Source organism: Methylobacterium currus (assembly GCF_003058325.1).
GTDB lineage: Bacteria > Pseudomonadota > Alphaproteobacteria > Rhizobiales > Beijerinckiaceae > Methylobacterium > Methylobacterium currus.
Genome location: NZ_CP028843.1, coordinates 4,304,367 through 4,528,699, shown reverse-complemented (window position 1 = coordinate 4,528,699; position 224,333 = coordinate 4,304,367). Strand labels below are relative to the sequence as shown.

Annotated in this window: 199 protein-coding genes, 5 tRNA genes and 3 pseudogenes (2 of these 207 cut by a window edge); 99 read left to right on the top strand and 108 right to left on the bottom strand. The window is 71.2% G+C overall.

Annotated elements, in window-relative coordinates; all coding sequences use genetic code 11:
- Positions 1-688, top strand: the end of a protein-coding gene (locus DA075_RS21040) for a phosphoketolase family protein (RefSeq protein ID WP_099954878.1). Its footprint begins 1,907 nt before the window's first position; 688 of the gene's 2,595 nt are visible here — the last part of the coding sequence; its start codon lies beyond the left edge, outside the window; its stop codon occupies positions 686-688.
- Positions 689-1,042: 354 nt separating this feature from the next.
- Here the strand turns inward: DA075_RS21040 and DA075_RS21035 are convergent, their stop codons facing one another.
- The 8 genes from DA075_RS21035 to DA075_RS21000 form a co-directional block, all read right to left on the bottom strand.
- Entirely contained in the window at positions 1,043-1,531 is a 489-nt protein-coding gene (locus tag DA075_RS21035) for a hypothetical protein (RefSeq protein ID WP_414468152.1), read from the bottom strand.
- A gap of 36 nt (positions 1,532-1,567) precedes the next feature.
- Complete coding sequence (locus DA075_RS21030; protein ID WP_099954877.1) at positions 1,568-2,218, bottom strand: BON domain-containing protein; 651 nt, start codon at positions 2,216-2,218, stop codon at positions 1,568-1,570.
- On the bottom strand, positions 2,215-2,676 hold the full coding sequence (locus DA075_RS21025; protein ID WP_099954876.1) for a DUF1476 domain-containing protein: 462 nt from the start codon (positions 2,674-2,676) through the stop codon (positions 2,215-2,217). The genes DA075_RS21030 and DA075_RS21025 overlap by 4 nt, the downstream gene beginning before the upstream one ends.
- 42 nt (positions 2,677-2,718) lie before the next feature.
- The gene (locus tag DA075_RS21020) at positions 2,719-3,399 is read right to left on the bottom strand and encodes a helix-turn-helix domain-containing protein (RefSeq protein WP_099956712.1); all 681 of its coding nucleotides are present in this window, start codon (positions 3,397-3,399) and stop codon (positions 2,719-2,721) included.
- 539 nt (positions 3,400-3,938) lie between these two features.
- On the bottom strand, positions 3,939-4,661 hold the full coding sequence (locus DA075_RS21015; RefSeq protein ID WP_164712428.1) for a Crp/Fnr family transcriptional regulator: 723 nt from the start codon (positions 4,659-4,661) through the stop codon (positions 3,939-3,941).
- 540 nt (positions 4,662-5,201) lie between these two features.
- The gene (locus DA075_RS21010) at positions 5,202-5,588 is read right to left on the bottom strand and encodes a response regulator transcription factor (RefSeq protein WP_099954874.1); all 387 of its coding nucleotides are present in this window, start codon (positions 5,586-5,588) and stop codon (positions 5,202-5,204) included.
- Between the two features lie 88 nt (positions 5,589-5,676).
- Complete coding sequence (fixJ, locus tag DA075_RS21005; RefSeq protein ID WP_099954873.1) at positions 5,677-6,285, bottom strand: response regulator FixJ; 609 nt, start codon at positions 6,283-6,285, stop codon at positions 5,677-5,679.
- A complete protein-coding gene (locus tag DA075_RS21000) occupies positions 6,275-7,831 on the bottom strand; it encodes a sensor histidine kinase (RefSeq protein WP_099954872.1) in 1,557 nt (518 codons plus the stop codon). Before DA075_RS21000 ends, fixJ begins: the two co-directional genes overlap by 11 nt.
- 760 nt (positions 7,832-8,591) lie before the next feature.
- On the opposite strand from DA075_RS21000, the gene DA075_RS20990 reads away from it, so the two are divergent.
- Positions 8,592-9,014 carry a Ros/MucR family transcriptional regulator gene (locus tag DA075_RS20990; protein WP_099954870.1) on the top strand — a complete coding sequence of 141 codons (423 nt, stop codon included), beginning with the start codon at positions 8,592-8,594 and terminating at the stop codon, positions 9,012-9,014.
- A gap of 125 nt (positions 9,015-9,139) precedes the next feature.
- Complete coding sequence (locus DA075_RS20985) at positions 9,140-9,874, top strand: class I SAM-dependent methyltransferase (protein ID WP_099954869.1); 735 nt, start codon at positions 9,140-9,142, stop codon at positions 9,872-9,874.
- Between the two features lie 518 nt (positions 9,875-10,392).
- On the opposite strand, the gene DA075_RS20980 is transcribed toward DA075_RS20985, so the two are convergent.
- A complete protein-coding gene (locus DA075_RS20980) occupies positions 10,393-12,351 on the bottom strand; it encodes a mechanosensitive ion channel family protein (protein ID WP_099954868.1) in 1,959 nt (652 codons plus the stop codon).
- 180 nt (positions 12,352-12,531) lie between these two features.
- Between DA075_RS20980 and DA075_RS20975 the strand changes: the two genes are divergently transcribed.
- From DA075_RS20975 to DA075_RS20940, 8 genes are all read left to right on the top strand, one after another.
- On the top strand, positions 12,532-13,131 hold the full coding sequence (locus tag DA075_RS20975) for an HdeD family acid-resistance protein (RefSeq protein WP_099954867.1): 600 nt from the start codon (positions 12,532-12,534) through the stop codon (positions 13,129-13,131).
- Positions 13,132-13,264: 133 nt separating this feature from the next.
- On the top strand, positions 13,265-13,531 hold the full coding sequence (locus DA075_RS20970; protein ID WP_232387464.1) for a hypothetical protein: 267 nt from the start codon (positions 13,265-13,267) through the stop codon (positions 13,529-13,531).
- Between the two features lie 160 nt (positions 13,532-13,691).
- The gene (locus DA075_RS20965) at positions 13,692-15,818 is read left to right on the top strand and encodes an alkyl/aryl-sulfatase (RefSeq protein ID WP_099954866.1); all 2,127 of its coding nucleotides are present in this window, start codon (positions 13,692-13,694) and stop codon (positions 15,816-15,818) included.
- A gap of 145 nt (positions 15,819-15,963) precedes the next feature.
- Positions 15,964-16,824, top strand: a complete 861-nt coding sequence (locus DA075_RS20960; protein ID WP_099954865.1) for a universal stress protein — start codon at positions 15,964-15,966, stop codon at positions 16,822-16,824.
- A gap of 15 nt (positions 16,825-16,839) precedes the next feature.
- Positions 16,840-17,049: a hypothetical protein gene (locus DA075_RS20955; RefSeq protein ID WP_099954864.1), complete on the top strand. Its 210-nt coding sequence runs from the start codon at positions 16,840-16,842 to the stop codon at positions 17,047-17,049.
- Positions 17,050-17,189: 140 nt separating this feature from the next.
- Positions 17,190-17,897, top strand: coding sequence for a CBS domain-containing protein (locus tag DA075_RS20950; RefSeq protein WP_099954863.1), 708 nt, complete (start codon positions 17,190-17,192; stop codon positions 17,895-17,897).
- Positions 17,898-17,999: 102 nt separating this feature from the next.
- Positions 18,000-18,332, top strand: coding sequence for a phasin family protein (locus DA075_RS20945; protein ID WP_099954862.1), 333 nt, complete (start codon positions 18,000-18,002; stop codon positions 18,330-18,332).
- A 30-nt stretch (positions 18,333-18,362) separates the two neighbouring features.
- Positions 18,363-19,343 carry a zinc-dependent alcohol dehydrogenase family protein gene (locus tag DA075_RS20940; protein WP_099954861.1) on the top strand — a complete coding sequence of 327 codons (981 nt, stop codon included), beginning with the start codon at positions 18,363-18,365 and terminating at the stop codon, positions 19,341-19,343.
- Positions 19,344-19,364: 21 nt separating this feature from the next.
- Here the strand turns inward: DA075_RS20940 and DA075_RS20935 are convergent, their stop codons facing one another.
- A complete protein-coding gene (locus tag DA075_RS20935) occupies positions 19,365-19,856 on the bottom strand; it encodes an Hsp20/alpha crystallin family protein (protein ID WP_099954860.1) in 492 nt (163 codons plus the stop codon).
- A gap of 432 nt (positions 19,857-20,288) precedes the next feature.
- On the opposite strand from DA075_RS20935, the gene DA075_RS20930 reads away from it, so the two are divergent.
- Together DA075_RS20930 and DA075_RS20925 are read left to right on the top strand one after the other, a co-directional pair.
- Complete coding sequence (locus DA075_RS20930) at positions 20,289-20,792, top strand: DUF892 family protein (protein ID WP_099954859.1); 504 nt, start codon at positions 20,289-20,291, stop codon at positions 20,790-20,792.
- 141 nt (positions 20,793-20,933) lie between these two features.
- Positions 20,934-21,581 (top strand): hypothetical protein, encoded by a 648-nt coding sequence (locus DA075_RS20925; RefSeq protein ID WP_099954858.1) that lies wholly within the window; start codon positions 20,934-20,936, stop codon positions 21,579-21,581.
- A gap of 108 nt (positions 21,582-21,689) precedes the next feature.
- On the opposite strand, the gene DA075_RS20920 is transcribed toward DA075_RS20925, so the two are convergent.
- On the bottom strand, positions 21,690-23,099 hold the full coding sequence (locus DA075_RS20920; protein WP_244936260.1) for a TAXI family TRAP transporter solute-binding subunit: 1,410 nt from the start codon (positions 23,097-23,099) through the stop codon (positions 21,690-21,692).
- Between the two features lie 1,471 nt (positions 23,100-24,570).
- Between DA075_RS20920 and DA075_RS20915 the strand changes: the two genes are divergently transcribed.
- Positions 24,571-24,957 (top strand): hypothetical protein, encoded by a 387-nt coding sequence (locus DA075_RS20915; RefSeq protein WP_338067984.1) that lies wholly within the window; start codon positions 24,571-24,573, stop codon positions 24,955-24,957.
- Between the two features lie 39 nt (positions 24,958-24,996).
- Here the strand turns inward: DA075_RS20915 and DA075_RS20910 are convergent, their stop codons facing one another.
- A complete protein-coding gene (locus DA075_RS20910; RefSeq protein ID WP_244936258.1) occupies positions 24,997-25,284 on the bottom strand; it encodes a hypothetical protein in 288 nt (95 codons plus the stop codon).
- Positions 25,285-25,594: 310 nt separating this feature from the next.
- Here DA075_RS20910 and DA075_RS20905 point away from each other — a divergent pair, with 310 nt between their 5' ends.
- From DA075_RS20905 to ppk2, 4 genes are all read left to right on the top strand, one after another.
- The gene (locus DA075_RS20905) at positions 25,595-25,951 is read left to right on the top strand and encodes a GCG_CRPN prefix-to-repeats domain-containing protein (RefSeq protein ID WP_099954856.1); all 357 of its coding nucleotides are present in this window, start codon (positions 25,595-25,597) and stop codon (positions 25,949-25,951) included.
- 205 nt (positions 25,952-26,156) lie between these two features.
- Positions 26,157-27,344 carry an efflux RND transporter periplasmic adaptor subunit gene (locus DA075_RS20900; protein WP_099954855.1) on the top strand — a complete coding sequence of 396 codons (1,188 nt, stop codon included), beginning with the start codon at positions 26,157-26,159 and terminating at the stop codon, positions 27,342-27,344.
- 32 nt (positions 27,345-27,376) lie between these two features.
- Positions 27,377-30,559: an efflux RND transporter permease subunit gene (locus DA075_RS20895; protein WP_099954854.1), complete on the top strand. Its 3,183-nt coding sequence runs from the start codon at positions 27,377-27,379 to the stop codon at positions 30,557-30,559.
- A gap of 13 nt (positions 30,560-30,572) precedes the next feature.
- Positions 30,573-31,412 carry a polyphosphate kinase 2 gene (gene ppk2, locus DA075_RS20890; RefSeq protein WP_099954853.1) on the top strand — a complete coding sequence of 280 codons (840 nt, stop codon included), beginning with the start codon at positions 30,573-30,575 and terminating at the stop codon, positions 31,410-31,412.
- A 172-nt stretch (positions 31,413-31,584) separates the two neighbouring features.
- Here ppk2 and atpC read toward each other — a convergent pair whose 3' ends face one another.
- From atpC to DA075_RS20860, 6 genes are read right to left on the bottom strand one after another with little or no spacing between them, the layout of a single operon-like run.
- Positions 31,585-31,986: an ATP synthase F1 subunit epsilon gene (atpC, locus tag DA075_RS20885; protein WP_099954852.1), complete on the bottom strand. Its 402-nt coding sequence runs from the start codon at positions 31,984-31,986 to the stop codon at positions 31,585-31,587.
- A 12-nt stretch (positions 31,987-31,998) separates the two neighbouring features.
- The gene (gene fabI, locus DA075_RS20880; protein ID WP_099956708.1) at positions 31,999-32,781 is read right to left on the bottom strand and encodes an enoyl-ACP reductase FabI; all 783 of its coding nucleotides are present in this window, start codon (positions 32,779-32,781) and stop codon (positions 31,999-32,001) included.
- A gap of 56 nt (positions 32,782-32,837) precedes the next feature.
- The gene (locus DA075_RS20875; protein WP_099954851.1) at positions 32,838-35,156 is read right to left on the bottom strand and encodes a DUF3141 domain-containing protein; all 2,319 of its coding nucleotides are present in this window, start codon (positions 35,154-35,156) and stop codon (positions 32,838-32,840) included.
- A gap of 28 nt (positions 35,157-35,184) precedes the next feature.
- Positions 35,185-35,691, bottom strand: a complete 507-nt coding sequence (locus tag DA075_RS20870; RefSeq protein ID WP_099954850.1) for a hypothetical protein — start codon at positions 35,689-35,691, stop codon at positions 35,185-35,187.
- 16 nt (positions 35,692-35,707) lie between these two features.
- On the bottom strand, positions 35,708-36,928 hold the full coding sequence (locus tag DA075_RS20865; protein ID WP_099954849.1) for an acetate/propionate family kinase: 1,221 nt from the start codon (positions 36,926-36,928) through the stop codon (positions 35,708-35,710).
- Entirely contained in the window at positions 36,925-37,905 is a 981-nt protein-coding gene (locus DA075_RS20860) for a phosphate acetyltransferase (RefSeq protein ID WP_099954848.1), read from the bottom strand. The genes DA075_RS20865 and DA075_RS20860 overlap by 4 nt, the downstream gene beginning before the upstream one ends.
- 515 nt (positions 37,906-38,420) lie before the next feature.
- On the opposite strand from DA075_RS20860, the gene DA075_RS20855 reads away from it, so the two are divergent.
- Entirely contained in the window at positions 38,421-39,524 is a 1,104-nt protein-coding gene (locus DA075_RS20855; protein WP_099954847.1) for an AI-2E family transporter, read from the top strand.
- Between the two features lie 45 nt (positions 39,525-39,569).
- Here the strand turns inward: DA075_RS20855 and DA075_RS20850 are convergent, their stop codons facing one another.
- A complete protein-coding gene (locus tag DA075_RS20850) occupies positions 39,570-40,286 on the bottom strand; it encodes a DUF4344 domain-containing metallopeptidase (RefSeq protein WP_232387450.1) in 717 nt (238 codons plus the stop codon).
- Between the two features lie 789 nt (positions 40,287-41,075).
- On the opposite strand from DA075_RS20850, the gene DA075_RS20845 reads away from it, so the two are divergent.
- Together DA075_RS20845 and DA075_RS20840 are read left to right on the top strand one after the other, a co-directional pair.
- Positions 41,076-41,468 (top strand): hypothetical protein, encoded by a 393-nt coding sequence (locus tag DA075_RS20845; RefSeq protein ID WP_099954845.1) that lies wholly within the window; start codon positions 41,076-41,078, stop codon positions 41,466-41,468.
- 112 nt (positions 41,469-41,580) lie between these two features.
- Positions 41,581-42,036 (top strand): phospholipase A2 family protein, encoded by a 456-nt coding sequence (locus DA075_RS20840; protein ID WP_244936256.1) that lies wholly within the window; start codon positions 41,581-41,583, stop codon positions 42,034-42,036.
- A 417-nt stretch (positions 42,037-42,453) separates the two neighbouring features.
- Here DA075_RS20840 and DA075_RS20835 read toward each other — a convergent pair whose 3' ends face one another.
- Positions 42,454-42,711, bottom strand: coding sequence for a hypothetical protein (locus DA075_RS20835; RefSeq protein WP_099954844.1), 258 nt, complete (start codon positions 42,709-42,711; stop codon positions 42,454-42,456).
- Positions 42,712-42,961: 250 nt separating this feature from the next.
- Positions 42,962-43,351 carry a hypothetical protein gene (locus DA075_RS20830; protein ID WP_123834375.1) on the bottom strand — a complete coding sequence of 130 codons (390 nt, stop codon included), beginning with the start codon at positions 43,349-43,351 and terminating at the stop codon, positions 42,962-42,964.
- Positions 43,352-44,222: 871 nt separating this feature from the next.
- On the opposite strand from DA075_RS20830, the gene DA075_RS20825 reads away from it, so the two are divergent.
- Positions 44,223-45,344 carry an AraC family transcriptional regulator gene (locus DA075_RS20825; protein ID WP_099954842.1) on the top strand — a complete coding sequence of 374 codons (1,122 nt, stop codon included), beginning with the start codon at positions 44,223-44,225 and terminating at the stop codon, positions 45,342-45,344.
- 376 nt (positions 45,345-45,720) lie between these two features.
- Here DA075_RS20825 and DA075_RS20820 read toward each other — a convergent pair whose 3' ends face one another.
- Entirely contained in the window at positions 45,721-46,479 is a 759-nt protein-coding gene (locus DA075_RS20820) for a CBS domain-containing protein (protein WP_099954841.1), read from the bottom strand.
- A gap of 216 nt (positions 46,480-46,695) precedes the next feature.
- On the opposite strand from DA075_RS20820, the gene DA075_RS20815 reads away from it, so the two are divergent.
- The 4 genes from DA075_RS20815 (at position 46,696) to DA075_RS20800 (ending at position 51,075) form a co-directional block, all read left to right on the top strand.
- Complete coding sequence (locus DA075_RS20815) at positions 46,696-48,714, top strand: erythromycin esterase family protein (RefSeq protein WP_099954840.1); 2,019 nt, start codon at positions 46,696-46,698, stop codon at positions 48,712-48,714.
- A 27-nt stretch (positions 48,715-48,741) separates the two neighbouring features.
- The gene (locus DA075_RS20810; protein WP_099954839.1) at positions 48,742-49,434 is read left to right on the top strand and encodes a dienelactone hydrolase family protein; all 693 of its coding nucleotides are present in this window, start codon (positions 48,742-48,744) and stop codon (positions 49,432-49,434) included.
- Between the two features lie 928 nt (positions 49,435-50,362).
- A complete protein-coding gene (locus tag DA075_RS20805; RefSeq protein WP_099956707.1) occupies positions 50,363-50,731 on the top strand; it encodes an SPW repeat protein in 369 nt (122 codons plus the stop codon).
- Entirely contained in the window at positions 50,728-51,075 is a 348-nt protein-coding gene (locus DA075_RS20800) for a c-type cytochrome (protein ID WP_099954838.1), read from the top strand. Before DA075_RS20805 ends, DA075_RS20800 begins: the two co-directional genes overlap by 4 nt.
- Here the strand turns inward: DA075_RS20800 and DA075_RS20795 are convergent.
- Both DA075_RS20795 and DA075_RS20790 read right to left on the bottom strand, forming a co-directional pair.
- Entirely contained in the window at positions 51,047-52,921 is a 1,875-nt protein-coding gene (locus tag DA075_RS20795) for an AMP-dependent synthetase/ligase (protein WP_099954837.1), read from the bottom strand. The two genes, DA075_RS20800 and DA075_RS20795, sit on opposite strands and share 29 nt — an antisense overlap.
- Before the next feature lie 3 nt (positions 52,922-52,924).
- Positions 52,925-55,765 (bottom strand): AMP-binding protein, encoded by a 2,841-nt coding sequence (locus DA075_RS20790; protein WP_244936254.1) that lies wholly within the window; start codon positions 55,763-55,765, stop codon positions 52,925-52,927.
- 155 nt (positions 55,766-55,920) lie between these two features.
- Between DA075_RS20790 and DA075_RS38600 the strand changes: the two genes are divergently transcribed.
- Positions 55,921-56,313 (top strand): oxidoreductase C-terminal domain-containing protein, encoded by a 393-nt coding sequence (locus tag DA075_RS38600; RefSeq protein WP_420813064.1) that lies wholly within the window; start codon positions 55,921-55,923, stop codon positions 56,311-56,313.
- Between the two features lie 116 nt (positions 56,314-56,429).
- Here the strand turns inward: DA075_RS38600 and DA075_RS20780 are convergent, their stop codons facing one another.
- Both DA075_RS20780 and DA075_RS20775 read right to left on the bottom strand, forming a co-directional pair.
- Positions 56,430-57,518: an IS630 family transposase gene (locus DA075_RS20780; RefSeq protein ID WP_164712424.1), complete on the bottom strand. Its 1,089-nt coding sequence runs from the start codon at positions 57,516-57,518 to the stop codon at positions 56,430-56,432.
- A 56-nt stretch (positions 57,519-57,574) separates the two neighbouring features.
- A pseudogene (locus tag DA075_RS20775) lies at positions 57,575-58,087 on the bottom strand (recombinase family protein); the annotation flags it as partial.
- Between the two features lie 512 nt (positions 58,088-58,599).
- Between DA075_RS20775 and DA075_RS20770 the strand changes: the two are divergent.
- Positions 58,600-62,448 (top strand): tail fiber protein, encoded by a 3,849-nt coding sequence (locus DA075_RS20770; protein ID WP_099954834.1) that lies wholly within the window; start codon positions 58,600-58,602, stop codon positions 62,446-62,448.
- A gap of 233 nt (positions 62,449-62,681) precedes the next feature.
- Here DA075_RS20770 and DA075_RS20765 read toward each other — a convergent pair whose 3' ends face one another.
- Positions 62,682-63,116: a hypothetical protein gene (locus tag DA075_RS20765; protein WP_099954833.1), complete on the bottom strand. Its 435-nt coding sequence runs from the start codon at positions 63,114-63,116 to the stop codon at positions 62,682-62,684.
- A 247-nt stretch (positions 63,117-63,363) separates the two neighbouring features.
- Here DA075_RS20765 and DA075_RS20760 point away from each other — a divergent pair, with 247 nt between their 5' ends.
- The gene (locus DA075_RS20760) at positions 63,364-63,975 is read left to right on the top strand and encodes a recombinase family protein (RefSeq protein WP_099956705.1); all 612 of its coding nucleotides are present in this window, start codon (positions 63,364-63,366) and stop codon (positions 63,973-63,975) included.
- 414 nt (positions 63,976-64,389) lie between these two features.
- Here the strand turns inward: DA075_RS20760 and DA075_RS20755 are convergent, their stop codons facing one another.
- Positions 64,390-66,063 carry a site-specific integrase gene (locus DA075_RS20755; RefSeq protein ID WP_099954832.1) on the bottom strand — a complete coding sequence of 558 codons (1,674 nt, stop codon included), beginning with the start codon at positions 66,061-66,063 and terminating at the stop codon, positions 64,390-64,392.
- Between the two features lie 107 nt (positions 66,064-66,170).
- The gene (gene pabB / locus DA075_RS20750; RefSeq protein ID WP_099954831.1) at positions 66,171-67,574 is read right to left on the bottom strand and encodes an aminodeoxychorismate synthase component I; all 1,404 of its coding nucleotides are present in this window, start codon (positions 67,572-67,574) and stop codon (positions 66,171-66,173) included.
- Between the two features lie 206 nt (positions 67,575-67,780).
- Here pabB and rimO point away from each other — a divergent pair, with 206 nt between their 5' ends.
- On the top strand, positions 67,781-69,097 hold the full coding sequence (gene rimO, locus DA075_RS20745; protein ID WP_099956704.1) for a 30S ribosomal protein S12 methylthiotransferase RimO: 1,317 nt from the start codon (positions 67,781-67,783) through the stop codon (positions 69,095-69,097).
- Positions 69,098-69,687: 590 nt separating this feature from the next.
- Here the strand turns inward: rimO and pncA are convergent.
- Both pncA and DA075_RS20735 read right to left on the bottom strand, forming a co-directional pair.
- Positions 69,688-70,332, bottom strand: a complete 645-nt coding sequence (gene pncA, locus DA075_RS20740) for a bifunctional nicotinamidase/pyrazinamidase (RefSeq protein ID WP_174800106.1) — start codon at positions 70,330-70,332, stop codon at positions 69,688-69,690.
- A gap of 208 nt (positions 70,333-70,540) precedes the next feature.
- On the bottom strand, positions 70,541-71,515 hold the full coding sequence (locus DA075_RS20735) for a quinone oxidoreductase family protein (protein ID WP_099954830.1): 975 nt from the start codon (positions 71,513-71,515) through the stop codon (positions 70,541-70,543).
- A 131-nt stretch (positions 71,516-71,646) separates the two neighbouring features.
- Here DA075_RS20735 and DA075_RS20730 point away from each other — a divergent pair, with 131 nt between their 5' ends.
- Positions 71,647-72,873 (top strand): UbiH/UbiF family hydroxylase, encoded by a 1,227-nt coding sequence (locus DA075_RS20730; protein ID WP_244936253.1) that lies wholly within the window; start codon positions 71,647-71,649, stop codon positions 72,871-72,873.
- A 120-nt stretch (positions 72,874-72,993) separates the two neighbouring features.
- Here the strand turns inward: DA075_RS20730 and DA075_RS20725 are convergent, their stop codons facing one another.
- The 4 genes from DA075_RS20725 to DA075_RS20710 form a co-directional block, all read right to left on the bottom strand.
- The gene (locus tag DA075_RS20725; RefSeq protein ID WP_099954828.1) at positions 72,994-73,572 is read right to left on the bottom strand and encodes a hypothetical protein; all 579 of its coding nucleotides are present in this window, start codon (positions 73,570-73,572) and stop codon (positions 72,994-72,996) included.
- Positions 73,562-74,461 carry a ParA family protein gene (locus tag DA075_RS20720; protein ID WP_099954827.1) on the bottom strand — a complete coding sequence of 300 codons (900 nt, stop codon included), beginning with the start codon at positions 74,459-74,461 and terminating at the stop codon, positions 73,562-73,564. The genes DA075_RS20725 and DA075_RS20720 overlap by 11 nt, the downstream gene beginning before the upstream one ends.
- Before the next feature lie 163 nt (positions 74,462-74,624).
- Positions 74,625-75,503, bottom strand: a complete 879-nt coding sequence (locus tag DA075_RS20715; protein WP_123834373.1) for a hypothetical protein — start codon at positions 75,501-75,503, stop codon at positions 74,625-74,627.
- A gap of 126 nt (positions 75,504-75,629) precedes the next feature.
- Positions 75,630-76,322 (bottom strand): 2OG-Fe(II) oxygenase, encoded by a 693-nt coding sequence (locus tag DA075_RS20710; RefSeq protein ID WP_099954825.1) that lies wholly within the window; start codon positions 76,320-76,322, stop codon positions 75,630-75,632.
- Between the two features lie 405 nt (positions 76,323-76,727).
- Between DA075_RS20710 and DA075_RS20705 the strand changes: the two genes are divergently transcribed.
- From DA075_RS20705 to DA075_RS20695, 3 genes are all read left to right on the top strand, one after another.
- Positions 76,728-78,518 (top strand): ABC transporter ATP-binding protein/permease, encoded by a 1,791-nt coding sequence (locus tag DA075_RS20705; RefSeq protein ID WP_099954824.1) that lies wholly within the window; start codon positions 76,728-76,730, stop codon positions 78,516-78,518.
- Positions 78,519-78,590: 72 nt separating this feature from the next.
- Positions 78,591-78,665 (top strand) — tRNA-Val (locus DA075_RS20700).
- Positions 78,666-78,792: 127 nt separating this feature from the next.
- Positions 78,793-78,867 (top strand) — tRNA-Val (locus tag DA075_RS20695).
- A 241-nt stretch (positions 78,868-79,108) separates the two neighbouring features.
- On the opposite strand, the gene DA075_RS20690 is transcribed toward DA075_RS20695, so the two are convergent.
- From DA075_RS20690 to DA075_RS20675, 4 genes are all read right to left on the bottom strand, one after another.
- Entirely contained in the window at positions 79,109-79,834 is a 726-nt protein-coding gene (locus tag DA075_RS20690) for an SOS response-associated peptidase (protein ID WP_099954823.1), read from the bottom strand.
- Between the two features lie 16 nt (positions 79,835-79,850).
- The gene (locus tag DA075_RS20685; RefSeq protein ID WP_099954822.1) at positions 79,851-80,846 is read right to left on the bottom strand and encodes a magnesium transporter CorA family protein; all 996 of its coding nucleotides are present in this window, start codon (positions 80,844-80,846) and stop codon (positions 79,851-79,853) included.
- A gap of 136 nt (positions 80,847-80,982) precedes the next feature.
- Entirely contained in the window at positions 80,983-81,483 is a 501-nt protein-coding gene (locus DA075_RS20680) for a YbaK/EbsC family protein (RefSeq protein ID WP_099954821.1), read from the bottom strand.
- A gap of 209 nt (positions 81,484-81,692) precedes the next feature.
- Positions 81,693-81,989 (bottom strand): hypothetical protein, encoded by a 297-nt coding sequence (locus tag DA075_RS20675; protein WP_099954820.1) that lies wholly within the window; start codon positions 81,987-81,989, stop codon positions 81,693-81,695.
- A gap of 211 nt (positions 81,990-82,200) precedes the next feature.
- Between DA075_RS20675 and hrpB the strand changes: the two genes are divergently transcribed.
- Both hrpB and DA075_RS20665 read left to right on the top strand, forming a co-directional pair.
- The gene (gene hrpB / locus DA075_RS20670; RefSeq protein WP_099956702.1) at positions 82,201-84,690 is read left to right on the top strand and encodes an ATP-dependent helicase HrpB; all 2,490 of its coding nucleotides are present in this window, start codon (positions 82,201-82,203) and stop codon (positions 84,688-84,690) included.
- Between the two features lie 334 nt (positions 84,691-85,024).
- Positions 85,025-87,454: a sensor domain-containing protein gene (locus DA075_RS20665; RefSeq protein ID WP_099954819.1), complete on the top strand. Its 2,430-nt coding sequence runs from the start codon at positions 85,025-85,027 to the stop codon at positions 87,452-87,454.
- 10 nt (positions 87,455-87,464) lie between these two features.
- On the opposite strand, the gene DA075_RS20660 is transcribed toward DA075_RS20665, so the two are convergent.
- The 3 genes from DA075_RS20660 to aroA all read right to left on the bottom strand — a co-directional run bounded on the left by DA075_RS20660 (position 87,465) and on the right by aroA (position 91,188).
- Positions 87,465-89,087, bottom strand: a complete 1,623-nt coding sequence (locus DA075_RS20660) for an ABC-F family ATP-binding cassette domain-containing protein (RefSeq protein WP_099954818.1) — start codon at positions 89,085-89,087, stop codon at positions 87,465-87,467.
- Positions 89,088-89,197: 110 nt separating this feature from the next.
- Complete coding sequence (gene cmk, locus DA075_RS20655; RefSeq protein WP_099954817.1) at positions 89,198-89,830, bottom strand: (d)CMP kinase; 633 nt, start codon at positions 89,828-89,830, stop codon at positions 89,198-89,200.
- Between the two features lie 8 nt (positions 89,831-89,838).
- Positions 89,839-91,188, bottom strand: a complete 1,350-nt coding sequence (gene aroA / locus DA075_RS20650) for a 3-phosphoshikimate 1-carboxyvinyltransferase (protein ID WP_099954816.1) — start codon at positions 91,186-91,188, stop codon at positions 89,839-89,841.
- Positions 91,189-91,360: 172 nt separating this feature from the next.
- Between aroA and DA075_RS20645 the strand changes: the two genes are divergently transcribed.
- The 6 genes from DA075_RS20645 (at position 91,361) to DA075_RS20615 (ending at position 94,222) form a co-directional block, all read left to right on the top strand.
- Complete coding sequence (locus tag DA075_RS20645) at positions 91,361-91,747, top strand: TIGR02300 family protein (protein WP_099954815.1); 387 nt, start codon at positions 91,361-91,363, stop codon at positions 91,745-91,747.
- 211 nt (positions 91,748-91,958) lie between these two features.
- Positions 91,959-92,034, top strand: a tRNA-Ala gene (locus DA075_RS20640).
- Positions 92,035-92,129: 95 nt separating this feature from the next.
- Positions 92,130-92,205, top strand: a tRNA-Ala gene (locus DA075_RS20635).
- Positions 92,206-92,300: 95 nt separating this feature from the next.
- Positions 92,301-92,376 (top strand) — tRNA-Ala (locus tag DA075_RS20630).
- A 268-nt stretch (positions 92,377-92,644) separates the two neighbouring features.
- The gene (locus tag DA075_RS20625; protein ID WP_099954814.1) at positions 92,645-92,887 is read left to right on the top strand and encodes a hypothetical protein; all 243 of its coding nucleotides are present in this window, start codon (positions 92,645-92,647) and stop codon (positions 92,885-92,887) included.
- 444 nt (positions 92,888-93,331) lie between these two features.
- Complete coding sequence (locus DA075_RS20615; protein WP_099954812.1) at positions 93,332-94,222, top strand: LysR family transcriptional regulator; 891 nt, start codon at positions 93,332-93,334, stop codon at positions 94,220-94,222.
- A gap of 1 nt (position 94,223) precedes the next feature.
- Here DA075_RS20615 and DA075_RS20610 read toward each other — a convergent pair whose 3' ends face one another.
- The 3 genes from DA075_RS20610 to DA075_RS20600 all read right to left on the bottom strand — a co-directional run bounded on the left by DA075_RS20610 (position 94,224) and on the right by DA075_RS20600 (position 97,880).
- On the bottom strand, positions 94,224-94,886 hold the full coding sequence (locus tag DA075_RS20610; RefSeq protein WP_099954811.1) for a glutathione S-transferase family protein: 663 nt from the start codon (positions 94,884-94,886) through the stop codon (positions 94,224-94,226).
- Positions 94,883-96,109: an ABC transporter substrate-binding protein gene (locus DA075_RS20605; protein ID WP_099956701.1), complete on the bottom strand. Its 1,227-nt coding sequence runs from the start codon at positions 96,107-96,109 to the stop codon at positions 94,883-94,885. The genes DA075_RS20610 and DA075_RS20605 overlap by 4 nt, the downstream gene beginning before the upstream one ends.
- 157 nt (positions 96,110-96,266) lie before the next feature.
- The gene (locus tag DA075_RS20600) at positions 96,267-97,880 is read right to left on the bottom strand and encodes an acyl-CoA synthetase (protein WP_099954810.1); all 1,614 of its coding nucleotides are present in this window, start codon (positions 97,878-97,880) and stop codon (positions 96,267-96,269) included.
- 200 nt (positions 97,881-98,080) lie between these two features.
- Between DA075_RS20600 and DA075_RS20595 the strand changes: the two genes are divergently transcribed.
- A complete protein-coding gene (locus tag DA075_RS20595) occupies positions 98,081-98,557 on the top strand; it encodes an NUDIX hydrolase (RefSeq protein ID WP_099954809.1) in 477 nt (158 codons plus the stop codon).
- A gap of 33 nt (positions 98,558-98,590) precedes the next feature.
- On the opposite strand, the gene DA075_RS20590 is transcribed toward DA075_RS20595, so the two are convergent.
- From DA075_RS20590 to DA075_RS20580, 3 genes are all read right to left on the bottom strand, one after another.
- Positions 98,591-98,785 (bottom strand): hypothetical protein, encoded by a 195-nt coding sequence (locus DA075_RS20590; RefSeq protein ID WP_099954808.1) that lies wholly within the window; start codon positions 98,783-98,785, stop codon positions 98,591-98,593.
- Between the two features lie 162 nt (positions 98,786-98,947).
- Positions 98,948-99,250: a hypothetical protein gene (locus tag DA075_RS20585; protein WP_099954807.1), complete on the bottom strand. Its 303-nt coding sequence runs from the start codon at positions 99,248-99,250 to the stop codon at positions 98,948-98,950.
- Between the two features lie 156 nt (positions 99,251-99,406).
- The gene (locus DA075_RS20580; RefSeq protein WP_099954806.1) at positions 99,407-99,592 is read right to left on the bottom strand and encodes a YegP family protein; all 186 of its coding nucleotides are present in this window, start codon (positions 99,590-99,592) and stop codon (positions 99,407-99,409) included.
- Between the two features lie 142 nt (positions 99,593-99,734).
- Between DA075_RS20580 and DA075_RS20575 the strand changes: the two genes are divergently transcribed.
- Both DA075_RS20575 and DA075_RS20570 read left to right on the top strand, forming a co-directional pair.
- Entirely contained in the window at positions 99,735-99,989 is a 255-nt protein-coding gene (locus tag DA075_RS20575; RefSeq protein ID WP_099954805.1) for a type II toxin-antitoxin system ParD family antitoxin, read from the top strand.
- Complete coding sequence (locus tag DA075_RS20570; protein ID WP_099954804.1) at positions 99,986-100,276, top strand: type II toxin-antitoxin system RelE/ParE family toxin; 291 nt, start codon at positions 99,986-99,988, stop codon at positions 100,274-100,276. The genes DA075_RS20575 and DA075_RS20570 overlap by 4 nt, the downstream gene beginning before the upstream one ends.
- A 95-nt stretch (positions 100,277-100,371) precedes the next feature.
- Here the strand turns inward: DA075_RS20570 and DA075_RS20565 are convergent, their stop codons facing one another.
- Positions 100,372-101,910: a DEAD/DEAH box helicase gene (locus DA075_RS20565; protein ID WP_099954803.1), complete on the bottom strand. Its 1,539-nt coding sequence runs from the start codon at positions 101,908-101,910 to the stop codon at positions 100,372-100,374.
- Between the two features lie 357 nt (positions 101,911-102,267).
- Here DA075_RS20565 and DA075_RS20560 point away from each other — a divergent pair, with 357 nt between their 5' ends.
- Positions 102,268-103,341, top strand: a complete 1,074-nt coding sequence (locus DA075_RS20560; protein ID WP_099954802.1) for an NAD(P)H-dependent flavin oxidoreductase — start codon at positions 102,268-102,270, stop codon at positions 103,339-103,341.
- 5 nt (positions 103,342-103,346) lie between these two features.
- On the opposite strand, the gene DA075_RS20555 is transcribed toward DA075_RS20560, so the two are convergent.
- Together DA075_RS20555 and DA075_RS20550 are read right to left on the bottom strand one after the other, a co-directional pair.
- On the bottom strand, positions 103,347-104,828 hold the full coding sequence (locus tag DA075_RS20555) for an MFS transporter (protein WP_099954801.1): 1,482 nt from the start codon (positions 104,826-104,828) through the stop codon (positions 103,347-103,349).
- Positions 104,829-104,939: 111 nt separating this feature from the next.
- On the bottom strand, positions 104,940-105,341 hold the full coding sequence (locus DA075_RS20550) for a PaaI family thioesterase (RefSeq protein ID WP_099954800.1): 402 nt from the start codon (positions 105,339-105,341) through the stop codon (positions 104,940-104,942).
- A 75-nt stretch (positions 105,342-105,416) separates the two neighbouring features.
- Here DA075_RS20550 and DA075_RS20545 point away from each other — a divergent pair, with 75 nt between their 5' ends.
- The 6 genes from DA075_RS20545 (at position 105,417) to DA075_RS20520 (ending at position 111,949) form a co-directional block, all read left to right on the top strand.
- Positions 105,417-106,100, top strand: coding sequence for a histidine phosphatase family protein (locus DA075_RS20545; RefSeq protein ID WP_099954799.1), 684 nt, complete (start codon positions 105,417-105,419; stop codon positions 106,098-106,100).
- Between the two features lie 113 nt (positions 106,101-106,213).
- Complete coding sequence (locus tag DA075_RS20540; protein WP_099954798.1) at positions 106,214-107,488, top strand: ABC transporter substrate-binding protein; 1,275 nt, start codon at positions 106,214-106,216, stop codon at positions 107,486-107,488.
- Complete coding sequence (locus tag DA075_RS20535) at positions 107,485-108,513, top strand: cyclase family protein (protein ID WP_099954797.1); 1,029 nt, start codon at positions 107,485-107,487, stop codon at positions 108,511-108,513. The genes DA075_RS20540 and DA075_RS20535 overlap by 4 nt, the downstream gene beginning before the upstream one ends.
- Positions 108,514-108,535: 22 nt before the next feature.
- Entirely contained in the window at positions 108,536-109,687 is a 1,152-nt protein-coding gene (locus tag DA075_RS20530; protein WP_099954796.1) for an NADH:flavin oxidoreductase/NADH oxidase, read from the top strand.
- Positions 109,688-109,939: 252 nt separating this feature from the next.
- Positions 109,940-110,890, top strand: a complete 951-nt coding sequence (locus DA075_RS20525) for a 3-hydroxyacyl-CoA dehydrogenase family protein (protein WP_099954795.1) — start codon at positions 109,940-109,942, stop codon at positions 110,888-110,890.
- A 69-nt stretch (positions 110,891-110,959) separates the two neighbouring features.
- Complete coding sequence (locus DA075_RS20520; protein WP_099954794.1) at positions 110,960-111,949, top strand: glucokinase; 990 nt, start codon at positions 110,960-110,962, stop codon at positions 111,947-111,949.
- Positions 111,950-112,031: 82 nt separating this feature from the next.
- Here the strand turns inward: DA075_RS20520 and DA075_RS20515 are convergent, their stop codons facing one another.
- Positions 112,032-112,445 carry a VOC family protein gene (locus DA075_RS20515; RefSeq protein ID WP_099954793.1) on the bottom strand — a complete coding sequence of 138 codons (414 nt, stop codon included), beginning with the start codon at positions 112,443-112,445 and terminating at the stop codon, positions 112,032-112,034.
- Positions 112,446-112,489: 44 nt separating this feature from the next.
- Positions 112,490-112,981, bottom strand: coding sequence for a YciE/YciF ferroxidase family protein (locus DA075_RS20510; RefSeq protein ID WP_099954792.1), 492 nt, complete (start codon positions 112,979-112,981; stop codon positions 112,490-112,492).
- Between the two features lie 224 nt (positions 112,982-113,205).
- Here DA075_RS20510 and DA075_RS20505 point away from each other — a divergent pair, with 224 nt between their 5' ends.
- The gene (locus DA075_RS20505; RefSeq protein WP_099954791.1) at positions 113,206-113,553 is read left to right on the top strand and encodes a DUF1476 domain-containing protein; all 348 of its coding nucleotides are present in this window, start codon (positions 113,206-113,208) and stop codon (positions 113,551-113,553) included.
- A gap of 23 nt (positions 113,554-113,576) precedes the next feature.
- Here DA075_RS20505 and DA075_RS20500 read toward each other — a convergent pair whose 3' ends face one another.
- From DA075_RS20500 to DA075_RS20450, 11 genes are all read right to left on the bottom strand, one after another.
- The gene (locus tag DA075_RS20500; protein ID WP_099954790.1) at positions 113,577-115,157 is read right to left on the bottom strand and encodes a SpoVR family protein; all 1,581 of its coding nucleotides are present in this window, start codon (positions 115,155-115,157) and stop codon (positions 113,577-113,579) included.
- 98 nt (positions 115,158-115,255) lie between these two features.
- Positions 115,256-116,569, bottom strand: coding sequence for a YeaH/YhbH family protein (locus DA075_RS20495; RefSeq protein WP_099954789.1), 1,314 nt, complete (start codon positions 116,567-116,569; stop codon positions 115,256-115,258).
- Positions 116,570-116,692: 123 nt separating this feature from the next.
- On the bottom strand, positions 116,693-118,645 hold the full coding sequence (locus DA075_RS20490) for a PrkA family serine protein kinase (RefSeq protein WP_099954788.1): 1,953 nt from the start codon (positions 118,643-118,645) through the stop codon (positions 116,693-116,695).
- A 356-nt stretch (positions 118,646-119,001) separates the two neighbouring features.
- Positions 119,002-119,478, bottom strand: coding sequence for a 4-aminobutyrate aminotransferase (locus tag DA075_RS20485; RefSeq protein ID WP_099954787.1), 477 nt, complete (start codon positions 119,476-119,478; stop codon positions 119,002-119,004).
- Between the two features lie 203 nt (positions 119,479-119,681).
- Positions 119,682-120,128 (bottom strand): hypothetical protein, encoded by a 447-nt coding sequence (locus DA075_RS20480; protein ID WP_099954786.1) that lies wholly within the window; start codon positions 120,126-120,128, stop codon positions 119,682-119,684.
- Between the two features lie 71 nt (positions 120,129-120,199).
- The gene (locus DA075_RS20475; RefSeq protein ID WP_244936251.1) at positions 120,200-120,718 is read right to left on the bottom strand and encodes a MerR family transcriptional regulator; all 519 of its coding nucleotides are present in this window, start codon (positions 120,716-120,718) and stop codon (positions 120,200-120,202) included.
- Positions 120,719-120,772: 54 nt separating this feature from the next.
- Entirely contained in the window at positions 120,773-121,090 is a 318-nt protein-coding gene (locus tag DA075_RS20470; RefSeq protein WP_099954785.1) for an integration host factor subunit alpha, read from the bottom strand.
- Positions 121,091-121,209: 119 nt separating this feature from the next.
- A complete protein-coding gene (locus DA075_RS20465) occupies positions 121,210-122,187 on the bottom strand; it encodes a beta-ketoacyl-ACP synthase III (protein ID WP_099954784.1) in 978 nt (325 codons plus the stop codon).
- A gap of 10 nt (positions 122,188-122,197) precedes the next feature.
- Complete coding sequence (plsX, locus tag DA075_RS20460) at positions 122,198-123,232, bottom strand: phosphate acyltransferase PlsX (RefSeq protein ID WP_099954783.1); 1,035 nt, start codon at positions 123,230-123,232, stop codon at positions 122,198-122,200.
- A gap of 129 nt (positions 123,233-123,361) precedes the next feature.
- Positions 123,362-123,883 (bottom strand): YceD family protein, encoded by a 522-nt coding sequence (locus DA075_RS20455; protein WP_099954782.1) that lies wholly within the window; start codon positions 123,881-123,883, stop codon positions 123,362-123,364.
- 216 nt (positions 123,884-124,099) lie between these two features.
- Complete coding sequence (locus DA075_RS20450) at positions 124,100-124,648, bottom strand: ubiquinol-cytochrome C chaperone family protein (protein WP_099956699.1); 549 nt, start codon at positions 124,646-124,648, stop codon at positions 124,100-124,102.
- Positions 124,649-124,849: 201 nt separating this feature from the next.
- Here DA075_RS20450 and DA075_RS20445 point away from each other — a divergent pair, with 201 nt between their 5' ends.
- Positions 124,850-125,314, top strand: a complete 465-nt coding sequence (locus DA075_RS20445; protein WP_099954781.1) for an outer membrane protein assembly factor BamE — start codon at positions 124,850-124,852, stop codon at positions 125,312-125,314.
- 207 nt (positions 125,315-125,521) lie between these two features.
- Here DA075_RS20445 and DA075_RS20440 read toward each other — a convergent pair whose 3' ends face one another.
- The 3 genes from DA075_RS20440 to DA075_RS20430 form a co-directional block, all read right to left on the bottom strand.
- Positions 125,522-126,139 carry an alpha/beta hydrolase gene (locus DA075_RS20440; protein WP_099954780.1) on the bottom strand — a complete coding sequence of 206 codons (618 nt, stop codon included), beginning with the start codon at positions 126,137-126,139 and terminating at the stop codon, positions 125,522-125,524.
- A 23-nt stretch (positions 126,140-126,162) separates the two neighbouring features.
- Positions 126,163-126,927, bottom strand: coding sequence for an HpcH/HpaI aldolase family protein (locus tag DA075_RS20435; protein ID WP_099954779.1), 765 nt, complete (start codon positions 126,925-126,927; stop codon positions 126,163-126,165).
- A 227-nt stretch (positions 126,928-127,154) separates the two neighbouring features.
- Positions 127,155-127,832 (bottom strand): glutathione S-transferase family protein, encoded by a 678-nt coding sequence (locus tag DA075_RS20430; RefSeq protein ID WP_099954778.1) that lies wholly within the window; start codon positions 127,830-127,832, stop codon positions 127,155-127,157.
- Between the two features lie 117 nt (positions 127,833-127,949).
- On the opposite strand from DA075_RS20430, the gene modB reads away from it, so the two are divergent.
- The 3 genes from modB (at position 127,950) to DA075_RS36680 (ending at position 130,082) form a co-directional block, all read left to right on the top strand.
- Positions 127,950-128,678, top strand: a complete 729-nt coding sequence (modB, locus tag DA075_RS20425) for a molybdate ABC transporter permease subunit (protein WP_099956698.1) — start codon at positions 127,950-127,952, stop codon at positions 128,676-128,678.
- 13 nt (positions 128,679-128,691) lie between these two features.
- A complete protein-coding gene (modC, locus tag DA075_RS20420) occupies positions 128,692-129,786 on the top strand; it encodes a molybdenum ABC transporter ATP-binding protein (protein WP_099954777.1) in 1,095 nt (364 codons plus the stop codon).
- 143 nt (positions 129,787-129,929) lie between these two features.
- A complete protein-coding gene (locus DA075_RS36680; RefSeq protein ID WP_164712422.1) occupies positions 129,930-130,082 on the top strand; it encodes a hypothetical protein in 153 nt (50 codons plus the stop codon).
- 187 nt (positions 130,083-130,269) lie between these two features.
- On the opposite strand, the gene DA075_RS20415 is transcribed toward DA075_RS36680, so the two are convergent.
- Positions 130,270-130,980 (bottom strand): DUF4142 domain-containing protein, encoded by a 711-nt coding sequence (locus DA075_RS20415; RefSeq protein WP_099954776.1) that lies wholly within the window; start codon positions 130,978-130,980, stop codon positions 130,270-130,272.
- A 256-nt stretch (positions 130,981-131,236) separates the two neighbouring features.
- Between DA075_RS20415 and DA075_RS20410 the strand changes: the two genes are divergently transcribed.
- From DA075_RS20410 to DA075_RS20380, 7 genes are all read left to right on the top strand, one after another.
- Complete coding sequence (locus DA075_RS20410; RefSeq protein WP_232387650.1) at positions 131,237-132,331, top strand: acyltransferase family protein; 1,095 nt, start codon at positions 131,237-131,239, stop codon at positions 132,329-132,331.
- A gap of 123 nt (positions 132,332-132,454) precedes the next feature.
- A complete protein-coding gene (locus tag DA075_RS20405; protein WP_099954775.1) occupies positions 132,455-133,261 on the top strand; it encodes an ABC transporter ATP-binding protein in 807 nt (268 codons plus the stop codon).
- Positions 133,254-134,000 (top strand): ABC transporter ATP-binding protein, encoded by a 747-nt coding sequence (locus DA075_RS20400; RefSeq protein ID WP_099954774.1) that lies wholly within the window; start codon positions 133,254-133,256, stop codon positions 133,998-134,000. The genes DA075_RS20405 and DA075_RS20400 overlap by 8 nt, the downstream gene beginning before the upstream one ends.
- The gene (locus tag DA075_RS20395) at positions 134,000-135,247 is read left to right on the top strand and encodes an ABC transporter substrate-binding protein (protein WP_099954773.1); all 1,248 of its coding nucleotides are present in this window, start codon (positions 134,000-134,002) and stop codon (positions 135,245-135,247) included. Before DA075_RS20400 ends, DA075_RS20395 begins: the two co-directional genes overlap by 1 nt.
- Before the next feature lie 210 nt (positions 135,248-135,457).
- Positions 135,458-136,663 (top strand): ABC transporter substrate-binding protein, encoded by a 1,206-nt coding sequence (locus DA075_RS20390; protein ID WP_099954772.1) that lies wholly within the window; start codon positions 135,458-135,460, stop codon positions 136,661-136,663.
- A gap of 91 nt (positions 136,664-136,754) precedes the next feature.
- Positions 136,755-137,642: a branched-chain amino acid ABC transporter permease gene (locus tag DA075_RS20385; protein ID WP_048448797.1), complete on the top strand. Its 888-nt coding sequence runs from the start codon at positions 136,755-136,757 to the stop codon at positions 137,640-137,642.
- A 26-nt stretch (positions 137,643-137,668) separates the two neighbouring features.
- On the top strand, positions 137,669-138,658 hold the full coding sequence (locus tag DA075_RS20380; protein WP_099954771.1) for a branched-chain amino acid ABC transporter permease: 990 nt from the start codon (positions 137,669-137,671) through the stop codon (positions 138,656-138,658).
- A gap of 125 nt (positions 138,659-138,783) precedes the next feature.
- On the opposite strand, the gene DA075_RS20375 is transcribed toward DA075_RS20380, so the two are convergent.
- From DA075_RS20375 to DA075_RS20365, 3 genes are all read right to left on the bottom strand, one after another.
- Complete coding sequence (locus DA075_RS20375; protein ID WP_099954770.1) at positions 138,784-139,974, bottom strand: TAXI family TRAP transporter solute-binding subunit; 1,191 nt, start codon at positions 139,972-139,974, stop codon at positions 138,784-138,786.
- 27 nt (positions 139,975-140,001) lie between these two features.
- Positions 140,002-141,504 (bottom strand): coiled-coil domain-containing protein, encoded by a 1,503-nt coding sequence (locus DA075_RS20370; RefSeq protein ID WP_099954769.1) that lies wholly within the window; start codon positions 141,502-141,504, stop codon positions 140,002-140,004.
- 213 nt (positions 141,505-141,717) lie between these two features.
- Complete coding sequence (locus DA075_RS20365) at positions 141,718-142,305, bottom strand: helix-turn-helix domain-containing protein (protein ID WP_164712419.1); 588 nt, start codon at positions 142,303-142,305, stop codon at positions 141,718-141,720.
- A gap of 63 nt (positions 142,306-142,368) precedes the next feature.
- On the opposite strand from DA075_RS20365, the gene DA075_RS20360 reads away from it, so the two are divergent.
- Positions 142,369-143,076 (top strand): glutamine amidotransferase, encoded by a 708-nt coding sequence (locus DA075_RS20360; RefSeq protein WP_099954767.1) that lies wholly within the window; start codon positions 142,369-142,371, stop codon positions 143,074-143,076.
- A complete protein-coding gene (locus tag DA075_RS20355; protein ID WP_099954766.1) occupies positions 143,073-143,780 on the top strand; it encodes an MOSC domain-containing protein in 708 nt (235 codons plus the stop codon). Before DA075_RS20360 ends, DA075_RS20355 begins: the two co-directional genes overlap by 4 nt.
- Positions 143,781-143,787: 7 nt before the next feature.
- Here the strand turns inward: DA075_RS20355 and DA075_RS20350 are convergent, their stop codons facing one another.
- The 8 genes and pseudogenes from DA075_RS20350 to DA075_RS20320 form a co-directional block, all read right to left on the bottom strand.
- Positions 143,788-144,630, bottom strand: a complete 843-nt coding sequence (locus tag DA075_RS20350) for an alpha/beta fold hydrolase (protein WP_244936249.1) — start codon at positions 144,628-144,630, stop codon at positions 143,788-143,790.
- Positions 144,627-145,853, bottom strand: a complete 1,227-nt coding sequence (locus DA075_RS20345; protein ID WP_099954765.1) for an MFS transporter — start codon at positions 145,851-145,853, stop codon at positions 144,627-144,629. Before DA075_RS20345 ends, DA075_RS20350 begins: the two co-directional genes overlap by 4 nt.
- Before the next feature lie 161 nt (positions 145,854-146,014).
- A complete protein-coding gene (locus DA075_RS20340) occupies positions 146,015-146,797 on the bottom strand; it encodes a hypothetical protein (RefSeq protein ID WP_099954764.1) in 783 nt (260 codons plus the stop codon).
- On the bottom strand, positions 146,797-147,462 hold the full coding sequence (gene ureG, locus DA075_RS20335) for an urease accessory protein UreG (protein WP_099954763.1): 666 nt from the start codon (positions 147,460-147,462) through the stop codon (positions 146,797-146,799). The genes DA075_RS20340 and ureG overlap by 1 nt, the downstream gene beginning before the upstream one ends.
- Positions 147,463-147,485: 23 nt before the next feature.
- Complete coding sequence (locus DA075_RS20330) at positions 147,486-147,842, bottom strand: tRNA-binding protein (protein WP_099954762.1); 357 nt, start codon at positions 147,840-147,842, stop codon at positions 147,486-147,488.
- A gap of 96 nt (positions 147,843-147,938) precedes the next feature.
- On the bottom strand, positions 147,939-148,451 hold the full coding sequence (locus DA075_RS20325) for a hypothetical protein (RefSeq protein WP_244936246.1): 513 nt from the start codon (positions 148,449-148,451) through the stop codon (positions 147,939-147,941).
- 54 nt (positions 148,452-148,505) lie between these two features.
- Positions 148,506-148,631, bottom strand: a pseudogene (locus DA075_RS38595) (DUF4160 domain-containing protein); the annotation flags it as partial.
- Between the two features lie 162 nt (positions 148,632-148,793).
- Positions 148,794-150,212, bottom strand: a complete 1,419-nt coding sequence (locus DA075_RS20320) for an amidohydrolase (RefSeq protein WP_099954760.1) — start codon at positions 150,210-150,212, stop codon at positions 148,794-148,796.
- Positions 150,213-150,461: 249 nt separating this feature from the next.
- Here DA075_RS20320 and DA075_RS20315 point away from each other — a divergent pair, with 249 nt between their 5' ends.
- Genes DA075_RS20315 through DA075_RS20300 form a run of 4 tightly spaced genes read left to right on the top strand, consistent with a single transcriptional unit; the run spans position 150,462 to position 156,000 of the window.
- Positions 150,462-152,255: a peptide ABC transporter substrate-binding protein gene (locus DA075_RS20315; protein WP_099954759.1), complete on the top strand. Its 1,794-nt coding sequence runs from the start codon at positions 150,462-150,464 to the stop codon at positions 152,253-152,255.
- Positions 152,256-152,265: 10 nt separating this feature from the next.
- Positions 152,266-153,225 carry an ABC transporter permease gene (locus tag DA075_RS20310; RefSeq protein ID WP_099954758.1) on the top strand — a complete coding sequence of 320 codons (960 nt, stop codon included), beginning with the start codon at positions 152,266-152,268 and terminating at the stop codon, positions 153,223-153,225.
- Positions 153,191-154,120 (top strand): ABC transporter permease, encoded by a 930-nt coding sequence (locus DA075_RS20305; protein WP_099954757.1) that lies wholly within the window; start codon positions 153,191-153,193, stop codon positions 154,118-154,120. Before DA075_RS20310 ends, DA075_RS20305 begins: the two co-directional genes overlap by 35 nt.
- 26 nt (positions 154,121-154,146) lie before the next feature.
- The gene (locus DA075_RS20300; protein WP_099956695.1) at positions 154,147-156,000 is read left to right on the top strand and encodes an ABC transporter ATP-binding protein; all 1,854 of its coding nucleotides are present in this window, start codon (positions 154,147-154,149) and stop codon (positions 155,998-156,000) included.
- A 360-nt stretch (positions 156,001-156,360) separates the two neighbouring features.
- Here DA075_RS20300 and DA075_RS20295 read toward each other — a convergent pair whose 3' ends face one another.
- The 3 genes from DA075_RS20295 to DA075_RS20285 form a co-directional block, all read right to left on the bottom strand.
- Positions 156,361-157,833 carry a heme biosynthesis protein HemY gene (locus tag DA075_RS20295; protein ID WP_099954756.1) on the bottom strand — a complete coding sequence of 491 codons (1,473 nt, stop codon included), beginning with the start codon at positions 157,831-157,833 and terminating at the stop codon, positions 156,361-156,363.
- 135 nt (positions 157,834-157,968) lie between these two features.
- Positions 157,969-160,368: a hypothetical protein gene (locus tag DA075_RS20290; protein WP_244936244.1), complete on the bottom strand. Its 2,400-nt coding sequence runs from the start codon at positions 160,366-160,368 to the stop codon at positions 157,969-157,971.
- Positions 160,369-160,489: 121 nt separating this feature from the next.
- Positions 160,490-161,308, bottom strand: coding sequence for a uroporphyrinogen-III synthase (locus DA075_RS20285; protein ID WP_244936242.1), 819 nt, complete (start codon positions 161,306-161,308; stop codon positions 160,490-160,492).
- A 117-nt stretch (positions 161,309-161,425) separates the two neighbouring features.
- On the opposite strand from DA075_RS20285, the gene tsaD reads away from it, so the two are divergent.
- From tsaD to DA075_RS20270, 3 genes are read left to right on the top strand one after another with little or no spacing between them, the layout of a single operon-like run.
- Positions 161,426-162,502 (top strand): tRNA (adenosine(37)-N6)-threonylcarbamoyltransferase complex transferase subunit TsaD, encoded by a 1,077-nt coding sequence (gene tsaD, locus DA075_RS20280; protein WP_099954754.1) that lies wholly within the window; start codon positions 161,426-161,428, stop codon positions 162,500-162,502.
- Entirely contained in the window at positions 162,499-163,383 is an 885-nt protein-coding gene (locus DA075_RS20275; RefSeq protein ID WP_099954753.1) for a GNAT family N-acetyltransferase, read from the top strand. The genes tsaD and DA075_RS20275 overlap by 4 nt, the downstream gene beginning before the upstream one ends.
- On the top strand, positions 163,380-164,375 hold the full coding sequence (locus DA075_RS20270) for an NAD(P)H-dependent glycerol-3-phosphate dehydrogenase (RefSeq protein ID WP_099954752.1): 996 nt from the start codon (positions 163,380-163,382) through the stop codon (positions 164,373-164,375). Before DA075_RS20275 ends, DA075_RS20270 begins: the two co-directional genes overlap by 4 nt.
- Before the next feature lie 27 nt (positions 164,376-164,402).
- On the opposite strand, the gene DA075_RS20265 is transcribed toward DA075_RS20270, so the two are convergent.
- Positions 164,403-166,079 carry a formate--tetrahydrofolate ligase gene (locus DA075_RS20265; RefSeq protein WP_099954751.1) on the bottom strand — a complete coding sequence of 559 codons (1,677 nt, stop codon included), beginning with the start codon at positions 166,077-166,079 and terminating at the stop codon, positions 164,403-164,405.
- Between the two features lie 337 nt (positions 166,080-166,416).
- Here DA075_RS20265 and DA075_RS20260 point away from each other — a divergent pair, with 337 nt between their 5' ends.
- The 3 genes from DA075_RS20260 to DA075_RS20250 all read left to right on the top strand — a co-directional run bounded on the left by DA075_RS20260 (position 166,417) and on the right by DA075_RS20250 (position 168,027).
- Positions 166,417-166,740 (top strand): hypothetical protein, encoded by a 324-nt coding sequence (locus DA075_RS20260; protein WP_099954750.1) that lies wholly within the window; start codon positions 166,417-166,419, stop codon positions 166,738-166,740.
- Positions 166,741-166,989: 249 nt separating this feature from the next.
- Entirely contained in the window at positions 166,990-167,220 is a 231-nt protein-coding gene (locus DA075_RS20255; protein WP_099954749.1) for a DUF6894 family protein, read from the top strand.
- Positions 167,221-167,439: 219 nt separating this feature from the next.
- Positions 167,440-168,027 carry a hypothetical protein gene (locus DA075_RS20250; protein ID WP_099954748.1) on the top strand — a complete coding sequence of 196 codons (588 nt, stop codon included), beginning with the start codon at positions 167,440-167,442 and terminating at the stop codon, positions 168,025-168,027.
- Positions 168,028-168,115: 88 nt separating this feature from the next.
- Here DA075_RS20250 and DA075_RS20245 read toward each other — a convergent pair whose 3' ends face one another.
- The 4 genes from DA075_RS20245 to dgcN form a co-directional block, all read right to left on the bottom strand.
- Complete coding sequence (locus DA075_RS20245) at positions 168,116-168,397, bottom strand: hypothetical protein (RefSeq protein ID WP_099954747.1); 282 nt, start codon at positions 168,395-168,397, stop codon at positions 168,116-168,118.
- Positions 168,398-168,407: 10 nt separating this feature from the next.
- Positions 168,408-168,725, bottom strand: coding sequence for an EthD family reductase (locus DA075_RS20240; protein WP_099954746.1), 318 nt, complete (start codon positions 168,723-168,725; stop codon positions 168,408-168,410).
- Between the two features lie 123 nt (positions 168,726-168,848).
- Positions 168,849-169,829, bottom strand: coding sequence for an N-acetyl-D-Glu racemase DgcA (gene dgcA / locus DA075_RS20235; RefSeq protein WP_099954745.1), 981 nt, complete (start codon positions 169,827-169,829; stop codon positions 168,849-168,851).
- Positions 169,826-170,836: an N-acetyltransferase DgcN gene (gene dgcN, locus DA075_RS20230; RefSeq protein ID WP_099954744.1), complete on the bottom strand. Its 1,011-nt coding sequence runs from the start codon at positions 170,834-170,836 to the stop codon at positions 169,826-169,828. Before dgcN ends, dgcA begins: the two co-directional genes overlap by 4 nt.
- A gap of 322 nt (positions 170,837-171,158) precedes the next feature.
- On the opposite strand from dgcN, the gene DA075_RS20225 reads away from it, so the two are divergent.
- The 10 genes from DA075_RS20225 (at position 171,159) to trpC (ending at position 179,944) form a co-directional block, all read left to right on the top strand.
- Positions 171,159-172,070 carry an amino acid ABC transporter substrate-binding protein gene (locus DA075_RS20225; protein ID WP_099954743.1) on the top strand — a complete coding sequence of 304 codons (912 nt, stop codon included), beginning with the start codon at positions 171,159-171,161 and terminating at the stop codon, positions 172,068-172,070.
- A 198-nt stretch (positions 172,071-172,268) separates the two neighbouring features.
- Positions 172,269-172,988, top strand: a complete 720-nt coding sequence (locus DA075_RS20220; RefSeq protein WP_099954742.1) for an amino acid ABC transporter permease — start codon at positions 172,269-172,271, stop codon at positions 172,986-172,988.
- 28 nt (positions 172,989-173,016) lie between these two features.
- Positions 173,017-173,709, top strand: a complete 693-nt coding sequence (locus DA075_RS20215; RefSeq protein ID WP_099954741.1) for an amino acid ABC transporter permease — start codon at positions 173,017-173,019, stop codon at positions 173,707-173,709.
- Between the two features lie 143 nt (positions 173,710-173,852).
- Positions 173,853-174,581, top strand: coding sequence for an amino acid ABC transporter ATP-binding protein (locus DA075_RS20210; RefSeq protein ID WP_099956693.1), 729 nt, complete (start codon positions 173,853-173,855; stop codon positions 174,579-174,581).
- Between the two features lie 170 nt (positions 174,582-174,751).
- Positions 174,752-175,318, top strand: a complete 567-nt coding sequence (locus DA075_RS20205) for a sigma-70 family RNA polymerase sigma factor (protein WP_414468158.1) — start codon at positions 174,752-174,754, stop codon at positions 175,316-175,318.
- Between the two features lie 29 nt (positions 175,319-175,347).
- Entirely contained in the window at positions 175,348-176,127 is a 780-nt protein-coding gene (locus DA075_RS20200) for an anti-sigma factor family protein (RefSeq protein ID WP_174800105.1), read from the top strand.
- A gap of 154 nt (positions 176,128-176,281) precedes the next feature.
- Positions 176,282-176,992: a Bax inhibitor-1/YccA family protein gene (locus DA075_RS20195; RefSeq protein WP_099954738.1), complete on the top strand. Its 711-nt coding sequence runs from the start codon at positions 176,282-176,284 to the stop codon at positions 176,990-176,992.
- Between the two features lie 229 nt (positions 176,993-177,221).
- Complete coding sequence (locus tag DA075_RS20190; RefSeq protein ID WP_099954737.1) at positions 177,222-177,857, top strand: anthranilate synthase component II; 636 nt, start codon at positions 177,222-177,224, stop codon at positions 177,855-177,857.
- A 47-nt stretch (positions 177,858-177,904) separates the two neighbouring features.
- The gene (gene trpD / locus DA075_RS20185; RefSeq protein WP_099954736.1) at positions 177,905-178,918 is read left to right on the top strand and encodes an anthranilate phosphoribosyltransferase; all 1,014 of its coding nucleotides are present in this window, start codon (positions 177,905-177,907) and stop codon (positions 178,916-178,918) included.
- A gap of 234 nt (positions 178,919-179,152) precedes the next feature.
- Positions 179,153-179,944, top strand: coding sequence for an indole-3-glycerol phosphate synthase TrpC (trpC, locus tag DA075_RS20180; protein ID WP_232388559.1), 792 nt, complete (start codon positions 179,153-179,155; stop codon positions 179,942-179,944).
- Here trpC and DA075_RS20175 read toward each other — a convergent pair.
- Together DA075_RS20175 and DA075_RS20170 are read right to left on the bottom strand one after the other, a co-directional pair.
- Entirely contained in the window at positions 179,935-180,840 is a 906-nt protein-coding gene (locus DA075_RS20175) for an alpha/beta fold hydrolase (protein WP_099954734.1), read from the bottom strand. The genes trpC and DA075_RS20175 overlap by 10 nt on opposite strands.
- A gap of 619 nt (positions 180,841-181,459) precedes the next feature.
- Positions 181,460-182,449: a ribokinase gene (locus DA075_RS20170; RefSeq protein WP_174800104.1), complete on the bottom strand. Its 990-nt coding sequence runs from the start codon at positions 182,447-182,449 to the stop codon at positions 181,460-181,462.
- A 65-nt stretch (positions 182,450-182,514) separates the two neighbouring features.
- Here DA075_RS20170 and DA075_RS20165 point away from each other — a divergent pair, with 65 nt between their 5' ends.
- Complete coding sequence (locus DA075_RS20165; protein WP_099954733.1) at positions 182,515-183,294, top strand: GntR family transcriptional regulator; 780 nt, start codon at positions 182,515-182,517, stop codon at positions 183,292-183,294.
- On the opposite strand, the gene DA075_RS20160 is transcribed toward DA075_RS20165, so the two are convergent.
- The 4 genes from DA075_RS20160 to DA075_RS20145 all read right to left on the bottom strand — a co-directional run bounded on the left by DA075_RS20160 (position 183,270) and on the right by DA075_RS20145 (position 188,647).
- A complete protein-coding gene (locus tag DA075_RS20160) occupies positions 183,270-183,965 on the bottom strand; it encodes a helix-turn-helix transcriptional regulator (protein ID WP_099954732.1) in 696 nt (231 codons plus the stop codon). The genes DA075_RS20165 and DA075_RS20160 overlap by 25 nt on opposite strands.
- A 563-nt stretch (positions 183,966-184,528) precedes the next feature.
- Complete coding sequence (locus DA075_RS20155) at positions 184,529-185,650, bottom strand: hypothetical protein (protein ID WP_123834371.1); 1,122 nt, start codon at positions 185,648-185,650, stop codon at positions 184,529-184,531.
- A 4-nt stretch (positions 185,651-185,654) separates the two neighbouring features.
- On the bottom strand, positions 185,655-187,310 hold the full coding sequence (locus DA075_RS20150; RefSeq protein WP_099956691.1) for an acetolactate synthase large subunit: 1,656 nt from the start codon (positions 187,308-187,310) through the stop codon (positions 185,655-185,657).
- A gap of 113 nt (positions 187,311-187,423) precedes the next feature.
- Positions 187,424-188,647 (bottom strand): patatin-like phospholipase family protein, encoded by a 1,224-nt coding sequence (locus tag DA075_RS20145; protein ID WP_099954730.1) that lies wholly within the window; start codon positions 188,645-188,647, stop codon positions 187,424-187,426.
- 498 nt (positions 188,648-189,145) lie between these two features.
- Between DA075_RS20145 and DA075_RS20140 the strand changes: the two genes are divergently transcribed.
- The 3 genes from DA075_RS20140 to DA075_RS20130 all read left to right on the top strand — a co-directional run bounded on the left by DA075_RS20140 (position 189,146) and on the right by DA075_RS20130 (position 191,823).
- On the top strand, positions 189,146-190,201 hold the full coding sequence (locus DA075_RS20140) for an HpcH/HpaI aldolase/citrate lyase family protein (protein WP_099954729.1): 1,056 nt from the start codon (positions 189,146-189,148) through the stop codon (positions 190,199-190,201).
- Positions 190,202-190,324: 123 nt separating this feature from the next.
- A complete protein-coding gene (gene hspQ, locus DA075_RS20135; protein ID WP_099954728.1) occupies positions 190,325-190,690 on the top strand; it encodes a heat shock protein HspQ in 366 nt (121 codons plus the stop codon).
- A gap of 281 nt (positions 190,691-190,971) precedes the next feature.
- The gene (locus DA075_RS20130; RefSeq protein ID WP_099954727.1) at positions 190,972-191,823 is read left to right on the top strand and encodes a class I SAM-dependent methyltransferase; all 852 of its coding nucleotides are present in this window, start codon (positions 190,972-190,974) and stop codon (positions 191,821-191,823) included.
- Positions 191,824-191,964: 141 nt separating this feature from the next.
- Here the strand turns inward: DA075_RS20130 and DA075_RS20125 are convergent, their stop codons facing one another.
- Positions 191,965-192,714 carry an invasion associated locus B family protein gene (locus tag DA075_RS20125; protein WP_099954726.1) on the bottom strand — a complete coding sequence of 250 codons (750 nt, stop codon included), beginning with the start codon at positions 192,712-192,714 and terminating at the stop codon, positions 191,965-191,967.
- 416 nt (positions 192,715-193,130) lie between these two features.
- Here DA075_RS20125 and DA075_RS20120 point away from each other — a divergent pair, with 416 nt between their 5' ends.
- Both DA075_RS20120 and DA075_RS20115 read left to right on the top strand, forming a co-directional pair.
- Positions 193,131-194,411, top strand: a complete 1,281-nt coding sequence (locus tag DA075_RS20120) for an AMP-binding protein (protein ID WP_099956690.1) — start codon at positions 193,131-193,133, stop codon at positions 194,409-194,411.
- 207 nt (positions 194,412-194,618) lie between these two features.
- Positions 194,619-194,963 carry a hypothetical protein gene (locus DA075_RS20115; RefSeq protein WP_099954725.1) on the top strand — a complete coding sequence of 115 codons (345 nt, stop codon included), beginning with the start codon at positions 194,619-194,621 and terminating at the stop codon, positions 194,961-194,963.
- Positions 194,964-195,093: 130 nt separating this feature from the next.
- On the opposite strand, the gene recG is transcribed toward DA075_RS20115, so the two are convergent.
- Positions 195,094-197,208: an ATP-dependent DNA helicase RecG gene (gene recG, locus DA075_RS20110; RefSeq protein WP_099954724.1), complete on the bottom strand. Its 2,115-nt coding sequence runs from the start codon at positions 197,206-197,208 to the stop codon at positions 195,094-195,096.
- A 179-nt stretch (positions 197,209-197,387) separates the two neighbouring features.
- On the opposite strand from recG, the gene DA075_RS20105 reads away from it, so the two are divergent.
- Together DA075_RS20105 and mfd are read left to right on the top strand one after the other, a co-directional pair.
- Positions 197,388-197,684 carry an FAD assembly factor SdhE gene (locus DA075_RS20105; RefSeq protein WP_093567541.1) on the top strand — a complete coding sequence of 99 codons (297 nt, stop codon included), beginning with the start codon at positions 197,388-197,390 and terminating at the stop codon, positions 197,682-197,684.
- Between the two features lie 270 nt (positions 197,685-197,954).
- Positions 197,955-201,557 (top strand): transcription-repair coupling factor, encoded by a 3,603-nt coding sequence (mfd, locus tag DA075_RS20100; RefSeq protein WP_099954723.1) that lies wholly within the window; start codon positions 197,955-197,957, stop codon positions 201,555-201,557.
- A 245-nt stretch (positions 201,558-201,802) separates the two neighbouring features.
- Here mfd and DA075_RS20095 read toward each other — a convergent pair whose 3' ends face one another.
- The 3 genes from DA075_RS20095 to DA075_RS20085 all read right to left on the bottom strand — a co-directional run bounded on the left by DA075_RS20095 (position 201,803) and on the right by DA075_RS20085 (position 206,426).
- Positions 201,803-202,819, bottom strand: coding sequence for a fatty acid desaturase (locus DA075_RS20095; RefSeq protein WP_414468160.1), 1,017 nt, complete (start codon positions 202,817-202,819; stop codon positions 201,803-201,805).
- Positions 202,820-203,190: 371 nt separating this feature from the next.
- Complete coding sequence (locus tag DA075_RS20090) at positions 203,191-205,341, bottom strand: TonB-dependent receptor (protein ID WP_099954721.1); 2,151 nt, start codon at positions 205,339-205,341, stop codon at positions 203,191-203,193.
- A 320-nt stretch (positions 205,342-205,661) separates the two neighbouring features.
- Entirely contained in the window at positions 205,662-206,426 is a 765-nt protein-coding gene (locus DA075_RS20085) for a DUF502 domain-containing protein (protein ID WP_099954720.1), read from the bottom strand.
- Between the two features lie 87 nt (positions 206,427-206,513).
- Between DA075_RS20085 and DA075_RS20080 the strand changes: the two genes are divergently transcribed.
- Positions 206,514-207,392 (top strand): DUF6925 family protein, encoded by an 879-nt coding sequence (locus tag DA075_RS20080; RefSeq protein ID WP_099954719.1) that lies wholly within the window; start codon positions 206,514-206,516, stop codon positions 207,390-207,392.
- A 419-nt stretch (positions 207,393-207,811) separates the two neighbouring features.
- Here the strand turns inward: DA075_RS20080 and DA075_RS20075 are convergent, their stop codons facing one another.
- On the bottom strand, positions 207,812-207,964 hold the full coding sequence (locus DA075_RS20075; RefSeq protein ID WP_099954718.1) for a TFIIS helical bundle-like domain containing protein: 153 nt from the start codon (positions 207,962-207,964) through the stop codon (positions 207,812-207,814).
- A gap of 75 nt (positions 207,965-208,039) precedes the next feature.
- On the bottom strand, positions 208,040-208,936 hold the full coding sequence (locus tag DA075_RS20070; protein WP_099954717.1) for a histone deacetylase family protein: 897 nt from the start codon (positions 208,934-208,936) through the stop codon (positions 208,040-208,042).
- 522 nt (positions 208,937-209,458) lie between these two features.
- Between DA075_RS20070 and DA075_RS20065 the strand changes: the two genes are divergently transcribed.
- Positions 209,459-211,369 carry an autotransporter assembly complex protein TamA gene (locus tag DA075_RS20065; protein WP_232388561.1) on the top strand — a complete coding sequence of 637 codons (1,911 nt, stop codon included), beginning with the start codon at positions 209,459-209,461 and terminating at the stop codon, positions 211,367-211,369.
- A 9-nt stretch (positions 211,370-211,378) separates the two neighbouring features.
- Positions 211,379-215,686, top strand: coding sequence for a translocation/assembly module TamB domain-containing protein (locus DA075_RS20060; RefSeq protein WP_244936241.1), 4,308 nt, complete (start codon positions 211,379-211,381; stop codon positions 215,684-215,686).
- Between the two features lie 42 nt (positions 215,687-215,728).
- Here DA075_RS20060 and DA075_RS20055 read toward each other — a convergent pair whose 3' ends face one another.
- Complete coding sequence (locus DA075_RS20055; protein WP_164712417.1) at positions 215,729-217,135, bottom strand: MFS transporter; 1,407 nt, start codon at positions 217,133-217,135, stop codon at positions 215,729-215,731.
- Positions 217,136-217,224: 89 nt separating this feature from the next.
- Between DA075_RS20055 and DA075_RS20050 the strand changes: the two genes are divergently transcribed.
- Positions 217,225-218,121: a LysR family transcriptional regulator gene (locus DA075_RS20050; protein ID WP_099954713.1), complete on the top strand. Its 897-nt coding sequence runs from the start codon at positions 217,225-217,227 to the stop codon at positions 218,119-218,121.
- A 4-nt stretch (positions 218,122-218,125) separates the two neighbouring features.
- On the opposite strand, the gene DA075_RS20045 is transcribed toward DA075_RS20050, so the two are convergent.
- The 4 genes and pseudogenes from DA075_RS20045 to DA075_RS20030 all read right to left on the bottom strand — a co-directional run bounded on the left by DA075_RS20045 (position 218,126) and on the right by DA075_RS20030 (position 221,506).
- Positions 218,126-219,709, bottom strand: coding sequence for an amidase (locus tag DA075_RS20045; RefSeq protein WP_164712415.1), 1,584 nt, complete (start codon positions 219,707-219,709; stop codon positions 218,126-218,128).
- Complete coding sequence (rutA, locus tag DA075_RS20040; RefSeq protein ID WP_099954712.1) at positions 219,706-220,788, bottom strand: pyrimidine utilization protein A; 1,083 nt, start codon at positions 220,786-220,788, stop codon at positions 219,706-219,708. Before rutA ends, DA075_RS20045 begins: the two co-directional genes overlap by 4 nt.
- 83 nt (positions 220,789-220,871) lie before the next feature.
- Positions 220,872-221,252: pseudogene (locus tag DA075_RS20035) on the bottom strand (type II toxin-antitoxin system VapC family toxin); the annotation flags it as partial.
- Positions 221,249-221,506, bottom strand: a complete 258-nt coding sequence (locus tag DA075_RS20030; protein ID WP_099954710.1) for a type II toxin-antitoxin system Phd/YefM family antitoxin — start codon at positions 221,504-221,506, stop codon at positions 221,249-221,251. The gene DA075_RS20030 and the pseudogene DA075_RS20035, both read right to left, overlap by 4 nt.
- 161 nt (positions 221,507-221,667) lie before the next feature.
- Here DA075_RS20030 and DA075_RS38590 point away from each other — a divergent pair, with 161 nt between their 5' ends.
- Positions 221,668-221,814 carry a DUF1902 domain-containing protein gene (locus DA075_RS38590; RefSeq protein WP_099954709.1) on the top strand — a complete coding sequence of 49 codons (147 nt, stop codon included), beginning with the start codon at positions 221,668-221,670 and terminating at the stop codon, positions 221,812-221,814.
- A 131-nt stretch (positions 221,815-221,945) separates the two neighbouring features.
- On the opposite strand, the gene DA075_RS20020 is transcribed toward DA075_RS38590, so the two are convergent.
- The 3 genes in view from DA075_RS20020 to DA075_RS20010 are tightly spaced (at most 1 nt apart) and all read right to left on the bottom strand, a layout consistent with a single transcriptional unit that may run on beyond the window.
- Positions 221,946-222,725, bottom strand: coding sequence for an ABC transporter permease (locus DA075_RS20020; protein ID WP_099954708.1), 780 nt, complete (start codon positions 222,723-222,725; stop codon positions 221,946-221,948).
- 1 nt (position 222,726) lies between these two features.
- On the bottom strand, positions 222,727-223,638 hold the full coding sequence (locus DA075_RS20015) for an ABC transporter permease (RefSeq protein ID WP_099954707.1): 912 nt from the start codon (positions 223,636-223,638) through the stop codon (positions 222,727-222,729).
- Positions 223,635-224,333, bottom strand: the 3' portion of a protein-coding gene (locus tag DA075_RS20010; RefSeq protein ID WP_099954706.1) for an ABC transporter ATP-binding protein. It continues 408 nt past the right edge of the window; 699 of the gene's 1,107 nt are visible here — the last part of the coding sequence; the start codon falls outside the window, past its right edge — the gene reads right to left on this strand; its stop codon occupies positions 223,635-223,637. The genes DA075_RS20015 and DA075_RS20010 overlap by 4 nt, the downstream gene beginning before the upstream one ends.

Below are 224,333 nucleotides of genomic sequence, written 5' to 3'. Positions count from 1 at the left end.
AGGCGAGGTCGAGCCCGACGTGGTGATGGCCTGCGCCGGCGACGTGCCGACCCTGGAGACCCTGGCGGCAGTCGAGTGGCTGCGCCGGCACGTGCCGGACCTGCGCCTGCGCGTCGTCAACGTCGTCGACCTGATGACGCTGGCCTCGCCCGAGATGCATCCGCACGGGCTCGACGACGCCACCTTCGACAGCCTGTTCACCCGCGACCGGCCGGTGGTCTTCGCCTATCACGGCTATCCGTGGCTCATCCACCGGCTGACCTACCGGCGCCGGAACCACGACAGCTTCCATGTGCACGGCTTCGTCGAGGAAGGTACCACGACGACGCCGTTCGACATGTGCGTGCTGAACCGGCTCGACCGCTACCACCTCGCGCAAGCGGCCCTGCGCACCGTCCCGCGACGCCTCGGGACCCGGGGCGACCACGCCGAGCAGGCGCTGCGGGACGCGCTCGCCGCCCACCATGCCCATGTCTGCCGGACCGGCGAGGACCTGCCGGAGATCCGGAACTGGGCCTGGCCGGAGCGGCACGACCCGGCGCAGCCGGATCCGCGCCGGGTCGAGGGCGACATCATGCAGGGCGATGGCGGGATCGGTGGGCAGGACAGGGGGGCGGGGGATCCGGGCCGCTCCGGCCCGGCCGAGACGGTGGACGGCTGGACCATCATGCCCGAGGAGCGACGCTGAGACGCCGTCCCCCGGCATCGATCCGCGATGCCGGGGAGCCCCTGGCCGGACGAAGCATCATTCGCCGACGTGGTCACCGGTTCGGCGACGCAAATAATCCAAAAACAAAAAGATAAGCTGAGTTGCCAATACAAGCAGAGTCACCCTGTGCAGCTCTGCTTAGAGCCCGTTCGATCGACCTCCGACGTCGTCACGCCCTCCTCGACAGTCCGGGGCCGCTCAGCGGAGCCGGACTGTCGAGGAGGGCGTCGAGACCGTCGAGTCGGTCGAACAGGCTCTCGGGGCATTTCGAGGCCGGGCCGACCACGGCCCTGCCCCCATGGTCGAGGGTTCCGCGGCGCGGAAGCCGGACGGTCACGGCTCCCGGTCCGGGGTCACCTCGCTTACATACGCGACCATGAAGGTCTGGAAGTCCCCGCTGCCGGCGTCGCGGATCGAGACGTACTCGCCCACCACGAAGGCGTGCGTTCCGAGGCGGTAGCCGGGCTCGTCGTCGTCCGTGGTGCGGTCGTCGTAGTCGATGAGCCAGGTCGCCCCGCCCTCCCCGCCGGCCCGGTGGACGAGGCGTCCGTGGCGGTCCGGCTCGCCGGTCCAGAAGCGGCGCACGCGGCAATGGTCGCGGGCCTCGCGCCAGAGCGCGGCGTCGAGGCGGCCGCCCGGCCCGAGCGGCGCGACGAGGTCGTAGCCGCGGCCGGCGCTGCCGTCGGGATGCTCGGGGCAGCGCGCCAGCGTCAGGGTCACGCGGTGCAGCTCGGCCGATGGGCCCGGGCCGGGAGCGGCGGCGCCGCGGCCATGCGCGCGCCGACCGGGCGCCTGCGTTCCGCGTGGTGTTCCATGGGCGATGTCATGAGCCATGGTCGTCTCCTCAGGTCTCTCTCCTCAGGTCATGGCGACGGTGTGGTCCTCGACGGCGCGCACGCCCGGGACCGACCAGGCCGCACGCTCGGCGGCCTCCCGCTCGGCGAGCGACGAGACGGCGCCTTCCAGGGTGACCCGGTCTCCCTCGACCCGGATCGTGATCGCATCCGCATCGAGCAGGGCGTGGCGCCGGAAGGCCTCCAGGATCTTGCTCCGGACCGCGCTGGGCCGGACCTCCGGCCGGACCTCGATCAGGTTCGACACCCCGACGACGCCGGACAGCTTGCGCACGGCCGCCTCCGCCCCCGCCACCTGGTACTGCCAGGGCACGGCACCGGTCAGCGTGATCCAGCCCTTGGCGACGCGGACCTGGATGGCGTCCTTCGGCAGGTGCACCGACCAGTCGATGATCGCCAGCGCCCGCGCGGCGATCTGGTCGTCCATCACCTTCTTGGCCTGGGGGAAGCGGACCTCGATCTCCTGGGCGATGGCGCGCACGCCCTTCACGCGGCGCACCGCGCGCTCGGCCGCGACCTGCTCGGCGTAGCTGCCGACATGGCCGGTCAGGGTGACGACGCCCTCCGCGACGGCGACGCCGATCTCGGCCGCGTCGAGGCTGGGATCGAAGTCGAGTTCGTCGAGGACGTCGCGGCGCAGATCCTTGTCGGTCATGGCATGGTCCCCTTCGGCATGGCCCCCTTCGGCATGGCTCCCTCGGCATCGCTCCCGGTGACGCAAGCTGCGTTCGTCGAGATCGTCCCGCGTTCGTCGAATTCTCGGGCGGGCTCCAGGGACGAGCCTTGATCCAGCGCAAGGCCGCCGCGGCTCTCCGCCCTGGCGAGCCCGGCGCAGCGCTGCATCTCCCGGCACAGCACGGAGACCGGCTCGTCGGCACCTGCCGCCGCGAGTTCCACGGCGAGGCGCGCCAGGAGCGCTTCGTCGTCGAGGAGCACGGTCTGCGCGACGAAGGTGTCGGTGAAGCGCGAGGCCGCGTCGGGGCCGAGCTCCATCCGCGCGCAGGCCCAGCGCGCCAGAAGCCGGTTGCGACGCGTGCGTTCCTGAAAGCGCTTGTCCTCCTCGTGCACGAATTGGCGCTCGAAGGCCTCCTCGCGCGCGTCGAACGTCGTCATGGCGACCTCCCCTCATGACCTTTCCGGGTGCCCGGCGGGCGCTCAATCCTCGACGAGCCGGTGCATCCGGCTGCGGCGCAGGCTGACCTGCCGCCCGCCGGTGCGCAGGAGCGCACCCTCGCCTTCGAGCTGGGAGATCGTGCGCGAGACGGTCTCGATGGTCAGCCCGAGATAATCGGCGATGTCGCGGCGGGTCATCGGCACGTCGAACGTGCCGGTGCCGCCCAGGCGCAGATCGACGTCGAGCAGGAAGGCGGCGACGCGTTCGAGCGCCGAGCGCCGCCCGAGCAGCAGCATGTGGTCCTGGGCGTGGCGCAGGGAGCGGGTCGCCAGGCTCCAGAGCTGGCAGGCGACCTCCGCCCGGTGGGTGGCGATCCGCTCGATCTGCCGCCGCTTGAAGATCAGGACCCGGGTCCCGGACAGGGCCTCGGCGCTGTGCCGGTGGGTCTCGCCCTGCTCTAAGCCGAACAGGTCGCCGGGCAGGTGGAAGCCGGTGATCTGGCGCCGGCCGTCGCTCAGCACCTTGTGGGTGCGGACAGCGCCCTGCACCACCCGGTAGACGCTCTCGGCCTCCTCGCCTTCCCCGAAGATCTCCTCCTCGCGGCCGTACGTCGAGGGCGTGCCGATGAGTTCGGGGCACCCGGCGAAGAGGGCGCCGCCGCCGCCGGCTATCACTGGCGTGCGGGGGCTCACGATCGGGCTTGGAACAGCAGGCCGGACCATCTCTCGCGACATTGGTGCGTTCCTCATCCCGTTGGACGAGGGTGAGAGTGTCCGGAATATTGTCCTCCCGGAATTCCGGTCGACCGCTTAAGCGGACCTGCTTAAGGGCAACTACGTAGGCGCGGCCTTCATGGCGGAGCGGGTGACGGTGGAGCGGGCCGCAGAGTGCCGCGGCGCGAGCCCGGAAACCCCGGCGCACCGACCGCTCACGTCGTCACGCCATCATCCGTGACGACAGCGCACGGATCGATGCCGTGGCCGGGCCCGTCACAGAGCCATATCGCCCTGCGATGCGCGCAGTGCCGCCTCGGCACCTTCATCACGGCAGGAATCACGCGGTTGGCTAGTCATGTTTGTCGGCAATGTAAGTATGATTTATTTCATATAAATTGCTTGAACGTGATGAAAATCGGGATCGCAATCCAAAAATCTAAGAAATATTAGATCATAGGGTGAAAATATAAATATTATGATCATTTGCAATATTGATAATGATTTACAGCTATAATTTTTTCAAGTGTGCTATTATAGATGAAAACTCAAACTCCGAGCGCATTGCCGGCAATCAATGCGGCGAGTTGGTGTGGGGCAGGCGCATGGTTTGCGCGATAGACAGGACCTGCGCGGCACAGGTAGTTGTCGTTGAACTGCGCGAGCCTCTGCAGGGCGGCGAAATCCGGGATCGTAAGCAGCTGGCGCTTCAACGTGATCAGGCCCGCCGCGCGCAACTCCTGCAAGATACGGTTCACGTGAACGGTCGACAGGCCGACCGTCTCGCCCAAATCTTCCTGCGTGATCGGCAGAGTGCAGCTGTCATCGTCGGCCAGTCCGACAGCACGCATGCGGATGATGATTTCACAGAACAAGTGAGCGATGCGCTCGCGGGCCGTGCGCAGGCCGGCATTCGCCGTCCATTCACGCTGGATGGCGGAGGTGGCGAGCATGTCGAACCAGAATGCACGCGCGATGCCAGGTGATCGTTCCATCGCTGACACGATGTCTCGCCCATTGATCTGGGCCGACCGGCCGATGGTCAGGGCTCTCACAGAATAATTAACGGCATTCGGAAAATTAAGGGGCGTGCTGCACACATCACCGGGAATCAGGTACGCGATGATCTGCCGGCGCCCATCGTCGAGTTGCTTGTAGCAGCAGGCCCATCCCTCCAGGATCACTCTCACATGCCGCAGGGCAACGCCCTCTTCGATCAAGTCCTGATTGGGGCTGAAGCAGACGGCATCGCGAACGAGCTGCTGCAGCATCTGCCTGTCGTCCGTCGAGAAACTTGCGCAAGGGTCAAGCTTGCGGATGAGGTGATGTGGCATGCTCGGCCTCAACGTCGCACCCCGAAGGATGTATGTCTCAATGTATCCCGACGTTGATCTGGATCAACATCTGCATCCCGGCCTATCTCGATCAGCTGATCACGCTCACACCGGCTAGGCCACCGTGGGATAGTAGACGATCTGCGGGCCAATACGCTGGAGATGGGACGGCGGGAAAATGCGCAACCTTCCGCGGCGAGATCGCGCGGGCGTGAGCGAGGCGGATGGGCGTGCGATCGAACCCGGCCGTCGCTTCGATGCGCATGCCGAAGCGACCGGTTTGCGCTGGATCAAGGCGCCCGGGGCGGCGCCCGTCAGGCTCGGCCTCCAGCCGGAACGGGGAAGGCGAGTCGTATCCTCCCGAGGCTCGCTCTGGGCCGCTCCGCGAAGAGCCGCCGCGCCCGCAAAGACCCGCGGTGGGCTGCCCGACCAGGGCCAGGCACGTCGCCGAGCGAGGTGTGTCGCGCGCCCCTGCCGTCACGGCGATCCACGGGGATCCGATGCGAGGCGGCCGGCCGCGAGAAGGCCGGCGACGGTCTCGAAGGCGAGCGGCTTGTCGATGAGGGGAATCCCGGCATCGCGCGCCCGGGTCCGGATGTGCGGGTTGGGATGGCCGGTGATCAGGATGACGGGAACGCCGGCATCGAGGTCCTGCAGGCGTCGGCAGACCTCGAGCCCGTCCATGCCCGGCATGACGTGATCGAGCAGCACGCAGAGCGGGCACGGCCCGGGAAAGGCCAACAGAAGCTCGGACCCGCTGGCGAAGGTCTCGACGCTGTGCCCTTCGCTCTCGAACAGGAAGCGGGTCGAGTGCAGGACCGCCGGATCGTCGTCCACGACGTAGATGGGGGAAGCGCTCACCATGGGGCCGGCCGTGAGGATCGAGGCTCGGGGACGGGACCCCGACCTTCGGGTACCCGGGAGCTGCCCGCCTTGACCTGCCTCAAGAACGTCAGGCGAGGCCGGCCAGCACCGCCCGGCGCACCAGGTCCTGGAGGGTGGGCGCCTGGGTCTTGGCCATCAGCTTCGCCCGGTAGATCTCCACGGTGCGCGGGCTGATGTCGAGGGCGCGACCGATCTCCTTGCTGGTGGCCCCGGCGACCAGACGGTCCAGGACCTGACGCTCGCGCTCGCTGAGCGTCCCGACCCGCTGCAGGAAGTCCTGAACGGTCGGATTGGCCGCCTTGGCCGTTCGGCCAGGCGACAACGCGGTGCGCAAGGCCCCCAGGAGCACCTCGTCGTCGAACGGCTTCTCGATGAAGTCGCAGGCGCCCCGTTTCATCGCCTCCACGGCGAGCGGAATGTCGCCGTGGCCGGTCATCACGATGATGGGCAGCGCGTGTCCGGCCTCGCGCAGGCGTCGGATGAGGTCGAGCCCGTCGATGCCGGGCATGCGGATGTCGGTCAGGACGCAGCCCGAGGCCAGCGTCGCGGCGCTCGCGAGCAAGTCGGTCCCAGTCTCGTAGAGGCGCACGCCGAAGCCGGAGGTCTCGAGCAGGAAGGCGAGCGAATCCCGCATGGCGGGATCGTCGTCCACCACGTGCACCAGCTCAGCCGCCATGGCCCGGCTCCTCGTCCTTCGCCGCCGGCAGGGTCAGCCGGAAGGTGGCGCCGCCGGCCTCGTTGCGCTCGACCTCCAGCCGCCCGCCATGCGCCTCGCTGATGGTACGGCAGATCGAGAGCCCGACGCCCATGCCGCCCGGCTTGGTGCTGACGAAGGGCTGGAAGAGGCGCCCGGCCACCTCGTCGGCGATCCCGGGTCCCGTATCCGAGACGGCGATCTCGACCCGGTCGGGGGCGAGGAGCCGCGCGTCGATGCCGAGCCTTCGGCGAGGGCTCCGTGCCATGGCCTCGCGCGCGTTGCGGATCAGGTTGACGAGGACCTGCTGGATCTGGACCCGGTCGGCGAGGACTGAGCCGACCCGGCGGTCGAGCGCGAGGTGGAGGGCGATGCCCTGCTCGCGGGCGCCGACCATGGCCAGGGCGCAGGCATCCTCGATCAGCCGCGCGACCGGCTCGACGCGCCGCTCGGTCTCGCCCCTGGCGACGAAGTCGCGCAGCCGGCGGATGATCTGGCCGGCCCGCAGCGCCTGCTCGGCGACCTTGTCGAGGACGTCCACCGCCGTGGCGACGGTGCCGGGATCGGGATCGGGATGGGCGAGGAGGCGGCGGCACCCTTTGGTGTAGTTGGCGATGGCGCCGAGCGGCTGGTTGAGCTCGTGGGCCAGCGTGGAGGCCATCTCGCCCATCGCGCTCAGGCGTGACACGTGGACCAGCTCGGACTGGAGTTCCTGCAGGCGGGCCTGGATCTGCTGGTGCTCGGTGAGGTCGTTGATGAAGCCGGTGAAGAAGACCTGCCTGCCCGAGCGCATCTCCCCGACGGCGAGCTCCATCAGGAAAGTCGAGCGGTCGCGCCTGCAGCCCGTCACTACCCGGCTGGTGCCGATGATGCGGCGCTCGCCCGTGCGGCGGTAGCGGGCGAGGTAGCCGTCATGCTCGGTCCGCCTCGGCTCCGGCATCAGGATCCGGACGTTCTGCCCGATCACCTCTTCGGCGGCGTAGCCGAACAGGCGCTCGGCCGCCGCGCTGAACCAATGGATCAGGCCGCCCTCGTCGATGACCACCATGGCATCCGGCACGGTGTCGAGGATGGAGCGCAGATGCGCCTCACGCGCGCGCAGGTCCGCCTCGACCCGCTTCTGCTCGTCGATGCTCACGACGATGCCGCGATGCCGGCAAGCCCGGCCGTCCGCGCCGAGCAGGACGCGCCCGCGCGAGCGCAGCCAGCACGTCTCGCCGTCGGGCCGCACGACGCGATAGTCGATCTCGTAGGCGCCGCCCTCCCGCAGCGTGCGCTCGATCGCCTCCGCCCGGGCGCGGCGGTCGTCGGGATGCACCAGGGATTGCGTCGCGGCAAAGGACGTCAGCCGCTCGGACGGAACGCCGAAGAGGCGCGCGCATGCCGAGGACACGGTGATCCGGTTCGTCGGCAGGTCCAACGACCAGATGCACACTCCGACCTCATCCAGTGTGTGGCGGAGCTCATCGGTGCTGAGACGGTCGGTGCCGCCTGGATCCGCAGGCGTTGTGGTCACCGGGTCGATCATCGCTCAGTCCGGAGGCAGGGCTTCGCGCCCGTTCAAGGGGGCATTATTGCTTCGCAGGGCCCGCCTGTTTGTGTCATTTGATAGCAGTGTATCCTCCCAGTTACGCTCACCTCTCCTGTCGCCGATTCATGAGCAGGCAGCCTCTTCGTCGAAGCTGTCCGGGTCTCGCGCAGCCTTTAATACTGAAGTGGAGTATATTTGTCGGCTCGGCCGACCTGTCGAGAGCGAGGATGGCGGACCAGCGGCAGCGTGATCTTCTGATCATGACAGGGACTGGATCTGTCGCGATGACCTTGAGGAGGCCGACATCCATCGCCGCTCAGGCGCGGCGCATGCATGATGGGCGCCCCATGAGCACGTCAAATGGAAAGCACAGGATCGTCCGAGCCTCGCCGCAGGACCTGCCCTTGGAGCAACGGACAGGCACGTTCCAGTCGATCTGCCGCGAGCCGCACGCCCGACGCCTGGTTCTGCGAGACGAAGCGAAGCATCGCCGGCTCTCGACGTGACGCCCCCGGGTCTCTCGTCGGCGTCGCCCGCGCGCTTGAACGGACCAGATCGCTCCGGCCACCAGGGCGACACACGTCCTGACCGTGCCCAGGTCTGCGCAACAACACTTATTGTGACGTTGATTTCAATCGCCGACCATCGCGCCCCGAGCGTGATTCACAGGCGTCGAATTATGTCATTTGATATTTCTCGCGCGTTCGTTCACTGAGGCAATGATTTCAAGCTAGGAATCGCAGGATCGTAATACCCCATGACGACCACTAACACTTCCAGCGACGATCTGATTAGCCTGGCAGCCAGCATCGTATCGGCCTATGTGACGAGGAATAGCCTTCCCATCGCGGATCTGCCGGCCTTGATCACGGCGACGCATGCGGCGCTCGGCAGGCTCGGCGCACCGGCGGAACCGGAGCCCGTTCGCTTGCAGCCCCCGGTGCCAATCAAGAAGACGGTGGCGTACGATTACATCATCAGCCTGGAGGACGGCCAGAAGTACAAGGCGTTGAAGCGCCACCTCAACGGCCGCGGCCTCACCGCCGACGAGTACAGGCGCAAGTGGGGATTGCCGCCCGATTATCCGATGGTCTGCGAGGCTTACGCCAGGACCCGATCCGAGCTGGCCAAGAGCATCGGCCTCGGGCAGTCGGCACGGGCAGGAGCGCGATCGCGATGACCCTCGCGGTCCGGACCGTCACGGCCCGCCCCGTCGGTACGGGCCGCTGACCGGTTCGGCTAGGTTCGAGGCCCGGCCGCTCCGGCGCTGGCCTCGACGAGCCACCACGCGCCGAGGACGCGACGATGCCGCCTGACGCCCCCTCAACGCCGGACGACGACCGTCCGCCCGTCCTCGCCCATGAGAGGTTCCTCGCGCGGCGGGAGGCCGTTGCCCGCCTCTCGTCGCTGACGGACAGGTTCCGGTTCATCTACGACCACAACCTCTGGGGATCGGAGACGTCGGCCTCGGGCCTCGGCTCGGAGGCGGGCGCCACCCGCGCGGTCCGCGACGGGCTGCCCGGCCTCCTCGGCGGATTGGGCGTCGCCACCCTACTCGACGCGCCCTGCGGCGATGCCGGCTGGATGGCGAGCATCGATCTCGGCGGCATCCGCTACGTCGGGGCCGACATCGTGGCCGATCTGATCGTCCGGAACAGGATTCATCATCCGCCCCGGTTCGCATTTCACGTCGCCGACATCACGCAGGACGCGCTTCCGAGGGCCGATGCCATCCTGTGCCGCGACTGCCTCGTCCATCTCAGCTTCGCGAATATCGACAGGGCGCTGGCGAATTTCAGGCGGTCGGGCGCGCGTTGGCTCGTCACGACGACGTTCACGCAGTGGCAGCACAACCGCGACTGCGAGGATGGCGATTGGCGCGCCCTCAATTTCGAGCGTGAGCCCTTCGCCTGGGGGCCACCGGCACGGCTCTTGAACGAGCGCTGCGACGAAGGCGGCGGCGGGTGGCGCGACAAGAGCCTGGCCGTGTGGGACCTCGGCACGACCCTCCGGCCGCGAGAGGCGCCGCGACGTCGGTGACGCGAAGCGGCAGCCATGCCGAACCCGTCCACGCTTCGCCGCCAGTCGGGCTTGATCTCGATCAAGGCCTGCGATCCCAGGCCGGTCGTAAACCGGAGCGACGGATCTCGCGGCCGCACGATCGTCCTCGAAGGCGCGCGAGCCGGCCCTCGGCCCCGCGACCGCGTCCATGCCCGACAGGCGGGGAGCGGACATCCGCCCGGAGGCTTCGTCGATGAATACGGAGCTGATCATGACGATCAGGGGACCTCTCGTCGCCGCGTCCCTGCTCTCGGTCGCGGTGTTGCGACCGCCGGCAGCTCTCGCCCTGCCCGGTCCGGCGGCCGCCCTGCCTCCGGCGATGCGAGAGGCCGGTGTCGTCGTCGTTCGCGGCTTCGGCTGGGGCGGGCGCCACTGGGCTCACCGTGCACGCAAGACTCACTCGTCGGAACCTGCGCGGCGGACGGACAAGCGATAGGCGACCCGATGGGGCTCGTCGCGCGTGGTCGCGGCGCCGGTGAGAGACGGCGCGAGCAGGATCAATGGAGACCCTGCCCTCCCGCCATGCTCCGCGCCCCCGGCATCAGGGTCGGATGCGCGACGGCGACGATGCCGTTGTCGTGGAACGCCCGCTGCACGGCGGCCAGCACGGCCCTCCGGATCCCGAACTGGCGCCCGGCCCGCGCCTTGAACTTGCCCCGGATGACGAGCGTCCCGTCCTCGACCGCCGCGATGCCCTGACTCTTGAACGGCTCCAGCAGATCCGGGCGCAGTTCCGGATCGGCCTCGAGATCCTTCCCGATCTGCTTGAACAGCCTGCGCACCGTCTCGACGTCGGTGTCGAAGGCGACCCGGAAGGCCAGCTTCTCGATGACCCAGTCGCGGCTGTAGTTCTGCACCTTGCCGATCTGGCCATAGGGGATCGTGGCGAGCGCACCCCGGGGGTGGCGCAGCGAGACCGAGCGGATCGAGATCTTCTCCACGCTGCCCTTGGCACCGGCGGTCTCGATGTATTCGCCGAGGCGGAAGGCGTCGTCGGCGAGGAAGAACAGGCCCGACACGACGTCCTTGACCAGGGATTGCGAGCCGAAGCCGAGGGCGAGGCCGAACACCGACAGCCCGGTGACCAGGGGCCAGACGTTGATCCCGAGGGCCAGGAGGACCGACAGGACCGCGAGTGCGGCGAGCCCGGCCTTCGCGGCCCCGGCCAGGAGGGGAAGGATCGTGCCGAGGCGCGTCCGCGGCGCCTCCTCGGCCTCGTCCCCGCCGGAGTCCCGCGCGCCCCGCTCCTCGGCGAGGACCCGGCCGGTCGCGACGCCGATCCCATTCCACAGATAGGCGGTGGCGAGCGCGACGGCGGCGATCTCCGCCATGGTCCGGGCCAGCGTATCGAGCCGGATGCCGAGCCCGAGGGCGGCGGGCGCCCCCCACAGGGCGGCGAGCGCCGCACCGATCACCGCGGCGAGGGCCATCCGGGCCGTGCGGCGGGCCGCGACGGCGGCTGCCGAGACCGTCTCGACCCGGAATCCGCGTTCGGCCCAGGCGGCGATCCGCCGGTCGAGATGCGGCCAGATCAGCACCAGGACCAGCGTGACCAGGATCGCGAGCGGCGGGAGGGGCCGCCCGAGCGTCGTCGCCACCTGCGACGCCAGGATTGTCACGGCGACGACGGCGACGGCGATCGCCGGCCAGCATCGGGCGAGGACGCGCCGCCCGCCGCTCCGCGGACGCGGCCCGGCGAGCGCGGCGGCCAGCGGCCGGCCGGCGCGCGCATAGGCGCCCGCGATCAGGCCGGCGGTCGGCACCGCGACGAGCGCGGTCCCCACGAGGTCGCGCAACCCGCTCCCCGCCTCCCAGAGCGCGAGCGTCCTCAGGAGCGCGATGCCGGCGAACGCCCAGGCCACCGCCGTCGACAGACCTCGCGCGAGCGGAACGAGACGCTTGCAGCGCGGGGCCGCGGACTTTTCGACGATCGCAGCCCGGATCAGGGACGCGGCGAGCCCGGCGAGCGGGACGACGAGGGCCCAGGTGCGGAGAGTGCGACGGGCGGCCTCCGCCTCGCCGGAGACGACAGCCGCGACGGCGAGGCCGGCTCCCAGCGCGGCGGCGGCGGGGAGACCGCAGCGTGCGATCCAGCTTCCCCTCCCGCCCGCGCGGCCGAGGGCGTAGGCGGTCCCCCGGTCCGCTGCGAGTCCCGCGGCCACCACGGCCGCGATCGCGGCCAGGAGCTGCATCGGCGACCAGCCGGCGGCGGCGAGGGTGGACCGGACGAGATCGAGGTCGCCGCCGGCCGCGGCGATCCGGTCGAGCCGTGTCAGCAGCCCGTCCGAGACCGCCGTCACCGCGCGGTCCACCGGCTCGACCACCGCCTCGGACCAGTCGGGATGCGCGGAGGCGGCGCGGCCCTCCGCATTCATGAGGATCAGGAGCAGAGGAGCCGAGACCGGGAGGCCCATCGGGCGGGCGCAGGTCGGGCGCGAGCGGCGTCGATCGAACACGGCAGGGATGTCCCGTCTCGTGAAGCCTCTCGGCCCTCCGAGAAGCAGGATCGTACCGCGTCCGGCCGAGACGTCTTTTTGATCCACATCAACGCCCCTTCGTCAATATCGAGCGCAAAATCACGAACTTTCCAAGCTTTCGATCCTCTTCGGGATCTGAAATGACGATGGAGGCGACAGATGAGCGGTTCGGCAATCTTCGATCGCCCGCCTCTCGGCGCTGGGCGTGACCGCGGCTGGTTCATCGCCATCGGCTGCGCGTTGCTGCTCCTCGGTGCCGCGGGCCTGTTCATGGTCACGACCCTCACGGTCGCCAGCACGCTGTGGTTCGGCATCCTGTTGATCGTCGCCGGCATCGTCGAGATCATCGAAGCTCTCGCGCGATCCGACGATGTCGAGGCCCTCGGCTCCCGCATCGGGCGGTTCCTGGCCGGCCTGATCTATCTCATCGGCGGGCTCGCCGCGGTCTTCCGGCCCCTCGAGGCCTCGCTCGCCCTCACGCTGGTCCTCGGGGCGACCCTGATCGCCTCGGGCGTGGCGCGCGCGGTCTGGGCCTTCGCCCACGAGGTGCGGACGTCCCGCGCCGCCGTGATCCTCTTCGCCGTGCTCTCGGTGCTGCTGGGCGCCGCCATCATCGCGAAGTGGCCGTATTCCGGCCTCTGGGCGATCGGGCTGTTCGTCTCCTGCGATCTCCTGGGCACCGGCCTGTCCTGGCTCGGCGTCGGTCTGTTCGGCGAGGCGCAGGTCTCGGCGCAGGCCTCGCGGGCCGGCGTGCGATGAGACGCCGTCGCTGAGGTGGCCTCCACGGTGCGGAGGTGCGAGGCCGCCCGGCTTCTCTGGCGAAAGATGCCGGCGGACACCCAGGCTCCGACCAGCGGGGCCGGTGAAGTGGGTGGATCAGGGAGTGAAGGCCATGGACCCGATGACTTGCGAATCCCCGTCGCGTCGTGCCGTCCTCGCGGGCTTCTCGTCCGCCGCCCTGGCAGCTGCCGGCCTGGTCCTCGCGACGGAACTCGCGACGAGACCGGCAGCCGCCGCCGTCCCGACCGTCGGGCCGGTCGGCGGGCCGAACGACGATCCGCTCGTCCAGAGGGCCCAAGCCGTCGTCGTGGTCCCGCGGCGGCGCCGCCGCCGCGTGTGCTGGTGGCGGAGAGGCCGCCGGGTCTGCACCTGGCGCTGAATCACTTGGCGCCGAGTCACTTGGCGCTGCGGTTCCTGGCGCCGGGTCACTTGGTGCTGTCACGTCACGCACGGTCGCTTGGCGGTGACGGACTCGGCGCCGAAGCGGCTCGGCGCCGGGCGATCCGGGCCTCTGAACCCGCCTGTCACGGAGTTGGCCGATGTCGACGAGACGCGCGTTCATCAAGGCGCTTCCGGGCGCAGGGGCCGCCTTCTCCCTCGCCGGCAGCGTCGTCTGGGGAGAGAGCGCCACCTGGGCACGGGACGAACGGACCTCTCCGGCCTTCACCGATCACGTCCACCCGCAGGGCAAGCCAGCCTCCGCGTTCACCCGGGACGTGCTGCGCCGGGCGGGAGCCACCCTCCCCTTCGCGGATGACCGGGACTTCGCGGAGCAGCGCAAGGGGCTGATCGCCCCGATGACCGCCATGACCATCCCGGCCGATGCCGGTCATCTGGCCTGGGACATGGAGCAGTTCCGGTTCCTCGACGAGCAGGACGCGTTCGACAGCATCCATCCGTCCTTGGTGCGCATCTCGCGGCTCAACAACAATTACGGGCTCTACGAGGTGATTCCCGGCATCTACCAGGTGCGCGGCTTCGATCTCTCCGATCTCACCTTCGTGCGGGGCCGGACCGGATGGATCGTGTTCGATCCGCTCGTCAGCCAGGAGACCGCCCGCGCCGCCTGGGCGCTGTTCCAGGAGCATGTCGGCGAGGGCCGGCCGGTCTCGGCGGTGATCTACTCGCACACCCACGGCGACCATTGGGGCGGCGTGCGCGGCCTCGTCGCGGAGGAGGACGTGCGGTCCGGCCGCGTGCCGGTGATCGCGCCCGCCGGCTTCCTGGCCCACACCGTGGCCGAGAACGTCTATGCCGGCAACGCCATGAACCGGCGCCTGTTCTACCAGTACGGGCTGCTCCTGCCGTCGGGCCCGCACGGCTATGTCGGGCAGGGGCTGGGCCAGCGCGTCTCGGCCGGGGCGAGCGGGCTGATCGCCCCGACGCGCCACGTCGCGCAAGCCATCGAGGAATTCGAGGTCGACGGCGTCCGGATGATCTTCCAGAACACGCCGGACACCGAAGCGCCCCGCGAGATGAACACCTACCTGCCGGACGCGAAAGCGCTCTGGATGGCGGAGAACGTCGTCGCGTCGCTGCACAACATCTACACGCTGCGGGGCGCGCCGGTGCGCGACCCGCTCAACTGGTCGAAATACATCAACGAGGCGCTCTACCGTTTCGGCCGCGAGGCCGAGGTGATGTTCGCCTCCCATCACTGGCCGCGCTGGGGCAACGCGCGGGTCCAGGAGGTGCTGCGGGCGCAGCGCGACCTCTACGCCCACATGAACAACCAGGTGCTCCACCTCGCGAACCAGGGCGTGACGATCAACGAGATCCACACCGTCTACGAATTGCCGAAGAGCCTGCAGCAGACCTGGCATTGCCGCGGCTATCACGGCTCGCCGGAGCACAACAGCCGCGGCGTCATCCAGCGCTATCTCGGCTTCTGGGACTGCAACCCGGCGACGCTCATCCCGCTGCCGGCCTCCGAGAGCGCCCCCCTCTACGTCGAGATGATGGGCGGATCGCAGGCGATCCTCGCCCGGGGCCGGCGCCTGCACGACGAGGGAAAGTACCGGCTGGCCCAGGAGATCGTGAACACGCTGGTCCAGGCCGAGCCGCAGAACCGGGAAGCCAAGGCGCTGCTCGCCGACATCTTCGAGCAGATCGGCTACCAGCAGGAGAATCCCGGCCTGCGCAACAGCTTCCTCTCCGGGGCCTACGAGCTGCGCTCCGGCATCCCCGAGGGCGAGACGGCGCGGTCGAGCAGCCCCGACGTCGTGCGGGCGATGACGACCGAGCTGTTCCTGAACTTCCTCGGCATCCGCATGGACAGCCGCAGGGCGGAGGGCCTGCGCTTCACCATCAACCTCGTCACGCCGGATAACGGCGAGCGGTTCGTGATCGAGATGGAGAATGCGACGCTGACCAACATCGCGGGATTCCAGGCCGAGACGCCCGACCTGACCCTGACCATCGCCCGGGCGGATCTCGAGCAGACGATGACCGGCGCCAGGACCCTGGAGGCGCAGATCGCCGACGGGACCGCGACGGTCCAGGGCGATGTCGGGATCCTGGCGCAGCTCGCCACCACGATGGTCGCGTTCGATCCGCGCTTCGAGATCATGCCGGGCACCGGATCGGCGGCGACCCGCGACCGGGGGCGGGCCCTGCGGCAGGCTGATGCGTACCGGGCCGAGCCCCGCGCCATGATCGCCGAGTGACGATCATCAAATGACGATGGCCGAGTCGCGATCAAGGAATCGCCGGAGGCCGCGTGCGGATCGGGCATCGGGGCTTGAGCTGGATCAAGGCCAGCTCCTCCCCCCGGGGCACATCATGGCGTCAAGACCGGTCCGGAGACGATCCATGTCGATGCACGCTCCCGCCCCGCTCGCCGCCCTGCGCGACGTCCTCATCGGCACCATCGTGGAGGACGAACACGATCCGGTCTCCCCGGCGATCGGGTACGGGCTGTCGCTGGCGGAGGCCGCCGGCGCCCATGTGACGATCCTGTCGTCCTCGTGGTGCCTGATCGGCAGCGATGCCTGGCTTCAGGGCACGACCGATCCGGGCATCGGGATCGTCGACCGCCGGCTCGACGCCCTGGCCCGCGCCTTCGCCGGGAACGCGGCCGGCGCGGCGGCGCAGGCCGGCCTGGTCTGCACCTGGGAGGCGCCCCGCCTGCCCTATCCCGAGGTGGTGCACCGGCTGGCCGCCGAGGCCCGCCTGCACGACCTGACGATCCTCGACCTCGACTCGCGCAGCGAGATCCTCTCGCGCGAGACGATCGAGGCGGCGCTCCTGGCGAGCGGCCGTCCGGTCCTCGCCGTGCCGCGGGGGCACCCGGTCTTCGCCGGAGAGCGGATCCTGGTGGCCTGGGACGGCAGCCTGCAGGCGGCCCGTGCCGCCAACGAGGCCCTGCCGCTCCTGCGCGCGGCGGAGGCGGTGGAGATCGTGTCGGTCGGCGATGCGGAGGACCTGCTCACGACGCTGCCGGGGGCCGAGTTCGCCCGCCACCTCGCCCGGCACGGCGTCGCCGTCACGGTGAGCGACCTGCCGCAGGCGGGCAGCATCGCCGACACGCTCAGGACCCATGCGGGCGTCGTGCAGGCCGACCTGATCGTGATGGGGGCCTACCGGCATTCCCGCATGCGGGAATTCGTCTTCGGCGGCGTGACCCGCTCGCTCCTGCTGGACGCGCCCGTCCCGCTCTTCCTCGCGCATTGATCACGGAGGCTCGCCATGATCCGTCAGCCACCGCCCAAGACGAGTCCGGCCCGGACGGCGCGCAGGCGCAAGGCCGTCCGGCGGACGCTCGGGCCCGCGGCCGCACCGACGCGGCCGCGCCCCGACGAAGCGACGCCGATCCCGCCGGTCGCGACGGCCGATCTCGAACCGCTCGACGAGGAGGATCTGCGCGCCCTGAGATCCGGCTGGACCTTCGTCGAGTGACACCGCCCCCCCGCTGCCGACCCGATCGGGCTCCGAAGCCGGCGGATCCTGATCCAGATCAAGGCTTGCCTGTCCGACCCGTCCAGACTGCCGGGTGACGCCGGTCCGGACCCGGGCGGCGCAACCCACCGGAGGCCGCGATGATCGTGCGCGACGTGATGACCCGCGAGGTCGCTTCCGTCCAGGCCGACGCCTCGATCGAGGCGGCGATCGCCCTGATGCTGGACCGGCGGATCAGCGGCCTGCCCGTCCTCGATCGCGCCGGCGCCGTCGTCGGCATCGTGACGGAGGGCGACGTCCTGAGGCGCCCCGAGCTCGGCACCGCGAGGCCGCAGCCCGGATGGATCCAGTACGTTGTCGATCCGGACCGGCTGGCGGAGACCTATGCCCGCGAGCACGGACGTCACGTCTCCGACGTCATGACCCGCGCGCTCGTGACGGTCTCGCCCGAGGCGACGCTCGCCGACGTCGTCGGGCTGATGGCGCGGCACCGCATCCGGCGCCTGCCGGTCGTCGAGCAGGGACGGCTCGCCGGTATCGTCGCAAGAGCGGATCTCCTGCGCCCCCTGCACGCGGCCCTGAGGCGAACCCGCACGGCACCGTCCCGAAGCGATGCCGAGATCCGCGTCGCCGTGGAGGCGGCCATCGCCGGGACGGGATTCCTCCCGGCGGGCCGTGTCACCGTCACGGTGGCGGAGGGCGAGGTCGCCCTGCACGGGACAGTGACCGGCGAGCGCCAGCGCGCCGCTCTCCGGGCGGCGGCCGAATCGGTGACCGGCGTGCGGATGGTCCGCGACGGCCTGTCCTGCGTCGATGCTCCGACGGACGGCGCCCACGCCGTCGGATGACGGAGCGGGCGGCGGCGTGCGCGCCGCCTGCCCCCCGCGCGGCGGCGATGCGTCCACCCGCACGGGCCTCGGAACCAACCCGGACGCGAGCAGGAGACGATCATGCATTCCAGGACCACCGGCACCGAGACACCCCGGACCTCCGGGTTCGGCGACATGTCCGCCCTCCTGACCACCGAGACCAAGCTCTGGCGCAGCTTCGGCGTCGACCTGCCCCTTCGGCTCGCCGCCGAGATCCTGAGCTTCGGCAGCCGCCGCCTCCAGGCCCAGGCCGAGCACGTCGCGGCGCTCGGCCGCTGCGGCTCGCCCACCGAGACGCTCAAGCTCCAGGCGGACTTCGTGATGAAGACCCTCACCGACTACCAGCGCGAGGCCGACACGCTCTCCCGCGACGTGGTCGACGTCGCGGTGCCCGGATTCGGCAAGGCGGCCTGATCGGAGAGCCAGCCACCGGAGGTCGAGCCGATGGACGCGATGGTCCTGCACCGGATCGGGGGGCCGCTGGTCCGCGAGTCCCGGCCCGATCCGGTGCCGGGGCCGGGCGAGGTCCGCATCCGGGTCGAGGCCTGTGCGGTGTGCCGCACCGACCTCCACGTCATCGACGGGGACCTGCCCGACCTGCGCCTGCCGATCGTGCCCGGCCACGAGATCGTCGGCCGGGTCGAGGCCGCCGGCGCCGGCGTGATCGGGCCCGCTGTCGGCGCCCGGGTCGGCCTGCCCTGGCTCGGCCATACCTGCGGGCATTGCGCCTATTGCCGGATGGGCCGCGAGAACCTGTGCGACGCGCCCGGCTTCACCGGTTATACCCGCGACGGGGGCTTTGCCACCCACGTGCGCGCCGAGGCCGCCTTCACGATTCCCTTGAGCGAGGCGGCCGACCCGGTCGCGACGGCCCCCCTTCTCTGCGCCGGGCTGATCGGCTGGCGGACCCTGCGGATGGCGGGAGAGGCGACGACGATCGGCCTCTACGGCTTCGGCGCCGCGGCGCACATCGTCGCCCAGATCTGCCGCCACCAGGGCCGCAGGGTCTACGCCTTCACCCGGCCGGGCGACCGGCAAGCCCAGGGCTTCGCCCGCGACCTCGGCGCCGCCTGGGCCGGGGATTCGGAGACCCGACCACCAGTTTCGCTCGACGCCGCCCTGATCTTCGCGCCCGACGGAGCCCTGGTCCCGGCGGCGCTTCGCGCGGTGCGCAAGGGCGGCAGCGTGGTCTGCGGCGGGATCCACATGAGCGACATCCCGGCCTTTCCCTACGCGCTGCTCTGGGGCGAGCGGCGGGTCCTCTCGGTGGCGAATCTGACGCGGGAGGACGCGAAGGAGTTCTTCGCCCTGGCGCCGCGGGCGGGCATCGTCACCCGGACCCGCGTCTTTCGCCTCGCGGAGGCCGAGGCGGCCGTCGCGGCGCACCGGGCCGGGATCGAGGGGGCGGCGGTGCTCGTGCCGTGAGCGCCGCCGCCGGTTCAGGCCTCACGCCGCCTTGATCTCGATCGTCTTCGGGGTGACGGCGGCGGTCTTGGGCTTCGGCAGCTTCAGGGTCAGGACGCCCTTGTCCATCCGGGCGTCGATCTCCTCGGGCTTCGTGCCGGGCGGCAGCTCGATCGTGCGGGAGAAGGCGCCGTAGCTGCGCTCCGTCACCTTTCGGGCGCCGGTCGTCTCCTCCTTCTCCTGGCGCTTCTCGCCGCGGATGAGGAGCAGGTCGTCGGCAAGCTCGATCTGCACGTCGCCGCGCTCGAGGCCCGGCAGCTCGGCCGTCACCTCGATATGGTCGTCCCGCTCGACCACGTCCATCCGCGGGAACGGTCCGGCCTGGAGGAAGCCGGGTATTCCCGACAGGACCTTGCCCGACCAGACGTCGCCCAGCATCCGGTCGATCTCGCGCTGGAACGGGAACGCGGCCGGCAGGGCACGCTCGGACGCGTCGCTGCGGTCGCCGAAGGCGAGGAGGGATTTGAGGTTCATGGCGGTCTCCCTGTTCGAGGCCGGCTCGGGACGGCCGGCAGGACCGAAGGAGGCCACCGCCGCGATGCGCCCGCGTTGAGATGCATCAAAGGCGGCCAGGACGCCTGGTCAGCGGGACATCGGCACCGGGACCGCCATCGAGGCGAGGATCGTCCGGCTGGTCTCGCCGAGTGTCGGCCCGGGCAGGCGCGACGGGCCGTACCGGCTCCGCCCCGGGCCTCGACGGCCGGCGCATGTACTCTGCGGGTGCCGCGGGTCCCTGCCTTGATCCACCGCAAGGCGGGATTGGGTTCGGCGGACCCGGTCGAAGCAGGCGAGGCGGCAAGCGAGGAGGGATGTCATCTCCGATCAAGCGGGCCCCCGTGAAGCGACCTAGCCTCCAGGTGGCGCCCGGGCAGACAACAGAAGGCCGGGCCGTCTGTGGAGGTCGTCATGCCGGTCAAGACACCCAGGGAACTCTTCGTGCGGATGCTCAGCGATGCCCGGCACCATGCCGAGCGGGCGACGAAGGTCTACGAGGAGCTGAGCCAGGCCGCACAGGATCCGGCCATCCAGGAAGCGCTTCAGTCGCGCGCCTTCATCCAGGACAAGATCATCAAGTCGCTCGACCGCTGCTTCGAGCTCATCGGCGAGAAGCCGATCTCAGCCAATGGCCGGCTGCAGGAGGTCTTCCTCGAAGATTTCCGGCGCGAGCTGTCCGAGATCCAGGCGCCCGCGGCCAAGGCCCTGTTCATCCTCGTCAAGGCCAACCACCTGATGCACCTGCGCATCGCCGAGTACCGCGCCCTGGTGGCCATGGCCGACGTGAGCGGGCATTTCGGCGTCGGCGTCCTGCTGGAAAGCTGCCTGGCGGACAAGCTGGCCTTCATCGAGCGCACCGGACGCCTGATCCGCCGCACCATCGAGAGCAAGCACGCGGTCAAGCTCGCGGCCTGAGCCCGGCCGGCGAGGTCCCGCGCCGCAAGGCCGGTGCGGGACCTTCGATCATGGTGCCAGCGATCCGGAAGCCAGCCGGCCGGTCCTCGGGCCGGCGACGCGGCTGAGGCGCGAGGCGACGGGACTATCGGAGAACGAGCCATGCCCGCGGCATCCCCTCGACAGGCCGCTCTCGATCCGCGAGGCAGGGCCAGTTCCGGCGCGGGCGCGCCGCCGCCCTCCCTGGCGCAACGGGCCGCCCACGAGGCCGGGCGCTACCTCAGCTTCGCCGCCTACCTGCTGGTGATCTTCGGCACCCTGATTCTCTTCAGCGTCAACATCTACGCGAGGGCCGACCAGGACGTCCCGCATTTCCCGAGCTATCATTTCTACGCGCTCGGCCTGATCAATGCCCTCGTCCTCGCCAAGTTCATGCTGATCGCCGAGGCGGCGAAGCTCGGCGCCCTCACCGTGGGGCGGCGCCTCGAGGAGGGGCCGCTCGCCTACGTGATCCTGTACCGCTCGCTCCTGTTCATGGCGGTCCTGGTGGCCGCCTACGTGCTGGAGGAGCTGCTGGTCGGGGCCTGGCACGGGAAGCCGCCGCGCGCCGTCCTTCCGGAGATGGCGGGCGGCCCGCGCGGCCTCGCCTCCTTCGCCTGGGTCATGTTCGTGGCCCTGATCCCCTATTTCACCTACCGGGAGATCGACCGGGCGACCGGCGGGGCGTGGCTGCGCGCGCTCCTCATGAAGCCCGCCGGGCGGCGAGCGGAGGCGGCGCCGGGACCGGATGCGCCCTCGGCACCGACGTGAGAGTCCGAAGGACGTCGCGCACTCCGCCGACGCCGCGCCCGGGCGGGATCTGTCCTGGGGCGGGATTCCGGGCCGGGACCGCGGCATCGACCGCGGAGCTTCGTCGTCTCATCCGGACCGGACCCGGGGTGCCGCGGCCCGGGAGACGGAATCGGGGCCGAGGGCGGCACGTCGGCCGTCCAGGGCGTGCCGGGCATGCGCGAGAGCGGTCGAGAAGGCCGATAGCCGGTCGGTGTCCAGGCCGCCGGGAGACCGGCCCAGAACGCACGAGACGAGCGCTCGGAATTCGCCCTCCAGCGTCGCCAGGCCGGGCGCCGTGGCCCGCGGCGCCTCGTCGGCGATCTCGACCAGCCGCTGGATCGGGCGCCAATCCTGCTCCGACCGTTGCCGGGCCCGGTAGCTCGACGCCGCCGCGAACAGCGAGCCGGCGAGGCTGACGACCAGGCCGCCGACATAGACATATTTCTGGGCCTGGTCGAAGAAGCTCTCGTCGCCGCTGCTCAGATAGGCCGCGACGCCCGGATGGAGCGGCAGGATCGGGCTCTTGTCGTCGGGATCGGGTGCCTCGATCTGGGCGGCGAGCGGCGTGACGGCCATGAGCTTGGCCTTGGTGGTCAGGATCGAGCGCGCGATCGCGGCCGCGACCACGTTCGGCATCAGCTCCGACGCGGCGAAGCGGTAGGTGACCGCGAGCGTGGTGGTGCTGTCGCTCGGCGTGGCGGGTCTCGCCCGGAACGACCCGACGGGCACGTCGATCGACTCGAAGCCCGGGAAGCGCTTGCCGATGGCCTCCGCCTCGTCGAGGGCGAGGAGTTTCGGCGTCCCCTTGGTCGCGCGCGCGACCGCGGCGACGACATCGACGACCTCGCCCGGAGCGATCGGGCCGACCGCCAGGATGGCGGCGAGCGTCTTCTGCCTGGCGGCCTCGGCGAGGCCGTCGATCGGCAGAAAAATCCGGCCGACCGCTTTCGCGGGCACGTTGAAGTAGCTCAGCACCATGTCGAGGACCCGGGCATTGTCGGCTTGCAGCGGGCCGGACGGGATGCCGACCGTCCGGCCCGCGAGATTCGCGATCGCGTCGACGGGACTGTGCGGCGGCAGGACGAAGGCGACGACGTCCCGGCGCAGGATCACGATGGTCTGGGCATTGGCGGGCGGCGCCGCGTCGCTGCGCAGGATGGCGAGATCGGTCCGGCGCTCCTCCAGCGCCTTGGCGCTCCCCGCGAGGCCGTCCACCTGCACGAGCTGCAGGTTGACGCGGGGATGCTGGACCTTGGAGACCGACGCGAAGGCCGTGATGAAGCGGTAGGCCGCGCTGCCGGGCGGGCCCGTGGTGATGCGCAGGTCGGCGTGGGGCGACCAGACATGCGCGAGCGCGAACCCGGCGGCTGCGACGAGCAGCACCCCGGCGACGGCGGCGGCCCAGCTCCATCTGCGCCGCGGCGGCACGACGGGCGCGGCGCTGTCCGGCCCTGCCTGGTCGGACGGGGCGGAAGCGGGCGTTGCGTCTTCCATCATCACCTCGCTCCCGGCTCATCGGCCGCCTTGTGCGGCTCCCGGGACGGCGCAGGCCCCCTTGCACCTCCGGCGGCACCCGGGAGGCCTGTGAGCAACGGGATTGCAGCGCGTGCGGGTGAGACCGCCACACCGTCCTGTTACGGGAGGCAGAGGGCCGACCCGGACATGGCATGGTGGCCTGGAAACGCGCTCCCGACTTGATCCGAAGGGACACGGACCCTGCGGCCTCCGATGTGGCGGGAGCTTGCGAAACGCAGCCATGGGCGGCCGTTGGTGCGCGCGGACACGGCGATCGAGCCGGCATGCCGCGCATCGCCGAGCGGCCTGATCAGACCTTCGGAATAGCCGGAGCGGTTCGGCAAGCTCTCTCAGGAGCTCGATGAGCCGGCACACGAAAATGTCCTGTTCGATCAAGCTTCTGCCTGCCAGATGTGTTCTGATCCAAATGATATTCAGTCATAAAAATCCATGGCCATTAATCAATAAAAATATCATCGTGATTGTATATCCATCGTGTGTTGATTTTCATATCTCATAGAAGATAAGAAGAAGAAATTATCCGAAAACGAATACGGGACACGACATCAGGAACCGGGAGGCTGTCGATGTTTCTCGAAATGCGAAGAATGGCCGTCGCGGGGACGCTCGGATCCGCCATCGCGCTGGGAGCGGTCGTGCCGGTCGGCGCCGGACCGCTCCCGGTCGTGTCCAGCGAGCAGATCGCCGGCGAGTCGATCACGCAATCCGCGCATTGGTACGGTTGGGGGCCCGCCTGGGGCGGAGCCTTGGCGGCGGGGGCCATCGTGGGCGGGGCCCTGGGTCTCGCGGCGGCAGCGACCGCTCCGATCAACCCATACTGGTACGGATACCCGGCCTACTATCCTGCCTATTATGCCTATCCCGGATATTACCGTCCCTATCGCCGGGTTTACTGGAGGGGGTACGGCTGGCGCAGGTCATATTCGTACCCCGGTTACCGCTACGGCTACAGGCGTGTCTATTGGCGCTCCAGCTACGGGTGGGGATACCCTCGCGTGTATCACCGCAGATCCTACTGGTATTAGGAGGTCGTCGGGCGCCCTGCCGTCAAACATCGCGCGATGATCTAATGCTCGTGCGTCGCGTCAGAGCCAGGACGGGCGCATCGCAGACCACCCGGTTTCTCACAGGATGGGTGTGCATCCGCAATCGGCGGCTCCCGGTTTGCCCGGGCGTGCCGCTTCGGGGCGGGCCCAGGCGCCAGGCCGCGGGCGACGTCACGGCGAGCCGATCCGGGAGCCCGCGAGCCAGATCCGCGCAGAGGCGCAGCCGCCGCATGGGATGAGGGAGCCAAGAGCCGATGGCATTCACCAGCCGCATCAAGCAGATGTCGAGGCTCCGGCGTGGGAGCGAGATCCGTACCGCCGGTCTCGGCTTGCGCCTCGCGCTCCTGGAACCGCGGCTTCTGGGACCGCGGCTCCTGGGAGCAATGATGGGATCCCTGCTCATGGCGGGGGCGGCGCCGGCTGCGCCGGCCGGCCTCTCGGGCTACCAGGGGGCCTGGGTGCTGGCCGGGCGCGACTGCGCGGAGGTGTACTCAGCCGCCGGGCGAGGCCTGTCGTTTCGCAAGCCGGTCGACCTCTTCGCGCCCGCCTTCATCATCTCCGGCCAACGCATCAGGACGCCCATGGCCTCGTGCCGTGTCCGGTCGATCCGGACCGTCGACGGCCGCGACCATCTCGACCTCGACTGCGCGAACGCCGTCGCCTCCAACGACGTCAGGGTCATCATGACGCCCGCGAAGGATGGAACGTTGACGCGGTACTACAGCGAACAGGATCCGACCGGCATCGCCTATCGGCGCTGCTCCGAGCGCTAAGATCGAACGTCCGCACGGTGATGATGGTCGCCGCGGGCTTCAGGACCGCTCCACATCGGAGACGACGTCCGCGAGGTACAGTTCGAGGCGGCGCACGGCCTGGCCGTCGCTGCCGGTCACGGCGACCCCGATGGCCGCGCCGCGGGAATGCGCCCGGCGGATAAGGGTCTCGGCCTTCGCGGCCACCGCGCGCTCGGTCGCGGCGCGCAGGATCGCCCCCGCTTCTCCCGTCGTGATCCTGATCTCGTACAAACCGTCGTCGGCCATGGCTTGATCGATGCTGCTCCGAGCCGGAACCGGCTGCTCTCCGGCCTCGGTGATCGTCAATGGAAACGTGTCAACAAGCGGCACAAGGCCGTCACGTCACCATGATTTTTTTGAATTTCTGCGACGCGGGAATTTATCTCTATGCAGTGTATATTACAATCAAAATGTGATCACCATCCGCGTTACTGATGACGGCATCCGATTGGGCGCAACTGCGACGCGGGCTTCTGATCTGTCCATAGCTCGACCGCGTCGCGCCGATGCCTGACCCGAGAAGGCCGCCGGCGATGCGGAGGTTTGATCCTGATCAAGGGCGGGTCGGTAAGGACGCGGTGAACTCGCCGAACGAACGAGACAGGGAGGCACGGTCATGAAGACATTCATCCCGACCGCGGCGGCGGCGCTCCTCTTCGGGGCATGGCTCGGATTCGGCGCCGCGCCGGCGCAGGCCGCTCAAGGATGCGGCCCGGGCTTCCATCGAACCGTCTACGGCTATTGTCGGCCGAACTACGGCGGCTATTACGGCGCGCCAGGCGTCTACAGGGGCGGCTACGCCTATCGCGGCGGCGTCTACGGCCGGCGGGTTTACGGTGGCCGCGTCTATGGCGGCCGCGCGTATGGCGGCCGTGCATATGGCGGCCGCGCCGTCGTCGCCCGCGGCGGCTACGGGCACCGGGTCGGCCATTACGGAGGCCGCGGCTTCGCCGGTGGGCGAGGACGGCGGTAGGATCTCGCGGGACCGTCCGGCAGAACCACCCGGGAAGACCGTCCGGCAAGACTGCGTCCCGCGGCATCGGCCCGGCCGCCCCGCGGCGTCCGGGCGACCGTCGCGTCGGCTCCCGGCTGTCCTCTCCGATCAAGCCGGTCCGGCGCGACCTGCCACACTGGCCAGCCGTCCTCCGCAGGAGGGCGGCCCAGCGGCGAGGGCGATCATGCATCAAGGTCCAGATGTCCTTCGTCCAGCTGTCCTTCTACGTCCAGCTGTCGTTCTGAGTCGCGGTCTCCTCGGTCTCAGCCTCGTCATTGCCCTGGCCCTTGCCGCCGCGCCCGTCGCCCGCGCCGAGCCCGATCCTGCGGCGCTGACGGTCGGCACCATCGCCGCGCAGCGCCGCGCCATTGACAAGCCCCTCGACTTCGTCGGCCGGATCGAGGCGCCGGCCCGCGTCGAGGTGCGGGCCCGGGTCGTCGGCTTCCTCGATGCGGTCCTGTTCCGGGAGGGCGAGGTCGTGCGGGAGGGCACGCCCCTCTACCGCATCGAGCCCGACCTGTTCGAGGCCGCGGTGAAGCAGGCCGAGGGCGCGCTGGAGCGCAGCCGTGCGGCCGAGACCCTGGCGGCGATCCAGCTCCAGCGAGCCCAGGACCTCCTCGACCGCAATTCCGGCACGGTGGTCGCGCGCGACCAGGCCCGCGCCGCCCTCGACCAGGCGCGCGGCGCCGTGACGGGCGACGACGCCAACGTGCGGACTGCGCGGATCAACCTCGGCTACACGAAGATCGCCGCCCCCATCTCCGGCCGGATCGGCCGGACCAGCGTGACGAAGGGCAACGTGGTCGGCCCCGACAGCGGCGTGCTGACGACCATCGTCAGCCAGGACCCGATGTACGTGACCTTCCCGGTGAGCCAGCGCGAGTTCCTGCGGATGCGGCAGGGCGGCCCCCAGCCCGACCGGAGCCGGATCGCCGTCCGGATCCGCTTCCAGGACGGCTCGACCTACGACCAGGTCGGGCGCATCAACTTCGTCGACATCAGCGTCGATCGCACCACGGACACGGTGCCGGTGCGCGCGAGCCTGCCGAACCCCGCCAGCGCCCTGCGGGACGGGCAGCTCGTCCAGGTCGCGCTCCAGACCGGAGCGCCGGAGGAGAAGGTGGTGGTGCCGCAGGGCGCGCTCATCGCCGACCAGGGCGGCGTCTACGTCTTCGTGGTCGAGGACGGCCGCGCGGTGGTCCGGCGCGTGAGCGTCGCGTCGGGCGGCAGCGGCGGCGACGCGGTGATCGAGGCGGGGCTCTCGGGCGGCGAGCGCGTCATCGTCGATGGGCTGCAGCGCGTGCGTCCCGGCATCCCGGTGCTGTCGGTGCCGGCCGGCCAAGTGACGGGCCAAGTGACTGGAAGGACGTGACCGGAAGGACGTGACGGGAAGGACCTGATCCGATGCTCTCCGCGATCTTCGTCGACCGGCCGCGCCTGGCGGTGGTGATCGCCATCGTCACGGCGATTGCCGGCGGGCTGGCGCTGCTGGCGATCCCTGTGGCCCAGTATCCCGACATCGTGCCGCCCCAGGTCTCGGTGACGACGACCTATCCGGGCGCCGCCGCCGACGTCGTCGAATCGACGGTGGCGCAGCCGGTCGAGTCGCAGGTCGTCGGCGTCGACAAGATGATCTACATGAAGAGCGTGAGCGGCAACGACGGCAGCTACACGCTCACCGCCTCGTTCGAACTCGGCACCGATCCCGACATCAACGCCGTCAACGTCAACAACCGGGTCCAGATCGCGCTGGCGAAGCTGCCCGAGGACGTGCGCAAGCAGGGCGTCACGGTCAAGAAGAAGTCCTCGGCGCTGCTCGGCGTGCTGGCAGTCTACTCGCCCAAGGCGATCCAGGACCCGTTGTTCATCTCGAACTACGTCACCATCAACCTGCTCGACCGGATCCGGAGCACGCCGGGCGTGGGCGACGCGACCCTGTGGGGCCCGCAGGACTACGCGATGCGGGCCTGGGTGCGCAGCGACCAGCTCACCGGCCTCAACCTGACCACCGGCGACGTCATCGGGGCGATCAAGGCCCAGAACGTCCAGGCGCCGGTCGGCCGCATCGGCGCCCGGCCGATCTCGGACGAGCAGCAACTCCAGCTCAGCATCCAGACGCAAGGGAGGCTCACCTCGCCCGAGCAGTTCCGCAACATCGTCCTGCGCACCAATCCGGACGGGTCGCTGCTGCGGCTCGGCGACGTCGCCCGGGTCGAGCTCGGCGCGGCGAGCCTCGACCGCGAGACGAGGCTCAACGGCAGCCCGGCGACCGTCATCGCGATCTACCAGTCGCCCGGCGCCAACGCGATCACGACCCTCAAGGAGGTCACCGCGCGGGTCGCGAGCCTGGCGAAGGCCTTTCCCGAAGGCCTCGAATGGAAGGTCACCTACGACCCCACCGCCTTCATCACCGAGACGGTGCACGAGGTTCAGAAGACCCTGGTCGAGGCCTTCGTGCTCGTCGTGATCGTGGTGTTCCTGTTCCTCGGCAGCCTGCGGGCGACCCTGATCCCGACGATCGCCGTGCCGGTGAGCCTGATCGGCACCTTCATCGCCCTGAAGGCGATCGGCTACTCGGCGAACTCGGTCTCGCTGCTCGCCCTGGTGCTCGCCATCGGCATCGTGGTCGACGACGCCATCGTGGTGGTCGAGAACGTCGAGCGGGTGATGGAGGAGCACCCGGACCTGTCCCCGCGCGAGGCGACGAAGCGCGCCATGGCGGAGATCACCGCGCCGATCGTCGCCATCACCCTGGTGCTGCTCTCGGTCTTCGTGCCGGTCGCCTTCGTGCCGGGCATCTCGGGCGAGCTGTTTCGCCAGTTCGCGGTCGCCGTGGCGGTCTCGATGCTGCTCTCGGCGATCAACGCGCTCACGCTCTCGCCGGCGCTCTGCGGCGTGCTGCTGCGGCCCCACCACGGACCGCGGCGCGGCCTCATGGGCCTCGTGATGCGGGCCATCGACGCCGTGCGCGACGGCTACGGCGCGGCGGTCGCCCGCATCGTGCGCCTGTCGGTCCTCGGCCTCGTGGTGACCCTCGCGGCGGCCTGGGGCACGGTTCAGCTCGCGCGGATCACGCCGACCGGGTTCCTGCCGGAGGACGACCAGGGCGCCTTCTTCGTGGTGGTGCAGCTGCCCGAGGGGGCCGCGGTGGCGCGCACCGCGGACGTGGCCGCGAAGGCCGAGGCGATCCTGCGCGAGGAGCACGCGGTGGCCGACGTCACGACGGTGGTCGGCCTCAACTTCATCGACAACTATTCGCAGAGCAACGCCGCCTTCCTGGTCGTCACGCTGAAGGCCTTCGAGGAGCGCAAAGGCGCCGGCGACGGCGCCGCCGCGCTGATCGCCCGGCTCGGCCAGCGCTTCCGCGAGATCCCGGGCGGCCTCGTCGTCCCGCTCGCGCCCCCGCCGATCATCGGGCTCGGCACCGGCGGCGGCTTCGCCTACGTGCTGGAGGACCTGCGCGGCGGCGATCCGCGCGAGCTCGCCCAGGTCCTGCGCGGCCTGATCGTCGCGGCCAACCAGGAGCCGAAGCTCAGCCGCGTGTTCAGCACCTTCTCGGCGACGAACCCCTCGGTCTTCCTCGACATCGACCGCAACAAGGTCCAGATCCTCGGCGTCTCCCTCGACAGCGTGTTCCAGGCGCTGCAAGCCTCGCTCGGCGGCTACTACGTCAACGACATCAACCTGTTCGGCCGGACCTGGCAGGTCCAGGTCCAGGCGGAGGCGAGCGACCGCCAGAAGATCGACGACATCTACCGCATCAACGTGCGCAACCGGGACGGCCAGATGGTGCCGCTGCGCAGCCTCGCCGAGGTGCGCATCGTCGTCGGACCGCCCGCGCTCATCCGCTACAACAACCTGCGCGCCGTGTCGGTGCAGGGCGGGCCGGCCCCGGGCGTCTCCTCGGGCCAGGCGCTCGCCGCCATGGAGGCGGTCGCTGTCCGGACCCTGCCGGCGGGCTTCAGCGGCGAATGGACCGACACGGCCTTCCAGGAGAAGCGGGCGGAGGGCAAGACCGCGATCATCCTTGCCTTCGCGGTGCTGTTCGCCTTCCTGTTCCTGGTCGGGCTCTACGAGAGCTGGACGATCCCCGTGCCGGTGCTGCTCTCGGTCACGGTCGGCATCGTCGGTGCCTTCGCGGCGATGGTCTGGGGCGGGCTCACCCTCGATCTCTACGCGCAGATCGGCATGGTGGTGCTGATCGGGCTGGCTGCCAAGAACGGCATCCTCATCGTCGAGTTCGCCAAGGAGCAGCGGGAGAAGGGCGTCGCGCTGCACGAGGCCGCCACGGAAGGCGCGCGGCTGCGGTTCCGGCCGGTGATGATGACCTCCTTCGCCTTCATCCTCGGCCTGCTGCCGCTCGTCGTGGCGACCGGCGCCTCGCAGCTCGCCCGGAAGAATGTCGGCACGCCGGTCTTCGGCGGCATGATCGCCGCCTCCTTCCTCGGCATCTTCGTGATCCCGCCGCTCTACGTCGTGTTCCAGAGCCTGCGCGAGCGGGCCTGGCGGATCCTCGGCGGCAAGAAGACGGAGCCGGCGCCACCGAAGGCGCCGGAGGGCGTGCCGGAGCACCTGCCGGCGGAGTAGAGGAGGACGCGCCATGGACGAGACCGGCCGGGGCTTGGCAACGGACCTGCCCGACGCCCCGATCGAAACCGCCGCGGAGGGCCGGCTGAAGCGCAAGGTCTACGAGCGCGAACTGCGCAAGCTCCAGGTCGAGCTCTGCCACATGCAGGCCTGGGTGCGGGCGACCGGGGCGCGCATCATCGTCGTCTTCGAGGGCCGCGACGCGGCCGGCAAGGGCGGCACCATCAAGGCGATCACCGAGCGGGTCAGCCCCCGGGTGTTCCGGGTCGTCGCGCTGCCCGCGCCCTCGGACCGGGAGAAGAGCCAGCTCTTCCTCCAGCGCTACCTCGCGCATTTCCCGGCCGGCGGCGAGGTCGTGATCTTCGACCGCTCCTGGTACAACCGCGCCGGGGTCGAGACCGTGATGGGCTTCTGCAACGAGGCGGAGCAGCGGCGCTTCCTCTCCCTCTGCCCGCAGGTCGAGCGGTTCATCGCCGGCGGCGGCATCCAGCTCGTCAAGTTCTGGCTGGAGGTGGGGCGGCCTGAGCAGAAGCGGCGCTTCGAGGCGCGCATCGACGATCCCCTGCGGCAGTGGAAGCTCAGCCCGATGGACCTCGAATCCTACCGGCGCTGGTACGAGTATTCCCGCGCCCGCGATGCGATGCTGGCCGCCACCGACAGCGACGACCTGCCCTGGTACGTGGTGCGCTCGGACGACAAGCGGCGGGCGCGGCTCAACTGCATCGCGCACCTCCTCCACCTCATCCCATACAAGAGGCTCGAGGCCGAGCCGGTGACGCTGCCCAAGCGCGACAAGAAGCACGCCTACGACGACACCCTGCGCGACCGGCGCTTCGTGCCCGAACGATACTGATACCGCCGCGCCCTCGCACGGGGTCGCTCGAAGGCGCGGCGGCATCAGAAGACATGGGCCCAAGATATTGACGAATCAGGCTGTTGGTCCGTCTCGAATTTTCGATGACGAACCAGGGTCCTGGCAACAATCCGAGACCGAAGCCAAAGGTCGGTTTCAACGCCCTTTGGTATCACAGCGCGAGGCTCGACCTGATCTGTTCGAGCCGGCTGATCGAAACCTCGCAGCGGGCCTTCTCGTCGAGATCCTCCGAGCTGTCCTGCTCCATGCGGATCTGCGCGATCTCGGCGTCGATCCGATCGAAGGTCATCTCCTCCACCGCCGTCACGCGCTCCGCCAGGATGGTGACGCGGGTCGCCGTGACCTCGGCGAAGCCGCCGCTCACATAGGCGCGGCGGCCCGTCCCGGTCGCGTCGGTCGCGAAGACGATCCCGGCTTGCAGCAGGGTGACGATCGGCGCATGGCCGGGCAGGATCGTCATGTCGCCATCGGCGCCCGGCAGCAGCACCGAGCGGACCTCTCCCGAGAACACGATGCGCTCGGGCGACACGAGTTCGGCGATGAGTCCAGCCATGATGACCTCCCGTCACGCCATGATGCTGAGGCCGCCGTCGACGTAGACGGTCGTGCCCGTGAGACGGGCCGCGTAGGGCGTCGTCAGGAAGGCGGCGGTGAGGCCGACATCGTCGATGTCGACGAGCTCGCCGATCGGGGCGCGCTGGATCGCCGCGTTGAGGAGGAGGTCGAAATCCTTGAGGCCCGACGCGGCGCGGGTCTTGAGGGGGCCGGGCGACACGGCGTGGACGCGGATGCCGCGGTCGCCGAGCTCGTAGGCGAGGTAGCGCACGGCGCTCTCCAGCGCCGCCTTGACCGGTCCCATCAGGTTGTAGTTCGGCACGACCTTGTTGGCGCCGTGGTAGCTCATCGTCAGGAGCGTGCCGCCCCCGCTCATCAGCGGCGCGGCGAGCCGCGCCATCCGCACGAAGGAGTGGCAGGACACGTCCATGGCGATGCCGAATCCCTCGCGGGAGCTGTCGACCAGCCGGCCCTGCAGATCCTTCGCCGGCGCGAAGGCGATCGCGTGGAGCGCGATGTCGAGCCCTCCCCAGGTCTCGGCGACCTGCCGGAACACCCCCTCGAGATCCCCGTCCTTCTGGACGTCGCACGGCACGAGGATTGGCGCGTCGAGCTCGCGCGCGAGCGGCTCGACGAAGGGCCTCGCCTTCTCGTTGAGGTAGGTCAGGGCGATCTGCGCCCCGAGCCGCCGGAAGACCCGGGCGCAGCCATAGGCGATCGAGTGCTCGTTGGCGACGCCGAGGATGAGGGCGCGCTTGCCCGCGAGGGCGGTGCCGTCGGGGATCTGCGTCATGGCGGTCATCTCCGCGGTCATCTCCGGACGTGTCGTCTTCCCGGTCTGACGCGAACTCAGCCGGCTCTGCGGCGACGAGGGGCCGGCCCGGTGGCAGGCACCGCCTCGGGAGCCGGTGCGAGGAGGTCGTGGAACCGCTGGATCATGGCGCGCTGCTCCGGCGCGAGGTCGAGGCGGCCCGCCAGGCGGTCGAGGATGTCGAGGAGGCGGCGGCGCTCCTCGGCCGTCCGAACCAGGTCCGGCAGCGCGGCCAGCGCGCGCTCGGGCGCCTGATCGACGATCGCCGATTGCCGCCGGATCAGCTCGGCCGCTGCATCCGCCGGCATGTCGAGCAGGCCGACGTCGCGGCCGACGGCGTCGCGGATGCGCTTGAAGGCGGACAGGCGCCGGGCCCCGCGGCCGAGCCGGGAGATGAGCAGGCCGGCCCGGACCGCCGCCTCGGTGAAGCCGCCCTCCGAGATCCGGCCCATGGCATCGGAGGGAGCCGGCGGCGCGCCGGCCGCCTGGCCGGGGGCCTGCGCCTCCCCGGCCGGCGCGAGCACGCTCATCGTGCCGTAGACCGTGTAGAACAGGTTCTCGACGGCCGCGTCGCGCATTTGCCGGTAGAGGTCCCACCCCGCCGTGATCCCGGCTGCCGCCATGCGCTCGGTCGCCGCGAGGGCGCCCGCCTCGTCGCGGTGGACGCGGTGGCCCCGCACGAGGTCGGCGACGGGGCCGAGCCGCGCCAGGGCCGGGTTGAGGTCGGACAAGGCCCAGTGCCGGACCCGGAGCGGATGCAGCGCCCGCGACCACGCCCCGATCTCCCGCGGCAGCCAGGCGCTCAGGACCGGATGGACGAAAGTCTCGTAGGCGGCCGCGTTGAGGTCCGAGACCCGGCTCACCGCCGCGAACGGCACCTCGTCCTTGCGGGCGTATTTCTGGAGGCGCTGCAGGTCCTCGACCCGCAATTCGCGTAAGGCGGCGTCGTAGCGCACCCTTCCGTCGACGCGCTCCTCCTCGACCGTCATGCCGTAGAGCCCCGGCGGCAGGTGCTCGATGTACTCGAGGAGGTCGACGATCTGCGAATGCTCGCGCCGGGCGACGCCCGCGGAGACGAAGATGCCGAGATGCCCGATGCTCTCGTGCATCAGCCCGACGATGACCTGCCCGTTGGCCTTCAGGTCCGCGGTCGTCGGATAGAGGTCGGCGATCCAGTTGAAGGCCTGCTGCGGCGGGGTGATGTTGTCGCCGAGCGAGGCGAACAGGATGATCGGCGAGCGGATCGCCCGCAGGTCGAACGCCTGGCCCTCCGCCCATTCGGCGTTCCCGGCGGCGAGCCGGTTGCCGACGAACAGGTTGTCGACGATCCAGCGGATCTCCTCCCGGTTCATCAGGAAGTACCCGCCCCACCAGCGCTCGAACTCGAGGTAGCGCGGCGGCTCGGTGTCGATCTTCGAGAACAGGGTGTAGGATTTCCCGAACCAGGTGTTGGCGGGATTGAGGGACTCGAAGTTGTCGACGAGGTGGGCGCCGTCGAAGACGCCGCCGCCGAGATCGCTGGCGAGGAGCGCCGTCCAGGTCCCGCCGAGCATGCCGCCGGCGTAGCGCATCGGGTTCTCGGCGTCGTTGCCGGCCCAGTAGGACATCGGCGCGCCGTTCACCACGATCGGTCCGACGGTCTCGGGGTCGAGGGCGCCCACCAGCATCGCGGCCCAGCCGCCCTGGCAATTGCCGACGATGACGGGCTTGCCGCGCGTCGGATGGCGCTCGCGCACGAGGCGCACGAAGGCGGCTTCCGCCTGCGCGACGTCCGCCAGCGTCTGGCCCGGCACCGGCTCGGGAAAGAAGATCGCCACGTAGACCGGATGGCCGGCGCGCAAAGCCATGCCGACCTCGGAATCCGGCTTGAAGCCGCCGATGCCCGGCCCGTGCCCGGCCCGCGGGTCGATGATGAGGTAGGGGCGCTTCTCCTCGTCGACCGGGGTGCCCGGTGGGGGCACGATGCGCGCCAGGGCGTAGTTCGCCGGCCGGTCGAAGCGGCGGGCATCGGCCACGACCTCGTAACGGAAGGCGAGGAGCGGCGGCTTGCCGGCCGCCTCGTGCGCCAGCCAGCCGTTGCCGCGCTGCCGGAGCGTGTCCCAGAACAGGAGCGAGCGCTGGGTGAAGTCGATCCAGTAGGTGAGCGCGTCGCCGGCGGCCTGCACGGGGGTCGTCGGCCTGGCACTCTCCATCCAGGCGCGGCTCGCCCCCTGCATCGCGTCGAGATAGGCGCCGAACGCCGCGGTGCAGCGATCCCGGTAGACCTCGGCGACGCGCGCCTGGAGCGAGAGGAGGGAGGGCGGCCCCGCGGCGGCCTCGGCCGGCCGGGGGTCGGCGTCGATCACGGGTTCGGCCATGGCGGGTTGATCCTGTGTTGGGGGGCGCTCAATGCGGCGCGGGCTTCCAGGTGAGGAAGAAGCCGATGTCGCCCGGCATGCCGTCCGGCCAGTCGACGACCAGCGCCTTGAGGCCGTAGCCGGCGGGCTGCAGGCGGTCGCGCCAGAACTCGTAGGCCTGACGCGGCCGGCCGGTCAGGGTCTCGGCCCACCCTGCCTCCGCGTTGTTGATCGCCCGGCCCTTGTCGCTACACATCAGGTTCGGGAAGCGCATCACCAGAAGCTCCTTCTGGCCCTGCTCGGCGGCGATGCGGAGCTTGTGCAGCAGGCTCTGCGTGATCTCGGCCACCTTCTCGGGCGTGACCGCCAGGGGCTCGGCGAGCTGCTTGATCAGCTCCTCCCGCGCCTTGCCGGCACGGTCCTGGCCCTCCATCTCCTTCATGACCTTGGCGGCGCGCATGCGCGCCGAGTAGGCGGCGAGATCGTCCGCCGACATGAAAGGCTCGTTGCCGATCACGGCGGGATTCGCCGCGGGCGTCGTCGTCAGCGTCTCCATTGCGTTCTCCTCGGGGTCAGGGCGCCGTCCGGCGCGGATCGTCGAGCACCTCGCCCATTCCGCGGGCGATCATGGCTTCCTCGTCGGTGGGGATGACGTAGGCCTGGGGGCCGGAGCCGGCGGTGATCCGCGGACCGCCCGCCGCGTTCGCGGCCTCGTCGAGCCGGAAGCCGGCCCAGGCGGCGCCCCGCAGCACCTCGGCCCGGGTCGCGGGGTCGTTCTCGCCGATGCCGCCGGTGAAGACGAGGCCGTCGATCCCGCCGAGCGCCGCGACGAGCGAGCCGAGCTCGCGCCCGATGCGGTAGACGAAGAGGTCGATGGCCGTCCGCGCGCGCCGGTCCTCGGCGGCCCGGGCGCGCAGCGTCCGCATGTCGTTCGACAGGCCCGAGACGCCCAGGAGACCCGAGCGGGTGTAGAGCAGGCGCTCCGCCTCGTCCGCGTCGAGCCGCATCTCCCGCAGCAGGTAGAACACCACCCCGGGATCGAGGCTGCCGCAGCGCGTGCCCATCGGCAGCCCGTCGAGGGCCGAGAAGCCCATCGTGGTGGCGATGCTGCGCCCGCGCGCGAGGGCGCACAGGCTCGCGCCGCTGCCCAGATGGGCCGCAACCACGCGGCCTGCCGCGAGGGCGGGCGCATGGGCGCTGAGCTGCCCGGCGATGAAGGCGTAGGACAGGCCGTGGAAGCCGTAGCGGCGCACCCCCCGGTCGGCGACCTCCGCCGGCAGCGCGAAGAGCTGCGCGACCTCCGGCTGGGCGCGATGGAAGGCGGTGTCGAAGCAGGCCACCTGCGGCAGGTCCGGGAAAAGCCGGCGCACGATGCGGATCGGCGCGAGGTTGTGCGGCTGGTGCAGGGGCGCGAGCGGGACGAGGCGCTCCAGGGCCGCCAGCACGGCATCGTCGATCCGCACGGGCGCGGCGTAATTCGTGCCGCCATGCACGACCCGGTGCCCGACCGCCGCCAGCCGGTGCCCGCTCCGGTGGTCCCGCAGCCACGCGGCGACGTGGCGGAGGGCCTCCTCGTGACCGAAGCCGTCCGCGGCGAAGAGCTCGTCGGCCACGACCGCGCCGGACTCGTCGCGCACGATCATGTGCGCCGCGCCGCCGAGCCCCTCGAAGAGGCCGCGGTAAAGGCGGCGCGGCGCGCCGCCCTCTCCGGGCTCGACGGCTTCTCCGCGTTCGAAAACCTGGAACTTCAGGCTCGAGGAGCCGGCATTCAGCACGAGCGAGGCCGGGATCATCGGTCGGCCTCCGGCGGCGGCTTGGCGGCGCGATGGCTCGCGGCGAACAGCGAGGCGACGGCGCAGGAGGCGAGACGCGTCAGGCGCGAATCGGCCCGGCTCGTCAGGATGATCGGCACCCGGGCGCCGAGCACGATCCCGGCGGCGTCCGCCTCGGCGAGGAAGGTCAGGCTCTTCGCCAGCATGTTGCCGGCCTCGAGATTCGGCACGACCAACACGTTGGCACGGCCGGCGACCGGCGACCGGATCTTCTTGATCGCCGCGGCGCCGAGGTCGATGGCGTTGTCGAGGGCGAGCGGCCCGTCGAGGACCGCTCCGGTGATCTGGCCGCGATCGGCCATCTTGCAGAGCGCGGCGGCGTCGACGGTCGAGGGGATCTTCGGGTTGACCGTCTCCATCGCCGACACGATCGCGACCCGCACCACGTCGACGCCGAAGGAATGCGCGAGGTCGATCGCGTTCTGGACGATGTCGCGCTTCTCCTCGAGCGTCGGGGCGATGTTGATGGCGGCGTCGGTGACGATGAGGGGATCGTCGTGGTTCGGCACGTCCATCACGAAGCAATGGCTGAGGCGACGCGCCGTCCGCAGGCCGCCCTCGCGCCGCACCACCGCGCTCATCAGCTCGTCGGTGTGAAGACTGCCCTTCATGAGGGCCCCGGCCTCCCCGGCCCTCACCAGGGCCACGGCCCTTGCCGCGGAATCGTGGCTATGGGCCGCCTCGACGATCCGGAGCGTCGCGAGATCCCGGCCGCAGGAGGCGGCCGCAGCGGCGATCTTCGGCCGCGGCCCGACCAGGATCGGCTCGATCAGCCCGAGATCCGCCGCCTCCAGCGCCGCGCCGAGCGAGGCCTCGTCGCAAGGATGCGCGACCGCGACCGTGAGGCGGGCCCGCGCCTGCGCGGCGGCGATCAGGCGTTCGTACTTCTCGTGCCGGCGACGGCGGGCCGGCGCCTCCTGCGTCGTCGAATGCGCCACGTTGCTTCCTCCGGGGTGAGGCGGGACGCAGCCCCGGCGACGAGCGGTTCGAGCCGGCGACGGGTCGTCGGGCTGTGCCCGCCTCCGCGGATCACCCCGATGCCTGTCGGCAATCTCGCAGCGGATGCGCCCCGCCGCTTGATCGGTCGGGACACCGCGCGACGACACGCGGCGGTGCCGGACCGCCGGATGCCCCGCCGTCCTCCCCGAGCCCGCTCCCGTGCGACCCTCCGGGGCCGTGCCGTTCATGGACGGCCGGAACAGCGACGGTCCTGCGCAAGAGATCGGCCCGTCGCGATGGCGGGATCGAAGACGTCTTGATCTACCTCAAGGACCCCTGTCGAACTCCGATCATCATGTGGCGTGCGAAAGCATCGCCGTTACGATTTGGCGAATAAAGGAGCGTGAGCCTCGACGCGCGACCGCGTGTCTTTGCCATGAATGATGGCCCTGCCCGTGTTCGACGAACGAGTTTTCCGTTACCGCCACGCTTAGCCGATCGAGCCGCCGTCGTGATGGACAACGACACGCCACAACCGGACCTTCCGTCCTCGCCGGCGGGCCTGTTCGATAGCATTCTTCAAATCGGCCTGATCGCGGCGCTGGTCTATGCCTGCGGCCGTATCCTGTCGCCGCTCTCCGAGATCCTGCTCTGGTCGGCGATCCTGGCCGTCATGCTGTACCCGCTGCATCGCCGCCTGCTCGTCCGCGCCGGCGAGCGCGGGTCGGCGCTGCTGATCGGGCTGGTCGGCATCGCGGTCATGCTGTCGGCGACGATCCTGGTCGTGACGTCGCTCGGATCGTCCGTCTTCGCGGTCCTCTCCGACCTGCGAGACCAGACGCTGACCGTACCGCCCCCGCCGCCCCGGCTCGCCGACCTTCCGCTGATCGGCCGACCGCTGACGGAGGCCTGGGCCCTCGCCGCGACCAACGCGCCGGCGGCCCTCGCGCGGTACGGCCCGATGCTGAAGCGGCCGGCAGCGTGGCTCCTCTCCGCCGCCCGGCGCCTCGCCGCCGGCGAGCTGTCGTTCGTTCTGTCCTTCGCGATCGCCGCGATCCTCGTCGGGTACGGCAAGGGGGCGGCCGGGTTCACGCGGCAGCTCCTGGTGCGAGCCACGGGCAGCACGGTCCGGGGCGCGGAACTCGCGGGGCTGGCCGTCGACACCATTCGCGGCGTGGCCGTGGGCATCGTCGGCGTGGCGGTGATCCAGTCCCTCCTTCTCGGAGCCGGCTTCTTCGTCATCCGCCTTCCGGCGGCCGGCCTGTGGACGCTCGTCTCCCTGCTTCTCTGCATCGTCCAGGTGCCGGCCGTCATCCTGACCATTCCGGTGATCGGCTACGTCTTCGCCACCCACGAGACGCTGCCGGCGCTCGCCTTCGCGGTCTGGACGCTCGGCGCCGGGTTGAGCGACAACATTCTCAAGCCCTTGCTGCTCGGCCGGGGCCTCGACGTCCCGATGCCCGTCGTCCTGGCCGGCGTCGTCGGCGGCGTGATGGCCAACGGTCTTCTCGGCTTGTTCATCGGGCCGGTCGTGCTGGCGACAGGGTATGTGCTGATGGTCAGATGGGTGAGGCGCCGCACGAGCGAGGACGCGCAGGCCATCGTGAGCGACGAGTAGCCGTCCTCGCCGCGCCCGATGGCGGTTGCCGCCGGCCGGTCGGGATCAGTCCAGCCAGCGAAAGGCGCGGCGGACCCGATCGCGCTCCCACCGTCCGCCCCGGAGATGATGCCGGAAGAGCTTGCGCAGCGAGGACATGGCCAGATCGTACTCCGCCCCGCAATGGTCGGCGCGTGGTCGCGGCAGGGCGCCGCTCGCGACGAGGTCGCCGAAGGTGTGGCGGTCGGCCCCGTAGGCGAGGCAGAGCAGGCTGTAGAGGCGCTGGAGCGCCAGGCTGTGATCGTCGGCGAGCAACACCGTCCCCAGCGGCTCGTCGGCCGCAAGGCTGCGGAAGAGGCGTGCGATGCCGTCGACGACATGCCGGGCTTGCGCCGGCGGCAATTCGAGCAGGACGAGCGCCGCGAACTGGTCGGCGGCATCCTCCTCCCGGCCAAGCACCGGCACCTCGAGCAGGTCGTACAGGGCATGCCCGGTCTCGTGCAGGAAGGCCTGGGCGATGAGGCCGAACACCACGTCGCGGCGCATCCCGCCGCCCCGGACCGTGTCCTCAGGCACCCGGTCCTCCACGTCCCGGACATACTCGTAGCAGACCGTGACCGTGCGAGTCCTGGGCTCGTACCACGCATCGGCCTCGCCTCGGCACCCCGAGAACCGGAGGGTCAGCGACCGCGGCAGGCGTATGCCGGCGGCGATCTCCCGCAGGCCTTCGAGGACGCGGCGCTTCTTGACCTTGCGGTAGATCGCGAGCGACTCCGGGCGCACGGGGCGGTCGTAGACGATACGGATCGGAGCATCCGGACCCGGGTTCGCACGCACCGGTCCGGCGCTGAGCGCCAGTGCCAATCCCACGACTACCCTGATCCGATCGGCGCACCGCATTCCGTCATCCTGGAGATCCGGCAGAGTGAGGCCGACCTCGCGCGCGGGGTCGTGCGACGCGCGGAGGCGGCGACGGGACCTCGACGGTCCAGAGTTCAAGACGAGAGACCGACCGGGAGACCCATTCGCCGAAAGCAGGATGGAGCCTCGAGCCTCCCCGATGACGGTTGTTCGCGAGGTTGCAGAAAAAATTAAGGCGATTTGATATAAAATCAGATAAATTAAAAATTCATCATGTTACTTTATCATATATTTATTTGACATAATAGACGGTATCATTTCGAATTGATCATCATTTATCCATATCGTGCGGCAAGTTGCAATTGCGCCTACATGTGCGTTTTTCAATCCCTTCTGCAAAAATCCGTGACCGACGCTATCCGACGAGCAGGCCGCCTTCTTCGGCAAGAAGAACAGATCCCAAGGATGACCGATCCCCTGGCGAGTGCTTGATCGAACGAGACTCATACCTGGGGCGGAGTCTGTGCGACATCTGCCCTGCGCGGCACCGTGGCCTGTCCGATCAAGCGCGCGGGGACCCCGCACGCTACCGTCCGGCAGAGCCGGCGAGAGGGCGGTGCGCATGGGCAGCCGTCGCATCCGACCGCCGCTCGTGCCTGCCCGCAACGGGCAGAGCATCGATCGGCTCGCCGGGAGGAAGGAGACAGACCTATGAAGCGCTTCATCATCGCAGCATCGGCCATGGCCGCGCTGCTTCTCACGACCGCCGCCGAGGCGCGAGGCGGCGGCTTCCATGGCGGCGGCTTCCATGGCGGCGGCTTCCGCGGCGGCGGCTACCGGGGCGCGGGCTATCGGGGCGGCGTCCATGGCGGGCGCGTGGCCGGCTACCGGGGTGGGTACGGCTACCGGGGCGGATACGCCTATCGCGGCCGCTACGGCTACCGGGGCGGGTACGGTTATGGCCGGTACGGTTATCGGCCCTACGGCGTCGCGGCCGGCGTCGCCGGGGCTGCGGCCGCGGCCGGCTATTACGGCGCGACCCGCGGCGGATGCGGCCCCTACCGGTACTGGGATGCCTATGCGGGCCAGTGCCGACCCTATTGAGGGTGTCCGCGCCGCCCGTCCCGGGCGGCGGCGTTCTTGCGGGGAGAGCGTCGCCCCTACCCGAACAGGCGACGCTCGTCCCGACGTTGCGCTAACGCACGGAGTGACCGTCATGCGCAGACCGGTTGCGATTCTCCTCTTCGCCGCCGCAGGGCTGTCCTGCGCGCAAGCGCAACCGGGTGGGGACAGGCGGGAGCCGTCCCTGCTCGTGCACGGCAACTATTGCGGCTTGGGAAACCGGTTCCCGCTCCCGCCGGTCGACGCGCTCGATGCGGCCTGCGCGCGGCACGACGCCTGCACGCCGTCGGGCGGGCTCCCGTCCCGCCTATGCAACCTGCGCCTGTTTCAGCGGGCGGACCTCATCGCGCGAGACCCGCGCCAGCCCGACGACGTGCGCGCCGCCGCCGGCTTCATCGCCTTCGGCGCGACGGTGCTGCCGTTCGATCCCGAGCCTCCCGTGGTCGCCGCGGCCTCACGGTGGAACGCTCCGTATCCGTACCGCCAAAGTCTAGACCGCCGAGATCCATACCACCAAGATCCCTACCGGCGGGCACGGTTCGCATACTGACCCGCCGCACCGGGCCGTCCCGATCGCCCAAAGCACCGCCAAGATCGCCCAAGCACTGCCGAGCAAGCACTGCCGGGGGAGAGACCTGAGGCGAGAGAGAACGGAGGACGGCCCTGCGCGCCCCACTCCTGTGTTCCGTGCCAGGGACGGGACGCGCGCCGCTGCCGGCCCATCGGGCGTGCGGGCGAGGGACGCGCGCCCCGGACCCGAGGAGAAGAGGGCCCGAGGAGTAGACGCCGTCAGCCGACGCCCGACCCACCATCACGAGGAGCGACCGCTGTCTCGCACGACCGGGAACACGGGTCGCCGCGAGAAGTCCTGCGGACAGGCCCCCAGCCTGCGGGCCGGGCTCCTCGCGAATCGTCATCAGGGCCGGCCTTGCGTTCGTCGACGCCGGATGCCAGCTCAGCCTGGATCTCACCCATCGTCATCCTCGTCCTCGATCATCTTCTGGCTGCGGGTCTCGACCGCCTCGCGCACGCCGCCGATGATCCTGGCCGCGACCAGCCGCATCCGCTCCTTCTGATCCGGACCGAGGGTCTGGGAGAGGGGCTGCCACGCATCGGAGAGCCGCCTGAGCGCAGCCGACCGCTGGCCGAGCGAGTCGGCGCGCGTCCGCATCGGGGCGACCGGAATGACGATCGCGCTGCCTGCGCCGATGATGCACCTTTGCATCGCGGCCTCGTTCAGGGAGGTGTCACAGGGGCCTCTCGGGCGCGGGAAGGCGGCCGCCGACAGGTCGGGCGTCCGTTCTCCGCGTCGTCTCGCAAGTCGTCTCGCAAGTCGTCTCGCAAGTCGTCGCGGAGAGGAGATCCGGCCGACGCGGATTCCCTCGGCCGCGAACGAGGCCGCGTTTCCCGGTCGGCTGTCGCGCCGGACGTCTGCCCTTCCGGGCGGTGTGGTCCGACGCGACGGCCGGCCTCCATCAGTGACTGATGACGCGCATGACCCGGCGCGACCCGAGATCGACAACCACCGCGTGATCGTCCGGCGAGATGTAGTAGCCGTAATATCCGACCGGGTTCAGGCCCGGGATCGACACGTTCTGGAACGAGCCGAGTTCGAGCCAGGACGGAATCACGCTGCCGCGTCCGACGCGCACGCCGCTCGGCTCGGAGTAGCGGGGCCCTGAATCGAACAAGGTCTCGATCGTGCCGGGCTCGCCGCCGGACATCAGCACGCCGCGTTGAGCGAGCTGCGGGTTGACGCGCACCACCAGCGGCTGGGCCGACGCAGTGGCGCAGGCGAGCCCGCCCACCGCCGGCAGTCCGAACCCGGCAGCCAGATGCACCCAGCGCACTATACGACGCAGCATCGCTCTCCTCCTCGCCATGTATGCGATAGACCGGAAGGTCGATCTCAGTGTGATCAGACTTCTGGGAGCACGCTTGATCTATCGAGACACGCGTATGAGGTCGCCGGAAAGTTTAGATCACAGGATGGTTGTCACAGGGTGGCGGCATGGCCGGACAGCGATCGACAGCTCAGCTCGAGCGACAGGAGTCTGTCCCGTTGCGGCGCAGCCGGTCACGGCGGTTCCCGGCCCGCGACGGAATCCTGCGCGGCACGCCCCCCTGCGCGGCCGACCGCTCGTCGAGGCTGGCCCTGCTCGGCGCATCGCACGGGCGAACCATGACGGCGACGCGACTTGCCGGTCTACATGCCGGATTGCATGAAGACGCAAAATGACTTTTTCACTCCAGCGGCATCCCAATGCTTTCGGTCGTGGCAGAACACCGCTGCCGCAACAGCTGGACAATGTTGATCCATGTCAAGGCTGACCGTCACACGACGATTACCGTTCTGATAACGCGCTGCGGCCGGGAGGAACTCCGTGTCGTCGCCGAGCGGGGCCGTGTTTCTGCTTGCGAGACAGTCGCGCTCACGATCGCAGAATCCGGCCGCCGGCCGCACGGTCCCCGGCACTTTCGCGATCGCTCAGGACCAGGTCATCATGGAATTGTTTTTTGATATATAAAAATTCCATATTGATAAATAAAATCAATCGAAATCGTCTTATAAGCCTGTGACGCGGAAGCAAATTGCGCTTCACGACACGATAAGATTGTCAAAATAGACTTTCCGCGGCCGGAATACTTCACATCATGCCGGTCTGCATCACACCGGAAGGCTCGGCCCCGGCGCTTCCGCGGGATGGTCATGAGGCAGGATTGGGAGGTACGGGCATGACGACGTTGCTCTCCGTGGGCCGCGAGCGATCGACACGGAAGGATGCTGGTGGAGACGGCGCCTATGGGCCGCCGATCGCCCTCGGCTTCGTCTCCGGCAGTGCCGTCGAGGCGGTGTGCAAGACCCTGGCCGCGCTCGGGATCGCGCCGGATCGGCTGCTCGCGCAGAGCGGCATCGATCCGCACGGCCTCGGGCGTGACGATGCAGTCTCGTTCTCCGCGCTCGGCCGTCTGATGGTCGCTGCCGCGCACAGGAGCGGCTGCCCCCATTTCGGCCTCCTCGTCGGGCAGCGCACGACCCTGGCCTCCCTCGGGCAGCTCGGCGTGCTGATGCGGAACACGCACACGCTCGGCGATGCCCTGCGGGCGCTCGCGCTGCATCAGGGCCTCTTCGATCGCGGCGCCGTCATCGATGTCATGGTAAAGGGGCCGGTCGCCGTCGCCTGCTACGCGCCTTACGAACCGGACGCCGACGGCATCGCGCTTCACTGCGAGCGGGCGCTCACCGCGATGACGAACGTCGTGCGCGCCCTCGGCGAGCCGGATTGGGCGCCCGACGAGGTGCTGGTGCCGCGCCGGCAGCCGCAGGACACGAAGCCCTACGCGGACGTCTTCCGCGCCCCCGTGCGCTTCGAGCAGGAGATCGCCGCGCTGGTCTTCCCGGCGGCGCTCCTCGGGCATCCGGTCGGCGGCGCGAACCCGGCCCTGCGCAGGATCGCCGAGCGCCGCCTGTGCCGGGCCGCGGCCGGCGACCTCACGGACGAGCTGCGCCGTCATCTCAGGACGATCCTGATCCGGGGGCGACTCAGCGCGCAGCGGGCCGCGGAGACGATGGCGGTCCACCGGCGAACGCTGAGCCGGCGCCTGAAGGCGGCGGGGACCTGTTACCGGTCGGTGGCGAACGAGACCCGCCTCGCCGTCGCGCGGCAATTGCTCGCCGATACCGATCTCGGCCTGGCGGAGATCTCCGCCGCCCTCGACTTCTCGGAGCCTGCCGCCTTCACGCACGCGTTCCGGCGCTGGACCGGAACGACGCCGAGCGCGTGGCGCAGGGATCGGCGGAGAGGCGTGGCGACGATGGACCAGTTCGCCCCGGGCCAGGGCGGAGAGGCGCCGTAACGGCCTTGTGGCCGCCGCCGATCGGCGGGGCCCGTCGGCTCCCGCGCGGTCGTCCCTGCCTCCCTTCCTGCATCGACGCCCCGGCCGCCCGGGCCGGCGAGCCCGGCGATCGACGCCTCGATGGCCATGGCTGTGGGCAGCGCGAGACGGACGATGCGCGCTTGCCCGTCCGCCGTCCCACCCACTCGGTCCACGTTCGGGACCGAAGGCGGCGAAGCCGGGACGACGGCCTGAGACAGGGCGAGACCGGCGGCCGGCACCGGGCTCGCCGTCCCGTGCGGCGGCCGGGCGGGCGATGCTTCGGCGGGACGGGGCCTGGAGAGGGACGCGATCAGCCTGCACGCCCTCTTGCCCACGCCCTCTTGCCCCAGCGCGATCAGGGGGCGGGCCCGTCCGCGGGCCGGGGAGCCTCGTCCGGCACGAAGATGATCTCGCCCGAGAGCGGCTCGATCAGGATCATGTGGTCGTGCAGGCCGGTCACGCCCGGCACGCCTTCCACCGCGACGTGAACGGCGCCGCGCTCCCGCTCGTCGGTGAGGGCCCCCGCCAGGTCGACGACGCCGTCGCGGACCGCGACGGCGATCTGCGCCGCGGGGATGCATGGCACGCGCACGAACTCGGCCAGGATGTCGCGGCGGATGTCGGCGTCGCTGCGGGGCGTTGCCGGCGGAGCGGGCGCCCGCATCGCATCGGCCAGCGCCCGCATGAGGTCGGCGCGGGCGACGATGCCGACCATCCGGCCCGCGCTCGTCACCGGCAGGCGCTTGATGCGGTGGCGCTCCATCAGGGCGACGATCTCGGCGGCGGAGGCCTCCTCGCCGACCGTCACCACCTCACGGGTCATGACCTCGTCGACCCGCTTGCCGTAGGCGCGGGCATATTCGGCGGACAACCGCCCGGGGCTGAGCAGGTATTGCAGCCAGCGCGGCCGCTCCCGCTCGGTGCCGAGCTCGGACCGGCGCAGAAGGTCGCCCTCGCTGACGATGCCGACCAATCCGCCCTCCCCGTCCGTCACGGGCAGCGCGCTGAGCCGCCGGTCCAGCATCAGGTCGATGGCCTGGGCGACGGTCGCGTCGGCGCGGATGCCGACGACCTGCCGCGACATGATCTCACGGGCGAGGGGCTGGGCGCGCATGCGGGATCCTCCGGACTCGGTCGGCCGCGGGCGGAAAGATGCGGCGGGACGGCGCGGGGGGCGTGCCCGCTCGACCGTGCGTCCGCGAGGATAGGCCTGCGGGCCGGTGCCGACTTGATCCAGCGCAACCTGCCGCCGGACGCTCGCGCCTAGGCTGCGTCCCCGGGCCGGTCCCCCGTGGAGGGGACCCGGCTCGATGCCAGAGCGGAGGCAGGCATGCGCAAACCCGCCTTTCACGATCGCGCCGATGCCGGGCGCGCCCTCGCCGGCCGGCTGTCGGCCTACGCCTCCGACCCGGACGTGACCGTCCTGGCGCTGCCGCGCGGCGGCGTCCCGGTCGCGGCCGAGGTCGCCCGCGCGCTGCGGGCCCCCCTCGACGTGTTCGTGGTGCGCAAGCTCGGCGTGCCCGGCAACGAGGAACTCGCCATGGGGGCGATCGCGAGCGGCGGGATCCGCACGCTCAACGCCGACCTGGTCGACGCCCTGCGGATCCCGCCCCATGCGATCGATGCCGTCGCGGCCCGCGAGCAGCGCGAACTGGAGCGGCGCGAGCGCCTCTACCGGGGCGGGCGGGCGCCGGCCGACCTGCGCGGCCGGACGGTGATCCTCGTCGATGACGGCCTGGCCACCGGCGCCACGATGCTGGCGGCGATCGAGGCGGTGCGCTTGCGCCGTCCGGCGCACCTCGTCGTCGCGGTGCCGACGGCCTCGCGCGAGACGCTGGCGCGGCTCAAGCGCGAGGCCGACGCCGTCGTCTGCATCGACAGCCCCGAGCCGTTCCGCTTCGTCGGCGCCTCCTACGCCGACTTCGCCCAGACGAGCGACGAGGAGGTCCGGCGGCTTCTCGGCGACGGGGGCGCCGCGGCCAAGCCCGAAGGCGACGCCGACGATCCGGTCCCGGCGGACGATCCGGCGCTCGTCGCCGCCCTCCGGCAGGAGGCGATCCGCCTGACCGGCGGGCCCCGCGACTACGACGCGCTGATGGAGCTGATCGGGGAGGCGCGGCTCGCGCTCCTCGGCGAGGCGACGCACGGCACGCAGGACTTCTACCGCGAGCGGGCCGAGATCACGAAGCGCCTGATCCGTGAGAAGGGTTTCGGCGCCGTCGCGATCGAGGCCGACTGGCCCGACGCCTGGCGGGTGAACCGCTACGTGCGCGGCGAGAGCGAGGATCTCGACGCGGTCGAGGCGCTCTCGGGCTTCCGCCGCTTCCCGACCTGGCTATGGCGCAACACCGAGATGGTCGCCTTCGTCGAATGGCTGCGCCGCCACAACGCCACGCAGCCGGAGGAGGGCCGGGTCGGACTCTACGGCATCGACCTCTACAGCCTGCACGCCTCGATGAAGGCGGTGGTGACCACCCTCGCGGCGGTCGATCCGGCAGCGGCCGCGCAGGCGCGGGCCCGCTACGCCTGCTTCGACCGGTTCGGCGAGGATTCCCAAGTCTACGGCTTCATGACCGGCCTCAAGCTCGCCCCCTCCTGCGAGGCGGAGGTCGTCGCGCAGCTCGCGGCGCTGCAGCGCCGGGCCGCCGACAGCCTGGCCCGGACCGGCAGCGCCGACCGCGACGAGCTGTTCTCCGCCGAGCAGAACGCGAGCGTGGTCCGGACGGCGGAGGAATACTACCGCACGATGTTCCTGCGCGAGGTCTCGTCCTGGAACCTGCGCGACACCCACATGGCGGATTGCATCGGGGCGCTCATCGCCCATCTCGGCCGCTCGGGCCGCGCCGCGAAGGTCGCGATTTGGGCGCACAACTCGCATCTCGGCGATGCGCGCGCGACGCAGATGGGCGCGCGCGGCGAGATCAACCTCGGCCAGCTCCTGCGCGAGCGCCACGGCCGCGCCGTGGTGCGGATCGGCTTCACGACCTATTCCGGTACCGTCGCGGCCGCCTCGGACTGGGGGGCGCCGGTCGAGCGCAAGCGCGTGCGCCCGGCCCTGCCCGGCAGCCACGAGGCCCTGTTCCACGCCCTCGGCCTCGGCCGGTTCTGCCTGATCCCGGCGCCCGGGACGCGGGCCGCCGCCGCCCTGCACGAGGGCCGGCTCCAGCGGGCGATCGGGGTCATCTACCGCCCGGAGACGGAGCGGCAGAGCCATTACGTCGAGGCCCGCCTGCCCGAGCAGTTCGAGGCCGTGCTGCATCTCGACGAGACGCGGGCGATCGAGCCCCTGGAGACGGGCGTCGCCTGGGAGGCCGGCGAGGTTCCGGAGACCTTCCCGGCCGGATTGTGACGGCACTGCGCGCACGGAAGACCGGCGATGGACCAGACCTCCCTTCCCACCCCGAGCGAGGCGACGATCGCCGTTCCTGGCGCGATCCTCGCCGCCTGCCTCGGCCGGCCCGCCCTCGCGCGCGGCGTGGTCGTCTTCGCGCACGGATCGGGCAGCAGCCGCTTCAGCCCGCGCAACCGGGGCGTCGCGCGACGGCTCGAAGCGGCCGGGTTCGCGACCGTGCTCGCGGACCTCCTGACGCCCGAGGAGGAGCGCGCCGACCGCGTCACGGGACATCTGCGCTTCGACATCGGCTTCCTGGCCGCGCGGCTCGCCGCGATCACCGACTGGACCGCCAAGGAGCCGGGCCTCGGCGACCTGCCCTGCGGATGCTTCGGCGCGAGCACGGGGGCGGGGGCGGCCCTCGTCGCGGCGGCGGAGCGCCCGGAGCGCATCCGGGCCGTCGTGTCGCGCGGCGGGCGGCCCGACCTCGCGGGCGCCGCGCTTCCGCGCGTCGTCGCGCCGACCCTCCTGATCGTCGGCGGGCGGGATGTCGAGGTGCTGGCGCTGAACCGGGCGGCGCAGGGCCGGATGACGTGCCCGACCCAGCTCTCGATCGTGCCCGGCGCGACGCACCTGTTCGAGGAGCCGGGCGCCCTCGACGAGGTGGCGCGGCTCGCCTGCGACTGGTTCGCGCGCTTCCTGCCGGCGGGCCGGCACGGGGATCGGGCCTCGCCATGACGGAACCTCCCCGGGAGCTCAGCCTGCAGGGGCTCGACCACCTCCTCGCGCAGCTGCCGGCGGGCGGGCCGATCGCGACCGGATCTTCGGCGTCGACGACGTCGCCGTCCGGGGCCCGGCCTCCTTCGGCCGCGGGCATGGCTGCGACACGGCCGTGACCGCCGGCACGGCGACCTTCACCAAGCGGCGCAGACGGTCCGACGCCCAGGGACCGGAGCAGGCCATCGCATTCGGAATCAGTGTTCTCCCGCCTGTCCGAGCCGACAGGAGGATTTACCCCTTCCGGCGAATCTCTCCTGTCGACAGGTCTGCATCTGTCGCGAAGGTAAGAGACCAAGCTTCCCATGTGCCAGTAGCCTGGGGACCGGAGCGAGGCCGACCGTCGTTGGACGCGACCGTCGGTTCCGGTCTCGCCTCACTGCCAAGCCCAAGGTCTCGGACTTCTGCGCTGAGCATCGACCATGCGCGATGGACCGGCGAGATGGATCGGCGGCCCCGTCGATCCCGGGCCTGCCCGAGCCCTGTCCTCGACAGGGGTGCGGGCGCCGTCCCCGGCGAGGCGTCCGGACGGTGGGCCTGGAGCCTGGGCGACCGGCTGTCCCGGGCCGGCGTCGCGCGCACCATGCCGATCCTCGGGACACTTGCGAGAGGCGGTTCTTCGCGCGAGGCGGGCCGTCGCTCCGGGAGCGTGTGCGGCCGACGTCAGCGGGCCGGCCATCCTCCACCTCACGACCGGCCCGCCGGTGACATCGGCCGCCACGGCCAAGAAGCGACCCCGCCTTCGCGGCGGCACGACGTCACCGGCCCAGCCAGCCGCCGCCGGCGCCGGCCCACGTTGATCCAGATCATCCGCATCCCGTCCAGGGTCGGTATCCTCCGCCCTCGACGCCGCCGACAGGGTGGCGGCCGAAGCCGGATGGAGCATCCGATGCACCGATCCCACATCGAGCCCCCCTGGCCTCCCCGGACGGACGAGATCCTGCTCGCCGCCCTGCAGCACGCGGCCGGCACCGCGCTGCTCGTCGCCGCGTGGGTGCTGATCGTCGCCGGCCATGCCCGGGCGGCGGCATCCGCGCTGCCGCCGGGCCTGATGGTCCTCGTGCTCTCGGGCATCGATCCGGCCCGCATCCGCCCGGCGATCGAGCGGGCGGTCGTCATCCTCGGGGGCGGGACGGTCCTCGCGCCCTGGCTGTTCGGCTTCGCGGCGAACGACGCCGCCACCTGGGCGCATGTCGTTCTCGGGGCGGTGGCCGCGGGGTCCGCCGCGACGCGTCTCCGACTCGCGAGGGCATCATGAGCGTCCGACAGTCCGTCTCCCTCCCGGCAGCCCTCCTTGCCGTCATGCTCACCGCCGGCACCTGTCTGCCCGCCGCCGGTGCCGATGCGGCCCGCGGCCGGATCCTCGCCATGCAGCTCTGCAGCCGGTGCCATGTGATCGGCCGCGAGCAGGCGGCCGGGGGGTTCGTCGGGCCGTCCTTCATCGGCATCGCCACCATGCCGTCGACGACCGGCCTCGCCCTCAGCGTCTTCCTGCAGAACCATCACCAGCGGATGCCGAGCCTGCAGCTTGAGCGGGACGAGCGCGACGCGATCATCGACTACATCCTCAGCCTCAAGGCGGACCGGCCGGCGACGCGTTGAGGTCGCGGCGGCGCTCGGGGAGCGCCGTCTCCTCGTGCAGGCCCGCGAGCGCGCCGGCGAACCGCTCGCGCAAGGCGGTGCGGCGCAGCTTCCGGGTCGGCGTGACCAGCCCGTCCTCGACGGTCCAGGGCTCCAGGAGAAGGCGCACGGCCTGCACGCGCACCGCGCGCGGGTGATCGCCGAGCGCCCGGGCGATCCGGACCAGGGCGGCCCGCCGGATGTCCGGGCGGTCGAGGACGCCCGCCTCGGCCGGATCGAGGCCGAGGCCGCGCGCGAGCCGCGCGAGTTCCGCCGGATCGGCCACCGCGAGGGTCGACAGGCGCGGCTGGCCGTCCCCCACCACCATCGCCTGCCGGAAGAGCGGATCGCGGGTGATCGCCGCCTCGACGATCTCGGGCGAGACCTTCTCGCCGTTCGACAGGACGATGAGTTCCTTGATCCTGCCGGTGACGACGAGGCACCCGTCGCGCAACTCGCCGAGGTCGCCGGTATGCAGCCAGCCGCCGCGCAGGGCCTCGGCGGTGAGCGCCGGCTGGCGCCAGTAGCCGCACATCACGCCGGGCGAACGCACCAGGATCTCGCCGCTCTCGGCGAAGCGGATATCCATGCCGGGCAGGGGCGACCCGACGGAGCCCGGGACGGTGCGGCCGAGGGCGAAGGCCGTGACCGCCGAGCCGGCCTCGGTCAGGCCGTAGCCCTCGACGAGGGGCAGGCCGAGGGCGAGGCAGAAGCGCGCGACGTCCTCCGGCAGCGGCGCCCCGCCCGAGACCGCGAGCCGCAGGCGCCCGCCGAAGGCGCGGCGCAGCGGCCACGCTGCGACGGCCCGCAGGGCCGCGCCCGCGACCCTGCGGGCGAGCCCGAGCGGCCGGCCGTCGCGCCGCGCGGCGTAGAGGTCCCAGCCGAGGGCGATGGCGGCCCGGAGCAGGTGGCGCGTCGGCGCGGCCCGCGCGGCCCGCTCGGTCACGGTCCGGTGCAGGCGGTCGAGCACGCTCGGCACGACGAGGAGAACGGTCGGCCGGGCGATGCGCAGATCCTCGGGCAGTTGTGCGACCGAGCGGGCGAACACCACCGGCGCGCCGAGGATCAGCGGCAGGACGCAGCCGACCACCCGCTCGAAGATGTGGGCGAGCGGCAGGTAGGAGAGGAAGACGTCCCGCTCGGTCCCCGGGTTGCGCGCCAGCACCGCCTCCGCGACCGACAAGAGGTTGCGGTGGCTCAGCATCACCCCCTTGGGCCGGCCGGTGGTGCCGGAGGTGTAGACCAGGGTCGCCAGCGTGTCGGGACCGATCGCCACGGGACGGACCGGCGAGCCCCCGGCCTCCGCGAGCCAGGGGCCGAGGGCCCGCAGGCGCGGGTCGGCCTCGGGACCGGGCGCGCCTCCGACCGCGATCACGCGGCGCACCGCGGCGAGGCTCGCCGCGTGCCGACCGAGGTCCTGCCACGCCTGCGGATGCGCCACGACCACGAGGCAGGCTCCGGAATCGGCGAGCAAAGCCGCGATCGTCGCCCGCGCCTCGTCGGGAAACAGCGGCACCACCACCAGGCCGAGCGACAGGGCCGCCTGATCGAACCACACCCAGTCGAGGCCGTTCGGCAGCCAGAGGGCGATCCGCTCGCCCGCCGTCACGCCCTCGCGGGCGAGCGCGGCGGCCCGGGCGGCGACCTGCGCCGCCGTTCCGGCCCAGTCGTGATAGGCGAGACGGCCGGTGGCGGGATCAAACGCCGCGTAGGCCGCGCCGCGCGGCCGGCGGGCGGCCTGGCTGCGCAGCAGGGCCGGGATGGTGTCCGGCGCCTCGCCGCCGGACGGGCCGGCGGCCGGGATCGGAGGCTTGCCGTGCACCGCCATGACTCAGGCCTCCGTGCCGGGTGCGGCGGTCGTGCCGGCGCCGAGGTCCGGCTCGCCGCACTGCGCCAGGACGACCCCGCGCACCGCATCGCGCAGGCGGATCGCCGCCGGGAAGTCGGTGCCGTCCGGGGCGACCGGCGCGCCGATGGCGACGCGGATCGTCCCGCGCCGGGGAAACCACTGGTCGGCCCGCAGCCGCGAGCGCGTGCCGGCGATCGCCACCGGCACGACGGGGATGCCCGCCCGGCAGGCCGCCGCGAAGGCGCCGAGATGGAAGCCGCACAGGCCCGGCGCGCGGGTGAAGGTGCCCTCGGGAAACGCTACGAGCTGCTCGCCCGCCCGGATCCGGTCGATGAGCGTGCCCGCATCGGCGACTCCCTCCGCCGTGCCGCGATGGACGAAGGCCGCGCCGAGGCGCCGCAGGAACGGGCCGGCGACGCGCTGGCCGGCCAGCTCGTGCTTGGCGACGAAGGCCGGGGTGCCGGGCAGGATCGCGGCGAGGACCGCCGCATCGAGGTAGCTCGCGTGGTTGGCCACGACGAGCGCCCCGGGCGGCACGGGACCGCCCTCGGTCAGGAGCGGCATCCCGGCGAGCCGGAAGAATCCCCGCAGGCCCGACCGCAGGGCGGCGTGGCGCGCAGGCCGCGTCGGCAGGACGAGGACCAGCAGCCACAGGACGGCGCCGAACGCGACCACGAGCCCCCACCAGGCGGCGGCGTAGGCCGCCTCGCCGGCGAGCCGGGCGCTCCGCCGCAGCCGCGCCCGGAGGCTGCCGAGGGCCAGACGGGCAAGCTCGCCCCGCGGGCCCGGTCGTGGACCGCGGAGGTCACCGGATTCGGAGAGCGCCCGCAGGGCCGCGCGGCGGATCTTGCCGCTCGAGGTCTTGGGCACGGTGTGGGGCGGGCACAGCACGATCTCGTCGGGCGGCTGGTCGAGCAGGGCGGCGGTGGCCCGCATCAGCCGGCCGTGCAGGTCCGCCCGTGCGTCCGGCTCCGTCAGGCGCGTCTCGGCCACGAGGATCAGGCGCTCGGTCCCGGTGCGCGGGTCGCGGCTGGCAATGGCCGCGACGCAGCCCTTGCGCACGCCCTCGACCTCGCCCGCCGCCGCCTCGATCTCGTGCGGATGGATCTTGCGGCCTGCCCGGATGATGATGTCCTTGGTCCGCCCGGTGACGTGGACCTCGCCGCCCGCCAGGTAGGCGAGGTCGCCGCTCTCGAGCCAGTCGCCGCAGAACAAGGTGCGGGTCAGGTCGGGCCGGCGGAAGTAGCCGGTCGTGGCCGAGGGGCCCCGGAACTGCAGGCGGCCCTCCCGGCGCTCGGGCAGCTCGTGCCCGGCCTCGTCGACGACGCGGATCTGGTGGCCGCGCAGGGGGCCCCCGCAGGCCGGAAACCCGACGGCGCCAGGCGCACCCGGCGGCGCCGTCCGGGCTGCGCCCTCGCGGGCGAGCGCCGCGCGATCGATCCAGTCGATGCGCGGGCCGCGGCCGAGGGGCGGAAAGGCAAGGCCGACCGCGCATTCGGCGAGGCCGTAGACCGGCGCGAGGGCCGACGCCCGCAGGCCGTGAGGGCCGAAGCGCTCCGCGAACCGCGCTAGCGTGTGGGGGCTCACCGCCTCGGCCCCGTTGGTGAGGACGCGCAGGGAGCCGAGATCGAGCCCCGTCAGGTCCTCGTCGCGCAGGGCGCGCAGGCAGAGCTCGTAGGCGAAGTTCGGCGCGGCCGAGATCGTGCCGCGATGCTGGTGGATCGCCCGGAGCCACGCCGCCGGATCCGCCAGGAAGGCCAGCGGCGACAGGATCACCGCCCGCGCGCCGAAATAGAGGCTGCCGAGCCAGCAGCCGATCAACCCCATGTCGTGGTAGAGCGGCAGCCAGCTCACCACCACGTCCGACGACGAGGCGCCGAGCGCCTCGCCCATGGCGCGGATATTGGCCAGCAGGTTGGCATGGGTCAGCATCACGCCCTTCGGGTCGCCGGTGCTGCCCGACGTGTACTGGATGAGCGCGAGGCTCGCGCCCGTCACCGGAACGGCGGCGGCGAGCGGGTCGGCGGCGGCCAGCTCCTCCACGCTCGTCAGCACCCGCAGCGTGTCGACGCGGTCGCGCAGGAGCCGGCCGAAGGGCCCGAGCTCGGCGCTTCCGATCAGGATCTCCGGGGCGGCATTGGCCAGGATGCCGGCCTGGCGCTGCAGGTGGTCCTGGATCCCGGTGCGCCGGAACGGCGGATAGAGCGGCACCGGCACGCCGCCCGCCAGGAGGATCCCGAGGAAGGCCGTGAAGAAGCCGGGCCCGGTCGGCAGCATGATCGCGACCCGGTCGCCGCCCGCGAGCCCGCGGCCGAGGAGGCCGGCCGCGACGCGGCGGGCGCGTCGGTCGAGTTCCGCATAGGAGAGGACGGTCTCGGATCCGCCCTCCTGCAAGAGCCGGAGATGCGGCCGGTCCGGATGATGGCGGACGTGGAAGGCGAGCACCTCGATCAGGGTCGCGGCCCGATGCGGCTCGGCCGCCGGAGGCAATGTCCCCTCCCCCGATGCGGCCACCCGGACGATCCGGGCCATGCCGGCCGCCTGGATCGCGGCGAGCAGGTCGGCGGGGGTCGCAGCCTCGCCGATCAGGCGCGCCGGCAGCGAGACCCGGAAGGTGCGCGAGAGACGCAGGAGGAGCTCGGCCCGCCCGAGGCTGTCGAGGCCGAGGTCCCGTTCGAGGTCGCTGTCGAGGTCGACCGGGACCGCCCGGCGGCGATCGGGGTGCAGTTCGCCCAGGAGCGACCCGATCACGCCCATGACCGACGCGGCCGCCGCCGGCGCCGGATCGGCGGTCGGGCTGACCGGAAGAACCGTTCCCGGCAAGGTCCTCGGCAAGGTTCCCGGCAAGAGACGCCCCCGCGCTGAGCCTGACCACGGCGCGGCGGAGACGCCGGGTCCCGTCGCAGCATGGCACCCGCTTCCAGCACCGCCTTGATCTTCCTCAATGGACGGCCCGTGCCGGGCCGGTCTCCGACGCGGTGGACGGAGCGCGCGGCGTTGCAGCGCGGCTGACCGGCCGACCCATACGGCGGTCCCATGGTTCTGGAGCCACCCGGGCAACCTCAAGCTTCAGATCGCGGGTCACACCGCCGCATGACACGGCCGTGGCTCGCCAGGGCCCGGGATCCGGCTACGCCGTCGAGTGCCATCGGGATGGCTGCCTCGTCGGCGTGGAGACGCTCAACCGTCCGGGCGAGCCCGTGCTGGCGAGGCGTTTGATAAAGGCAGGACTGACGCCGCTGCCGGACCGGATCGCCGATCCGGCCTTCACCCCGAAGGACTTCGCCACGCAGCGAGATGCGTCGCTCCAACACGCGTCCCTGCGCGAGTTTTGGCTACGATCTGCTAAATCGACTGTCGTGCGACGGTAGAAACGCGCTCCATCAGATCATTGAAGCGGTCGGGAAGCGACGTCTTCTCGTCCAGGCCTAGCTGAACGGAGCATGCGCAACAGCCTCCGCCCGGCCGACTGAGCTAGTGCACTGACTCATTCGGATGGTGCAGCGTTGCCGTTGACGGCATTGAGGATGGCGGCGGCCGGCTTGGTCCAGACGAAGGGCTTTGGCCTGTCGTTGTGCTCGGTGATGTAGCGGTTGATCGCAGCCTGAAGGTCGACGATCCCGCTGAAGCTGCCACGTTTCAGCCTGCGCCGGGTCAAGGCCGAGAAGAAGCCCTCGACCGCGTTCATCCACGAGGCCGAGGTCGGAGTGAAGTGGAAGATCCAGCGCGGATGCCGGGCCAGCCAGGCTCGCACTTTCGGGTGCTTGTGGGTGGCGTAGTTGTCCAGGATCACGTGGATCAGTTTGCCGGCCGGCACCGCGGCCTCGATAGTGTTGAGGAAGCGCAGGAACTCGTCGTGGCGATGACGCTGCATGCAGCGACCGATCACGGTGCCCTCCAGCACGTCGAGCGCGGCAAACAGCGTCGTGGTACCGTGACGGACGTAGTCGTGGGTCTGGGTTTCGGGACGACCTGGCGTGACGGGACGACCTGGCGTGACGGGTCGGCTCGGACGGGTGCGTTCCAGGGCCTGGATCTGGCTCTTCTCGTCGAGCGAGAGCACGACGGCATGGCGCGGCGGATCCATGGAGAGGCCGACGATGTCCTCGACCTTCTCGGCGAAGGCTGGATCGTTCGAGCGCTTGAAGCTGCGGACCCGATGTGGCTGGAGGCGGTGTGCGTCCCAGATGCGCTGGACCGATCGTAAGGAGATCCCGACGGCCTGCGCCAGGGCGCGGCCGGTCCAGTGGGTGACCTCACCGGGCGGTTCGGAGCAGGTCAGCGCCAGCACCTCGGCGACGGTGTCGGTGGAGTGGGGCGGCTTGCCAGGCGGACGGGTCTTGTCGCGCAGCAGTCCCTCGACGCCTTCTTCGGCGTAGCGCTGTTGCCAGCGCCAGACGGCTGGCCGGCTGACGCCGGCCTGGCGGGCGACGTCGAGGACGGAGAGGCGTTCGGCCGAGAGCAGAACGATGCGGGCGCGCTGGATGTGCTTGAGGGGCTGCGCCCGATCGGCGACGATGGCGGACAGGTGCGCCAGGTCGGCGGCGCTGGGAATCACGCAGACAGTCTGAGCCATGCCTCAGACTCGCATGCCTCACGCCTGACGTGAATCATCTGAATGCGTCAATGCACTAGAGCCCCCTGCACGGCCTCGAACTGCTCCCGCGTGAAGCTCGGCTGCCGGCCCCGGTAGGCGTCCTCGCGGCTCCTGGCGTGGTCTATGCCGGCCCTCTGGGCTTCCTTCGAGGCCTCCGCCTGGGCCTGCGCCGTGGCTGCCATGAAGCCGATCAAGGCGTCCCTCACGGCCTGCTGCATCGGGTCCTTCGTGGCGCCGTCGAAGGTGAGGTTGCTGATGACGGTGCGGACGATGACGCCTCTCCGCATCAACTCCCGGATGGTGTCGCACACGTCCGCGTAGTTCCGCCCGAGGCGATCAACCCACCGCACCACCAGCACGTCCCCTCGGCGCAGCATGTCGAACAGGCGGCGGCCCTGAGGCCGGTCCTGCAAGGCGGTGGTGAGGCCAGACACCCCCTCATCTGCCACCACTTGGTCAACCTTGAAGCCTGCCGCCTCCGCTTGGGTGCGTTGGTGAGCGAGGGTCTGATCCGCGGTTGAGACGCGGGCGTAGAGGGGCGTCTGCATGGGAGCGGCAAGCCTGTCCGAATGGGCCTTGCCCGCAAGAATGGCTGTCCGTAGGTCGAAGTCAACCTTTACGGACGGGCTTTCGGACGGCTTTGCACCCGTCCGCTACGGTATGCCTCTATGGACGGCTGGAATAACGAACGAACCTCGCAGCACCGCGCCTATAATCCGCTTTGGGTGACTTGCCTTCGGGTTAGGCGGTCGGCGTCGCGCAAGACACTGACGCTTCCGTAGACTCGAAGATAACACGCAGGCCGGTGGTCGACTTGACCCTAGGCAACATGGACTTTCTCTATCCCAGTAGCAAAAATGCGAGTTGGCCACAGAATTGTCTGATTTATGACAATGCCGTGCACTGCGAGCCCTTCAGTCCCTTTTTAGACGAATGACGGACCTCACAAGCCGATATCACTAGACTTTCATGAAGACATACCGCAGAAGCCCATTCATAAGACGTTTTAGAACAGTGATAGTCAGGCGCGTCCGGTATCTTGGACGATAGGGGGGGGACGATGGCCGCGGCACCATTCGACAACAGGCAGGCCTCGCTCGCCCTGACCCAGGTCATCCTCACGAACGGCTACTTCCCCTCGCGCGACGACGGATATCCCACCGCAGGGCAGGGCGGCACGCTTGGCTCAATTCGGACCTTCGCGACCACCTTCGATCCCGCGCCGGCCACCAACGGCCAGCTTCTCTCCATCAGTCAGAACAGCGCCCTCTATGCCTTGCTCGGCGTCACCTATGGCGGCGACGGAAGAACGTCATTCAATCTGCCTAATCTTCAGGGTAGAACCATCGTTGGGGCAAGCAACTCAAGTGCTTATTTTGAGGGATCCGTCAACGGCGCGGTCCTAACCTCACTGAATGCTTCTCAAATACCCGGGGTCTATGGAGGAGGCAACAGTCCGTTCGACAACCAGCAGCCATCTCTTGGTCTGTATTATGGGATCCAATCCAACGGCGATGGCTACTCAACGATTACTGGCGAGGTGAGCGGCTTCGCGTCGTCGTACATTCCGCAGGGCTTCATCCCGGCGGACGGCCGCGCCCTGTCGATCGCGGATTATCCGGCGCTCTTCGCGGTTCTTGGCACGACCTATGGCGGCGATGGACGAACGACCTTCAACGTTCCGAACCTCGTCGGGCGCGACATCGTCGGCGTCGGGCCGCAGACGACCCTGGGCCAAAGCCTCGGCCAAGCAAACCTGACGCTGAGCCCATCCCAGCTTCCCTCGGAAGCCAAGTATGGGGGCGGACAGCCCATCGACAACCGCTCGCCAGGTCTTGTTCTGAACTATATCATCTCGTTGAATGGCATCTATCCACAACGTGACGGTAGCGGATTGGCAGAAGATTTCTACGTCGGCGAGGTCCGCGTCTTCGCCGGCGATGCGAGCCAGGTTCCGAGCGGCTGGATGCTGGCGCAGGGCCAGACCCTTCCGATCAGTCCGTATCAGGCGCTCTACTCGCTGCTCGGCACGACTTTCGGCGGAAACGGTTCATCGAATTTCCAATTGCCGGACCTGCGCGACCGCGTCGTCGTCGGGCGTGGGACCGATGCGTCGAGCGGCACGACCTACGCGCTCGGGGATGTCAACGGCTCGAATTTCATCACCCTGACCTACGCCCAGGTCCCCGACTCGACGGCTCCGGTCATCACCGTCCCGTCCGGGAACCAGACGATCTCCGCGACGTCCGCCTCCGGTGCCGCGGTGTCCTTCGCCGTGACGGCGGCCGACAATCTCGATGCATCTGCCCCCACGCTGACGTATTTCGAGACGGTCAACGGCCAAACCCGGCAGGTGACGTCCGGCAGCATCTTCGGTCTCGGCCTCCACACGATCACGGCGACCGCGCAGGACCAGCACGGGAACGTGGGCAGCCGAACCTACGCGTTCACCGTCGCCGATACGACGCCGCCCGACACGACGATCCAGGGCGGGCCGGCATCCCTGTCCAGCTCATCGAGCGCAACGTTCTCCTTCATTGGGACGGACAATATCTCGCCCGCGGGATCCCTGACCTACGCGGTGTCGCTCGATGGCAGCGCATTCGTGGTTGCCACCAACCCGCTGACCTACACGGGTCTTGCCGACGGCAGCCATACCTTCCAGGTGCGCAGCGTCGACGCCGCCGGCAACGTCGATCCGACGCCGGCCGTCTACACCTGGACGGTGGACGCAACCCCGCCCAACGTCGCCGGCATCAGCCCGAGCGTCACAGGCCCGACCAACGCCACGAGCCTGACCCAGACCGTGACCTTCTCGGAGGCGGTCACCGGCGTCGATGCCGGCGACTTCGCGCTCACCGGCACCGGCACGGCGGCCGGCACTATCGCGAGCGTCACCGGCAGCGGCACCACCTACACCGTGACCCTCGCCGGCGTGACCGGCGATGGCACCCTTCGACTCGACCTCAAGGGCGCCGGTACCGGCATCCAGGACGCCGCCGGCAACGCCGCGACCGGCTTCACTGCGGGCGGCGTCACCACCCTCGACCACACCGCCCCCATCGTCGCCGGCCTGACCACCGCGACGACCGGTCCGACCAACGCCACCAGCCTGACCTACGCGCTGGCCTTCTCCGAAGCCGTCACCGGCCTCGATGCCGGCGACTTCACCCTGCGCGACGCCGACGGCCGTGCCGTCACGGGCGCCACGGTCGGCAACCCCGTCAGCACCGATGGCGGCCGGACCTACGGCGTCACCGTCTCCGGCGTGAGTACCAACGGCCCGGTCCATCTCGACCTCAACGCCACCGGCACCGGGATCCAGGACGCCGTCGGCAACCCGCTCACCGGCGGAGCCGCCGGCACCAGCGTGACGCTGGATCAGATCGCCCCGACCCTGGCGATCAGCTCGAGCGCCAGCGCCTTGCGGGCCGGCCAGAGCGCCACTGTCAGCTTCACCTTCAGCGAGGATCCCGGCGCCAGCTTCGTCCGTGACGATATCACCGTCACCGGCGGCACGCTCTCCGAACTCTCGGGCTCGGGCCTAGTGCGCACGGCCACCTTCACGCCGGCGGCCGGGGTGAACGCCGGTACCGCTGCGATCACCGTGGCGGCCGGCACCTACCTGGACGCCGCCGGCAACCCGGGTGGAGCGGGCACCACCCCGCCCCTCACCTTCGACACGCTCGCGCCGCTCGTAGCTGGCCTGACTGCCGCAGCCACCAGCCCCAAAGCGAGCACGCTAACTTACACGCTGGCCTTCTCAGAGGTGGTCACCGGCCTGGATGCCAGCGATTTCACCCTGCGCGATGCCAGCGGCAGCCTTATCGCGGGTGCCACTATCGGCACTCCCGTCAGCGCCGACGGCGGCAAGACCTATAGCGTCCCCGTCGCGGGCCTGTCCTCCTTCAACGGGCTGCTGCATCTCGACCTGAACGCGAGCGGTACCGGTATCCAGGACGCGGTCGGCAACCTGCTCGTCGGTGGAGCCACCGGCACCAGCGTGACGCTCGCCCATGCACCGCTCGCCCTCACCGACGACTTCAACGGCGATGGCAAGTCGGACATCCTGTGGCGGAACACCGACGGCACTCTGGTCGAGTGGGAGATGGACAGCGCTGCCTTGATCAGCGGCGGGGCGATCGGCAACGATCCGAACTGGAGCGTCGTTGGCACCGGCGACTTCAACGGCGACGGCAGGACCGACATCCTGCAGCGCGACGCCCGGACCGGGCACGTGCTGCAGACCCTCATGGACGGCCGTACCATCCTCAGCGCGCAGGTGATCGGTGGTGACCAGAACTGGAGCGTGGTGGGCACCGGCGACTTTAACGGCGACGGCAAGTCGGACGTCCTGTGGCGCAACACCGACGGCACCCTGGTCGAGCGGGAGATGGATGGCGCTGCTCTGATCGGCAGCGGCGTGCTCGGCAACGATCCGAACTGGAGCGTGGTGGGCACCGGCGACTTCAACGGCGACGGCATGACCGACATCCTGCAACGCGACGCGCAGACCGGGCACGTGCTGCAAACGCTGATGAGTGGCGGCACCGCTCTCAGCGCGCAGGTGATCGGCGGAGATCTGAGCTGGAACGTGGTCGGCATCGGCGACTTTGATGCTGACGGCAAGTCGGACGTCCTGTGGCGCAACATCAACGGTACCTTAATCTATCAGGACACGAGCACTCGTGACCTGATCAGCGGCAAGTGGATCGGCGCGGACCCGAGCTGGAACGTCGTGGGCACCGGCGACTTCAACGGCGACGGCAGGTCGGACATCCTGCAGCGCAACGCGGTGACCGGCTACGTTTTGGAGAGTATCACGAACGGACAGGCCAGCTTCAGCTCGCTGGTGGTCGGTGGCGGTCCGGATTGGAACGTGGTGTCAGGACAGTCGGCGCATACGTGAGATTGCTCGCCAAGTCTGCTGAGGCCCTTTTTGTTGGGGCGATCGCGGTCAGGACACAGGAGAGACTGCTGTGTCCTGGCCCGATGCTGACGCCAGCCGAGCGGCCGAGAGGCGGCAGAAGAACTGATGTGACTGACGGGCCAATGATCAGCTGCTAGGAGCGTTCTGGTATGGCTCGTCGCTGATCACTTGGCGGCAGCTACGACCTTCTTCGGCCGGCCGCGGTGGCGGCCTCAGACGGCCGAGTACGGCCCCTGGAACAGGTCACCCATAGCCTTGCGCCGGAACAGGGTATGCCAGCGACGGCGCTGATGCTCGTCGCGGTCGTGCAGCATGTGGCAGCGCTGGCAGAACGCCGCCAGGTTGGCGTCTTCGTTGTTGGCCGTGTCGTGGTCGCGGTGGGCCGCCGCCAGCACCACCTTCGTAATGCGAACTCGGGCAAGCAGGTCCTGATCGCGCAGCCGTTGCCGGAGCCGGCGGCCCTGGCCGTCGCGCCAGCCCGAGATCTCGGCATCCCACCACCGGCCGTCGCCGAGGTGGAAGACCCGCTGCAGGTGCGGGCGGGCGCATTCCTCGCATCGGCCCCGCGCCCGCCGGAAGCGGATCGCGTCAGAGAGCTGAGGCCAGTCGATGGGATAGAAGAAGCGGTGCTCCCGCCGGATCGGCATCTCTGCTCCCCGACTTGGCGGGCCTCCATGCCGAAGGAGCCTATCACGCTGTACGGTTAAGCCCACCTTCATGCCCTGCGCAGCGGACCACGAGATCCCGCAGGGCGCGCGGCAGGCGCCTCGTGATGGTTCAGGTTGGGTATTCCCTTGGTGAACCAGCCCCTAGGCGGTTCAATAAGCACCACTTGACCATTCAAAATGAACTGGCATGATATGAACCATCCAAACTGAACCGATGGGCTCCGCCATGTTCGTCCGCGCCTACCTCCGGGCCTCCACCTCCGAGCAGGATGCCGAGCGGGCGCGCGCGCAGCTCGACGCCTTCGCCACCGAGCGCGGACTCCACGTCGCGAGCTGGTACGTCGAGAACGAGGGCGGCGCGAAGATCGCCCGTCCCGAGCTGTTCCGCCTGCTGAAGGATGCGCGGCCGGGCGACGTGCTCCTGGTCGAGCAGGTCGACCGCCTCTCGCGCCTCACCGCCGAGGACTGGGAGAAGCTGAAGGCGGAGATCTCGGCCCGGCGCATCCGCATCGTCGCCCTGGATCTGCCGACCTCGCACATGATGGCGACGGCCAGCCCCGACGACTTCACGGCCCGCGTGTTCGAGGCGGTCAACGGAATGATGCTCGACGTGCTCGCCGCGGTGGCGCGCAAGGACTACGACGACCGCCGCCGCCGGCAAGCGCAAGGCCAGGCCAGGGCCAAGGCCGAAGGGCGCTACAAGGGCCGCCCGGAGGACGCCGAGCGCAACGCTAGCATCGCAGCGATGCTCGCAAAGGGCGTGTCCTGGTCTCAGGTGCAGAGCGCCACGGGATGCAGCCGGGCGACGATCGCCAAGATTGCGAAGCGCGCCGCCTGAGGCGGGCGCTCAAAGTCCGGGACGACTTGAGCAGAGGGCCGAGAGCATCGTCCGCATGGGTATACTCATGCGGACAAAAGGTGCCGATGGCGGGACCGGCGGGTGGCTCGGCGCCTCGGCGGCGGGTGACGGGGCTCGATGACACGGCGGGAGGGTAGCCCGAGGGCGGGCGGCTGGCCTAGTGGTGGCCTGAGATGCGCGGCGGTGCCTCCAGCCGCGGCAGGGCGGGCCTCAGTGCGGCTCGGCACCGGCTCGGCGGCTGCCTCCCGGAGAGGCCCCCGGCGGGGCTCGCGTTCGCTGCGGAGGGAATACCCGGGCCCCCTACCAGGGGGGAACCTCGCTGCCGCTGCGCGTGGGTGTCTTCTCAGGTGGGTGACCCCTCGGCTTAAACCGGCAGCCCGGCCACCCGGCGCACTACCTCACGTCGATCCTCGGGAACTTCGCCATGGCATCCGCCAGCGTCTTGACGGTCACCTCGCCGTAGCCCTCGCCCTCGGTCCGTGCGGCGTGGCCTTGGATGGCATCGAGCACCCAACCATCAATGCCGGCCTCACGCCCGACCGTCTTGAAGCGATGCCGCCAGCCGTGGTTGGGCGCCACGTTCGCGTCCGTGATGGTCGCCCTGACGGTGAGCGCCATGCGAGACTTGAGGCTCCCCAGAGACTTCCAGATGGTCCCGTCCGCGGCCTCCCGTACGAAGAGGTGGCCCGCCGGTGCCTTCTGGACGAACTCCAGGAAGCCGAGTTCGAAGAGGTGCGGGTGAAGCACGACTTCCCGGGCCTGGTTGGTCTTCACCGTGCCGGCGTCCGGCGTGATGGTGATGACCCAGTGCTGGCCGTGCTGTCGAATATCCCGCTTCCGAAGCTGGCACATCTCGCCGAGGCGTGCGCCGCTGTACGCGCAGAGCCAGGGCACCCACCGCTTGGCGGCAGCGACCGAAGACCCCTCCCCGCGCGGCGGCTTGTACTCCAAGGCGGCCTTCAGGATCGCGCTCGCCTCTTCGTCGGTGAAGCCCTTCCCCCGGAGCTTCTGAGGCTTGCCGAGCTTCAGCGTCACGTCCTTGGCGGGGTTGCTCGCGAGCCGCTTGTTCGCGACGGCCCACCCGAAGATGACCTTGAGGCCGTTCAGGTCGCCGGACTTCACGGTTTGCGCCGAGAGCGTCTTCCCGGTTCGCGGGCTGATGCTGGCTAGGCGGTGGTCCTTGAAGCCAATCACGTCCTCGACGGTGACACGGTTCGCATCATCGTGCCCGAGGAAGGCGCTGAGATTAGCGACTGCCTGGCGGTATCTCTCGAACGTGCCGTGTTTCGTTCCCGCCGCCTTCCGCTCCGCCCACCAATCGGCGACGAGGCCAGACAGGGTGGTCTTGGGCGGCGCGGCGTCGGCGGTGCATTGGGTGCGGGCCGGCGGCTCGAACTCGGGGAACCGTGCGGCCTTGGGATCGGGGCTGTAATCGCCCTCGGCATTCCGCTCGCGGGCGGCGAACGCGTCCCGCAAGGCCAGGCCGAAGGTCTCCAGGAGCAGGAGCCGCGTGTCGTCGTCCACGCTGCCGATACCGCGATCCCGCAACAAGCGGTCTACCAGCGGCCCGAGCGGGGTCTGAAGCTCGGACGGATCGCCAGTCGCCAGGGCGGCCTCAAGGTTCTCCTTGGCACTGGCAAACCCGGCTGCCTCCTCCTCCGGCGTTACCCGGACGCGAGCCCAGCGCCCATCCGGCATGAGCTGAACGGCAAGGGTGCGATCCGCCCCAGCATCGGCCCACGAGCGGTAGAGGTCACCCGCGAGGGCGGTCGCCTGGCGATGGTTGAGGCTCATGGGTGCCCCGTTGCGCAGAGCCGTCCAATGCCGCTCCAGGGCTGACGCAACCTGCCCCTGCCGGGCCTTCACCTCGGCGGGGTCACGGGTGCGCAGCGAGAAGCGGATGCTACGCATTTTCGGCGTCACGCGGACAAGGACGGTCTCGGCTCCGAGCGGCAGGCTGAGCGTGCGGCCTGCCACGAGCGGGAGGATATCGGTCGGGATGCGCTGGACGAACTGGGGGACGGAGGAGTCTGGCCGCTTCACCGGGCGAACGAGCCTGTAGAGCATGAGTGGCACACCGTTGTAGCACGGTCGGACCCGGCTTAACACTCTGACAGCACTCAACTATCTGCGAAGCATGATCTTTCGCAGGCAGCCGCTACCGATGACGAGGATCATGCGCCCTCCCCGCTCGCGAAGGCCGAGAAGACCCGCTCGGCCTTGATCAGGGTCTCGTGGTACTCGGCTTCCGGGTCCGAGAGCAGCGTGACTCCGCCGCCCGCCTGGAGCACGGCGCGGGTCTCGTCCATCAGCACCGTGCGGATGGCGATGCTGGTGTCGAGGCTGCCGTCGAAGCCGATCCAGCCGATCGCCCCGCAATAGAGCTCGCGGGCATCGCCCTCGATCTCCGTGATGATGTCCATGGCGCGCAGCTTCGGCGCCCCGGTGATCGAGCCGCCCGGGAAGGTCGCGCCCAGGAGGTCGAGACCGTCCGCCCCCTCCCGCAGGGTGCCGGTGACCGCCGAGACGAGGTGGTGCACCCCCGCATAGGTCTCGAGCCCGCAGAGCGTCGGCACCGCGACGCTGTGGGGGGCGCAGATCCGCGACAGGTCGTTGCGCAGGAGATCGACGATCATCACGTTCTCGGCCCGCTCCTTGGCGCTGGCGAGCAGCGCCTCGGCCCTGGCGCGGTCCTCGGCCGGGTCGGCGGCGCGCGGCGCCGTGCCCTTGATCGGCCGGGTCTCGACCTGCCGGTCGTCGAGGCGCAGGAAGCGCTCGGGCGAGGACGAGGCGACGGTGAGGCCGTCGAATTCCAGATAGGCCGCGAAGGGCGCGGGGTTGCGCGCCCGCAGGCGCCGGTAGAACGCGAAGGCATCGAAGCCCGGCGGCAGGGCGGCCTCGAAGCGCTGGGCGATGTTGGCCTGGTAGATGTCGCCGGCCCGGATGTAGTCCCGCACCCGCTCGACCGCTTGCGCATAGGATTCTGCCGTGAAGTTCGACCGCCAGGCGAGGGGTGGCACCGGGATGGCCTCGCCAGCCGGTTCGGGGCCGTTCAGGGCCGCCTCCAGGACGTCGAGATCGGAGGCGGCCTTCCTCGCTCTGGCGCCCAGGTCGGTCTCGGGGAATCCGGTGGCGATCAGGTGGCAGGTGCCGGCCCGGTGGTCGAAGGCGACCAGAGTGGCGTAGAGGTCGAAGGCGAGGTCGTGGGTAAGGCCGGCCCGGCGCGCGGGCGGCGCCACCCGCTCCAGGCTGGCACCGAAATCATAGGCCATGTACCCGATCGCCCCGCCCTGGAACGGCGGCAAGGCGGGATCCGGTTCGGTGCGCCAGGGCGCCAGCACCGCCTTGAGCGCCGCGAGGGGCGCGCCCGGCACGCCGACGCCGTTCCAGAAGGCTTGGCCGCCGCGCACCCGGAATGACCCGAACGGATCGGCGGCGAGGTAGGAGTAGCGCCCAAGGGTGTCGTGCCGCATCGCGCTGTCGAGGAGCGCGAGGCCGGACAGCCTGCGAGGCCCGTTGGCGCGCAGCCGGGACGCGGCGGCGGCGGGATCGAGGGGGGTGACGAGGCGGCTCCACATCGCGCCGTGATACCGGAGGCCGGGGCCGCAACGGAAGCTGCCCGTCGGGCCAAGATGCCGAGCCGAGGTGCCGGCCCCGTGACGCACGCCCTGCCCTGTGCTAGAGGCCTGCCCCAGCATCCTTCCCTAAATCCTTGATCCTGCTCGCTGCCGCCTCGGCCGTGGGCCGGCACCGCATCCAGCCCTCGCCGAAATCTGCCCTGCCCATGAACGCACCCGCCCCCAAGATCTCCTTCGTGTCGCTCGGCTGTCCCAAGGCCCTGGTCGATTCCGAGCGCATCCTCACCCACCTGCGGGCCGAGGGCTACGAGCTGGCGCGCAAGCACGACGGCGCCGACGTGGTCATCGTCAACACCTGCGGCTTCCTCGATTCGGCCAAGGCCGAATCGCTGCAGGCGATCGGCGACGCGATGGCGGAGAACGGCCGGGTGATCGTCACCGGCTGCATGGGCGCCCAGCCGGAGGAGATCCGCGAGAAGTACCCGAACCTGCTCGCCGTGACCGGGCCGCAGGCCTACGAATCGGTGGTGGCGGCGGTCCACGAGGCGGTGCCCCCGGCCCACGACCCGTTCCTCGATCTGGTCCCGCCGCAGGGCGTCAAGCTGACGCCGCGGCACTATGCCTACCTGAAGATTTCGGAAGGCTGCAACAACCGCTGCACCTTCTGCATCATCCCGCAGCTGCGCGGCGACCTCGTCAGCCGCCCGGCGGCGGACGTGCTGCGCGAGGCCGAGAAGCTGGTGAAGGCCGGCGTCAAGGAGCTGCTCGTCGTCTCGCAGGACACCAGCGCCTACGGCATCGACACCCGCTACGCCACGAGCCAATGGCGCGACCGCGAGGTGCGGGCCCGCTTCTACGACCTCGCCAAGGAACTGGGCGAGCTCGGCGCCTGGGTGCGCCTGCACTACGTCTATCCCTACCCCCATGTCGACGAGGTCATCCCGCTGATGGCCGAGGGCAAGGTCCTGCCCTACCTCGACATGCCGCTCCAGCACGCGAGCCCGACGGTGCTCAAGCGCATGCGCCGCCCGGGCAACCAGGAGAAGATGCTGGAGCGCATCCGGTCCTGGCGCACGACCTGCCCGGACCTCGCGATCCGCTCGACCTTCATCGTCGGCTTCCCGGGCGAGACCGACGCAGAGTTCGAGGAGCTGCTGACCTGGCTGAAGGAGGCCAAGCTCGAGCGCGTCGGCTGCTTCCAGTACGAGCCGGTGCGCGGCGCCCCCGCGAACGAAGTGGCGGAGGCGGTGCCGGACGCCGTGAAGGCCGAGCGCCAGCGCCGCTTCATGGAGACGCAGCAGGCGGTCTCGCTCCGCTTGCAGAAGGCCAAGGTCGGCAAGCGCCTGCCGGTGATCATCGACGCCGCCGGCCCGACCGTCGCCAAGGGCCGCTCGAAATACGACGCACCCGAGATCGACGGCAACGTCCACGTCGCCTTCCGCCGCCCGGTCCGGGTCGGCGACATCGTGACGGTGAAGATCGAGTCGGCGGATGCCTACGACCTGCACGGGGTGGCGGTGTAGGCGGTGGACGAGGCGGCCCGCACCAAGCGCGCAAGCTCGCGGCCAAGCGCATCAACGAGCGGCTGAAGCGGCTCGCGAGCTACTTCAACGCCCTGGCGCTCGGTGTGATCGGCGCTGGGGTCATCATGCCGACGGTGACGGGTATGACCCAGGCTTGGCCGAAGAGTCTCGTTTGGCTCGTGACCGGACTCGTCCTACATCGTGCGGTCCAAGGCGCGTTCACGTTCCTGCGCAGTGATACCGCCGCGCCTTCGAACGGACCCGTTCGAAGGCGCTGGCTAAGCCCGAACGGGCGTCGGCGCTGATGCGCCGGACGCCTTGGCATCGACGTGTCGATGCCAAGGCGCGAGGGTATGAGAACTGACATGCTGACCTGTACCCTGACCATACAGGTTGCAGTGACCGCCGTCGTTTTCAGCGTCGGCGGTTTGCTCTACGCGTGTCACATCGCCCACTCGTTCGACCGCAAATGGGGTCGGCCCGAGGATTGAGGCTGAGCCCTCGACGCCAGTCGATAGGCTCGACAGGTTTCTAACCTTGCCGTCACCCCGGTGCCGCATGGCGGAGCTTGGAGTGACGAAGAAGGGGCCCTATCCCCCGATGGCCCAACTCTCCTCCCGCTCCACCCCGGCCGCCGCCATGTCGCCCCAGGCCCGCTCCAGGGACCCGTCGAGGTCGATCGCCCGGCAGGCATCCTCGACCACCACCGCCTGGAACCCCGCCTCGCGGGCGTCGATGGCACTCCAGCCGACGCAGTAATCGGTGGCGAGCCCGCACAGGAAGATCCGGGTGAAGCCGCGCTCGCGCAGGTATCCGGCGAGGCCCGTCGGGGTGATGCGGTCGGCCTCGCGGAAGGCCGAGTAGCTGTCGATCCCGGGCCGGTAGCCCTTGCGGATGATCAATTCGGCGTGCGGCAGGGCGAGGAGCGGCGACAGCTCCGCCCCGGGCGTGCCCTGGATGCAGTGCTCCGGCCACAGGACCTGCTCGCCGTAAGCCAGACGCACGGTGCCGAAGGGCTTTTTGCCCGGATGGCTGGTGGCGAAGGAGGCATGGCCCGCCGGGTGCCAGTCCTGGGTCAGGGCGACGTGCTTGAACGTGCGCCCGAGCGCGTTGATCGGTGCGATCACCGCATCCCCGTCCGGCACCGCGAGCGTGCCGCCGGGCAGGAAATCGGCCTGGACGTCGATGACGAGGAGCAGATCGGTCTCGGTCGCCTGCAGGGCGTACGAATCCATCGTGTCGGGTCTCCGCCGGGACATCCGGGAGCGGTCCGGTGAAGGCCGATTCGGCCCGGATGCCGCTGCGGAACTCTAGGCGGACGAAGCGGTGTCGGGCCACCGGTTCGTCCGCTTAGATTTTTTGCGTCTCGCAGGTCATCGTCGTCAATGCGGGATTCACTGGTGCGAAATCCGATTTGCGGCCCGATGATTCTGCATCAGATGATCACGGATGCATCACCGTGGCACCCGTCGTCTGACGTCCGGCGAGGTCGGCATGGACCTTCGGGGCGTCGGCGAGTTTCGCCCGGGTATGGACCGGGATCTTCACCGCGCCGCTCTGCACCACCTCGAACAGGTCGGCGGCCATCTCCTCCAGCACCGCCCGGTCGGCGGTGTGGGTGAACAGGGTCGGGCGTGTGGCGTAGAGCGAGCCCTTCTGGGCCAGCAGGCTGATGTCGAATTGCGTGATCGCCCCCGAGGCGCTGCCGAAATTCACGAAATAGCCGAAGGGCCTCAGGCAATCGAGCGAGGCCGGGAAGGTCGCCTGGCCGACGCCGTCATAGACCACCGCGCAGCCCTTGCCGCCGGTGATCTCCTTGACCTTCGCGGCGAAATCCTCGTTGCGGTACAGGATGACGTGGTCGCAGCCGTGCTGGCGGGCGAGCTCGGCCTTGTCCTCCGAGCCGACGGTGCCGATCACCGTGGCGCCGAGGTGCTTCGCCCATTGCGTTGCGATCAGCCCGACGCCGCCGGCGGCGGCGTGGAACAGGATCGTGTCGCCAGGCTGGACCTTGTAGGTGCGGCGCAGCAGGTACTGGGTGGTGAGGCCCTTGAGCATCATCGCGGCGGCGGTGTCGTCGTCGATGCCGTCGGGCAGGCGCACCACCTGCTTGGTGTCGATCACCACCTCCTCGGCATAGGTGCCCGAGGCCGAGCCGTAGGCGACCCGCTCGCCCGGCTTGAAGCCGGTGACGCCCTCGCCGACCGCCACCACCGTGCCGGCGCCCTCGTTGCCGGGGGTGAAGGGGAGCTGGGGCGCCTTGTAGTGGCCGGAGCGGAAGTAGATGTCGATGAAGTTGACGCCGACCGCGCTCTGGCGCACCCGGATCTGGCCAGGGCCGGGCTCGCCGACCGTCACCTCCTCGTAGCGCATCACCTCGGGGCCGCCATATTCGTGAACCCGGATCGCCTTGGGCATCGCCCGCTCCCATCATGCTCTTGGTTTGCGGCCGGGATCATAGGTGCGGCCCTGCAATCGGCAATGGCCGGGATGGCACAGCGGCCCTGCAGGCCCCAGATCTCCGGACAGACCATGCGAGGACCCGTTTCGTGAGCCAGACAGCCGACCCGAATCCCGCAGATGCCCATCCGGAGGAGCCCCTCTACGACGTGGCGGTGGTCGGCGCCGGGGCGGTCGGCCTGGCGGCGGCCCTGGCGCTCGCCCGCGACGGCCTGCGCACGGCGCTCGTCGGCCGCCACGCTCCCGTGGCGGACGGGCGCACCGTGGCGCTCCTCGACGGGTCGGTGCGGCTGCTGCGGGCGCTCGGCGCCTGGGAGGCGCTGGAGCCCCAGGCCGCCCCGCTCGCCGAGATGCACCTGATCGACGACACCGGCAGCCTGTTTCGCCCGCCGCCGGCCCGGTTCGTCGCCCGCGAGATCGGCCTCGACGCCTTCGGCTGGAACATCGAGAATGCCCGCCTCGTCGAGGCCCTGCGCGCCCGCGCCCGCGCCATCCCGGACCTCACCCTCGTCGAGCGCGACGCCGCCGGCCGCACCCTGGCCGAGGATTGTGCGGTCCTGGCGCTGGAGGGTGGCGGCCACGTCGCGGCGCGCCTCGTCGTCGCGGCCGATGGCGGCGGCTCGCCCTTGCGCGAGGCGGCGGGCCTGACGGTCCGGCGCTGGACCTACCCGCAGAAGGCCCTGACCACGATCCTCGCCCATACCCGCGACCATCGCGAGGTCTCGACCGAGTTCCATACCCGCGAGGGGCCCTTCACCCTGGTGCCGCTGCCGGGCGGGCGCCGCTCGAGCCTGGTCTGGGTCTCCGCCGAGGCGCGGGCGGAGCGCCTCGCGGCCCTCGACGACGCCGCGCTTGCCGCGGCGATCGAGCGCCAGGCGCAGTCGATGCTCGGCGCCATGCGGATCGACGGGCCGCGGGGCCTGGTGCCGATGCGCGGCTTGTCGGTGCCCCGCCCGGTCGGGCCGCGGCTGGCGCTGGTCGGCGAGGCCGCCCACGTCTTCCCACCCATCGGCGCACAGGGGTTGAACCTGGGCCTTCGCGACGCGGCGGCCCTGCGCGATGCGGTGGCGGGCGCCCGCGATGCCGGGGCCGAGTCGGTGCTCTCGGGCTTCGCCCGCAGCCGGGCCCTCGATGCCCGCCTGCGCACCGGCGCGGTCGATACCCTCAACCGCAGCCTGCTCACCGCCTTCCTGCCGAGCGACCTCGCCCGGGGTGCGGGGCTGCTCGCCCTCTCGACCATCGCGCCCTTGCGCCGCCTGGTGATGCGCGAGGGCATCACCCCGCGGCTCGGGACGCCGACGCTGATGCGGGGGTGAGACGGGGCCGCCTGCTTCGTCCAAACGAAGGGCGAGCGCGGCTTTCTCCCTCTCCCCGCCCGCGGGGAGAGGGGGAAATCTGCGCGTGATCGCTACTGGATCAGATCGGCAGAAACCCGATCACTCCTGCTGGCGCGGGCGCCGCGGCGGGCGGGCCGCCATGGCGGCGGAGGCGAGGGCGTCGGCGGGGCCCGTCTTGCCGCGGGCCGGGATGCGCGCCTTCGCGGGGGGCGGCGCGGGCTCGGGCGCCGCGGACGGCTCGGCGGGGGTATCGACGGGGGCCTTGGCAGCAGGCTTGGGCGTGGCCGTCCCCTTGGCCGTCCCCTTGGCCGGCGCCTTCGCGGGTTTCGGCTTCGCCGCCGGGGCTGCGACCGGGTCGAGATCGGCGGCGAGGGCCATCAGGTGGCGGCGATGCGTGACGGCCGGCCCGTCCTTGAGGTCCGGGTGGTGCTTGTCGAGGCGGGTGACCAGGGCCTTGACCTCGGCATCCTTCAGCCCGTCGACGATCAGCGCCAGGGGCTGGGGGCCGAGCGCCTCGCGCACCGCGCGCAGGCCCGCCAGGTCGAGGGTCTTGGCCTTCAGCTGCTTCGTCACCAGGGCGTGGGCGGCCTTGGTGACGTCGCTGCGGATCGCCGGAAACGCCTCCGGCGCCTCCGCGATCGCGCACAGGACCGCGAGGCCGTCGATCTCAAGCGCCATCCAGGGCCTCCTTCAGTTCGGTCACCACCGGCGTGATCACCTCGCCGATCAGGTCGCGTGTCTGGTCACGATACTTGTTGGCAAAGGTCTGATACTCGAGGGTGAGCGCGTTTGCCAGGGCTGCCGATTGCGGAACCCGGGTCTTGAACAGACGGAACCGCGCCCCTTCCGCAGCGGCGCTCTCCTGGAGGGTGGCGTAGGTCGTCGCCTGCTGCTTGGTGTTCTGCCAGCGGGTGATGAGCACGTGCGGCGGGCGCTTGGGCGCCAGCATGCTCTCCGAGGCGCTGCCGACCCCCCAGATCGTCTCGTAGAACGCCTTGAGCCCGTAGGTGGAGAGGAAGTCCGAGATGCAGGCGACCACGACGAGGTCGCTCGCCCGGATCGCCACCTCGGTCATCGGCGAGATGCCGGGCGCGCAGTCGAACAGCACGTAGCCGTACTGCTCGCGCAGCGGCGCGAAATCCTCCTGGAAGAGCTTCCACAGATGGCCCTCGATGGCGTGCATCGAGTATTTGCGCTTGGTGAGCGCGTAGATGATCTCGCGCTCGACGATGCGTAGCGACGGGCCGGAGGCGAGCAGCGAGATCGGCAGCGGCTCGCCGAGATGCGTGGTGCTGCTGACGTAGTCGCGGATGAAGTCCGGCAGGGCGGCCTTGTCGCGGTCGACGATGCGCAGGCCGAGATAGTAGTCGAGGGTGCGGCCCCCGGTGATCATCTCGGCCAGGATGCCGTCGCCGGCAAAGCACACCGAGGCGCTGGCCTGCGGATCGAGGTCGATCACCAGCACCGAGGCGCCGCCGGCGGCGAGCGCGTCGGCCAGCATCACCACGCTGGTCGTCTTGCCGACGCCGCCCTTCATGTTGGCGACCGCGACGAGCTTGCCGGTCATGCGCGCGAGCCCGGCCGCAGGACGGGGACGCGGGTCCGCAGCGGCGACGCGGCGGGCGGGCGGGACGGGGCCATCGGGGCTCTCTTCACGGCGGGCCCCTTTTCCACCACCGGTGTTTGCGCCGAGTCAAGCCCGGTTGCAGGCGGTTTTCCGGATCTGCCCCTCAGCCGCCGGCGCAGCGGGTATAGGTGGTCGAACCGCGCTCGCTCGCCCAGGTCAGCCGGCTTCCCGCCACGGTCAGGCGTACCCGCGAGGTCCAGCGGCGGCCGGCGCTGCGGCAGGCGGCGGTGACGGTCCAGGTGCGGCCGTCGCGCCGCCTGTCGCGGAACTGGCACAGGGTCTTGCCGGCTTGGGCGCTTCCCGGCCGGATCACGGCGGGCAGGAAGCCGTGACGGGCGGAGCGGCTCCGGGCGCAGGCCGCGGCGCTGGGGCCCCACACGCCCGTATAGGCCGGCGCGGTCTCCTCCTCGTCGTCCTCGGCCGTCGCCTCGGCCTGGCGCGCGTCGGTCTGGCGCGGAATCTCCCGCACGGAGGCCGCGCGCCCGGCCGGGCGCGCGGCGGCCCGGATCTCTGTCTGCGTTTCTTGTCGCGTCTCCTGCCGCATCTCCCGCTTCGTCGGCTGCGCCACGGCCCGGGCAGGTGCGCCCGGGGCGCGCTCCTCCGGATCGTCATCGGGCGCGAGGTCGTGAGCCGGCGCGGCCTTCACCGGGCCGAAGCCGGAATCCTGTGGCGATTCCCGCAACGAAGCTGCCCCCTCCTGCGGCGCGCCGTCGCGGGCGCCGATCCGGCCCGGCGGCTCGCGCCAGCCGCTCGCCGGCTGGCCCGCCTCCGGGGGTATCGCATCCGGCGGCGGACGGCGGCGGTAGATCGGGATCGTGGAGCGGTAGGGCTTCGACAGGACCGGCGGATCGGCGGGCAACTCGAGGTCCGACTGCGCGACGGCCCGGCCCGGTCCGGCCATCCAGGCCGCACCGGCCAGCACGAACAGGCCGGCCAAGTGCAGCCCGGCCAAGTGCAGGCCCGCGCGGTGAAACGCCCTCATGATGCCCCCAAGCGTCCCCCGGCGGATGCCGGTGGTCAAGTCTTAGAGCGCCCGCGAACCCCGTGGACATGGGTGACGGGGCCGAGCACGCAGCGAAATCGTCGGTGTCGCCCGGCGGACACTGTCCTAACGGCCGAAAATGCCTTTCAGGAACTGCGCCGTGCGGTTGCGCTTGCGCTTGCGCTCCAGCTCGGCCGCGTCCTTCACCCAGGCGACCTGCACCACCCGGCGCTCGCCTTCGAAGGGCCGGTGGCCGTGCCAGGAATTGTCCGCCCGCAGGAAGGCGAACATCGTCCCCATCGTCGGCGGCACCTCGACCGCGTAGGGCTCGAACCGCTCGCCGTCGTAGAGAACGCGCAGGCGCCCGGCCTCCGGCGCGTCCCACTCGTCGTTCATGTAGACGAGCAGCGTCATCACCTTCGAGGGGCCGTCGGTGTGAATCGCACCGTATTTCGGCTGCGAGCGGCGCATGATGGTGGTGAGCCGCGGGCACGAGACGAGGTCGATTCCGAACTTCTCGCTCAGGACCCGCGAGAAGTCGTCGCTCTCGAGCTCCTCGATCAGGTCCTTGAAGCGGCCGGTGAGCTGCACCTCGTCCACCGTGAGGTAGCCGGGCTTGGCGATGGCCGGGAAGTCGCGCTTCAGGTCGGCGACCGCCTCGGATCGCAGGACCTGCCGGCCCAGGAAGTAATGGTAGGGATCGTGCGCGACGGGGGCGGCGCGCACCGCATCGACGTCCAGGATCGAGAGGGACGACGTGGGAAGGGACGACTCGGAGTGGGACGACTCAGAGCGGGACGACTTGGAGAGGGACGACATGGGATGATCGCACTCGTCAGGTCTGGCGGCGGCAGGTCTCGCGACAGTGAAGCCCGCAACCTGCCGGGAAACCCCCGGACCATCGCGGCCGATTGCGGCGGCGGCGGGGCACCGCGGCCCTAGGTCTCACGGCACGTGCCGCCCTGCCGCAGGTGAACGGGGTTTAACTTGCAACGGCAACGGCGCCATGGTCCTGCCACGGGGCTGACCCATGGCGGGTCGCAAGGCCACGGGCTTGGTGCTTCTCGCGAAACGCCCGCCGCGCCGGCGCTGCCGGCGACGGTGACCGGGGTTTCGCGAGGGACACGTGGGCGCGGCGCGCTGTTGACCGCCACCGAATCACCGGCCCGCCCGCAACAGGCGGGCCCGCTTGAGGTCCGCCCGCCGGGCGGCCTGGAGACCGCGATGCACGGCTTGAAGCAGGCCCTCCTGCAGATCTGGCGCCTGGCCTATCCCTATTACACGACCCGCGAGGTCACGACGGTGCGGCTGTGGCCGCTGCCGGCGGTGCAGATGCAGGAGCGCTGGGTGGCGCTCACCATGGCGGTCCTGGTGATCGGCATCGAGTTCGCCCAGGTCGCCATCAACGTGCGCCTGTCGTACTTCAATCGCGACTGGTTCAACGCCATCCAGGGCAAGGACGCCGCCGCGTTCTGGTCGCTGCTGTTCTCGGTGTTCTGCCTCTGGGCCGCGGTCTACGTGGCAAGTGCGATCATTCAGTACGTGATCCAGTCGTTCCTGCGGATCCGCTGGCGGGCCTGGATGACGCGCCACTACGTCGACCGCTGGCTCGGCAACGATACTCATTACCGCATGGGGTTCGCCAGTGCCCAGGCCGACAACCCCGACCAGCGCATCGCCGACGACATCGACCAGTTCACCCAGACCACCCAGACGCTGACCATCAGCTTCCTGTCGGCGGTCTCGAACCTGGTCTCGTTCTCGGTGATCCTGTGGAACATCTCGTCCGCCTTCACGGTGCCGGGGACCGACTGGCACGTGCCGGGCTTCCTGGTCTGGGGCGCGCTGATCTATTCGGCTCTGGTCACCTGGCTCACCCACCGCATCGGCCGGGCGCTGGTCGGGCTCAATTTCGAGCAGCAGCGCCGCGAGGCGGATTTCCGCTTCTCCCTCGCCCGCCTGCGCGAATACGGCGAACAGGTGGCCCTGCTCGGCGGCGCCCGGGCCGAGCGGGCCTCGCTCGGTGAGCGCTTCGGCGCGCTGATCCAGAACTTCTACGCCATCGTCGACCGCCGCAAGAAGCTCGCCGCCTTCACGGTCAGCTACCAGCAGGTCAACGTCGTGATCCCGTACATCCTGGTCGCGCCCTACTATTTCGCCGGCCAGATCCCGCTCGGGGTGATGACCCAGACCGCCGGGGCGTTCTCGCGCGTCGAGGGCACGATGTCGTTCTTCATCACGTTCTACGTGACGCTGGCCGACTACAAGGCGCAGGTCGACCGGCTCACCACCTTCGACGCGGCGATGGCCCGGGCCGACGCGATGGCGGCGGGAAGCGCCCTGTCGGTCGCGCCGGCGGACGGCGCCGGCCTCCACCTCAACGGCCTCGCCCTCGACCTGCCGGACGGGCGGCGCATCGCCGAGGCCCCGTCCCTCTCCTTCCGGCCCGGCGAGACGACTCTGCTCACCGGCCCCTCAGGTTCGGGCAAGTCGACGCTGTTTCGCGCCATCGCGGGCATCTGGCCCTTCGGCGAGGGCACGGTCACGACGCCGGAAGGTGCGCGCCTGATGCTGCTGCCGCAGCGGCCCTATCTGCCGATGGGGACCTTGCGCGCCGCCGCCACCTATCCGGAGCCCACGGGGCGCCACGACGACGCCGCGATCCGGGCGGCCCTCGAGGCGGCCCGCCTGCCCCACCTCGCCGCCCGCCTCGACGAGGAGGCGCCCTGGGCCCAGGCCCTGTCCCTCGGCGAGCAGCAGCGCCTCGCCATCGCGCGGGCGCTCCTGGCGCGTCCCGACTGGCTGTTCCTCGACGAGGCCACCGCCGCCCTCGACGAGCCGACCGAGGCCGCGCTCTACCGCATGCTGCGCCACGAGCTGCCGGGCACGACGATCGTCTCGATCGGCCACCGCTCGACCCTGACCGCCTTCCACGACCGGCGGATCGACATGACCCGGCGCGAGGACGGCCGCTTCGTGCCGACGGAGCTCGTCGCGACGGTGCCGGCGCAGTAGCGGTTCCCGTCACCCTTGGGGCGACGAAGCGCCTTGACGCGCTGCGTCGCCCCGCCTAGAAGCCGGCTCACAGGGCGCGTAGCTCAGCGGGAGAGCATTCGCTTCACACGCGAAGGGTCACAGGTTCAATCCCTGTCGCGCCCACCACGCTTTTGGAAGTTCAACGGCTTGCGTCCGTGGCGTCCCGTGCCACGCGGCCTCACCGTCGAAGAGGTTCGGTCCACGATGAGGCTGCCGGTCCGGCGCCGCATCATACCCGCAGGGACCGATCATCGGGCGCGTAGCTCAGCGGGAGAGCATTCGCTTCACACGCGAAGGGTCACAGGTTCAATCCCTGTCGCGCCCACCATTCTTTCCATCGAGAGCACCAATCGTCGCAGAGCCTGACCGGCTCTCTCGGCGAGTCTGGGACGCTTCCGGTCGCCCCAGGGCTCACCGTAGGCGCGAGCCCGGGATCCGAGACGCAAGCGGTTCAGGACGGGGCCGGAACGCGGCCTGCGCATTGTTCCAACGCCTGTCCGTCCCGGTTACGGGCTCCGCTGCGCGGCCGCGACACGAGCGGAGGCGATGCGGTCGTGCGCGACGACGGCTCAGAACAACGATCCCTGCGCCTCGGTCTTCCGCTCCGGCGGCTTCGGCGCCGGCATATCCTCGTCCGGCCGCAGCAGGTCCGGCGCGTCGTTGCGCACGTCGTTCACCCGCCGGCTCGCCGGCGCGAGGTCGAGCCACTCCTCCGGCGCCGGCCGGCACATTGCGCTTGCCTGTCCCGCATCGACGTCCCGCATGTCGAGCCAGCGTTCGACGCCCTCCGGCGACAGGATCGCCGGCATGCGCTCGTGGATGCCGGCGAGCAGCCCGTTGGCCCCGCAGGTGACGATCGCCGCGGTGTCGATCTCCGAGCCGTCGCGGCTGCTCCAGGTCTCCCACAATCCGGCCAAGGCCATCGGGCGGCCGTCGGCGCGGCGGATCGCGTAGGGCGCCTGGCCGCGGGGGCCGCCGCGGCGCCACTCGTAGAAGCCGTCGGCCAGGAACACGCAGCGCCGGTAGCGCAGGGCATTGCGGAAGCTCGGCTTCTCGGAAGCCGTCTCGATCCGGGCATTGATGACGAGGGGGAACTCGTCCGGATCCTTGACCCAGGCCGGCAGGAAGCCCCAGCGCATCAGCACGAAGCGCCGCCGCCCGTGCTCGGCGGTGACCACCGCCACCGGCTGGGTCGGCGCGACGTTGTGGCGGGCCGGGAAGTTCGGCTGCTCGGCGTACCCGTAGGTCTCCCGGAAGGTCTCGGGCGAGGAGGTGACGAAGAAGCGGCCGCACATGCCAGGTCTCGCCCCCCTACAGCCAGCGCTTCCAGCGGAAGAAGGCGTAGGGCAGGATCGCCGCCACCACCATCATCACCACCGCCATCGGGTAGCCGAAGCCCCATTCGAGCTCCGGCATCATCTTGAAGTTCATGCCGTACATCGAGGCGATCAGGGTCGGCGGCATGAACACCACCGCCATGACCGAGAACAGCTTGATGATGTTGTTCTGCTCGAGGTTGACGAGGCCGAGCGTGGCGTCGAGCAGGAACTGGATTTTTCCCGACAGGAAGCTGGCATGCTCCTCGAGCGACTGCAGGTCGCGCAAGGTGGAGCGGACTTCCTCGCGGATCTCGCGGGGGGCCTTGCTGGCCCGGTAGCTCGCCGAGAGCGAGAGCAGGATGCGCTCGACCGAGACCAGGCTCTCGCGCTGCTGCGACAGGAGCTCGTTGTGGCGCCCGAGGGTGCGCAGGGTGTTCTGCAATTCGGCGTTGCGGGCGCTCGGGTCGGAATGCTCGGCGAAGATCAGGCGCGAGAGCCGGTCGATGCGCTCGCCCTGGAGCTGGAGCACGTCGGCGGCGCGGTCGATCACGGTCTCGATCAGGCCGGCCAGGATCGCCTCGCCGGTCAGCATCACCCCGGCCGGCCGCGCCGCCCGGTGCACGAACATCCGGAACGCCTGCGGGTCGTCGTAGCGCACCGTGGCGAGCTTGTTGTCGCGCAGGATGAAGGTGACGCCGGTGAGCTGTGCGTCGTCGGTATCGACCCGGCAGAGCAGACGCCCGGTCATGTAACGGGCGCCGTTCTCGACGTAGAGCAGCTCCGAGGGCTCGATGTCCTGCATCTCCTCCCGGGTCGGAATCGAGATGCCCAGGAAGGCCTCGACCTTGTTGTCCTCCTGGCGGGTCGGCTCGATCAGGTCGATCCAGAGCGCGTCCGGCGGGATCGGCTCCGACATCTCGAGCAGGCGCCGCTCCAGGAGCGGCTGACCGGTGCTGGCGCAGGCATTCGGCTGATGGACGAAGATCAAGGGCGGTCTCGGACGACAGGGGCGTGACGGAGGGGCCTTGTGGCCCGGCCGCTTGAAGGCTCCGTGACAGCTAGGTCACGGACATCCCGATTGTCGATGACGCCGGATCCACAGCCGCCCGTGTTTTCGCGTTCGGTCAGGTCGCTGCCGCCTGGTCGGCATCGCCCTCCCCGGGCGGCGGCTGGCAGACGTCGATCCACTCCGCCCCGGTCAGCGCGGCCATGCGCTCGGGCGTGATCCGCACCGCGCTGTTCGGGGAACCCGCCGCCGGCACCACCTCGTCGAAGGCCTTGAGGCTGACGTCGCAATAGACCGGAAGCGGCGTGGCGAGGCCGAACGGGCAGACGCCGCCGACGGGATGGCCGGTGATCGCCTCGACCTCCTCGGGCCCGAGCATCCGGGGCTTGGTCCCGAAGGCGGCCTTGGCCTTGCGGTTGTCGAGGCGGGCATCGCCCCGGGCCACCAGCAGCACCACGCGCTCGCCGAGGCGCAGGGACAGGGTCTTGGCGATGCGGGCCGGCTCGACGCCGTGGGCGGCGGCGGCGAGGGCCACGGTGGCGGAACTCGCTTCGGTCTCGAGCAGGGCGAGATCGGGCGCGCGCGCAGCAAGGTCGGCCTTGACGGAAGCGAGGCTCATCGGCGGGTGGTCCCGCGCGACGGAAGAGACAGGGTCACGGGCGGGCTCTCACGGATCGAGGGGGGCCGGTCCGGCTCCCTCGCCCGGAGCGGCGTCGCGCGCAAGCCCCGTGTTGCGTCCCTTCCTCGTCTCGGACCCATCCGGAAGACGGAGGGCCGGGTCGCGAGCGCGCTCCTGCGCGCCCGCCATCGTTCTTCGGTCGCGAGGACTCAGTAGCGCGGGCCGCCCGTGGTGTTGCCAAGCTGCTGCTGGTAGCCCCGGCGCGACGGGTTGCGCGCGTTCGGGTCGCCGGCCCGCATGTTGTTGCGGCGCATCATGCGACGCATGTGGCGGTCGTGCCGCTTCATGCGGTGGTAGTGGTGATGGCGGCGCATGGCGACGTGCTCGACCGTCGACTCCGCACCGGCGACGGCCGGGGCGGGGCCGGTCACGGCGGCCGAGGCCGGGGTCAGGGCGAGACCGCCCAGCAGCACGCTTGCCGCCAGGGCCAGGGTCAGAGACTTCATCGCGGTGTACTCCAGCCGGTGGCCCCCTCGGCCAACCCAAGCGTCAATCTCTCGCCCCGCCCGCGGTTCCGCAGCGACATGAGAAATCATCGGGAAAAATTCCTCGGAGACTACGCAGGAGACCACGCTGAGGGATCGGCGGAGTAGCGCCCCCGGGCCGGTCTCCGGGCCGGGCTTGCGCCGCCGCGGCGCCTCCGCCATCCCGGCGCCCATGCGCGCCATTTCCTCCCTGCCGATCGACGCCGTCCTCGGCGACCTCGCGACCGCCCTGGCGGAGCCCGCCGGCCGACCCAACGCGGTGCTGGTGGCGCCGCCGGGGGCGGGCAAGACCACCCGGGTGCCGCTCGCCCTCCTGGAGGCGCCGTGGCGCGGCGACCGCCGGATCATCCTCCTGGAGCCGCGCCGCCTCGCCGCCCGGGCGGCGGCCGAGCGCATGGCCGCGACCTTGAGCGAGGCGGTCGGCGAGACGGTGGGCCTCAGGGTGCGCCTCGGCTCCAAGGTCTCGGCCCGCACCCGGATCGAGGTCGTCACCGAAGGCGTGTTCGCCCGCATGATCCTGGACGACCCGGAGCTCGACGGTGTCGCCGCGGTGCTGTTCGACGAGTTCCATGAGCGCTCGCTCGACGCCGATCTCGGCCTGGCGCTGGCGCTCGACGCGCAAGGCGCCCTGCGGGAGGACCTGCGGCTCCTGGCGATGTCGGCGACCCTCGACGGCGCCCGGGTGGCCGCGCTGATGGGCGACGCCCCGGTGATCCTGTCGGAAGGCCGGGCCTTCCCGGTCGAGACCCGCCACCTCGACCGCGACCCGCAGACGCGCATCGAGGACGCGGTGACCGACGCGGTGATGCGGGCGCTCAGGGCCGAGCCCGGCTCGGTCCTGGCCTTCCTGCCGGGGCAGGCCGAAATCCGCCGCACCGAGGAGCGCCTGAGCGAGCGCCTCGCCGATTTTCCCGAGGTCGACCTCGCCCCGCTCTATGGCGCCCTCGACCGGGGCGAGCAGGACCGGGCGGTGCGGCCGAGCCCGGCGGGCCGCCGCAAGGTGGTGCTCGCGACCTCCATCGCCGAGACCTCGCTCACCATCGAGGGCGTGCGGGTGGTGGTCGATTCGGGCCTCGCCCGGGTGCCGGTCTACGAGCCGGATCTCGGCCTGACCCGCCTCGTCACCCAGCGCGCCTCCCGCGCCTCCGTCGACCAGCGCCGGGGCCGCGCCGGCCGCACGCAGGCCGGCATCTGCTACCGGCTGTGGTCGGAGGCCGCGACCGGCGCGCTCGAGCCCTTCACCCGGCCCGAGATCCTGGCCGCCGACCTCGCCGGGCTGGTGCTCGACTGCGCCGCCTGGGGCGTCGCCGATCCGACGACCCTGCCCTTCCTCGACCCGCCCCCGGCTCCGGCCCTGGCCGAGGCCCGCGCGCTGCTCATCGGCCTCGACGCCCTCGACGGCGACGGCCGCCTGACCCCGTCCGGCCGGGCGCTCCGCGCCCTTCCCCTGCCGCCGCGCCTCGCCCGCATGGTGGTGAGCGCCGCGGAAAACGGCCGCGAGGCGGCGCGGCACGCCGCCGATCTCGCGGCCGTGCTGGTGGAGCGCGGCCTCGGCGGCGATGCCGTGGACCTGACCGAGCGGGTCGAGCGCTATCGCCGCGACCGCTCGGGCCGGGCCGAGGACATGCGCCGCCTCGCCGCCGGCTGGGCGAGGATGGCGGTGGGAATGGTCGCGCCGGCGGGTGGCGAGACGCCCGACACCGGCACGCTCCTGGCGCTGGCCTATCCGGACCGGATCGCCCGGGCCCGCGGCCGGCCGGGCGAGTACGTCCTGGCCAATGGGCGGGGCGCCGCCCTCGATCCCGCCGCCGGCCTCGCCCGCGAGCCGTTCCTGGCGGTGGCCGAGATCGTCGGCAAGGCCTCGGCCGCGCGCATCCTGGCCGCCGCGCCGATCGCGCTCCCCGCCATCGAGGCCCTGTTCGCCGACCGGATCGAGGCCCGCACCCGGGTCGAGTTCGACCCCGAGGCGCGCTCCTTACGCGCCCGGGCGCAGCGCCGCCTCGGCGCCGTCTCCCTGGCCGAGCGGATCCTGCCGGTCCCGCCCGATGCCGACAGCGCCGCGATCCTGGCCCGCGGCCTCGCCGGCCTCGGGATCGGTGCCCTGCCCTGGTCGAAGGCGGCGCAGCAATGGCGCGAGCGGGTGATGTTCCTCCGCTCCGCCGAGGGCGAGCCCTGGCCCGACCTTTCGGATTCCCACCTCGCCGAGACCCTGCCCGACTGGCTCGGGCCGCATCTCGCCGGTCTCACCCGCCTCGACGAGATCGGCGCGGACCGGCTCTCGGATGCCCTGCACGACCTCGTGCCGTGGTCGTTGCGCGCCCGCCTCGACGCCGAGGCGCCGACCCATATCGAGGTGCCGACGGGCTCGCGCATCCCGGTCGATTACGCCGCCGAGGGCGGGCCGGTTCTCGCCGTGCGGGTGCAGGAGCTGTTCGGCCTCACCCGCCACCCGACCATCGGCGGCGGGACGGTGCCCCTGGTGCTGCACCTGCTCTCGCCGGCCCAGCGCCCGATCCAGATCACCCGCGACCTGCCGGGCTTCTGGCGCGGCTCCTGGGCGGCGGTGCGCGCCGACATGCGCGGCCAGTATCCCCGCCATCCCTGGCCCGAGGACCCGACCACCGCCCCGCCGACCCGGCGCGCCAAGCCGCGGGGGACGTGACGCCGCCGATCCCGGTCGTCCGGACGCGGCTCGGTGCGAGAGTCCTCCGGACCGAGAGACGGCTCGCGCTGCATCGGCGGCCGGCCGGTCGCCGGTCTCGCCCCGATTCGGTCCTCGCCGCCCCTTCGGCCCGGGCGCGCGCGGCCTCGATCTCCCGCGGGACGGGGTTCCGCTCGCCGTCGAGGCCGAGGCGGTCTCGTTGCGGTGAGAGGAACCAACGGTCTCCCCGCCCGTGCCCCAACCCACAGGTAGCAGGGCTTCCGCGGTTACAATTCCAGAAAGGAAATCGCAGCGATTGTGTGAGACTCAAGAGGCGCTCGTAGAAGACCGCGTGATGCTGCCCGACGATCTCGACACCTTCGCCGCCGACTGGGTCTGGGAGACCGATGCGGAGCTTCGGCTGACACGGGTGTCCGGGCGCTACGCGGCGCTGACGGGCGAGGCCGAGCCGCTCGGGCGGCCCTGGCCGGGGCTCGACGGCGATCCGGGTGACGACGCGCCGCTCAAGAGCCCGATCCCGTTCCGGGACGTGATCCGGCCGCACCGCCACCGCGACGGGCGGACCCGATGGTTCCGGTTCGGCGGAGCGCCGCTCTTCGCGGTGGACGGAACCGTCACAGGGTGGCGCGGCGTCTGCGCCGCGCTGTCCGGCCCGGCGCTCGCGCAGCTCGAACAGGCGCGGCGCTGCGAGGAGCAGACGCGACGCTGCGAGGAGCAGACGCGACGCTTCGAGGCGGTGGTGGAGAATCTTCCCCTCGGCGTCAGCCTGTTCGATGCCGACCTGCGGCTGATCGCCCACAACGACCGGCTCCGCGATCTCTTCGGGCTACCGCCGGAGCTGCTGCGCCTCGGCACGCCGCTCGAGAGCATGATCCGCACCAGCGCCGAGGCCGGCAACTACCTGCACCTGAACCCCGACGAGGCCTGGGCCTTCGTCTCCGCGCGCATCGCGCAGCGGGTCCGGCTGCAGCGCGAGCGGCACTTGCCGAACGCCCGTCTGCTCAAGACCACCATCGCGCCGCTGCCGGACGGCAGCACCATGGTGGTGCACGAGGACGCGACCGACCGGGCGCGGGCCGATGCGCGACTGGCCGAGCAGAACCGCTGGCTCGACCATGCCCTGACCCACATGTCGCACGGCCTCGTCCTGTTCGACGCCGATCACCGGGTCACGGTCGTCAACCGACAGTTCCTCGACCTCTACGGCCTGTCGCCCGAGACGGTGCGTCCGGGCATCACCGCCGAGGAGCTGATCCACCGCCGCACCGAGGCTGGCAATTTCCCGGGCCTGCGGCCCGAGGAGGCCTGGCGGCAGGTGCGCGAGCGGCTGGCCACCCGCACCCGCTACCGACTCGACCAGACGCTGATCGACGGACGGGTGATCGCCGTCACCTACGCGCCGACGCCGGAGGGCGGCTTCGTGACGGTGCACGAGGACGTCACCGCCGCCAAGCGCGCCGAGGCGCAGATCGTCCACATGGCCCGCCATGACGCGCTGACCGGCCTGCCCAACCGCGCCCTGCTGCACGAGGCCCTGGCGGAGGCTTTGGCCAAGGAATCGGCATCTGGCGGCGGCGCCACGGCGGTCCTGTGCCTCGACCTCGACCGGTTCAAGAACGTCAACGACACCCTCGGCCACGCCGTCGGCGACAAGCTGCTGCGCGAGGTGACCGCCCGGCTGACCGCCGCGATCCGCGACAAGGCGGAGGCCGGCGCCGCGACCCTGGCCCGGCTCGGCGGCGACGAGTTCGCGGTGATCCTGCAGCCGACCTCGCGCTTCCGGGCCGGGCGCCTCGCCGGCCGGCTGATCGAGGCGGTCGGACGCGACTACGAGATCGACGGCAAGCGCGTCGCGGTCGGCCTCAGCATCGGCATCGCGCTCACCCCGACGGACGGGCAGGATTCCGAGGGCCTGCTGCGGGCCGCCGACATGGCGCTCTACCGCGCCAAGGCGGAAGGTCGGGGCGTCCACCGCTTCTTCGAGCCCGCCATGGACGTGGCGATCCAGGCCCGGCGCGGCGTCGAACTCGATCTCCGGGTGGCTCTGGCCGAGCAGCAATTCGCCCTGGCGTTCCAGCCGTTCCTGGACCTGGCGAGCAACCGGATCGCCGGGTTCGAGGCGCTGCTGCGCTGGCACCACCCGGTCCGGGGCGTGGTGAGCCCCGCCGCCTTCGTGCCGATCGCCGAGGAGACCGGCATGATCGTGCCGCTCGGCGAGTGGGTCCTGCGCCAGGCCTGCCGCGAGGCGGCGCGCTGGCCGCAAGCCTTCCGGGTCTCCGTGAACCTCTCGCCGGTGCAGTTCCGCAGCGCCGACATCGACGCCACCGTGATCGCCGCCCTGCGCGAGGCGAATCTCGATCCGCACCGGTTGGAACTCGAGATCACCGAGGGCGTGCTCCTGCAGGACAATCCCTCGACGCTGGCCATCCTGCACCGCCTCAAGGGGATCGGGGTGCGCATCGCCATGGACGATTTCGGCACCGGCTACTCGTCGCTCGGCTACCTGCGGGCCTTCCCGTTCGACAAGATCAAGATCGACCGCGCCTTCGTGGCCGACCTCTCGGTGCGGACCGACGCGCTCGCCATCGTGCGGGCGGTGACGACGCTCGCCGACAGCCTCGGCATGACCACCACCGCCGAGGGCGTCGAGACCGAGGAGCAGCTCGCCCAGCTGCGGGCGGCGGGCTGCACCGAGGTCCAGGGTTACCTGGTCAGCCGGCCGGTGGCGGCGGAGGCGGTGGCGCCGATGCTGCAGGGAGCGTGAGCGAGGCCCCTCAGTGCCGCAAGCCCGGCGCCTCGCGCCCGGTCTTCTCGACATATTCCGAGTACCCGCCGCCATATTGGTGGATGCCGTCGGGCGTCAGCTCGAGCACCCGGTTCGACAGGGCGGCGAGGAAGTGCCGGTCGTGCGAGACGAACAGCATCGTGCCCTCGTACTGCGCGAGCGCGGCAATCAGCATGTCCTTGGTGCCGACGTCGAGGTGGTTGGTCGGCTCGTCGAGGACGAGGAAGTTCGGCGGGTCGTAGAGCATCCTGGCCATGGCGAGGCGGGCCTTCTCGCCGCCCGAGAGCACGCGGCAGCGCTTCTCGACGTCGTCGCCCGAGAAGCCGAAGCAGCCGGCCAGCGTGCGCAGCGAGCCCTGCCCGGCCTGCGGGAAGGACTCTTCCAGGAACCCGAACACCGTGCGCTCGCCGTCGAGGATGTCCATGGCGTGCTGGGCGAAGTAGCCGAGCTTGACGCTGGCCCCGATCGTCACGCTGCCCGCATCCGGCGCGGTGGTACCGGTGGCGAGCTTGAGCAAGGTCGACTTGCCGGCGCCGTTGACGCCCATCACGCACCAGCGCTCCTTGCGGCGGATGCCGAAATCGAGCCCGTCATAGATCGTTCGGCTGCCGTAGCTCTTGCGCACCGATTTCAGGCTGATCACGTCGTCGCCCGAGCGGGGCGCGGTGGGGAAGTCGAACGCCACGCTCTGGCGGCGGCGGGGCGGCTCGACGCGCTCGATCTTGTCGAGCTTCTTCACCCGGCTCTGCACCTGCGCGGCGTGCGAGGCGCGCGCCTTGAAGCGCTCGATGAACTTGATCTCCTTCGCCAGCATCGCCTGCTGGCGCTCGAACTGCGCCTGCTGCTGCGCCTCGTTCTGCGCCCGCTGCTGCTCGTAGAAGGCGTAGTCGCCCGAATAGGTCGTGAGCGAGCCGGCGTCGATCTCGATGATCTTGCCGACGATCCGGTTCATGAACGCCCGGTCGTGCGAGGTCATCAGCAGGGCGCCGTCGAAGCCCTTGAGGAAGTCCTCGAGCCAGATCAGGCTCTCGAGGTCGAGGTGGTTGCTCGGCTCGTCGAGGAGCATCACGTCCGGGTTCATCAGGAGGATGCGGGCGAGCGCGACGCGCATCTTCCAGCCGCCCGACAAAGCGCCGACATCGCCCTCGATCATCTCGGGGGCGAAGCTCAGGCCGGCCAGCACCTCGTGCGCCCGGCCCTCCAGCGCGTAGCCGCCGAGCTCCTCGAACCGGCCCTGGACCTCGCCGTAGCGCTCGACCAGCGCCTCCATCTCGTCGGCCCGGTCGGGATCGGCGAGCGCCGTCTCGATCTCGCGCAGCTCGGCCGCGATCGCGCTCACGGGACCTGCGCCGTCCATCACCTCGGACAGCACGCTGCGGCCGGCCATCTCGCCGACATCCTGGCTGAAATACCCGATGGTGATGCCGCGGTCGGTCGAGACCTGGCCCTCGTCGGGCTGCTCCTCGCCGGTGATCATCCGGAACAGGGTCGTCTTGCCGGCGCCGTTGGGGCCGACGAGCCCGACCTTCTCGCCGCGCTGCAACGCCGCCGAGGCCTCGATGAAGAGGAGCTGGTTGCCGTTCTGCTTGCCGATCTTGTCGAGGCGGATCATGGGGATAGGGTGTCCGAAAAGAGGAGCGCGCCGGACCGGGACCGGGCCGCGCGCTTGACGCAGTCAGAATCGTGCCACGGCTTCGCGGCGCGCCGGTATCGGGCGTCGGGTCAGTCCCGCGCCCCGCCCCGCCCGTCGACCACGTCGGTGGCGGCCCGGAAGGCGGCATCGGCGTCGAGCGCCGTGGTGTCGAGCACCACCGCGTCCTCCGCCACCCGCAGGGGGGCGGCGGCGCGGTCGGCGTCGCGGGCGTCGCGACGCAGGATGTCGGCCAGCACCGCCTCGTAAGCGACCGGCTCGCCGCGGCCGCCGAGCTCGCGGTGGCGGCGCCGGGCGCGCTCCTCGGCGGAAGCGGTCACGAACAGCTTCACGGCGGCGTCCGGGCAAACCACGGTGCCGATGTCGCGCCCGTCGAGCACGGCGCCCTCGGCCGAGCCGGCGAAGCGGCGCTGCCAGTCGAGGAGCGCGGCGCGCACCGCGGGTTGCGCCGAGACGATCGAGGCCGCCTCGCCCATGGCGCTCCCGCGCAGGCGGGGATCGGCGAGGAAGGCCGGGTCGAGCCCCCGCGCCGCGGCGGCGGCGGCGTCCGCGTCGGCGAGGTCCCGCTCCGCATCGAGGAGCGTCAGCGCCACCGCCCGGTAGAGCAGGCCGGTATCGAGGTGCGGCAGGCGGTAATGCAGTGCCAGGCGCTTGGCGAGCGTGCCCTTGCCGGAGGCCGCCGGCCCGTCGATCGCGATGACCATCGGCGACCTCATGCGGTGAATCCGGCGCCGAGCGCCTGCATGTCGGCGAGGAAGGCGGGGTAGCTCGTCGCGATCATGGCGCCGTCGTCGACCGTCACCGGCTGCCGGGCCACCATCCCGAGGACCAGGAACGCCATGGCGATGCGGTGGTCGAGATGGGTCTCGACCGTGCCGCCGCCCTGCGGGGCCGCGCCGTCGCCGTGGACGATCAGGTCGTCGCCCTCGACCGTGTGGGGGACGCCGTTGACCTTCAGCCCCGCCGCCACGGCGGCGAGGCGGTCGGATTCCTTGACGCGCAGCTCGTGCAGGCCCTGCATCCGGGTGGTGCCCTGGGCGCAGGACGCCGCCACGGCCAGCACCGGGTACTCGTCGATCATCGCCGGCGCCCGCTCAGGGGGCACCGCGACGCCCCTGAGGCGGCTGTGGCGCACCCGCAGGTCGGCGACGGTCTCGCCACCCTCCTCGCGCTCGTTCAGCCGCTCGATGTCGCCGCCCATCTCGAGGAGCGTGGTCAGGAGGCCGGTGCGGAGGGGATTCATCATCACCCCCTCGATCACCACCTCCGAGCCCGGCACCACCAGGCCGGCGACGAGCGCGAAGGCGGCCGAGGACGGATCGGCCGGCACCACCACGTCGGTGGCCGTGAGGGTCGGCTGGCCGGTGAGCGCGATCCGCCGGCCGTGGCCGCCGGGACCAATCGCCTCGACCTCGACCTGCGCGCCGAACAGGCGCAGCATCCGTTCGGTATGGTCGCGGGTCGCGGCCGCCTCCACCACCGTGGTAACGCCCGGGGCGTTGAGTCCGGCGAGCAGCACCGCCGACTTCACCTGCGCCGAGGCGACCGGGCTCTCATAGGTGATCGGCACCGCCTCGCGGGGCCCGCGCAGGGTGAGCGGCACCCGGCCGCCCTCGGCCTGCTCCACCACCGTGACGCCCATCTGCACCAGCGGATCGAGGATCCGGCGCATCGGCCGCTTGCGCAACGAGGCGTCTCCGTCGAAGGTCGCAGTGACCGGATGGCCGCCGACCACGCCCATCATCAGCCGCGAGCCGGTGCCGGCATTGCCGAAATCGAGCACGCCCTGAGGGTCCGACAGGCCGCCGACGCCGACGCCGCGCACCCGCCAGCGTCCCTCCCCGTCGCGGTCGATGCCGGCACCGAGCGCCTTGGCGGCGGCGGCGGTGCGCAGCACGTCGTCGCCCTCCAGGAGGCCCTCGATGCGGGTCTCGCCGAGGCTGAGCAGCCCGAGGATGATCGCCCGGTGCGAGATCGACTTGTCGCCGGGCGGCCGCAGCCGGCCCCGCAGGGCCGTCCCGGGCTGGGCGGTGATCGGGGACGGGGTGGAATCGTGCGACACGGGCAGACGGCCTGGTTCTCGAGAATCGCGGGAAGAAGCGCGGGAAAACGGCCGGGTCGTTAGCACGCGGGCACCGCCGCGTCATCCGCCGGCCCCACAGGTATTTGACAGGGCTGGCGGGCGCGACTAACCGGACCCACTCTTATCCGACATCGACAGGAACGTGACTACCGTGGCCAGACCGGAACTCGGCTTGAAGCGCCAGTGCATGAGCTGCGGCGCGAAGTTCTACGACCTCAGCAGGGACCCTGCCGTGTGCCCGAAATGCGGCACCGTCTATCAGGTCGCCGCCCTCTCCACCACCCGCGTCCCCGCCCCTGCCATCGCCAACCGCGCCCCGCGCGAGGAGGAGGCCGAGGAGGAGGCCGGCGCCCCCGAGATGGTGTCCCTCGACGAGGTCGAGGCTGCCGAGGACGGCGCCGACGTGTCGGTCGACGACGACACCGATGTGGGCGATGCCGGCGGCGACGACGATACCTTCCTGGAGGAGGACGAGGAGAGCGGCGACGACGTCTCCGACTTCATCGACGGCGACATCGAGAGCGACGAGGAATCCTGATTCCCCCGGGGCGGGCGGCGGCGACGGGGCCAGCCTCGTCCCAACCCCCTGATCCGTCTCAGGAACTCGCGACAGTCACGAAAACTTCGCGAAGACCCGCCCCAAGGGCTTGTGTCCGGCGCCGCACCCCCCTATACCGCCGCTCACCGACGGCGCCCCCGCAAGGAGCGCCGGTCCGGTTCCGGGACGGATCCCATACGTCCTGCAGCGTGGGGCTATAGCTCAGCTGGGAGAGCGCTTGAATGGCATTCAAGAGGTCAGCGGTTCGATCCCGCTTAGCTCCACCAAATCACCTCAGGCTCCGCCTGGCGTGATCCGATCGCAGCCCGCGATCAACCTAGAACGAGACCCGCCGGCGTTCCCAGCGCCGCGGCTGATGGATGGGGCTATAGCTCAGCTGGGAGAGCGCTTGAATGGCATTCAAGAGGTCAGCGGTTCGATCCCGCTTAGCTCCACCACATCACCTCAGGCTTCGCCTGACCTGATCCGATCGCTGCCAGCGATCACGCGACGACGAGACCCATCGGCGTTCCCGGCGCCGTGGATGACGGATGGGGCTATAGCTCAGCTGGGAGAGCGCTTGAATGGCATTCAAGAGGTCAGCGGTTCGATCCCGCTTAGCTCCACCATCCTTCCCCTCGATTTGATCTGATCCTGATGCGGGCCGCTCTTGCGGCCTTTTTGCGTTTGGCTCGGGTGCGTCGATCGCGGGTCGTGGCGTGGAATTTCCTTTCCTATCGGTAGCGCCATTCCTCGCGGGACAGCCTTGCCCCGGCGAGGACCCCGCATTCGGCCAGGCGGGTCGGGGTTCGAACCGAGGGTTGACGAATCCTTGACGGCGATCTCATTTGTCCGCATATCGCGGACACTGCTTGCCCGGAACATGGGGCATCCTCGATGGCTGACGCTTCTCTCGATATCACCGAACAAGTCGCACGCGTCCTTCGGTCGAACGAGGAAACGCAGAAGTTCATTGCCGAACAGCGCAAGCTGTTAGCCGAGCAGGCCGAGCATCAAGCGGAAGGTTCCAAGCTGGAGCGCGACCGCGCTCTTGCTCCCTGGCAGATCATCGTCGCCAGCATGGCCGCCGGCGCCGCTCTCTTCGGAGCAGGCGGCGCCTTCATCGAGCTCCTGGCGTGACCTCTGACCGCTTTCGCGAATGCCTCACTCTGCTCCGTTGGTCACAGCGGGGCTTGGCCGAGGCTCTTGCCTGCGATGACCGCATCGTGCGCCGGTGGGCTTCGGGCGACGCGGAGATCCCGGCCGACTTGGCGGCGTGGCTCGAAACGCTCGCCCAGGCCCATGCTGCCGCGCCTGCGCCGACAACCTGGCGGCGGAGGCGGCGTCCCGCTTCTCCCGTCGAGGCGTGAGGCGGGCCAGCCCGATCATGCGGCAAACAGGACATTCGGGCCTCCCGCCGACGAACGACCGGACACCCCGACGCTGCCCCCCACAACGCAGCCAGCACCCGACCCGATTGAAGCCTGGCTGCACCATTCTACCATCCCGGCGCGAACGCGCGGTGCGTCGAGGGGAAACGCGATAGGCGTCGGAGCCTGTCGGCCGAACGAGGAGCGAGGGGCCGTGGATCGGTGGCAGGCCATGCGCATCGTCGCGAAGGTCGCGGAGACGGAGAGCTTCGCCGAGACCGCGCGCCTCTTGCATCTGAGCCCCCCGGTGGTGACGCGGGCGGTGGCGGCTCTGGAGGAGGCGATCGGCGCCCGGCTGTTCGTTCGCACCACCCGGTCGGTGAAGCTCACCGAGGCGGGTGCGCGCTACGTCGCGGATTGCCGGCGCATCCTGGCCGACATCGCCGAGGCCGAGGCCGCGGCGGCCGGGTCCTACGGCATGCCCTCCGGGACGCTCGCGGTGACGGCCCCGATCCTGTTCGGGCATATCCACGTCCTGCCGATCGTCACCGACTACCTCGACGCCTACCCGGCCATGGCGGCCCGCACCCTGTTCGTCGACCGGCCGGTCAACCTCGTCGAGGAGGGCGTCGACGTCGCCATCCGCATCGGCCACCTGTCGGATTCCGGCCTCACCGCCGTGAAGGTCGGGGCGGTGCGCCGCGTCGTCTGCGGGGCTCCGGGCTATTTCGCGCGCCATGGCGTGCCGGCGCGGCCCGCGGACCTGAAAGGACACCGCATCGCGGTCTCGACCGGGGCCTGGGCTTCGCCCGAATGGCGCTTCGCGGACGACGAACGGATGACCATCCGTCCGGCGCTCGAGACCAACACCAACGAGGCGGGCATCACCGCTGCGATCGCCGGCTGGGGCCTGACCCGGGTGCTGCACTACCAGATCGGCCCCGCCCTGCGCGAGAGCCGGCTGCAGATCGTGCTGGCCGAGTACGAGGACGAGCCGCTGCCGATCCACGTGCTCTACCCGGAGGGGCGGCACGCCCCCGCGAAGGTGCGGACCTTCGTCGACCTCGCGGTGGCGCGCTTGCGCGCCACCAAGCTCCTGAACTGAATCAGCCGCCGAGCGGCGAGGGCACCGGCGACACGCCCTGCGCCTCGGCCGCCCGCTGCTCGGCCGCCAGCGCCCGGGCGTAGGACGGCTCGGACTTCAGGCCCTCCCAGTAGGTTCTGGCGAAGTCCGGCAGCTGATCGCCCAAGCCCGCGAACTCGGCCAGCATCAGGGCGTAGCCGATGCTGATATCGGCGGCGGTGAAGCGCCCGGCGCAGACGAAGCGGCGGCCGTCCAGCACCGCGCCGAAGCCCTTGAGCCGCGACAGGAACCATCGCGCATAATCCTCGACGATGCCGGGATTGCGCCGCTCCGGCGGCTCGAACCGGCCGTAGCGCAGCACCAGGGTCTGCGGGAAGGTCAGGGTCGCCTCGCCGAAATGCAGCGCGTTGAGGTAGCGGCCGTATTCCGCCTCGTCGGGCCGCACCCCGAGCCCCCCGGCGCCGTGACGCGCCGCCAGGTACTCGCAGATCGCGGCCGATTCGGTCATCCGCGTGTCGCCGTCCTCGAGGAGCGGGATCGTGCCGAGCGGGTTGAGGGCGAAGTACTCCTTGGCATGGACCCGCGGCGGGAACGGCAGCATCGCCAGCTCGTAGGGCAGGCCGAGCGCCTCGAGGGCACAGAGCGGCCGGAACGAGCGGGCGCCGACGCAGTGATGCAGCTTCATTTCGTCACCAGCGGGCAGTTGCCAGCCTTCAGCGGCCGGAAGGCCTGGTCGGCGGGAATCGTCGAGACCAGGCGGTAATAGTCCCAGGGGCCCTTCGATTCGGAGGGCTTCTTCACCTCGAACAGGTACATCGGGTGGGTCACCCGCCCGTCGGCCCGCACCTCGGAGCGGCCGAACAGGGAATCCTCCGCCGGCACGCGGCGCATCTCGGCCGTGACCGTGGCGGGATCCTTGCTGCCTGTCGCCTTCATGGCCTTCAGGTAATGCATCATGCCCGCATAGACGCCGGCCTGGACCATGGTCGGCATCCGCCCCTTGTGGCGCTCGGCGAAGCGGCGCGACCAGGCACGGGTGTCGTCGTTGAGGTCCCAGTAGAAGGCCTCCGTCAGCACCAGCCCCTGCGCCACCTTGAGGCCCAGCGAATGCACGTCGCTCAGGAAGACCAGCAGGCCGGCGAGGCGCTGCCCGCCCTCGGCGACGCCGAACTCGGCGCCCTGCTTGATGGTGTTGATCGTGTCGCTGCCGGCATTCGCCAGCCCGATCACCTTGGCCTTCGAGCCCTGCGCCTGGATCAGGAACGACGAGTAGTCGGTGGCGGCGACCGGGTGGCGGACCGAGCCCAGCACCTTGCCGCCGTTGCGCTCGACCACCTCCGACACGTCGCGCTCCAGCGCCTTGCCGAAGGCGTAGTCGGCCGTGATGAAGAACCAGGTGTCGCCGCCGCTGCGCACCATCGCGCCGCCGGTGCCGTTGGCCAGCGCCCAGGTGTCGTAGGTCCAGTGGATGGTGTTGGGCGAGCACAGCGCCCCGGTGATCTCCGAGGCGCCGGCGCCGGAATTGATCATCAGCCGGTTCTTCTCGCGCACGATCTGGTGCACGGCGAGCGCCACCGAGGAGAACGGCACGTCCAGCACGACGTCGAGGTCGTCCCGGTCGATCCACTGGCGCACGATGCCGGCGCCGATATCCGGCTTGTTCTGGTGGTCGGCGGAGAGGACCCGGATCTCGAAGTCCGGGTTCTGGGCTTTGAAGTCCGCCGCCGCCATCTCGGCCGCGACCACCGAGCCCTCGCCGGCGAGGTCCGAATAGGGCCCGGCCCGGTCGTTCAGCACGCCCAGGGTGACGCGGGTGGGGCCGGCGGCGTGCGCCTGCGCGAGGGTCAGCAGGGACGCGGCGGCGAGCGCCAGGGCGCGGGACGTTCGGCGAAACGTGGATGTCGGCATCATGTCCTCCCGGTGGTGTATGGCATCCGGTCATTGATCGCCGGATGTCCCGTCATCCTCCATCGTCAGCCCGGCCTCTTCCCTGTCAGGCGAGTTCCGGGACGACGAGGTGCACTCGATACCGTGCGATCGACCGATCGGCGGTCGGAGACCGTCCTCACGCCCCTCCCCCCTCCCTGAGCGCCCGCCGGATGATCTTGCCCGTCGCGGTCATCGGCAGCGCCTCCACGAAGGCGACGTGGCGCGGGTATTCGTGGGCGGCGAGCCGGGTGCGCACGAAATCCTGGATCTCGCGGGCCAGCTCGGGCGTGCCCTCGACCCCGCCTTTCAGCACGATGAAGGCTTTCACCGCCTCGGTGCGGACAGGGTCCGGCACGCCGACGACCCCGCACAACGCCACGGCCGGGTGGCGAAGCAGGCAATCCTCGATCTCGCCGGGGCCGATCCGGTAGCCGGCCGAGGTGATCACGTCGTCGTCGCGGCCGACGAACCACAGGAACCCGTCCGGGCCGCGCCGGCCGAGATCGCCGGTGATCAGCCACTCGCCGATGAACTTCCGCTCCGTCGCCTCCGGGTTGCGCCAGTAGCCGAGGAACATCACCGGGTCGGGCCGGCGCACCGCGATGTGGCCGGTGGCGCCGTCCGGCACCTCTTGGGCCTCGTCGTCGACGATGCGCACGTCGTGGCCCGGCACCGGCCGGCCCATGGCGCCGGGGCGGGCGGGAAACAGGTCGGCGCAGGAGGAGACGACGAGGTTGCACTCGGTCTGGCCGTAGAACTCGTTGACCGGCACGCCGAGCACCGCCTCGCCCCAGGCCAGCATCTCCGCTCCCAGGCTCTCGCCGCCGCTGCCGACGGAGCGCAAGGCGAGCCCCGGATAGGGCGCGGTGCGGGCTTGGCGCATCAGCTTCATGGCGGTGGGCGGCAGGAAGACGTTGCGCACCGCCTGCTCGGCCATCAGCCGGAACGCCGCCTCCGGGTCGAATTTTTTGGCCCGATGCGAGACCACCGGCACGCCGTGGTGCAGGGCCGGCAGCAGCACGTCGAGGAGGCCGCCGATCCAGGCCCAGTCCGCCGGGGTCCAGAACCGGTCGCCCGGTTGCGGCAGGAAGCGCTGGGGCATCTCGACCCCCGGCAGGTGGCCGAGCAGCACCCGGTGGGCGTGGAGCGCCCCCTTCGGATCGCCGGTGGTGCCGGAGGTGTAGATGATGACGGCGGGGTCGTCGGCCGCGGTATCGACCGGCGTGAAGGCGTCGGAGGCACGGGCTGCGAGCGCGTGGAAATCCTCCGCCCCCTCCGCCGGCCCGTCGATGCAGTAGACCCGCTCCAGAGCGGGCAGCGCGTCGCGGATCCCGGCGAGGAGCGCGGCGCCGGCCCGGTCGGTCACCACGGCCCTCGCGCCGCTATGGCCGAGGCGGAAGGCCAGCGCGTCGGGCCCGAACAGCACGAAGAGCGGGATCGTGATGAGCCCGGCGCGAAAGCCCGTGAGATGGGCGACTGCCGTCTCGGGCGATTGCGGCAGCAGCACGCCGATCCGGTCGCCGCGGGCGAGGCCGTGCGCCGCCAGCACGTTGGCGAAGCGGTTCGACAGGCGGCGCAGGTCGTCGAAGCCGTATCGCTGCACGGCGCCGTCGGCGTCGAGATGGATCAGTGCGAGAGGGTTGCCCGGGGCGTGCCGGTCGCAGACGTCGGTGCCGATGTTGTAGCGGGCCGGGATCCGCCAGCGGAATTGCGCTACGAGATCGGCGTAGCTATCCGCACGCTGCAGCATCGGCGGTCCCACCCCTGTTCTTGCGAGGACCGTCGGGCGGTCCTTCGATTGAAACGATCGTTCATTCGTTTTTAGGTGTCAACACGGGTCTCGCGGTCGCGGCGGGTCGCCGTCCGGGCGTCTCCGGGCTTCCGGCGTCGACGCTGCGTCGCGGAGAGTGGAGATGTGATCGCGCGATGGAGGCGAGTGAAGCACGATCGATGACGACCCTGCGCGAACGACCCGCCGCCCGGCTCCTGGTGCTCGACGGCGATCGCCGGCTGCTGCTGTTCCGCTTCGCCTTCCGCACCGGGGCGCTCGCCGGGGAGATGTACTGGGCGACGCCGGGCGGCGGCGTCGAGCCGGGCGAGAGCTTTTCCGACGCCGCCATCCGGGAGCTGCGCGAGGAGACCGGCCTGACCTGCCCGGCGACGGCGCCGATGCTCGGCGAGCGCAGCTTCCCGATGACGATGCCCGACGGCGAGCGGGTCCGGGCACGGGAGCGCTTCTTCGCCGTACGGGCCGGGGACGGCTCTCTCTCCCGCACCGGCTGGACGCCGCACGAGGTCGAGGTTCTGGCCGAGCATCGCTGGTGGTCGCGGGCCGAGCTCGTGGCGCCCGATATGCAGATCTACCCGGAGGATATCGTCGCGTTCTACGACGCGGCCTGCGCCGCCCTGGCAGGCCCGGCGTCCTGAGGGTCCCGCGTCGGACCGCGGGACCGAGTGCCGTCAGAGGCTGGCCAGCTCGGCGTCGAGCGATGCCAGTTCGGTGCGCGCCTGGGAGATCAGGCGGGCGTGCTGGAGTTGGAGGGCGCGGCTGTTGGCGCCGAGGCCCGCGGACGAGCGGATCTCGGCGAGGGTCCGCTCGTAATCCTGGAGCTGCGCTTCGACGCGCCGGCGGCGCTCCGCGAGGGTGTGCGGCATTCCGGTTCCCCTTGGTTGTGGGGCGGGGCCGCTCTGCGAGCGGGCCCGCTCATGACGCCAAGCCCGGCCGCCGGAACGGCCAGGCCCTTACAGCCAAGGTCACGGATGCGGCGAGAATGCGGCACGGCCGCCCCGGATGGGGCGGCCGGCCGTCGAAACGGGTCAGAAACCGCGATAATAGCCGCGCGGGCCGTGGCCCCAGCCGCGGTGGCCCCAATGGTGATGGTGCCGGCGGAAGCCGTAGGCGCGGCCATAGGGCGGGCCGAAATGGCGGCGGTAGCCGTAGCCGTAGCGGGGACCGAAGTGGCGGCGATGGCCGTAATAGCCGTATTGGGCCCAGGTGGTGGGCAGAGCGGCCGGCGCCGCGGCGGCGGTCTCGGTCAGGGGAGCGGCGGTCGCGCCCTGCGGCAGGGCGGCGGCACCGCCCAGGATCAGGCCAGCGGCCAGCATCACGGTCTTCAGCACGTGGTCGGTTCCTCACTCGTGCAGGCCTCCGGGGGGAGGCATGGACGGCGGAAACGCGCCGGAGCGGAAAACCGTTGCGCTTCCCGGGGTCACAAGGTGAACGATGTGTGACGCAGGGCGGGCCGTCGCGGCGACCCGCGGCCGGGTGCTGCCGCGTCAGGCCATCTTGAGCGTCATGTCGACGACCCGAGCATTGGCGGCGCCCTTCACCAGGGCGATGCCGTGCTCGCAATCCTCGCGGCGGGCATAGCCCTCGCCCGAATCGGCCACCACCTCGCCGTTCTCGGCCCGCAGGCGCCAGCGCCACTCGCCCTTGGCATCGCGATAGAGTTCGAAGCGCATCGGAGTCTCCTGCGTGGAAAGCCCGTAGGAGATGGTGCGGCGCGCCAGGGCGGCCAAGACGTCCCGGACACGGTCCCCAAAGCACGGCGCTTTGGCAACGATTGGCAATCTTTGCCATCGCATCGGGCGCGAGGAGGCCGCGATGGCGACAATGATCATCTCGCTGCCCGATCCGATGACGGATCGGGTCGAGGCGCAAACCCACACCGGCCGTTACAGCAATGCCGGCGACTCCGTGCGTGACCTGATCCGGCGCGATCGGAAGCGTACCGGCGAGCTCGGCGAACTCCGGGCCCTGATCGATGAGGGAACGCGCAGCGGCGTCGGTGACCGCACGTCCGACGACATTCGGCGTCCCGGTCAGACGACGCTCGCGGCTGCTGACCAGAGCCCGTGATCGACAGGACGACGCGTCAGGCCGACGAGGACTTCTACGACCTCTTCGCCGACGGCGTCCTGAACGTGAGCCAGGCTCGGGCGGAGGCTCATGAGGCGGAGCTGTTTCGCACCTTCGCGCGGCTCGCCGCCGATCCGCGGACGGCACGCGAGAGGCGCGACCTGCCTCCTCCGGCCCGTCTCCACCCTGACGGCGCGCACCCGATCATCTCTGCCGTCGAGCGTGACCACATCCTGATCGTGCGTAACCTGCACGGTCGTCAGGATTGGGACAGCCTCCCGTCCTGACGACCGTGCGCCCGGGATGTGCGCTCCCGAATGAAAGAAGCCCGCGCTCCTTCGGGGAGCGCGGGCTTCCTTAATCATTCGTCGAGGATCGATCTTTAGCGCGGCGCGCGGTCGAGCCAGCCGATCGAGCGGCCGTCGCGGTTGCCGCCGCCGCCCGCCGGGCGCTGCTGGCGGTTGCCGTCGGCGCGCTGGCCGCCCTGGGGACGGCCCTGGCCCTGACCTTGCGGCCGGCCTTGACCCTGGCCCTGGGGGCGACCCTGGCGCCCCTCATGGCCGCCGCGGCCGTCATGAGCGCGCGCCTCGCGGGGCTCCTGCGGCCGGCCGGCGCCGTGGCGCGGCTGACCCTGGCCGCCGCCGGGGCGGCCCTGGCGCTGGCCGGGCTGCTGGCCCGGACGGCCGCCGCCGGGGCGCTGGCCGCGCGGGCCCGAGCCGGGCTGGCGCCGGTCACGCTCGGCCTCGGCGACCGCCTGGGCGGCCTCCTCGCGACTCGGGGGCACGAAGCCCTCGGGAATCGCCATCACCGGAACCTTCTGGCGGGTCAGGCGCTCGATGTCGCGGAGATATGCCTTCTCCTCGTCGTTGCAGAACGAGATCGCGAGGCCGTCCTTGCCGGCGCGCGCGGTGCGGCCGATGCGGTGGACGTAGGCCTCCGGCACGTTCGGCAGGTCGAAGTTGACGACGTGCGACACGCCGTCGACGTCGATGCCGCGGGCGGCGATGTCGGTCGCCACCAGGACCCGGCAGGTGCCGGCCCGGAAGGCGGCGAGCGCCCGCTCGCGCTGCGGCTGCGACTTGTTGCCGTGGATGGCGGCCGAGCCGATGCCGTCGCGCTCCAGGCCGCGCACGACCCGGTCGGCGCCGTGCTTGGTGCGGGTGAAGACCAGCACCCGGTCGATCGACTCGTCGCGCAGGATCGTGCCGAGCAGCGACTGCTTCGAGCCGGTCGGCACGAACACGACCTTCTGGTCGACCCGCTCGGCGGTGGTGGCGACCGGGGTCACGGCGACCTGGACCGGGTTCTTCAGGTACTGGTCGGCGAGGCCGGCGATGTTCTTCGGCATGGTGGCCGAGAAGAACAGGCTCTGGCGCTGGACCGGCAGCAGCTTCACGATGCGCTTGAGGGCATGGATGAAGCCGAGGTCGAGCATCTGGTCGGCCTCGTCGAGGACCAGGTACTCGACGCCGTCGAGCGTCAGCGAGCGGCGGTCGATCAGGTCGAGGAGCCGGCCCGGGGTGGCGACCAGCACGTCGACGCCGTTGGCGAGCACCCGCTCCTGGCGGCCGATGGTGACGCCGCCGAACACCACCGTGGTGGAGAGCTTCAGGAACTGGCCGTATTCCTTGAAGCTGTCGGCGATCTGGCTGGCGAGCTCACGGGTGGGCGCGAGCACCAGCACGCGGCAGCCGCGGCGCGGCGCCGGCTTGGCCGGGCTCTCGCTGGCGAGACGGTGCAGGATCGGCAGCGCGAAGGAGGCGGTCTTGCCGGTGCCGGTCTGGGCGATGCCGCACAGGTCCTTGCCCTGCATGGCCGGCGGGATCGCCTGCGCCTGGATCGGGGTCGGCGTGACGTAGCCGGCCTGGGCGAGCGCCTTCAGGATCGGCGCCGCGAGGCCGAAATCGGTGAACTGGGTCAAAGGGTTCTTCTTGGATTTTGGCAGCGGGATCGCCGCAAGGCGCGCGCAACGCACGGCCCTCATCGCGATCCGATGTCGGGAGACCGCCCGCGTGATGGAGCGATCCAGAGGGACGAGCGATTAAGAGAGGGCCGGGCCTGCCGCGCAGGTGCCGCGGCGAAATCCGTCACGCAGCCCTCTCGAGCGGACCGCGATCGGCCGCTGACGCTGCAATCCGCCATATGGCTTTGTGCGGGTGCGAAGTCAACCGGCGGACCCGGCGTCGACCGCGCGGCACCCGTGCGGCGGGCGCTTGCCCCCGGGCCGGGCCCGGTGATTGATACGGCTTCGAAACGTCTCACGGCCGGAGCCGTCCCCATGTCCGCCCGCCACCCCGCCCTCGCCCGCGCCGAGGCCTTCGCGGCCTCCTACGGCCTGCGCCGGCCGCTCCTCCTCGCCCCGATGGCCGGAGCCTGCCCGCCGGCGCTCTCGGTCGCGGTGATGCGGGAGGGAGGGCTCGGGGCCTGCGGCGCCTTGCTCATGCAGCCGGCCGCGATCCTGGCCTGGGCCGATGCGGTGCGGGAGGCGGGACCGTTCCAGATCAACCTGTGGATCCCCGATCCCGCCCCCGCCCGCGATCCCGCCCGGGAGGCGGGCTTGCGCGCCTTCCTCGGCCGCTTCGGCCCGGCGATGCCGCCGGACGCGGGCGACGGGGCGCCGCCCGACTTCGCCGCCCAGTGCGAGGCTTTGATCGAGGCCCGGCCCCGCATCGTCTCCTCGATCATGGGGCTCTACCCGCCGGCCTTCGTCGCCCGCCTGAAGGAACGTGGGATCGCCTGGTGGGCCACGGTCACGACGGTGGCGGAGGCGCTGGCGGCGCAAGAGGCCGGGGCCGACGCCGTGGTGGCGCAGGGTGCGGAGGCCGGCGGCCATCGCGGCGCCTTCGAGGCGGCGAAGGCCGAGACCGGGGCGGTCGGCCTGATGGCGCTGCTGCCGGCGGTCGTCGATGCGGTGAAGGTCCCGGTCGTGGCCGCCGGCGGCATCGCCGATGCCCGTGGGGCCGCGGCGGCCCTGCTGCTCGGCGCCAGTGCCGTGCAAATCGGCACCGGGTTCCTGCGATGCCCCGAGGCCGGGATCCCGCCCGCCTGGGCCGACGGCCTCGGGCGGGCCCGCCCGGAGGACACCCGGCTGACCCGCGCCTTCAGCGGTCGCACCGGCCGCAGCCTCGCCACGGCCTACGTGGCGGCGGCCGCGGGTCCGGACGCGCCGGCGCCCGCCCCCTACCCGATCCAGCGCGGCCTCACGCAAGCGATGCGCGAGGCCGCGGTGAAGGAGGGCGACCTCGCCCGCATGCAGGCCTGGGCCGGGCAGGCGGCAGGACTGGCACAGGCGGTGCCGGCGGGCGAGGTCGTCGGAGGGATCTGGGAGGGGATCGGGGCGCTGTTGCGTTGAGAACCTTACTCCGTCGCCGCCAACGGCCTCGCCACATCCTCCAGCGACTTCCGCTCCGCCGCCACGCCCCAGATCCCCGCCACCGCCCCCGCGGCGATCATCAGCACCGAGGCCAGCAGATACCCGCCGAAGATGGCGGTGCGGGAATGACCCTCGATCAGCACCCCGAACAGGGCCGGCCCCACCGCCCCGACCGAGGTGCCCACGGCATAGAACAATGCGATGGCGAGCGCCCGGATCTCGAGGGGAAACACCTCGCTCACCGTGAGATAGGCCGAGCTGGCGGCGGCGGAGGCGAAGAAGAACACCGCCATCCAGCACAGGGTCAGGGTCGTGGCGGTGACGATTTCCTGCTGGAACGCGAAGCCGCTGAGTGCCAGCAGCACGCCCGACATCCCGTAGGTCAGGGCGATCATCGGCTTGCGGCCGACCGTGTCGAACAGACGCCCGAGCAGAACCGGGCCGAAGAAGTTGCCGGCGGCGAAGGGCAGGATGTACCAGCCGACGCCGTCCGCCGGCACCTGGTAGAAGTCGATCAGGATCAGCGCGTAGGTGAAGAAGATCGCGTTGTAGAAGAACGCCTGGGCCGACATCAGCGCCAGCCCCACCCACGCCCGCTGCCGGTAGGCCTTGAGCGCCGAAAGGACCTCGGCGAGCGGCGTGTGGCTGCGCTGGCGCAGCCGCGCCTTCGCGAACGGCCCGTCGCTCAAGGCGTGGCCCTCGGCGCGGAAGCGCGCCTCGATGCCGGCCACCAGCGCCTCGGCCTCCTCGTGCCGCCCATGGGTCATCAGCCAGCGCGGGCTCTCGGGGATCCAGGTCCGCAAGAACAGGATGACGAGCCCCAGGAAGGCGCCGAGCCCGAAGGCGACGCGCCAGCCGGTATCGGGCCCGAACAGCGCGGGATCGAGCACGATCAGCGAGGTGCCGGCGCCGAGCACCGCCCCGAGCCAGAAGCTGCCGTTGATGACGAGGTCGGTCCAGCCCCGGGCCCGGGCCGGGATCAGCTCCTGGATCGTCGAGTTGATCGCCGTGTACTCGCCGCCGATGCCGGCCCCGGTCAGGAAGCGGAAGAGGCAGAAGCTCCACAGGTTCCAGGACAGGCCGGTGGCGGCGGTGGCCGCCAGATAGACCGCCAGCGTGATGAAGAAGAGTTTTTTTCGCCCCAGCCGGTCGGTGAGCCAGCCGAAGCCCACCGCCCCGAGCACCGCGCCGGCGAGGTAGCTCGACGTGGCGAGGCCGATCTCGGCGTTGGAGAAGCGCAGCGTCGGGCTCGCCTTGAGCGCGCCGGCGAGAGCGCCCGCCAGCGTCACCTCGAGCCCGTCGAGCACCCAGGTGATGCCGAGCGCCAGCACCACCAGAGTGTGGAACCGGCCCCAGGGCAGTCGGTCGAGCCGGGCCGAGACGTCGGTCTCGATCACGCCGCCTATGGCGGCACGGGGCTCGATCACGCCGCCGGGGGCGGCGCGGGGGCTGAGGGAGCGCGTCATCGGGGCCTTTCCGGCTCGCAAGCCTGACCTGGTCCCCGCGAAGATGGCTCGCGGCCCCGCGAGGGGAACCCGCAACACGCCGGAAACGATCGCGACCGTGCGCGGTCCGGCCTAACCCTTGGCGCCGACCGGCTTGAACACACCGGTCGATGTCGCCACCACCCGCCCGGCCTCGTCGCGGATCTCGGCGTCGCAGAAGAGGATCGACTGGCCGGCTCGTGCCACCCGTCCCTCGGCCAGGAGCACGCCGTGGCCGGGCGAGAGGAAGCGGGTCTGCATGTCGAGGGTCACCACCGGCCGGCCGGCGGTGAGCCGGGCCACCGTGCCCATGGCGATGTCGAGCAGCGTGCAGAGGATGCCGCCATGGGCGATGCCGAGGTTGTTGCCGTGCTGCGGGCCCAGTTCCAGGCGCAGGCGGGTGCGCCCCTCGACGACCTCCAGCGCCTCGATCCCGCAGAGCCGGGCGAACGGGATGTCGGCCCCGTAGATCATGCTGGTATCCGCCTCGTCCATCGATCCGCTCCGTTCCCGCGTGCCGCACCTATGCGGAGAGTTCGCCGGCCTGGCAATTCGCGCTATGACGGGACCATGAGCGCTTCGACCCCCTCCTCCTTCGTCCGCACCCGCTGGTGGTGGGTGCGTCACGCCCCCGTGCGGGGCGATGGCGGCCGCATCTATGGCGGCCGCGACATCGCGTGCGATTGCAGCGACGCCCATGTCTTCTCCGGCCTCGCCCCGGTTCTGCCCCGCGGCGCGGTCTGGGTCGCGAGCCATCTCGGCCGCACCCGCCAGACCGCCGAGGCGCTGTGGCAGGCCGGCGACTTCACGGTGGACGGCACCGTGCCGCGCCTCACCGCCCTGCCGGCCCTCGCCGAGCAGCATCTCGGCGAGTGGCAGGGCCAGGACCGGACGCGCTTCTTCGCCGAGCGCCAGCCCGACGCCGCGAGCTACTGGTTCGCCCCCGCCGACGAGCGCCCGCCGGGCGGCGAGAGCTTTTCGGAGCTGTACGCCCGGGTGACGGCGGCGATCGACGAGCTCACCGCCGAGCATCGCGGCCGCGACATCGTGGCGGTGGCCCATGGCGGCACGATCCGGGCGGCGATCGCGCAGGCGCTGAACCTCTCCCCCCAGGGCGGCCTCGCCTTCGCGATCGAGAATTGCTCGCTCACCCGCCTGGACCACTATGCCGGCCCGGACGGGTCGGGCTGGCGCGTCGGGATGGTGAACGCCCAGCCCTGGCTCGGGGCGGCAGAGGGCGGGCCGGCGGCCTGACATGGCCAAGCGGAGCCATACCGGTTTTTCAGCGCCGCTCCGCTCAGGCAACGGTTGACAACCGGGTCCCCTTGTCCGGACCATGCACCCGGGCGCCCTCGACGGCGTACTGCATGAACGAACGTCTTCGACGAAGGACGGACCGGGTGAGGACAACGCTTCTGGCGGCGGCTCTGGCCGTCGTGTGGCAGGGGGTAGCCTGCGCGCAGCAGGCGCCCGCGGGCAATCCGAGCAAGACCCCCGCAGGGATCTCCGACGGCGTGGTGCGCCTCGGCTTCCTGCTCGACATGTCGGGGCCCTATGCCGACGTGACCGGGCCCGGCAGCGCCGCGGCGGCCCGCATGGCGGTGGAGGATTTCGGCGGCAAGGTGCTGGGCGCCCCCGTCGAGGTCGTGGTCGCCGATCACCAGAACAAGCCGGACATCGCGGCGGCGACCGCCCGGGCCTGGTTCGATACGGCGGGGGTCGACGCGATCCTCGACGTGGCGGCCTCCGCCACGGCGCTGGCCGCCGCCGACATCGCCAAGGCCAAGAACAAGGTGATCGTGTTCAACGGTCCCGGCGCGGTGCGGCTCACCAACGAGGCCTGCTCGCCCGTCTCGGTGCACTGGGCCTACGACACCTACGCGCTCGCCAATTCCACCGCGCTCGCCACCGTCAAGGCGGGCGGCAATTCGTGGTTCTTCGTCACCGCCGACTACGCCTTCGGCCAGGATCTCGAGCGCGACGCGAGCGCAGTCGTGAAGGCCCATGGCGGCAAGGTGCTGGGGGCCGTGCGGGTGCCGCTCAACACCGCCGACTTCTCGTCCTTCCTGCTCCAGGCGCAGGGCTCGGGCGCCAAGGTCGTCGGCCTCGCCAATGCGGGCGCCGACACCACCAACGCCATCAAGCAGGCGGCCGAGTTCGGCCTCACCCAGGGCGGCCAGAAGCTCGCGGGCCTGCTCGTCTACATCAGCGACGTCCACAGCCTGGGCCTGAAGGCGACGCAGGGAATGCTGCTGACGGAAGGCTTCTACTGGGACCTCAACGACGAGACGAGGGCCTGGTCGAAGCGCTACTTCGAGCGCGTCGGCAAGATGCCGAACATGTCCCAGGCCGGCGTCTACTCGACGGTGCTGCACTACCTGAAGGCTGTCCAGAAGGCCGGTACCGACGAGACCGCGCCGGTGATGACGGCGATGCGCGAGACGCCGGTCGACGATTTCTACGCCCGCGGCGGGCGCATCCGGGAGGACGGCCGCATGATCCACGACATGTACCTGTTCGAGGTCAAGACGCCGGAGGAATCGAAGGGGCCGTGGGACCTCTACAAGCTCGTCGCCACGGTGCCGGGCGAACAGGCCTTCCAGCCGCTCTCCGCGTCCCGCTGCCCCCTGGTGAAGAAATGACGATGCGCTGGCGCCGCCGCCCGGAGGGCTCGACCTGGGGCGATTTCGGCCCCGACGACGAGCTCGGCCGGCTCAACCTGCTGACGCCCGAGAAGGTGCGCCAGGGCGCGGCCGAGGTGCGGGAGGGCCTGACCTTCTGCCTCAGCCTGCCCCTCGACTTTCCGGGCGGCAACGTCCTCAACCCCCGCCGCCACCCGCCGCAGATCCGCCCGACCGTGCGGGCGAGTGGCCGGCCGAACATGAACTTTCTGGTCTGCGAGGAGGTGCCCGACGCCACGGACGTGATCAGCGACGACCTGGCGGTGCTTCACCTGCAATACTCGACGCAGTGGGACAGCCTCGCCCATGTCGGCTCGCTGTTCGACGTCGAGGGCGACGGCACGCCGCGTCCCGTCTACTACAACGGCTTCCGGGCGGGGTCCGACGTCACCGGGCCGACGACGCCCGAAGAGGCGGGCGCCCCGTCCCGCGCCCAGGCGCTCGGCATCGAGCGGCTCGCCGAGCGCGGCATGCAGGGCCGGGGCGTGATGATCGACCTCCACGCCCATCTCGGCGAGGCGCGGGTGGCGGTGGGCTACGACACTCTGCGCCGCATCCTCGACGCCGATGGCGTCGCGGTCGAGCCCGGCGACATGGTCTGCCTGCATACGGGCTTCGCCGAGCGGCTGCTCGGCATGAACCGCAACCCGGATCCGGGGATCGTTCACGACCTCTGCGCCGGCCTCGACGGGCGCGACCGGAAGCTCCTCGACTGGATCACCGATTCAGGGCTCTCCGCCCTCATCGCCGACAATTACGCCGTCGAGGTCCATCCGGCCATGCCGGCGGAGGGGTGCTGCGCCACCCTGCCCCTGCACGAGCACTGCCTGTTCCGCCTCGGGGTCAATCTCGGCGAATTGTGGCACCTCACCCCGCTCGCCACCTGGCTGCGGGCGAACGGGCGCCACCGCTTCCTCCTCACCGCGCCGCCGCTGCGGCTGCCGGGTGCGGTCGGCTCGCCGACGACGCCGATCGCCACCGTCTGATCGAAAACCGCGTGAGGATCGGATGACCGCGCAGCTCGTCACGCCCGTCCGCTTACGGGACGTGTCCCTCCGCAACCGCGTCGTGATCCCGCCGATGTGCCAGTACTCGGCGCGGGACGGGATGGCGGGGGACTATCACCTCGTCCATTACGGCCGCTTCGCCCTCGGCGGTGCCGGGCTGGTGATCCTGGAGGCGACCGCGGTGGTGCCGGAGGGGCGAATCACCCATGGCGATCTCGGGATCTGGTCGGACGCCCACGGCGCGGCATTGGCCCGGGTCGCGGGGTTCCTGAAGGCGCAAGGGTCTGCGGCCGGGCTGCAACTGGCCCATGCCGGACGCAAGGCCAGCATGCAGCGTCCCTGGGAGGGCAACGGCCCGCTCTCGGGCGAAGAGATCGCCCGCGGCGAGTCGCCCTGGCCGATCGTGGCACCGAGCCCGATCCCCCTCGACGAGGGCTGGCTCACGCCCGCGGAACTCTCCCCTGCCGACCTCGACGCCCTCACCGAGGCCTTCGTGGCGGCGGCCCAGCGGGCGAATGCGGCGGGATTCGACGTGATCGAGCTTCACGCCGCCCATGGCTACCTGCTGCACAGCTTCCTGTCGCCGCTGACCAACCGGCGCGACGACGCCTTCGGGGGTGACCGCACCGGGCGGATGCGGTTTCCGCTGACGGTCGCCCGGGCTTTGCGCGCGGCGTGGCCGGCGGCAAAGCCCCTCTTCGTGCGGGTCTCGGCGGTGGACGGGCTCGAGGGCGGCCTGACCCTCGACGACACCCTCGCCTTCGCGGGCGAGCTGCGGGCGCTGGGCGTCGACATGCTCGACTGCTCGTCGGGCGGGCTTGCCGGCTCCGCCACCGCCGCCCGGATCCGGCGCGATTACGGCTTCCAGGTCGGCTTCGCCGAGGCCGTGAGGCGAGAGACCGGGCTCGCCACCATGGCGGTCGGCCTGATCGTCGATCCGCGCCAGGCGGCAGCGATCGTGGCGGAGGGCCGCGCCGATCTCGTGGCGGTGGGGCGGGAGGCCCTGGCGGATCCGAACTGGGCTCTGCGCGCGCGCCGGGCCCTCGGCGGCGCGGACGAGCCCGGCTTCGAGGCCTGGCCGCAGCAGGCGGGATGGTGGCTGGAGCGGCGCGAGCGGGACATCGCCCGGTTGGGGCCGTGGCGGGCGGCGTGACGGCTCACCGATCGGGTGCGACCGTTCCCGTCCCCTCTGCGTCCTCCCGGGGCCGCGCAGCGGAACCCGGGATCCATATCCGCCGACGTAGGCTGAAGAGGCGGAAGGCGTTCCGCTTCGTCCGGCACGGTCAGCGTTCATGGATCCCGGGCTCCGCTGCGCGGCCCCGGGAGGACGATGGAGGTTTCTGAACAGCGCGGCGCGAATGAAGAAGAACGTCGTCGCAGGTGACGTCATCAACGGGAGGACCACATGAGCGAGATCGCGGTCATCGGGGCCGGGCTGATGGGGCATGGCATCGCCCTGGTTCTGGCGTTGGGCGGGCACCGGGTGCGGCTGACCGACAGCCGGCCCGAGACCCTGGAGAAGGTGCCGGGCCTGATCGCCTCCGCCCTCGACACCCTGCGCGAGGCCGGCGCCGTCGCGCCCGAGTGGACGCCGGAGCGGGCGGCGCAAGTCATCCGCCTCGAACCCGACCTCGGCGCCACCGTCGCCGGGGCGAGCCTCGTCATCGAGGCGATCACCGAGAATCCGGAGGCCAAGCGCGCCTTGTTCGCCGAGCTCGACCGGCTCTGCGATCCCGAGACGCGGATCGCCAGCAACACCAGCTATCTCGACGTCTTCCCGCTGATCCCGGAAGGCCGGCAGAAACGGGCCCTGGTGATGCACTGGTACACCCCGCCCTACATCGTCGACCTCGTCGACGTGGTGCCGGGGCCGCAGACCGATCCGGCGGTGATCGAGGAGGCGCGCCAGCTCGTCCTCGGCCTCGGGCAGGTGCCGATCGTGCTCAAGCGCTTCATCCCGGGCTACGTCGCCAACCGGATTCAGTCGGCGATCTCGGCCGAGGTCTACCACCTCCTCGACGAGGGCGTGGCCTCGGCCCGCGAGATCGACGACGCGATCATCCACGGCCTGGCGCTCCGCATCCCGATCCTCGGCCACCTCGCCAAGGCGGATTTTACCGGCATCGAGTTGCTGCGCCATGCGCTCGCCAATGCGAGCTACAGCCCGCCCCCGGCGCGCACCCGCTCGGACGCGGTCGATGACCTGGTGGCGCAGGGGCGCACCGGCGTGATGGCCGGCAAGGGCTTCTTCGACTGGGGCGGGCGCGATCCGGCCGAGCTTTTTCGCGATCGCGACCGCCGCCTGCTCGCCCTCAAGCGTGCGATGAAGGATGTCGGCCGGATGGAGGGCGCCTGAGCGGTCGACCGGGGCCGCCGCGACGCTATAACCGGTGCTTGTGAGTGCTCCGGAGGCGAGGCGGCGGCCATGTTCGAGTTCCCGGTCCTGTTCGGCGACATCGGTGGCACCAATGCGCGCTTCGCCGTGCAGGAGAAGGCGGGAGCGGATCCCGTCGTCCTCGCCCACGACAAGACGGCCGCCTATCCCGATCCGAGCGCCGCCATCCGCGCCGCCCTGGCGCACAGCACGGTGGCCCCGCCCCGCTCCGCCATCCTGGCGGTGGCCGCCCGGGTCGACGGGCCGGCGGTGCACCTCACCAATGCCCGTTGGGTGATCGAGGGCGAGCGGATCGGCCGCGATTTCGGGCTCGCCAGCTGCCGGATCGTCAACGATTACGTGCCGGTGGCGGCCGGCGCCGCGTCCCTCGACCCGGCCGGGCGCGACCGCTCGATCCTGGAGCCGATCGGCCCGGTGCTCTCGCCCGCGGGCGGGGCGCGCCTCGTCCTCGGCCCCGGCACCGGCTTCGGCGCCGCCGGCCTCGTGCCCTACGGCCGTCAGCTCGCCATCGTGTCGACCGAGGCCGGCCACACCGATTTCGGGCCGAGCGACGCGGAGGATTTCGCATTCTGGCCGAACCTCGCCCGGATCGAGGGCCGCATCACCGTCGAATCCCTGCTCTCCGGCCCGGGCCTCACCCGGCTCCATGCCGGCCTCGGCGGCGGCGAGAGGGATCCGAAGGACATCACCGAGCGGGGGATGTCCGGCGAGGACCCGGCGGCGCAGCGCACCCTGCGGGTATTTTCCAAGCTGCTCGGGCGGCTCTGCGGCGACCTCGCCCTCACCTTCCTGGCGACCGGCGGCGTCTATATCGGCGGCGGCATCGTGCCCCGGATCCTCGACGTGCTCAACGACGGCACCTTCCGGCAGGCCTTCGACCACAAGCCGCCCTTCTCCGACCGGATGCGGCAGATCCCGACCTGCGTCATCACCATCGCCGACCCGGCGCTGACCGGCCTCTCGGCCCTGGCCTGCCATCCGGACCGGTTCGCCTATGAAGGGCAGCTTTGGACGGCGTGAGGCACCGGCCTCTTGTTCACCCTCACCATTCCGGGCCTGGAACGGGCGGAGAGAACGGGCGGAGAGTCCGGGGACCGAATCCTCAGTACCCCTTCCACAAGCCGGGCGTCGCCAGCTCCACCAGGTGCCCGTCCGGATCGCGGAAATACAGGCTGACGCCGCCGCGCGGCCAGGTCGTCCGCCCCTCGATCGCGATGCCGTGCGCGCTCAGGTGCCGCTCCCACGCCTCCAAAGCGGCGGCCGGGATCGACAGGGCGAGGTGCAGCGGGCCCGATCCGTCATGGGGCGGGATGGTGCCGCCGGGCGTCGGAACCGGGTGCAGGGAGCCGCCGCGGGGAAACAGCAGCAGGACGCCGCGCCCGGCGACATCGTAGGCCCGCATCCGGTGGTCCTCGTGGATGCAGGGCAGGCCCATCGGCCCGCCCCAGAACGCGGCCGCCCGCGCGAGGTCGTCGACGTAGAGGACCGTCTCGAGGACCCCGGCAAGGTCCGGCATGGCGCCACCTCCCGACTGGATGAACGCGCGGGCGGCCGTGACGGTTACGCCGCAGCCGGGTTGACGGCCTCTTCGGCGAGCTCGGACAGGAGCTCGTCGGTGTTCTCCTCCTCGACCAGCGTCTCCCTGATCAGGCTCTCGGCTTCACCCAGGCCCAGCTGCTTGGCCCAGGCCAGCAGGGTGCCGTAGCGGGTGATCTCGTAATGCTCCACCGCCTGCGCGGCGGCGATCAGCCCGGCATCGAGCGCGTCGCTGCCGGAAAATTCCTGCATCACCTCCTCGCCCTCGGCGATGATGCCCTGGATCGCCTGGCAGGTGACGCCTTCGGGCTTCTCGCCCACGATCCGGAAGACCTGGTCGAGGCGCTTCACCTGCTCGCGGGTCTCCTCGGCATGGACGCCGAACGCCCCCCGCAGCTCCTCCGAGCGGGCGGCTTCCGCCATCTTCGGAAGCGCCTTCAGGATCGCGTTCTCGGCGAAGTAGGTGTCCTTGAGCTGGTGCAGGAAGAGCGCCCGAAGGTTCTTGACGTCGGCCATGGAGATGCTCCCGTGGGGTACCGATGTGCCCCGGCAACTCGCGGGCGCCCGGCTTCGTTCCTGTCGGGGATTTCTCCTGTCGGGGATTTCGCCTGTCGGGGATTTCGTCTCTGTCTGGGATCGCGGGCTTGCCGGGATCACGGGCTTGCGACGAGGGGCTGGTCCCGGGAGCCGATCGTCGCCATTCTCATGGATGGGGGCGTGGATCCGAGGGAGACGACGCCATGACCACGTTGTTCGAGGAGCGGGAGCGGGCTGCCGAGGCGTTGTTCGCCCTCGACGAGGAATTGCGCTTCCTCGCGCTCGCCCGACGCAACAAGATGCTCGGCGCCTGGATGTGCGAGCGCCTGAACCTCACCGGCCGCGAGGCGGAGGAGTACAAGAGCCGCCTGGTCGAGGCGGGTGCAGCCCCGCCCGCCCTCGGCCGAACCGCGGACGAGGCCCTCGTCGAACGGTTGCGGGCGGACCTCACGGCCGGCGGCGCCGACGCGGAGGCCGACGCCCTGCCGGGGCTGGTTGCCCGCTACGGCGCCGAGGCGGCCCGGACCGTGCGCGAGCAGGCCCGGGCCTGATGCGGCGCAGACGGTGTTGAGGCTCAGAAGAAGGTCGGCCGCGCGCTGGCGGTGTGCTCCTTGAGCACGGCGCCGGTCGCGGTGTCGACCTCCTTCATCAGGACATCGTAGCCCCACAGGTCGGCGAGGTGCTGGAGCACCCGCATCGCGTCGTCCTTGTTGAGGAGGACGCGGTTCAGCACCTTGTGGTGCAGGATCAGCTTGCGGTCGCCCTCGAGGTCGACGTCGACCACCTCGATGTCGGGGTCGAGCCAGGCGACGTCGTATTGCCGGGCGAAGGCGCGGCGCAGGCGCCGGTAGCCGCGCTCGTCGTGGATCGCCTCGACCCGCAATTCCGGCTTGTCCGGATCGTCGGTGACGTGGAACAGCCGCAGCTGCCGCATCAGCTTCGGGCTGAGGAACTGCGCGATGAAGCTCTCGTCGCGGTAATTGGCCCAGACGTCCCGCAGGACCCCCATCGCGTCGCCGCTGCCGGCAATGTCCGGGAACCAGGCCCGGTCTTCCTCGGTCGGCTCGGTGCAGATGCGGGCGATGTCCGTCATCATGGCGAAGCCGATGGCATAGGGGTTGTGCCCGCCGTAATGCCGGTCGTCGTAGGTCGGCTGACGGATCACGTTGGTGTGCGATTGCAGGAATTCGAGGTAGGCCGCCTCGTTGATCTGTCCGGTCTCGGACAGCCGGGTCATGATCCGGTAATGGTTGTAGGTGGCGCAGCCCTCGTTCATCACCTTGGTCTGGCGCTGCGGGTAGAAGTATTGCGCGACGTGGCGGACGATGCGCAGGATCTCGCGCTGCCAGGGCTGGAGCCGCGGCGCCGCCTTCTCCAGGAAGTAGAGGATGTTCTCCTGCGGCAGCTCCAGCAGCGCCCGGCGCCGCTCGGCCTGCGGGTCGGGCTTGCCCGTCTGGGTCTTGGCCGGCAGGGTGCGCCAGAGATCGTTGTACATCCTCTCCTGATGCTCCTGGCGCTCGCGCTCGCGGCGCTGCTCGGAGGAGAGGTCGGGGCGCTTCTTGCGCGGATAGCGGTGGACGCCCTGGTTCATCAGGGCGTGGGCGGCGTCCAGCACCGATTCGACGGCGTTGTGGCCGTAACGCTCCTCGCAGCGCGAGATGAAGGTCTTGGCGAATTCGAGATAGTCGAGGATGCCTTCGGCGTCGGTCCACTGCCGGAAGAGGTAGTTGTTCTTGAAGAAGTGGTTGTGGCCGAAGGCGGCGTGGGCGATGACCAGGGTCTGCATCGTCGCCGTGTTCTCCTCCATGATGTAGGAGATGCACGGGTCGGAATTGATGACGATCTCGTAGGCCAAGCCCATCAGGCCGCGGCGGTAGCCGGCCTCATGCTGGGCGAAGTGCTTGCCGAACGACCAGTGCTTGTAGAACAAAGGCATGCCGATCGACGCGTAGGCGTCCAGCATCTGCTCGGCGGTGATGATCTCGATCTGGTTCGGGTACCAGCTCAGGCCCAGTTCCGGTCCGGCGATCGCCTCGCAGGCGTCGTGGATGCGCCGGATGGTGTCGAAGTCCCAATCGTTGCCGGTGAAGAGCGGGGCAGTCCTGGCGATCACGGCCGGGCCCGCGGGCCGCGTGCCGAAGGGGGCGGAACTCATCGGGCGTCGGACCTCCCGGTGCCTCTCGAAGCATCCACGGCGGTGGGATGCGAACCGAAGTCATGTACATGCGCGGCCCTCGTCCGGGCCGCATCGGGTCACGGTGATGCAGCCTCCTGCCCGGCCTTGCGGGCGAACAGCTCGCGGAAGACCGGGTAGATGTCGCGGCGGTGGTTGACCTTGCGCATGGCCAGCACCGAATTGGTCTTCGAGACCGGCTCGTAGGTGCGCCAGAGCGTGGTGCGGTGCTCGACGAAGCCCGCCCGCGGCCCACCCTCGTCGCCGACTTCCAGGTAGGCGAAGTACTGGCAAGCCGGCAGGATCGAGGAGCGCAGCAGCTCCTGCGAGGTGGCGCCGTCGCTCGACACGTTGTCGCCGTCCGAGGCTTGCGCAGCGTAGATGTTCCAGTCCTCGGGGCTGTAGCGCTCGGCGATGATCCGCTTCATCTCGACCAGAGCCGAGGAGACCAGCGTGCCGCCGGTCTCGCGCGAGCCGAAGAAGGTCTCCTCGTCGACCTCCTTGGCGTGGTCGGTGTGGCGGATGAAGACGATCTCGACGTGCTTGTAGCGCCGGGTCAGGAAGATGTGCAGCAGGATGTAGAACCTCTTGGCAAGGTCCTTCATGTGCTCGGTCATCGAGCCCGAGACGTCCATCAGGCAGAACATCACCGCCTGGGCCACGGGACGTGGATAGGGCTCGAAGCGCCGGTAGCGCAGGTCGATCGGGTCGACGTAGGGAATGCGCTGCGAGCGGGTGCGCAGACGCTCCAGCTCCGCCTTCAGCTCGTCGAGGATCACCGCATCGGGCTGGCTCTCCTCCAGCGCCCGGATTTCCTCCTCCAGGGCCTCCATCTCGGCGGCTTTCGGCCGCTTGAGGGCGATGCGCCGCGACAGGGAATTGCGCAGGGTGCGCCCCAGCGCCAGGTTGGCGGGCGAGCCCGTCACCGTGTAGCCGGCGCGGCGCAGGGCCTCGGTCTCGACCACCGCGAGGCGGCGCTTGGCGAGGTCGGGCAGCTCCAGGTCTTCGAGGAAGAGTTCCAGGAATTCCTCGCGGGTGAGGACGAAGCGGAACGAATCCTCGCTGTCCTGGCCGCCGTCGCCGGCCTCGCCGCTGCCGCCCCCTCCGCCGCTGCCGCCCGGCGGGCGCTCGATCAGGTCTCCCTCGATATAGGTCTTGTTGCCGGGCAGGATGTGGTCCTGCACCCCGGTCGAGGGGTTGCGGCTGAATTTCGGCTCGCGCACGCCGTCGACCGGAACGGTGACGTTGCCGTCCTTGCCGAGGTTCTTGATGTCCTTCTCGCGGGCCGCCTCGCGCACGGCGCGCTGAGCCACGTCCCGGACCCGGCGCAGGAAACGCTGCCGGTTCGCCAGGCTCTTGCCGCCGGGATTGAGGCGTCGATCGATGATGTGCATCCGCTTCGCGCTCTCCGATCACGCCATCATACCGTACCGGGGACACTCCCCGCCACTTCTCCCTCTTGGGGAGAGCCCGCGGGAGATCGTGTCCCGCGGGCCGCGACGGGTTCTGTCCAGGTTTCAGCCTGCCTGCTTGACGCGCATGTACCACTCGACCAGGCGGCGGACCTGGCGCTCGGTGTAGCCGCGGTCCTTCATCCGCTCGACGAACTCGCCGTGCTTCTTCTCGGTCTCGCTGTCCTTCTTCGAGCCGAAGGAGATCACCGGCAGCAGTTCCTCGACCTGGCTGAACATCCGCCGCTCGATCACCTCGCGGATCTTCTCGTAGGAGGTCCAGGACGGGTTGCGCCCGCCATGCTGGGCCCGCGAGCGCAGGGCGAACTTCACAACCTCGTTGCGAAAATCCTTCGGGTTGGCGATTCCCGCCGGCTTCTCGATCTTGGTGAGTTCCTGGTTCAGAAGCTCGCGGTTGAGCAGCTGCCCGGTCTCCGGGTCCTTGAAGTCCTGGTCCTCGATCCACGCATCGGCATAGTCGATGTAGCGGTCGAACAGGTTCTGGCCGTAATCGTGATACGATTCGAGGTAGGCCTTCTGGATCTCGTGGCCGATGAACTCGGCGTAGCGCGGCGCCAGCTCGCCCTTGATGAATTCCAGGTAGCGCTTCTCGGTCTCGGGCGGCAGCTGCTCGCGGCGCAGCGACTGCTCGAGGACGTACATCAGGTGGACCGGGTCGGCCGAGACCTCGGTGGTGTCGTGGTTGAAGGTGGCGGCCATCACCTTGAAGGCGAAACGGGTCGAGATCCCGTCCATGCCCTCGTCGACGCCGGCGGTGTCCTTGTATTCCTGCATCGAGCGGGCGCGGGGATCGACCTCGCGCAAGGATTCGCCGTCATAGACCCGCATCTTGGAGAAGACGTTCGAGTTCGCGTGCTCGCGCAGGCGCGAGAGCACCGAGAACCGGGCCAGCATCTCCAGCGTGCCCGGCGCGCATCGCGCCGAGGCGAGCTCGGAGCCCGAGACCAGCTTCTCGTAGATCCGCTGCTCCTCCGTCACCCGCAGGCAGTACGGCACCTTGATGACGTAGATGCGGTCGATGAAGGCTTCGTTGTTCCGGTTGGTCTTGAAGCTCTGCCACTCCGCCTCGTTCGAGTGGGCGAGGATGATGCCGGTGAACGGGATCGCCCCGATATTCTCGGTGCCGACGTAGTTGCCCTCCTGCGTCGCGGTGAGCAGGGGATGCAGCATCTTGATCGGCGCCTTGAACATCTCGACGAATTCGAGGATGCCCTGGTTCGCCCGGTTCAGGCCGCCCGAATACGAGTAGGCGTCGGGATCGGCCTGGCTCAGGGTCTCGAGCTTGCGGATGTCGACCTTGCCGACGAGGGACGAGATGTCCTGGTTGTTCTCGTCGCCCGGCTCGGTCTTGGCGATCGCGATCTGGCGCAGGCGCGACGGGTTGACCTTGACGACCTTGAACTTCGAGATGTCGCCGCCGAACTCGTCGAGGCGCTTGAGGCACCACGGGCTCATCAGGCCGGTGAGGCGACGCCGCGGCACGCCGTAGCGCTCCTCGATCATCGGCCCCATCGTCTCGGGGTCGAACAGCACCAGCGGGCTCTCGAAGACCGGGCTCATCTCGTTGCCGGCCTTGAGCACGTAGATCGGGTGCACCTCCATCAGGGCCTTCAGCCGCTCGGCGAGGGACGACTTGCCGCCGCCGACCGGCCCGAGCAGGTAGAGGATCTGCTTGCGCTCCTCCAAGCCTTGGGCGGCATGGCGGAAGAACGAGACGATCCGCTCGATCGTCTCCTCCATGCCGTAGAACTCGGAGAAGGCGGGGTAAGTACGGATGGTCCGGTTCATGAAGATCCGGCCCAGGCGCGGATCCCGCGCCGTATCGATGAACTCGGGCTGCCCGATCGCGTCGAGAATGCGCTCCGGCGCACTCGCGTACATCAGGGGATTGTCACGGCAGGCTTCGAGATATTCGGACAGGGACAGCTCCGCGTCCCGCCGGGACTCGTAGCTGCGCGCGAAAGTTTGAAAGAGGTCGCTCGCTGACGGCATTGGCATTCCGGACCCTCACGACATCGCCAGGATCATCCTGTCCCGCCTCGGATGCAATCGATATCCCCATGTTTGTCGCAGCGCGGCGACGGACAGAGGGGTGCGGAGACGGCCAGGAGCCTGTACGCAGGCCGGCTGCGGGCAAGGCGCGTGCCGCAACGGCCGGGAAAGTTGCAGATCCGCCAAGGCGAAAGCCGGTGACCCGCCGGCCCTGTGCCGTAAAGGACACGCCTGTTCCGGTTTTTCCACACCCCCCGGAGTGCCGCCGGCAGCCCCGCGGGACGTGAGGAGGAACGCCGGCCGTCGGGTCGGCGTTCCCGCTTCGTTTCGCCCCGCCCGTCGGATGCAGGGGCGGCCGGCGGTCAGAGGTCGGTGGTATCCTTCTTCGCGCCGTCCTTGGACCCGTCCTTCGGGCCTTCCTTGCTGCCCGCGGCCCCGACCGTCAGCTTGATGGTCTGGGTGCTGACGGTGCCGTCGGTGCCCTTGATCTCCACCGTGACCTCGTCGGTGCCGGTGAAGCCGGCCTTGCTCTCGTAGAACAGGGCCTGGACGTTGGCCTCGGCGTTCGGGCAGCGATAGGTCGCCGGGGTCTTCACCTTGCCGGCGCGCTGGATCAGGGCACCGTTCTTGGGCGGGCTCGTCACCTTCAGCTCGGGCTGCGGGCCGAGCGAGCAATCCTTCTTCAGGTTCGGCACCATCACGAGCCGGACCTGCTTGCCGGAGGCGACGGAGTGCTCGCGCACCTTGGCGGCCTGCGCCAAGGCAGGGCCGGCGGCCAGCACGGGCCCGGCGGCCATCAGGACGGCGAGCGCCAGGGTCGGGCGGAAGGGGCTGGTCATGGGGCTCAAAGCTCTCCGAGGGGATGCCGGCCGGATGTGGGGAGCGCTCCCGGCGCCGTCGAGGCCCTGGGCGGGGGTTCCGGGACGGAAACGGTCCTAATGCAGGACCAGCATCACGAAGAGGTTGAACAGCCCGAGCAGAGCCACGCCGCCGAGCCAGAGCCAGTAGCCCCGCCCTTCCACCGGATAGTCGCCGATCATCTCTAGTCCCCTCCGGATTCGCCACTGGCCGCAGCCTGCAGCACCGCCAGGGTGGCGCCGGTCACCCGGGCGATCTGGGCCGGCGTGAACTCGCCGGCAAGGGCCGAGGCGAGCCCGCGCTCGATCCGCGCCCGCTCGCCGGCATCCCCGATCGGGTCGGCCGGGATATCGCTCTCGCGCAGGCGGCAGGCATCCCGGATCGTGTCGGCGGCCCGGCCCAGCACCGCGCGCTGGTCCGGCGTCATGTCCCAGAGCGGATGGCGCAGCCGCGCGATCACCCGCTTGGCGTCGCGATAATCACGGTCGACCACCGGGATGGCCTCGATCTGGCTCACCAGCAGCACCAGTTCGAGCACGTCGGCGGTCGCCTCCGGACAGGTGCGCACGACGCGCATCAGCCGCGCGATCAGCTCGGTCGTGGGGGAAACGTGGCGGCGGGGCTCGGCCATGTGCGCGTAACGCGGTGTGGAAGCCGCGGTTCTCCGGTCGGGCAAGCATATTTTGCGCCGGCTGCTCCGGATCAGCCGTCCGTCTCCTGCCGTGGCGGGGCCAGACGCCCTAAGGCCCGCCGGCACGCCCGCAGCTCGTCCAGCACGGCGGTGAGGCTCGCCCGGTCGGCCCGGCCGAGGGGCGGCGGGGCGGTCTCGGGCTCCTGCTCGTGGTCGGATTCGACGAAGGCGGGGGCGACCTGCTCGCCGCGGCCGACCGCCTGGACGAAGCGCATGCCGCGCTCGCGCAGCACCCGCTGGGCGCCCCGGATCGTGTAGCCCTGCCCGTAAAGCAGGCGGCGGATGCCGCGCAGGAGGTCGACGTCGTCGGGGCGGTAGTAGCGACGGTTGCCGCCGCGCTTGAGCGGGCGCACCTGGGTGAAGCGCGTCTCCCAGAAGCGCAGCACGTGCTGGGGCAGGTCGAGGTCCTCGGCAACCTCGCTGATGGTGCGGAAGGCGCCGGGCTCCTTCTCGGGCAGGATCGCGCGGCCGGGGGAGTCGATCCCGCCGGGCTCGGATCCATCCTCGTCCTCGATCGGCATCCCGGTCATCGGCCCGATCCTGCGTCAGCCCGCGCGCCGGCGCGGAGGCGTCTCACCCGCGGCTCAGCTGTCGTCGTCGTCCGGGGCGGCGTCGCCGTTGATCCGGGCCTTGAGGACGTTCGAGGGCTTGAACACCATCACCCGGCGCGGCTCGATCGCCACCTCAACGCCGGTCTTCGGGTTCCGTCCGACCCGCTTGCCCTTGTCGCGCACCACGAAGGAGCCGAAGGAGGACAGCTTCACGGTCTCGCCGGAGGAGAGGCAGCCGCAGATCTCCGACAGCACGGTCTCCACCAGGGCGGCGGATTCCGTCCGCGACAGGCCGACCCGCTGGTAGACGGCCTCGCTCAGATCGGCCCGCGTGACCGTCTTGCCTGCCATCGTGCTGCTCCCCCGGCGGCTGATTCGCGAAAATAACGTATGTCTATGATCGCGCACGCTAATCGGCGTTGCGCGCCGGGTCAACCGGGCGCCGGGCGGGTTCCCGGGATTGAATGGGTCTACCAGCGGATCAGAGCGCTGCCCCAGGTGAAGCCGCCGCCGATCGCCTCGATCATCACGAGGTCGCCGCGCTTGATCCGGCCGTCGCGGCAGGCGGCGTCCAGCGCCAGCGGGATCGAGGCCGCCGAGGTGTTGCCGTGGCGGTCGACCGTCAGCACCACCTTCTCGCGGGCGATGCCGAGCTTGTCGGCCGAGGCCTCGATGATGCGCCGGTTGGCCTGGTGCGGCACGAACCAGTCGAGGTCGTCGGCGGTGGTGCCGGTAGCCTCGAAGGCCTGCGCGATCACGTCGGTGACCGAGCCGACGGCGAAGCGGAAGACCTCCTTGCCGACCATGCGCAGCTTGCCGGTCGTCCCGGTCGAGCCGGGCCCGCCATCGACGTAGAGCTTTTCCCGATGCCGCCCGTCGGACCGGAGCTGGCTCGTCAGCACGCCGCGATCGCCGGAATGGCCCTCGCCCGCTTGCGCCTCCAGCACCAGGGCGCCGGCGCCGTCGCCGAACAGCACGCAGGTGGTGCGGTCCTCCCAGTCGAGCAGCCGCGAAAAGGTCTCGGCGCCGACCACCAGGGCGCGGGTGGCGGCGCCGGTGGCCAGGAACTTGTCGGCGGTGGCGACCGCGTAGACGAAGCCGGCGCAGACCGCCTGGAGATCGAAGGCGGCGCCGGCATGGATGCCGAGCCCGGCCTGGATCTGCGTCGCGGTCGACGGGAAGGTGTGGTCCGGCGTCGAGGTGGCGCAGATCACGAGGTCGATCGTCGACGGGTCGATATCGGCGTCGCGCAAGGCGTTCTCGGCCGCCTTGATGCCCAGCACCGAGGTGGTCTCGTCGGGCTCGGCGATGTGGCGCTGGCGGATGCCGGTGCGCTGGACGATCCACTCGTCCGAGGTCTCGACCCGGGCGGCGAGGTCGTCGTTGGTGACGACGGTCCGCGGCAGGTAGGAGCCGCAGCCCCGCACCACCGAGCGAAGGCGGGTCATGATCTCCTCCTCACGCCGAAGCCTGGGCCGGCGTCGCGTCGAGGCGCTCCCGGATCGTCCGCATCAGGTCGTGGCGGGCCATGTCGTGGGCGATGTCGATGGCGCTGGCGAAGCCCTCGGCGTCGGCGGCGCCGTGGCTCTTGATGACGATGCCCTCGAGGCCGAGGAACACGCCGCCATTGGCCCGGCTCGGGTTCATCTTCTCGCGCAGCGCCCGGAAGGCGCCGCGGGCAAACAGGTAGCCGATCTTCGCCATCAGGGTCCGGCCCATCGCACCTTTCAGGTACGCGGCGATCTGCTTGGCGGTTCCCTCGGCGGTCTTGAGCGCGATGTTGCCGGTGAAGCCTTCGGTCACCACCACGTCGACGGTGCCGCGGCCGAGATCGGTGCCCTCGACGAAGCCGTGATAGGCGAGCCCCGGCAGGTCGGCCTCGCGCAGCATGCGCGCCGCTTCCTTGACCGCCTCGTTGCCCTTCATCTCCTCGGTGCCGACATTGAGGAGCCCCACCGTCGGCCGGTCGAGGTCGAACACGATGCGGGCCATCGCGGCGCCCATCACCGCCATGTCGACGAGGTGGTTGGCATCGGTGCCGATGGTGGCGCCGACATCCAGCACCACGCTCTCGCCGCGCACGGTGGGCCACAGGCAGGCGATGGCCGGCCGCTCGATATGCGACATCGTCTTGAGGCAGATCTTCGACATCGCCATCAGGGCGCCGGTATTGCCGGCGGAGACCGCGGCATCCGCCTCCCCGTCGCGCACCGCCTGGATCGCCTTCCACATCGACGACTTGCCGCGGCCGGCGCGCACCGCCTGGCTCGGCTTCTCGTCCATGGCGACCGCCACGGTGGTGTGGCGGATCTCGACCGCACCCTTCAGGCGCGGCTCGGCCGCGACCAGGGGAGTGAGCACCGCCTCGTCGCCGAACATCAGGAAGGTCGTCTCGGGGTGGCGCTCGCGGGCGAGCCCCGCACCGGGCACGACCGTCGAGGGGCCGTGATCGCCGCCCATCGCGTCGAGCGAGATGCGCACTCTCTGGGACATGGGGGTGTCGAACAGCCTCTCGGATCCGCCGGGGACGCGCGAACAAGCGGGTCCGCGGCGCGGCGGAAAATAGCGACCCGGCGCCGGGCCGCAAACGAATTCTGAAGTCTTTTCGTGGTGCGGCCGTCGTCAGCCGCCCCCGCCCTCGGTCCCCTGGCCCTTGAGGCCCTGGAGCGCCGCGAAGGGCGTCTCCTCCGCCTCGGCCGCCGGCGTCTCGAAGGCGACGCCGTCTTTTCGCGGGTAGGGATCGAGGCCGAGCGCCAGGAACTCGGCGGTCAGGCTGCCGAGGTCGATCCGGCCGTTGACGATCGGGTCGGGGATGTCGGCATCCTCGGCCGGCGTGCCCGCGAAGGCGTCCTGGTCGGCGAAGTCGACGTCGACCTCCTCCGAGACCGTGCCGTCGAACGGCTCGAGGGTGACGACGCAGGTCTGGGTCAGCGCCGCCTCGACCGTGCCGGTGACCTGGAGCCGGTGCAGCGAGCCCGAGAGCCGGAAGGTGCCGGTGAGCCGCGCGATCCCCGGCAGGCCGAAATCGCGGGCGAGGGCGGCGCGCTCCTCCGCGTTGGCCTCGACGGTGACGGGCTGGCCGGTCTTCAGGGTGCGCTCGACCAGGATCGGGCGGGAGAACGGGCCGACGCTGTCGGGGGTCATCAAGGGCTCCTTCTCGGATCCTGATCCGGATCCCGGGGGTGAGCGGGGACGGGCGCGGCAGCAGATAAGGGGCGCTCGCGCGCACGGGCGGGCCCGATCACCTTCCGGCTCCGGATCAGCCGGAGATGCGTCGCGCCCCGCCCCGGTGCAAGGGTTTCTGCCGTGCAAGCAAGTCTCGTGTGGACGGGCTTCTCCTCCGGTAGGGCCTGTCGGTTCTCAGGCCGGGCCGGCGGCGAAGCCCGCAGGATCCGGCAGGACCGGACCCGCCATCAGGGCGTCGAGGTCGGTCGCGGCGAGGGCGGCGTCCGCTGCCGCCACATAGGCCGCGAGGCCGCGCGCCGCCTCGGGCTCCTCGCGGGCCAGGACGTTGCGGGCGAGCGTCGCCTCGAGCCCGTCGCGGTCGCCGGCATCGAGGGCGGCGTCGTAGGCGCTCGCGCGGCCGTAGAAGGCCTGGGCCAGCTTCTTCATCCGCTTCGACACGCCCATGTCGCCGACGCCGAGCTCGCGCAGGGACGAATCGAGCTGCTCGAACACCGAGTTGACGAGGTCCTGGGCGACGTCCGCCGCCGGGGCCGGGAGGCGGCGCAGGTGGCGCAGTACCAGCACGACGTGCAGGCACAGGGCCTCGAACCGTCCCTCCACCGTGTCGGGCACGCCGAGGGCGAGGTAGAGCGCCGGCACCCGGGCCGCCGCATTGATGCGGATATGCAGCGCCTCGATGGCGCGCCGGCGGGCATCCTCGCGGCGGAAGGGGTTTCGAATCATCGTTGAGGTCTCTTCGCCTTCCGCATCGCCCGGCGCCGCCAATGCGCCGGGGCTTCCTATCCGGGTCCGAACATCCGTCGACGAAGCTTGGCCGTGCCTTGCCAACGCCACAACCCCGGGGTACGGCAACGGTCGCTTCTTGCGCAAGGCCGCCGTCCGGCCGGCCGACACACTGTCCCGCACCTGTTTCCCGAGGTCTCGATGCCGCGCCGCTTCACACCGTCGCTCCTCCGCCTCGCCGCGGCCGGCCTGATCGGTCTGTCGGCCGCGGGCTGCGTGATCGGCGAAGAGTTCCGGCACGGCTACATCATCGACGATGCCGCCGTCGCCCAGGTGCGGCCCGGCGCCAGCGCCGAGCAGGTGCTGCAGCTCCTCGGCACGCCCACCACCGTCTCCACGGTCGGCAACAAGTCCTGGTACTACATCAGCCAGAACACCCAGCGCACCGTGATGTTCATGGGCGAGCGCCCGAGGGACCAGCGCGTCCTCGCGGTCTACTTCAATGCCGGCTTCAAGGTCGAGCGCGTGGCGCTCTACGGCGAGCAGGACGGCAAGGTGTTCGACTTCATTTCCCGCACCACGCCGACCAGCGGCGGCGAGCAGGCCTTCCTCGGCCAGCTGATGCGCGGCCTGACCAAGTTCGAGCCGTTCGGCAACGCGCGGTAAGGGGTGCGGGGGCGCCGCGCGGCGCCCCCTCCTCGTCTGGCACACGGGATCGTGCGACGACCGGAGGCAGGCCGCCGCCGGTCTCGGACGAGCGGCCTCGCGACGATCGAGGACGGGCCGGCGCTCACGCCGGAATCTGCTCCACCCCCGACGGCTCCCGCTCCGCCACCCCGTCAGGCAGGTCTTCCCAGCAGGCAGGTCCTCCCGTCAGGCAGGTCTTCCCGTCAGCCAAGTCTTGGCCCGCGCCAGATCCGCCTGCGACAGGCCGTGGCCGGCGGGCAGCACTTCGTGGGTGACGGCGGCGCCCGCCTGCCCGAGCATCGCGGCGAGGCGCGCGGCGTTGTCGGCGGGCACGATCGGGTCCATCCGGCCCGACAGGATCAGCACCGGCTCGCCCGAGAGGCGGCCGGCCGGCGGCTCGCCGAGCGGCACCATCGCCCGCAGCAGCACGGCGCCGGCGAGCACGCCCGGATGCAGCAGCATCAGGGCGGCGGCGATGTTGGCGCCGTTCGAGAAACCGACGGCGAGGGGCGCGGCGATGCCGTATTCCGCCCGCGCCGCCGCGACGAAGCCGGCGAGGTCGCCGGCCCGGCGCATCAGGTCGGCCTCGTCGAACACGCCCTCGGCGAGACGGCGGAAGAAGCGCGGGGCGCCGCCCTCCAGCACCTGGCCCCGGGGCGAGAGCAGGGCCGCCCCGGGCGAGAGCGCCCGGCCCAGGGGCAGGAGGTCGTTCTCGTCGCCCCCGGTGCCGTGCAGGAGCAGGAGCGGCACCGCCGCCGGATCGGCGGCGGGCTCGAAGCGGTGCTGGAACGACAGATCGGCCATCGGCTCTCCTCCGGAGCGGGGTTTCAGGTGTCGAAGAGCTTCGCCACCCGCTGCGTCTCGCGGGCGAGCAGGAAGGCGTCGCCGGCCACCGCCACGAAGCCGAAGCCGGCCTCGAAATCGGCCTTGGCGCCGGCCTCGCTGAAGTTGAGTAGGCCGGCGGCCTTGCCGGCACGGCGGATCCGCGGCAGGGCCGCCGCGATCGCCTCGCGGACCGGGGCCGCACCGGGCTGGCCGAGATGGCCCATGCTGGCGGCGAGGTCGTTCGGGCCGATGAACACGCCGTCGACACCCTCGACCGCGGCGATCTCGCCGGCGGCCTCCAGCGCCTCCAGGGTCTCGACCTGCACCACGACGCAGACCTCGTCGCCCGAGCGGGCATGGTAATCCGGCCGCAGGCCGTAGCCGGTGGCCCGGGAGGTGCCGGCGAAGCCCCGGATGCCGTGCGGCGGATAGCGCGTCGCCGCGACCGCCCGGCGCGCCTCCTCGGCGCTCTGCACGAAGGGGAACATCAGCGAGCGGGCGCCCTGGTCGAGCAGGCGCTTGACCATGACCGGCTCGTTCCACGGCACCCGCACCACCGGCTCGGCGGTGCCGCCCTCGGCCGCCCGCAGGTGGTCGACGACCTGGATCAGGTCGTTGGGCGAATGCTCCATGTCGATCAGCATCCAGGCGAAGCCGGCGCCGGCGGCGAGCTCGGTGATGCCGGGCGAGCCGGTGGTCATCCACAGGCCCGCCAGCCGCCGCCCCTCGGCGAGGCCGCGCTTGAACGGATTGTCGAACGATTTCATGGCGTCTCCTCCTCCCTCGACCGGTTTCACACTCACATGTCAGTCCGGGGCCGCGAAGACGGAGTCCGGATTCCGGAAACACAGGTCGCACCGAATCGAGCGGGACGCATCTCGGCTTGTCTGCATGCCCTGCGCTTCTTGATCCCGGGCTCTCGCCGTCGGCGAGCCCCGGGACGACACGGTGAAGCGGGACCGGTTGCGGAAATTTCTCTCGTTCTTCTCGGCTCTCACGCCACCGGCGTCAGATGCTTGAACATGTGACCGCGCGCCTCGGCATCCATCTCGGCCTTGAAGGGGAAGCGGTCCTTCAACGCGATGGCCTTGGCGGCAGCGGGACGCGACGCGATCGCGTCGGTGTGGCGCTTCAGGTTCGGGAAGGCGTCGAAGGCCCCCTCGCCCAGCACGAAGGGCAGCATCCGGGCCCAGCCCCAGACCGCCATGTCGACGATCCCGTAGGCGTCGCCCACCATCCACTCGCGCCCGGCGAGGTGCCGCTCGAGCACGCCGTAATGGCGCTTCACCTCGAACTGGTAGCGGTCGTTGGCGTATGCGACTTTCTCGGGGGCGAAATGGCGGAAATGCACCGCCTGGCCGGAGAACGGCCCGATGCCGGTCGCCACGAACATCAGCCAGGACAGGAGCGCGCCGCGCTCATGTGCAGGGGCTGAGAAGCGGCCGGTCTTGTCGGCGAGGTAGAGCAGGATCGCGTTCGAATCGAACACCACCGTGCCGTCGTCGACGATCACCGGCACCTTGCCGTTCGGGTTGAGCTTGAGGAAGTCAGGCGCGAATTGCTCGCCCTTGCGGGTATCGACGGCCACCGGCTCGTAAGGCAGCCCCGCCTCCTCCAGGAAGAGCGCGACCTTGGTCGGGTTGGGCGAGCCGTTGAAGTAGAACGTGATCATCCAGGCCTCCGGGAAACGGGTTCGAGCCGTCCACCACAGGCCCCAGATACCGGCGCGGATCAATCGCCCCGTCTCGAAACCCAGCGTTGCCGCGCGGGGCCTGGACTCCGGGCGCCGATCCGCCATGGTACGGGATCGGATCCTCGGGAAGACTCCGTCCTGTTCCTCACCCCCGACGAGTGGAGCGCGCTCCGGCTCAGCCTGCTGGTGGCGAGCGTGGCGACGCTGGCGAGCCTGCTGCCCGGGCTCGGAGTCGCGTATCTGCTTGCCCGCCGGGAGTTCCGCGGCCGGGCCCTCCTCGACGGGCTGGTCCACCTGCCGCTGATCCTGCCTCCGGTGGTGACCGGCTATCTCCTGCTCCTCGCCTTCGGGCGAAGGGGGTGGTTTGGCGGAGCGCTCGCCGAGATCGGCATCGTGTTCTCGTTCCGCTGGACCGGGGCGGCGCTCGCCTGCGCGGTGATGGGCTTTCCGCTGATGGTGCGGGCGATGCGGCTCTCCCTCGAGGCGGTCGATCGCAAGCTCGAACAGGCCGCGGGCACGCTCGGGGCCTCGCCGGTGGCGGTCTTCCTCGTCGTCACCCTGCCGCTCTCCCTGCCGGGCATCCTGGCCGGGGCGGTTCTGGCCTTCGCCAAGGCGATGGGGGAGTTCGGCGCCACCATCACCTTCGTGTCGAACATCCCGGGCGAGACCCAGACCCTGCCCTCGGCGATCTACACCCTGACCCAGGTGCCGGGGGGCGAGGGGGGCGCCCTGCGCCTCACCCTGGTCTCGGTCGCCCTGTCGATGGCGGCGCTCCTCGCCTCCGAGTGGCTGGCCCGACGCGCGCGGAAGCGGCTCGGGGCATGATCGGCTTCCCGGCATGATCGACATCGCGGTCCGGCACGCCCGCGGCGCCTTCGCGCTCGATGCGACCTTCACCGCGGAGGGGCGGGTCACCGCCCTGTTCGGCCGCTCCGGCTCCGGCAAGTCGACCCTCGTCGACGTGATCGCCGGGCTCGTGCGGCCCGATCACGGGCGGGTGGTGATCGACGGCGTCACCCTCCTCGACACGGAACGCCGCCTGCGGGTACCGGTGCATCGGCGCCGCATCGGCTACGTGTTCCAGGAGGCGCGGCTCCTGCCGCATCTGAGCGTGCGCCAGAACCTGCTGTTCGGGCGCTGGTTCGCCCGTGACCGCTCCGGCGGCCCGAGCCTGGAGGCGGTGGCCGATCTCCTGGGCATCGCCGGCCTGCTCGACCGGCGGCCGGCGGGGCTGTCGGGCGGGGAGCGCCAGCGGGTGGCGATCGGCCGGGCCCTCCTCGCCCGCCCGCGGCTGCTGCTGATGGACGAGCCGCTCTCGGCCCTCGACGAGGCGCGCAAGGCCGAGATCCTGCCCTACGTGGCGCGCCTGCGCGACGAGGCGCGGGTGCCGATCGTCTATGTCAGCCACGCGGTCGCCGAGGTGGCGCGCCTCGCCGACACGGTGGTGGTGCTGGATCGGGGCATGGTCGCGGCCTGCGGCCCCGCCGCCGACATCCTGCGCCGGGGCACGCTCTTCCCGGGCCGCGAGACCGGGGAGACCGGCGCCCTCCTGTACCTGCGTGTCGCCGCGCATGACGACGCCTTCGGCCTTACCCGCCTCGATGGTCCGCCCGGCCGCATGATGGTGCCGCGCCTGAGCCTGCCGGTCGGGGCCGGCGTGCGGGTGCGGGTGCGGGCCCGCGACGTGCTGGTGGCGCGCGAGGCGCCGCGCTCCTTGAGCGCCCGCAACGTCCTCTCCGGCACCGTCACGGCCGTGACGCCGGGGGATGGTCCCCATGCCCGGGTCGAGATCGCCTGCGGCGACGCGAGCCTGGTGGCCGAGGTGACGCGGCTCGCCGTCCACGAACTTGCCCTGGTGCCGGGGCTGGCGGTGCTGGCGATCGTCAAGAGCGTGGCGTTCGACGAGGAGACGATTGGGGCGGTGGAGATTTGAGGGGGAACCGCGGGCGTTGGTGGCACGCCGGGGCTCGGAAGCGGCAAGATCAGGTAGAGGCAGCCAGCGCGATGCCGGCTGGTCTCGTTACGTCAGGAGGCATCTTTCCGGCTGCGAGACCCCCATGGGGCGTGGGGTTTACGGTGGACATCGCCGGCCATCGTCGAAACCCGTACGGCCGAGCAGGCACGGCCGGGAAGGAGGTGAACGATGTGATCGGCTACCCGATGCTCACCATCACCATCGCGAAAAGCCCGACCGGATGGTCTCTGACCATCACGATCGAGCTCATGTAGCGACAGTGCTCATCGGACAAGAGGGCTCGCGGACCGCCATCCACGGGCTCTCACCGATCGAATGTAGGCCCAAGAGGCCTGCCGATCGATCGACGTCAGTCGATCCTTTCGGGATGACGCTGCTTCCCATGCGGAAGCGGCGGGCTGCCCGGCCCGCCGCTCCATCATGTCGACCGTTCGCGCGGTCTTAGCGGGCGCCCGGCAGCCGCTGGGCCATCGCCAGATGCTGCTGCATCACCGGCAGGGCCTGCTGGACGTAGGCGCGCAGGGCCGGGTTCGGGCCCGACTGGGCATAGGCCTGGTAGCTGGCGACGGTCATGCCGTGGGCCTGCACCTGCATGCGGGCATAGGTGCGGTCGAAGGCGGGGCCGGCCGGGGTGTCGGCGAGTTCGGCGAGCATCGCCTGCTGCTGCGGGCCGAGCGGGATGGCGCCGGTGGCCGCCGTGGTGGTCACGTCGCCATCGAAGTCGACGGCGTTCGCGCCGACCTGCGCGCCGCGGGCCGCACCGGCACCGAGACCCTCGAGGCCGCCGACCGGGCCGCCCTGGAGGGTTCCGCCGACCACGCCGGCCGCCGCGCCGGTGGCCGCACCGACCGCGCCGCCCGCGATGGCGAAGGGCGCCTCGATCAATCCGCCGACGCCGGCGCCGCGGGCCACGTTCTCACGGCCGCCGAGCAGGGCGACGTTGGCGGCGCGGTGGTCGCGGATCATCTCGCGGGCGTACTCGCGGATGCGCGGGTTGCGCGACTTGTCGAGGGCGATCTGGCTCGACTTGACCTCGAACGCGTTCGACATCAGCGCCATCGAGCGGAACTCGTTGAAGTTGCCGATCTGCTGCGCAAAGGCAGGGGTCGCGAGAGCAACGGCGAGTCCGGTCAGGGCAACGAGCTTCTTCATCGGTGATCTCCTGGAAATCTGTTCTTGAGCGTCAGATTCGATCAACGACCGAACATCGAGCCATTCGGTCGGTTCGGCTTGGCAAGATCATTCTTGGCAGGACGCTTTCGGGCTGGACAACGAGCTTTCGCGAACATTGTTCCCGCCTTTGCGTCATCATTCGAGGCGCCCGCCCCTGGCCGGGAGGCGGCCGCCTCCGGTATGACGGCGCCTCGATGCCCCGGACGGTCCGGGCGCGGACGCGATGCGGAATCCGGTGACACGCCCCTCCCCCCTGCCGCTGATCCAGGCCCTGCGGGCGCTCGCCGCCCTGATGGTTGCGGCTGGCCACGCGCAGTTCGAGGCCGCGGGCGTCGCCGCCCGGGCAGGACTCGCTTTCGCGCCCGCCTCCTGGCTGCCCTGGCCGGCGGGGGTCGACGTGTTCTTCGTCATCTCGGGCTTCATCATCGCGCACGCGGCGGTCCCCCTGCAGGGCCGGGCGGACGCACGGACGGTCTTCCTCGCCCACCGGATCGCCCGGGTGGTGCCGCTCTACTGGCTCGCCACCACGCTCTACCTCGCCCTTGCCTGGCTCCGGCCCGGCCTCCTCGGCGCCAGCGCCGAGGGCCCGGCCACTCTCGCGGCCTCCTACCTGTTCTGGCCGATGGCCCGGGGCGACGGAGCGGTGCAGCCGCTCTACTCGCTCGGCTGGACGCTCAACTACGAGATGGCGTTCTACGTACTCTTCGCCCTCGCGCTGCCTCTCGGCCGGCGGCTGTCGGCCGCCGGCGTGCTCGCGCTCCTCGCCGGCCTCGTCCTCGCCGGGCAAGGGATGGGTCGGGTGGCGGGGCCCCTGCCGGTTCCGCTGGCGTTCTGGAGCGACCCGATCGTGCTCGAGTTCGCCTGCGGGGTCGCCCTCGCCCTCGCGCGGCAGGAAGGGCTGCGCCTGCCCGGTCCCGCGCGCCTCGCGCTCGCGATCGCAGGCCTCGTGCTCCTGTCGCTGGCTGGCGAGGCGCCGGCCCTCCCCCGCTGCCTCGCCTGGGGCGGACCCGCCGCATTGCTGGTCGCGGCCGCGGCGCTCGGGCCTTCGGGCGCCGTGGGCCCGCCTCTGCGCCCGGCGGTGATGCTGGGAGACGCCTCCTATGCACTCTATCTCGCTCATCCCTTCGTCGTACGGGGCGCGCGCGTGGTCGCCGAGGCGACCGGCCTCGCGGCGCCGCTCGGCCCCGGGCCGTTGGCGATCCTGATGCTGATCCTCGCGGGTGTCGCCGCGCTCGTGCTGCACCGCATCGTCGAGCGGCCCCTCACCCGTGCCGCGCGAGCGCTGCTCGCGCCGGCGCAGAAGCCGGATCCGGCCGCGAATAAGGTCTGACAAGCCCGGGTCTCGCCGTTGCGGGCCCGGGTGAACCCGTTGACACTCCAACGGCGACATGCTGTTTCGCTATGCGATACGCGCATAAGCGCGAGTGAGGAAACGCAGGGGTGACGCGCCGACATGGCCCAACCGACCACCCACGTTGAGGAGCGGCCCCGAGCCGGTAGCAAGGGCCAGGACATCGTCCTGTCCACCGAGGGGCTGACCAAGGAGTTCAAGGGCTTTCGCGCCGTGAACGGCGTGACGCTCGAGGTGACGCGCGGCACCATCCACGCGCTGATCGGCCCGAACGGCGCCGGCAAGACGACCTGTTTCAACCTTCTGACGAAGTTCCTGACGCCGTCGGCGGGCTCGATCCGCTACAACGGCCGCGACATCACCGGCATGAAGCCGGCGGACGTGGCGCGGCTCGGCCTGGTGCGTTCGTTCCAGATCTCGGCGGTCTTCCCTCACCTGACCGTCAAGGAGAACGTCCGCATCGCGCTGCAGCGGCGCAAGCGCGGCGATTCGTTCGATTTCTGGCGCTCCGAGACGGTGCTGCGAGCCCTCAACCAGGAGGCCTTGCAGCTGGTCGAGGCGGTGGGCCTGTCGGACTTCGCCGACATCCCGGCGGTCGAGCTCTCCTACGGCCGCAAGCGGGCGCTCGAGATCGCCACCACCCTGGCGCTGGAGCCCGAGATGCTGCTCCTCGACGAGCCGATGGCCGGCATGGGCCACGAGGACGTCGACCGGACCGCTTCCCTGATCCGCCGCGTCTCGGCGAACCGCACCATCCTGATGGTCGAGCACAACCTGTCGGTCGTCGCCTCGCTCTCCGACCGCATCACCGTGCTGGCGCGCGGGCAGGTGCTGGCGGAGGGCGACTACGCCACCGTGTCGAAGGATCCCCGCGTGGTTGAGGCCTATATCGGAGCCGGTCATGGCTGAGGCGGTGATGACGAAGCCGGTCGCGGCGGCGAGCGGCGCCGCCCCCCTCCTCGCGGTGCAGGGGCTCGAGGGCTGGTACGGCGAGAGCCACGTGCTGCACGGCATCACCTTCGACGTGAAGCCCGGCGAGGTGGTGACCCTGCTCGGCCGCAACGGCGCCGGGAAGACCACGACGCTGCGCGCCATCATCGGCATCCTGGGCAAGCGCAAGGGCTCGATCCGCTACGACGGCACCGAGACCATCGGCATAGCCTCGCGCAACATCGCCAAGCTCGGCCTCGGCTACGTGCCGGAGGAGCGCGGCATCTTCTCGAGCCTGTCGGTGTACGAGAACCTGATGCTGCCGCCGCGGGTGAAGCCCGGCGGAATGACGGTCGAGCAGATCTACACCCTGTTCCCGAACCTCAAGGAGCGCTCGGGCAGCCAGGGCACCAAGCTCTCGGGCGGCGAGCAGCAGATGCTCGCCATCGGCCGCATCCTGCGCACCGGCGCCAAGCTGATCCTGCTCGACGAGCCGACCGAGGGCCTCGCCCCAGTCATCGTGCAGCAGATCGGCCGCACGCTCGCCCGGCTGAAGACCGAGGGCTACACGATCGTCCTGGTGGAGCAGAACTTCCGCTTCGCCCAGACCGTGGCCGACCGGCACTTCGTGGTCGAGCAGGGCCGGGTGATCGACATGATCCCGAACAGCGAACTCGACGCCAACATCGACAAGCTGCACACCTATCTCGGCGTGTGATGCGGGTGCGGGTCCTCCTCACGGCCCTGCTGGCGGGCCTCGCCTCGAACATGGCCGCTGTTGCCGAGGTGCCGGCGAAGGTCCCGCCGGTGAAGATCGGCGTGCTGAACGACCGCTCCGGCGTCTATGCCGACATCTCGGGCGAGGGCTCGGTCGTCGCCGCCCGCATGGCGGTGGAGGATTTCCGTCCGCTAGGCCACGGTCTCGCAGTCGAGATCGTCGCCGGCGACCACCAGAACAAGCCCGCCGTCGGCGCGGCGCTCGCCCGTGTCTGGTACGACCGGGAGGGGGTTGACGCGATCTTCGACGTGCCGACCTCGTCGGTGGCGCTCGCCGTCCATCAGGTCACCCGCGAGAAGAACAAGGTCTTCGTCGATTCTGGCGCCGGCACCGCCGACCTCACCGGCCCGGATTGCTCGCCCAACACCGTGCACTGGACCTTCGACACGGTGGCGCTGGCGAACGGCACCGGCGGCGCGATGGTCAAGCGCGGCGGCGACACATGGTTCTTCGTCACCGCCGACTACGCCTTCGGCGAGGCGGTGCAGCGCGACACCACGGCCCTGATCCTGCGCAACGGCGGCCAGGTGCTGGGCAGCGTGAAGACGCCGTTCCCGGCCTCGGACTTCGCGCCGTCTCTGCGCCAAGCGCAAGCGTCGGGTGCCAAGGTGATCGGCCTCGCCAATGCCGGCGGCGACACGATCGGGGCGGTGCGCGAGGCGGCGCGCTTGAGGCTGACGGAAGGCGGTCAGGCGCTGGCCGGCCTGCTGATCTTCTCCTCCGACATTCACGCGCTGACCCCGAAGGTGGCGCAGGGGCTGGTGCTCACCGAGCCGTTCTACTGGGACCTCAACGACGCCACGCGCGCCTTCTCCGACCGCTTCGCCCGCCGCTTCGGTGGCCGCAAGCCCACCGCCGCCCAGGCCGGGGTCTATGCCGGCGTGCTCCACTACCTCAAGGCGGTGGCGTCCCTGCATGTCGTCGATGACGGCCGCCGGGTGGTGGCGAAGATGAAGGAACTGCCGACCGACGACCCGCTCTTCGGCAAGGGCACGATCCGCGCCGACGGCCGCAAGATCCACGACATGTACCTGTTTGAGGTCAAGAAGCCGGCCGAATCGAAGGGCGAGTGGGACCTCTACCGGGTGCTGGCGACGATCCCCGGGAGCGAGGCCTTCCGGCCTCTCGACCAGGGCGGCTGCCCACTCGTCGTCAAGGCGGCGCAGGCGGGCGGGGCGAGGCCCTGAGCCGAGCGCTTCGGCACCCTGGTCGCCAGGGCGGCGACCCGGATGCGGGAACAACGAGTCGGGCAGGACCGCAGGAGGCGGCTTCGCCCGAGGGGGCCGGAAGGCCTTGAAGCGAGAAGCGGGTGCGGCGCTCCATGAGCATCGCGAGCCCGCCGGGAGCCTAAATCGAATGCCGCCGCGTGCGGGCGGTGCCATCAGGGAGGATTGTCGATGCTGAAACGGTTGTTGCTCGCCAGCGCGCTCTGTGCCGTCGCTTGCGGACAGGCGTGGGCGCAGACGCCGGTGAAGATCGGCGTGCTGAACGACCGCTCGGGCGTCTACGCCGACATCTCGGGCGAGGGCTCGGTCGCGGCCGCCCGCATGGCGGTGGAGGACTTCAAGGCCGCCGAGAAGGGCCTGAAGGTCGAGATCGTCGCCGCCGACCACCAGAACAAGCCGGACGTCGGCGCCTCGATCGCCCGGCAATGGTACGACCGCGACGGCGTCGACGCGATCTTCGACGTCCCGACCTCGTCGGTGGCGCTCGCCATCAACCAGGTCACCCGCGAGAAGAACAAGGCCTTCATCAACTCGGGCGCCGGCACCGCCGACCTCACCGGGCCGCAATGCTCGCCCAACACCGTGCACTGGACCTACGACACGGTGGCGCTCGGCAACGGCACCGGCGGCGCCATGGTCAAGCGCGGCGGCACCACCTGGTTCTTCCTCACCGCCGACTACGCCTTCGGCCAGGCCTTGCAGCGCGACACCACCGAGGTCGTCACCAAGAATGGCGGCAAGGTGATCGGCGCGGTCAAGACCCCGTTCCCGACCGCCGACTTCTCGTCCTTCCTGCTCCAGGCCCAGGGCTCGGGCGCCAAGGTGATCGGGCTGGCGAATGCCGGCGGCGACACCATCAACGCCATCAAGCAGGCCGCGGAGTTCGGCATCACCGAAGGAGGCCAGGCCATCGCGGGCCTGCTGATCTTCTCCTCCGACATCCACGCGCTGACCCCGAAGGTGGCGCAGGGGCTGGTGCTCACCGAGCCCTTCTACTGGGACCTCAACGACGGCACCCGGGCCTTCTCCGACCGCTTCGCCAAGCTCGCCGGCGGCAAGAAGCCGACCGCGGTGCAGGCCGGCGTCTATGCCAGCGTGCTCCACTACCTCAAGGCGGTCGAGGCGCTGAAGTCGGCCTCCGACGGCGGCAAGGTCGTCGCCAAGATGAAGGAGATCCCGACCGAGGATCCGCTCTTCGGCAAGGGCACGGTCCGCGCCGACGGTCGCAAGATCCACGACATGTACCTGTTCGAGGTCAAGAAGCCGGCCGAGTCGAAGGGCCCGTGGGACCTCTACAAGACGCTGGCGACGATTCCCGGCAACGAGGCGTTCCGCCCGCTGAACCAGGGCAATTGCCCGCTGGTGAACAAGAGCTGACGCCAGTTCCGACGCTCCTCCCGGCGGCGCCTCGCGGCGCCGCCGGCCTCATCCGAACCCGGCCCGGTCCCCACGCGAGTCGCCAGACCCCATGCCCACGATCCTCGGCGTCCCCATGCAGGCGCTCTTCGGCCAGCTCCTGCTCGGCCTCATCAACGGCTCGTTCTACGCCATCCTGTCGCTCGGGCTGGCGATCATCTTCGGGCTGTTGAACATCATCAACTTCACCCACGGTGCCCAGTACATGATGGGCGCCTTCGTCGCCTGGATGCTGCTGAACTACGCCGGCCTCGGCTACTGGTGGGCGCTGATCCTGGCGCCGATCGTGGTCGGCATCTTCGGGGTGATCCTGGAGCGGCTCTTGATCTCGCGGCTCTACAAGCTCGATCACCTCTACGGCCTGCTCCTCACCTTCGGCCTGGCGCTGATCATCCAGGGCCTGTTCCGCAACGAGTACGGCGTGTCGGGCCTGCCCTACGCGATCCCGTCCGAGCTGTCGGGCGGCCAGCGCCTGCCCTTCATGTTCCTGCCGAACTACCGCGGCTGGGTCGTGGTCGCCTCGCTCGTCGTCTGCATCGCCACCTGGCTCGTGATCGAGAAGACCAAGCTCGGAGCCTATCTCCGCGCCGCCACCGAGAACCCGACCCTGGTCCAGGCCTTCGGGGTGAACGTGCCGCTGCTGCTGACGCTCACCTACGGCTTCGGCGTGGCGCTCGCCGCCTTCGCGGGCGTGCTCGCCGCCCCGGTCTACTCGGTGAACCCGAACATGGGCGCCGACATCATCATCGTGGTGTTCGCGGTCGTGGTGATCGGCGGCATGGGGTCGATCCTCGGCTCGATCGTCACCGGCTTCACCCTCGGGCTGATCGAGGGCCTGACCAAGGTGTTCTACCCGGAAGCCTCCTCGACCGTGATCTTCGTCATCATGGTGCTGGTGCTGCTGGTGAAGCCCGCCGGCCTGTTCGGCCGCACCGCCTGACCGCCTCGCCTGAAGGAACGCGAACGATGTCCTCCGCCGCGGCGTCCACCGACGCCACCCCGATCGCCGCCGTCATGCCCGAGGGCCGCGACGCCAAGACGTTCCACCGCCTCGTCTTCGTCATCATCGCGGTCCTGCTCGCGGTGCTGCCCTTCCTGCTCTATCCCGTCTTCCTGATGAAGGTGCTGTGCTTCGCGCTGTTCGCGCTGGCCTTCAACCTGCTGCTGGGCTACGGGGGCCTCCTGTCCTTCGGCCACGCCGCCTATTTCGGCATGGCGAGCTACGTCACCGCCTACGCCGCCAAGGTCTGGGGCCTGACCCCGGAGCTCGCCATCCTCGGCGGCACCCTGGTGGCGGCTTTGCTCGGCCTCGTCTTCGGCGCGCTCGCCATCCGCCGCCAGGGCATCTACTTCTCGATGATCACCCTGGCGCTGGCCCAGATGGTGTTCTTCTTCTCGCTCCAGGCGAAGTTCACCGGCGGCGAGGACGGCATCCAGGCGGTGCCGCGCGGCAACCTGTTCGGCGTCATCAGCCTTGCCGACGACCGGGTGCTCTACGCGCTCGTGGCGGTGATCTTCTTCCTCGGGCTCCTCCTGATCTACCGCATCATCCACTCGCCGTTCGGCCAGGTGCTGAAGGCGATCCGCGACAACGAGCCCCGCGCCATCTCGCTCGGTTACCGCGCCAACCAGTACAAGCTCGCGGTCTTCGTGCTCTCGACCACGCTGGCGGGGTTGGCCGGATCGACCAAGGCGATCGTGTTCCAGCTCGCCTCGCTCACCGACGTGCACTGGTCGATGTCGGGCGAGGTGGTGCTGATGACGCTGGTCGGCGGCATGGGCACGGTGTTCGGCCCGATCCTCGGCTCCTTCGTCATCATCGCGATGGAGAACTACCTGGCCCAGTTCGGCGCCTGGGTGACGATCATCCAGGGCTTCGTGTTCGTGATCTGCGTGCTGGTGTTCCGCGAGGGCATTCTCGGCCTCGTCGCCCGGACGCTGAGGCGGCCGCTCTGAGCTGAGCGTTTGCAGGGAACACGGCGCCCTACGCGACGGAAATTGCACCCTCCGCGTCATCCCGGGGCTCGGCGCAGCCGAGAACCCAGGATGACCCGGAGGGTCTCAATGACAGGTCGGTCCCCTCACCGCCCCCGCCCGTCCCGCCACTTCAGGAACTCCTGATAGAGCTGGTCGCGGTCAACCTCGCCCGCGTTCCGGCGCTGGGCCAGGAACTGCGCCACCTCGCCGGGCGCCGCAGCGACCCGCGGGGCGGGGTCGCTGCGATGCTCCAGCCAATCCTTGGCCGCCGGGAAGCGGGGCCAGTCGGCGACCTCGGCGGTCAGGTTGACCTCGCGCCATTTCGGGTGCCGGGGAGCTTTCAGGAAGGCGTCGTACCGGCTGAAGAAGGCATCGACGAAGCGGGCGATGCGGCTGTAGCGCTCGCTGCCCTTCGGCCAGTTATAGGCCGCCAGGATGGTGCCGACCGCAAGGGTGCGCACCGCGTTCCCCTCCGGCGCGAGGAGCGGATAATCGGCGTGGGTCAGCTCCGCCGGCATGTAGCTCTCGGTGACGCCGCCCGCGAAGGGCACGTCGACCAGGTGGAAGCGGTCGCCGGGCTGGAACTCGGCCAGCACCGCCACGGGCTTGGCCGCCACCGAGACCATGGCGGCGATCTCACCCCGCTCCAGCATGGCGAGCGCCGCCGGCTGGTCGACATTGACCGCGTCGACGGTCAGGCCGAGGCCCGCGAACATCGCCCGGCCCGACACGTCGGTGCCGCTGCCGCGCACGTCGAAGCTCACCTTCCGGCCGGCGAGCTGGCGGATGTCGGTGATCTCCCGCGGGGCGACGACGTGCAACTCGTCGTTGAACAGACGGGCGATATAGGCGATGTGAGATTGGGCGTTGCCGACCCGCTTGTCCCGGCGCAGCTGGTCGAGGGAGTCGGTGCGCACGAAGGCGATGTCGATTCCGCGCAGGTAGCGCAGGTCGTAGGCGTTCTGCCCCGCGCCCTTCCCCATCACCGGCAGCACCCGCAGGTCGTTCACGCCGTCGAGCACGAAGGCGAGGTCGCTCGCCATACGGAAATAGGTGCCGCCGGGGGTGCCCGAGATCACCGCCACGGTGTTGGCGTTGAGATGGCTGCCGAGCGCCACGTCCTCGGCGCTCTCCCGCGGGGCGGAGCCCTGCACCCGCGGCTTCGGTGAAGTCGCCCGGACCGGCCGGGCCGGCGCCGGCGCGGCGGCGGGCGGGGGATCGGCGGGCTGTGCGCCGGCCTCCGGGCCGGTCCAGGGCAGCAGGAGGGCGAGCCAGAGCGCGGCGCGACGGGTCATGCGGTGTCTCCCCTGCTCAGGTGCCGGTCACTCGCCGCCCCACGGGGCGGCCAGGGGGGGCACGAAGGGCCCCGGCAGGCCGGCCTGCCGGACCGGGTTGATCCAGCCCGCCGGGCCCCGCTGTGCGGGGCCGGCCCGTGGCGTCTCCCCGGGATCCCGATTCACGACGTCCGGGTTCGCGGGTCCGTGACTCGCCTGCGCCTGACGGTAGAGGGCGCTCGCCTTCTCGGGATCGCCGCGCAGGCCGCGGACCTGCAGGGCAGCGAGCTTGTCGGGATCGTAGGTCTCGGCGAGGAGCGCCGTGGCCCGGGCGCTGCCGCTCCGCACCCCGAGGGTGAGGAAGAGCCGCGCCCCGCTGATGTCGCCGCGCCCGAGCAGGACCGCCACCCGCGCCAGCAGCCGCTCCTCGTCGAGCGTCTCCGGCCCGCCCAGGCCCGCCGGGGCCGGTGCGGTCCGCAACGAATCTCCCCGCGACGCCGCGGCGGGCCGGGTCTGGAACACCAGCGAGAGCTGTTGCGGCTTCGATGCCTTGGCCGCCGGAAGGCTGGCCTCCGCGGCGCGGTCGAGGCCGGCCTTCAGGCGATCGAGGCGTCCGCGCGTCTCGGCGGCGGACCGTTCGGCGGCGAGCCGGCCCTGCTCGGCCCGGTCGCGCGCGCCGACGGCCTGCGCCTCGCGCGCCGCGGATTCCGAGCGGGCAACCTGCGCGGCACGCAGGGCGACCGCCAGACGGCGCAGGCCCGCCCGCATCATCGCCCGCTCCCGCGCCGCCGCCTGCGCCTGCGCCTGATGGGCGACCTGCGCGGCCTCGGCCGCGGTCTCGAGCACGGCGACGCGCCGGCGCGCCTCGGCAAGCGCCCCGGCCAGCTGCTCGGACCGCGCCCGTTCCTCCGCGAGCGCCTGCCGGCGCTCGTCGGCGGTGTCCTCCGCCGCCCGGCGGGCCTCCTCCGCGGCGGCGACGGCCGCCCGCGCCTGCGCGGCGTCCGGCTCGGGTGGCTGCGCCGCCCGGGCCCGCAGCTCCTCGACCTCGGCCCGGGCGGCGATCAGGTCGCGGCGGGCCGCCATCGCGGCATCCGACAGGGCGTTGGCGCGCGCCTCCTCCTGCTCCAGACGCCGCCGGGCGGCCTCCGCCTCGGCCTGCGCCTGCCGCACCCGCGCCTCGACCTGCCGCCGGGCGTCGTCGAGGGCTTGCCTGTCCGCATCGGCCCGTGCCGGCTCGGCGGGTTTCGGCGCCGGACGGGCCCGATCCCCCGTCAGGCTCGCCGGGTCGCCGGCTTGGCGGGCCGGGTCGCGGGCTTGGTCGCCCGCCTGGCGGGCCGGATCGCCCGCTTGGCGGGCCAAGATGACGCGTGCCTGCATCTGGCGCGGCACCCCGGCCCGGTCCGCCTCGCTGACATCGGCAGGCGCCGGCGCCGTGGGGACGCGCGGCCGCTCGGGGGCGGGCGGGGCACCGGCGGGGCCCCCTTCCATCGTCAGCATCGCGCCGGTCGCCGCCAGCACCAGGCACGTCGCCAAGCCGAGCCAGAACTTCATGCCGACCACTCCGAGCGGGCCGCACCCGCCAGTCCATCGCGAGGGGTGCCATGCGACCGACTGTGCGACGCTGCGGCGATCCCGCGCCATCTGGGCGATGGGCGTGGAGGCGGAGGCGCCGCGCTTCATCGGAAGGGGTAGTCGCCTCCCCCGTCCGGGGAAGGCACCCGACGACGCTGCCGCTGCGCCGCCGCGACCGGGCGCGCCCGGAGGTCAGCCGGCGATGACGACCAGGACCGAGGCCGGGCCCGGTCCGCGCCGGCGGAGCCGGTGGGGCAGGCCGCCGTCATAGGTGGCGCAGTCGCCCGGTCCCAGGGCGATCACCCGATCGGCGATCGCAAGCTCGACCTCGCCTTCCAGAATGTAGGCGATCTCCTGGCCGTCATGGGCCGGCCGGTCATGGCGCAAAAAGTCCTCGCCCGGCTCGACGACGTAGAGTGCGGCGCTGCGCCCGGCCGCACCCGGCAGCACAGCCTGAACCGCGTAGGCGCCGTCGCGCATCACGGCGCGCTCGGTCCGCCGCACCACCAGGATGTCGGCTTCCGTCGCCGTCTCGCCGAACAGCTCGGCGGTACGGGCGCCGAGGGCCAGGGCGAGCGCCTCCAGGGTCGCCACGGAGGGGACCTTCTCGCCGCGCTCGATGCGCGAGAGGTGCCCCTTGTGAATGCCGACAGCGGCGGCCAGGGCCTCGACGGTGAGGCCGCGGCGGCGGCGCAGGGCCCGGATGCGGTTGGCGACGACGGTCATGCCGCCGGAGTGCCGCGCGAGCGCCCGCGTGGCAACGGCCAGGATCCTGGACAACGCGTTGTCCATGAGATAGAGGCTGGCCAGCGAGACAACGAGTTGTCCGATGGGTGCCGACCGATGCCCGATGCCTTGGCGATCCGTCACGTCCAATTCGAGGATCTCGGCGCCTTCGCCGCCCCGATCGCGGCGGCCGGCTACGCAATCCGCATCCACGAGGCCGGGCTCGAACCGCTGCCGCAGCGCGACGCCGAGGAGGCCGACCTGCTGGTGGTCCTCGGCGGCCCGATCGGTGCGGCGGAGAGCGACCTCTACCCGTTCCTGGCCGATACGGTCGCGGTGCTGCGGAACCGGCTCGCCGCGGGCCGGCCGACGCTCGGCCTGTGCCTCGGAGCCCAGCTGATGGCGCTGGCCCTGGGCGCCCGCGTCGCGCCGGCCCCCGCCAAGGAGATCGGCTGGGCTCCGGTGACGCTGACCGAGGCCGGCCGCGCCGGGCCGCTGCGCCACCTCGACGGCGTGCCGGTGCTGCATTGGCACGGTGACAGGTTCGACCTTCCGCCCGGGGCCGAAGGGCTGGCGGCGACGCCGCTCTGCCCCCACCAGGCCTTCGCGCTCGGCCGCCACGCCCTCGCCTTCCAGTTCCATCCCGAAGCGGATGGCGGCGCGTTCGAGCGCTGGCTGATCGGGCACGCGGTGGAGATCGCGGGCGTGCCCGGCCTCTCGGTCCCGGCCCTGCGGGAAGAGGCCCGCCGGTACGGGCCGGCGGCGGGCGAGGCGGGACGGCGCTGCCTCGCCGCCTGGCTCGCCGATCTCGGGCGCCGGCCGTGACGGGCGTCGGAATCGCGGCCGTTCTGGTCGGGGGCCTCGCGCCGCTCGGCCGGTCCGGCGCGTTCAGCGGGATCGCCAAGGCACCGGTCGACGGGCCGGTACGGATCGGCCCGCTAGGCCTTGCGGGCGACGCGCAGGCCGATCGGCGGCACCATGGCGGGCCGGAGAAGGCCGTCCACCACTACGCCTTCGACCATTACGCCTCCTGGGCCGACACCCTCCCGGCGCCGGGCCCGGCGGTGCTGGGCGCACCCGGCGCGTTCGGCGAGAACCTGTCGAGCACCGGCCTCACCGAGGCGACGATCTGCGTCGGCGACCTGTGGCGGGCCGGGACGGCCTTGCTCCAGGTCAGCCAGGCGCGCCAGCCGTGCTGGAAGCTCGATCACCGCTTCGGCGTGCCCGGAATGGCGCGCCGGGTCCAGGCGAGCGGACGGACCGGCTGGTACTACCGGGTGATCGAGCCCGGCGCGGTCGCGGCCGGCGAGACCCTGCGCTTGATCGATCGTCCCTGCCCGGACTGGCCGCTCGCCCGGCTCCTGCGGGCCTTCTACGTCGACCGGCTGGACCGGGATGTCCTGGCGGGCATCGCCGGGCTCGCGCTCCTGTCGCCGTCCTGGCGCGAGCTGGCGGCGCGGCGCCTGGAAAGCGGCACGGTCGAGGCATGGCGGCCCCGCCTGGACGGGCCGGGCCCGGGTGCCGGGTGAGCCGGCGTCAGGGCACCGCGACGGCGCGCCGGATCGCGGCCCGGACCCGCTCGGGAGCCTCGAAGGGCAGGAAATGGGTGGTGCCCGGCACCGTCTCGACCTCGACCGATCCGCGGCTCTCCGCGAGCGCGCAGGTGCTGCCGGACTCGGCCCGCAGAATGTCCGCCGGGCAGGACAGGCGGGCGAGCGCGCCCCAGGGGTCATGCCCCTGCGCCAGGTAGCTCGACGCCTCCCAGGCCCCGGTGCAGGCGAGGGTCACGCCGTCCGGACCATCGCGAAATCCGTCCGCCACGTAGTCGGCGAGCGGGGCTTCCGGCCAGGTCCGGAACGCGCCGCGCCCGCGATAGGCGGCGAGCGCCGCCTCCCGGGACGGGAAGTCGCTGCGCCGCTTCAGGGCGCCCTCGGCGAGGCCGGCATGGCCCTCGCCGCGTCGCTCGGGCGGCTGGATCACCGGATCGAGGAGCACGAGGCGGCGCACCCGCTCCGGACGCTCGGCCGCGGCGAGCAGCGAGGCGGTGCCGCCCATCGAGTGGCCGATCAGCACGAGGGGCGGTGCGTCGAGCCGGTCGAGGAGGGCGATCAGGTCGTCCGTGACGTCCTGCCAGTCGGTCCGCCCGGCGGGCTCCGCCGGCAGGGTGGTGCGGCCGTGGCCGCGATGGTCGTAGGCCAGCACGTGCCAATCGGCGAGCGGCGCCAGCAGGCTGCGATAGGTGCGGGCGTTGAACCCGTTGGCGTGCAGCAGGAGCGCGTCGAGGGGCCGCTCGGCCGGCCCGAACTCCAGGGCGGCGAGGCGCCCGCCGGACGGGTCGCCGATCTCGATCATCCGCCGCACGAAATCGCAGTCGCTCACGCCCTCAACCCCTTCGGTCGCGCCAGGGCGGTGCCGGCGGCGCCCAAAGCCATCAGCACGGCCGTGCCGAGGAAGACCGCCCGCATGCCGATATGCCCGCCCACGAAGCCGCCCAGCAGCGGCCCCAGCACCTGTCCGACATATTGCGACGAGGTGGAATAGCCGAGCATCGTCCCGGCCACCCGGTCGGGCACGGAATGGCGGATGACGCTGGCGATGCAGGGCAGGAGTCCCCCGAGGGCCAGGCCCATCAGGAAGCGCAAGCCCACGAGCTGCCACTCGCTCGTCACCAGGGCCTGCGGCACGAGGAGCAGGGCCGAGGCGGTCAGGCTCGCCGTGATGACGGTCCAGGGGCCGATACGGTCGGCGAGGCGCCCGAGCCGCGGCGCCGACAGGATGCTGCCCAAGGCGGTCGCCGACATCGCCAGGCCCGCGATCAGGGTGACCCGGGCGGGATCGGGCGCCAGCTCGGCGACGTAGACGGTGATGATCGGCTCGACCGACATCACGGCCAGCATCAGCAGCATGCCGGTCGCCAGCATGGCGAGCGCCGGGCCCTTGTCCGGGATGCTGGCGAAGCCGCCGCCGGCCCGGGCGGAGCGCGGCGGGCGCGGCTCCTCGCGGATCAGGACGAGCGTCGCCAGGAAGGCGAGGAAGATCACTCCGCCGGCGGCAAAGAACGTGGCGCGGATGCCGATCAACGGCGGCAGCACCCCGCCGATCAGGGGCCCGACGAGGTTGCCCGCCATGATGCCGGACGCCAGCGTGCCGAGCGCCCAGGCCGAGCGGTCCTTCGGCGTCTGCGTCGCCACCAGCACCGTCGAGCCGGAGGCGTAGCCGCCCAGCAGCCCGGCGAGCAGCCGCAAGCCCACGAGCTGCCAGACATTGCCGGCGAGGCCGATCAGCGACATGGCCACCGCCATGCCGAGGCTCGCCCGGATCAGCATCAGCTTGCGGCCGTAGAGGTCGGCGAGCCGCCCCCAGAGCGGCGCCACCAGGGCGGCGCTGAAGAAGGTGGCGCCGAACGCCACGCCGGACCATTGGACGATCGCCGCCTGGTCCTTGACGCCGAGTTCCTCGACGTAGAGCGGCAGGAACGGCAGCAGCAGCGTCATCGCCACGATGGTGGTGAACGAACCGAACACGCAGACCGCGAGGTTGCGCCGCCAATAGGCCTCCGCCGGCGCCTCGGCCGGAGCCGCGAGGCTGCTGTCGCGGGTCATCGTCGTGTTCTCCCCCTCGAGCGGCCGAAGGACCCTGGCGCGGGATCCCCTCTCCCACACGGGAGAGGGGATCCCGCGCTTGAACTGGCCGGGAGACCGACCGTAGCGGCCTCGCCGCCCCGCGCGAAGCCGCCCTCGCTGCCCACCCTCATGCCCTCATGTCATGCCCCCGGCCGCCAATCCGGCCAGGCCCCGACGCGGTGCACCAGGCGACATTCGCCGGACGCCTCGCCGAACGGCGCCAGGACCCAGTCCCAGCTCTGCGGCGCCAGCCCCGGATCGACCCCGTAGAGGAGGTCGATCCGCTCCAGCACGCGCCCGTCCCGGTCCTCCTCGGTCTCGTCGCGATCGGTGACGAGGCAGATGCGGGCCGACAGCCCTGCCAGGGCGTCGAGATGGGCCGCGACGATGCGGCGCCCGAAAGCCTCCGGGTCCGTCCAGGGGCCGAGCCGGCCCGCCGCCTCGAGCCGCGCCACCGGCAGGATCGGCAGTTGCGACAGGAGATTGGCCGAGACCACGAGGTCGGCCGCGGCGCAGACCGGCGGCAGCACCGGGTCGAAGCCTTCGCTGCGGCCGAGCATCAGCCCTTGCGCGCCGCTCAGGTCGTGGACGAGGCGCGCAACGTTGGCGTGGCCTCGCGCCCGCCAGCGCCCGCGCCAGGGATGCACCGCATCGACCAGCACCACCCGCCGGAACGCGGCGGCCAGATCGTCGATCGGCACGTCGTCGAGGAGGCCGGAGCCCAGCACCACGGCGGTGTCGCGCCGGGGGAGATCCTCCATCGCCGCCCGCACCGCGTCTTTCGCCGCGGCCAAGTGCGGCGCCCAGGCGGCGCGGCAGCGCCGCGACCGCGAGGCAAGCCGCACGCTGTCGCCGGCATAGCCGAGGCGCCGCGCCGGCAGCGAGGCCGGCTGGACGAGCCAGTGCAGCAGGTCGAGGAGCACTAAAGCCCCCCGGCCTCCACCACGAACCGCGCCACCACCTCGACGCCGTCGCCATGGCGCAGGGACGCGAACACGTAGGGGCGCTGGCCCCGCATCCGCTTCGTATCCTCCTCCATCACCCCGAGATCGGCGCCGACGAGGGGCGCGAGGTCGGTCTTGTTGATGACGAGGAGGTCCGAGCGGGTGATGCCGGGCCCCCCTTTCCGCGGGATCTTCTCGCCGCCCGCCACGTCGATGACGTAGATCGTCAGGTCGGCGAGTTCCGGCGAGAAGGTGGCCGCGAGGTTGTCGCCGCCGGATTCGAGCAGCACCAGGTCGAGGGCCGGGAATCGGCGGCGCATCTCCGCCACCGCCGCGAGGTTGATCGAGGCGTCCTCGCGGATCGCCGTATGGGGGCAGCCACCGGTCTCGACGCCCATGATGCGCTCCTCCGGCAGGGCGCCGGCCACGGTGAGGAGGCGCGCATCCTCCTTGGTGTAGATGTCGTTGGTGATGGCGCAGAGGTCGTAGCGCTCGCGCAGGGCCTTGCACAGGCCCTCCATCAGGGCGGTCTTGCCCGACCCGACCGGGCCGCCGATACCGACCCGCAAAGGACCATGGGTAGAACTGGGACCATGGGTGGAACTGGGGCCGTGCCTGGAACCGGGGCCGTGGCTGGAGGTCATGGTGCGTCGTGTCTCCTTGGGGATCAGTACAGCCGCCCGCCATTCGGCACCGGCCGCTCGGGCGCGATCAGCACCACCGCGCCCTCCGCGTCCGGCAGCCCGAGGGTCAGCACCTCGGAGCGCACCGGGCCGACCTGGCGCGGCGGCAGGTTGACGACGCAGAGCACCTGCCGGCCGACCAGGGTTTCGGGGGTGTAGTGCACCGTCACCTGGGCGGAGGATTTCTTCTGGCCGATCGCCTCGCCGAGATCGATGACGAGGCGGTAGGCCGGCCGGCGCGCCTGCGGGATCGGCGCCGCCTCGACGATGGTGCCGACCCGCACGTCGAGCTTCAGGAAGTCGTCGATGGCGATCGGGGCCGGCGGCTGGGTCTGGTCCATGGGGCGTCCGGGTTGGGGAACAAGAATGACGCTCATCCAATCGACGATGAACGGCTTGCGGTTGAGCGGAGGTCTGGCGGTCTGCGCGGCTGCGCCTCAGGCCGCTTCGCTCACGGCCCGGCCGCCGTCGCCCGGTCCCTTGTCGATCTCTCCGTCGAGGTAGCGACAGGCCAGGGCGATGTGCCGGGGGATCTCTCGCTCCTTCGCGTAGTAGGCGACCAGACGGCGCGCGATGCCGAGATGGGCGGCGGCGGCATCGAGGGTCAGCCGGTTTCGCTTGAGGAAGGCGGCGAAGTCGTGGTTCGTCATGGTCTCGGCCGCCAGCTCCTCGACGGATTCGGCGCCGATCTCGAGGTCGGGATGACCTGCCCAGGCAAGGGCCGCCCCCCGCTCGCCGATCTCCACGCTCTCGAAGGGCACCGTACCGTCGCGCAGCGGCCGGAAGACCTTGAAGGTGAAGATCACCGGGGCGAGGTCCACGCTGTCGGTCCGGCCGACGCGCTCCCCCTCGGCCCAGGTGACGCTCACGGTGAACGGCTTGCCCGCAGGCGCGACAGTTGCCAGCTTCGGCAGGCGTCGGCCGACCGTGACGATCTCAGTCCCGCTCATTGAGACGGCTCCATTCGGCGAGCAGTGCCTCGGTCCGCCCCCCGCCCACGCCAGGGCTTCCGCGAGGGCCGAGCGGGAATACGTCCCTTCGATCACCTGAAGGGTTCGGATATCGACGAGGGCGTGGAAATTCAGGCCGATCATGTGAAAGTGCGGCGGATTGTGGTCCCGGGACCGCACCTCGATCCGGAAGCTGTCGAAGCGGTGGAGGGTCGGCACACGTCAGGGTCCTTGCACGAGGGCAAATTAGTGCACATGGTGCACTCGTGCAAGGGTCGATCCGTGTGCCCGCCTCGCCGCTCCGGCAGCGAGCCGCAGGCCAAGGGCTGTTGGCCTCTCCCCTCAGCCCACCGACATCGTCAAGGGTGGCTGCACCTCCGCCGGCAGGGGCGAGACGTAGCCCTCCGGACCCGTGCGGGCCTTCAGGTCCGCCTTGGCGGCCTCGCGCAGGGCCGCATCCGTGGCGAGCCGGGCACCGAGCGCCGCCATGGCCTTGGCCACCTGCACCATCGCCTTGTGGGCGGCGGGGACCTTTCCTTGCGCCACCACCTGCCAGGTGTGGAACGGCGTGCCGACCGCCACCGTCGGGGCGTGGGCCTGCACCGTCGGCACCACCCAGCTCACGTCGCCGACATCGGTCGATCCGATCGCCGGGTTGCGGCGGGCGTCGAGGGGCACCAGGAAATCGGCGAGCGGCGCATCAGTCACCGGCAGCCCGATGGTACGGTAGACCGCCGCGATGTCCTGCGGCGTCAGCGTGCCCTGGATCTCCTTGGCGAAGGCACGGTCGGCCTCGTCGAAATGCGGCGCACCGAGATCCTCCATCACCCCGTGGAGCGCCTCCTCCAGCGGCGTGTTGCCGACGAGGTTCGAGACCGCGCTGACGATGCGCATCTCCATGGTGGTCTCGGTCATCAGCGCGGCGCCTTCGGCGATCTTGCGGACGCGGGCGACGAGGTCGCGCATGCCGGGCAGGTCGCGGGCGCGAATCGAGTAGCGCACCCGGGCATGGGCCTGGACGACGTTCGGGGCGATGCCGCCGGTATCGAGGAGCGCGTAGTGCACCCGCGCGTCGCTCGGCATGTGCTCGCGCATGTAGTTGACGCCGACATTCATCAGCTCGACCGCATCGAGGGCCGAACGCCCGAGATGCGGGGCGGCCGCCGCGTGCGCGGCGCGGCCGGTGAACACGAAATCGGCCCGGGTGTTGGCGAGCGAGAGCGGCGGCGAGACCTCCCAGAAGCTCGACGGGTGCCAGGTCACGGCAGCGTCCGCATCCGCGAACAGGCCCTCGCGCACCATGAAGGCCTTGGCGGCGCCGCCTTCCTCGGCCGGGCAGCCGTAATAGCGCACGCGGCCCGGCAATCCGGTCTCGGCGAGCCAGTCCTTCACCGCCGTGGCGGCCAGGAGTGCCGCCGAGCCGAGCAGGTTGTGCCCGCAGCCATGGCCGTGGCCGCCGGCCTCGATCGGGGCATGGGCCGCGACGCCCGCCTCCTGGCTCAGGCCCGGCAGCGCGTCGTACTCGCCCAGGAACGCGATGACCGGACCGCCCTCCCCGGCCTCGCCGATGACCGCGGTCGGGATGCCGGCCGCACCCTCCGTCACGCGAAAGCCCTGGTGGCGCAGCTCGGCCGCGTGGGCGGCTGCCGAGCGCTCTTCCGTATAGCAGACCTCCGGCGTGCCCCAGACCTCGTCGGAGAGGGCGATGAGCCGGTCCTTGTGCGCGTCGACCTGGCGCCAGACGGCGTTGCGGTTGTCCATGGGGATCCCTCCGGCGCGGACCCTCGGCGGGCCGCCTTGCGCGCCAACCTCATGCAGGTGGCTTGCCGGGTGAAGCGCGGCGGGAGCGGACGTGGCGCGCGAATTGCGAATGGCTCCGCGACCAGCGGCTGTGCGGACCGGAAACTCCGGGGCCGAATGCCTTGGGCAAAGTTTCTCATGGCTTGCGGACCGGAACGGCGGGCGCGATGCTGCCCGTCAGTTCAAGGCCTGTCAGAAGGGTGATCGTCCATGACCGAGCATGACCTGCGCGCGATGATCGGCGAGGTGAAGGACGGGAGCCTGTCGCGGCGCAGCTTCGTGCGCCGGATGCTGGCGCTCGGCCTCACCGCGCCGATGGCCGGTATGATGCTGGCCCAGAACGGCGTCGCCTTCGCGGCGAACCCGCTGCGCGACGCCTACAAGCCGGGCAAGGCCGGCGGCGGCGGGCCGCTCAAGCTGCTGTTCTGGCAGGCTGCCACCCTGATCAACCCGCATTTCGCCATCGGCACCAAGGACCAGGAGGGTTCGCGCATCTTCTACGAGCCGCTGGCGGCCTGGGATGCCGACGGCAACCTCTTCCCGATCCTGGCGGCCGAGATCCCCTCCAAGGAGAATGGCGGCGTCGCGGCGGATGGCCGCTCGGTGACCTGGAAGCTCAAGCCGGGCGTGAAATGGCACGACGGCAAGCCGTTCACGGCCGACGACGTGGTGTTCACGGCGGAATACGCCGCCAACCCGGCCACCGCCGCGGTCACCGGCGGCAGCTACACCAACGTCAAGGTCGAGAAGATCGACGACCTGACAGTCAAGCTCTCCTTCAAGGAGCCGACCCCGTTCTGGGCCGACGCCTTCGTGTCGAGCGCCGGGATGATCATCCCCAGGCACGTCTTCGCGGAGTACGCCGGCGACAAGTCCCGCGACGCCCCGGCGAATCTCGCCCCGGTCGGCACCGGCCCCTACAAGTTCAGCGAGTTCCGTCCCGGCGACATCCTGCGCGGCGTGCGCAACCCGGATTACCACGTGCCGAACCGGCCGTTCTTCGACTCGATCGAGATGAAGGGCGGCGGCGACGCGGTCTCGGCCGCCCGCGCCGTGCTGCAGACCGGCGAGTACGACTACGCCTGGAACATGCAGGTCGAGGACGAGATCCTCAAGCGGCTCGAGGCCGAGGGCAAGGGCCGGGTCACGATGGAATATGGCGGCAACCTGGAATTCCTGCTGCTGAACGCCACCGATCCGACCGTCGAGGTCGACGGCGAGCGCGCCTCGCTCAAGACCAAGCACCCCGCCTTCTCGGACCCGGCGGTGCGCAAGGCGATGAACCTGCTCGTCAACCGGGCGGCGGTCCAGCAATACATCTACGGCCGCACGGGGCGCGCCACCGCCAACGTCTTCAACGGCCCGGCTCCCTTCGTCTCCAAGAACACCTCCTTCGCCTTCGAGCCCGACAAGGCGGCGCAGATCCTGGAGGAGGCCGGCTGGAAGAAGGGCGGCGACGGCATTCGTGCCAAGGACGGCAAGAAACTGAAATTCGTCTTCCAGACCTCGATCAACGCGCCGCGCCAGAAGACTCAGGCCATCATCAAGCAGGCCGCCCAGAAGGCCGGCATCGACATGGAGCTGAAATCGGTTCCCGGTTCGGTGTTCTTCTCCTCCGACGTGGCGAACCCGGATACCTATCCGCATTTCTACGCCGACATGGAGATGTATACCTGGAACATGTCGCAGGCCGATCCGGCGGTGTTCGCGCTGCAATACGTGTCCTGGGAAGCCGCCACCAAGGCCAACAAGTGGCAGGGCCGCAACATCTGCCGGATGCAGAACCCGGAGGTCGATGCCTGCTACCGCGCGGCGCAGGGCGAACTCGATCTCGTCAAGCGCGCCGCCCTGTTCATCAAGATGAACGACCTCGTGGTGGCCGACTACGTCCTGCCGCTGCTCCACCGCGCCCAGGTCTCGGCGATCAACGGCAAGCTCCAGGCGCCCTCGACCGGCTGGGACAACTCGCTGACCTTCCTGGCCGAGTGGTACAAGCAGGCCTGACGGAAAGCCGATGGGCGCCTATCTCCTCCGCCGCCTGCTGATCGCGATCCCGAGCCTGCTCGGGATCAGCCTCATCCTGTTCACCGTGCTGGCGCTGGCGCCGGGCGATCCCTTCGGCGAGCTCGCCACCAACCCCAACGTGCCGCCCGAGGTCCGTGAGGCGTTGCGGTTGAAGTTCGGCCTCGATGACCCGATCCTGGTGCGCTACCTGCACTGGCTGACCGCGATGCTCCAGGGCGACTGGGGCTTCTCCTTCGCCAGCCGGGTCAATGTCGACGAGCTGATCCTGCAGCGCCTGCCCACCACCCTGTTCGTGGTCGGCTCGTCGCAGGTCCTGGCCCTGCTCATCGCCGTGCCTGTCGGCATCCTGGCGGCGATCCGGCCCTACTCGGTCTTCGACCAGGTGGCGAACACGCTCGCCTTCGTGGGCTTCTCCCTGCCGACCTTCTTCACCGGCCTCCTGTTCATCCTGCTGTTCAGCCTCACCCTCGACTGGCTGCCCTTCGTCTACCAGGCCGACATCGCGGCGACGGGCTGGCGCTGGGTCTGGGAGCACGTCCGGCAGGCGATCATGCCGGTCTGCGTGCTCGGCTTCTTCCAGGCCGCCTCCTACACCCGCTACGTCCGCGCCTCGGTGCTCGACGTGGCCCGCCTCGACTACGTCACCACCGCCCGCGCCAAGGGCCTGTCGGACGGCACCGTCACGGTCCGGCACATCGCCCGCAACGCGCTGATCCCGGTCGTGACGCTCGTGGCGCTCCAGATCCCGGCGGTGTTCGGCGGCGCCATCGTGACCGAGCAGATCTTCCGGATCCCCGGGATCGGCTCGCTCCTCATCAACGCGATGCTCGCCAACGACACGCCGGTGGTGATGGCCGTCACCTTCGTGTTCGCCTGCCTCGTCGTCCTGTTCAACCTCGTCGCGGACCTCCTCTATGGCTGGCTCGACCCTCGCATCTCCTACCGCTGAGGCGGCGCCGGCCCCCGCCCCGGCGGCCTCGGGGCGGGACACCTGGCGGCGCTTCCGCCGCCACCGCCTGGCGGTCGTCAGCATCGGGGTGCTCGGCCTCCTCGTGCTGGCGGTCCTCGTCGGCGGCTGGGTCTGGCCGGTGGCGATCGACGAGATCGACTTCGCGGCGACGCTCCAGGGCCCGTCCTGGGCCCACCCGCTCGGCACGGACGACCTCGGCCAGGACCTGCTCGCCCGGATGATCTATGGCGGCCGCATCTCGCTCGCCGTCGGCTTCGCGGCGATGGTCGTGGCGACCGTCGTCGGCGTGGTGGTCGGCGCGCTCGCCGGCATGTCGCGCCGGTTCCTCGATCCGGTGCTGATGTGGCTGACCGACCTCTTCCTGTCGCTGCCGCAGCTGCCGCTCCTGCTCCTCATCATCTACCTGTTCCGCGACCAGCTGAAGCAGGTCTTTGGGGTCGAGGGCGGCGTGTTCGTGATGATCGTCGCGGTGATCGGGGGCCTACGCTGGATGCCGGTGGCGCGCCTCGTCCGCGCGCAGTTCCTGTCCTTGCGCGAGAAGGAGTTCGTGGAGGCGGCGCGCTCGCAGGGGGCCACGTCCTGGCACCTCGTCACCCGCCACATCCTGCCGAACGCGCTGGGTCCCGTGATCGTCGCGGCGACGATCGAGGTGTCCTCGGCCATCATCGCCGAATCGACCCTGTCGTTCCTCGGACTGGGCTTCCCGCCCGACATCCCGACCTGGGGCCGGCTGCTCTACGACGCCAAGGACCACCTCGACGTGGCGCCGCACTGGGCCCTGTTCCCGGGCGCTGCGATCTTTTTGACCGTCCTGTCGATCAATTTCATCGGCGACGGCCTGCGCGACGCCCTCGATCCGCGCCGGGTGCTGTGAGGATAACAGGCATGACCACCCCGATCATGACCGCCCCGATCCTCTCGGTCCAGGACCTCACCGTCGCGTTCCGCTCCGAGCAGGCCTGGCGCCCGGTGGTGCACGGCGTCTCGTTCGAGATCGGCCCGAAGGAGACGGTTGCCCTGGTGGGCGAGTCGGGCTCCGGGAAAAGCGTCACCGCGCTCTCGATCATGCGGCTCACCCCGCGCGATGCGACCCGGACCGGCGGTCGGGTGCTGCTCGAGGGCCGCGACCTCCTGCGCCTGCCGGATGCCGAGATGCGCCGCATCCGCGGCGACGACGTCGCGATGATCTTCCAGGAGCCGATGACGAGCCTGAACCCGGTGCTCACCGTCGGCTTCCAGATCGGAGAGGCGCTGCGGCTTCACCGCGGCATGTCACGCGGGCAGGCCGAGGCCGAGACGGTACGGCTGTTCGACAAGGTCCGCATCCCGGCCGCCGCCTCGCGGGTGCACGATTATCCGCACCGCTTCTCCGGCGGCATGCGCCAGCGGGTGATGATCGCGATGGCGCTTGCCTGCCGGCCGAAGCTCCTCATCGCCGACGAGCCGACCACGGCCCTCGACGTCACCATCCAGGCCCAGATCCTCGACCTCATCAAGCTCCTCCAGGAGGAGGAGGGCATGTCGGTCCTGTTCATCACCCACGACATGGGGGTGGTGGCCGAGATCGCCGACCGTACCGTGGTGATGGTCGACGGGCGCGCCGTCGAGACCGGGGCGACCGAGCAGATCTTCCGCCGACCGGCCCATCCCTACAGCCGCGCGCTGCTGGCCGCCGTGCCCCGCCTCGGTGCCATGCAGGGCAAGACCCGCCCGGCCCGCTTCGAGATCGTCGACCGCGCCACCGGCGAGCCCGAGGCCTCCCCGCCCCTGCCCGACACCGTGCGCGAGGGCGGGCGCCCGGTGCTGGAGGTCAAGGGCCTGACCACCCGCTTCGACATCCGCGGCGGCCTGCTGTCGCGGGTGCGCGGCCGGGTCCACGCGGTCGAGAACGTCTCCTTCGCGGTGCGCGCGGGCGAGACCCTGGCGCTCGTCGGCGAATCGGGCTGCGGCAAGTCCACCACGGGCCGCTCGGTGCTGCGGCTGATCGAGCCCGTCGCCGGCTCGGTCCTCCTCGACGGCGAGGACGTGCTCGGCCTCTCGCCCGCGGCCCTGCGCGCCTGTCGCCGGCGGATGCAGATGATCTTCCAGGATCCCTTCGCCAGCCTCGACCCGCGCATGAGCGTGGGCTCGGCCATCGCCGAGCCGCTGCTGATCAACCGCCTGTGCTCGCGGTCGGAGGCCCGCGCGCGCGCCGCCGACCTCCTGCGCCGGGTCGGTCTCAAGCCCGAGATGGCGAGCCGCTTCCCGCACGAATTCTCCGGCGGCCAGCGCCAGCGCATCTGCATCGCCCGCACGCTCGCACTCGAGCCGCGCCTGATCGTGGCCGACGAATCGGTCTCGGCGCTCGACGTGTCGGTGAAGGCGCAGGTGGTGAACCTGATGCTCGACCTGCAGGCGTCGCTCGGCCTCGCCTACCTGTTCATCTCCCACGATATGGCGGTGGTGGAGCGGGTGAGCCACCGGGTCGCCGTGATGTATCTCGGCGAGATCGTCGAGATCGGCCCCCGCGCCGCGATCTTCGGCGCGCCCCAGCATCCTTACACGAAGAAGCTCATCGCCGCCGTCCCGGTCCCCGATCCGGGCCGCCGGCGCCAGCTCCACGCGGTGCGCAGCGACGAGATCAAGAGCCCGATCCGTCCGGTCGATTACGTGCCGCCGGAGCGGCTGTATCGGGAGGTCTCGCCGGGTCACGTGGTGCAGGTCTGGGGGCCGGAATGGGAGGCGCCGGCGGGTGGGATGGCGGCCGTGGCGTGAGCGCGGCGTCGCCGGCTCGGCGGCTCCGACACCCACTGTGTCATCCCAATCGCGCTTTCGCATCGACACGTCGATGCGAAAGAGTCCGGCGCATCAGCGCCGGCGCTCATTCGGGCTTAGCCTGCGCCTTCGAACGAGTCCGTTCGAAGGCGCAGCGGTATCATCCCGGGGCGAGCCTTGGCGAGAACCCCGGGATCCATGAACGCTGACGGCGCGCAGGATCGGGCCGAACGCCGTCCGCTTTATCCGGGAAGGTCAGCGTTCATGGAATGCCGGGTGCCGCTTTCGCAGCCCCGGGATGACGCGGAGGGGTTCAGTTCGGTTGGGTCGATCCCGACCGTAAGGGGAGGCGCGTCGCGCTCACCGCCCCGGCCCGACCACCTCCGGCACCTTGACCGGCACCGGCGCCACCGGCGGGGTCACGGTCCCGGCCGGGATCGTGCCGACCGCGGCGGCGCCGTTGCCGGCTTTCGCCGCCTGGCCTGATCCGTTGAGGGAGGCCGGCGCCGCGGCGGGCTCCGGCTCGTGCGCGGATGGGGCACGACCCAGCAGGTCCGGCGGGGTCTGCCAGACGAAGGCATCGAGGCGGCCGCTCACCGGCGAGATCGGGGCCCAGCGGTTGGTGACGAGGCCATCGGCGCACCAGGCCGGATCGCGCGGGGCGCGGGCGGCGCGGGCCTGCCACTCGCGGGCCTTGCCGGATTGGGCACCGTGCTCGGCCTCCTCGATCTCGGCCATCAGCTCGTAGGCGCGCACGGTCGGCTGGTCGGTCAGCAGCGGCGCCAGCACGTCGCGGGCCCGGCCGAACTCGCGGGCGTCGAGGGCGGCGCGGGCGATGGCGAAGCGCGACTCGGGGTGCCAGGACGAGATCCGGGCCAGGGTCTCGGCGCGGGCCAGCCGGTCGCGGCTCGAATCACCGGTGCGCAGGTCGAGATAGACCCGGGCGAGGTCGGGATGCGGGTTGGCGCGCCAGGCCGCCTCGACCACCTTGGCGGCACGCTTGAGGTCGCCGCGGCGGGCGAAGAGACGCCCGGCCACCGCCGCTGCCGGAACGAGATCCGGGGCGAGCTTCACCGCCTCGCGGGCCTGCACCAGGGCGCGCTCGGGATCGCCGGCCTCGAGGTCGAGGGCGCTGGCGGTCAGCAGCACGGCGCGCTGGCGGCGCATCGCCGCCTTGTCGGACAGGCCGAGGGCGGCGCGGCGCGAGACGGTGTCGAGGGCGCCCGACCAGTCTCGGTCGGCGCACTGGCCCTCCATCACCGCCTCGTTGGCCCAGGTCACGCTCGGGGCGAGGCGGGCAGCCTCCGTCGCATAGGCGCGGGCCGAGGCCTCGTCGTCCTGGCGCCTTGCCTCGACGAACAGGCCGCGCAGGCCGAGCACCCGGGTCTCTGGATCGTCGACCATGCGGCGGAAGGCGCGCTCGGCCCCGGCGCGGTCGCCGGAGATCTGGGCGGCCTGGGCGGTCAGCAGGAGGGCGAGCGGCTCGGCGCCGAGCAGGCGCTCGGCCTCGCCGGCGTGCCGGCGCGCCGCGATCGGGTCGCCGGAGCCCACCGCCACCATGCCGCGCGAGAGCGCGTTGTAGCCCCGGGCCTGACGCCGGCGCCGGCTCGACAGGGTCAGCCGCTCGGGCAGGTGCAGGATGCCGCGGAAGAAGGCCCAGGCGAAGCCGAGGACCACCGCCAGCACCATCACGCCGACGAGCGCCGCGGCGAGGCTGGTCGCGACCTCGTAGCCGCCCCAGGTCACGGTGACCACGCCGGGCCGGTCGGCGAGCCAGACTGCCCCGAAGGCGGCGATGGCGAGGAGAGCCAGGAAGGCGAGTGCGCGCCACATCGGTCCATCAACTCCAGAAAGCCGCGCTGCCGCATCGGGCGCGCGAGGGGGCGTCGAGCGCGCCCCGGGACATCACGGCGGCCGCCCGGCTGGGCGACCGCGTCGCCGCCCGGGCGGGCGGCCGCATTCCGAGCATCAGCGGGTCGCCGGCCCCTGGAGGGCCGCGAAGGACGCGGAGAGCCGCGCCCGGGCGGCCTCGCCGGCCGCCGCGCGGGCCTTCAGGCGCTGGCCGAACTCCCCGGCCTCCTGACGGGCCTGCTCCGGCAGGGCGTCGAAGGCTTGCGCCGCCTCCGCCACCGCGCCGCGGGACAACGCGTCCTGGATCCTGGCGATTCCGGCCTCGGTCGGATCGGCGGTGTTGCTCGCCGGCGGGGCCGCGCCCTCGCTCCCGACCTTGCGCACCGAGACGATCGACTCGGCCATGCTGGCCAGCCGGTCGGTGATGCTGCCGCGCTCGGCCACCGCCCGCTGCCGGGCGGCGAGCGCCGCCGCGTTCAGCTTGGCGGCGACGGGCTGGAAGCTCTGGGCGAGCGACGCGGCGGTCGGCGCTCCGCTCTGGGCGAAGGGCTCCAGCGGTGCCAGCGCCCCGGCCTGGCCGGGATCGAGCTGCTTCAGGGTCGCGAGCGCGTCGGCATAGGGCGCGCCGGAGGCGAGCGCGCTGGCGATCCGGTCGGACGCCACCACCCGGAGCGCCGCCTGGACGGTGCTCGCCTCGGCCCGGCCCTCGACCGCCTTGGCGAGGTCGGCGAGGCGTTGGTCCACGGTCTTGGTGCGGGCCTCGGCCGATTGCTGGAGCGCGTCGAAGCGCTGGTCGGCGGCCTTGGCCCGGCCGTCGAGCGCCTGCCGCAGCTCGTCGAGACGCTGGCCGAGCGCCTTGCCGGCCTGTTCCTCGGCCGCCGCGCGGGTGCCGAGATCGGCCTGGAGCGCCTTCAGACCCTTGTCGAGCCCGTCGAGGCGCCCGCGCAGGTCGGCCCCGTCGCCGCGGCCCTGGAGCGCCGTCACCGCCTGGGCGAGGCCGTCGACCCGCTGGCGCAGGCCCGCATCGCCGCCGCCTGCCCGGCCCTGGAGGTCGGCGAGCTGCTTCTCGATGCCCTGGAGGCGGGCCGGGTCGATGCCGGCACTGGGCGCCTGCGTCGGGGCCTGGGTCGCGGGCACCGCCTGACCTGTGGCAGGCTGAGAGGCCGATGCGGGCGCCGCCTCGGCCTTGCGCAGGGCCTCGTCGGCCCGCTGGCTCGCGGTCTTGGCGGCGTCGTCGGCCGCGCGCACCGCGTCGGGCAGCGGACGCACCGTCGTCTCCAGCGAGGCGATGCGGCGGTCGAGGGCCTGGACGCTGTCGCGCGGCGCGAGATCGGCCAGGCGCTGCTCCAGCGGGACGGTGCCGGGCGCATCGGTCTGGGGTGCGGCGGGCTTCGGCAGGTTGATGCCGTAGGCCGGGCCGTAGGTCGTGGCGCCGTAGAGGAGGCCCGCCCCGACCACGCCGCCGAGGAGCGAGGCGGCGAGCAGCGAGCCGAAACCGGCGCCGGACCGGGCTTGCGGGGCCGCAGCGGTGGCCGGGGCAGCGGTGGCCGGGATGGCGCTCGCGGGCCGGGCGCCCTCGGGCTTCGGCGCCGTCGCGCCGCCGGTCGTCGCTCCGGCCTGCGGCCCGGTCGATTGCGGCCCGGTCGATTGCGGCCCGGTCTTGGGCACCGTCGAGAGCTTCGCGCCGGCCGGGCTCGCCGGGTTGGGGGCCGAGCCCGCCGAGGCGGCGCCCGCCGTCGCACCGGTGCCGGCCGACTTCGTGTCCAGGGGCTTGGCGGTCTCCGGCGGCTTGCTGCCGGGACCGCCGGTCACCGGCGCGCCGGGCTTCCCGTCACCCGGCCCGACGTCCCCTGGCTTGACGTCTCCTGGCTTGGCATCCCCGACCTTGAGCGGGCCGCTGCCGGGGCCCGTGACCACGGTGCCAGTCGCGGGCTTCGGGGCGCCCCCGGTCGGGGACGGCGTCGTGGACGCGGCCGCGGTGGCGCCCGCCGTCGAGGACGGCGCGCCGGGCTTGTTGTCGCCCGGTTTGATCTCGGTCGGCTTCACGGCCTCGCCCGGCTTCGGGGGCGTGGTCGCCGTCGCGGCGCCGATCGGCGTGGTGGCACCCATGGTGGCACCCATGGGCGCGCCGCCGACCGGCTTCGGTGCCGCGACGGCGGACGTCGAGGCCGGGCCGGACGCGGCGCCGGTCAGGCCGGGCTTCGGCGCCTCGCCCGGCTTCCCCTCGGCCGCCTTCGGCGGCTCGCCGGGCTTCGCGGCGGCAGGGGGCGTCACGCCGGGCTTCGGTGCATCGGTCCTGGCGGCCTCCTTCACGGCGTCCTTGGCCGCCTCGGCCGGCTTCGCGGGCTCGCCCTTGCCGGGCTCCGCCTTAGCGGGTTCCGCCTTGCCGAAATCGGCCTTGGGCGCGTCGGCGACGCGGGTGGCCTTCAGGTCGATGATCGGCCCATCCGCCGGGTTGCTGCCGCGTCCGCCGGGACGGTTGCGCGAATCCTTCTGGTCCTTGTCGGATGGGGTCACGGCCGAAGATCCTCACCTGTGGGTCCGAGCCGGGGCGCGCCGGAAGGCGGCCTGATCGGCGCGGCGTGAGCGCGACCGCGGGGCAGGATCCCGCCCGGGCCGCGCACTGGTTGATCGTCCCTTAGCATCGCTCCCGGCCCGGGCGAAGGGCCGGCGACGCCTGTGCGTCACTGTCCGATGGCATGGGAGTGTCCGATGGCATGGGCCGCGGGCCGGCCGAGGGTAAGCCCGCCAGCAGGGCGTCCTCGTCCGGCCGCACCGCGACGACATGGGACAGGATCCCGGCCGCGACCAGGGGCGCGGCCACGTCCGCCGACAAGCAATGATGCGCCACGCGCCGAAAGGCCTCCTCCCGCCCCGCCGCCCGGGCGAGGCCGAGCGCCGTCGCGGCGCTGCGCCGGGAATAATGCAACGCCGCGTCGAGGCTGTCATTGCCTAACGCCTCCGCCACCGGCTCGGGCAGGGCCGGCAGGGGCCGGGCCGCGTAGGCGACCCAGACCGTGAGCCGGTAGCCGCGGGCGGCGAGCGTGTCGCCCGGCTCGTCCTTGCGCTCGCGCCCGGCGGCGTGGAGGAGGCGCGCCCCGCGGGGAAGCGTCCGGCCGATCAGGTCGGCGAGGGCCAGGGCGTCGCCCCCGGCCTCGTGGACGGCACCGAGCCCCGCCGCCCGGGCGGCCGAGGCCGTGCGGGCGCCGACGCAATAGGCCGGCAGGGCCGCGAGGGGCGAGCCCGCCAGGGCCGGCACCGCGCTCGCGCTCGTCAGGACCAGGGCGTCGAACGGGCCCTCCGGAGCCGGCGCGCCGCTGAGCGCCAGGTCGAGGACGGGGGCGAGGAGCGGCCGGTGGCCGAGGCCCGCGACGCGCTCGGCGGTGCGTGCCCCGGCCGGCAGCGGCCGCGCGACCCAGACCCTGAGGGCGGTCCCGCACTCCGTCGCCCGCGTCACGCGCTCCCCCTCATGCATGCGACCCCTTTGCCGACCTGGCGCCGGCGGGTTATCTGAAGGGCACCATACCGGCCGCCGCGCGGCGTGCCAGCCCCCTCGCGAGACCATGCCCACACCATGAACGTCCTCGGGATCGAGACCACTTGCGACGAGACCGCGGCCGCGATCGTGACGGTGGAGGAGGACGGGCGCGGCGCGATCCGCTCGAACGAGGTGCTGAGCCAGATCGCCGAGCACGCGGCCTATGGCGGTGTGGTGCCGGAGATCGCCGCCCGCGCCCATGTCGAGGTGCTGGACCGGCTCATCGCCCGGGCTCTGGACAATGCGGGGATGCGGCTCGCCGATCTCGACGGCATCGCGGTCGCGGCGGGGCCGGGCTTGATCGGCGGCGTGCTGGTCGGACTCGTCACCGGCAAGACCCTGGCGCTGGTGGCGCGAAAGCCCCTCGTCGCCGTCAACCACCTCGAGGCGCACGCCCTCACCGCCCGGCTCACCGACGGCCTCGCCTTCCCCTACCTCCTGCTGCTCGCCTCCGGCGGGCACACCCAGCTCGTCGCGGTCAAGGGAGTCGGCGAGTATGTGCGCCTCGGCGGCACCATCGACGACGCCATCGGCGAGGCCTTCGACAAGGTGGCGAAGCTGCTCGGGCTCGCCTATCCGGGCGGGCCGGAGGTCGAGCGTGCCGCCGAGAGCGGCAACCCGGAGCGCTTCGCCCTGCCGCGGCCGATGCTCGGCCGGCGCGAGCCGAACTTTTCCCTGTCCGGTCTCAAGACCGCATTGCGGATCGAGGCCGAGCGCATCGCGCCCCTCACCAACCAGGACGTCGCCGATCTCTGCGCCAGCTTCCAGGCGGCGGTCGTCGACGTGGTGGTCGATCGGGTGCGGGTGGCGTTGCGCGATTTCGGCGCCGTCGCCGGCCACCCGACCGCCCTCGTGGCGGCCGGCGGCGTCGCGGCGAACGGCGCCCTGCGCCGCGCCCTCGCCCATCAGGCCGGTGAGGCCGGGCTGCCGCTCGTCGCCCCGCCCCTGCCGCTCTGCGGCGACAACGGCGCGATGATCGCCTGGGCCGGCATCGAGCGCCTGCGCCTCGGCCTCACCGACGACATCACCGCGCCAGCCCGGCCGCGCTGGCCCTTCGCGCAGGCCAAGGATCTGGCCAAGGACGCCGCCCAACCCCAGATCACCGCCGGATGACGCCCGCGGAGGTCGACGAGCAGCAGCGCCGCTGGCGGGCCCTGGTCGACGAGCGCCTGCCCGCCGCGGCGGCCGGGCATCCGGATTGGCCGGTCTCGCGCAACCATTGCTTCGCCCGCATCTTGCTCGACAATGCCTGCGGCGGGCCCTGGCGCGAGAGCGTGGCCCCGCCCGCCTGGGCCAACATGCCGCCGGAGCGCTTGAGTGTCGCCCTCAGCCTCGGCGAGGCGGTGCTGGCCGGCCGGCAGGATCTCGCCGCGCTCAATCACCGCTCGCTCCTGTGGCGGCGCAAAGCGCGGGTGCCGCCGCCGCCCGCGAGCCTGCCCGGCGACGGCTTCTCCCTGCGGCGCTGGCAGCTCGCCGACGACGAGCCCTTCGCGGCACTCTGCGCCGACCCGGAGGTGATGCGGTTCTTCCCCGCTCCGAAGACCGCCCGCGAGAGCCAGACCGAGGCCCGGGCGCTCGCCCGGCGCTTCGACGAGGACGGGTTCGGCCCCTGGGTGGTCGAGGCGCCGGAGGGGTTCGTCGGCTTCGTCGGCTGCTGGCGCCCGGCCCGGCCGCTGCCCCTCGGGCCGCTGATCGGGCAGGAATCCGGCCTCGTCGAGATCGGCTGGCGCCTCGCCTGGCCCGCCTGGGGCCGGGGCTTCGCCGTCCGCGGCGCCCGCCTGGCGCTCGCCGATGTGTTCGCCCGCTGCGCCCTCCTCGAGGTCGTGGCCTACACGGCCGACGTGAACGCCCCCTCGCGCCGGGTGATGGAGCGCCTCGGCATGAGCGAGGTCGGCGGGTTCGCGCATCCGGGGCTCCCGGAGGGACATGCATTGCGGCCGCATCGGCTGTATCGGTTGACGGCGGCGGATTTTCTGGCGGGAGGGACACCATGACCCCGATCGGCCCGATCGCGGTCCTGGGCGGCGGGGCCTGGGGCACGGCGCTCGCCAACGCCGCCGCGGCAGCAGCCGAGCGGCCGGTGGTTCTGTGGATGCGCGACGCCGAGAGTGCCGCCGGCTTGGCGCGCTCCCGCGAGAATGCCCGCCACCTGCCCGGCGTGATGCTGCATCCGGGCGTGCGCCCGACCGCCGCCGCGTCGGACCTCGCCGTGGCCGAGGCGGTGCTGGTGGTCACGCCGGCCCAGACCCTGCGCGGCGTGCTGGGCACCCTGCGCCCCTACGTCCAGCCCGACGCCGCCCTAATCCTGTGCGCCAAGGGCATCGAGCGCGGCACCAACGCCTTCCTCACCGACGTCGCCGCCCAGGCGGCGCCGGGCTCTCCCGTCGCGGTCCTGTCCGGCCCGAGCTTCGCGGCCGACGTCGCCCGCGGGCTGCCCACCGCGGTGACGCTCGCGAGCCGCGACGGCGCGCTGGCGGCGCAGCTCGCGGTCGCCCTGTCCGGGCCGACCTTCCGGGTCTATCACGGCAGCGATCCGCGCGGGGTCGAGATCGGCGGGGCGGCCAAGAACGTGCTCGCCATCGCCTGCGGCGCCGCGATCGGCCGGGGCCTCGGCGAGAGCGCCCGCGCGGCGCTGGTCGCCCGCAGCTTCGCCGAGCTGATGCGCTTCGCCCGCGCCTGGGACGCCCGGCCCGAGACCCTGATGGGGCTGTCCGGCCTCGGCGACCTCGTGCTCAGCGCCGCCTCGGCGCAGTCGCGCAACTTCGCCTTCGGCGAGCGGCTGGGACGGGGCGCGACCCTCGAGGAGGCCTCCGGCGGCAAGCTCGCGGAAGGCGCGCTCACCGCGCAGGGGCTGGTGGCGCTGGCCCGCCAGCGGGGCGTCGAGATGCCGGTGGCCGAGGCGGTGGCCGGATTGCTCTCCGGCGCGCTCAGCCTCGACGCGGCGATCGCGGACCTGCTCAGCCGGCCCCTGCGGGCCGAGGTCTGAGCAGGCCGGACCCGGACGATCGAGGGCTCAGAACAGCCCCTCGATCCGCCCCTCGGCGTCGAGATGGATGCCCTCCGCCGCCGGCACCTTCGGCAGGCCCGGCATGGTCATGATCTCCCCGCAGATCGCCACCACGAAGCCGGCCCCGGCCGAGAGGCGGACGTCGCGCACCGCCACCACGTGGCCGCTCGGCGCGCCCATCAGGGTCGGGTCGGTGGAGAACGAGTACTGGGTCTTGGCCATGCAGACCGGCAGGTTTCCATGGCCGGCCTGCTCGAAGGCCGCGAGCTTGCCTGCCGCCTTCGATTCCACCTGGATGTCGGCGGCGCCGTAGAGGGTCTGGGCGACGGTGCGGATCTTGTCGGCGAGCGGCATCGCGTCCGGATAGACGAAGCGCGGCGTCGCGGCCGGTCCCGCATCGGCGAGGCCTGCGACGGCGTGAGCCAGCGCCTCGGCCCCGGCGCCGCCCTCGGCCCAGTGCCGGCAGGTGATCGCCTGGACGTCGAGGCGGTCGCGGCAGAGGGCCTTGAGGGCCGCGTGCTCGGCCTCCGTGTCGGCGTGGAAATGGTTGACCGCCACCACCACCGGCGCGCCGAAGCGGCGCACGTTCTCGACGTGGCGGGCGAGGTTGGAAAAACCCCGCTCGAGGGCCGCGACGTCCTCGCGGCCGAGATCGGACTTCGCCACGCCGCCATGCATCTTGAGGGCGCGCACCGTCGCGACGATCACCACCGCGGAGGGGCGCAAGCCCGCCTGCCGGCACTTGATGTCGAAGAATTTCTCCGCCCCGAGATCGGCGCCGAAGCCGGCCTCCGTCACCACGTAGTCGCCGAGCCTGAGGCCCGCGCGGGTCGCGATCACCGAGTTGCAGCCATGCGCGATGTTGGCGAAGGGCCCGCCATGGATCAGCGCCGGGCTGCCCTCCAGGGTCTGGACCAGGTTCGGCTGCAGCGCGTCCTTGAGCAGCACCGTCATGGCGCCGGTGGCCTTGAGGTCGGCGAGCGTCACGGGCTTCCGGTCGCGGGTCTCCGCCACCACGATCCGGCCGAGGCGGGCCTCCAGGTCGGCGAGGTCGCGGGCGAGGCAGAACACCGCCATCACCTCGGAGGCGACGGTGATGTCGAAGCCGTCCTCGCGCGGATAGCCGTTGGCGACGCCGCCGAGGCTCTGGGTGATGCTGCGAAGCGCCCGGTCGTTCATGTCGAGGACGCGCCGGAAGGCCACCCGGCGCAGGTCGATGCCCAGCGGGTTGCCCCAGTAGACGTGGTTGTCGATCAGCGCCGCGGCGAGGCTGTGCGCCGAGGTGATGGCGTGGAAATCGCCCGTGAAATGGAGGTTGATCGCCTCCATCGGCACCACCTGGGCCTTCCCGCCGCCGGCGGCCCCGCCCTTCTGGCCGAAGCACGGCCCGAGCGAGGGCTCGCGCAGGCAGATCACGGTCTTGCGGCCGATGCGGTTGAGGGCGTCGCCGAGGCCCACCGTCGTGGTGGTCTTGCCTTCGCCCGCCGGCGTCGGGCTGATCGCCGTCACCAGGATCAGCTTGCCCTCAGCCTGCGCCTCGAGGCTCCGGATATGGGCGTGGTCGATCTTGGCGATGTGCCGGCCGTAGGGGTGCAGGGCCTCGTCCGGGATGCCGATCCGCTGGGCAATCGCGGTGATCGGCTGCAGGGTGGCCGCGCGGGCGATCTCGATATCGGTCGGCATTGGGTCCCGATCGTTGTTCTGGAGCCGGAGGGAGGCGGCCTGGCGTTGCAGGGACTCTCTGGCGTCGCAGGGGCTCTTGGCGTGGCGGGGATTCTAGGCGGAGGCCGCCCTTGTCGAAAAGATCAAATCGCTTGAGCAGGATGCTCAGAAAAATTGAAGCCCCCCGCGCGCGTTGCGAACAGGATCCCGCATCCGGTGCCGGCCCGTTAGGCATGTCGGCAGATCGCCGCCGGCCGGACCGCAAACGTTTCACGATTGCCGCCCAAACATCCGCCATCGCAGGAATTCGCCGTCACCGAGGCCGCCGCCGGGGTGACGGTTCGAGTGGGAGACGAGGATGGCCTTCTGGCTGCGGGCCGGGCTGGTGATCGGCGCGATCTACTACCTGTCGCCCTTGCGCCTCGGCGAGGCGCCCGCCCCCGCCCGGACGGCGCAGGCCGGCCCGGCCCTGGGCGAGATCGCCGGGCCGGTCCTCGAGGCGATGCCCGGCGACATGCGCGCCCGAATTGTCGAGGCCGCCGCGGCGGAGGCCGGGCGCGCAATCGGGGCCGGCCTGCGGACGGCCGTCGTTGAGGCGGGCCGGTCGCCCTCCCGCGACACCCTGACGGCCCACGACCGGCAGCCCCCGTGGCGCGGTTCCGCCGAGCGGGAGGCCCATTGATGCTCCCACGGGCACCCGGGATGATAAGGCAAGACTCCGACGGCCTGGTACGGCACTAGGCCGATTACTAGATCGAACGGCTTATGCCCGCCGGCCAGAAGCAAGCGGAACTTTGGGCGGCCACTTCCGTTTCCGAATTGTGAGCCTAACAAGCGATCATCGACGTTGCTATGCTGGCTCCGACCGGCGACTGGTGAGGCGATGGTGGCCGTGTTTTCTGTTTACCCAAAGCTTCGAGTCCGGAAAGCCGTGCCGCGCTACTACTTCGATATCATGGACTCGGCGCAGAGCGTGCCGGATGAGGCCGGGCTCGATTGCCGCGACCTCGGCGAGGCGCACAGCCAGGCGCGGACCCTGATCGCCGACGCAATGAACGGCCCGGAAGCCACGCGGATCGACTGGCGTGCCTGGCGCGTCGAGGTTCGCGACGAGGCGCGCGAGCTGGTCTTCACCGTCCCGTTCCCGTCCCGCAGCGACTGAGCCCCGGCGGAACGCCCGGTTCTCCGGGTGATCGGCTCGCCGTGCGGGCTGCCCTTGGCGCGCTCTGTCCCCAGGCCGGATCGCCTTCCCGCCGAACAGGGACTAACATCCTGCGAGCCCATCCTTATACTCAATGGGGGTTTGGTGGATCCGGCTGCCCCTGGCACCGGGACGCGACGGACCGGAGCATGGATCCGGCCGCGCCGGGAAGGCACATCGATGTCCGAGACCGAGGAGGAGATTTCGGCCGACCGCGTGGTTGAGACCCTGGAGATCCTTCTGCGCGCGCCGCCCTTCCTGCGCTCGCCGAAGCTCGCGCGCTTCCTCCGCTTCGTCGTGGAGGAGGAACTGGCCGGGCGGGGCGCGACCGTCAAGGCCTACACCATCGCCACCCAGGCCCTCGGCCGGAATCCCGACTTCGACCCGAGCCTGGATCCGAGCGTGCGCGTCGAGGCCGGACGCCTGCGGCGGGCCCTGGATGACGCCTACGCCCAGCACGCCGCGGGGCTGGAGGTGCGCATCACCGTGCCGGTCGGCGGATACCGGCCCCGGTTCGGCGCCCTGGCGGCGGCGGCGATCGTCCCGGAAGCGACGACCGAGACGGAACCCGAGGACCCGTTCCCGATGGTGGCGACGGAGCGGCCGCATGCGGTGGTGGTCGGCTTCTCTCCCCGCGGCCAGGCGGCGGTCATCGCGCTGCTGGCCGGGATCCTGCTGGTGCTCTGCATCGATCTGGGGCTGACCGTGAGCACCCGCATGACCTCCGGCTCCGCGGGCTCTGGCGACATCGCCGTGCGCGGCCGGTGAGACGGATCCGGCCGGCATCCGGTTCCCGTCCCGGACGCCCGCGCGGCGGCGTCCGAGGCCGTGAGCGAAGCCCGCCTCCGTCCGACGCTCAGGTCCAGCGCGTCGCGAAGCGGGCGAGGTCGGCCGCGGTGTCGAAGGCGACGACCCCGAGGGTGCGGGTCACCTCCGGCAGACCCGGGAACGGCGCGTAGGTCAGCGTGCGCCGGCTGAACGCGGTGCTCGGCGCCTCGGCGGCGGCCCAGTCCCGCACCTCATGCGCGAGGGCCTCCGGATCCTCCGGCGCGACCAGCCCGGACCGCTCGCGCAGAGCCAGGACATAGGGGCCGAGATCCGGGTGCTGCTCGCGCAGGACCTTGACGATGTCGATCATGATCAGGGCGTCAGAAGCTCTGCGGCTCGTTGATCTGCACCACGGGCTGGCCCTTGAAGAAGTTCGGGATGTCCCCGAAGATCTCCTTGCCGTGAGCCGCACCCGCCTGCTTGAAATCGTCGAGGGAGCGGAAGGTGAGGAGGGCAATCACCTGGAACGGCGCCGGGCTGCCGTCGGGCGTGCCGCTCGCCGTCACCACCTCGGCCTTCTCCAGGCCCATCGAGGACCAGCGCTCGCGCACCAGCGGCATGTGATGCTTGAGGTAATAGCCGAGGTCGAAGGGCTGGGCGTCGGCGCCGCCCGGATACATCACGCTGACCAGGATCATGGCGTTTCGATTCTCCCGGATGCGGGACCCGTGGCCGGTCCCTGACGGTCAGAGAGCATCCTTTGCCGGCCCGGCGCAAGCGCGCCGGACCCGGCCGAAGGTCGGTTCACCCCGAAAAATGCCTCATCCCCACAGGGCCGGCTCCGGCGGATGGACCAGGCTGCCCGCGAAACGCAGGCCCGGCTCGCGGTCGCGGGCGAGGAGAAGCGGGCCGTCGAGGTCGACGAAGTCGGCGTATCCCGAGAGCAGCATCGCCGGCGCCATGGCGAGCGAGGTGCCGAGCATGCAGCCGACCATGATCGACAGCCCCCGCGCCTTCGCGGCCTGCGCCAGGCGCAGGGCCTCGGTGAGGCCGCCGGCCTTGTCGAGCTTGATGTTGATCGCGTCGTAGCGGTCCTTGAGCGCGTCGAGGTCGACGTCGCCATGCAGGCTCTCGTCGGCGCAGATCGGGATCGGGCGGGCGATCCGGGCGAGCAGCCCGTCATCGCCCGCCGGCAGCGGCTGCTCGATCAGCTCGACGCCGGCCGCCGCGCAGGCCGCGAGGTTGGCCTCCAGCGTCTCGGCCGACCACGCCTCGTTGGCATCGACCACGAGCCGCGAGGTCGGCGCAGCCCTTCGCACGGCGGCGATCCGCTCCGGGTCGCCGGCGCCGCCGAGCTTCACCTTCAGGAGCGGCCGCGCCGCCGCCACATGGGCCGCCGCCGCCATCTCCTCCGGGCTGCCGAGGCTGAGCGTGTAGCAGGTCGTGACCGGGGCCGGCGCCGGGATCCCGGCAAGGGCGTAGGCGGGCTTGCCGGCGCGCTTGGCCTCGAAGTCCCACAGGGCGCAGTCGAGGGCGTTGCGGGCGGCGCCCGCCGGCATCCGGCCGGCGAGCTCCCACCGGGTGAGGCCGGCGGCCAGGGCCTCGGCCTGCCGGGCAATCAAGTCGCGCACGCCCTCCACGGTCTCGCCGTAGCGGGCGTAAGGCACGCACTCGCCCCGGCCGGTGGCGGTGCCGTCCGTGACCTCGGCAGTCACCACCACGGCTTCCGTCCGGCTGCCGCGCGAGATGGTGAAGGTGCCGGCGATCGGCCAGCGCTCAACGGCGGTCGCGAGCCGGATCACGCCGGGAACTCCGAGACCAGACGGTCGACCAGCCCCTCGACTCCGAACCGCACCGGATCGGTCGCCGGCAGGCCGTGCTCGGCGGCCAGCCTGTCGAGGAGCGCCCTCGCCTCCCCCTCCTCCAGGGCTTGCGTGTTGACCGCGATGCCGGTCGGCCGGATGTCCGGGTTGGTCAGGCGGCCGAGCCGCACCGTCAGGTCGATCACCTCCTGGAGGCTCGGCAGCGGGTGCTTGACCCCGCGCATCGTCGTGCGGGTCGGCTCGTGGCAGACCACGAAGGCATCGGCCTGCGCCCCGTGCAGCAGGCCGAGGCTGACGCCGGCGAAGCTCGGGTGGAACAGCGAACCCTGGCCCTCGATCAGGTCCCAGTGGTTCGGGTCGGCGGCGGGCGCGATCCACTCGACGGCGCCGGAGATGAAATCGGCCACCACCGCGTCGATGGCGACGCCGCGGCCGGAGATGAACACCCCGGTCTGGCCGGTGGCGCGGAAATCGGCGTCGAGGCCGCGGGCCCGCATGCCCTTCTCCAGCGCCAGCACGGTGTATTTCTTGCCCACCGAGCAGTCGGTGCCGACGGTGAGGAGCCGCTTGCCCGGACGCCGCGTGCCCTTGCCGGTGTCGAAACGCTGGTCGGAATGGCGCACGTCGTGGAGCTGGCGCCCATGCCGGGAGGCGGCTTCGGCGATCGCCGGCACCGAGCCGAGGCGGGTGTGCAGGCCGCTCGCCACGTCGAGCCCGGCCTCCAGCGCCTGGACGATGCTGGCGACCCAGTGCGGCGGCAGCACGCCGCCGGCATTGACCACGCCGACGATCAGCGTGCGGGCACCCTTCGCGATGCCCTCCTCGATCGTCAGGTCCGGGATGCCGAGATCGGCGGCGCAACCGGGCAGGCGCAGCTGCCCGACGCACCATTCGGGCCGCCAGTCGACGATGCCGTAGGCGGTCTTGGCGGCGAGCCGGTCGGGCACGTCGCCGAGGAACATCAGGTAGGGCGTGGCGATCTGCATCGGTCTCGTCGGTCCGTCGTCGCGAGGGCGTCACGGGGCCGGGCAAGCACATGCGGGACGGGTCATGGCTGTCGGCGCGGGCACCTTCGCGCGGGCGGCTCCGGGGTGCAACAGGTCCACGCGAAGGGCTGCCCGGCCAGGGGATGCCGGAGGGCGGCCCCGTTTGGCCCGCGCCTTGCCAGGGGCGGACCGGGCACAACCTCCGGTCTGCGCAATCAGGCTTCGTCCGGGCCTCGTACTCATCCCCGGTCCTTGCCCAGCCCGGCCCTTGACGCCAACAACGCCGTGACGGACTAGGTCTGTGCCCAAAAGGAGAGCACGAATGCGTTTGAGAAGCCTGCTTCCCGTCCTGCTCGCCGGCCTGGCGGCCTCCGCCGGCGCCGCTTCGGCCCAGGACCTGACCGGGACGCTGAAGAAGATCAAGGAGACCGGGCAGATCACGCTGGGCTACCGCGACTCGTCGGTGCCGTTCTCCTACCTCGACAACAACCAGAAGCCGGTCGGCTTCGCGATGGACATCTGCTACAAGATCGTCGACGCGGTGAAGTCCGAGCTGAAGCTCGACAAGCTCGAGGTCAAGCTCAACCCGGTGACCTCGGCGACGCGCATCCCGCTGATCGCCAACGGCACGGTGGATCTCGAGTGCGGCTCGACCACCAACAACGTCGACCGGCAGAAGCAGGTCGCCTTCACCAACACCCACTTCCTGACCGCCAACCGCTTCGTCACCAAGAAGTCGAGCGGCCTGACGAAGTTCGAGGACCTGAAGGGCAAGACCGTCGTGTCGACCTCGGGCACCACGAACATCAAGATGATCAACGAGTACAATGCCGAGAAGAAGCTCGGCATCACGATCCTGCCGGCCAAGGACCACGCCGAGGCGTTCCTGATGGTCGAGACCGGCCGCGCCGCCGCCTTCGTGATGGACGACGTGCTGCTCGCCTCCCTCGCCGCCGGCTCGAAGGAGCCGACCGCCTACGTCATCTCGACCGACGCCCTGTCGAAGCCCGAGCCCTACGGCATCATGCTGCGCAAGGACGACGCAGCCTTCAAGAAGGTCGCGGACGCCGCCACCGCCGCCTTCTACAAGAGCCCCGAGGCCAAGACGACCTACGACAAGTGGTTCATGAAGCCGATCCCGCCGCGGGACATCAACCTGAACCTGCCGATGAGCGAGGCGTTGCAGACCGCCTTCGCCAAGCCGAGCGACAGCCCGGACCCGGCCTCCTACTGATCTGACATCGGGCGCCGCCCTCGCCGGGGCGGCGCCTCCCCTCGAGACCTCGTCCTGCGGGACGCCCGCCTCGGCACTTTTCCCTGTGCCTCGACCGCGCCCACCCTCGCCCGGGCCGGAAAACCGTATACCATCAGGGGCCGAGACAGCCTCGCCAGGAGCCAGGCTCCACCGCCAAGCGGACCCGGAAGACAGGGCATGAACTACAACTGGAACTGGGGCATCTTCTTCGAGGCGTCGCCCGAAGGAAACGGCACCTACGCCGACATGCTGCTGTCGGGCCTGGTCTGGACCATCGTCACGGCGCTCTGCGCGTGGGTCATCGCCTTCGCGGTCGGCTCGATCATCGGCGTGCTGCGCACCCTGCCGAGCCGGGCGGCGCAGGCGGTCGGCAACGCCTACGTCGAGCTGTTCCGCAACATCCCGCTCCTCGTGCAGATGTTCCTGTGGTTCTTCGTGCTGCCCGAGGTGCTGCCGGAATCCTGGGGCACCTGGCTGAAGCAGCTGCCGAACGCGCCGTTCTACACCGCCGTGGTGTGTCTCGGCTTCTTCACCGCCTCGCGCGTCGCCGAGCAGGTGCGGGCCGGCATCCAGGCCCTGCCGCGGGGCCAGCGCATGGCCGGCACGGCGCTCGGGCTCACCACCGCCCAGACCTACCGCTACGTGCTCCTGCCCAACGCCTACCGCATCATCCTGCCGCCGCTGACCTCCGAGTTCCTCAACAACCTGAAGAACACGTCGGTGGCGCTGACCATCGGGCTCCTGGAGCTGACCGCCCGGGCCCGCGCGATGCAGGAATTCTCGTTCCAGGTCTTCGAGGCCTTCACCGCCGCGACGATCATCTACATCATCATCAACCTGCTGGTGGTGACCGCGGCCGGGCTCATCGAGCGCCGGGTCGCGGTGCCGGGCCGCTGACCTCTACGTTCCCGGACAAGGGCCCGCGATGTTCTCGAACTTCGATTTCAGCGTCATCCTCAACTCCTGGCGCTACCTGTTCTTCGACGGGATGACCTTCACGCTGACGCTGACCGCGCTCGCGGCGTTCGGCGGCGTGGTCCTCGGCACGCTGATCGCCATGATGCGGCTCTCCAGCCTGCCGGTGCTGCCGCAGGTCGCCAAGGCCTACGTCAACTTCATGCGCTCGCTGCCGCTGGTGCTGGTGATCTTCTGGTTCTACTTCCTGGTGCCGTATATCGGGCAGTGGATCATCGGGGCCGAGCGGCCGATCCAGGTCGGCGCCTTCTCCTCCTCGCTCATCACCTTCACGCTGTTCGAGGCGGCCTACTTCTCCGAGATCATGCGGGCGGGCATCCAGTCGATCCCGAAGGGCCAGGCGGCGGCGGCCTCGGCGCTCGGCCTGACCTACTGGCAGTCGATGGGCAGCGTCATCCTGCCTCAGGCCTTCCGCAACATGCTGCCGGTGCTGCTGACCCAGACCATCGTGCTGTTCCAGGACACCTCGCTGGTCTACGTCTTGTCGATCACCGACTTCCTCGGCGCGGCGTCCAAGGTGGCACAGCGCGACGGCCGCCTCGTCGAGATGTACCTGTTCGCCGCCGTGGTCTACTTCGCCGTCTGCTTCATCGCCTCGCTCCTGGTGCGCCGCCTGCAGCGCCGGGTCGCCATCATCCGATAGGGTTTGCCGCCATGACCTCCTCCGCGATGCCGCCCGTCAGCCCCGTTCCGGAGCCGCAGGCCGCGGCTGACGCGGCGCCGGGCACCGGCCCCGTCGGCACCCTGCTCACCGAGCGGCCGCCGGTGGCGGCGACCGCCGGACCGATGATCGCCATCGACAACGTCTCGAAGTGGTACGGCGACTTCCAGGTGCTGACGAACTGCACCACTTCCGTCTCCAAGGGCGAGGTGGTGGTGGTCTGCGGCCCCTCGGGCTCCGGCAAGTCCACGCTGATCAAGTGCGTCAACGCCCTCGAGCCGTTCCAGAAGGGCCAGATCACCGTCGACGGCACCAGGATCGCCGACAAGAAGACCAACCTGCCCAAGCTCCGCTCGCGGGTCGGCATGGTGTTCCAGCATTTCGAGCTGTTCCCGCACCTGTCGATCACCGACAACCTGAGCCTCGCCCAGCGCAAGGTGCTCGGCCGGAGCAAGGACGAGGCCGAGGCCAAGGGCCTCGCCCTGCTGGAGCGGGTCGGCCTCAAGGCCCATGCCCATAAATATCCGGGCCAGCTCTCCGGCGGCCAGCAGCAGCGCGTCGCCATCGCCCGGGCGCTCGCCATGAACCCGATCGTGATGCTGTTCGACGAGCCGACCTCGGCCCTCGATCCCGAGATGGTCGGCGAGGTGCTGGACGTGATGGTCGAACTCGCCCGCGAGGGCATGACCATGATGGTCGTGACCCACGAGATGGGCTTCGCCCGCAAGGTCGCCCACCGGGTGATCTTCATGGACAAGGGCGAGATCGTCGAGGACGCGCAGAAGGAGGAGTTCTTCGGCTCCCCGCGCAGCGAGCGCGCCCAGACCTTCCTGTCGCGGATCCTGTCGCACTGAGCTGGCACCCGATCCGGACGTAAGCGTGGGGCCCGTTGCGGGCCCCTCGTCGTTTCGGCTTCCTCTCCCTTCGCGATCACGCGGATGTGAACATGCCCGGCGCGATGATGGCGTCACCCGGCGGAACGTGGCGGGATTAGGATCCGCCCGCCGGACGTTTACCCGGTATGATGCTTCGCAAGCGCCCCGACGTCCTCGACCTTCTGGTGCCCCTCCGGCGCTACGCCCGGTCCCTGACGCGCGACCCCGCTCAGGCCGACGACCTCGTGCACGACACCCTCGTGCGCGCCCTCGAGCGCCAGGGCACCTTGCGCCCGGGGACCAACCTGCGCACCTGGCTGATGACGGTGCTGCACAACGCCTTCATCGACGACCAGCGCCGCCGCAAGGTCGAGGCGCGCTACGCCGATGCCCTCGGCCACATCGTCGAGGAGGCGACGCCCCCGGCCCAGGAAGGGCATGTGCGCTTGGCGCAAGTGCGCGAGGCGTTCCAGCGCCTGCCGGCGGAGCAGCGCGAGGCCCTGCACCTCGTGACGATCGAGGGCCTGGCCTACCAGGAGGCCGCCGACGTGCTCGGCATCCCGATCGGCACGCTGATGTCGCGCCTCGGACGAGCCCGGGCGGCCCTGCGCAATATCGAGAGCGGCGGTGGCTCGCGTCTGCCGGCCCCGGAGGACGCGCCCGAGCGACCGCGCCTGCGCGTGGTCGAGGGCGGCAACACCGCGAGGGCATCGTGATGAGCGGCGAGCAGTCACGGGAGACGACCATGGATCCGATCACCGAGGCCGACCTGAACGCCTATATCGACGGCCAGCTCGACCTCGCCCGGCGGATCGAGGTGGAGGAGCACCTGGCGGCGCGGCCGGAAGTGGCGGCCCGGGTCATGGCCGACCTGCACACCCGCGATGCCCTGCGCGCCGCCTTCGGCCCGTCAGAGGGCGTGGCCGTGCGGCCGGGTCCTTCGCCCGAGCGCCTCGCCGCGGCGGCCCGCCGCCTCGACCGGGCGCTGACCTGGCGGCGCATCGGCGCGCGGTTCCAGCGCGCCGCCGTGATCGCGATGCTGGTCGGGACCGGCTGGCTGCTGCACAACGAGACCGGCGATTTCGGGGTGCAGAACACCAGCGCCTCGACCTATTCCCCGACCTTCGTCGAGGAGGCGCTCCAGGCCCGTCAGGCGGCCCAGGTCCGCGCCCGGGTCGCCTCGCAGCGCCCGACCCAGGCCTATGACCGCCGCGAGGTCGAGGCGGCGACCGGCATCACCCTGCCCGACCTGCCGTCGGACTGGCGCGTCGACGACATGCAGATCTTCCCCTCGCGCAGCGGCGCGGGCGTCGAGGTCGCGATCGATGCCGGCAGCCTCGGCAAGGTCGCGCTCTTCGCCACCCGCATGCCGGATGCGGAGGCGAGCGCCCCCGCCACGATCCGCTCGCCGGAGGCCGTGACGGTCTACTGGAAGGCGGGGCACGGCGCCTACGCGCTCAGCGGTTCGGGCAGCGAGCCCGATCTCGGCCGCGCCGCTGCCACCCTGGCGGCCCTGCGGCACTGACCCTGCAATGGCCCAGGATGCTGACGCAGCCGGCCATTGATCCATCCCGCATTGTCGACACCAAGCCAATGGCTTGGCGACAATGCGAGAACGGAACCGACGGTCATCTCCCATGACCTTCGTAACCCGCCACCATCCCGGAGCGCTCTCCCCGATGAACACCCCCTACGCCTGGCAGACCCACGCGGCCCCCGCCGGTGCGGTCTTCGACGAGGGCCTGCGGCGGCACATGCTGCGGGTCTACAACACGATGGGCCTCGGCCTGGCGCTGACCGGCCTCGTGGCGCTCGGCGTCTCCTCGACCCCGGCGCTCTACAAGCCGCTCTTCGGCACGCCGCTCAAATACGTCGTGATGCTGGCGCCGCTGGCCTTCATCATGGTGCTGTCGTTCCGCGCCGACCGGATCTCGGCCGCCACCGCCCACACCCTGTTCTGGACCTTCTGCGGGGTGATGGGCCTGTCCCTCGCCTCGATCTTCCTGGTCTTCACCGGCACCAGCATCGCCCGCACCTTCTTCATCACCGCGGCGATGTTCGGGGCAACGAGCCTCTACGGCTACACCACCAAGCGCGACCTCTCGCGGATGGGCTCGTTCCTGGTGATGGGCCTGATCGGCCTCGTCATCGCCAGCCTGGTGAACATCTTCCTGGCCTCGAGCGCCCTGCAATTCGCGATCTCGCTCATCGGCGTCGTCATCTTCACCGGGCTCACCGCCTACGACACGCAGTCGATCAAGGAGCAATACGCCGAGAACTGGGGCGAGGAGGCCAACTCCAAGCTCGCGGTGTTCGGGGCGCTGTCGCTCTACCTGAACTTCATCAACCTGTTCCAGATGCTGCTGAGCCTCACCGGCGAGCGGGAATAAGTGCGCCTCATGAAACTCCCGCTGCGCCGACGCCGCCACAGCGAGCGACGACGGTGACCGGGAGTTTCGTGAGAGACACTTGGCGACACCCTCCACCACGGACGGACCCTCGACTTCACCCGCCTGCCCCGCGAGGGACGGGCGGGTTTTTTCATGAGGCGCCGCCGCGATCGGCCCCCTTGACCTCCCGGCGCCTCAAGCCCCACACCGCGCCCCAAGAGGCGCATCCATGTCCGACATCCTGGTCATCGACAATTACGATTCCTTCACTTGGAACCTCGTCCACCTGATCGGGCCGCTCGCCGGCGCGGTCGAGGTGGTGCGCAACGATGCGATCACCGTCGAGGAGATCCGCCGCCGCGCGCCCGATGCCCTGGTGCTCTCGCCCGGTCCCTGCACGCCGAGCGAGGCGGGAATCTGCCTCGACGTGGTGCGGGAGTTGAGCGACGAGATCCCGATGCTCGGCGTCTGCCTCGGCCTCCAGGCGATCGGCCAGGCCTTCGGCGGCGACGTGGTGCGGGCCCCCGCCCCGATGCACGGCAAGGTCTCCCAGGTGCAGCACCGGGCGAGCGGGCTGTTTCGCGGCATCAACGGGCCGTTCGCGGCCACCCGCTACCACTCGCTGATCGTCGATCGGGCGACCTGCCCGCAGGACCTCGGGGTGACCGCGGAGGCCGACGGCCTGATCATGGCGCTGGAGCACGCGGAGCGGCCGGTGCACGGGGTGCAGTTCCACCCCGAGAGCATCCTGTCGCAGCATGGGCAGACCATGGTGCGCAATTTCCTCGACCTCGCCTCCGCCTGGAATGCCAAGGCCCGGAATGTGAAGGCCCGGGGTGACAAGCGCGGCCGAGATGTGCATTGACGGAACCGGGCGCGTAAGCCCGCGCTGAGATCAGGCCCGTACTCGTCATGGACTCGTTCAAGCCCTACCTGGCGAAGGTCGCCACGGGCGCCGCGCTGACGCGCGAGGAGGCGCGCCGCGCCTTCGACCACCTGCTCTCCGGCGAGGTGACGCACGCCCAGGCCGGCGCCTTCCTGATGGCGTTGCACGTCCGCGGCGAGGCTCTGGACGAGATCACGGGCGCCGCGGGCGCGCTCCGCGAGCGCATGACCCGCGTCGCCGCGCCCGACGGCGCGATCGACATCGTCGGCACCGGCGGCGACCATTCGGGCAGCTACAACGTCTCGACGCTGGCGGCGATCGTCACCGCCGCCTGCGGCGTGCCGGTGGCCAAGCACGGCAACCGCGCCGCCTCGTCCCGCTCCGGCGCCGCCGACGTGCTCTCGGCGCTCGGCGTCGGCATCGGCCTCACCCCCGATCACCTCGCCCGCTGCCTCAGCGAGGCGGGCCTGTGCTTCATGTTCGCCCAGTCGCACCACGCCTCGATGCGCCACGTCGCGCCGGTGCGGGTCGAGATCGGCACGCGGACGCTGTTCAACGTGCTCGGGCCGCTGTGCAACCCGGCCGGGGTGTCGGCGCAGCTGCTGGGCGTCTACGCGCCGTCGCTCGCCGAGCCGATGACCCGGGTGCTCGCCGAGCTCGGCAGCCGCCGGGTCTGGACCGTGCACGGCTCGGACGGGCTCGACGAGATCACCACCACCGGCCCGACCGCGGTGGTGGCCTGGGAGGACGGCGCGATCCGCCGCTTCACCATCGACCCGCGGGAGCTGGGCCTGCGCCTCGCTCAAGCAGAAGAATTGCGCGGCGGCGATCCGGCCCACAATGCGGCGGCGTTGCGCGATGTGCTCGACGGCGCCCGCACGCCCTACCGCGACATCGGGGTTCTCAATGCGGCGGCGGCCCTGATGGTCGCCGGGCGCGTTGACAGCCTGCAGGACGGCGTGACGCGCGCCGCCCAGGCGATCGACACCGGCGCGGCCAGGGCGGTCCTGGAGCGCCTGGCTGCCGTTTCCACCGCGTGAGCCCACCTGCCTCGCGGCGGATCCCGATGCTCGCTCAGCAGAGCCGCATGGCGCGACTCTGCTTCGTTTCTTGGTTTTGCATCATTTTTTCGCCGAGCCGGTGACCACTGCGGCGAATGATGCATGCCACCCCCGACACGCTCCCGAGGGGAGGACACGGCCTTGTCCGACACCGACACGACGTCTCAGGATTCGACGTCTCCCGAGGGCGAGGCCCGGCCGCGCCCGGCCGACGTGCTTGCCCATATCGAGGCCTATAAGCGGCGCGAGATCGCGGCGGCGAAGCTGCGCGTGCCGCTCGCCGAGCTGGAGAAGCGCGCCGCGAAAGCCGATCCGCCCCGGGGCTTCGCCGACGCGATCGCGGCCCATGTCGCGGAAGGCCGCTTCGCGCTGATCGCCGAGATCAAGAAGGCCTCGCCGTCCCGCGGCCTGATCCGCGAGGATTTCGACCCGCCGGCCCTCGCCCGCGCCTACGAGGCGGGCGGCGCCACCTGCCTGTCGGTGCTCACCGACGAGCCCTCGTTCAAGGGCAAGCCCGAGTACCTCACGGCGGCCCGCGCCGCCTGCTCCCTGCCGGTCCTGCGCAAGGACTTCCTGTTCGAGCCCTACCAGGTGGTCGAGGCCCGGGCCTGGGGCGCCGATTGCATCCTGGTCATCATGGCGAGCCTCGACGACGAGGAGGCCGCAGGCTTGGTCGAGACCGCCCACGACCTCGGCATGGACGTGCTGGTCGAGGTCCATGACGAGGCCGAGCTGGCGCGGGCCCTGCCCCTCGGCACCCGGCTCATCGGCGTCAACAACCGCGACTTGCGCACCTTCAAGGTCTCCCTCGACAATGCCGTGCGCCTGAGCCCGCTGGTGCCGCCGGACCGGATCCTGGTCGGCGAGAGCGGCATCGGCAGTCATGCCGACGCGCAGACCTTGGGGAAAGCCGGGATCCGCACGCTGCTGGTCGGCGAGAGCCTGATGCGGCAGGACGACGTGACCGCGGCGACGAGGCAGCTGCTGTTCGGCGCTCAGGCCTGAGCCGGAGGCGGGCCGGGGCTGTCGGCGGTCAGGAAGCCGATCAGGGCGTCGTTGACCCCTTGCGGCTCCTCGTGCTGGAGCCAGTGGGTGGCTTGCGGAAAATACCGCACCGCCCCTTGCGCGCAGAGGCGCAGGCTCTCGGCGGCGAGGCCGCGTTCGAGCGCGGTGTCGCGCTCGCCCCACAGGACCAGGACCGGCGGACGGATCGGTTCCGGCGCCGGCGCCCGGGGCAGGCGCAGGGCCCGGTACCAGTTCAGCATCGCGGTGATCGCCCCGGGCCGGCGCCAGGCGGCGGCGTAGAGGTCGAGATCGTGGGGCGAGAAGGCGCCGGGCCGGCTCGATCCGGTCAGGGCGCGCCGCAAGACGGCGCAGTCGCCGGCGCGCAGCAGCGCCTCGGGCAGGCCGGGGAGCTGGAACAGCCCGACATAGGCGCTGCGCAGCAACTGGCCCGGGTGCCGGCGGGCATAGGCGCCGAAGACGTCCGGATGCGGCGCGTTGAGGATCGCCAGCCGCTCCACCCGGCCGGGATGGCGCGCCGCCACCCACCAGGCGACGAGGCCGCCCCAATCGTGCCCGATGAGGCGGAATCGCTCTCCTTGTTCGGGATCGTGTCCGAGGGCGTCGGCGAGGCCGATCACGTCCTCGGCGAGGCGGTCGAGATGGTAGGCCGAGATCCCCTCGGGCCGGCTCGACAGGCCGTAGCCGCGCTGGTCCGGTGCCACGACCCGCGATCCGGCCGCCGCCAGCGGTCCGATCTGGTGCCGCCAGCTCCACCAGGTCTCGGGGAAGCCGTGCAGCAGGATCGTGAGCGGCCCCTCCGCCGGGCCGGCCTCGGCGATGTTCAGGGTCAGGCCGCGGACCGGGATGCGCCGCGTCGTGGGCTCGGTGGACGTCATCGCGGCGGCTCCTGAGTGTCGCAACGGAGGAGAGCGAAACGCGGCAGTCGCGGGTCCGGGCGCTTGACGGTGCGCGAGGCGTTGCGTCGCGGCATCACCTGCGTCACGGATGCCACAAAACGCGGACAAGCCCTTGCCAGCGGAGCCGACAGGGCTTAGCTATGAAGTGGCAACGCGGCGATGGCGTCGCGGCGTTGCTGCCCTCTTTGGGCGTTTCCTCCCTAGACTTGGGCCACACCTCGCGTGTGGCCTTTTTTCTTCGGTGCAAGCGCATCTGTCAACGGCCAAGCCGCCATGATCGTGCCTGAATGCACGCCGTTTTCGCGCGTTCGCACAAGGCCTTGCGGGCCGGCCTGAGGCGGGCGATGCCCCCCGATCAGCTCCATTCACCATCCATCAAGCAAAGGTGCGGATGCGCACTGCGCAACGCGGCTCGAGCCTCTACACAGCCTCGGTCACGCGGCGAAGGAGGCTCGGCGATGATCAGGGAAAGACTCGACGACATCCGGTTCCTCGTGACCCTCGCGGTGGTCGCGATGGTGGGTAGCCTGCTCGCCGGCCTGTTCACGTAGAGCCGATACCTTCGGATTTCGAAAAACATCGTTCCGCGGACGATGCCTCACGGCGCCTTGGATGACGGCGCCTCGCGGAGCAGGGCCGCGACCGCGGCGCGGTCCGGCAGGGCGTCGAACACGCCCTTGTGGCGGACCACGCAGGCACCGCACGCCGCAGCGACGCGCAGGCTCTCCGAGAGCGTGCGCCCCTCGGCGAGGCCGACCGCGAGGCCCGCCGTGAACGCGTCGCCGGCCCCGAGCGTGTCGATGGCTGCGACCGGGAAGGCCGGCTGGACCAGGACAGGATGACCGGCAGGGAAGGCGATCGCTCCCGACGCCCCGAGGGTGATCACGACGAGGTCCGGCCCGCGGGCGAGCAGCATCCCGGCCAGGGCCGTGAAGGCCGGGGGCTCCGCCGTGTCCTCGGGCACCGGGATGTCGAAGGCCGTGCCGAAGGCCGCGGCCTCCACCGCGTTGACCACCAGGATCGCGGTCTCCGCCAGGATCTCCGGCGACGGCATCCGGAACGGCGAGGGGTTGAGCAGGGTGCGCAGGCCCGCCGCGCGGGCGATCCGAAACGTCTCCGCCACCGCCTCGTCGCCGACCTCGAACTGTGCCAGGACGAGGGTGCTGCGGGCGATCCGCTCGGCCGCCTCCCGCACCTCCACGGCGCCGAGCCGGGCATTGGCGCCGGGATGCACCGCGAGGCAGTTCTCGCCCGAGGCGTCGGTGAAGCCGATGCCGGCCCCGGTCGGACCGGGAAAACGGTGCAGCATCTCCGGCGGGAGGCCGGCGCGGTCGAGGGCCGGCCCGGCGAGCGCCGCCAGGGCATCGTCCCCGACCGCCAGGATTCCGTCGACGGCGCCGCCGAGGCGCCGCGCCCCGACCGCGAGGTTGAGGCCCTTGCCGCCGGGCTCGACCAGGAAAGCCTGTGCCTCCAGCGATTCGCCCGCTCGCGGCAGGCGGGCAACCGTGGCAGAACAGGCGACCACGAAGCTTCCGAGGACGAAGAGAGCCGGATCGGCCACCATGTCGACGCTACCCTCGACGCTCATGTCCCCTCTCCGTCCGGTCGCCCACGCCGCCCCGGCGCGCGCTTCCCGCATCGGCTGACCCGCCGATGCCCGAGCACCCGTCCGGGCCCGGCCCGGGCCACCCTGCCCTGACGAGCCTGGTGCGGCTGCGCCATGATACCGCGAAGCCGCTCTATCAGCAGCTGGAAGAGCAGCTGCGCGCGCTGATCGAGGACGGGACGGTGGCGGGCGGCACGACGCTGCCGGCCGAGCGTCCCTTCGCGGAGGCGCTGGGCGTCAGCCGCACCACGGTGCAGCGCTGCTACGATTCCCTGCGCCGGCAGCATTACCTCACCGCCCATGGCCGGCACGGCTTCATCGTGGCGCCCGGGCGCACCCGGCTCAGCCCGGGCATGGACCGGCTCAAGGGCTTCACCGAGGAGATGCGCGAGCTCGGCCGCGTGCCCTCGTCGCAGATCGTCGAGCGCCGGGTGGTCCAGGATCGCTCGATCGCCTCGCTGTTCGGCCTGCCCTCGACCGCACCGTTCCTGAAGCTGGTCCGCATCCGCTGCGGCGACGGAATGCCGTTGTCGCGGGAGGTGGCGTGGTACGACCTCACGGCGGTGCCGGCCCTCGCCGAGGGCGACCTCGACGGTTCGGTCTACGCGTTCCTGGGCGCTCATGGGGCGGCCCTGGTGCGCTGCCGCCAGACCATCGAGGCGGCGACGCCGGACGAGGCGGAGTGCGCGGTGTTCGGCTTCACGCAAGCCCTCCCCTGCCTCCTGATCAAGCGCCGCTCCTACGACCGGGACGACCGGATGATCGAGTATGTCGAGGGCCTGTTTCGCGGCGACGCCTACGCCTATCGGCTCGATCTCAGAACCTGAGCCGGTGTTCTCGGGGCGTGAGCCGGCGATTTCGCGGCATGAGCCGGAATATGCGCCGCCTCGCCGGCCCCGCACGCCACCGGCAAGTGCACCGCCGCCACCAGGGCGACGAGCTGGCTCTGCTGCCGGGTTCCGGTCTTCAGGAAGATGCGGGCGACATGGGTGCGCGCCGTGGTGACGCTGATGCCGAGCTCGGCCGCGATCTCGGCGAGGCAGCCGCCGCGGGCAAGGGCCGCGCCGACCTGCGCCTCGGCCCTCGTCAGGCCGAACAGGGTGCGCAGCTGGACCTCGATCCGCCCCTGGGCCCGCAGCAGCCGGGCCACCACCACCGCCCGGCCGGGCGCCTCGGCATCGACGAGGGGTGACACGCAGACCGAGACACCCGGCTCGTCCGGGCCGCCGCTCTCGAGTTGCAGGAAGCCGCCGGCTTCCCCGGGCCGCCCGTCGCAGGCCGCCTGGATCAGGGCGTGGAGCCGCGAGCGGCCCTCCGCGTGGCGGGCTCCGAGGCAGCCGCCGGCGGCGTGCTGGCCCGACAAGGCCCCGTCGGGCCGGTCAAGGAGGTCTGCCGCCTCCCGGTTGGCGTGGAGGATGTGCCCCTGCCGGTCGACCACCAGCACGGCGAGAGCGAGGGCGTCGAGGGCGGCCGCCGCCGCCGGCTGCCAGGCGGTCACGGTGCGGTGGTCCCGGTGAGGCGGCTGCGCCGTCGTCCGTCACCGCTCCGCGCGACGCTGCCCCGACCGCGTTCGCCCCATCTGCACGCGTGCATCGTCGCCCCCCGGCAAAACTCCGCGATCGAACGGGCCGCGACCCGTCCGAAGCCATTTAAGTACCAAAATCTCTGCAGCACAAGACTGTTGATCGGCATTTCAGCATCGAGATTAAATCGGATAAGATTGATGCGGCCGAATCCGGATGCTTGCGTCAGGTATCGGTCGCACCGCCGCGGCTGGGATTGGTATCATCCTTTTGAAGGGGGCGGCACGTCGCGCCGAGGTCGAGCGCCGGGTTTCGGCGCTGGCGTGATGGTCGAGAGGCGCGGACGAGCCCCCGCCGCGACCGGTTCCCGGATCTGGGTCGGATCTGCCTGAGGCAATGACCGGAAAACCAGCCAGTCGATCGCCGGCGAACGCAGCGGAAGGCGGCGATCCGCGCCGCGGCGGCCGGCGCCCAGATGTTTCGGCTGCACGGCGCTGCGGCGAAACGACGATGCGGTGCAGCGGCCTGATCGATGCCGTCAGGCGGGAGCATCCGCAAGGTGCGGCGCAGTCCGCGTCCGGCGTCGGCGCCGCCAGACCAGACGGCCGAGTGCGGTGCCGGCGCGGCGGCAGAACAGGGCGGCGGCCAGGAACCAGGCGAGGCCGAGCCACAGGCCCTGCAGGACCACCAGGAGGCCCGACCCCAGCACCAGGGCGCCGCGGCCCAGGAGCGCCAGGACCGCCCGGCTGCGTCCGCCCATTCCCTCCGACAGGCGGGCGACGCGGCGCAGGTCGTCGGCATTCTCCGCCACGGCGAGGGCCTGCAGGGCGCCGCGGGCACCGAGCCGCGCCTGGATCCGGGCCGATTGCTCGCCGACGCTACGGATCTCCCGCAACGCGCCCGGCCGCAGCACACCCTTCGCCCCCTGGCGCAGGGCCGCGAGATCGAGCCGACCGGCGGCCGCGGTGGCGAGAGCCAGGGCCTCGCGGTCGACGGCCGCGCCGGCGCTGCGGGTGAGCCGGACGGCCAGGGGCCGGGACAGCTTGCCGGTGCGGGCGGCGAGCTTCAGGGTCGTGGTGCCGGCATGGACCGGCACGCTCGAGCCCAGGGACACGATGGTGGCGCCGGTGAGCGCCAGCCCGGCGGTGGCGAGGCCGAGGAGCAGCGGGTCGTAAGCCTCGCCCCGGGCGAGCCGCCCGCCCTCGCGCCACAGGTCGCGCAGGTCGCCGTAGCCGACGAGGTCGCCCGCCACCGCGCCGGCGAGGCCGGCCATGCCGGCCCCCTCCCCGCTGACGAAGCCGGTGGCGGCGTCCGCGAGGGCCCGGCGCGGCGCGCCCTCCGCGAGCGCCGCCACGGAGGCCCGCCGCTCGGGCGAGACCGGCACGCCCCGCTCCTCGGCGAGCGCCAGGAAGCTCCGGGCGAGATCCTCGTCGCGCACCGCCAAAGCCGCATCGAGGCCGGCGCCGATCCGCTCGGCATCCGCGACAGCGGGCAGGCGCAAGGCGGCGAGCGCCGCGGGATCGTCGGCGGCCGCGCGCAGGTGCCAGGCGCGGGCCGCCTCCGGCAACAGCACGGGGGCCGCGGCGGCGATGCCGGCGGCGCCGAGCAGCAGCAGCGCCCCGGCCATGCGCCGGCGCCGATCCGACGCGGGGCGTTCCATGGGTCTAGCCGGGCTCGACCTGCGGGGCGTGGCCGCCGAGCTCGTCGACCAGCACCCGGGTGTTTTCGGAGTAATCGACCGGCACCGCCACGAGATGCACCCCGCCCGCCGCGAAGGCGGCCTCCAGCGTCGGCGCCAGCGTCTCGGCCGATGTCACCCGGTGGCCCTTGGCACCGTAGGACTCGGCGTAAGTCACGAAATCCGGGTTGCCGAAGGTCATGCCGTAATCGGGGAACCGGTCGACCGCCTGCTTCCAGCGGATCATGCCGTAGGCGCGGTCGTCGAGCACCAGCACCACCAGGTCGAGCTTCAGGCGCACGGCCGTCTCCATCTCCTGGCTGTTCATCATGAACCCGCCATCGCCGCAGACCGCGAGCACCCGGCGCTCCGGGTGGACGAGCTTGGCCATCATCGCCGAGGGCAGTCCGGCGCCCATGGTGGCGAGCGCGTTGTCGAGCAGCAGCGTGTTGGCGACGTGGGTGCGGTAGTTGCGGGCGAACCAGATCTTGTACATGCCGTTGTCGAGGCAGACGATGCCGTCCTCCGGCATCACCGCCCGCACGTCGTGCACCAGGCGCTGGGGCGTCACCGGGAAGCGGTCCTCCTCGGCCCGGTCGTTGATGCGGGCGAGGATGCGCTGGCGCAGGTCGAGGAGCCCCGGCTCCGGGTCGAGCCGGCCGCCGAGCCGGTCGGCCAGCGCCGTGACGGTCGCCCCGATATCGCCCACCACCTCGGCGTCGGGGTGGAAGACCTGCTCGACGCTGGCCGAGACGTAGCCGACATGGATCACCCGCGGCCCGCCCGCCACCCGGCCCATCAGGAAGGGCGGCTTCTCGACGGTGTCGTGGCCGATCGAGAGGATGAGGTCGGCGCTGTCGATCGCCTCGTGGACATAGTCGCGCTCAGACAAGGCCGCGGTGCCGACATAGAGGTTCGAGCCGCCGGTGACCGCGCCCTTGCCCATCTGGGTGTTGAAGAACGGGATCCGGGTGCGGCGCACGAAGTCGGACAGGGGCTCGACCAGGCGCGGCCGGTTGCCGGCGGCGCCGATCATGACGAGCGGGCGGCGCGCCTGCAGGATCATGGCGGCGGCGCGCTCGATCGCGGCGGGGTTGGCCACCGGCCGGTCGATCGGGTGCGACGGCACCAGGGCGACGTCGGCCTCCTCCGCCGCGACGTCCTCGGGCAGTTCGAGATGGACCGGCCCGGGCCGCTCCTCGGTGGCGACCCGGAAGGCGTCGCGCACGATGGTCGGGATCGAGGCGGCGGAGACGATCTGGCGCGTCATCTTGGTGAGCGGGCGCATCGCCGCGATCACGTCGACGATCTGGAACCGGGCCTGGCGGGCGCTCATGATCGGCTTCTGGCCGGTGATCATCAGCATCGGCATCGCGCCGAGATGGGCGTAGGCCGCGCCCGTCGTGAAGTTGAGGGCGCCCGGCCCGAGCGTCGAGATGCACACGCCGGGCCGGCCCGTCAGCCGGCCATGGGTCGCCGCCATGAAGGCTGCCGCCTGCTCGTGGCGGGTCAGCACCAGCTCGATCGTCGAGGAGCGCAGGGACTCGACGACATCGAGATTCTCCTCCCCCGGGATGCCGAAGATCCGGTCCACGCCCTCGTTCTCGAGGGCGGCCACCAGCAGGTCGGATCCTTTGGCCATGCGGCGCTCCTCGGGGCCTTCGATCGTCGCGTCGATCATAAGGACAGTTGGGGTTCCGCGACATGCAGAAAAACCCGCCGCTCCGTCCCGGGCCGCGCGCCCTCGGGCCGACGTTACGGCGCGTTGCTGGCGCTGCGCCCCGTCGCGCTGGTGGTGATGGTGTCGGCCGACCAGTCGAAGGCGGTGCCGGCGCGGCCCAGCCGCTCGCCATGGGCGAACAGGGCCCGCATGTAGCCCTGCTCGAACGGCGCCTGCGAGGTCTGGGAGAAGCGCTGGTCGATGGTGGCGACGTGGAGGGGCGTGCCGGTGCGGGCCGCGAAGGCCTTCGTCACCGCGATGGCGCCGCTGGTCTGGGCCTTGATCATCGCCGAGAGCGAGCGGCCGAGGATGCTCAGGATCGAGCGCTGGGCGACCTGGAAATCCGGCGCCTGCGAGGTGTTGACGACGACGTAGATCGCGGGCGCGGGCAGGCGGTCCTCCTCGGCGGAGGCGCCCGCCAGGGGCTCGAGCAGCATGCGCCCGGGGGCGACGAAGAACGGCGCCGTGGCGCCGCCATCGGCATGCATCTCCTGGAAGCGCTTGGCCTTGGGCCCGACGGAGTCGATCATCACCGGCGGGAAGATGCCGGGGATCGCCGCCGAGGCCAGCATCACCTCGCGGAACAGCTTGAGCCCTGCGGGACCGCCGGACGCCGCGATGGCGCCCATGTTCCACAGGGTTGGGCGCAGGGAATCGAGGTCGGTGGTGACGACGAGGAGGCGCCGGCCCTTGCGGTGCTCCGCCGCCACCGCCTCGAGGAGCGCGGGGGTGACGGTGCGCTCGATGCCGCGCTTGAGCGGCCAGGTATCGGTGAGGCTCTCCGGGCCGCCGCCGAACTCGAACACGTCCGCCGCGGAGGTCTCCGTATAGGCCTTCTCCAGGGCCTCGTCCTGGGAGGCGCCGACGAAGGCGAAGGGGGCGATGAGCGCGCCGGTCGAGACGCCGGTGACGACGCCGAAATCCGGCCGCGTCCCGGCCCGGGTCCAGCCCTTCAGCAGGCCCGCCGCGAAGGCGCCGTTCTCGCCGCCGCCGGACAGGGCGAGCCAGGGCTTGCGCGACGCCATCGAGGCGCCGTCGACGAAGGCCCGGAACGCCGCCGGATCGTCGCCCGGCAGCCGCACCGAGGCCGCCAGCCCCTCCGGCCGCGCCCCCGCGAGATCCTCCGCCGTGAAGCTCGGACGCACGGTCGAGCGCTGCCGATCCGCCACTGTGCCGGCCGCGGCCGGCATCGTAGCCCCCCATGCGAGCGCCAGGATCGCGGCGCCGGCAAACCCGCGCCGATTCATCTCTCGGGACATGGTTCCTGTCCTCCGCCGCCCGCCTCGCCCGGTGAACGCTACGGTGAGGTTCCCGTTCCCTGCCGCATGTGCGAAAGAACACGTGCGCACAGGATTCGCGGCGCCTGTCCGCCAGATCACGGCGCGGGCGCTTCGGGTTGCGGCCAATCCCGCGGCGTCTTCTGTCCAGGATCTGCTGTGTCCGTCCCGGTCCCGCGACAATGAACCGAAATACGCGGACCGCAAGTCGACCTGTGACGACTTGCACCGGCACCTTGAAGACAAGGTGCGGTCCGCCTCGGGGCGCGTCCGGGCCGATCCTCCGCCGAAAGCATGATTCCGCGCCGGCCGGCGGAGACGAAGGGTGATCGGCCTCCGCACGACCACCCGCACGACCATCTGCCGAGAGGCGCCCCCTTTACGGCCGCGCCGCCCCTGCACTACCCCTCCGTCACGGCCGGGGCCCCGCGACGCCGGGATCGCGCGTGGTCGGCCGTGCCGGAGGTTGGAGACACGCCCATGAAACTGCCGCGCCGCTTCTTCCAGCCCCTGGCCTCCGGGGCTCCGGCTCCGTTCCGCGAGCTGCCGGTGCGCCTCGAGCGCATGATCCATTTCGTTCCGCCGCACAACGACAAGGTCCGGGCCCGGGTCCCGGAACTGGCGAGCCAAGTCGACGTGGTGCTGGGCAACCTCGAGGACGCGGTCCCGGCCGACCAGAAGCTGAATGCCCGCAAGGGCTTCATCGCCATGGCGCGGGACGTGGACTTCGCCCGCCACGGCACCGGCCTGTGGACCCGCGTCAACGCCCTCAACAGCCCGTGGCTGCTCGACGACCTGATGGAGATCGTGGCCGAGGTCGGGTCGAAGCTCGACGTCGTGATGGTGCCGAAGGTCGAGGGGCCGTGGGACATCCACTACGTCGACCAGCTGCTCGCGCAGCTCGAGGCGAGGGCCGGCGTCACGAAGCCGATCCTGGTCCACGCCATCCTGGAGACGGCGGAGGGCGTCGCCAATGTCGATGCCATCGCCTGCGCCTCGCCGCGCATGCACGGGATGAGCCTCGGCCCGGCCGACCTCGCGGCGTCGCGCGGCATGAAGACCACCCGGGTCGGCGGCGGCCATCCGGATTACCGGGTCATCGCCGATCCGACGCCGGGCGTCGCCGAGAGGGCGAGCGTGCAGCAGGACCTCTGGCACTACACCATCGCCCGGATGGTCGATGCCTGCCAGGCCAACGGCATCAAGGCATTCTACGGCCCGTTCGGGGATTTCTCGGATGCGGCGGCCTGCGAGGTGCAGTTCCGCAATGCCTTCCTGATGGGCTGCGCCGGGGCCTGGACCCTGCATCCGAGCCAGGTCGCGATCGCGAAAAGCGTCTTCGCGCCCGATCCGGCCGAGGTCGCCTTCGCCAAGCGCATCCTGGAGGCGATGCCCGACGGCACCGGCGCCGTCATGCTCGACGGCAAGATGCAGGACGACGCCACCTGGAAGCAGGCCAGCGTGATCGTGGACCTCGCTCGGCTGGTCGCCGCCAAGGACCCCGACCTCGCCCGGGCGTATGGCCTGGAGGCTTGAGGCTCCCGGCATCGTGAGATCACCGGGGGCGGGGCCTACCTTGTGCGCAGACGTTGCACCGGTGCAATCCCGCCCTCGTCATCCTATGTGACGCCCATGCCTCTCGGACAGACCTTCTCCGCCATGCCCGCCCCGCAGCCCGACGTCGCGCCGTCCGGCGCGGTCATCCGCCTCGCCAAGTTCAACATCGGCGACGTGGTGCGCCACCGGATCTACCCGTTCCGCGGCATCATCTTCGATGTCGACCCGGTCTTCGCCAACACCGAGGAATGGTGGCAGGCGATCCCCGAGGAGGTGCGGCCGTCCAAGGACCAGCCGTTCTATCACCTGCTCGCCGAGAACCAGGACACCGAATACGTCGCCTATGTCTCGGAGCAGAACCTGGTGCCGGATCGCTCCGGCGAGGCCCTGCGCCACGCCCGCATCGCCGAGATGTTCGAGCGCGATGCCGACGGCGCCTACCGCATGCGCAGCGACTCGGCCAATTGAGGCCGCCGGCGGGCGGGTTGCCCGCGCCCGATGGATCGCGCCGCGAGGGCCGGGCCGCGAGGTCCGGCCCTCGTCGCGTCTGCCCCCGGTCGAACGATCATGCCATGCCGGTACGCCAACTTATGTGAACGAAGATCCTCTGCATTGTCATAGACTGAGACCAGTCTTGCAAATGAGACTGGTCATGCGGGTGTTCCCTGCAGGCATCCGGTCTGGCTGTACGCGTCGCGATGATCGGTCGATCGTCGTGGTGATGCTTCCTGTGCGAATGGGAGGGCGCCATGAGGAGCGGAACTGGGAGCGGAAGCGAGAGCATCACGGGCGAGAGCGGCGGGATCCAGCCGCATAACGTCCGGCCGGCCGGCATCTGGAATTCCGGCGGCAGCCGCTACGACGAGATCAGCCGCGGCATCGCCGACAGCATCGCGCATTGCGTGCTGCGTCTGGCCCCGCGGCCCGGCGAGCGGATCCTCGACCTCGCCACCGGAACCGGCTGGACCTCGCGGCTGGTCGCCCGCCACGGTGCGCAGGTCGTGGGCGTGGATCTCGGTGCCGACCTGATCGCCTTCGCGGCCGAGCAGGCACGGGCCGAGAATCTCGACATCGCCTACCGCGTCGCCGATGCCGAGAGCCTGCCCTTCGACGATGGCGCCTTCGACGCCGTGATCTCGACCTGCGGCGTGATGTTCGCCAGCCGTCCAGAGGCGGCGGCGGCGGAGCTGGCACGGGTCTGCCGCCCGGGCGGGCGCATCGCCCTCACCACCTGGACACCGGACGGCGCCGTGTTCGAGATGTTCCGGGTGATGAAGGCCTACATGCCGCCGCCGCCCACGCCGGCCCCGCCCTCGCCGTTCGAGTGGGGCCGCACCGAGCGCATCATGGAGCTGCTGGGCCGGGATTTCGATCTCGCCTTCGAGAAAGGCGTCTCGTTCTACCGCGAGGCGAGCCCGGAGGCCGCCTGGGAGACCTTCTCCACCGGCTACGGGCCGATGAAAGCCCTGGCCGCCAGCCTGGACGAGAACCGCCGCGCCGAGTTGCAGCGCGACGTCATCGCCTTCCACGCGCAGTTCACGACCCCGCTCGGGATCTGCGTGCCCCGCGACTACTGGGTGACGCACGGCCTGCGGCGGTAGGCCTCGGGCCATGCGGAACGCCCCGGCATCGAGGCGTCGATGCCGGGGCGCTCGGATCGTTCCGTCGATTGCAGCACCGCGCGCCCGGCCAGTCGAGCGAGAGGCCGTTCCCGACGGGCCGACTGACTGACGTGGCCTGGCTTACTTGGCCGGAGCCGCCGCCGGGGCGGCGCCGCCCTTCTGCTCGAGCTGCTTGCGCATCTCCTCGCTGCGCTTCTCCAGCTCGGCCTGGAGCTTCTTCTGCTGCTCCTCGAGCACCTTCGGGTCGATCGGGGCGCCGTCGAAGGCCTTGCCGAAGCCGGCCAGCGGCACCGCGAAGGTGACCTCGCGCTGCATCTGGTTCTGCACGCTGACGTTCAGGGTCGTGCCCTTCTTCATCGCGGCGACGACCTCGTCCTTCAGGCCGGGCGCCTCGGCGAAGCAGCCGTTCGGGAAGCAGACGGCGTAGCGGCCGGGGGTCGGCTGGCCGTTATCGACCGTGAAGCGGATGCCGGGCTGCAGCAGCAGGCCGAGCGGCATCAGGAAGCGCACGACCTTGGCGCCCTGAGGGCCCTTCATGTCATAGACCGCCACGGCCAGCACCGCCTGGCCCTGGTCGGAGACGAAGTCGCGGGTGGTGTAGCAGACCTCGTTGCCGCTGCCCTGGTCCTTGCCGCAGACCTTGGTCCAGTCGGCCTGGGACGGCTCGGCCTTCACCTGCACGACCATCGGACCCGTCTGCTGCTGGCCCTGCGCGGCGGGCGCCGCCGGAGCGGGAGCGGCCGGCGCCGGAGCGGCGGGCTTCTTGGGCTGGGCGAGGGCCGGGGCGGCCGCGAGACCGAGCCCGAGGCCAGCCAGGGCGAAGGCGATGGCGGCCTGGTTCGGGCGCGCGGGACGATTCGCGAAGAACATCAGGAGTGGACCCCTCAAACGGCAGGACGTCGGTGGCCGGTGCCGCGCGAAGCCCGCGGGGATGCGGGTGCGCTGGCAGCAAGCGGAGCGCGGCCGAAGGGCTCCGCCCGACCTCCGGGGCGCCTGCTTTCCCCCGGATTGAGGCGAAGGCAAGGCCTCGGCCGCCGACCGAACCGCCCCTTAGCCGATCCCTTCGCGGACCGCGAGGGCCCCGTAAGCTTAAAACGCCCTTAACCATGCGCGGGCAGGATGCTCGGTGCGGCATGCGGACGAAGGTGACGGCTTTGGCGGCTCAGGCGACGATGAGACGAGACGACGCGTCGTCCCCGCCCGATCCGGCGGGGGCGACCGTCCCGGCCGGTCCCGCGGCGCCCGCCCACGCTCCCGTCTCGTCGGCCGCCTTGGCCCCGGCTCCCATGGCTCCTACCCCGATGGGGCTGGGGGCACTCCTGGCCGCCGTGGCCGACCGCCATCCCGCCCGCATCGCGCTCGTCGACCAGGCGAGCAAGCCCGCCTGGTGCGGACGCCCCGCCATCGCCTGGACCTACGCCGCCGCCCGCGAGATCGTCGCGCGCCTCGCCGAAGGCCTCCAGCAGCTCAGGCTGCCGCCGCGGAGCCCCATCGGCCTGTGCATGGCCGGCATGGCCGAGGCGCATCTCGCATTCCTCGCCATCGAGCAGGCCGGCCACATCCCCTGCCCGCTGCCGGTCACCTGGGACGAGGACCGCCTGCTCCAGGCGGTCGAGGCAGCGCAGATGCTCGCTGTCCTGACGCAAGGCGCGCTCGGCTCCGAGCGGCCGGCCGAGAAGATGTGCCGCGTCGCGATGCGCTACTTCCCCTTACGCTTCGTCGCCGCCTTCGGGCCGCACGTGCCGGACGGCGTGCTCGGCCTCGACCAGGTCGTGCTCGACCACCGGGGCGACGCAGCGTCCCTCGGCACCGGGCCGGCCGCCGGCCTCGTCACCTTCGCGTTCCCGGGCGGCTCCCCGGGGCCCACCCCGGCGCGCCCGGCCGGGCCCCCGCCCGAGCCCGAGGGCATCCCCTTGGCCGTGCGGCGCGAGGCCGAGGCGCTGACGGCCGCCGCCGCCGGCTGCCTGGTGCCGCTGCGGGTCGAGCCCGGCGAGCGGATCCTCAGCCTGCTGCCGCCGAGCGACCTCAAGGGCCTCGCCACCGGGCTCGCCGCCGCCCTGCTCGCCGGCGCCACCCTGGAATGCCACCCGGTCTTCGATGCGGGCACCCTCTCGGCCGCCCTCGACCAGCCGGTGCCGACCCATCTGATCGTGCCGGCCTGGATGGAGGCGGGATTCTCCCGCACCACCGTGCCGGGCCGGCTGCGCACCCTCGCCTATGTCCATCGGGCGCCCTGCCGCCTCAGCTCCCGCCTGCCGGGCCGCTCCGGCGTGGTCGACATCCTGGCCTTCGACGAGGTCGCCCTGCTGTGCGGCCGGCGCGACGCCCAGGATGTCGGCCTCGTCCTGGCGGCCCCCGAGCGAGCCGCCCTCGCGACCGAGCGGGGCGGACTGATCCAGCTGCGCCGCGATCCGGACGGGCGCCTGAGCTTCCGCGGGCCGGCCTGCGCCGCCCGCATGTTGCGCCGCGGCATCACCGAGGACGAAAATCCGGACGGGTGGATGGCCTCGCGCTACCGGGCCTCGCTCTTCGCCGGGGTCGCCACGGCGGTGACGGAGATTCTCTAGGACGCCGGCAAATTTTTCAGCCCTTTTCGCAATCGCGAAAACATCAGCCGCCGCAGTCGTTTGACGGCTCATCACCGAGCCCGGTCCGGGATCGTCCGCCGGCCATGGGCCTAACATGGGCCGGCGGAGATGATGAACCTTCGTCGGCTTACCGCGTTACTGCCCCGGTGCCTTCACGAGAGGCACGCGATCGGCTAACGCTTGAACATGGGTGCGCTGCAAAAAGTCCTCGTCGTCGACGACGGCCACCGTGCCGTCGACCGGGCCCTCTCCGCCGAACTGGCCGAGCTGGGCTATGCCAGCGTCACCGCCTCCCTGGAGGCGGCGGACGATGTCCTGGCAATGATGCCGCGCCCGGCGGCGGTGCTGCTGCACGTTCCGCCCCGCGACACCGGCGGCGCCTTCCGGATGATGTCGGAGCGCCTGCGCGAGCAGATGCGCGGCGCCGGCATCCCGGTCATCGAGGTCGACGCCGCCGGACAGCAGACGGGCGCCCCGATCGACCTGCAGAGCCGCATCGGCACGCGTGTGCTGAACGAGCCGGAATTCTAAGGCGGGCCCGCCGGGATCGTCGCATCCCGGATCCTCCCTCCCCCGACCTCATCCTGAGGCGCGAGCGCGCCTCAGGATGAGGTCGCGCGTCGGACGGGGCGGTTCGCAGGTTGCTCGGAAGCCTCTCTCCTCACCCCGCCTGCAACAGCTTCACCGCCGCATCCCGCTCGAACAGGTAGAGCAGCGCCCGCAGGGCGTGGCCCCGCTCCGTCTTGAGCCCCGGATCGCGCTCGACGATCAGCCGGGCGTCGTCGCGGGCCGCCACGATCAGGTCGCCGTCCGCCTCCGGCCTGGCGAGCCGGAAGGCGGCCAGCCCTGACTGGCGGGTGCCCAGCACCTCACCCTCGCCCCGCAGGCGAAGGTCCTCCTCGGCGATGCGAAACCCGTCCTCGGTCTCGCGCATCATCTCGAGCCGGGCCCGGGCGACCTGGCCGAGCGGCCCCTTGAACAGCAGGAGGCAGGTCGAGGCGCCCGAGCCCCGACCGACCCGGCCGCGCAGCTGGTGCAGCTGGGCGAGGCCGAAGCGCTCGGCATGCTCGATCACCATGACGGTGGCCTGCGGCACGTCCACCCCGACCTCCACCACCGTGGTCGAGACCAGGATCTTCGTCGTGCCTTCGACGAAGCGCTCCATCGCCTCGTCCTTGTCCTTGCCCGGCATCTTGCCGTGGACGAGGCCGACCGCGTCGCCGAAGCGCTCGCGCAGGGCCGAAAAGCGCTCCTCGGCGGCGGCGAGGTCGACATACTCGGATTCGGCGACGAGCGGGCAGATCCAGTAGACCCGGTCGCCCCTGGCAAGCGCCCGTTCGAGGCCCAGCACCACCTCCTCGATCCGGTCGGTCGAGACCAGCACCGTCTTGATCGGCTGGCGGCCGGCCGGCTTCTCGTCGAGGACCGAGACCTCCATGTCGCCGAAATAGGTCAGCGCCAGGGTGCGGGGGATCGGCGTCGCGGTCATCACCAGGATGTCGACCGCCGCGCCCTTGCCCCCGAGCGCCAAGCGCTGGTGCACGCCGAAGCGGTGCTGCTCGTCGACCACCGCGAGGCCGAGATCGTGGAAGGCCACGTCGTCCTGAAACAGCGCGTGAGTGCCGACGACGATGTGGATCGAGCCGTCGGCGAGGCCGGCCAGCGTCGCGCGCCGCTCCGCCGCCCGGTCGCGGCCGGTGAGCAGCGCGAGCCTCAAGCCCGCCTCCTCCACCATCGGCCGCAGGCGCTCGGCGTGCTGGCGGGCCAGGATCTCGGTCGGCGCCATCATCGCCGCCTGACGCCCGGCCTCGATCGCCGAGGCCATCGCAAGCAGCGCCACCGCGGTCTTGCCCGAGCCGACATCGCCCTGGAGCAGGCGCAGCATGCGCCGGTCCGAGCCCATGTCCCCGCGGATCTCGGCGAGCGCCCGGGTCTGCGCCCCGGTGAGCCCGAACGGCAGCGCCGCCTCGATCCGCCGCGACAGCGCCCCGTCGCCGACATTGGTGCGGCCGGCCGGGCGGTGCATCCGGCTGCGCACCAGCGCCAGGGCCAGCTGCGAGGCCAGAAGCTCGTCATAGGCGAGGCGCCGGCGGGCCGGGGTCTTCAGATCCTCCTCGGTCTCGGCGGCCTCCGCCGGGCGATGCTCGGTGCGGAGCGCGTCGGCAAAGGCCGGCCAGTCCTGACGGTCGAGGTAGGCACGGTCCTGCCACTCCGGCAGGGTCGGCAGCCGGTCGAGGGCTGCGACCGCGAGCTTGCCGATCGCCCGCGAGGTCAGGCCTTCCGTGGCGCCGTAGATCGGCTCCACCGCCGGCAGGTCGGCCAGCCCCTTCTCGTCGAGGATGCGGGACGGATGCACCATCTGGCGGAAGCCGTCCCACAGCTCGATCCGGCCGGAGACGTAGCGGTGGCTGCCGAGGGGCAGCATCTTCTCGATGCGGGCGCGGGGCAGGTTGAAGAACACCAGGGTGATGTCGCCGGTCTGGTCCTCGACCAGCACACGGAACGGCTTTCGCCCGCCCATGGTCTGCGGCGGGCGGTGGGCCACCACGGTCACGCCGAGCGTCACCGGCTCGCCGGGCGGCGCCTCGGCGATCGAGCCGCGCAGCTGCCGGGCGATGCCGCGCTGGGGCAGATGGAACAGCAGGTCGACCACCCGGGCCGGCCGCTCCGGCGTGCCGACGAGCTTGTCGATCAGCACGGCGACCTTGGGACCGGCCCCCGGCAGCACGGTGGCGGGGGCGAACAGGGGATCGAGCAGGTAGGGACGCAGCGACATCGGGGCGGGAGCGGAGGGCAATCGGGGGCTCTATACACCACCGCGCCGCTTCTGCGGGCCCGCGGGATCGCCATATGAGTGTCGCATCCCGCGCCTCACGCCCCATATCAGGCGGAGGGTTTCGCACCCGCGCCCCGGGCGGTAAAGCCGCACGGACCAGCCCGAGGAACTGTCCCGCGATGACCGGTACCACCCGCACCAGCGCCGACCTCGATCCGCGCCGCCGCCGCACCCTCTACCGCTCCTGGCACCGGGGCACCCGGGAGATGGACCTGATCATGGGCCGCTTCGCGGATGCCGAGATCGGGACGCTCACGGAGGAGGAGCTCGACGATTTCGAGCTGCTGATCGAGGTGCCGGACCGCGACCTCTTCCGCTGGATCACCGACGAGGTGGAAGCCCCGTCGAACTACGACACGCCGGTCTATCGCCGGATGAAGGCCTTCCACCAGCACGGGGCGCCGGTGGATCTGTGAGGCGCCACGCCTAGCCCTCCCCCCTGCGGGAAAGGGTGGCCTACGAAGTAGGCCGGGAGAGGGGATGCCGCTTCCGGAGAGGCCGCGACCGTCATGAAGGGCGCCACATCCTGCGGCGTCGCGATCCCCTCTCCCGCCCCTATCCGGGGGGCGCCCTCCCCCGCAGAGGGGGGAGGGTTTATCCCGCGCTTCATCCTGGCGCCCGACCGACCCTGCGAATCCACGATCCCCTGCGCGAGCAGGCTCCGCTGAAGACTCAACAAAAACCTGATGGCCAAGCCCGCTCCCAAGCCCCCCGCCCCGCCCGCAGCTCCGAAAAAGCCCCCGGCCGCCCGCTTCGCCCTGCCGAAATCCGCGGCGCTGACCCGGGCCGTGGAGGCCCTGAAGGCCGGCGACAGCGCGACGCTGGCGCGCGTGCCGGACGGGTTCGACGCCCTTGTGGTCGCCGACCTCGCCCGGGCCCTGTCGCAGGTCGCGGAAGGCCCGGCGGTGCTGGTCCATGTCGCCCGGGACGGCACCCGCTCGGCGGCCTTCGCCAGCGCGCTGGCCTTCGTGGCGCCCGAGATCGAGGTGATGAGCGTCCCGGCCTGGGACTGCCAGCCCTACGACCGGATCTCGCCGAACCCGGCCATCGCGGCGCAGCGCATGACGGCGCTCTCGCGGCTCGCGCGCACCCGCTCCTCGGCCGAGAAGCCGCGCATCCTCACCACCACGGTCAACGCCCTGGTGCAGCGGGTGCCGCCGAAGTCGCGCATCGCCGTCGAGACTTTTTCCGCCGCGCCCGGCAACGCCCTCGACACCGACCAGATCGTCGCCTGGCTCGAAGCCAACGGCTTCCTGCGCACCGGCACCGTGCGCGACACCGGCGAATACGCGGTGCGCGGCGGCATCATCGACCTGTCGCCGCCCGGCTTGGCCAACCCGGTCCGCCTCGACTTCTTCGGCGACACCCTCGAATCGATCCGCGCCTTCGACCCCGAGACCCAGCGCACGATTGGGCAATTGCGGTCCCTCGACCTCGTGCCGATGAGCGAGGTGCAGCTCACCACCGAGACGATCCGGCGCTTCCGCCAGGGCTACGTCACCACCTTCGGCGCGGCGACCCGCGACGACCGGCTCTACGAGACGATCAGCGAGGGGCGGCGCTATGCCGGCCTCGAGCACTGGATGCCGCTGTTCTACGACCGTCTCGACACGCTGTTCGATTACGTCGCCGGCGTGCCGCTGATCCTCGACCATCAGGCCGACGACGCGGTGGCCGAGCGCCTGTCCCAGGTCCAGGAATATTACGACGCCCGCTGCGAGGCGCTGAAGGAGCGCCAGAGCGGCACCGCGCCCTACAAGCCGCTTAAAGCCGACGCGCTCTATCTCTCGCCGAACGAGTGGGCGAAACGCATCGAGAGCGCGACGGTCGCCCGCCTCGCCCCCTTCGATGTGCCGGAGGTCGCTGGGCGCCGGCTGATCGACTGCGAGGGAGCGCCCGGCCGCAGCTTCGCGCCGGAGCGGGCGCAGGAGGGCGTCAACGTCTTCGACGCGGCGGTGAGCCATGTCCGCGACCTGCAAGGAGCCGGGCACCACGTCGTCCTGGCGGCATGGTCGGAGGGGTCTCGCGACCGCCTCTGCGGCGTCCTGACCGAGCACGGCCTGCCGAAGCCGAAGAGCATCACCCGGCTCTCCGACATCCTGGCGATGAAGCGCGGCCAGGATATCGGCGTCGCGGTCTGGGGGTTGGAGGCCGGGTTCTCCGCCGGCCAGCTCGCCGTGGTGGCGGAGGGCGACATCCTCGGCGACCGCCTGGTGCGGCCCAAGCGCAAGGCCAAGCGGCCCCAGGACGTGATCCTGGAGGTGCAGGCACTGGCGCCCGGCGACCTCGTGGTCCATGCCGATCACGGCATCGGCCGGTTCATCGGGCTCAAGACCGTGACGGCGGCCGGCGCCCCGCACGATTGCCTGGAGATCCAGTATAGCGGCGGCCTGCTGCTGCTGCCGGTCGAAAATATCGAGCTTCTGACCCGCTACGGCTCGGAGGATGCCGACGTCGCCCTCGACAAGCTCGGCGGCGGGGCCTGGCAGGCGCGCAAGGCCAAGCTCAAGCGCCGGATCATGGAGATGGCCGGCGCCCTCATCAAGGTCGCGGCCGAGCGCTTCCTGAAATCGGCGCCGAAGATGGCGCCGCCGGAAGGGACCTACGGCGAGTTCGCCGCCCGCTTCCCCTACGAGGAGACCGAGGACCAGGAGGCGGCGATCGCCGCGACGCTGGGCGACCTCACCTCCGGCCGGCCGATGGACCGGCTGGTTTGCGGCGATGTCGGCTTCGGCAAGACCGAGGTGGCTCTGCGCGCCGCCTTCGTCACCGCGCTCTCGGGCAAGCAGGTGGCGGTGGTGGTGCCGACGACGCTCCTGGCGCGCCAGCACGCCCGCACCTTCGAGGCCCGGTTCAAGGGCCTGCCGGTCAACGTCGCCCAGGCCTCGCGCTTCGTCGGCAATGCCGACCTGAAGAAGGTGCGCGAAGGCCTCGCCGACGGCTCGGTCGACATCGTGGTCGGCACCCACGCGTTGCTCGCGAAAAATATCACCTTCAAGGATCTCGGCCTCATCATCATCGACGAGGAGCAGCATTTCGGCGTCGCCCACAAGGAGCGGCTGAAGGCGCTGAAATCCGAGGTGCACGTGCTCACGCTCTCGGCGACGCCGATCCCGCGCACGCTCCAGCTCGCCATGACGGGGGTGCGCGAGCTCTCGATCATCGCCACGCCGCCGGTCGATCGCCTGGCGGTGCGCACCTTCGTGATGCCGTTCGATCCGCTCTCGATCCGCGAGGCGCTCCTGCGCGAGCGCTATCGCGGCGGCCAGGCCTTCTACGTCGTGCCGCGCATCGAGCACCTGGAGGAGGTCAAGCGCTTCCTCGACCGCGAGGTGCCCGAGGCCAAGGTGGCGGTGGCCCACGGCCAGATGGCGGCGGGCCAGCTCGAGGACGTGATGACGGCCTTCTACGACGGCCAGTACGACATCCTGCTCGCCACCACGATCGTCGAATCGGGCCTCGACATCCCGACCGCCAACACGCTCATCGTCCACCGCGCCGACATGTTCGGCCTCGCCCAGCTCTACCAGCTGCGCGGCCGCGTCGGCCGCTCCAAGGCCCGGGCCTACGCGCTGTTCACCACGCCGGAGGGCAAGACCCTGACGGTGCAGGCGGAGCGCCGCCTCTCCGTGCTGCAATCCCTCGACACGCTGGGCGCCGGCTTCCAGCTCGCCAGCCACGACCTCGACATCCGCGGCGCCGGCAACCTGCTCGGCGACGAGCAGTCCGGCCACGTCAAGGAGGTCGGCTACGAGCTCTACCAGCAGATGCTGGAGAGCGCGGTGGCGGCGCTGAAGTCCGGCAACGCCCTGCCGACCGACGAGCAATGGTCACCGACCATCGCGCTGGGCGCCCCGGTCACGATGCCGGAGGACTACGTCGCGGATCTCTCGGTGCGCCTCGGCCTCTACCGCCGCCTCGCGACGCTGGAGAACGACCAGGAGCTGGAGAGCTTCGGCGCCGAGCTGATCGACCGCTTCGGCCCGATGCCGCCGGAGGTCGAGCAGCTCCTGAAGATCGTGACGATCAAGATCCTGTGCCGCGAGACCAACGTCGAGAAGGTCGAGGCCGGCCCGAAGGGCATCGTCATGCACTTCCGCGATCGTTCCTTCGCCAACCCGGCCAAGCTCGCCGGCTACATCGCCGACCAGCGCTCCTTCGCCAAGGTGCGGCCCGACATGAGCGTGGTGTTCATCCGCGACCTCGCCACGGTGGCCGAGCGGCTGAAGGAGACGACGGCGATCCTGCGCGATCTGGTGAAGCTGATCACGAAGAGGAAGGCGGCCTGAGAGGCATGGGGACGGTCTCAGGCGGACTTGCGTGGGTAGGCCAACGCAAGTCCGCCTGAGTGTCTGCCGTGTCGCAGGTTTTCTGTCGCCGGACCGGCGGCCGGTTTCGCGAAACCCGCTCGGGCGCCGTCCTCTCTCGGGCGCGGGGACGATCCTGCATGACCGCGCCGGAGCGGCGGATGACGGGAGACGGTGCGTAAGCCCCGCAAGGCGGCGCGCGACCCAAAGCGCCGCCGCCCCGGTTTTCAAGCGGCCTGGAGCGTCCGCACCCCTGAGAACCCGATCAGCTTGCGGGCGTCCTCGTCCCAGAGGGCGAGCCCGAGACAGCGCAGGCTGTCGCGCAGCGTCAGCCGGCCAACCTCGCTGAGCGTCGCATGGCCGTCGAGGCATTCCTGGAGACGGTAGTTCGGGATGCGGCTGTTCAGGTGATGGATGTGGTGCAGGCCGACATTGCCGGTGAACCATTGCAGCACGGCCGGCAGGACGTAGTACGAGCTGCCGCCGAGGGCCGCGCGGTGGAAGTCCCAGGCCTCGGGTCCCTCCCAGACGGTCTCCTCGTACTGGTGCTGGACGTAGAACAGCCAGCCGCCGACCCAGGCGGCGACACTGACGACCGGCAGCAGCACCCAGAGCACCGGCCCGATCCCGCCGGCCGCGACCGCGAGAGCCGCCACCATCGCGGCGAGCGCGAGGTCGAGGGTCAGCACGTCCCGCCACGCGGTGCGCCAGGGCAGGCCGACCCCGAAGGGAAGCCGCTGCAGCACCAGGAAGTTGAGCGGCGAACCGAGGACGATCAGGATGAACGGGTTGCGGTAGAGCCGATAGCGGAGCCGGTGCCAGCGCGACAGGGCGAGATATTCGCGCACGGTCAGCGTGTGGATGTCGCCCGTGCCGCGGCGGCTGAGGTCGCCGGTGGAGGCGTGGTGCAGGGCGTGCGCGCGCTTCCAGCTGTCGTAGGGCGTCACCGTCAGGAGGCTTAAGCACCGGCCGAGCCGGTCGTTGGCGGTGCGGGAGGGCAGGAACGAGCCATGCCCGCAATCGTGCTGGATGATGAACAGCCTGACCAGCAGGCCCCCGGCCGGCAGGGCGAGCGGAAGGACCAGGAGCGCGTAGCCGCTCGCGGCCGCCCAGAGCATGAGGGCGCAGAGGGCCAGGTAGGGCAGCAGCGTGTTGGCCAGTTGCCGAAGGGCGAGCCGGGGAACGGGGTCCCGATAGGCTGCGCAATGCCGGGCGACCTCGCGCGCGAGCACCGCGACGTCGATCCGGGATGCTCCGCCCCCGGTCCGGCTGGTCGCAGCGGGGTTCGTTGTGTCGTCTGTCACGGTTGGCCGGCAATCCTGTCTGGTGATCGGTCGGGCGTGGTGGACCTCGACCCGGCATGGAGGCCCCGCGGCATCCGCCGCGGACGGATCGCCTCCGACGGCGCCTGTCGGGGACGAGGTGATCCACGAAAGAGGAAGATGGGGGCCGGAGGCGGGCCCGGGATGGCCGGGCCGCTTCCAGGTAGGGCGGCTCCCCATAGCATCATTCGCGCCGGCCGGGAGAGATGCCTGTTCCAGGGATGCTGCGGCACGATCGCGTCCGGCCCGCGCATGGCCGGCCGAACGATCCTCGCCGGAAGGGGGCGCCCGCTCTAGAACCGCGCGATCACCTGCACGCGCACCGTCCGCGAGGCGCCGGGCGAGATGTTGTTGTTGGCATCCGCCGTCGCGATGTAGCGCCGGTCGAACAGGTTCTCGATGTTGACCTGCGCCCGCACCCCCTCCGACACCTGGTAGAACAGGCCGAGGTCGAACCGGGTGACGCTCGGCAGGCGCACGGTGTTGTCGGACGACGCGAAGGTGTGGGTCTGGTTGATGACGCCGATGCCGACCGCCAGTTCCGGCGTGATGGCGAACTTGTTCCACAGGGTGATGGCGTTGAACGGCACCAGGGCCACCGTGTTGCCGGCGCGGATGGCGGTCGAGCCGGAGCTGAAGCCGTTGACCACCCTTGCGTCGGTGAAGGCGTAGCCGCCGGCGATCTGCCACCATTCGGTGATGAAGCCGTTGGCGCCGATCTCGGCGCCCTTGGTGTTGGTCTGTCCCGTGGTGAGGAAGTAGCCGGGCCGGTTCGGGTCGGCGAATCGCTGGTTGGTGCGGTCGAGGTCGTAGAGCGCCGCCGTGAGCTGAAGCACCGGCGAGACGTCCCACTTCGCGCCGACCTCGCGGTTCTCGAACCGCTCCGGCACCGCGATCGAGAGGCCCGGGGTCAGGGAGGAGAACTGGTCGCCGGCGGACGGCAGGTAGGAGACGCTGTAGCTGCCGTAGAAGGCCAGGTTCTCCCACGGCTTGACCACGAAGCCGGCCCGCGGCGAGACCAGGTCGTCGATCCGCGCGGTGGTGACCTGGGTGCCACGGTCGGTCGACGCGAAGTCGAAATGGTCGTAGCGCAGGCCGCCGATCAGCTGCAGGTGCGGCGAAATCTCGACCTGGTCCTGCACATAGGCCGCGGCGAGGCCGAGGTCGTAGCGGCTGTTGTTGCCGCCGTTATAGCGGAAATTCACCGGCACCCGCGAGACCGGCGAGAGCGGGTTCACCACCAGCGAGGTCGTGCCGGTGGTCGAGAAGAAGCCGTCCTGCCGGAAGGCGAGGCCGGTCTGGTAGCCGAGCTCGAATCCGCCGAGGAGGGTGTGGGCGAGCGGGCCGGTGGCGAACTTGTAGGTGAAATCGTTCTGGCTGAAATAGTTCATGCGCGGTGTCGTGTTGTTGTAGGCGCTCAGGGTCATGCTGGTGCCGGCGGCGTTGACGGCGCTGCCCGGAAACACGTTCTGGTAGAATTTGTCGTAATCGGCGAAGCGCAGCTGGCTGTGCAGCTGCACGCCGGATTCGAAGCGGTGGTCGAGGGTGGCGGTGGCGATGTGGGCATCGACCCGGGCGTAGCTGAGATCCGGGTTGCCGAAGAAGGTCCGGGTATTCTCGCGGTAGCGGTAGGGTCGTCCGAATTGCGAGGGGATGCCGCGGTCGGTGACGCGGTCATCGTGAAAATACTCGTAGGAGAGCTTGAGCGTGGTGTCGGGCCCGAGGACCAGCGTCCCGGTCGGGTTGATGCCGGTGCGGCGGATATGGCCGAAGTCGCGGTAGGTGCCGGTCTCCTCCACCACCCCGTTGAGGCGGACAAACGCCCCGTCCGAGAACCGGTCGCCGATGTCGAGGGCGAGGCGCTTGTTGTCGAAGGCGCCGCCCTGGGCGACGATCTCGCGGATCGGCAGCCCATCGGCCTCCTTCAACACCCGGTTGATGATTCCCCCGCCGCCGCCGCGGCCGAAGATCATCGCGTTCGGGCCCTTCAGCACCTCGATCCGCTCGATGTTGTAAAGGTCGCGGAAATACTGCGCGTCGTCGCGGATGCCGTTGACGTAGAAATCGGCGTTGGAGCGCTGGCCGCGGATCACCACGTCGTCCCGGTTGCCCTCGCCCTGGTGCGGGATCACCCCCGGCACGTAGCGGATCGCCTCGGTGAGGCTCTGGAAGCCCTGGTCGCGGATCTGCTCCCGCGTCACCACGGTGACCGCTTGCGGCGTGTCGATCAGGGGCGTGTCGGTGCGGGTCGCCGAGGCGGTGCGCCGAGTGAGGTAGCCGACCGTGTCGCCGCGCCCGCCGGCCCGGAGCCCCGCCACATCGATCGTCTCGAGCGCCAGTTCGCCCTCGGGCGGGACGGGCTGCTGCGCCAGGGACGCCGCGGGCGCCAGCATCGTGGTGGCGAGCAACAGGGTGGCGCGGGCATGCGCGGCCGGCTTCGTCATGGCGGATCGTCCGAAAGATGAGATGACCGTCTCGCAGGGAGCGCCCTGGTCTTGCGAGACCTTTCGGCCTTGGCAGCGAAGAGCCGGCTCCGCAACGGCGGAACTGTCAGAAACCAACAGAGCTTGTTTTTATCTATTATAAGATAAAGTCGGGACGAGATGCGGAAGCGCTTGGCCGCGCTGCATTACCGCCGGTGATTTGCAATCGTTCAAGGAAGCGTCGCCGTTGCGAGCCGGCGCACCTGTTGCTGAAATGCGTCACATCGGTAACGCCGCCGTATCCGGCGGATGACCGCCCGTCTCTCGAACGTGGGGCGGCGTCAGGCGTCCATCCGGTCCCGCGCCGGCACGTCGATCGGGCCGACCTGGGCGGCGCGCAGGCCCGCCGCCATCGCCTGCAGGCGGGTCTGCGGATCCTCGGGCTGGATCACGCCGGCCGACATCACCAGCTTGGCGGCGTCGTCGACGCTGATCGACAGCTCGATCACCTCGGAGCGGGGCAGGTAGAAGAAGAAGCCGGTGGTCGGGTTCGGGGCGCAGGGCAGGAACACGCCGACATGGTCGAGCTCGGATCCCAATGCCGTCTGCACGTCCGGCCCGGCCGGCGCCGACAGGAACACGATCGACCATGTGCCCTTCACCGGGAACTCGACCAGGCCGACGGTCCGGAACGAGGTGCCGCTGGTGGAAAACAGCGTCTCGAAGACCTGGCGCAGGCCGCGATAGAGGCCCGAGATCACCGGGGTGCGGGCGAGCAGCACCTCCCCGAACTCCACCACCGAGCGGCCGACGAGGTTGGCGGTCAGCGCGCCGAGGGTCGTCAGCGCCACGAAGGCGATGACGAGGCCGAGGCCCGGCACGCTGAACGGCAGGTAGTGGTCCGGCAGGTAGGCCGAGGGCACCAGCGGCTTGACCCAGCCGTCGATCAGGCTGATGCACCACCAGGTGATGTAGATCGTGATCGCCAGGGGGCCGGCGACGATCACGCCGGTGAAGAAGTAGTTCCGCAGGCGACCGCGGACGCTGACCCGCTTGCGGGTGGCCGGCGGGTCCGGATCGGGGATCAACGGCGAGGTTTCCGACACGATCTGCGATTCTCGACCCGGGCAGGCGCCCCCTGCCCCCGAAGAGGTAGCGGTTTGCTGCGCTGCGCTCAAGGCGGGGAAGACCCTTTGTCGGTCCGGCCGCAGGCCGATGCGGACGCTCTGCGGGCGGTCCTGCGTCAGGCCCTGGCCGATCCGATGCCGACCTGGAGCCTCGGCGGCTACGGGGCGGGCGCCACCTTCCGGCGCGATCCCGACGAGCCGGCGGACCTTCCTTCCGACGGGCGTCCCGGCCTCGTCACGCCCCGCGGCGCCCTGGTGCTGGGGGAGGCCGACACCCTCGTGCCGGTGGCCTACGAGACGGCGCTCGGCGGCGATGGCTGGAGCCAGGCCCTCGCCCTGTGCCGGCCGCTCGCCCTCCTGCCGCCCTGCCCAGACCCGGTGGTGAGCGAGCTCGGCCCCGACGACGAGGCTGCCCGCGCCGACGATCGCGACGGGGTGCTGTTCTGCCTCGGCCTGCCCCTGCGCCAGGCCCGGCTCCTCGCCCGGGTGCGGGGCGCGGCCGTCCCGGTGCTACGCGCCGCCTGCGGCCACCCGGCCGGCGCCGCCCTCTGGGCGCGCCTGCCGGGCCTCGGGGCGGTGCTCGTGGCGGCATCGGGCCGCGCCCGGATCGAAATCGTGTTGCCCGACGCGCATCCGGGGCCGCGGGCGCTCTGGTTCGACAAGCTCCTGCGCCAGGGCCGCCTGCACGCTGCCACGGCGCCGATCCCGGCGGGCCTCGCCCCGGTGATCCACCTGCACCCGCCCCATCCGCTGACGGAAGCCGGCTACGATCACGGCCGCCACGCGGCCTTCCAGGGTTTGCTGGCGCGATGGGGCGATCCGACGCTGGTCGCGCTCAAGACCAGCATCCTCGCCGGGGAAACGGTAGCGGTGCCGGACTCACGGGCGGCGCGGGCGGTGGCCCGGGTTGCGCAGACGCAGAAAAAGTATCTGGCATTGTCGTGAGTGGTCGTGGATGGCAATATTTGAAATGATCGGCCGGTTGGATTTTTCCATCATCGCGCGCGCGACCCCAGGACGAGTTCGCAAATGGGATAAAGAGACGTATTCGAAATGCGTGCGAAATCACTCGCGAGACTAAGAAAAAAGGCCGCTCTTGCGAGCGGCCCGAAGTCTAGGGAGGAAACGCCCAAAGAGGGCTGCAGGGCCGCGACGCCATCGCGACCTTGCACTGCAAAAGATAGGGGCCTGGCGCCGTTTCGCAAGTGCGAAAGCGCACCGATGGTGGATTTTCTCCCAAACGATCGCGCCCGTGCAAAGCGGCGACACCCCCGCCGGGGGCCGGCGGGGGTGTCGCGTCCGGTTCGCGGAACCGTCGTGTCAGCAGCGCAGGCCTGTCGCGTCAGCGACGCGGGCCCGAAGCGTCAGCGACGCAGGATCTTGGTGACGAGGCGGCCGACGAGATTGCCGGAGTCATTATAGGTGACCCGGTCGTCGTAAGGGCCGCGGCCGTCGGGACGGGTGCGGGGGTCGTCGTTCCCCAGGATCTTGGTGACGATCCGGCCGATGAGGCTCATCGTATCCTCCGAGTGCGCTGACATGGGTCTTCGAGGGATCAACGGCGAAACAGCCTCGGCCGTTCCGGTCCTCCGTCAGGCCATCTCTGCCATCGCCTCGAAGACCAGGGCGTGGCGGGCCGCCAGCGCCTCGATGTCCGTCGCGTAGCCGCCGCCGATCACCGCGACGAGCGGGATGCCGCGCCGGCGCGCCTCGCCGACCACGTGGGCCTCGCGCCGGCGCAAGCCGTCGTCGGTGAGCGCCAGGCGGCCGAGCCGGTCGTCGCGGTGGGGGTCGACGCCGGCATTGTAGAACACGAGGTCCGGGCGCTGCGCGTCGAGGAGGCGCGGCACGTGGAGGGCGAGCGCCGCCAGGTAATCGTCGTCGGACAGCCCGTCGGGCAGGCCGACATCGAGGTCGCCCGGCACCTTGTCGGTGGGGTAGTTCTTCTCGGCATGCATCGAGAAGGTGAACAGGTCGGGCTCGTTCCGGAGGCAATCGGCGGTGCCGTCGCCCTGGTGCACGTCGAGGTCGATGACGAGGGCCCTGCGGATCGTGCCCTCGCCCCTGAGGGCGAGCGCCGCCACCGCGACGTCGTTGAAGACGCAGAACCCCCGTCCCCCGTCCCGCCTTCCGTGATGGCTGCCGCCCGCGGTGCTGCCGGCCAGCCCCCCTTCGAGCGCCAGCCGCGCGGCCAGCAGCGTGCCGCCGCAGGCGGCGAGCGAGCGCCGCGCCACCCCGGCATCGACCGGCAGGCCGATCGCCCGCTCGACCGCCCGAGGGACCGTGCCGGTGACGACCTGCTCGACGTAAATGCCGTCATGCGCGAGACGGATCAGGTCCGGGCTCGCGGGCTCGGGTGTCACGAAGCCCTCCGGCACCAGGCCCCGGGCCTCGATCGCGGCGGCCAGGCGCCCGTACTTGCCCATCGGGAAGCGATGACCCTCCGGCAGCGGGGCCTCGTAGGCCGGATGGAACACGATCGGGACCATGCAGCAGACCCTGTGGACAGCGGGGGCAGGACGGACACGCTCAACGCGCCGGCCTCGTGGTCAGCAGGCGCGACCGCGCGCCGCGGGCAGACACGATCTCTTCGCCGCTGCCAGAGGGTTAGCGCGCCGCCCGGCCCCGGTCCAACCTGCGGATCCGGACGGGTCCGGCTCCCTCTCCGCTCGTTTATGCTCTAGCTTGTCCCGGGACCGGGCCAGCCAATGGACACGGTTTGGACACGAATTCCCCCGACCCTTAGGGAAGACGACGCCGAAGGGGCGCTCCGTCGGGGGCAAGGCGAAGGCGGGGCGAAGGACTGCATCCCGTCAGGGACGCGCCGCTGGCGTGGGATTGAATTCTCGGCATCGCCTCGGGGGCGGAGCCGGCAAGCACGGCCGGGGGGCATGCGGGATCGGGTCGAACGTTGCGGCGCAACCAGTGTGCGTCCGTCATCGGGGAGTGTGGGCGCCGGGATGGCTCGCGCCCGATTTGTTCGCGTTCTCGGGCTCGGCCTCGCACTCGGCATGGGTGCGGCGGAGCCGGCGCGGGCCTTCGACCTGTTCGGCCTGTTCGGCTCCGAGGAGCCGCCGCCGGCGCCGAGCCCGGCCGCCCTGCCCTACGCGGTCCGTTTCCAGGGCGTCGAGGATGAGGACCTGCTCCGGACGCTTCAGGACACGTCGAGCCTCTACCGCCTGCGCAACGACGCGCCGCCGGACGGCGAGGGCCTTTTGCGCCGGGCCGAGGCCGACGCACCCCGCCTCGTCGATGCGCTCTGGGGCTTCGGCTATTACGCCGGGACGGTGAGCTTCCGCATCGAGGACGTGGTGCTCGGGGGCGATGCCGCCGCCCGTCATGCCGTGCGCGCCGCCGAGGCCGCCCGCAACCGCAGCCTCGTGGCGGTCCGGGTCTCCGTCGACCAGGGCCCGCTCTACCACCTGCGGCACATCGCGGTGCTCGACCCTGCGGGCGTGCCCTTCCCAGCCGAGGCCGTGCCGGCCCGCCTCACCCGCCTCGACGACGAGGTGCCGGCCCGCTCCGCCACCGTGCTCGCCCGCGAGGCGGCGTTGGTCGACCATGTCCGCCGCCAGGGCCATCCCTTCGCCAAGGTGCTGCGGCGCGAGCCGGTGGTCGACCACGCCGCCCGCACCATGGACGTGACCTTCGTGGTCGATCCCGGGCCGAAGGCGGTCCTCGGCCCGATCACGGTCCGGGGGACGCAAGCCGTCGACCCGGCGGTGGTGCGCTCCTTCATCTATGCCGAGCCGGGCGATCCCTACTCGCCGCAGGCGCTCTCCGACATCCGCCGCTCGGTCTCGCGCATCGAGGCGCTCGGCGGCGTGCGGGTGCGGGAGGGCACGGCCCTCGACCCCGACGGCGGATTGCCGGTCTTCGTCGACGTGACCGAGCGGGCACCGCACATCGTCGGCGTCTCGGCCCGTTACTCCACGGTCGACGGGCCGGGGGTGCGCGCCTACTGGGCCGACCGCAACCTGTTCGGCGGCGGCGAGACCCTGCGGATCGACGCCGACCTGTCCTATCTGGGCCTCGGCACCGACTATTACGCCCGCCGCCGCAAGCTCGCGGGCATCGAGACCAACGGGCTGGGCGGACGGCTCGCCGCCACCTTCGTCAAGCCGGCCCTGTTCGGCACCCGCAACGACCTCATCGCCAGTGCCTTCATCGGCCGCGAGGTTCAGCAATCCTATCTCAGCGACGCGACCGGTGGCACGGTGGCGATCCGCCACCGCTTCGCGGACGCGTTCTCGGCGCAAGTCGGCCTCGACGGCCGGGTCGGCTCCGACCGCGACGCGCTGGGCCGGGTCGATTACGGGTTGCTGGGCCTGAACGCCGGCGTCACCTACGACTCGACCGACAGCCTGCTCGATCCGACGCGGGGCTTTCGCGTCACCGCCTCGCTGACCCCCTATGCGGGCCTCGGGAACAGCCCGGACCTGCTGATCGCCAAGGCTCAAGGATCGACCTACTACGCCTTCGACGAGGACGGCCGCTACATCCTGGCCGCGCGCCTCGGCTTCGGCTCGATCAGCGGCGCCAGCCTCGCCGACATCCCGGCCTCGCTCCGCTTCTTCGCCGGCGGCGGCGGCTCGATCCGGGGGTATTCCTACCGCACCGTCGGGCCGATCGGCCCCTACCAGCTGCCGATCGGCGGGCGCTCGCTGCTCGAAGGCTCGATCGAGGGCCGGATCAAGATCACCGACACGATCGGCATCGTGCCCTTCGTCGATGCCGGTACGGCCTTCGCCGGCACCCTGCCCGATTTCGACGAGCGCATCCGCGTCGCGGCGGGGTTGGGCCTTCGCTACTACACCGGCATCGGCCCGATCCGGGTCGATCTCGCGGTGCCGCTGAACCCCGACAAGCAGCTCAAGCAGCCGCCGGTCGCCCTCTACATCAGCCTCGGTCAGGCCTTCTGAATGATGCAGATGCGGGCCTCGCGCCTCCTCACCGCCGCCTTCGCCGTCGCCCTCCTGGGCCTCGCCTGGCTCGGCCATGCCGCCACCGGCGAGGCGGCCGAGGGCGAGACCACGATCCTCGGCGACCTCCTGTCCCGCGCCCTCTCGACCCCGACCTCTCGGGTCTCGATCGGCGCCGTCGACGGGGCGCTCTCCTCTGACGCCACGATCCGCGACGTCGCCATCGCCGACCGCAACGGCGTCTGGCTGCGCCTCGACACGGCGCGGCTGATCTGGCGGCGCACGGCGCTGCTCTCCCGGCGCCTGGAGATCGACCGGCTGGAGATCGGGCGCCTGGAGGTCCTGCGCCGCCCCCTGCCCTCCGCGACCCCGCCCTCGCAGGACAAGGAGGCCCTGCTGCCCGACCTGCCGGTCAAGGTGGTGGTCAAGGCCTTCGCGCTGAACGACCTCGTCCTCGGCGAGCCGGTTCTCGGCGAGGCCGCCCGGATCGGCGGGGCCGGCCAGGCCACCCTCGGCGACCCGCGCGAGGGCCTCGATCTCGGCTTCGGCCTGCGCCGCCTCGACAAGCCGGGGACCGTCACCCTGAAGCTCGCCTACGTGCCGGACACCGCTCGCCTCGAGGTGAAGCTCGCCCATGACGAGCCGGCCGGCGGCCTGGCGGCGCGGCTCATGAACCTGCCGGGCCTGCCGCCGGTCAGCCTCGACCTCGATGGGCGCGGCACGCTCGATGCCTGGAATGCCGCCCTCGCCTTCAAGGCCGGCGAGGGCATCGGCGCCGACGGCAAGGCCCGCATCGACCGGGTCGGGACGGAGCGGCGGATGGTGCTCGACCTCGCCTCGCGGGTCGAGGGCCTGATGCCCGGTCCCCTCGCGGCCATCTTCTCCGGCACCACCCGTCTCGACGGGGCGCTGCGCTTCGCCGACGCCGGCGCGGTGCAGGTCGACCGGTTCGAGCTCACCTCCCGCACAGCGCGGGTGGCGCTCAACGGCGGGGTCGACGCGGCGCGCAACGCCGACCTGACCCTCCAGGCCCGGGCGCTCCCGACCGAGGGCAGCGTCACCAAGGCGGGCGAAGCGACCCTCGAATCCTTCAATGTCGATGCGAGCGTCAAGGGGCCCCTCGACGCGCCTGCCGTGCGGGGCACCTTGCGGGCCGCCGGCCTGTCCGCCGCGGGCAGCCGGCTCGGCCGGGCGAGCGCCGACCTCGTCGCCGAGCCGCTGCCGCGCGCCTCCGAGGGCCAATCCTTCCGCCTCGCCGCCGAGGCGCATGTGGAGGGTCTCCATCTCGCCGACCCCGCCTTGCGCCGCGCGATCGGCCCTCAGGCGTCTTTCCGCCTCGCCGGCCGGATCGACCCGAACGGCGTCGCCGATCTCGACGCGGTGACCATCGAGGCGCCGACCGCCCATGCCCGCTATGCCGGCCGGATCGGCCGCGACGTGGTGGCGGGGACGCTCCAGGCGGAGCTGCCCGACCTCGCGGCCTTCTCCCTCGCCGCCGGCCGGCCGCTCGGCGGCCGCGTCGCCGTCAAGGCGCTCCTCTCCGGCGATCCCGGCCGGGCCGGCGTCACCGCCGACGTCGAGGCGAGCACCGAAAAGCTCGTCCTCGGTACCCCGGCCCTCGACCGGACGCTCGGCCGCGATCCGCGCTTCTCCGGACGCCTGACCCGCCTGCCCGACGGCTACGCCGTCCAGGCCGCGCGCCTGACCGGGCACGCCGTGACGGCCACGATCGACGGCCGCGCCACCGAGACCAAGGCCGACATGACCGGCCGGGTCGACCTCGCCGACCTCGCCACCCTCGATTCCGAGCTCGCCGGCCGGGCCGCGCTGGATGCCCGCCTCACCGGCTCGCTGGAGCGCCCCGACCTCGCCCTCGCCCTGGCGGCCCCGGAGGCCCGGGCGATGGGCCGCCCGGTCCGCGACCTCGCCGCCCGGGCGACGATCACCGACGCCACCGGCGCCCTCGACGGAACCCTGGCCCTGTCCGGCCGGGTCGACGGCAAGCCGCTCGCCGGCGACCTCCACCTCGCCCGCCGCGACGCCGACTGGCTGCTCGACCGCCTCAGCCTGACGCTCGGATCGGTCACCCTCACGGGTCGCGCGGCAGTCGATCCAGGCTCGCGCCTCGGCGAGGGCGAGGTGACCCTGAAGGCCGGCGACCTCGACGATCTCTCGACCCTGGCGCTCACCCGTCTCCAGGGCCGCCTCGACGCCGCGATCACCCTGTCCCGCGCCGGCGGCCGGCAGGATGCAAGGGTGCGGGCGACCGGCGAGGGCGTGCGCGGCGCCGGCGTGGCGCTCTCGCGCCTCGATGCGGATCTCTCCGGCACCGACCTCTGGACAAGCCCCCGGGTCTCCGGCCGGCTCAATGCCGACCGGCTGGTCGCCGGTGCCGAGACGATCGAGGCGATCCGCCTCGACGCCAAGCCGGCGCCCGACGGCAGCGACCTCGTGCTCCAGGCCCGGGCCCGGGGCTTCGCCCTCGACGGCGCCGCCCGGCTGATCCCGGCCGATCGCCCGCGCCTCGACCTCACCCGCCTCAGCGCGGTGCGCGGGGCCGACCGGCTGGCGCTCGCCGGTCCGGCGACGATCACGTTCCGGGACGAGGGCGTCACGATCGCAGGTCTCGCCATTGCCGCCGGCTCCGGCCGCGCCAGCGTCGACGGCACGATCGGTCAGCGCCTCGACCTGCGGCTCGGCCTGAAGGGCGTGCCGCTGGCGATGGCCCGCATCGCCTCGCCGAGCCTGGCCCTCTCCGGCACCCTCGACGCCGAGGCTCTGCTCGCCGGTCCGGCGGCCAGTCCGGAGGGGCGCTATTCCCTGAGCCTGTCGCGGCTCGTGACGCCCGAGACCCGCTCCGCCGGCCTGCCGCCGATCGACGCCAAGGCTTCGGGCCGGATCGAGGACGGCCGCGCCGGCCTCGACGGGACGGTGACGGCCGGCCGCGGCTTGCAGCTCGCTCTTTCCGGTTCGCTGCCCGTGGAGGCCGGCGGCGCCCTGTCGGTCCGCACCCGCGGCACCCTCGACGCGGCGCTCGCCAACACGCTGCTGGCGGCGGGCGGCCAGCGCCTCACCGGCCGGGTCGCCCTCGATGCCGGCGTGACCGGCACCCTCCAGGCGCCGAAGGTCGACGGCTCGGCGGTTCTCACCGGCGGTAGCTTCACCGACCCGCTCCAGGGCGTGCGCCTCACCGACGTCCAGGGACGAATCGTCGGCCGCGGCGACACGATCGTGATCGAGCGCCTGACCGCCGCCACCCGCAACGGCGGCACCGTGCAGGCTCAAGGGCGCGTCGCCGTCGAGCCGGCAGCGGGTTTCCCGGGCAACCTGACCATCCGGGCCGACCGGGCCGAGCTGGTCTCGAGCCCGCTGATGACGCTGATCTCCGGCCTCAACCTGTCGCTCACCGGGCCGCTCGCCCGCACCCCGCGGATCACCGGCCAGGTCGACGTCGTCTCCCTCGACGTCTCGGTGCCCGACCGCCTGCCCGCCACGGTGCAGCCGCTGCCGGGCATCCGCCATGTCAACGCGCCGCCGCAGACCCGCGCCCGCCTCGCGGCCCGGGCGAAGCGCGAGGCCGCGTCGCGGCGCGGGGCGAAGACCCCGCCCTTCCTCGCGACCCTCGACATCGCGGTGAATGCCCCCGGCCGCATCACCGTGCGCGGCCGCGGCATCGACGCCGAACTCGGGGGCAACTTGCGCCTCACCGGCACCTCGGCGGCGCCGGTGGCGAACGGCGCCTTCGCGATGCGCCGCGGCCGGATCCAGATCGTCGGCCAGCGCCTCGATTTTGCCCGCGGCCGCCTGACCTTCGCGGGCGACCTGACGGCGCCCGACCTCGACTTCCTGGCCCAGTCCCAGGCCGGCGACGTGACCGCCAAGATCGCCGTCACCGGCCCGGCGAACCAGCCCGACTTCGCCCTGACCTCCGAGCCGCCGCTGCCGCAGGACGAGGTGCTGTCGCGCCTCTTGTTCAAGAAGGCCTCGGGCGGCCTCTCCCCGTTCCAGGCGCTGCAACTGGCGCAAGGAGTGGCGCAGCTCTCCGGCGGCGCCGGCGGTCCCGACGTGTTCGAGAGCGCCCGCAAGGGCCTCGGCCTCGACAGCCTCGACATCCAGGCCGGATCGAAGGGCGGCGCGGCGGTCGGCCTGTCGCGGGCGCTCGGCGAGCGCGTCAATGTCGGCGTGCGCGCCGGGGCACGACCGGAGGACAGCGCCGCGACCATCACCTACGACGTGACCGGGCGGATCAAGGTGCAGGGCGAGGCCGGGGCGGATGGGCGCACGGCCGTGGGGGTGGGGGCGGAGTGGGAGTATTGACGCGCCGCAGGTGAGCCGGGCGCGCCCGCTTCGCATGGGGCTTCATCGCTGCCGCACCGCGTAGTCCGGGAGTAGGCGGCAGGCGCCGAGCCCGATCAATCCGGTGACGGCGGCGAAGCCGAAAACGGCCGCGAATCCTGCGCCGCTCGGGGTCGTCGGCGCCAGCACGCCGAGCACCGCCACGCCGAGCGCGAACCCGCCCTGACGCGCCACCATCGTGACGGCCGAGGCCATGCCCGCGGTCTCGGACGGCGCGAGGGCGACGATGGCCCCGGACAGCTGGGGATGCGCGAGGGCCGCCCCCGCGCCGACGGCCGCCATGCCGGCGAGGGAGCCGGCGAAGGCCGCCATGCCGGCGAGGGAGCCGGCGAAGGCCGAGGGGCCGGCAACGGCCGCTCCCGTCAGGACCGCGTTCCCGATGACGATCAGCGCGAGCGCGATGCCGAACGAGCGCCGCCAGCCGAAATTCCGAATCATGCGACCGCCCACCAGGGGCAGCACCAGCATGGGCAGCGTCGCGGCGAGCAACGCGACGCCGGCCGCCTGAGCGCCGAGCCCGCAGGCCGACATGAGGAAGACCGGCAGGTAGACCAGAACGGCCCAATAGCCTGCCGAGACGGCGAGCAGGAGGACGACGACGGCTTTGACACGACGATCCGACACAAGGGCCGGATCGATCAGTGGATGGTCGCGTCTGCGCTGCCTGGATGCGAAGATCAGAGCGAGGGAGAGACTGACGGCCAGGCTGACGACGCAGCGGACCGGGGTCCGGATCTGGAGACAGCTCTCGATCGCGAGGCCCAGTGCAAAGGTCAGGAGGACCAGTCCAGGCCAATCGACCGGAAGCCTCATTCCCGCCCGACCCTCGCCGACGAGGCGCGGCACGGCGAGCGCGATCAGCGCACCAGGCAGAACATTCGCGAGGAAAATCGCGCGCCATCCGAGCCAGGAGGCGAGCAGGCCGCCGAGGGTCGGCCCGAGCGCCATCGCGATGCCAGACAGGATCCCGATGAGGGCGTAGGCGCGCGCGCGCAGCGCGGCCTCAGGGAAGGCCGCCGCGATCGACGCGAGGGCACCGGTGATCAGGAGGGCCGCTCCGAGGCCCTGCCCGGCGCGGGCCACCCACAGGGCGGGCGCAGTCCAGGCGAGGGCGCAGGCAAGCGAGGCGGCGGCGAACAGCGCGTTGCCGAGCAGCAGCGACCGGCGCCGGCCGTAGCGGTCCGCCAGGGCCCCCGCGGCCAGCAGGGCGGCCGTGAAGGCGAGGCTGTAGGCGTCGATGACCCAGGCGAGGCCCGGTCGCCCGATGGCGAGGTCGCGGCCGATTTCCGGCATGACGACGACCAGGGCCGTCACGTCGAATTGCGTCAGGAAGGCCCCAAGGCCGAGCACGCAAGCGGTGAGGCGCGCGCGTCGATCCCAGATGACAGGGAGATTGTCGTCGATGCTCATGAGCGCGATCAGCGCGAGACTGCGGCATCGAAGCAAATGAGAGTTGCAACCGTCCGCATGAACCCGTTTCATGGGCCCGGACAATACCGATGCGCCGATTGCCCCCCTTCCCCGGTCTCGTGGCGTTCGATGCCGTGCTGCGGCATGGCAGCGTGACGCAGGCCGCCGCCGAACTCGGCCTCACCCAGAGCGCCGTCAGCCATCGCCTGCGCGGGCTGGAGGAGAATTTCGGCGTCCCGTTGCTGGAACGGCTGAATCCGGGCCTGCGGCCGACAGGGGCGGGCGAACGCCTCGCGCGGGAGATCGCCCCGCTGCTCGCGACGCTGGCGGGATTGCGGGAGACGGTGTCGGGCGAGCGGGCTTCGCGGCCCTTCCGGATCGGCGTCAGCGGCGCTCTGCTCGCGTGGTGGCTCTCGCCGCGCCTCCCGGACCTGGCCGCGGCCTTTCCGGCGCTCACGATCGAGGTGACGACGTGGGACAGCAGGCTTGGCGCCGCACAGGGCGAGACCGACCTGGCGCTGCACTGGATCCCGCGCGAGGCGCAGGGCGGCAGCCGGAGCGAGGTGCCGTTCCCGGCCGAGAGCGTCTTCCCGGTCGCCGCCCCCGTGCTCCGTCGCTCCAGCCTCGACGGCGACTGGCGCCGGCTTCCGCGGCTCGCGAAGGGGTACGCCGCCGACGGCATCGGCAACGAATGGTCCTGGTCGTCATGGCTCGGCGATGACGGACGACGCCCGCCCGCGATGCGATTTCGCGACATCGGCGGTGCCCTGCACGCGGCACAGGACGGCAATGGCATCGTCCTCGCCCGATCGCTCCTCGTCGCCGACGCGCTTCGCCGGCGCAGACTGACCCGTCTGGTGCGGCGGGCCGAGATGCGGCCCTGCTCCAAGATCCAGGTGGCGCGCTGGAGCGATCAGGCCGACGAGGTCGCCCCCGCGATGGCGGCCTGGCTCGTCGCGGCGGCGGAACGGACTCTCGGAGGGTGAGCGGTCACCGTTCCTCCGGCGGCGCCGCGAGGTGATGTCCCGTCTCCCGCTGGAACGCCGCCCCGACGCCCAGGCACAGGGCATCGTCATAGGGCTTGCCGACGACCTGCGCGGCGACCGGCAGGCCGGCCCGGCCGAATCCGGTCGGCAGCATCAGGGCCGGCAGGCCGATATAGTCGAACAGCATCGTGTTGCGCGGCAGCACCGCCTGGAGCGGATGGGACTCGCCGTCGACCTCGACCGTCAGGGTATCGAGCGACGCCGCCTCAGCCCCGAGGCCCGGGGTCACCAGCACGTCGACATCGCTCAGGGCATCGAGGACCTGCGCCAGCACGACGGGCCGGCGGCGTAAGGAGCGCAGGTAGTCCGTGGCGGAAAAGAGCCGGCCCTGCTCCATCCGGGCGCGGGTGCCGGGATCGAGCGCCGCCGCGCGGTCGAGGTCGGGCTCCTGGAGCGAGGCCAGTTCCGCCATCACGATCGTGTAGCCGTCCTGGTGGGCGGTCGCGACCGGTCCGAGATCGACCGGCACGAGGCGCGCGCCCTGTCGCTCCAGCTCCCGCAGCATCGCCTGCCAGCCGGCGAGCACGGCATCGTCCTGCATCGCCGTGAACCAGCCGTCCGGCACGCCGACCTTGAGGCCCGACAGCCCTCGCGCCCGGGCGGCGTCGTAGCGGCCCGCGGCGTGCGGGTCGGCGCCATCGGGGCCGGCGATCCAGGGCATCACCCGGGCGAGGTCCTCGGCCGAGCGGGCCATCGGGCCGACATGGTCGAGGGTCCAGGACAGGGGCGCGACGCCGGTGCGCGGCACCAGACCGCGGGTCGGCTTGAGGCCGGCGATGCCGCACCAGGCCGCAGGCGCCCGGATCGAGCCGCCGGTATCGGTGCCGAGCGCGAGCGGCAGCAGCCGGGCGGCGAGCGCCGCGCCAGAGCCGGTGGAGGAGCCCCCGGTCCAGCGCGTCCGGTTCCATGGGTTGGCGACCGCGCCGTAGCGCGGGTTGTGGGCCGAGCCGCAGGCGAATTCGGTGGTGGCGAGCATCGCCAGCGGGATCGCGCCGGCGGCCCTGAGCCGCGCCACCACGGTCGCGTCGCCTTGCGCCACCCGCGCGCCGGTGAGGCGCGAGCCGCAGGTCACGGGGGCGCCGGCGCAGTCGATGATGTCCTTGATGCCGAAGGGGATGCCTTCGAGGGGGCGGGCCTGCCCGGCCCTGATCCGCCGGGCGCTCTCCTCCGCCGCTCCTGCCGCGCCCGGCACCGGAGCCAGGACCGCGTCGCGGCCGGACGGGTGGCGGGCGATGCGCTCCTGCAACGCTGCGACGAGCGCCACCGGGTCGGTCGCCCCCGCCGCGTAGGCGGCCTGGAGCGCGCCGATCCCGAGGGCCTGGAGCGGGCCGCCCTCGACGGGCGGCAGGGGCGGCGTGACGGGCGCCGCCTCCCCGGTCGGTCCCGCGGCCTCCCGCAGGCGCTGCTCGGCATGGGCCGGCTCGGGCGCGTCCCGCTCCCAAGCGGAGGGCAGGTCCCGGGCCGGGGCGGCGTCGGCCACCGTGCCGGCCAGGATGGTGCGGGCGATGAGCGCGTCGGAGACCGTCACGCGGCGATCCCCCGTCGATCCTGCCGGCAGGCCATCAGCGGCTGGATCCGCGTGCCGAAGGCGTCGAGGCCGGCGAGAAAATCGTCGAAAGTCAGCATGATGCCCTTCACCCCCGGCACTGACGCCGCCTCGTCGAGCATCCGCGCCACCTTGGCGTAGGAGCCGACCAGCGTGCCCATGTTGAAGTTCACCGCGCCCTCGGGGAGGTTCATCCAGGTCGCGGTCGAATCGGCGGACGCGTTCTTGTCCTGGCTGCTCTGGTCGAGCATCCAGGCCAAAGCCGCCACGTCGGCCCCCTGGCGGTACTCCATCCAGCGCGCCTCCGCCGCCGCGTCGGTCTCGTCGGCGATCACCATCATCAGCACATAGGAGCCGACGTCGCGCCCGGTCCTGGCGGTGGCCTCGATCAGCCGGGCGCAGGTCGGCGCGCAGGCTTTCGGCGTGTTGAGGCCGGTGCCCAGGACGAAGTTGTAGTCGGCGTACTCGGCCGCGAAGTCCATGCCGCGCCCGCTCTGGCCGGCGGCGACGATCGGGATCGGGCCGGAGGGCGCGGGCTTCATCATGCATCCCTCCATCCGGAAATGCTCGCCCTGGAAGTCCGAATGACCGGTCTGCCACAGCTCCTTCATCACCCGGACGTACTCGGTGGAGTAGTCGTAGCGGTAACCGAAATAGTCGTCGCCGGGCCACAGGCCCATCTGCGAATACTCAGCCTTCTGCCAGCCGGAGACGATGTTCACCCCGAAGCGGCCGGGGGCGATGGAATCGATCGTGGTCGCCATCCGGGCGACGAGGGCCGGCGGCAGGGTCAGCACCGCGGTCGAGGCGAAGAGCGTGATCCGCTCCGTCACCGCCGCGAGGCCGGCCATCAGCGTGAAGGATTCGAGGTTGTAGTCCCAGAACTCGGTCTTGCCGCCGAAGCCGTGCAGCTTGATCATCGAGAGGGCGAAATCGAGCCCGTAGCCTTCAGCCTTCTGCACGATCGCCTTGTTGAGGGCGAAGCTCGGCTTGTATTGCGGGGCCGCCTCCGAGATCAGCCAGCCGTTGTTGCCGATCGGGATGAACACGCCGACATCCATGCGCGAAGCTCCGGGTTCCGGTGGGCGGCGATCAGGCCGTCCGGAGGGGCTTTGCAGGATCGGGGCCGTTTTTGAGCCGTGCTCAGCGCATTCGTCACATCGGTGTGGGCGAAATCGTCGCCGACGAACAGCAAGGGGCATCCGCGTGCCGTAGCCAACATGTCGGCGAAGCAGTCGCCCAGGTTCAGGCCGGCCGGATGCACGCCCTTGCCCCACGTCGCGTACGCGGCCGCGCAATCATACGCCACGGCCGCCGTGACGGGGAAGATCTCGAACGCGAGATCATCGACCAGGGCCCTCACGCCCTCGGCAACGTTCCGCCGCCCTGAGACGATCATGGCTTCGGCCGACGTGCCGGCCGAGATGAGGATGTGCGGTTCGGCGACGAGCACGGCCGTGCAGGCTGCGGCCTGCGCTTCGTCCTGAGCAATGGCCATCAGCGCGGAGGCATCTACCACGATCACCGTGGCAGACCCTCATCGTCGTAGAGGAAATCCTGGCTGCGGGCGGCCGATGGACCTGGCGTCGCCTTGGCGCGGCCGGCTTCCCGTAGCGCCAAGATGATCCGCTCCCGCTCCGCCACGGATTGTGGTGCCGTGACCGGCACCAGCCGTACGGCGGCCCGGCCCTGGCGTGTGAGAATCACCTCGTCCCCGGTTTCTGCGCGTCGCACGAGGTCGGCCAGTTGTCCTTCTGCTTCCGTCACGGAGACCTTCATGCGCGTCGTCCCGATTCGTGTTCAGACAGGAGATTGGACCGTGCTGTGGCCTCGTTCAACATACCCGCTGCCACGATGCGATCAGGGTCGGATGCCGATTTGCGCCGCTGAAGATCGCATCACCCTCCGCAACGATCGTCTCGCCATTCCAGGGTCGCGCCATGCCTCCACCCGCCATCCGGATCGCCCACGATCCCGAGGCGAACGTCTGGTACGTGCACAGGAGCGACGTGGGAGACATGAGCGCCGAGGCGCCGACCGCCGAAGCCCTCATCGCCCGCATCCCAGTCACGATTGCCGCGATATGAACGAACCCGTCCCGCTCCGTATCGTGATCGGCTAAGCAGATGTCGCAAAAGCGATTGCCGATGTTGCGACAAAAATCTGCGACAAAACAAGGGTCAAGCAGACGTGCGCTGGCTTGCCAGCGCACGTCTGCTCAGCGTCCCCGCCGCCCCGTCAGCACCGAGGCCCCCAGCACCGTCAGGCTCACCGCCCCGATCAGCAGGGTCGAGATCGCGTTGATCTCCGGGGTCACGCCGAGGCGGACCTGGCTGTAGAGGCGCATCGGCAGGGTGGTGGCGCCGGGCCCCGAGACGAAGCTCGCGATCACGAGGTCGTCCATCGACAGGGTGAAGGCGAGGAGGAAGCCGGCGATGACGGCCGGCGCGATCAGCGGCAGGGTCACGGTGCGAAACACCGTGACGGGCGCCGCCCCCAGGTCGGCGGCGGCTTCGAGGAGCGAGCGGTCGAGATGGCGCAGGCGCGCCTGCACCACGACAGCGACGAAGCAGAGCGTGAAGGTCGCGTGAGCGATCACGATGGTCCAGAAGCCGCGGGGAATCCCGAGGCCGACGAAGAGCAGCAGCAGCGACAGGCCGGTGATCACCTCCGGCATCACCATCGGGGCGTAGACGAGCCCGGTGAGGAGCGGCCGGCCGGGGAAGCGCCGGCGTCCGTCCAGCGCCAGAGCCGCCAGTGTGCCGAGCACAGTCGCGAGGCCCGCCGAGGCGAGCGCCACCTTGAGGGTGACGAGGGCGGACTCGACCAGCGGCCCGTTGTCGAGGAGGCCGGCATACCAGCGGGTCGAGAATCCGGCCCAGACCGTGACGAGGCGCGACGCGTTGAACGAGTAGACGACCAGCAGCAGGATCGGCCCGTACAGGAAGGCCATCCCGAGGCCGAGCGCGGCCCAGGCGAGCGGGTGGGCGCGGCTCATCTCACGGGCGCTCCAGGCGGCGGGACTCGGCCTCGCGGAAGAGCACCACCGGACCCGCCACGATGACGAGCAGCACCACCGCCACCGCCGAGGCGAGCGGCCAGTCGCGGTTGGAGAAGAACTCGCTCCAGAGCACCCGCCCGAGCATCAGGGTGTCGGGCCCGCCGAGCAGGTCCGGGATGATGAACTCGCCGGTGATCGGGATGAAGCACAGAAGGGCGCCGGCAACGAGGCCGGGCAGCGACAGGGGCAGGGTCACGGTGCGGAACGCGGACAGCCGGCTCGCCCCGAGGTCGCGGGCGGCCTCGATCAACCCGCGGTCGAGGCGCTCCAGCACCGCGTAAAGCGGCAGCACCATGAACGGCAGGTAGGCATAGACCACCCCGATCATCACCGCCGCCGGGGTGTTGAGGATCTCGATGGGCTTGGCAATCAGCCCGAGCGCCAGGAGCGCCTGGTTGATGAGCCCGTCGCCCTTGAGGATCGCGATCCAGGCGTAGACCCGGATCAGGAAGCTCGTCCAGAACGGGATCACCATCAGGGCGACGAGGAGCGGCTGCCAGGCCTTCGGCGCCCGCGCCATGGCGTAGGCGATCGGGTACCCGACGAGGATCAGCAGCGCGGTCGCGGACAAAGCCACGGTGAGCGAGGTCAGGCCCGCCTCGAGGTAGAGCGGGTCGGCGGTCAGCGTGCGGTAATTCTCGAAGTCGAGGGCGGCGAGCACGTCGGCCCAGCCGGCGAGCCCCGCATCCCAGTCGAGCACCGGGGTATAGGGCGGCAGGGCCGTCGCCGGGTCCGACAGGCTGATCTTGACGACGACGAGGAACGGCAGACCGAAGAAGGCGAGGAGCCAGAGGAGCGGGAAAGCCGGCAGACGCAAGCGCCGCAGGGACTCGCGCAGGGGCGCCCTCATGCGGGATCCGCCGGCAGCAGCGAGGCAGCCTCCGGCGCGAAGGCGAGGTGCACCGGGGCGCCGACGGCCGGTCCGGCGCCGGGAGGCCCCGAGGCCCGCAGCACCTGCCCGTCGGCGAGGCCGACCCGGTAGAGGATTTTTTCCCCGAGATAGGTCGCGTCGAGGAGCGTGCCGGCCAATCCCTCGGTCCCGCCTTCTCCGGCAAGCCGAAGGCACTCCGGGCGCAGGGCGAGCAGGCCCGGGGCGCCCGTAGGCCCGGCGCCGTGATGGTCGAAGGCCCGGAGCATCCCGAGCGGCGTGTCGAGCCCGCGCAGGGTCCCAGCCCCGCCCTCTGCGAGCCGGCCCTCGATCAGGTTCACGTCGCCGAGCAGCCCGGCGACGTAGCGGGTGGCCGGGCGCTCGTAGAGCGCGGCGGCCGGTCCGACCTGGACCAGCCGGCCCGCCGCCATCACGCCGATGCGGTCGGCGAGCACCATCGCCTCGGCGGGGTCGTGGGTGACGACCACGAAGGTGGTGCCGAGCCGGCGTTGCAGCGCCCGCAGCTCGGCTTGCGTCTCCTCCCGCAACGCGCGGTCGAGGGCGCCGAGCGGCTCGTCGAGGAGCAGCACCCGGGGCCGTTTGGCGAGCGCCCGGGCCAGCGCCACCCGCTGGCGCTGGCCGCCGGAGAGCTGGTCGGGCCGGCGTGCGCTCAAATG

Excerpts from the sequence above, each read along its gene's own strand:
- fixJ (WP_099954873.1), bottom strand. The coding sequence starts at position 6,285 with ATGGCGGCTGAGCTGGTGCACGTGGTGGACGACGATCCCGCCATGCGG.
- DA075_RS20405 (WP_099954775.1), top strand. The coding sequence starts at position 132,455 with ATGGCCCAACCGACCACCCACGTTGAGGAGCGGCCCCGAGCCGGTAGC.
- DA075_RS20735 (WP_099954830.1), bottom strand. The coding sequence starts at position 71,515 with ATGCCCAAGGCGATCCGGGTTCACGAATATGGCGGCCCCGAGGTGATG.
- DA075_RS20435 (WP_099954779.1), bottom strand. The coding sequence starts at position 126,927 with ATGAAATCGTTCGACAATCCGTTCAAGCGCGGCCTCGCCGAGGGGCGG.
- DA075_RS20815 (WP_099954840.1), top strand. The coding sequence starts at position 46,696 with ATGCGCAAACCCGCCTTTCACGATCGCGCCGATGCCGGGCGCGCCCTC.
- DA075_RS20485 (WP_099954787.1), bottom strand. The coding sequence starts at position 119,478 with ATGACCAGCCCCTTCCGCCCGACCCTGGCGCTCGCCGTCCTGATGGCC.
- DA075_RS21015 (WP_164712428.1), bottom strand. The coding sequence starts at position 4,661 with ATGCTGCAGCAGCTCGTTCGCGATGCCGTCTGCTTCAGCCCCAATCAG.
- DA075_RS20675 (WP_099954820.1), bottom strand. The coding sequence starts at position 81,989 with ATGAAGTCTCTGACCCTGGCCCTGGCGGCAAGCGTGCTGCTGGGCGGT.
- DA075_RS20555 (WP_099954801.1), bottom strand. The coding sequence starts at position 104,828 with ATGACGCGCTCCCTCAGCCCCCGCGCCGCCCCCGGCGGCGTGATCGAG.
- DA075_RS20440 (WP_099954780.1), bottom strand. The coding sequence starts at position 126,139 with ATGGCCGATCTGTCGTTCCAGCACCGCTTCGAGCCCGCCGCCGATCCG.
- DA075_RS20930 (WP_099954859.1), top strand. The coding sequence starts at position 20,289 with ATGCCGGTCAAGACACCCAGGGAACTCTTCGTGCGGATGCTCAGCGAT.
- DA075_RS20510 (WP_099954792.1), bottom strand. The coding sequence starts at position 112,981 with ATGGCCGACGTCAAGAACCTTCGGGCGCTCTTCCTGCACCAGCTCAAG.
- DA075_RS20605 (WP_099956701.1), bottom strand. The coding sequence starts at position 96,109 with ATGCCGACATCCACGTTTCGCCGAACGTCCCGCGCCCTGGCGCTCGCC.
- DA075_RS20400 (WP_099954774.1), top strand. The coding sequence starts at position 133,254 with ATGGCTGAGGCGGTGATGACGAAGCCGGTCGCGGCGGCGAGCGGCGCC.
- DA075_RS20295 (WP_099954756.1), bottom strand. The coding sequence starts at position 157,833 with ATGTGGCGCGCACTCGCCTTCCTGGCTCTCCTCGCCATCGCCGCCTTC.
- DA075_RS20430 (WP_099954778.1), bottom strand. The coding sequence starts at position 127,832 with ATGATCACGTTCTACTTCAACGGCTCGCCCAACCCGACCAAGGTCGCG.
- DA075_RS20610 (WP_099954811.1), bottom strand. The coding sequence starts at position 94,886 with ATGAAGCTGCATCACTGCGTCGGCGCCCGCTCGTTCCGGCCGCTCTGT.
- dgcN (WP_099954744.1), bottom strand. The coding sequence starts at position 170,836 with ATGCAGATCGCCACGCCCTACCTGATGTTCCTCGGCGACGTGCCCGAC.
- DA075_RS20265 (WP_099954751.1), bottom strand. The coding sequence starts at position 166,079 with ATGCCGACCGATATCGAGATCGCCCGCGCGGCCACCCTGCAGCCGATC.
- DA075_RS21010 (WP_099954874.1), bottom strand. The coding sequence starts at position 5,588 with ATGGTGAGCGCTTCCCCCATCTACGTCGTGGACGACGATCCGGCGGTC.
- DA075_RS20870 (WP_099954850.1), bottom strand. The coding sequence starts at position 35,691 with ATGGAGACGCTGACGACGACGCCCGCGGCGAATCCCGCCGTGATCGGC.
- cmk (WP_099954817.1), bottom strand. The coding sequence starts at position 89,830 with ATGGTCATCGCGATCGACGGGCCGGCGGCCTCCGGCAAGGGCACGCTC.
- DA075_RS20540 (WP_099954798.1), top strand. The coding sequence starts at position 106,214 with ATGAACGAACGTCTTCGACGAAGGACGGACCGGGTGAGGACAACGCTT.
- DA075_RS20115 (WP_099954725.1), top strand. The coding sequence starts at position 194,619 with ATGGGTGCGCTGCAAAAAGTCCTCGTCGTCGACGACGGCCACCGTGCC.
- DA075_RS38590 (WP_099954709.1), top strand. The coding sequence starts at position 221,668 with ATGCCTCCACCCGCCATCCGGATCGCCCACGATCCCGAGGCGAACGTC.
- DA075_RS20015 (WP_099954707.1), bottom strand. The coding sequence starts at position 223,638 with ATGAGGGCGCCCCTGCGCGAGTCCCTGCGGCGCTTGCGTCTGCCGGCT.
- DA075_RS20360 (WP_099954767.1), top strand. The coding sequence starts at position 142,369 with ATGCCCGATGCCTTGGCGATCCGTCACGTCCAATTCGAGGATCTCGGC.
- DA075_RS20195 (WP_099954738.1), top strand. The coding sequence starts at position 176,282 with ATGAACACCCCCTACGCCTGGCAGACCCACGCGGCCCCCGCCGGTGCG.
- DA075_RS20175 (WP_099954734.1), bottom strand. The coding sequence starts at position 180,840 with ATGACGTCCACCGAGCCCACGACGCGGCGCATCCCGGTCCGCGGCCTG.
- DA075_RS20520 (WP_099954794.1), top strand. The coding sequence starts at position 110,960 with ATGTTCGAGTTCCCGGTCCTGTTCGGCGACATCGGTGGCACCAATGCG.
- rutA (WP_099954712.1), bottom strand. The coding sequence starts at position 220,788 with ATGGATGTCGGCGTGTTCATCCCGATCGGCAACAACGGCTGGCTGATC.
- DA075_RS20215 (WP_099954741.1), top strand. The coding sequence starts at position 173,017 with ATGTTCTCGAACTTCGATTTCAGCGTCATCCTCAACTCCTGGCGCTAC.
- DA075_RS20625 (WP_099954814.1), top strand. The coding sequence starts at position 92,645 with ATGGCTGACGCTTCTCTCGATATCACCGAACAAGTCGCACGCGTCCTT.
- DA075_RS20490 (WP_099954788.1), bottom strand. The coding sequence starts at position 118,645 with ATGCCAATGCCGTCAGCGAGCGACCTCTTTCAAACTTTCGCGCGCAGC.
- DA075_RS21000 (WP_099954872.1), bottom strand. The coding sequence starts at position 7,831 with ATGATCGACCCGGTGACCACAACGCCTGCGGATCCAGGCGGCACCGAC.
- DA075_RS20725 (WP_099954828.1), bottom strand. The coding sequence starts at position 73,572 with ATGGCGCTTGAGATCGACGGCCTCGCGGTCCTGTGCGCGATCGCGGAG.
- DA075_RS20975 (WP_099954867.1), top strand. The coding sequence starts at position 12,532 with ATGAGCGGTTCGGCAATCTTCGATCGCCCGCCTCTCGGCGCTGGGCGT.
- DA075_RS20915 (WP_338067984.1), top strand. The coding sequence starts at position 24,571 with ATGGGATCCCTGCTCATGGCGGGGGCGGCGCCGGCTGCGCCGGCCGGC.
- DA075_RS20020 (WP_099954708.1), bottom strand. The coding sequence starts at position 222,725 with ATGAGCCGCGCCCACCCGCTCGCCTGGGCCGCGCTCGGCCTCGGGATG.
- DA075_RS20905 (WP_099954856.1), top strand. The coding sequence starts at position 25,595 with ATGAAGACATTCATCCCGACCGCGGCGGCGGCGCTCCTCTTCGGGGCA.
- DA075_RS20225 (WP_099954743.1), top strand. The coding sequence starts at position 171,159 with ATGCGTTTGAGAAGCCTGCTTCCCGTCCTGCTCGCCGGCCTGGCGGCC.
- hrpB (WP_099956702.1), top strand. The coding sequence starts at position 82,201 with ATGCGCGCCATTTCCTCCCTGCCGATCGACGCCGTCCTCGGCGACCTC.
- DA075_RS20525 (WP_099954795.1), top strand. The coding sequence starts at position 109,940 with ATGAGCGAGATCGCGGTCATCGGGGCCGGGCTGATGGGGCATGGCATC.
- DA075_RS20955 (WP_099954864.1), top strand. The coding sequence starts at position 16,840 with ATGATCCGTCAGCCACCGCCCAAGACGAGTCCGGCCCGGACGGCGCGC.
- DA075_RS20140 (WP_099954729.1), top strand. The coding sequence starts at position 189,146 with ATGAAACTGCCGCGCCGCTTCTTCCAGCCCCTGGCCTCCGGGGCTCCG.
- DA075_RS20760 (WP_099956705.1), top strand. The coding sequence starts at position 63,364 with ATGTTCGTCCGCGCCTACCTCCGGGCCTCCACCTCCGAGCAGGATGCC.
- DA075_RS20845 (WP_099954845.1), top strand. The coding sequence starts at position 41,076 with ATGAAGCGCTTCATCATCGCAGCATCGGCCATGGCCGCGCTGCTTCTC.
- DA075_RS21030 (WP_099954877.1), bottom strand. The coding sequence starts at position 2,218 with ATGACCGACAAGGATCTGCGCCGCGACGTCCTCGACGAACTCGACTTC.
- DA075_RS20795 (WP_099954837.1), bottom strand. The coding sequence starts at position 52,921 with ATGGCGGTGCACGGCAAGCCTCCGATCCCGGCCGCCGGCCCGTCCGGC.
- DA075_RS20835 (WP_099954844.1), bottom strand. The coding sequence starts at position 42,711 with ATGCAAAGGTGCATCATCGGCGCAGGCAGCGCGATCGTCATTCCGGTC.
- DA075_RS20270 (WP_099954752.1), top strand. The coding sequence starts at position 163,380 with ATGACCCCGATCGGCCCGATCGCGGTCCTGGGCGGCGGGGCCTGGGGC.
- DA075_RS20990 (WP_099954870.1), top strand. The coding sequence starts at position 8,592 with ATGACGACCACTAACACTTCCAGCGACGATCTGATTAGCCTGGCAGCC.
- DA075_RS20455 (WP_099954782.1), bottom strand. The coding sequence starts at position 123,883 with ATGACCCCCGACAGCGTCGGCCCGTTCTCCCGCCCGATCCTGGTCGAG.
- DA075_RS20830 (WP_123834375.1), bottom strand. The coding sequence starts at position 43,351 with ATGCTGCGTCGTATAGTGCGCTGGGTGCATCTGGCTGCCGGGTTCGGA.
- DA075_RS20895 (WP_099954854.1), top strand. The coding sequence starts at position 27,377 with ATGCTCTCCGCGATCTTCGTCGACCGGCCGCGCCTGGCGGTGGTGATC.
- hspQ (WP_099954728.1), top strand. The coding sequence starts at position 190,325 with ATGCCCGCCCCGCAGCCCGACGTCGCGCCGTCCGGCGCGGTCATCCGC.
- DA075_RS20205 (WP_414468158.1), top strand. The coding sequence starts at position 174,752 with ATGCTTCGCAAGCGCCCCGACGTCCTCGACCTTCTGGTGCCCCTCCGG.
- DA075_RS20825 (WP_099954842.1), top strand. The coding sequence starts at position 44,223 with ATGACGACGTTGCTCTCCGTGGGCCGCGAGCGATCGACACGGAAGGAT.
- DA075_RS20465 (WP_099954784.1), bottom strand. The coding sequence starts at position 122,187 with ATGACCCGCCTTCGCTCGGTGGTGCGGGGCTGCGGCTCCTACCTGCCG.
- DA075_RS20300 (WP_099956695.1), top strand. The coding sequence starts at position 154,147 with ATGACCGCCCCGATCCTCTCGGTCCAGGACCTCACCGTCGCGTTCCGC.
- DA075_RS20705 (WP_099954824.1), top strand. The coding sequence starts at position 76,728 with ATGCACGGCTTGAAGCAGGCCCTCCTGCAGATCTGGCGCCTGGCCTAT.
- DA075_RS20375 (WP_099954770.1), bottom strand. The coding sequence starts at position 139,974 with ATGACCCGTCGCGCCGCGCTCTGGCTCGCCCTCCTGCTGCCCTGGACC.
- DA075_RS20900 (WP_099954855.1), top strand. The coding sequence starts at position 26,157 with ATGCATCAAGGTCCAGATGTCCTTCGTCCAGCTGTCCTTCTACGTCCA.
- DA075_RS20325 (WP_244936246.1), bottom strand. The coding sequence starts at position 148,451 with ATGAGCGGGACTGAGATCGTCACGGTCGGCCGACGCCTGCCGAAGCTG.
- plsX (WP_099954783.1), bottom strand. The coding sequence starts at position 123,232 with ATGTCCCAGAGAGTGCGCATCTCGCTCGACGCGATGGGCGGCGATCAC.
- DA075_RS20065 (WP_232388561.1), top strand. The coding sequence starts at position 209,459 with ATGGGTGCGGCGGAGCCGGCGCGGGCCTTCGACCTGTTCGGCCTGTTC.
- DA075_RS20680 (WP_099954821.1), bottom strand. The coding sequence starts at position 81,483 with ATGAGCCTCGCTTCCGTCAAGGCCGACCTTGCTGCGCGCGCGCCCGAT.
- DA075_RS20755 (WP_099954832.1), bottom strand. The coding sequence starts at position 66,063 with ATGCTCTACAGGCTCGTTCGCCCGGTGAAGCGGCCAGACTCCTCCGTC.
- DA075_RS21025 (WP_099954876.1), bottom strand. The coding sequence starts at position 2,676 with ATGACGACGTTCGACGCGCGCGAGGAGGCCTTCGAGCGCCAATTCGTG.
- DA075_RS20060 (WP_244936241.1), top strand. The coding sequence starts at position 211,379 with ATGCGGGCCTCGCGCCTCCTCACCGCCGCCTTCGCCGTCGCCCTCCTG.
- DA075_RS20765 (WP_099954833.1), bottom strand. The coding sequence starts at position 63,116 with ATGCCGATCCGGCGGGAGCACCGCTTCTTCTATCCCATCGACTGGCCT.
- DA075_RS20190 (WP_099954737.1), top strand. The coding sequence starts at position 177,222 with ATGTCCGACATCCTGGTCATCGACAATTACGATTCCTTCACTTGGAAC.
- pabB (WP_099954831.1), bottom strand. The coding sequence starts at position 67,574 with ATGTGGAGCCGCCTCGTCACCCCCCTCGATCCCGCCGCCGCCGCGTCC.
- DA075_RS20800 (WP_099954838.1), top strand. The coding sequence starts at position 50,728 with ATGAGCGTCCGACAGTCCGTCTCCCTCCCGGCAGCCCTCCTTGCCGTC.
- DA075_RS20200 (WP_174800105.1), top strand. The coding sequence starts at position 175,348 with ATGGATCCGATCACCGAGGCCGACCTGAACGCCTATATCGACGGCCAG.
- DA075_RS20415 (WP_099954776.1), bottom strand. The coding sequence starts at position 130,980 with ATGAAGAAGCTCGTTGCCCTGACCGGACTCGCCGTTGCTCTCGCGACC.
- DA075_RS20770 (WP_099954834.1), top strand. The coding sequence starts at position 58,600 with ATGGCCGCGGCACCATTCGACAACAGGCAGGCCTCGCTCGCCCTGACC.
- pncA (WP_174800106.1), bottom strand. The coding sequence starts at position 70,332 with ATGGATTCGTACGCCCTGCAGGCGACCGAGACCGATCTGCTCCTCGTC.
- DA075_RS20840 (WP_244936256.1), top strand. The coding sequence starts at position 41,581 with ATGCGCAGACCGGTTGCGATTCTCCTCTTCGCCGCCGCAGGGCTGTCC.
- DA075_RS20170 (WP_174800104.1), bottom strand. The coding sequence starts at position 182,449 with ATGAGCGTCGAGGGTAGCGTCGACATGGTGGCCGATCCGGCTCTCTTC.
- DA075_RS20275 (WP_099954753.1), top strand. The coding sequence starts at position 162,499 with ATGACGCCCGCGGAGGTCGACGAGCAGCAGCGCCGCTGGCGGGCCCTG.
- DA075_RS20330 (WP_099954762.1), bottom strand. The coding sequence starts at position 147,842 with ATGGACCAGACCCAGCCGCCGGCCCCGATCGCCATCGACGACTTCCTG.
- DA075_RS20470 (WP_099954785.1), bottom strand. The coding sequence starts at position 121,090 with ATGGCAGGCAAGACGGTCACGCGGGCCGATCTGAGCGAGGCCGTCTAC.
- rimO (WP_099956704.1), top strand. The coding sequence starts at position 67,781 with ATGAACGCACCCGCCCCCAAGATCTCCTTCGTGTCGCTCGGCTGTCCC.
- DA075_RS20575 (WP_099954805.1), top strand. The coding sequence starts at position 99,735 with ATGGCGACAATGATCATCTCGCTGCCCGATCCGATGACGGATCGGGTC.
- DA075_RS20875 (WP_099954851.1), bottom strand. The coding sequence starts at position 35,156 with ATGGCCGAACCCGTGATCGACGCCGACCCCCGGCCGGCCGAGGCCGCC.
- DA075_RS20120 (WP_099956690.1), top strand. The coding sequence starts at position 193,131 with ATGGCTCCTACCCCGATGGGGCTGGGGGCACTCCTGGCCGCCGTGGCC.
- DA075_RS20070 (WP_099954717.1), bottom strand. The coding sequence starts at position 208,936 with ATGGTCCCGATCGTGTTCCATCCGGCCTACGAGGCCCCGCTGCCGGAG.
- DA075_RS20495 (WP_099954789.1), bottom strand. The coding sequence starts at position 116,569 with ATGCACATCATCGATCGACGCCTCAATCCCGGCGGCAAGAGCCTGGCG.
- DA075_RS20380 (WP_099954771.1), top strand. The coding sequence starts at position 137,669 with ATGTCCTCCGCCGCGGCGTCCACCGACGCCACCCCGATCGCCGCCGTC.
- modC (WP_099954777.1), top strand. The coding sequence starts at position 128,692 with ATGATCGACATCGCGGTCCGGCACGCCCGCGGCGCCTTCGCGCTCGAT.
- DA075_RS20260 (WP_099954750.1), top strand. The coding sequence starts at position 166,417 with ATGGCCTTCTGGCTGCGGGCCGGGCTGGTGATCGGCGCGATCTACTAC.
- trpD (WP_099954736.1), top strand. The coding sequence starts at position 177,905 with ATGGACTCGTTCAAGCCCTACCTGGCGAAGGTCGCCACGGGCGCCGCG.
- DA075_RS20590 (WP_099954808.1), bottom strand. The coding sequence starts at position 98,785 with ATGCCGCACACCCTCGCGGAGCGCCGCCGGCGCGTCGAAGCGCAGCTC.
- DA075_RS20720 (WP_099954827.1), bottom strand. The coding sequence starts at position 74,461 with ATGACCGGCAAGCTCGTCGCGGTCGCCAACATGAAGGGCGGCGTCGGC.
- DA075_RS20710 (WP_099954825.1), bottom strand. The coding sequence starts at position 76,322 with ATGTCGTCCCTCTCCAAGTCGTCCCGCTCTGAGTCGTCCCACTCCGAG.
- DA075_RS20535 (WP_099954797.1), top strand. The coding sequence starts at position 107,485 with ATGACGATGCGCTGGCGCCGCCGCCCGGAGGGCTCGACCTGGGGCGAT.
- DA075_RS20150 (WP_099956691.1), bottom strand. The coding sequence starts at position 187,310 with ATGGCCAAAGGATCCGACCTGCTGGTGGCCGCCCTCGAGAACGAGGGC.
- ppk2 (WP_099954853.1), top strand. The coding sequence starts at position 30,573 with ATGGACGAGACCGGCCGGGGCTTGGCAACGGACCTGCCCGACGCCCCG.
- DA075_RS20055 (WP_164712417.1), bottom strand. The coding sequence starts at position 217,135 with ATGAGCATCGACGACAATCTCCCTGTCATCTGGGATCGACGCGCGCGC.
- DA075_RS20145 (WP_099954730.1), bottom strand. The coding sequence starts at position 188,647 with ATGTCCCGAGAGATGAATCGGCGCGGGTTTGCCGGCGCCGCGATCCTG.
- DA075_RS20320 (WP_099954760.1), bottom strand. The coding sequence starts at position 150,212 with ATGGACAACCGCAACGCCGTCTGGCGCCAGGTCGACGCGCACAAGGAC.
- DA075_RS20595 (WP_099954809.1), top strand. The coding sequence starts at position 98,081 with ATGACGACCCTGCGCGAACGACCCGCCGCCCGGCTCCTGGTGCTCGAC.
- DA075_RS20855 (WP_099954847.1), top strand. The coding sequence starts at position 38,421 with ATGGACAACGACACGCCACAACCGGACCTTCCGTCCTCGCCGGCGGGC.
- DA075_RS20940 (WP_099954861.1), top strand. The coding sequence starts at position 18,363 with ATGGACGCGATGGTCCTGCACCGGATCGGGGGGCCGCTGGTCCGCGAG.
- DA075_RS20600 (WP_099954810.1), bottom strand. The coding sequence starts at position 97,880 with ATGCTGCAGCGTGCGGATAGCTACGCCGATCTCGTAGCGCAATTCCGC.
- DA075_RS20935 (WP_099954860.1), bottom strand. The coding sequence starts at position 19,856 with ATGAACCTCAAATCCCTCCTCGCCTTCGGCGACCGCAGCGACGCGTCC.
- DA075_RS20950 (WP_099954863.1), top strand. The coding sequence starts at position 17,190 with ATGATCGTGCGCGACGTGATGACCCGCGAGGTCGCTTCCGTCCAGGCC.
- DA075_RS20075 (WP_099954718.1), bottom strand. The coding sequence starts at position 207,964 with ATGAGCCTCATCGGCCGGATCGTCACCAAGATCCTGGGGAACGACGAC.
- DA075_RS20090 (WP_099954721.1), bottom strand. The coding sequence starts at position 205,341 with ATGACGAAGCCGGCCGCGCATGCCCGCGCCACCCTGTTGCTCGCCACC.
- DA075_RS20805 (WP_099956707.1), top strand. The coding sequence starts at position 50,363 with ATGCACCGATCCCACATCGAGCCCCCCTGGCCTCCCCGGACGGACGAG.
- DA075_RS20660 (WP_099954818.1), bottom strand. The coding sequence starts at position 89,087 with ATGATCCGCCTCGACAAGATCGGCAAGCAGAACGGCAACCAGCTCCTC.
- DA075_RS20315 (WP_099954759.1), top strand. The coding sequence starts at position 150,462 with ATGACCGAGCATGACCTGCGCGCGATGATCGGCGAGGTGAAGGACGGG.
- DA075_RS20820 (WP_099954841.1), bottom strand. The coding sequence starts at position 46,479 with ATGCGCGCCCAGCCCCTCGCCCGTGAGATCATGTCGCGGCAGGTCGTC.
- DA075_RS20530 (WP_099954796.1), top strand. The coding sequence starts at position 108,536 with ATGACCGCGCAGCTCGTCACGCCCGTCCGCTTACGGGACGTGTCCCTC.
- DA075_RS20960 (WP_099954865.1), top strand. The coding sequence starts at position 15,964 with ATGTCGATGCACGCTCCCGCCCCGCTCGCCGCCCTGCGCGACGTCCTC.
- DA075_RS20560 (WP_099954802.1), top strand. The coding sequence starts at position 102,268 with ATGTCCGCCCGCCACCCCGCCCTCGCCCGCGCCGAGGCCTTCGCGGCC.
- fabI (WP_099956708.1), bottom strand. The coding sequence starts at position 32,781 with ATGACGCAGATCCCCGACGGCACCGCCCTCGCGGGCAAGCGCGCCCTC.
- DA075_RS20665 (WP_099954819.1), top strand. The coding sequence starts at position 85,025 with ATGCTGCCCGACGATCTCGACACCTTCGCCGCCGACTGGGTCTGGGAG.
- DA075_RS20450 (WP_099956699.1), bottom strand. The coding sequence starts at position 124,648 with ATGATTCGAAACCCCTTCCGCCGCGAGGATGCCCGCCGGCGCGCCATC.
- DA075_RS20780 (WP_164712424.1), bottom strand. The coding sequence starts at position 57,518 with ATGGCTCAGACTGTCTGCGTGATTCCCAGCGCCGCCGACCTGGCGCAC.
- DA075_RS20580 (WP_099954806.1), bottom strand. The coding sequence starts at position 99,592 with ATGCGCTTCGAACTCTATCGCGATGCCAAGGGCGAGTGGCGCTGGCGC.
- DA075_RS20505 (WP_099954791.1), top strand. The coding sequence starts at position 113,206 with ATGACCACGTTGTTCGAGGAGCGGGAGCGGGCTGCCGAGGCGTTGTTC.
- atpC (WP_099954852.1), bottom strand. The coding sequence starts at position 31,986 with ATGGCTGGACTCATCGCCGAACTCGTGTCGCCCGAGCGCATCGTGTTC.
- DA075_RS20245 (WP_099954747.1), bottom strand. The coding sequence starts at position 168,397 with ATGATCGACATCGTCAAGGTCCTGCGCGAGCAGCACCCGGATCTCGGC.
- DA075_RS20965 (WP_099954866.1), top strand. The coding sequence starts at position 13,692 with ATGTCGACGAGACGCGCGTTCATCAAGGCGCTTCCGGGCGCAGGGGCC.
- DA075_RS20970 (WP_232387464.1), top strand. The coding sequence starts at position 13,265 with ATGGACCCGATGACTTGCGAATCCCCGTCGCGTCGTGCCGTCCTCGCG.
- DA075_RS20130 (WP_099954727.1), top strand. The coding sequence starts at position 190,972 with ATGAGGAGCGGAACTGGGAGCGGAAGCGAGAGCATCACGGGCGAGAGC.
- DA075_RS20985 (WP_099954869.1), top strand. The coding sequence starts at position 9,140 with ATGCCGCCTGACGCCCCCTCAACGCCGGACGACGACCGTCCGCCCGTC.
- DA075_RS20030 (WP_099954710.1), bottom strand. The coding sequence starts at position 221,506 with ATGAAGGTCTCCGTGACGGAAGCAGAAGGACAACTGGCCGACCTCGTG.
- DA075_RS20370 (WP_099954769.1), bottom strand. The coding sequence starts at position 141,504 with ATGAAGTTCTGGCTCGGCTTGGCGACGTGCCTGGTGCTGGCGGCGACC.
- DA075_RS20925 (WP_099954858.1), top strand. The coding sequence starts at position 20,934 with ATGCCCGCGGCATCCCCTCGACAGGCCGCTCTCGATCCGCGAGGCAGG.
- DA075_RS20105 (WP_093567541.1), top strand. The coding sequence starts at position 197,388 with ATGACCGGTACCACCCGCACCAGCGCCGACCTCGATCCGCGCCGCCGC.
- DA075_RS20715 (WP_123834373.1), bottom strand. The coding sequence starts at position 75,503 with ATGAGGGCGTTTCACCGCGCGGGCCTGCACTTGGCCGGGCTGCACTTG.
- ureG (WP_099954763.1), bottom strand. The coding sequence starts at position 147,462 with ATGACCTCCAGCCACGGCCCCGGTTCCAGGCACGGCCCCAGTTCCACC.
- DA075_RS20305 (WP_099954757.1), top strand. The coding sequence starts at position 153,191 with ATGGCTGGCTCGACCCTCGCATCTCCTACCGCTGAGGCGGCGCCGGCC.
- DA075_RS20220 (WP_099954742.1), top strand. The coding sequence starts at position 172,269 with ATGAACTACAACTGGAACTGGGGCATCTTCTTCGAGGCGTCGCCCGAA.
- DA075_RS20810 (WP_099954839.1), top strand. The coding sequence starts at position 48,742 with ATGGACCAGACCTCCCTTCCCACCCCGAGCGAGGCGACGATCGCCGTT.
- tsaD (WP_099954754.1), top strand. The coding sequence starts at position 161,426 with ATGAACGTCCTCGGGATCGAGACCACTTGCGACGAGACCGCGGCCGCG.
- DA075_RS20240 (WP_099954746.1), bottom strand. The coding sequence starts at position 168,725 with ATGATCCTGGTCAGCGTGATGTATCCGGGCGGCGCCGACGCCCAGCCC.
- DA075_RS20385 (WP_048448797.1), top strand. The coding sequence starts at position 136,755 with ATGCCCACGATCCTCGGCGTCCCCATGCAGGCGCTCTTCGGCCAGCTC.
- DA075_RS20475 (WP_244936251.1), bottom strand. The coding sequence starts at position 120,718 with ATGACCGGGATGCCGATCGAGGACGAGGATGGATCCGAGCCCGGCGGG.
- DA075_RS20155 (WP_123834371.1), bottom strand. The coding sequence starts at position 185,650 with ATGGAACGCCCCGCGTCGGATCGGCGCCGGCGCATGGCCGGGGCGCTG.
- DA075_RS20310 (WP_099954758.1), top strand. The coding sequence starts at position 152,266 with ATGGGCGCCTATCTCCTCCGCCGCCTGCTGATCGCGATCCCGAGCCTG.
- DA075_RS20165 (WP_099954733.1), top strand. The coding sequence starts at position 182,515 with ATGCCCGAGCACCCGTCCGGGCCCGGCCCGGGCCACCCTGCCCTGACG.
- DA075_RS20050 (WP_099954713.1), top strand. The coding sequence starts at position 217,225 with ATGCGCCGATTGCCCCCCTTCCCCGGTCTCGTGGCGTTCGATGCCGTG.
- DA075_RS20395 (WP_099954773.1), top strand. The coding sequence starts at position 134,000 with ATGCGGGTGCGGGTCCTCCTCACGGCCCTGCTGGCGGGCCTCGCCTCG.
- DA075_RS20550 (WP_099954800.1), bottom strand. The coding sequence starts at position 105,341 with ATGGACGAGGCGGATACCAGCATGATCTACGGGGCCGACATCCCGTTC.
- recG (WP_099954724.1), bottom strand. The coding sequence starts at position 197,208 with ATGTCGCTGCGTCCCTACCTGCTCGATCCCCTGTTCGCCCCCGCCACC.
- DA075_RS20945 (WP_099954862.1), top strand. The coding sequence starts at position 18,000 with ATGCATTCCAGGACCACCGGCACCGAGACACCCCGGACCTCCGGGTTC.
- DA075_RS20500 (WP_099954790.1), bottom strand. The coding sequence starts at position 115,157 with ATGAGTTCCGCCCCCTTCGGCACGCGGCCCGCGGGCCCGGCCGTGATC.
- DA075_RS20690 (WP_099954823.1), bottom strand. The coding sequence starts at position 79,834 with ATGTGCGGCCGCTTCTTCGTCACCTCCTCGCCCGAGACCTTCCGGGAG.
- DA075_RS20125 (WP_099954726.1), bottom strand. The coding sequence starts at position 192,714 with ATGTTCTTCGCGAATCGTCCCGCGCGCCCGAACCAGGCCGCCATCGCC.
- DA075_RS20865 (WP_099954849.1), bottom strand. The coding sequence starts at position 36,928 with ATGATCCCGGCCTCGCTCGTGCTGAATGCCGGCTCCTCGAGCCTGAAG.
- DA075_RS20480 (WP_099954786.1), bottom strand. The coding sequence starts at position 120,128 with ATGGCCGAGCCCCGCCGCCACGTTTCCCCCACGACCGAGCTGATCGCG.
- DA075_RS20545 (WP_099954799.1), top strand. The coding sequence starts at position 105,417 with ATGAGCGCTTCGACCCCCTCCTCCTTCGTCCGCACCCGCTGGTGGTGG.
- DA075_RS20515 (WP_099954793.1), bottom strand. The coding sequence starts at position 112,445 with ATGCCGGACCTTGCCGGGGTCCTCGAGACGGTCCTCTACGTCGACGAC.
- DA075_RS20250 (WP_099954748.1), top strand. The coding sequence starts at position 167,440 with ATGTCCGAGACCGAGGAGGAGATTTCGGCCGACCGCGTGGTTGAGACC.
- DA075_RS20210 (WP_099956693.1), top strand. The coding sequence starts at position 173,853 with ATGATCGCCATCGACAACGTCTCGAAGTGGTACGGCGACTTCCAGGTG.
- DA075_RS20345 (WP_099954765.1), bottom strand. The coding sequence starts at position 145,853 with ATGACCCGCGACAGCAGCCTCGCGGCTCCGGCCGAGGCGCCGGCGGAG.
- mfd (WP_099954723.1), top strand. The coding sequence starts at position 197,955 with ATGGCCAAGCCCGCTCCCAAGCCCCCCGCCCCGCCCGCAGCTCCGAAA.
- DA075_RS20920 (WP_244936260.1), bottom strand. The coding sequence starts at position 23,099 with ATGATGGAAGACGCAACGCCCGCTTCCGCCCCGTCCGACCAGGCAGGG.
- DA075_RS20445 (WP_099954781.1), top strand. The coding sequence starts at position 124,850 with ATGCCGCGCCGCTTCACACCGTCGCTCCTCCGCCTCGCCGCGGCCGGC.
- DA075_RS20390 (WP_099954772.1), top strand. The coding sequence starts at position 135,458 with ATGCTGAAACGGTTGTTGCTCGCCAGCGCGCTCTGTGCCGTCGCTTGC.
- DA075_RS21020 (WP_099956712.1), bottom strand. The coding sequence starts at position 3,399 with ATGGTCCGGCCTGCTGTTCCAAGCCCGATCGTGAGCCCCCGCACGCCA.